209 protein-coding genes, 3 pseudogenes and 1 riboswitch (1 of these 213 running past the window's edge) are annotated in these 230,686 nt (G+C 34.8%); of the genes and pseudogenes, 105 read left to right on the top strand and 107 right to left on the bottom strand.

The window, feature by feature from the left end; translation table 11 throughout:
• On the top strand, nt 1–376 hold the 3' portion of the coding sequence (fsa, locus tag P177_RS12910) for a fructose-6-phosphate aldolase (RefSeq protein ID WP_036155370.1). It extends 278 nt beyond the left edge of the window; 376 of the gene's 654 nt are visible here — the last part of the coding sequence; its start codon lies beyond the left edge, outside the window; it ends in the stop codon at nt 374–376.
• Nucleotides 377–566: 190 nt separating this feature from the next.
• The gene (locus tag P177_RS12905) at nt 567–1,385 is read left to right on the top strand and encodes a hypothetical protein (RefSeq protein ID WP_036155368.1); all 819 of its coding nucleotides are present in this window, start codon (nt 567–569) and stop codon (nt 1,383–1,385) included.
• Between the two features lie 127 nt (nt 1,386–1,512).
• Here the strand turns inward: P177_RS12905 and P177_RS12900 are convergent, their stop codons facing one another.
• Nucleotides 1,513–2,481: an IS110 family transposase gene (locus P177_RS12900; RefSeq protein WP_051941830.1), complete on the bottom strand. Its 969-nt coding sequence runs from the start codon at nt 2,479–2,481 to the stop codon at nt 1,513–1,515.
• A gap of 423 nt (nt 2,482–2,904) precedes the next feature.
• On the opposite strand from P177_RS12900, the gene P177_RS12895 reads away from it, so the two are divergent.
• The 17 genes from P177_RS12895 (at nt 2,905) to P177_RS12815 (ending at nt 22,141) form a co-directional block, all read left to right on the top strand.
• Nucleotides 2,905–3,471 carry a Crp/Fnr family transcriptional regulator gene (locus tag P177_RS12895; protein WP_036155366.1) on the top strand — a complete coding sequence of 189 codons (567 nt, stop codon included), beginning with the start codon at nt 2,905–2,907 and terminating at the stop codon, nt 3,469–3,471.
• 81 nt (nt 3,472–3,552) lie between these two features.
• Nucleotides 3,553–4,056 carry a RidA family protein gene (locus P177_RS12890; RefSeq protein WP_051941829.1) on the top strand — a complete coding sequence of 168 codons (504 nt, stop codon included), beginning with the start codon at nt 3,553–3,555 and terminating at the stop codon, nt 4,054–4,056.
• 34 nt (nt 4,057–4,090) lie between these two features.
• Entirely contained in the window at nt 4,091–4,837 is a 747-nt protein-coding gene (locus P177_RS12885) for a DJ-1/PfpI family protein (RefSeq protein WP_051941828.1), read from the top strand.
• 265 nt (nt 4,838–5,102) lie between these two features.
• Nucleotides 5,103–7,166, top strand: a complete 2,064-nt coding sequence (locus P177_RS12880) for a hypothetical protein (protein ID WP_036155364.1) — start codon at nt 5,103–5,105, stop codon at nt 7,164–7,166.
• Nucleotides 7,167–7,390: 224 nt separating this feature from the next.
• Nucleotides 7,391–7,840 carry a hypothetical protein gene (locus P177_RS12875; RefSeq protein WP_084684689.1) on the top strand — a complete coding sequence of 150 codons (450 nt, stop codon included), beginning with the start codon at nt 7,391–7,393 and terminating at the stop codon, nt 7,838–7,840.
• A gap of 171 nt (nt 7,841–8,011) precedes the next feature.
• Entirely contained in the window at nt 8,012–8,536 is a 525-nt protein-coding gene (locus P177_RS12870) for a hypothetical protein (protein WP_036155362.1), read from the top strand.
• A 307-nt stretch (nt 8,537–8,843) separates the two neighbouring features.
• Nucleotides 8,844–9,299 carry a DUF2750 domain-containing protein gene (locus P177_RS12865; RefSeq protein ID WP_036155360.1) on the top strand — a complete coding sequence of 152 codons (456 nt, stop codon included), beginning with the start codon at nt 8,844–8,846 and terminating at the stop codon, nt 9,297–9,299.
• 135 nt (nt 9,300–9,434) lie between these two features.
• Complete coding sequence (locus tag P177_RS12860; RefSeq protein ID WP_036155359.1) at nt 9,435–10,898, top strand: amidohydrolase family protein; 1,464 nt, start codon at nt 9,435–9,437, stop codon at nt 10,896–10,898.
• A 137-nt stretch (nt 10,899–11,035) separates the two neighbouring features.
• Complete coding sequence (locus tag P177_RS12855; protein WP_157486557.1) at nt 11,036–11,521, top strand: hypothetical protein; 486 nt, start codon at nt 11,036–11,038, stop codon at nt 11,519–11,521.
• Nucleotides 11,522–11,583: 62 nt separating this feature from the next.
• The gene (locus P177_RS12850; RefSeq protein ID WP_084684688.1) at nt 11,584–12,390 is read left to right on the top strand and encodes a DUF2314 domain-containing protein; all 807 of its coding nucleotides are present in this window, start codon (nt 11,584–11,586) and stop codon (nt 12,388–12,390) included.
• A gap of 159 nt (nt 12,391–12,549) precedes the next feature.
• Nucleotides 12,550–13,158: an SMI1/KNR4 family protein gene (locus P177_RS12845; protein ID WP_036155355.1), complete on the top strand. Its 609-nt coding sequence runs from the start codon at nt 12,550–12,552 to the stop codon at nt 13,156–13,158.
• Between the two features lie 115 nt (nt 13,159–13,273).
• Nucleotides 13,274–14,065, top strand: coding sequence for a hypothetical protein (locus P177_RS12840; protein WP_036155353.1), 792 nt, complete (start codon nt 13,274–13,276; stop codon nt 14,063–14,065).
• 168 nt (nt 14,066–14,233) lie between these two features.
• Entirely contained in the window at nt 14,234–14,749 is a 516-nt protein-coding gene (locus P177_RS12835; protein WP_036155351.1) for a hypothetical protein, read from the top strand.
• Nucleotides 14,750–14,811: 62 nt separating this feature from the next.
• Nucleotides 14,812–15,945 (top strand): amidohydrolase, encoded by a 1,134-nt coding sequence (locus P177_RS12830; protein WP_036155349.1) that lies wholly within the window; start codon nt 14,812–14,814, stop codon nt 15,943–15,945.
• A gap of 36 nt (nt 15,946–15,981) precedes the next feature.
• Entirely contained in the window at nt 15,982–17,541 is a 1,560-nt protein-coding gene (locus tag P177_RS12825; RefSeq protein WP_036155347.1) for an arylsulfatase, read from the top strand.
• 226 nt (nt 17,542–17,767) lie between these two features.
• On the top strand, nt 17,768–20,959 hold the full coding sequence (locus P177_RS12820; RefSeq protein ID WP_036155345.1) for a glycoside hydrolase family 2 TIM barrel-domain containing protein: 3,192 nt from the start codon (nt 17,768–17,770) through the stop codon (nt 20,957–20,959).
• Nucleotides 20,960–21,007: 48 nt separating this feature from the next.
• Nucleotides 21,008–22,141: a formylglycine-generating enzyme family protein gene (locus tag P177_RS12815; protein WP_036155343.1), complete on the top strand. Its 1,134-nt coding sequence runs from the start codon at nt 21,008–21,010 to the stop codon at nt 22,139–22,141.
• Nucleotides 22,142–22,145: 4 nt separating this feature from the next.
• Here P177_RS12815 and P177_RS12810 read toward each other — a convergent pair whose 3' ends face one another.
• Complete coding sequence (locus tag P177_RS12810) at nt 22,146–22,841, bottom strand: LytR/AlgR family response regulator transcription factor (RefSeq protein ID WP_036155341.1); 696 nt, start codon at nt 22,839–22,841, stop codon at nt 22,146–22,148.
• Between the two features lie 219 nt (nt 22,842–23,060).
• Here P177_RS12810 and trxB point away from each other — a divergent pair, with 219 nt between their 5' ends.
• Nucleotides 23,061–24,038 carry a thioredoxin-disulfide reductase gene (trxB, locus tag P177_RS12805; RefSeq protein ID WP_036155339.1) on the top strand — a complete coding sequence of 326 codons (978 nt, stop codon included), beginning with the start codon at nt 23,061–23,063 and terminating at the stop codon, nt 24,036–24,038.
• Between the two features lie 71 nt (nt 24,039–24,109).
• Here the strand turns inward: trxB and P177_RS12800 are convergent, their stop codons facing one another.
• From P177_RS12800 to P177_RS12770, 7 genes are all read right to left on the bottom strand, one after another.
• Nucleotides 24,110–24,556 carry a hypothetical protein gene (locus P177_RS12800; protein ID WP_036155337.1) on the bottom strand — a complete coding sequence of 149 codons (447 nt, stop codon included), beginning with the start codon at nt 24,554–24,556 and terminating at the stop codon, nt 24,110–24,112.
• Nucleotides 24,557–24,688: 132 nt separating this feature from the next.
• On the bottom strand, nt 24,689–25,729 hold the full coding sequence (locus P177_RS12795) for an aminotransferase class I/II-fold pyridoxal phosphate-dependent enzyme (protein ID WP_036155335.1): 1,041 nt from the start codon (nt 25,727–25,729) through the stop codon (nt 24,689–24,691).
• On the bottom strand, nt 25,729–26,742 hold the full coding sequence (locus tag P177_RS12790) for a dipeptide epimerase (protein ID WP_036155333.1): 1,014 nt from the start codon (nt 26,740–26,742) through the stop codon (nt 25,729–25,731). The genes P177_RS12795 and P177_RS12790 overlap by 1 nt, the downstream gene beginning before the upstream one ends.
• 91 nt (nt 26,743–26,833) lie before the next feature.
• A complete protein-coding gene (locus P177_RS12785) occupies nt 26,834–27,565 on the bottom strand; it encodes a head GIN domain-containing protein (RefSeq protein WP_036155331.1) in 732 nt (243 codons plus the stop codon).
• A gap of 113 nt (nt 27,566–27,678) precedes the next feature.
• The gene (locus tag P177_RS12780; protein WP_036155330.1) at nt 27,679–29,469 is read right to left on the bottom strand and encodes a PspC domain-containing protein; all 1,791 of its coding nucleotides are present in this window, start codon (nt 29,467–29,469) and stop codon (nt 27,679–27,681) included.
• A 2-nt stretch (nt 29,470–29,471) separates the two neighbouring features.
• Nucleotides 29,472–29,807, bottom strand: a complete 336-nt coding sequence (locus P177_RS12775) for a PadR family transcriptional regulator (protein ID WP_036158368.1) — start codon at nt 29,805–29,807, stop codon at nt 29,472–29,474.
• Nucleotides 29,808–29,989: 182 nt separating this feature from the next.
• Nucleotides 29,990–30,472: a DUF4870 domain-containing protein gene (locus P177_RS12770; protein ID WP_036155328.1), complete on the bottom strand. Its 483-nt coding sequence runs from the start codon at nt 30,470–30,472 to the stop codon at nt 29,990–29,992.
• 194 nt (nt 30,473–30,666) lie between these two features.
• Between P177_RS12770 and P177_RS12765 the strand changes: the two genes are divergently transcribed.
• From P177_RS12765 to P177_RS12720, 10 genes are all read left to right on the top strand, one after another.
• Nucleotides 30,667–31,128: a DUF4442 domain-containing protein gene (locus P177_RS12765; protein ID WP_036155326.1), complete on the top strand. Its 462-nt coding sequence runs from the start codon at nt 30,667–30,669 to the stop codon at nt 31,126–31,128.
• Nucleotides 31,129–31,133: 5 nt separating this feature from the next.
• Nucleotides 31,134–31,643 carry a hypothetical protein gene (locus P177_RS12760; RefSeq protein ID WP_036155325.1) on the top strand — a complete coding sequence of 170 codons (510 nt, stop codon included), beginning with the start codon at nt 31,134–31,136 and terminating at the stop codon, nt 31,641–31,643.
• Between the two features lie 273 nt (nt 31,644–31,916).
• The gene (locus P177_RS12755; protein WP_036155323.1) at nt 31,917–32,807 is read left to right on the top strand and encodes a DUF6268 family outer membrane beta-barrel protein; all 891 of its coding nucleotides are present in this window, start codon (nt 31,917–31,919) and stop codon (nt 32,805–32,807) included.
• Nucleotides 32,808–33,091: 284 nt separating this feature from the next.
• Nucleotides 33,092–34,078, top strand: a complete 987-nt coding sequence (locus P177_RS12750; RefSeq protein WP_036155321.1) for a hypothetical protein — start codon at nt 33,092–33,094, stop codon at nt 34,076–34,078.
• 85 nt (nt 34,079–34,163) lie between these two features.
• Entirely contained in the window at nt 34,164–34,961 is a 798-nt protein-coding gene (locus P177_RS12745) for a TIGR00266 family protein (protein ID WP_036155319.1), read from the top strand.
• A gap of 265 nt (nt 34,962–35,226) precedes the next feature.
• Complete coding sequence (locus tag P177_RS12740) at nt 35,227–39,258, top strand: hybrid sensor histidine kinase/response regulator transcription factor (protein ID WP_036155317.1); 4,032 nt, start codon at nt 35,227–35,229, stop codon at nt 39,256–39,258.
• Between the two features lie 160 nt (nt 39,259–39,418).
• Nucleotides 39,419–40,102 carry a hypothetical protein gene (locus P177_RS20225; RefSeq protein WP_036155316.1) on the top strand — a complete coding sequence of 228 codons (684 nt, stop codon included), beginning with the start codon at nt 39,419–39,421 and terminating at the stop codon, nt 40,100–40,102.
• A 189-nt stretch (nt 40,103–40,291) separates the two neighbouring features.
• Nucleotides 40,292–41,029, top strand: coding sequence for a methanethiol S-methyltransferase (gene mddA, locus P177_RS12730; RefSeq protein WP_036155315.1), 738 nt, complete (start codon nt 40,292–40,294; stop codon nt 41,027–41,029).
• A gap of 190 nt (nt 41,030–41,219) precedes the next feature.
• The gene (locus P177_RS12725; protein WP_036155312.1) at nt 41,220–43,643 is read left to right on the top strand and encodes an outer membrane beta-barrel protein; all 2,424 of its coding nucleotides are present in this window, start codon (nt 41,220–41,222) and stop codon (nt 43,641–43,643) included.
• A gap of 713 nt (nt 43,644–44,356) precedes the next feature.
• On the top strand, nt 44,357–45,010 hold the full coding sequence (locus P177_RS12720) for a DUF2461 domain-containing protein (protein WP_036158365.1): 654 nt from the start codon (nt 44,357–44,359) through the stop codon (nt 45,008–45,010).
• Here P177_RS12720 and P177_RS12715 read toward each other — a convergent pair whose 3' ends face one another.
• Complete coding sequence (locus P177_RS12715; protein WP_394330712.1) at nt 45,011–46,555, bottom strand: M81 family metallopeptidase; 1,545 nt, start codon at nt 46,553–46,555, stop codon at nt 45,011–45,013.
• Nucleotides 46,556–46,761: 206 nt separating this feature from the next.
• Between P177_RS12715 and nudK the strand changes: the two genes are divergently transcribed.
• Together nudK and P177_RS12705 are read left to right on the top strand one after the other, a co-directional pair.
• Nucleotides 46,762–47,343, top strand: a complete 582-nt coding sequence (nudK, locus tag P177_RS12710) for a GDP-mannose pyrophosphatase NudK (RefSeq protein ID WP_036155308.1) — start codon at nt 46,762–46,764, stop codon at nt 47,341–47,343.
• Between the two features lie 24 nt (nt 47,344–47,367).
• Complete coding sequence (locus tag P177_RS12705) at nt 47,368–47,868, top strand: peptide-methionine (S)-S-oxide reductase (RefSeq protein WP_036155306.1); 501 nt, start codon at nt 47,368–47,370, stop codon at nt 47,866–47,868.
• Here the strand turns inward: P177_RS12705 and P177_RS12700 are convergent, their stop codons facing one another.
• Nucleotides 47,869–49,137, bottom strand: a complete 1,269-nt coding sequence (locus tag P177_RS12700) for a D-alanyl-D-alanine carboxypeptidase/D-alanyl-D-alanine-endopeptidase (RefSeq protein ID WP_036155304.1) — start codon at nt 49,135–49,137, stop codon at nt 47,869–47,871.
• 144 nt (nt 49,138–49,281) lie between these two features.
• Between P177_RS12700 and P177_RS12695 the strand changes: the two genes are divergently transcribed.
• The gene (locus P177_RS12695) at nt 49,282–49,479 is read left to right on the top strand and encodes a hypothetical protein (protein ID WP_036155302.1); all 198 of its coding nucleotides are present in this window, start codon (nt 49,282–49,284) and stop codon (nt 49,477–49,479) included.
• Nucleotides 49,480–49,557: 78 nt separating this feature from the next.
• The gene (locus P177_RS12690) at nt 49,558–49,974 is read left to right on the top strand and encodes a hypothetical protein (protein WP_036155300.1); all 417 of its coding nucleotides are present in this window, start codon (nt 49,558–49,560) and stop codon (nt 49,972–49,974) included.
• Nucleotides 49,975–49,977: 3 nt separating this feature from the next.
• On the opposite strand, the gene P177_RS12685 is transcribed toward P177_RS12690, so the two are convergent.
• The 5 genes from P177_RS12685 to P177_RS12665 all read right to left on the bottom strand — a co-directional run bounded on the left by P177_RS12685 (nt 49,978) and on the right by P177_RS12665 (nt 53,368).
• Nucleotides 49,978–50,913 carry a LysR substrate-binding domain-containing protein gene (locus tag P177_RS12685; RefSeq protein ID WP_036155299.1) on the bottom strand — a complete coding sequence of 312 codons (936 nt, stop codon included), beginning with the start codon at nt 50,911–50,913 and terminating at the stop codon, nt 49,978–49,980.
• Between the two features lie 81 nt (nt 50,914–50,994).
• Nucleotides 50,995–51,414, bottom strand: a complete 420-nt coding sequence (locus P177_RS12680) for a DUF2141 domain-containing protein (RefSeq protein ID WP_036155298.1) — start codon at nt 51,412–51,414, stop codon at nt 50,995–50,997.
• Between the two features lie 153 nt (nt 51,415–51,567).
• The gene (locus tag P177_RS12675; protein WP_051941826.1) at nt 51,568–52,056 is read right to left on the bottom strand and encodes a DoxX family membrane protein; all 489 of its coding nucleotides are present in this window, start codon (nt 52,054–52,056) and stop codon (nt 51,568–51,570) included.
• A 108-nt stretch (nt 52,057–52,164) separates the two neighbouring features.
• On the bottom strand, nt 52,165–52,659 hold the full coding sequence (locus P177_RS12670) for a CIA30 family protein (RefSeq protein WP_036155297.1): 495 nt from the start codon (nt 52,657–52,659) through the stop codon (nt 52,165–52,167).
• 100 nt (nt 52,660–52,759) lie between these two features.
• Nucleotides 52,760–53,368: an FMN-binding negative transcriptional regulator gene (locus tag P177_RS12665; protein WP_036155295.1), complete on the bottom strand. Its 609-nt coding sequence runs from the start codon at nt 53,366–53,368 to the stop codon at nt 52,760–52,762.
• A gap of 127 nt (nt 53,369–53,495) precedes the next feature.
• Here P177_RS12665 and P177_RS12660 point away from each other — a divergent pair, with 127 nt between their 5' ends.
• Both P177_RS12660 and P177_RS12655 read left to right on the top strand, forming a co-directional pair.
• Complete coding sequence (locus tag P177_RS12660; protein WP_036155293.1) at nt 53,496–54,329, top strand: alpha/beta fold hydrolase; 834 nt, start codon at nt 53,496–53,498, stop codon at nt 54,327–54,329.
• A gap of 76 nt (nt 54,330–54,405) precedes the next feature.
• The gene (locus P177_RS12655; protein WP_036155291.1) at nt 54,406–55,542 is read left to right on the top strand and encodes a M23 family metallopeptidase; all 1,137 of its coding nucleotides are present in this window, start codon (nt 54,406–54,408) and stop codon (nt 55,540–55,542) included.
• Between the two features lie 80 nt (nt 55,543–55,622).
• Here P177_RS12655 and P177_RS12650 read toward each other — a convergent pair whose 3' ends face one another.
• Both P177_RS12650 and P177_RS12645 read right to left on the bottom strand, forming a co-directional pair.
• Complete coding sequence (locus P177_RS12650; RefSeq protein WP_036155289.1) at nt 55,623–56,459, bottom strand: endonuclease/exonuclease/phosphatase family protein; 837 nt, start codon at nt 56,457–56,459, stop codon at nt 55,623–55,625.
• Between the two features lies 1 nt (nt 56,460).
• Nucleotides 56,461–58,488 (bottom strand): S9 family peptidase, encoded by a 2,028-nt coding sequence (locus P177_RS12645; protein ID WP_036155287.1) that lies wholly within the window; start codon nt 58,486–58,488, stop codon nt 56,461–56,463.
• Nucleotides 58,489–58,614: 126 nt separating this feature from the next.
• Between P177_RS12645 and P177_RS12640 the strand changes: the two genes are divergently transcribed.
• Both P177_RS12640 and P177_RS12635 read left to right on the top strand, forming a co-directional pair.
• On the top strand, nt 58,615–58,995 hold the full coding sequence (locus tag P177_RS12640; RefSeq protein WP_036155285.1) for a glyoxalase superfamily protein: 381 nt from the start codon (nt 58,615–58,617) through the stop codon (nt 58,993–58,995).
• 38 nt (nt 58,996–59,033) lie between these two features.
• A complete protein-coding gene (locus P177_RS12635) occupies nt 59,034–60,017 on the top strand; it encodes an SDR family oxidoreductase (RefSeq protein ID WP_036155282.1) in 984 nt (327 codons plus the stop codon).
• A 918-nt stretch (nt 60,018–60,935) separates the two neighbouring features.
• Here the strand turns inward: P177_RS12635 and P177_RS12625 are convergent.
• The 13 genes from P177_RS12625 to P177_RS20220 form a co-directional block, all read right to left on the bottom strand.
• Nucleotides 60,936–61,559: a Pycsar system effector family protein gene (locus tag P177_RS12625; RefSeq protein WP_245233042.1), complete on the bottom strand. Its 624-nt coding sequence runs from the start codon at nt 61,557–61,559 to the stop codon at nt 60,936–60,938.
• 24 nt (nt 61,560–61,583) lie between these two features.
• Complete coding sequence (locus P177_RS12620; protein ID WP_036155274.1) at nt 61,584–62,624, bottom strand: adenylate/guanylate cyclase domain-containing protein; 1,041 nt, start codon at nt 62,622–62,624, stop codon at nt 61,584–61,586.
• Nucleotides 62,625–62,628: 4 nt separating this feature from the next.
• Nucleotides 62,629–63,003, bottom strand: coding sequence for a response regulator (locus P177_RS12615; RefSeq protein ID WP_036155272.1), 375 nt, complete (start codon nt 63,001–63,003; stop codon nt 62,629–62,631).
• Nucleotides 63,004–63,056: 53 nt separating this feature from the next.
• A complete protein-coding gene (locus tag P177_RS20390) occupies nt 63,057–65,177 on the bottom strand; it encodes an ATP-binding protein (RefSeq protein ID WP_245233041.1) in 2,121 nt (706 codons plus the stop codon).
• A gap of 6 nt (nt 65,178–65,183) precedes the next feature.
• Complete coding sequence (locus P177_RS20385) at nt 65,184–67,331, bottom strand: ATP-binding protein (RefSeq protein WP_245233040.1); 2,148 nt, start codon at nt 67,329–67,331, stop codon at nt 65,184–65,186.
• Nucleotides 67,324–67,551 (bottom strand): hypothetical protein, encoded by a 228-nt coding sequence (locus P177_RS12600; protein ID WP_036155270.1) that lies wholly within the window; start codon nt 67,549–67,551, stop codon nt 67,324–67,326. The genes P177_RS20385 and P177_RS12600 overlap by 8 nt, the downstream gene beginning before the upstream one ends.
• A gap of 271 nt (nt 67,552–67,822) precedes the next feature.
• The gene (locus P177_RS12595) at nt 67,823–68,515 is read right to left on the bottom strand and encodes a Type 1 glutamine amidotransferase-like domain-containing protein (protein ID WP_036155267.1); all 693 of its coding nucleotides are present in this window, start codon (nt 68,513–68,515) and stop codon (nt 67,823–67,825) included.
• A 38-nt stretch (nt 68,516–68,553) separates the two neighbouring features.
• Nucleotides 68,554–69,855 carry a DEAD/DEAH box helicase gene (locus P177_RS12590; RefSeq protein WP_036155266.1) on the bottom strand — a complete coding sequence of 434 codons (1,302 nt, stop codon included), beginning with the start codon at nt 69,853–69,855 and terminating at the stop codon, nt 68,554–68,556.
• 293 nt (nt 69,856–70,148) lie between these two features.
• Nucleotides 70,149–71,699: an NAD(P)/FAD-dependent oxidoreductase gene (locus tag P177_RS12585; RefSeq protein ID WP_036155264.1), complete on the bottom strand. Its 1,551-nt coding sequence runs from the start codon at nt 71,697–71,699 to the stop codon at nt 70,149–70,151.
• Nucleotides 71,700–71,769: 70 nt separating this feature from the next.
• Nucleotides 71,770–72,381: an alpha-ketoglutarate-dependent dioxygenase AlkB family protein gene (locus P177_RS12580; RefSeq protein WP_036155262.1), complete on the bottom strand. Its 612-nt coding sequence runs from the start codon at nt 72,379–72,381 to the stop codon at nt 71,770–71,772.
• 134 nt (nt 72,382–72,515) lie between these two features.
• Entirely contained in the window at nt 72,516–72,995 is a 480-nt protein-coding gene (locus P177_RS12575) for a hypothetical protein (protein ID WP_036155260.1), read from the bottom strand.
• A gap of 484 nt (nt 72,996–73,479) precedes the next feature.
• Nucleotides 73,480–74,952: a potassium/proton antiporter gene (locus P177_RS12570; RefSeq protein WP_036155258.1), complete on the bottom strand. Its 1,473-nt coding sequence runs from the start codon at nt 74,950–74,952 to the stop codon at nt 73,480–73,482.
• A gap of 124 nt (nt 74,953–75,076) precedes the next feature.
• Nucleotides 75,077–75,508 (bottom strand): hypothetical protein, encoded by a 432-nt coding sequence (locus P177_RS20220; RefSeq protein WP_036155256.1) that lies wholly within the window; start codon nt 75,506–75,508, stop codon nt 75,077–75,079.
• A gap of 92 nt (nt 75,509–75,600) precedes the next feature.
• Here P177_RS20220 and P177_RS12560 point away from each other — a divergent pair, with 92 nt between their 5' ends.
• Together P177_RS12560 and P177_RS12555 are read left to right on the top strand one after the other, a co-directional pair.
• Nucleotides 75,601–75,894: an ArsR/SmtB family transcription factor gene (locus P177_RS12560; RefSeq protein WP_245233039.1), complete on the top strand. Its 294-nt coding sequence runs from the start codon at nt 75,601–75,603 to the stop codon at nt 75,892–75,894.
• A 46-nt stretch (nt 75,895–75,940) separates the two neighbouring features.
• On the top strand, nt 75,941–76,957 hold the full coding sequence (locus tag P177_RS12555; protein WP_157486556.1) for an LLM class flavin-dependent oxidoreductase: 1,017 nt from the start codon (nt 75,941–75,943) through the stop codon (nt 76,955–76,957).
• Between the two features lie 12 nt (nt 76,958–76,969).
• Here the strand turns inward: P177_RS12555 and P177_RS12550 are convergent, their stop codons facing one another.
• The 3 genes from P177_RS12550 to P177_RS12540 are packed head-to-tail and all read right to left on the bottom strand — an operon-like array spanning nt 76,970 to nt 79,678.
• Nucleotides 76,970–77,944 carry a carbon-nitrogen hydrolase family protein gene (locus P177_RS12550; protein WP_036155240.1) on the bottom strand — a complete coding sequence of 325 codons (975 nt, stop codon included), beginning with the start codon at nt 77,942–77,944 and terminating at the stop codon, nt 76,970–76,972.
• On the bottom strand, nt 77,937–78,794 hold the full coding sequence (locus tag P177_RS12545) for a tetratricopeptide repeat protein (RefSeq protein ID WP_036155239.1): 858 nt from the start codon (nt 78,792–78,794) through the stop codon (nt 77,937–77,939). The genes P177_RS12550 and P177_RS12545 overlap by 8 nt, the downstream gene beginning before the upstream one ends.
• An 11-nt stretch (nt 78,795–78,805) precedes the next feature.
• Complete coding sequence (locus P177_RS12540; protein ID WP_036155238.1) at nt 78,806–79,678, bottom strand: PIG-L family deacetylase; 873 nt, start codon at nt 79,676–79,678, stop codon at nt 78,806–78,808.
• 158 nt (nt 79,679–79,836) lie between these two features.
• Between P177_RS12540 and P177_RS12535 the strand changes: the two genes are divergently transcribed.
• Nucleotides 79,837–80,394 (top strand): peptidylprolyl isomerase, encoded by a 558-nt coding sequence (locus P177_RS12535; protein ID WP_036155236.1) that lies wholly within the window; start codon nt 79,837–79,839, stop codon nt 80,392–80,394.
• Between the two features lie 126 nt (nt 80,395–80,520).
• Here the strand turns inward: P177_RS12535 and P177_RS12530 are convergent, their stop codons facing one another.
• The 4 genes from P177_RS12530 to P177_RS12515 form a co-directional block, all read right to left on the bottom strand.
• Complete coding sequence (locus tag P177_RS12530) at nt 80,521–81,474, bottom strand: DKNYY domain-containing protein (RefSeq protein WP_036155234.1); 954 nt, start codon at nt 81,472–81,474, stop codon at nt 80,521–80,523.
• A gap of 366 nt (nt 81,475–81,840) precedes the next feature.
• On the bottom strand, nt 81,841–82,395 hold the full coding sequence (locus P177_RS19455; protein WP_051941824.1) for a hypothetical protein: 555 nt from the start codon (nt 82,393–82,395) through the stop codon (nt 81,841–81,843).
• 229 nt (nt 82,396–82,624) lie between these two features.
• Nucleotides 82,625–83,503: a hypothetical protein gene (locus P177_RS12520; protein WP_157486555.1), complete on the bottom strand. Its 879-nt coding sequence runs from the start codon at nt 83,501–83,503 to the stop codon at nt 82,625–82,627.
• 197 nt (nt 83,504–83,700) lie between these two features.
• Nucleotides 83,701–85,035: a hypothetical protein gene (locus P177_RS12515; protein ID WP_036155227.1), complete on the bottom strand. Its 1,335-nt coding sequence runs from the start codon at nt 85,033–85,035 to the stop codon at nt 83,701–83,703.
• Nucleotides 85,036–85,708: 673 nt separating this feature from the next.
• Between P177_RS12515 and P177_RS12510 the strand changes: the two genes are divergently transcribed.
• Nucleotides 85,709–86,782, top strand: coding sequence for an IS110 family RNA-guided transposase (locus P177_RS12510; RefSeq protein ID WP_036152083.1), 1,074 nt, complete (start codon nt 85,709–85,711; stop codon nt 86,780–86,782).
• Nucleotides 86,783–87,006: 224 nt separating this feature from the next.
• On the opposite strand, the gene P177_RS12505 is transcribed toward P177_RS12510, so the two are convergent.
• Entirely contained in the window at nt 87,007–87,933 is a 927-nt protein-coding gene (locus tag P177_RS12505; protein WP_036155220.1) for an alpha/beta fold hydrolase, read from the bottom strand.
• A gap of 217 nt (nt 87,934–88,150) precedes the next feature.
• Nucleotides 88,151–88,618, bottom strand: a complete 468-nt coding sequence (locus tag P177_RS12500; protein ID WP_036155219.1) for a hypothetical protein — start codon at nt 88,616–88,618, stop codon at nt 88,151–88,153.
• Between the two features lie 337 nt (nt 88,619–88,955).
• Between P177_RS12500 and P177_RS12495 the strand changes: the two genes are divergently transcribed.
• From P177_RS12495 to P177_RS12460, 8 genes are all read left to right on the top strand, one after another.
• Nucleotides 88,956–90,278 carry a 2TM domain-containing protein gene (locus tag P177_RS12495; RefSeq protein ID WP_036155218.1) on the top strand — a complete coding sequence of 441 codons (1,323 nt, stop codon included), beginning with the start codon at nt 88,956–88,958 and terminating at the stop codon, nt 90,276–90,278.
• A 22-nt stretch (nt 90,279–90,300) separates the two neighbouring features.
• Entirely contained in the window at nt 90,301–90,753 is a 453-nt protein-coding gene (locus P177_RS12490; RefSeq protein ID WP_036155217.1) for a pyridoxamine 5'-phosphate oxidase family protein, read from the top strand.
• 143 nt (nt 90,754–90,896) lie between these two features.
• The gene (locus tag P177_RS12485; RefSeq protein WP_036155216.1) at nt 90,897–91,178 is read left to right on the top strand and encodes a 2TM domain-containing protein; all 282 of its coding nucleotides are present in this window, start codon (nt 90,897–90,899) and stop codon (nt 91,176–91,178) included.
• A gap of 21 nt (nt 91,179–91,199) precedes the next feature.
• The gene (locus P177_RS12480; RefSeq protein WP_036155215.1) at nt 91,200–91,490 is read left to right on the top strand and encodes a 2TM domain-containing protein; all 291 of its coding nucleotides are present in this window, start codon (nt 91,200–91,202) and stop codon (nt 91,488–91,490) included.
• On the top strand, nt 91,481–91,819 hold the full coding sequence (locus tag P177_RS12475; RefSeq protein WP_036155212.1) for a 2TM domain-containing protein: 339 nt from the start codon (nt 91,481–91,483) through the stop codon (nt 91,817–91,819). Before P177_RS12480 ends, P177_RS12475 begins: the two co-directional genes overlap by 10 nt.
• Complete coding sequence (locus tag P177_RS12470; protein ID WP_245233038.1) at nt 91,800–92,159, top strand: 2TM domain-containing protein; 360 nt, start codon at nt 91,800–91,802, stop codon at nt 92,157–92,159. Before P177_RS12475 ends, P177_RS12470 begins: the two co-directional genes overlap by 20 nt.
• A gap of 1 nt (nt 92,160) precedes the next feature.
• Nucleotides 92,161–92,526, top strand: coding sequence for a 2TM domain-containing protein (locus tag P177_RS12465; protein ID WP_036155210.1), 366 nt, complete (start codon nt 92,161–92,163; stop codon nt 92,524–92,526).
• A gap of 33 nt (nt 92,527–92,559) precedes the next feature.
• Complete coding sequence (locus P177_RS12460; protein ID WP_036155209.1) at nt 92,560–93,324, top strand: LytR/AlgR family response regulator transcription factor; 765 nt, start codon at nt 92,560–92,562, stop codon at nt 93,322–93,324.
• Between the two features lie 24 nt (nt 93,325–93,348).
• Here the strand turns inward: P177_RS12460 and P177_RS12455 are convergent, their stop codons facing one another.
• A complete protein-coding gene (locus tag P177_RS12455; protein WP_036155208.1) occupies nt 93,349–94,554 on the bottom strand; it encodes an LETM1-related biofilm-associated protein in 1,206 nt (401 codons plus the stop codon).
• Nucleotides 94,555–94,756: 202 nt separating this feature from the next.
• Here P177_RS12455 and P177_RS12450 point away from each other — a divergent pair, with 202 nt between their 5' ends.
• From P177_RS12450 to P177_RS12440, 3 genes are all read left to right on the top strand, one after another.
• Nucleotides 94,757–95,467: a DUF4331 family protein gene (locus P177_RS12450; RefSeq protein ID WP_036155207.1), complete on the top strand. Its 711-nt coding sequence runs from the start codon at nt 94,757–94,759 to the stop codon at nt 95,465–95,467.
• 21 nt (nt 95,468–95,488) lie between these two features.
• On the top strand, nt 95,489–96,262 hold the full coding sequence (locus P177_RS12445; protein WP_036155206.1) for a DUF4331 family protein: 774 nt from the start codon (nt 95,489–95,491) through the stop codon (nt 96,260–96,262).
• A gap of 132 nt (nt 96,263–96,394) precedes the next feature.
• Nucleotides 96,395–97,672 carry a tetratricopeptide repeat protein gene (locus tag P177_RS12440; protein ID WP_036155205.1) on the top strand — a complete coding sequence of 426 codons (1,278 nt, stop codon included), beginning with the start codon at nt 96,395–96,397 and terminating at the stop codon, nt 97,670–97,672.
• Between the two features lie 343 nt (nt 97,673–98,015).
• Here P177_RS12440 and P177_RS12435 read toward each other — a convergent pair whose 3' ends face one another.
• Nucleotides 98,016–100,259: an efflux RND transporter permease subunit gene (locus P177_RS12435; protein ID WP_036155204.1), complete on the bottom strand. Its 2,244-nt coding sequence runs from the start codon at nt 100,257–100,259 to the stop codon at nt 98,016–98,018.
• A 125-nt stretch (nt 100,260–100,384) separates the two neighbouring features.
• Nucleotides 100,385–101,173: a DUF547 domain-containing protein gene (locus P177_RS12430; protein ID WP_036155203.1), complete on the bottom strand. Its 789-nt coding sequence runs from the start codon at nt 101,171–101,173 to the stop codon at nt 100,385–100,387.
• A gap of 210 nt (nt 101,174–101,383) precedes the next feature.
• Here P177_RS12430 and P177_RS12425 point away from each other — a divergent pair, with 210 nt between their 5' ends.
• Both P177_RS12425 and P177_RS12420 read left to right on the top strand, forming a co-directional pair.
• Nucleotides 101,384–102,088, top strand: coding sequence for a glycosyltransferase (locus tag P177_RS12425; protein ID WP_036155201.1), 705 nt, complete (start codon nt 101,384–101,386; stop codon nt 102,086–102,088).
• A complete protein-coding gene (locus tag P177_RS12420) occupies nt 102,081–103,127 on the top strand; it encodes a VOC family protein (RefSeq protein WP_036155199.1) in 1,047 nt (348 codons plus the stop codon). Before P177_RS12425 ends, P177_RS12420 begins: the two co-directional genes overlap by 8 nt.
• Nucleotides 103,128–103,396: 269 nt before the next feature.
• Here the strand turns inward: P177_RS12420 and P177_RS12415 are convergent, their stop codons facing one another.
• The 8 genes from P177_RS12415 to P177_RS12380 all read right to left on the bottom strand — a co-directional run bounded on the left by P177_RS12415 (nt 103,397) and on the right by P177_RS12380 (nt 113,551).
• Nucleotides 103,397–104,191, bottom strand: coding sequence for an anti-sigma factor (locus P177_RS12415; RefSeq protein WP_036155197.1), 795 nt, complete (start codon nt 104,189–104,191; stop codon nt 103,397–103,399).
• Nucleotide 104,192: 1 nt separating this feature from the next.
• Nucleotides 104,193–104,729, bottom strand: coding sequence for an RNA polymerase sigma factor (locus P177_RS12410; protein WP_036155196.1), 537 nt, complete (start codon nt 104,727–104,729; stop codon nt 104,193–104,195).
• A gap of 74 nt (nt 104,730–104,803) precedes the next feature.
• Nucleotides 104,804–105,397 carry a superoxide dismutase family protein gene (locus tag P177_RS12405; protein WP_036155186.1) on the bottom strand — a complete coding sequence of 198 codons (594 nt, stop codon included), beginning with the start codon at nt 105,395–105,397 and terminating at the stop codon, nt 104,804–104,806.
• A gap of 148 nt (nt 105,398–105,545) precedes the next feature.
• Nucleotides 105,546–106,181, bottom strand: coding sequence for a YceI family protein (locus P177_RS12400; protein WP_036155184.1), 636 nt, complete (start codon nt 106,179–106,181; stop codon nt 105,546–105,548).
• Between the two features lie 28 nt (nt 106,182–106,209).
• Nucleotides 106,210–106,935, bottom strand: coding sequence for a DUF2490 domain-containing protein (locus P177_RS12395; RefSeq protein ID WP_036155183.1), 726 nt, complete (start codon nt 106,933–106,935; stop codon nt 106,210–106,212).
• 34 nt (nt 106,936–106,969) lie between these two features.
• A complete protein-coding gene (locus P177_RS12390; RefSeq protein WP_036155182.1) occupies nt 106,970–108,910 on the bottom strand; it encodes a S9 family peptidase in 1,941 nt (646 codons plus the stop codon).
• A gap of 40 nt (nt 108,911–108,950) precedes the next feature.
• Nucleotides 108,951–112,187, bottom strand: coding sequence for a VPS10 domain-containing protein (locus P177_RS12385; RefSeq protein ID WP_036155179.1), 3,237 nt, complete (start codon nt 112,185–112,187; stop codon nt 108,951–108,953).
• Nucleotides 112,188–112,957: 770 nt separating this feature from the next.
• Nucleotides 112,958–113,551 carry a methyltransferase domain-containing protein gene (locus P177_RS12380; RefSeq protein ID WP_036158340.1) on the bottom strand — a complete coding sequence of 198 codons (594 nt, stop codon included), beginning with the start codon at nt 113,549–113,551 and terminating at the stop codon, nt 112,958–112,960.
• Nucleotides 113,552–113,706: 155 nt separating this feature from the next.
• Here P177_RS12380 and P177_RS12375 point away from each other — a divergent pair, with 155 nt between their 5' ends.
• The 4 genes from P177_RS12375 to P177_RS12360 all read left to right on the top strand — a co-directional run bounded on the left by P177_RS12375 (nt 113,707) and on the right by P177_RS12360 (nt 120,030).
• Entirely contained in the window at nt 113,707–116,937 is a 3,231-nt protein-coding gene (locus tag P177_RS12375; RefSeq protein WP_036155177.1) for a S41 family peptidase, read from the top strand.
• A 112-nt stretch (nt 116,938–117,049) separates the two neighbouring features.
• Nucleotides 117,050–117,682 (top strand): hypothetical protein, encoded by a 633-nt coding sequence (locus P177_RS12370; RefSeq protein ID WP_051941823.1) that lies wholly within the window; start codon nt 117,050–117,052, stop codon nt 117,680–117,682.
• A 149-nt stretch (nt 117,683–117,831) separates the two neighbouring features.
• Nucleotides 117,832–119,319 carry a pyridoxal phosphate-dependent decarboxylase family protein gene (locus tag P177_RS12365; RefSeq protein ID WP_036155175.1) on the top strand — a complete coding sequence of 496 codons (1,488 nt, stop codon included), beginning with the start codon at nt 117,832–117,834 and terminating at the stop codon, nt 119,317–119,319.
• Nucleotides 119,320–119,517: 198 nt separating this feature from the next.
• Entirely contained in the window at nt 119,518–120,030 is a 513-nt protein-coding gene (locus P177_RS12360; protein WP_245233037.1) for a GNAT family N-acetyltransferase, read from the top strand.
• Between the two features lie 228 nt (nt 120,031–120,258).
• On the opposite strand, the pseudogene P177_RS12355 reads toward P177_RS12360, so the two are convergent.
• A pseudogene (locus P177_RS12355) lies at nt 120,259–121,107 on the bottom strand (IS110 family transposase); the annotation flags it as partial.
• Nucleotides 121,108–121,119: 12 nt separating this feature from the next.
• Nucleotides 121,120–121,332 carry a hypothetical protein gene (locus P177_RS12350; protein ID WP_036155171.1) on the bottom strand — a complete coding sequence of 71 codons (213 nt, stop codon included), beginning with the start codon at nt 121,330–121,332 and terminating at the stop codon, nt 121,120–121,122.
• Nucleotides 121,333–121,711: 379 nt separating this feature from the next.
• Between P177_RS12350 and P177_RS12345 the strand changes: the two genes are divergently transcribed.
• Complete coding sequence (locus P177_RS12345) at nt 121,712–122,287, top strand: sigma-70 family RNA polymerase sigma factor (RefSeq protein ID WP_036155170.1); 576 nt, start codon at nt 121,712–121,714, stop codon at nt 122,285–122,287.
• 49 nt (nt 122,288–122,336) lie between these two features.
• Complete coding sequence (locus P177_RS12340) at nt 122,337–123,236, top strand: sterol desaturase family protein (protein ID WP_036155169.1); 900 nt, start codon at nt 122,337–122,339, stop codon at nt 123,234–123,236.
• 132 nt (nt 123,237–123,368) lie between these two features.
• On the opposite strand, the pseudogene P177_RS20110 reads toward P177_RS12340, so the two are convergent.
• Nucleotides 123,369–123,539, bottom strand: a pseudogene (locus P177_RS20110) (IS110 family transposase); the annotation flags it as partial.
• A 379-nt stretch (nt 123,540–123,918) separates the two neighbouring features.
• Between P177_RS20110 and P177_RS20380 the strand changes: the two are divergent.
• From P177_RS20380 to P177_RS12305, 10 genes and pseudogenes are all read left to right on the top strand, one after another.
• Nucleotides 123,919–124,083 (top strand): annotated as a pseudogene (locus tag P177_RS20380) (site-specific integrase); the annotation flags it as partial.
• 115 nt (nt 124,084–124,198) lie between these two features.
• Nucleotides 124,199–125,221, top strand: a complete 1,023-nt coding sequence (locus P177_RS12335; protein WP_036155168.1) for a hypothetical protein — start codon at nt 124,199–124,201, stop codon at nt 125,219–125,221.
• Between the two features lie 87 nt (nt 125,222–125,308).
• A complete protein-coding gene (locus P177_RS20490; protein WP_262493316.1) occupies nt 125,309–125,431 on the top strand; it encodes a hypothetical protein in 123 nt (40 codons plus the stop codon).
• Between the two features lie 179 nt (nt 125,432–125,610).
• Nucleotides 125,611–126,129: a RidA family protein gene (locus P177_RS12330; RefSeq protein WP_036155167.1), complete on the top strand. Its 519-nt coding sequence runs from the start codon at nt 125,611–125,613 to the stop codon at nt 126,127–126,129.
• A 252-nt stretch (nt 126,130–126,381) separates the two neighbouring features.
• Nucleotides 126,382–126,804, top strand: coding sequence for a hypothetical protein (locus P177_RS12325; protein ID WP_036155166.1), 423 nt, complete (start codon nt 126,382–126,384; stop codon nt 126,802–126,804).
• A 78-nt stretch (nt 126,805–126,882) separates the two neighbouring features.
• Nucleotides 126,883–127,050 (top strand): hypothetical protein, encoded by a 168-nt coding sequence (locus P177_RS20105; protein ID WP_157486553.1) that lies wholly within the window; start codon nt 126,883–126,885, stop codon nt 127,048–127,050.
• Nucleotides 127,051–127,157: 107 nt separating this feature from the next.
• Nucleotides 127,158–128,570, top strand: coding sequence for a carbon starvation CstA family protein (locus P177_RS12320; protein WP_036155164.1), 1,413 nt, complete (start codon nt 127,158–127,160; stop codon nt 128,568–128,570).
• A gap of 35 nt (nt 128,571–128,605) precedes the next feature.
• Nucleotides 128,606–129,148 carry a hypothetical protein gene (locus P177_RS12315; RefSeq protein ID WP_036155163.1) on the top strand — a complete coding sequence of 181 codons (543 nt, stop codon included), beginning with the start codon at nt 128,606–128,608 and terminating at the stop codon, nt 129,146–129,148.
• Between the two features lie 56 nt (nt 129,149–129,204).
• Complete coding sequence (locus tag P177_RS12310) at nt 129,205–129,597, top strand: hypothetical protein (protein WP_157486552.1); 393 nt, start codon at nt 129,205–129,207, stop codon at nt 129,595–129,597.
• A gap of 45 nt (nt 129,598–129,642) precedes the next feature.
• The gene (locus P177_RS12305) at nt 129,643–130,128 is read left to right on the top strand and encodes a hypothetical protein (protein WP_051941821.1); all 486 of its coding nucleotides are present in this window, start codon (nt 129,643–129,645) and stop codon (nt 130,126–130,128) included.
• Between the two features lie 101 nt (nt 130,129–130,229).
• Here the strand turns inward: P177_RS12305 and can are convergent, their stop codons facing one another.
• From can to P177_RS12290, 3 genes are all read right to left on the bottom strand, one after another.
• Nucleotides 130,230–130,871: a carbonate dehydratase gene (gene can, locus P177_RS12300; RefSeq protein WP_036155161.1), complete on the bottom strand. Its 642-nt coding sequence runs from the start codon at nt 130,869–130,871 to the stop codon at nt 130,230–130,232.
• An 18-nt stretch (nt 130,872–130,889) separates the two neighbouring features.
• Nucleotides 130,890–132,449, bottom strand: coding sequence for a SulP family inorganic anion transporter (locus P177_RS12295; RefSeq protein WP_036155160.1), 1,560 nt, complete (start codon nt 132,447–132,449; stop codon nt 130,890–130,892).
• Nucleotides 132,450–132,582: 133 nt separating this feature from the next.
• A complete protein-coding gene (locus P177_RS12290) occupies nt 132,583–132,897 on the bottom strand; it encodes a hypothetical protein (protein WP_036155159.1) in 315 nt (104 codons plus the stop codon).
• 243 nt (nt 132,898–133,140) lie between these two features.
• On the opposite strand from P177_RS12290, the gene P177_RS12285 reads away from it, so the two are divergent.
• Together P177_RS12285 and P177_RS12280 are read left to right on the top strand one after the other, a co-directional pair.
• Nucleotides 133,141–133,557 (top strand): VOC family protein, encoded by a 417-nt coding sequence (locus P177_RS12285; RefSeq protein ID WP_036155157.1) that lies wholly within the window; start codon nt 133,141–133,143, stop codon nt 133,555–133,557.
• 18 nt (nt 133,558–133,575) lie between these two features.
• Nucleotides 133,576–134,229, top strand: coding sequence for a hypothetical protein (locus P177_RS12280; RefSeq protein WP_036155156.1), 654 nt, complete (start codon nt 133,576–133,578; stop codon nt 134,227–134,229).
• Nucleotides 134,230–134,293: 64 nt separating this feature from the next.
• On the opposite strand, the gene P177_RS12275 is transcribed toward P177_RS12280, so the two are convergent.
• Complete coding sequence (locus P177_RS12275) at nt 134,294–134,770, bottom strand: Dps family protein (protein WP_036155153.1); 477 nt, start codon at nt 134,768–134,770, stop codon at nt 134,294–134,296.
• A 195-nt stretch (nt 134,771–134,965) separates the two neighbouring features.
• Here P177_RS12275 and P177_RS12270 point away from each other — a divergent pair, with 195 nt between their 5' ends.
• Together P177_RS12270 and P177_RS12265 are read left to right on the top strand one after the other, a co-directional pair.
• Nucleotides 134,966–135,865, top strand: coding sequence for a sterol desaturase family protein (locus P177_RS12270; RefSeq protein ID WP_036155151.1), 900 nt, complete (start codon nt 134,966–134,968; stop codon nt 135,863–135,865).
• Nucleotides 135,866–135,921: 56 nt separating this feature from the next.
• Nucleotides 135,922–136,548, top strand: coding sequence for a DUF998 domain-containing protein (locus P177_RS12265; RefSeq protein WP_036155149.1), 627 nt, complete (start codon nt 135,922–135,924; stop codon nt 136,546–136,548).
• Nucleotides 136,549–136,741: 193 nt separating this feature from the next.
• Here P177_RS12265 and P177_RS12260 read toward each other — a convergent pair whose 3' ends face one another.
• The 3 genes from P177_RS12260 to P177_RS12250 form a co-directional block, all read right to left on the bottom strand.
• Nucleotides 136,742–137,986: a metal-dependent hydrolase family protein gene (locus tag P177_RS12260; RefSeq protein ID WP_036155147.1), complete on the bottom strand. Its 1,245-nt coding sequence runs from the start codon at nt 137,984–137,986 to the stop codon at nt 136,742–136,744.
• 12 nt (nt 137,987–137,998) lie between these two features.
• Nucleotides 137,999–139,423, bottom strand: coding sequence for an amidohydrolase family protein (locus P177_RS12255; RefSeq protein WP_245233036.1), 1,425 nt, complete (start codon nt 139,421–139,423; stop codon nt 137,999–138,001).
• A gap of 142 nt (nt 139,424–139,565) precedes the next feature.
• A complete protein-coding gene (locus tag P177_RS12250) occupies nt 139,566–140,162 on the bottom strand; it encodes a YdeI/OmpD-associated family protein (RefSeq protein ID WP_036155144.1) in 597 nt (198 codons plus the stop codon).
• 126 nt (nt 140,163–140,288) lie between these two features.
• Here P177_RS12250 and P177_RS12245 point away from each other — a divergent pair, with 126 nt between their 5' ends.
• Nucleotides 140,289–143,309: a ThuA domain-containing protein gene (locus P177_RS12245; protein WP_084684683.1), complete on the top strand. Its 3,021-nt coding sequence runs from the start codon at nt 140,289–140,291 to the stop codon at nt 143,307–143,309.
• A 67-nt stretch (nt 143,310–143,376) separates the two neighbouring features.
• Here P177_RS12245 and P177_RS12240 read toward each other — a convergent pair whose 3' ends face one another.
• The 9 genes from P177_RS12240 to P177_RS12200 all read right to left on the bottom strand — a co-directional run bounded on the left by P177_RS12240 (nt 143,377) and on the right by P177_RS12200 (nt 154,523).
• Nucleotides 143,377–143,844 (bottom strand): GAF domain-containing protein, encoded by a 468-nt coding sequence (locus P177_RS12240; protein ID WP_036155142.1) that lies wholly within the window; start codon nt 143,842–143,844, stop codon nt 143,377–143,379.
• A gap of 11 nt (nt 143,845–143,855) precedes the next feature.
• A complete protein-coding gene (locus P177_RS12235) occupies nt 143,856–144,491 on the bottom strand; it encodes an alpha/beta fold hydrolase (RefSeq protein ID WP_036155140.1) in 636 nt (211 codons plus the stop codon).
• 72 nt (nt 144,492–144,563) lie between these two features.
• Complete coding sequence (locus tag P177_RS12230) at nt 144,564–145,169, bottom strand: YkgJ family cysteine cluster protein (RefSeq protein WP_036155138.1); 606 nt, start codon at nt 145,167–145,169, stop codon at nt 144,564–144,566.
• A 142-nt stretch (nt 145,170–145,311) separates the two neighbouring features.
• A complete protein-coding gene (locus P177_RS12225) occupies nt 145,312–146,427 on the bottom strand; it encodes a DUF2914 domain-containing protein (RefSeq protein ID WP_036155136.1) in 1,116 nt (371 codons plus the stop codon).
• Between the two features lie 105 nt (nt 146,428–146,532).
• Nucleotides 146,533–148,140: a M1 family metallopeptidase gene (locus P177_RS12220; protein WP_036155134.1), complete on the bottom strand. Its 1,608-nt coding sequence runs from the start codon at nt 148,138–148,140 to the stop codon at nt 146,533–146,535.
• Nucleotides 148,141–148,158: 18 nt separating this feature from the next.
• On the bottom strand, nt 148,159–149,490 hold the full coding sequence (locus P177_RS12215; RefSeq protein ID WP_036158325.1) for a M28 family peptidase: 1,332 nt from the start codon (nt 149,488–149,490) through the stop codon (nt 148,159–148,161).
• 101 nt (nt 149,491–149,591) lie between these two features.
• Nucleotides 149,592–150,758 (bottom strand): MFS transporter, encoded by a 1,167-nt coding sequence (locus P177_RS12210; protein WP_036155132.1) that lies wholly within the window; start codon nt 150,756–150,758, stop codon nt 149,592–149,594.
• A gap of 4 nt (nt 150,759–150,762) precedes the next feature.
• Nucleotides 150,763–152,286 carry a nuclear transport factor 2 family protein gene (locus P177_RS20100; protein ID WP_051941820.1) on the bottom strand — a complete coding sequence of 508 codons (1,524 nt, stop codon included), beginning with the start codon at nt 152,284–152,286 and terminating at the stop codon, nt 150,763–150,765.
• A gap of 23 nt (nt 152,287–152,309) precedes the next feature.
• On the bottom strand, nt 152,310–154,523 hold the full coding sequence (locus P177_RS12200) for a bifunctional alpha,alpha-trehalose-phosphate synthase (UDP-forming)/trehalose-phosphatase (protein WP_036155130.1): 2,214 nt from the start codon (nt 154,521–154,523) through the stop codon (nt 152,310–152,312).
• A 103-nt stretch (nt 154,524–154,626) separates the two neighbouring features.
• Here P177_RS12200 and P177_RS12195 point away from each other — a divergent pair, with 103 nt between their 5' ends.
• Nucleotides 154,627–156,429: a glycoside hydrolase family 15 protein gene (locus P177_RS12195; protein WP_036155127.1), complete on the top strand. Its 1,803-nt coding sequence runs from the start codon at nt 154,627–154,629 to the stop codon at nt 156,427–156,429.
• On the opposite strand, the gene P177_RS12190 is transcribed toward P177_RS12195, so the two are convergent.
• The 7 genes from P177_RS12190 to P177_RS12160 form a co-directional block, all read right to left on the bottom strand.
• The gene (locus P177_RS12190; protein ID WP_036155125.1) at nt 156,430–157,854 is read right to left on the bottom strand and encodes a pyridoxal phosphate-dependent decarboxylase family protein; all 1,425 of its coding nucleotides are present in this window, start codon (nt 157,852–157,854) and stop codon (nt 156,430–156,432) included.
• 102 nt (nt 157,855–157,956) lie between these two features.
• Complete coding sequence (locus tag P177_RS12185; protein ID WP_036155123.1) at nt 157,957–159,768, bottom strand: acyl-CoA dehydrogenase family protein; 1,812 nt, start codon at nt 159,766–159,768, stop codon at nt 157,957–157,959.
• 48 nt (nt 159,769–159,816) lie between these two features.
• Complete coding sequence (locus tag P177_RS12180) at nt 159,817–160,146, bottom strand: four helix bundle protein (RefSeq protein WP_245233035.1); 330 nt, start codon at nt 160,144–160,146, stop codon at nt 159,817–159,819.
• Between the two features lie 74 nt (nt 160,147–160,220).
• Entirely contained in the window at nt 160,221–161,411 is a 1,191-nt protein-coding gene (locus P177_RS12175) for an acetyl-CoA C-acyltransferase (protein WP_036155119.1), read from the bottom strand.
• A gap of 99 nt (nt 161,412–161,510) precedes the next feature.
• Nucleotides 161,511–163,916 carry a 3-hydroxyacyl-CoA dehydrogenase/enoyl-CoA hydratase family protein gene (locus P177_RS12170; protein ID WP_036155117.1) on the bottom strand — a complete coding sequence of 802 codons (2,406 nt, stop codon included), beginning with the start codon at nt 163,914–163,916 and terminating at the stop codon, nt 161,511–161,513.
• Nucleotides 163,917–163,949: 33 nt separating this feature from the next.
• A complete protein-coding gene (locus P177_RS12165) occupies nt 163,950–164,381 on the bottom strand; it encodes a MarR family winged helix-turn-helix transcriptional regulator (protein ID WP_036155116.1) in 432 nt (143 codons plus the stop codon).
• A 301-nt stretch (nt 164,382–164,682) separates the two neighbouring features.
• Nucleotides 164,683–166,455: an AMP-dependent synthetase/ligase gene (locus P177_RS12160; RefSeq protein WP_036155114.1), complete on the bottom strand. Its 1,773-nt coding sequence runs from the start codon at nt 166,453–166,455 to the stop codon at nt 164,683–164,685.
• Nucleotides 166,456–166,708: 253 nt separating this feature from the next.
• Between P177_RS12160 and P177_RS12155 the strand changes: the two genes are divergently transcribed.
• On the top strand, nt 166,709–169,306 hold the full coding sequence (locus tag P177_RS12155) for a DUF6923 family protein (RefSeq protein ID WP_036155112.1): 2,598 nt from the start codon (nt 166,709–166,711) through the stop codon (nt 169,304–169,306).
• 80 nt (nt 169,307–169,386) lie between these two features.
• On the opposite strand, the gene purL is transcribed toward P177_RS12155, so the two are convergent.
• Entirely contained in the window at nt 169,387–173,100 is a 3,714-nt protein-coding gene (purL, locus tag P177_RS12150; RefSeq protein ID WP_036155110.1) for a phosphoribosylformylglycinamidine synthase, read from the bottom strand.
• Between the two features lie 275 nt (nt 173,101–173,375).
• Here purL and P177_RS19815 point away from each other — a divergent pair, with 275 nt between their 5' ends.
• Together P177_RS19815 and P177_RS12140 are read left to right on the top strand one after the other, a co-directional pair.
• A complete protein-coding gene (locus P177_RS19815; protein ID WP_084684682.1) occupies nt 173,376–173,894 on the top strand; it encodes a winged helix-turn-helix transcriptional regulator in 519 nt (172 codons plus the stop codon).
• Between the two features lie 167 nt (nt 173,895–174,061).
• Nucleotides 174,062–175,654 (top strand): zinc-binding metallopeptidase family protein, encoded by a 1,593-nt coding sequence (locus P177_RS12140; RefSeq protein ID WP_036155108.1) that lies wholly within the window; start codon nt 174,062–174,064, stop codon nt 175,652–175,654.
• Nucleotides 175,655–175,734: 80 nt separating this feature from the next.
• Here P177_RS12140 and P177_RS12135 read toward each other — a convergent pair whose 3' ends face one another.
• Complete coding sequence (locus tag P177_RS12135) at nt 175,735–176,949, bottom strand: RsmB/NOP family class I SAM-dependent RNA methyltransferase (protein WP_036155106.1); 1,215 nt, start codon at nt 176,947–176,949, stop codon at nt 175,735–175,737.
• Between the two features lie 155 nt (nt 176,950–177,104).
• Here P177_RS12135 and P177_RS12130 point away from each other — a divergent pair, with 155 nt between their 5' ends.
• Nucleotides 177,105–178,127 carry a WD40/YVTN/BNR-like repeat-containing protein gene (locus P177_RS12130; protein ID WP_036155104.1) on the top strand — a complete coding sequence of 341 codons (1,023 nt, stop codon included), beginning with the start codon at nt 177,105–177,107 and terminating at the stop codon, nt 178,125–178,127.
• Here the strand turns inward: P177_RS12130 and P177_RS12125 are convergent, their stop codons facing one another.
• From P177_RS12125 to P177_RS12115, 3 genes are read right to left on the bottom strand one after another with little or no spacing between them, the layout of a single operon-like run.
• Complete coding sequence (locus tag P177_RS12125) at nt 178,128–178,565, bottom strand: hypothetical protein (protein WP_036155102.1); 438 nt, start codon at nt 178,563–178,565, stop codon at nt 178,128–178,130.
• On the bottom strand, nt 178,558–179,064 hold the full coding sequence (locus tag P177_RS12120) for a hypothetical protein (protein WP_036155100.1): 507 nt from the start codon (nt 179,062–179,064) through the stop codon (nt 178,558–178,560). The genes P177_RS12125 and P177_RS12120 overlap by 8 nt, the downstream gene beginning before the upstream one ends.
• 33 nt (nt 179,065–179,097) lie before the next feature.
• On the bottom strand, nt 179,098–179,640 hold the full coding sequence (locus P177_RS12115; protein WP_036155098.1) for an RNA polymerase sigma factor: 543 nt from the start codon (nt 179,638–179,640) through the stop codon (nt 179,098–179,100).
• A gap of 139 nt (nt 179,641–179,779) precedes the next feature.
• Here P177_RS12115 and P177_RS12110 point away from each other — a divergent pair, with 139 nt between their 5' ends.
• Complete coding sequence (locus P177_RS12110) at nt 179,780–180,364, top strand: hypothetical protein (protein WP_157486550.1); 585 nt, start codon at nt 179,780–179,782, stop codon at nt 180,362–180,364.
• Between the two features lie 84 nt (nt 180,365–180,448).
• Here P177_RS12110 and P177_RS12105 read toward each other — a convergent pair whose 3' ends face one another.
• From P177_RS12105 to P177_RS12090, 4 genes are read right to left on the bottom strand one after another with little or no spacing between them, the layout of a single operon-like run.
• Nucleotides 180,449–182,275 carry an ABC transporter ATP-binding protein gene (locus tag P177_RS12105; protein ID WP_036155094.1) on the bottom strand — a complete coding sequence of 609 codons (1,827 nt, stop codon included), beginning with the start codon at nt 182,273–182,275 and terminating at the stop codon, nt 180,449–180,451.
• Nucleotides 182,275–183,984, bottom strand: coding sequence for a phospho-sugar mutase (locus tag P177_RS12100; RefSeq protein ID WP_036155092.1), 1,710 nt, complete (start codon nt 183,982–183,984; stop codon nt 182,275–182,277). Before P177_RS12100 ends, P177_RS12105 begins: the two co-directional genes overlap by 1 nt.
• Nucleotides 183,985–184,027: 43 nt before the next feature.
• Complete coding sequence (locus tag P177_RS12095) at nt 184,028–184,987, bottom strand: glycosyltransferase family 2 protein (protein WP_036155090.1); 960 nt, start codon at nt 184,985–184,987, stop codon at nt 184,028–184,030.
• A 46-nt stretch (nt 184,988–185,033) separates the two neighbouring features.
• Entirely contained in the window at nt 185,034–185,555 is a 522-nt protein-coding gene (locus P177_RS12090; protein ID WP_036155089.1) for a DUF4199 domain-containing protein, read from the bottom strand.
• A 182-nt stretch (nt 185,556–185,737) separates the two neighbouring features.
• Here P177_RS12090 and P177_RS12085 point away from each other — a divergent pair, with 182 nt between their 5' ends.
• The 3 genes from P177_RS12085 to mtaB all read left to right on the top strand — a co-directional run bounded on the left by P177_RS12085 (nt 185,738) and on the right by mtaB (nt 188,743).
• A complete protein-coding gene (locus P177_RS12085) occupies nt 185,738–186,010 on the top strand; it encodes a type B 50S ribosomal protein L31 (RefSeq protein ID WP_036155087.1) in 273 nt (90 codons plus the stop codon).
• Between the two features lie 143 nt (nt 186,011–186,153).
• On the top strand, nt 186,154–187,329 hold the full coding sequence (locus P177_RS12080) for a GlmU family protein (RefSeq protein WP_036155085.1): 1,176 nt from the start codon (nt 186,154–186,156) through the stop codon (nt 187,327–187,329).
• Nucleotides 187,330–187,414: 85 nt separating this feature from the next.
• Nucleotides 187,415–188,743: a tRNA (N(6)-L-threonylcarbamoyladenosine(37)-C(2))-methylthiotransferase MtaB gene (gene mtaB, locus P177_RS12075; protein ID WP_036155083.1), complete on the top strand. Its 1,329-nt coding sequence runs from the start codon at nt 187,415–187,417 to the stop codon at nt 188,741–188,743.
• A 35-nt stretch (nt 188,744–188,778) separates the two neighbouring features.
• Here the strand turns inward: mtaB and P177_RS12070 are convergent, their stop codons facing one another.
• The gene (locus P177_RS12070) at nt 188,779–189,075 is read right to left on the bottom strand and encodes a GNAT family N-acetyltransferase (protein WP_036155081.1); all 297 of its coding nucleotides are present in this window, start codon (nt 189,073–189,075) and stop codon (nt 188,779–188,781) included.
• Between the two features lie 189 nt (nt 189,076–189,264).
• Here P177_RS12070 and P177_RS12065 point away from each other — a divergent pair, with 189 nt between their 5' ends.
• Entirely contained in the window at nt 189,265–189,915 is a 651-nt protein-coding gene (locus P177_RS12065; protein WP_036155079.1) for a hypothetical protein, read from the top strand.
• 66 nt (nt 189,916–189,981) lie between these two features.
• On the top strand, nt 189,982–190,938 hold the full coding sequence (locus P177_RS12060) for a lytic transglycosylase domain-containing protein (RefSeq protein ID WP_036155077.1): 957 nt from the start codon (nt 189,982–189,984) through the stop codon (nt 190,936–190,938).
• A gap of 2 nt (nt 190,939–190,940) precedes the next feature.
• Here P177_RS12060 and P177_RS12055 read toward each other — a convergent pair whose 3' ends face one another.
• Nucleotides 190,941–191,456: a hypothetical protein gene (locus P177_RS12055; protein ID WP_036155074.1), complete on the bottom strand. Its 516-nt coding sequence runs from the start codon at nt 191,454–191,456 to the stop codon at nt 190,941–190,943.
• Nucleotides 191,457–191,723: 267 nt separating this feature from the next.
• Here P177_RS12055 and rpmH point away from each other — a divergent pair, with 267 nt between their 5' ends.
• Both rpmH and carB read left to right on the top strand, forming a co-directional pair.
• Nucleotides 191,724–191,885 (top strand): 50S ribosomal protein L34, encoded by a 162-nt coding sequence (rpmH, locus tag P177_RS12050; protein ID WP_036155072.1) that lies wholly within the window; start codon nt 191,724–191,726, stop codon nt 191,883–191,885.
• Between the two features lie 89 nt (nt 191,886–191,974).
• The gene (carB, locus tag P177_RS12045) at nt 191,975–194,827 is read left to right on the top strand and encodes a carbamoyl-phosphate synthase large subunit (RefSeq protein ID WP_036155071.1); all 2,853 of its coding nucleotides are present in this window, start codon (nt 191,975–191,977) and stop codon (nt 194,825–194,827) included.
• A 48-nt stretch (nt 194,828–194,875) separates the two neighbouring features.
• On the opposite strand, the gene P177_RS12040 is transcribed toward carB, so the two are convergent.
• Nucleotides 194,876–196,501, bottom strand: a complete 1,626-nt coding sequence (locus P177_RS12040; RefSeq protein WP_036155069.1) for a long-chain fatty acid--CoA ligase — start codon at nt 196,499–196,501, stop codon at nt 194,876–194,878.
• Nucleotides 196,502–196,718: 217 nt separating this feature from the next.
• Between P177_RS12040 and P177_RS12035 the strand changes: the two genes are divergently transcribed.
• Together P177_RS12035 and P177_RS12030 are read left to right on the top strand one after the other, a co-directional pair.
• Nucleotides 196,719–197,996: a type 1 glutamine amidotransferase family protein gene (locus P177_RS12035; RefSeq protein WP_036155067.1), complete on the top strand. Its 1,278-nt coding sequence runs from the start codon at nt 196,719–196,721 to the stop codon at nt 197,994–197,996.
• A gap of 39 nt (nt 197,997–198,035) precedes the next feature.
• Nucleotides 198,036–199,256 (top strand): Pycsar system effector family protein, encoded by a 1,221-nt coding sequence (locus tag P177_RS12030; RefSeq protein WP_036155065.1) that lies wholly within the window; start codon nt 198,036–198,038, stop codon nt 199,254–199,256.
• Between the two features lie 11 nt (nt 199,257–199,267).
• Here P177_RS12030 and P177_RS12025 read toward each other — a convergent pair whose 3' ends face one another.
• From P177_RS12025 to gndA, 3 genes are read right to left on the bottom strand one after another with little or no spacing between them, the layout of a single operon-like run.
• On the bottom strand, nt 199,268–199,606 hold the full coding sequence (locus P177_RS12025) for a GIY-YIG nuclease family protein (RefSeq protein WP_036155063.1): 339 nt from the start codon (nt 199,604–199,606) through the stop codon (nt 199,268–199,270).
• Between the two features lie 47 nt (nt 199,607–199,653).
• Nucleotides 199,654–200,193, bottom strand: coding sequence for a DUF3124 domain-containing protein (locus tag P177_RS12020; protein WP_157486548.1), 540 nt, complete (start codon nt 200,191–200,193; stop codon nt 199,654–199,656).
• 10 nt (nt 200,194–200,203) lie between these two features.
• Nucleotides 200,204–201,604 carry an NADP-dependent phosphogluconate dehydrogenase gene (gndA, locus tag P177_RS12015; protein ID WP_036155061.1) on the bottom strand — a complete coding sequence of 467 codons (1,401 nt, stop codon included), beginning with the start codon at nt 201,602–201,604 and terminating at the stop codon, nt 200,204–200,206.
• Between the two features lie 184 nt (nt 201,605–201,788).
• On the opposite strand from gndA, the gene zwf reads away from it, so the two are divergent.
• Complete coding sequence (gene zwf, locus P177_RS12010) at nt 201,789–203,321, top strand: glucose-6-phosphate dehydrogenase (RefSeq protein ID WP_036158312.1); 1,533 nt, start codon at nt 201,789–201,791, stop codon at nt 203,319–203,321.
• Between the two features lie 34 nt (nt 203,322–203,355).
• The gene (pgl, locus tag P177_RS12005) at nt 203,356–204,081 is read left to right on the top strand and encodes a 6-phosphogluconolactonase (protein WP_036155060.1); all 726 of its coding nucleotides are present in this window, start codon (nt 203,356–203,358) and stop codon (nt 204,079–204,081) included.
• Here pgl and P177_RS12000 read toward each other — a convergent pair.
• The 6 genes from P177_RS12000 to P177_RS11975 all read right to left on the bottom strand — a co-directional run bounded on the left by P177_RS12000 (nt 204,062) and on the right by P177_RS11975 (nt 209,425).
• On the bottom strand, nt 204,062–204,607 hold the full coding sequence (locus P177_RS12000) for an acyl-CoA thioesterase (RefSeq protein WP_209435190.1): 546 nt from the start codon (nt 204,605–204,607) through the stop codon (nt 204,062–204,064). The two genes, pgl and P177_RS12000, sit on opposite strands and share 20 nt — an antisense overlap.
• A gap of 30 nt (nt 204,608–204,637) precedes the next feature.
• A complete protein-coding gene (locus P177_RS11995; RefSeq protein WP_036155056.1) occupies nt 204,638–205,003 on the bottom strand; it encodes a hypothetical protein in 366 nt (121 codons plus the stop codon).
• A gap of 35 nt (nt 205,004–205,038) precedes the next feature.
• Entirely contained in the window at nt 205,039–206,388 is a 1,350-nt protein-coding gene (rmuC, locus tag P177_RS11990) for a DNA recombination protein RmuC (RefSeq protein ID WP_036155053.1), read from the bottom strand.
• 112 nt (nt 206,389–206,500) lie between these two features.
• A complete protein-coding gene (locus P177_RS11985) occupies nt 206,501–207,202 on the bottom strand; it encodes an ABC transporter ATP-binding protein (RefSeq protein WP_316930803.1) in 702 nt (233 codons plus the stop codon).
• A gap of 96 nt (nt 207,203–207,298) precedes the next feature.
• On the bottom strand, nt 207,299–208,327 hold the full coding sequence (locus P177_RS11980) for a FecCD family ABC transporter permease (RefSeq protein WP_036155049.1): 1,029 nt from the start codon (nt 208,325–208,327) through the stop codon (nt 207,299–207,301).
• Nucleotides 208,328–209,425, bottom strand: coding sequence for an ABC transporter substrate-binding protein (locus P177_RS11975; protein ID WP_245233033.1), 1,098 nt, complete (start codon nt 209,423–209,425; stop codon nt 208,328–208,330).
• Nucleotides 209,426–209,546: 121 nt separating this feature from the next.
• Nucleotides 209,547–209,753, top strand: a riboswitch (cobalamin riboswitch).
• A gap of 34 nt (nt 209,754–209,787) precedes the next feature.
• Between P177_RS11975 and P177_RS11970 the strand changes: the two genes are divergently transcribed.
• Nucleotides 209,788–211,614, top strand: a complete 1,827-nt coding sequence (locus P177_RS11970; protein ID WP_036155045.1) for a TonB-dependent receptor plug domain-containing protein — start codon at nt 209,788–209,790, stop codon at nt 211,612–211,614.
• 2 nt (nt 211,615–211,616) lie between these two features.
• Nucleotides 211,617–213,035 (top strand): DUF5074 domain-containing protein, encoded by a 1,419-nt coding sequence (locus tag P177_RS11965; protein ID WP_051941818.1) that lies wholly within the window; start codon nt 211,617–211,619, stop codon nt 213,033–213,035.
• A 183-nt stretch (nt 213,036–213,218) separates the two neighbouring features.
• Here the strand turns inward: P177_RS11965 and P177_RS11960 are convergent, their stop codons facing one another.
• On the bottom strand, nt 213,219–214,688 hold the full coding sequence (locus tag P177_RS11960; RefSeq protein WP_036155043.1) for a S41 family peptidase: 1,470 nt from the start codon (nt 214,686–214,688) through the stop codon (nt 213,219–213,221).
• A gap of 26 nt (nt 214,689–214,714) precedes the next feature.
• A complete protein-coding gene (locus P177_RS11955) occupies nt 214,715–216,253 on the bottom strand; it encodes a S41 family peptidase (RefSeq protein WP_036155041.1) in 1,539 nt (512 codons plus the stop codon).
• A gap of 219 nt (nt 216,254–216,472) precedes the next feature.
• Between P177_RS11955 and P177_RS11950 the strand changes: the two genes are divergently transcribed.
• From P177_RS11950 to P177_RS11925, 6 genes are all read left to right on the top strand, one after another.
• Nucleotides 216,473–216,982, top strand: coding sequence for an RNA polymerase sigma factor (locus tag P177_RS11950; RefSeq protein ID WP_036155039.1), 510 nt, complete (start codon nt 216,473–216,475; stop codon nt 216,980–216,982).
• On the top strand, nt 216,969–217,403 hold the full coding sequence (locus P177_RS11945; RefSeq protein ID WP_036155037.1) for a hypothetical protein: 435 nt from the start codon (nt 216,969–216,971) through the stop codon (nt 217,401–217,403). The genes P177_RS11950 and P177_RS11945 overlap by 14 nt, the downstream gene beginning before the upstream one ends.
• Before the next feature lie 5 nt (nt 217,404–217,408).
• A complete protein-coding gene (locus tag P177_RS11940; RefSeq protein ID WP_036155035.1) occupies nt 217,409–217,963 on the top strand; it encodes a DUF4252 domain-containing protein in 555 nt (184 codons plus the stop codon).
• A gap of 103 nt (nt 217,964–218,066) precedes the next feature.
• Nucleotides 218,067–218,609, top strand: coding sequence for a DUF4252 domain-containing protein (locus P177_RS11935; RefSeq protein WP_036155033.1), 543 nt, complete (start codon nt 218,067–218,069; stop codon nt 218,607–218,609).
• A gap of 60 nt (nt 218,610–218,669) precedes the next feature.
• Nucleotides 218,670–219,209 carry a DUF4252 domain-containing protein gene (locus P177_RS11930; RefSeq protein ID WP_036155031.1) on the top strand — a complete coding sequence of 180 codons (540 nt, stop codon included), beginning with the start codon at nt 218,670–218,672 and terminating at the stop codon, nt 219,207–219,209.
• Nucleotides 219,210–219,372: 163 nt separating this feature from the next.
• On the top strand, nt 219,373–220,188 hold the full coding sequence (locus P177_RS11925) for a mechanosensitive ion channel family protein (protein ID WP_036155029.1): 816 nt from the start codon (nt 219,373–219,375) through the stop codon (nt 220,186–220,188).
• A gap of 76 nt (nt 220,189–220,264) precedes the next feature.
• Here the strand turns inward: P177_RS11925 and P177_RS11920 are convergent, their stop codons facing one another.
• From P177_RS11920 to P177_RS11910, 3 genes are all read right to left on the bottom strand, one after another.
• Nucleotides 220,265–221,146, bottom strand: coding sequence for a mechanosensitive ion channel family protein (locus P177_RS11920; RefSeq protein ID WP_036155028.1), 882 nt, complete (start codon nt 221,144–221,146; stop codon nt 220,265–220,267).
• A 126-nt stretch (nt 221,147–221,272) separates the two neighbouring features.
• Nucleotides 221,273–222,616 carry an adenylosuccinate lyase gene (gene purB / locus P177_RS11915; RefSeq protein WP_036155025.1) on the bottom strand — a complete coding sequence of 448 codons (1,344 nt, stop codon included), beginning with the start codon at nt 222,614–222,616 and terminating at the stop codon, nt 221,273–221,275.
• 103 nt (nt 222,617–222,719) lie between these two features.
• Nucleotides 222,720–223,307 (bottom strand): hypothetical protein, encoded by a 588-nt coding sequence (locus tag P177_RS11910; protein ID WP_036155023.1) that lies wholly within the window; start codon nt 223,305–223,307, stop codon nt 222,720–222,722.
• Nucleotides 223,308–223,341: 34 nt separating this feature from the next.
• Here P177_RS11910 and P177_RS11905 point away from each other — a divergent pair, with 34 nt between their 5' ends.
• Nucleotides 223,342–223,815 carry a heme-binding domain-containing protein gene (locus tag P177_RS11905; protein WP_036155021.1) on the top strand — a complete coding sequence of 158 codons (474 nt, stop codon included), beginning with the start codon at nt 223,342–223,344 and terminating at the stop codon, nt 223,813–223,815.
• On the opposite strand, the gene P177_RS11900 is transcribed toward P177_RS11905, so the two are convergent.
• Nucleotides 223,784–224,470 (bottom strand): SIR2 family NAD-dependent protein deacylase, encoded by a 687-nt coding sequence (locus tag P177_RS11900; RefSeq protein ID WP_036155019.1) that lies wholly within the window; start codon nt 224,468–224,470, stop codon nt 223,784–223,786. The genes P177_RS11905 and P177_RS11900 overlap by 32 nt on opposite strands.
• 49 nt (nt 224,471–224,519) lie before the next feature.
• On the opposite strand from P177_RS11900, the gene P177_RS11895 reads away from it, so the two are divergent.
• Genes P177_RS11895 through P177_RS11885 form a run of 3 tightly spaced genes read left to right on the top strand, consistent with a single transcriptional unit; the run spans nt 224,520 to nt 226,113 of the window.
• Nucleotides 224,520–225,176: a TrmH family RNA methyltransferase gene (locus P177_RS11895; protein WP_036155017.1), complete on the top strand. Its 657-nt coding sequence runs from the start codon at nt 224,520–224,522 to the stop codon at nt 225,174–225,176.
• A gap of 41 nt (nt 225,177–225,217) precedes the next feature.
• Nucleotides 225,218–225,745 carry an SRPBCC family protein gene (locus P177_RS11890; RefSeq protein WP_036155016.1) on the top strand — a complete coding sequence of 176 codons (528 nt, stop codon included), beginning with the start codon at nt 225,218–225,220 and terminating at the stop codon, nt 225,743–225,745.
• 2 nt (nt 225,746–225,747) lie between these two features.
• Complete coding sequence (locus P177_RS11885) at nt 225,748–226,113, top strand: VOC family protein (protein WP_036155014.1); 366 nt, start codon at nt 225,748–225,750, stop codon at nt 226,111–226,113.
• Between the two features lie 10 nt (nt 226,114–226,123).
• On the opposite strand, the gene P177_RS11880 is transcribed toward P177_RS11885, so the two are convergent.
• From P177_RS11880 to P177_RS11870, 3 genes are all read right to left on the bottom strand, one after another.
• Nucleotides 226,124–227,815 carry an alpha-amylase family glycosyl hydrolase gene (locus P177_RS11880; protein ID WP_036155012.1) on the bottom strand — a complete coding sequence of 564 codons (1,692 nt, stop codon included), beginning with the start codon at nt 227,813–227,815 and terminating at the stop codon, nt 226,124–226,126.
• A gap of 51 nt (nt 227,816–227,866) precedes the next feature.
• A complete protein-coding gene (locus P177_RS11875; protein ID WP_036155010.1) occupies nt 227,867–228,637 on the bottom strand; it encodes a carboxypeptidase-like regulatory domain-containing protein in 771 nt (256 codons plus the stop codon).
• Nucleotides 228,638–228,711: 74 nt separating this feature from the next.
• Nucleotides 228,712–230,526: a DEAD/DEAH box helicase gene (locus tag P177_RS11870; RefSeq protein ID WP_036155008.1), complete on the bottom strand. Its 1,815-nt coding sequence runs from the start codon at nt 230,524–230,526 to the stop codon at nt 228,712–228,714.
• Nucleotides 230,527–230,686 lie beyond the last annotated feature (160 nt).

Here is a 230,686-nt window from a genome sequence, read left to right as displayed (position 1 = left end):
AGGTGTAAAAGCGATTAAGTATTTCTCTGATAAAGGGTATAGAACTAACTGTACGTTGGTATTCTCTTCTGGTCAAGCATTATTGGCTGCGAAAGCAGGTGCAACCTACGTATCGCCTTTCATTGGTCGTTTAGATGATATCTCAACAGACGGATTAGGATTGATTGCTGATATTCGTATGATCTATGATAACTACGGTTACCAAACTGAAATATTAGCAGCATCTGTACGTCACGTAATGCATATTATAGACTGTGCTAAAATTGGGGCTGATGTTATGACCGGCGGCTTAAGTTCAATTACTGGACTATTAAAGCACCCATTAACTGATAGTGGTTTAGCAAAGTTCTTGGCAGATTACCAAAAAGGAAACTAAATCGTAAGATTTAATCAATTTATTATTAAAAACCATCACTGAAAAGTGATGGTTTTTTTGTTTTATCTTAGTTGGGATATAAAAGATGTATGTGCAATTGTGTACATATACGATTGTTAGGCAACATAAAAAAACAACATTGATAAAATTAATATTTACAATAGTTTCAATTTTAGTAACACAAAAAACAATGGGACAAATTGCTCCAATTAAAACAATTGGTAATGTAAAGACGATTGTTTTTAAAGAATATAATATCAAAAATGATTTAGATGGAAAAGTTGTTTATGGTCAATTAACTGGTTGGACATCTATTTATAGATATGATAGTCTACAGCGTGTCATTGAAGTTCAGAAACTAGAAATAGATGAATCAGCTTATAGTACAACAATTTACGATTATGATTCTATCGGAAATATGGTTGAAGAAAAAACAAAGAATAAATACGGAGAAACTGATTCTAAAAAATTAGTCTATAATAAAAACTCTGAGTTAATTAAAGAAATCCGTTTTGATAATGGAATACTGATTGAATCTTATCTAAATAAATATGATTCCAATAAGATTGTAAAAAAGGAAAATTACAATTCTAATAACGAACTAATCAAGTATTTTAAGTATTCATATGATTCCAACGGAAATAAAGTAAAAACGATTTGGTCTTCAAATGGAAAAGAAGAATTTGAACAGTATGAATATGATAAATATAATAGAAAGATTTCATACGTACTTTTTTCTAATTCAAAATACACCTACAAGTATAACTCTGAAGGATTTATACAACTAGAATCCTTCTGCAAAAATGATTCTGTTTCTTGGACTAAAGAATATCAATATGACTCAAACAGAAAAATCAAGAAAATTATACACAGTGATTACACGAACAATAGTAGTCGTATTGACGAATTCCAATATGAATATGACCTAAAAGGAAATTTGATTGAAGAAAAATATTATGAGAATGGAAAGCCCAAATATGCTAAAAAATATATCATTGAATATAAATAACGTTGCCTAACAAAGAACTGAGGTAAAAAACAAACAAATTCTTCTTTAATTTGAGACATTATTATTCCACGCTCATAGATTCAAAAAACAGATTCTTTGAGCTTTTTTTATTCAATCTATCTTCTATTTATCTTGGCAGTATGGAAACGTAAGTTTCATCATATGGTCTACCAGATTTTGCAATAGCAAAAGACTGTTTGAGTAGTTTGTTAGCAACTGCTATCAATGCCAATTTCTTACTCTTTCCTTTGTTCACGATTCGCTCATAAACTTCCTTGCAAGCCTTGTTGTGTTTACAGGCATTAAAAGAACATAGAAACAATAGATTGCGAAGCTTTCTATTACCGACCTTACTTATTCGCGCTCGACCTCTTACACTGCTCCCCGACTCTCGTATCGTTGGGGTAATACCAACGTAACTACAAAGCTGTGATGCCGTTTCAAATTTGCTAAAACCATCCGTAACAACTATCAGGAATAAGGCGGTCTTCTGCCCTATACCTGGTATCGAGGTCAACAAGGTCAATTGTTCTTGTTGATCCTCTTTCACCAATGACAAAATCTTTGATTCGATAGCGGCTACCTCTTTATTGAGCTGTTTCTTGTTACGTATCAAGGAACGATAAACAAACTTTGAGGGTATACCTAAAACTGCTTCCCCATGTATCTTGTTCTTGGTTGCCGTACGTTGCTTTAAATAGGTATCCAATAACCGGAACAACTGTAAACATTCGCTCTGGGTATCTGTTAAGGCATTATAAATAGGAACCTCGTTGATCAGGGCATACTCACATATAGCCTTGGCATCGCTTTTGTCCGTTTTTACCTTTGCCAGTTTCATTTGAATGAACCGCTTTATAGATAATGGGTTTACTACTGAAACTACTACACCCTTTTTGTAAAGAAACTGAGCAAGTCTATAGTGATAGTAACCGGTAGCTTCCATAACGACCAATGAACCTTTGGGTAATTCCTTAAGGAATTTCTTAAATCCAATTTCATCGTTCTTATACTGGTCGTGACCTTTGTTACTACCATGTACATCAAAAACATCTTTACTAATGTCAACTCCAAAAGTTTCTTTATATTTATTCATAAGAAATGTTTTATGAAAGAACCGGCTACTTCTGCTCACAACAACTTGAAAACGAGATCTAAAGTCTCACAGAACTGAACGTGATCTGAGTAGTAAAAGAGAGAGGATTATCAATGTTGTCGAAGTCTGAAGCTTCACCGTATAAAGTAACCTTAATTCTCTCTTTTGTTCTTTCTAGTTATAGCAACAATTTACTGAGAATCAAACTTAAGATGTATAAAAAAACATAGGGCGGTTTAGGCTTTTCGAAAGGTCTGTGTTTATTTATAAAAGTCGCCAAATATAAAACTTGGCATTTTCAACAAAAAAAGATAAAAGCAAAATATTATATTTGGCTTAGTACCAAACCGCAACGTATCGCTTATAACATGTCCTACGTTTCGTACATTAAACGTTGATAACAATTTTTGAAAACATCAAAATTTGAAAGAATTACACACCTTTTTTAATACCATTTCACCTATTGAAGAGTCTACTTGGCTTGCGGTGAAAAGTGTTTTTAGAGAATACTCATTAAAAAAAGGAGACTATTTTGTTAAGAGTGGTGATATCGCTACAAAAGTGGGATTTCTTAAAAAGGGTGTCATTAGAGCCTTTTATAGAAATAATGAAGGTTCTGAATACAACAAACATTTCTTTGTTGAAAATAATATGGTAGGGGGGTATTCCTCATTGGTAAGTCAACAATCAAATAAAATAAACCAACAAGCTCTAACAGATTGTGAATTGCTCATTGGTGACTACAAAAGGATAACTACACTATTAAATCAACATCAAGATTTGGAAAGGCTTTTGAGAAAGATAGCAGAAGGCTATTTTGTTGACAAAGAAAAACGTGAAGTAGAAATAGTACTGCTTGATGCCAATAAAAGATATGCGATATTTCAAAAAGAATATCCACAATTAGAACAACTAATTCCTCAATACCAAATAGCATCTTACCTTGGTATTACTCCAACGCAACTTAGCCGTATTAGAAGTCAGAAATAAGTTGGGCAAGTTTTCTTTACATATGTAAATGTACTCCAATACAGGGTGTACTTACTTTGTTTCATCATTTAAATAATTAATATGACACAAAGAATAGTTTCTATTCTAATGCTAACCGTTTTGTTGGCGTGTACAGCATCAGAAAATGTAATCTCTAAAAAAGCGAATACGATGGAAAAGGAAGAAATCAGTTTTATCAATCCTAGTGAATTATTTAATCCGCAGCAAAACGGATTTTCACATGTTGTAAAGATACCAAAAGGAAAAGAACACTATTATTTTTCTGGTCAATGGGCTTCAGATAATGACGGTAAATTAATCTCCAAAGACTTTAAAGAGCAAGTAAGTAAAACCGTAGTTAATGTTAAAGCAGCTCTTAATGCTGCAGGATTATCATTAAATGACGTAGTAAAGCAGACGGTTTATATTGTTGATTTTACTCCAGAGAAAAAAGAAATATTGGTTGATGTTGCAGCTAAAGAATGGAGAGTTAAAAATTTTCCGGCTAGCACCATAGTACCGGTGCCTCTACTCGCTACAGCTCCTAATTGTTTAATAGAAATAGAAATCACTGCAGCCAAATAGTTTTATGAAAATACTAATATTAATAACGACTTTTATGGCTAGTATTTCAATTACTTCACAAAACAAAAAAGTATTGTTTGTTCTTAGCGCAGCTGATACTTTAGAACTTAATAATGGACAGAAAAAAAGGCAAACAGGTGTTTTTTTAAATGAGTTTTATTTGGCTTACAAATCTGTAGTTGCGCATGGATATAAGGTAGAGTTTGCAACGCCTAACGGACTCATTTCTACAATTGATGAAGAAAGTATAAACGACAAATACTGGAAAAACCGGATAGAAGTAAAGAATGAAGCTTTAACGTTTGTCAAAAAAGACAGTGCGTATAACAACCCTATAACTCTTGACAGGGCAATTGAAAATGAGAGTGATTATATTGGATTGCTCATACCTGGTGGCCAAGGATTAATGGTGGATTTGATGTGTGATGCATATATACCGATTTTGCTAAAGCAATTTGCAAAAGATAATAGACCTACGGGACTCATTTGTCACGCTCCAAGCTTACTACTTACTATACCAATGGATGAAAACCCGTATATAGGCTACAAGGTCAATTCCGTTTCTCCCATAGAAGAATTTGTTATTGAAAAATTTATAATGAAAGGTAAACCTACAAATAGAAAAATAGCCAAACAATTGAAGAAACTAGGTCTTAAATATAAAAGCGGTCTACCGAAAGCAAATTTTGCGGTAAAGGATAGAAATTTAGTAACCAGTCAGAATCCATTTTCTAGTAGTAGTTTCAATATGCTTTATTTACAAGCATTAGAAGAGTATTAAATAGGTATTATGTTCTCAAATATGAGCTTAAAGAGGTATATATCTTCTTTGTACATAGACCATCACTTTTCAGTGATGGTTTTTTTGTTAATACCACGAAGAGAACCCTTTAAAAAAAGTAAAAGACACTAATTTGTATGCTAAGAATTGGTCTCAAATAATGAAAAGTTAAAAGAACAAATTGATTGAGCCAAACAAATTCAATATTTATTCGTTTAAGAATAAATAATACTAACCAAATCAATTATCCAAAAGCAATTTTTTTATGAGATATCTAATTATCGCTGTTTTAATTTTAATTTCTTATTCTTTAAAAGCACAGAATGCTAACCTAAAAACAGAAACAATACATGTTAATTATGTAAAATTACCTTCAACACCTATATTAGATAAAAGTCTTCAAACATATTCTATTGATATTAGATGTAGTGATTTAGTTGAAAAAGCCTATTCAACCAATGCATTAAAAGATGACATTGTTTTACAGGGATTTGAAAAAATCAATGATAATGGCAGTGTACAGATTCAGATACAAATCAATGATGTAATTATTGAGAAAGTAGAATTTGCCAAAACAGAAGAGATAGAAAAGAATGATGAAGGTAAGGTTATCAGTAGCAAAAGTTTTTACACACCAATTATTACTTATAAAACAAGTGCTGCGTATAAAATAATTGACTTAAAGGGAGAAAGTAAACTTTTTAATTTAAGTGAAGGTGAAAAGTTAAATACATCATTGAAATATAGCACTTTAGCAAAGGCGGAAGATTATGTCTCAAATAATTTAACGGAACTCAAAAACAGATTTTATAAAGAAATAGTAGACTTAATTAAAAGTAGGGTATCCTATAAAATAAACGACCTCTATGGGTATAAGCCAATATCTACAAATGTAGACATGGAAGTAATTGGGGCTAAAAAACATCCCGAATTTCAAGGGCACCAAAAAAACTATCTTAAAATTAAAGAGTTATTTAAAACCATGAAATATAATTTACCGGTAGATGTAATCTTAGGAGAAACAAAGCCTGTAATTGAATATTACAAAAGTTTAATTAATAAGTACACCGATCCTAAGAAAGCTAAAGAGAAAAAGATTAGGTATGCTAGTTATTACAATATCGCTCAGTTATACTATTATTTAGATTTACCGGATGAATCTATAGTTTATGCCAATAGTTTAATTGAAAATGGAGTTAGTAAAGGAAAAGGTAAGCGCTTAGTTGAAAAAGCAACTGAATTAAAAGCAAGACTTAATGCAAATAAGATAAATTCCAGGCATTTTGAGGTGTTTACAACAGATATCACTACTCATAATATAGATGAGCAAAAGAATATCCAGATAATAGAACCAGAAATTATTGTAGACAATAGATTTGTTCTTACTGATGACATTGAAGCAGACAATGCCTTGTTGCAAAAAACAGCCAACATGTTGTTAGATTATTTTGTTGTAGCTACAGCCTACACTTCTAATTATCCGTTAGTTATTGATACAATAGTCGATGAAAATACAGGAAGACTCATTGAAAATGTATTACTTGAGCCAGATTATGGAAAAGCATTTACCAGTATAAAATATCAATATGAAGATAATAAGTTAACCCTAATTAATATTTCTGATGCTGATGTATTACTATCTTGGAATAATAGAAGTTTAACTCATATTGGTGGCGAGGATAGTTCAATTAACGCCGCTGTTAGTTATGCCAATAACGGAAATACAATTATTTTTAAAAATGTAAAGATTGGATATCATAAGGTAGCTGCGTGTGAATTAAATTACATTGACGGTGAAATTGTAAATGGTAAATTAATTTCACAAACAGGAAAACTGTGGGAAGAAGTAACTTTTACCTATGATGAAAACAAAATAACTCATAGGCATTTTAATGAAAAAGTTGATGTTAGGAGTGCAATAGAAAGTGTCGAGAAAATAGGGGATTCTGAATTAAAAACTAAACATACTTCGATAGGAACTGGAAGTTCTCGAGAAGTTAGTTTTTTTTATCGTGAAGATGGAAAAATAAGTGGTATTAAATCTCATAGTTTACCATTAGGCGTAAAGCGTGATGTTAAGAGATTATATAAAGCAGATACATTAATCCAAACTATTACCTTAGAATTTAAAAAGGATAGCCTAGTAGAAAAAACCATTGATAATGCCGTAAACTTACCAAAAAGTTCAACCGTTGTAGAAGATTATAAATGGCGAGTGGGGAAATATCGTTTTAATGAAAAAGATGAGCTTGTTTATGAAGCTAGAAATATGAAATACAGAGAGAAAGTCAACGGCATATGGTCTCCCTGGCAACAAATTAGATATTAAAATAAATATGAGAAATGTTTAAAAAATATAGTTAGTCCAAATTAATGAAAAGACCTTTTAAGAATTATGTTAACACAGCATTTAATTGGTTAACATAAAGTTGATTCTATAATTTTTAAGAATTGAAAACCATCACTGAAAAGTGATGGTTTTTTTGTTTTATATTAGTAGGGATATAAAAGATATATGTGCAATTGTGTACATACACGATTGTTGCCAACAATATGAGAAAAGCAGTTTTCGTAACAATGTTAAGTCTTTTAATTATAAGTTGTGCAAACAAGAAAAAAAAAGAATCTGAAAACGAAATAAAAACGGAATTGAATAAAGAAACTCAAAATTTAGAATTGAAAAAGGAGGAGTTCTTAAAGTCAAAAATATTCTTCGGACTTGAAAATCTGAATAACGGATTTGACTCGGAATCGATATATTATTTTTCAGAATCTGACTTTGAAATCGTGTTGAACAGAGTGGAAAAAAACGGAATTGGAATTTATGGAATTGAACCTTGGCTGAATGGAGATTTTTATGATGTTAGAGTTCACGAGCAACTAAATGCTGAACCAAATGACCCAAAGTGGTATCGAGAAGCATTTTCGGATTTTAAAAATAGAGGAAAGAATTTACAGTATTCTGCAATTTATGAAGTGCCGAATGAATTAACAATGGAATAAAATACTGTTGGCAACAATGTATAGCCGCAATTACGGCGGATTCGACTACGTCCGAATCCACTGGGAATTGGTAACGCCAGTTCTAAACCGAAAATTAACGCATATTAACCCGTAATTGACGGTTATACGAGACCGTTGTAAACAATTCAAGAAAACCGATAAAACAACCAAATGAAAATTCAATACGATAAGCCTTTAAGATATTTAAAACCTCTAATACCTGAACATTTTTCAGATTTAGAAAATATAAATTGGTTTAGTAATTGTGGAAAAGAAATTGATTTCTCTTCTAAACACAATCTAAAAAGAATTGAATCTTTAAAGCAATCTGTTGAATTATGTAACTCGATTGAATGGGAAAACTTTCAATTAGAGAAAAGAAATGATTTAACTTCATTTTTAAACAGAACTCGACAAAATGAATCGACTGAATGGAACACAATTACTGTTGGAATAAAGAACTATTTGAATAACGGAATATTTAAAACTGCAAAAGAAAAATTAAATCAAAGTGATTTACCTGATTCGATATTTGCTTCTCTAGAATGGGATATTTTGAGTTACTGCCAAGAAGTTGCGTATAAAAAATATAATATTCCAACATTCTATTCTCATTTGATTCCGATATACAAAAATGGACATTTACCTTGTGGATATGAAGGAGAGTTTCCGAATGGAACAATTTTAATGTATTAAAAACTGGCTATAACAAAAGTAACCGTTGCACAACTTCTTTTATAAAATAAATAGATGATATTCAGATGGTTTAATAAAATTAAACATCTAAAAACCAGATGTTTATGATTTTGATGAGCTTAAAAAAATAGGTTTTTAAGCTTGTTTTATAGTTGTGCAACAGGCACATGGTGTATAAGCAATAGCGGTTTAAGTGCAAACTCGAACCGTTTTTTCTTTTTATAAAGTATATTGTAATCTGAAAAGCAATTGCTTAAAATTCGCTACTGCTCATACACAAGACCGTTTCTTACAAGCTAAAAAAACTATGTTCCAAAATTATATAACAGTTAAAAACCGACACAAAAAGTTTCTAAAAACAGTATGTGAAACCGAGACCGTTTACGGATTGAAAAACAAAAAAGGATTTGCAACTTCAAGCTCATTCCATTATGATGACGAAGATGGAGAACCTGTTGGAATGATTTGTTTTTGGGCTGAAAAGGCAAGAGCAAAGTCTTGCATAAAAGATGGGTGGAGAAATTATGAGCCGACTGAAATATCTCTATCTGAATTTATGGAAAACTGGTGTGTTGGAATGGAAAATGACGGACTTTTAGTTGGAACACAATTTGACCAAAATATGTTCGGATTTGAAGCAGCGCCTTTGAAGTTAATAATAGACTTATCGACTGAATTAAAATCAATCGGAAAGGATTTGATTTTTCGAAAGTTTAAAGGAATTGAGGACTTGGAAACTCAAGTCAAAGAAATAATGAATTGAATAAAAGCCAGCTGGTAACATTATGTAACCGCAATTACGGCGGATGCGAATACGTCCGATGCCACTCGGAATTGCTTACACAACCGAAAATTAACGCATATTAATCCGTAACCAATTATTAATAAATACCGCCATATGCAAAGAATGATATTATTAGGACTAATAACTATAGCATTGGTTATTTCCTCTTGCAACGATTCCAATAAAACCAACTATAGTATATCTAGCGAAGCTATTTTAATTCACAATGGTACTATTATAAATATTGAAGATGGTAGTATTCTTAAAGACAAGGCTATCCTCATTGATAGCGGAAAGATAAAAGTCATTGGAGAGTACTCTTCTTTAAAATCAATCGTAAATCCTAAAAATGAAATTGATATTGATAAAAAGTTTATCATCCCCGGACTATGGGATATGCATATTCATCTTGAGGGGCAGGATCTGGTGGAGGATAATTTAGCACTACTTCCTGTTTTTGTTGCATATGGTATTACGACCGTTCGAGATATGGCGAGTGATCTTGGAGAACAGGTTTTAACTTGGCGAGAAGAAATTGCGAATAATAAAATATTGGGACCGCAAATATTTACTGCAGGAAGAAAACTAGAAGGAATAAACTCAATATGGAAGGGCGATTTAGAAATAGCCAATGAAAAGGAATTAGGGCAAATGCTTAATAAATTGGAATCTTATAAAGTTGATTTGGTGAAGATAACCGAGAATACATTATCAGGTCCATTATTTCTCAAAAGTGTACAAGAAGCAAAAAATAGAGGGTTTAAGGTTTCAGGTCACATACCAATAGACTTGACCATTGAAGAAGTTGTAAAGTCAGGCTTTACAAGTATAGAGCACGCAAGTTACTTATTAAGATTAGGGGGCGATGAAAAAGGAATTGTGGCGCAGCTTAAATCTGGGGATATTACAAAGAGCGAGGCCAACGAATACTATAGTACTAATTTTGATCAAGACACTGCAATGTTGGCGTATCAAAATTTAAGTAAAACCAATATTGCGGTAACACCTACACTAATTGGGGGAAGACAACTTGCTTATTTGGATGAAGAGGATCATAATCAAGATGAGTTCTTAAACTATCTAACAGACCGTTTTACGGCAAATTATCAATGGAGAATCGATAGAATGGAAAATGATACACAAGAGCAAAGACAAAGTCGTAAAAGTCGGTATGAATTGATTGCAAAACAACTTCCATTTTTACAAGAAGCGGGTATAAAAATACTTGCAGGCAGTGATGCTGCAGCTTTAAATACATATGTTTATCCGGCTTTATCACTTCATCAAGAATTAGGTCTGTTTCAAGAAGCAGGTCTAAAACCTTTACAAATTTTGCAAAGTGCAACAATTAATGGAGCGGAATTAATGGGAAAATTAAATACATTGGGTACTATTGAAGCTAATAAAGAGGCAGACATGGTAATTTTAAATAGTAACCCATTGCTCGACGTAAAAGCCACTCAAGATATTTATGCCGTTGTAAATAATGGGCAATATTTGAATAGGAAAGATTTAGATTCAATTTTACAAAAAGCTAAACAAAAAAAACAGCAATTGGACAATCAACGAAAAGAATAAAAAACAACAAGTTGAACCATATGTAAATCATAGTGATCACTTCCATTACATTGATGGGCTTATTATTTTGAACAAACCATAAAATGAACAAGTATCTTCTATTTTTTACATACAAAACCGTCGGCAAATATTATATAATGAAATATCAACTACTTTTATTTTTTTGTCTATTAACAACCATCCTACATTCTCAGAATAATTTTACCTCAAATGAAAATAGGGATAGCTTGTTGTTTAAAAACATAAAGGATTTAGCTATTTCTGTTTTCGATAAAGAAATGAAATTAGATAAATTAGCTTGGTACAAAGGAGATTCAAAGCGTTCAATTAGAAAAAATCTTAAGAGATTTAAAAAGGATGTCCATAAATCAAAACAAAATCTTGATTATAATTTTGACTGGCTTATATCAAAAAATGGATATGTTCAATATTCAATTCATTATTATGTAAAAAAAGATAATGAGCAGCATTCAAAAATTTATGTTTGCTACAAACCTGGTGAATTAATGGCAAATTTTATACAAATCGACACTAAGGAAGATATAAATCTAATGAAGGCTGAATGGAGAAGTCAAGTTAGCGACATACCACCTCCACCGCTGCCAATGATGAAGAAAAATTAAAAATAACAGAATTGAATTTTTTGCTTGACTAGCTTTATTCTAAAAACTGATAAATAAAAGAAATGGGAATATTCGATAAACTATTTGGGAACAAAAACGAAAAAGAAGAAGCAAATGAAGATAAAAAGATATTCTATGCCCAACAAGATAAAAACATGGAAGAGGCATATCTTCAGGCACAACAGACATTCAAATATTTTTGGAGAGAGTTATATTGGGAATATAGGCGAATAGTACCGGCGCAAGATTTGGCGATAGTTAAAATTCCCTTCAAGCAAAAAGTCGATGAATTGGAAGAGCCCATTGTTGAACATATGTGGATCAATGAGATTAATTTTGATGGTGAAAAAATTAATGGGGTTTTAATGAATTCGCCAAATGAATTAACCAATATTACTATTGGCGACACCGTATCGGTATGGTTAGACGAAATAAGCGATTGGTTGTTGGCTATACAAGGAAAAACGTATGGTGGTTATACCATTCAAGTTCTTCGTTCTAATATGAGTGAGAAAGAAAGAAGAAACCATGATAATGCTTGGGGACTGGATTTTGGAGACTATGATGATATTCTGGTAGTGTATGAGCAAAGGGAACATCCAGAGAATCTTACAGAACATCCAATGGCTAAGAATATGGCAGAAAAAGCTCGTGAATTCTTTAAAGAAAATCCGAACGAAATAATGACAATAGATGAAAATGGTAATAATATGCTGCATAGAGAATCTATAGCAGGTAATAAAACCACCATTGATATTTTATTAGAGCTAGGGGCGGACAAAACCATAAAAAATAAAAAGGGAAAAACTGCATTTGACTATGCCAAGCAATTGAATTGGGAGCATATTATAGTCTCTGAAGAGAAATAATTGTTTTAAAATAAAAGTGTCAATTTGTTATTAGCTGGTACCAAAAAGGAATTTTAGTTGTAAGATTCGGTCTATTGATATAGGAAACCATCACTGAAAAGTGATGGTTTTTTTGTTTTATATTAGTCAAAATATAGGAAATTAACTACAAGTAATAGAATGATTGACATTAAACTAAAGTCAGATATAATTATTCCCTTCAATAGCATCGGTGATGATAATTGGCTTGAAAAAACGAACTATATAATAAAAGAACTCGCTGATCTGTGGGGCGATGAAATAGCAGAATCAATTGGTGTTGAGAGCATATTAGAGCAAGAAAAAAGACTTGGAACTATTTTGCCTGATAGCTTAAAATTGTTTTATCAAAATTTCGGAATTGCAGGAATAGGAGAAGTGTTGCAAGGTTTAGATGAAATGGCTTGGATAAAAGATATTTGGGAAGCCCAACCTCAATACGGACCAGATTTTACAGCAGAAGATAAAAAACATTTACCTTTTTTGGTTTCATTTAGTGATTACTTAGGTAATGGAAATATGTTTTGTTTTCATAGTGAAACATTGGAAATTTACTATTTTGATCACGATACACAACCATATTTAACAAAATTATTTGATGATGCAAGCGATTATTTAAAAGGGTGTTTGATCTCTTGTCAATCAGATTTTTTTAATAAAGAAATAGGACAAAATAGAGTCAATGCATGGTGCGAAGAAATTCTTGATACCATGTTTGGAGCTGATATTGTTAAAAAGTGGAAGTATTAAAAATCTAATGCAAGCATAAAATAGATTGTTTAAGCGTTAACATAGATATATTAGTTAGTGGACAGGTAATAGATTTTAAGTAGTAAATTAATAATTAAGTATAAAAAATAAGAATATGGGTTGGGACATAAGCTATCATCCAATTTCGGAGAAACAAATAAGTGAATGGTATTTTGATGTACTTGATGATCAAAGTCTAATAGATAAATTAGCGACCAAATTCAAAATTGAAGATTTTTATAAAGAGAAATACAAAGAAACAATTGCAGTTGGTTCAGAAACCAAAGACACTGATGTTTTTGATAAAAGTCACGGTTATTATGCTGCAGTTGTACAAGGATTTTTTCAAAAGTTTTTCTATACCAGAGGTGCTGCTCTTTCTTTTTCAGAAACCGGTTTATTAGAAAGTTATTTTAAAAATTGGGATGAAATACTACCAAAAGAAAAAGTGACAAAAAATGTGCATAATAGAATCATAGAAAATTATTGTTCAGGTGTTTATATTCCGGCAAATAAGGTTGTTGAATTGTTGCAGGATTATGAAGTTAATACTGAAGTTAAAAATGAATTGGATAATTTGTTTTCGTTCAATAGAATTAATGTGTTTCTGAAAGCATTGAATTATGCAAAAGATAATGAATTAGGCTTATTAGAAGCTACAGAGGTTGTTGAGCCTAACCCAATTGATCTTAATAGTTCTTCATGTTATTCTAATCTGTTTAATTGTGATCCAGGAGGTGCAATACTGTATCAGAAAGCAGCTATGGAGCAAATAGCGGAAATTGAAAAAAAGGAAAAAATAAAAGAAGGGGAGATTTCATCCAATGCGGAATACAAAATTAATAATGTAGAAGCTAACAAGGCACCTGAGAGAAAAGGATTTTGGAAGAGGCTATTTGGAAAATAAATACCACTATGAAATTAAGTTTGATAGTTGAATTTATGTATTGAAAATTAGGTTGATACGAAATTTTGAGACTATGAGTTACTGGTTTGATAAATGTAGATATGTAATTAATTGCATAAGTAAACCATTGTTTAACTTGTTAAAACAGCTAAAATTAATCTGATAAGTGTGAGTAGAATAGAACTAGAAAATTATAAAAACGCATTACTTTTTGATGACTTTATTCTATTAAGTCAGACACATTATCAGTCTGTTGAAGATTTTAAGAACCGAGCTAGTAACTCTAAAAATGACGAATTAAAAAAAGTAACTGATATTCAAAGAATAGAGTATCATTCTATTGGTAATATTTTGACTTTGAGGTTTAACGATGGGGAAAAAACATTGAAATTCTTTTCAAATCAAAGCATGATGGAATTCTTAGAGCAATTTGAAATGGAGAATTTTAGCAAAGTGAGTCAAACGAATTTAGATGTGAAAACTTCTATTCTGCCAATTCTTATTCCGGTATTAATAGGAGCAATTATAATATCAGTTGCATTGACAAAATATGGACCAAAAGGATTTTTTAAATTTATACCCCTAGTCGCTGGTTTCATTATGGCAATGGTATTAATTGTGAAAAAATATTTAAGTAGTAGTTTCATTGTATTTGAGAAAACAAAATCGTTAGAAAGTCTTTAGTTCTCTATTTAAAAGTTAATTCTTAATTATCAATCAAGCTGTAATCAAACTATATTTATGGTATGAATAAAACCTTGGTTCAGCTTCGAAAACAACTACACCAAAATCCTGAGCTTTCAGGTAAAGAGCATAACACGGCAAAACGTATTATTGAATTTGTAAAAGAATATAACCCTACTGAAATTATTTGCGCTATTGGTGGGGCAGGGGTCGCGGTTGTTTATGAATATGAAGAAAATGGACCAACCGTTGCTATACGTTGCGAGTTAGATGCCTTACCGATAATTGAAGAGAATACATTTGAGTATAAATCTGATAATTACGGAGTGTCGCATAAATGTGGTCATGACGGTCATATGACTATAGTAGCTGGGTTAGCTGAGTGGTTGTCGGTGGCTGAGTTTAAAATAGGAAAAGTGGTATTACTTTTTCAACCTGCCGAAGAAACAGGAAAAGGTGCTGCTAAGGTTTTAGAAGATGAGCGATTTTTAAACCTCAATCCAGATTATGTTTTTGCGCTTCATAATTTACCAGGTGAGAAGATGCATTCTGTCATTGTAAAATCAGGTTACTTTACGGCAACGGTACAAAGCTTCAGCATTCAATTAACCGGAAAGAAATCCCATGCTTCTGAGCCAGAAAATGGAGTGAATCCTGCAATTGCAGTAGCTGAATTAGTTCAGGAAATACATGCTTTGGCAGATACGAATGTAAACAGTGAAAACTTTGCGCTGTTAACTCCCATTTGTATTGATTTAGGAGAAAAGAATTATGGTATATCTCCTGAAAATGCAGAACTACATTATACTATTCGTACTTGGAGCGGCGAAGTAATGTCCAATTTAGAAGAAAAAATAAAGCAGCTTGTAAGTACTATATCTAGCAAGCACGAATTAAAAGCGGAAATGGGTTGGTTTGAATTTTTTCCGGCTTCCGATAATAACACCGTGTGTGTTTCATTCATTGAGAAAGTAGCGAATCAACATAGTATTGAGTTAGTTGAACATCCGAGGGCATTAAAATTTGGAGAAGATTTTGGATGGTTTTCATCTAAATACAAAAGTGCCATTTTTGGCATAGGAGCAGGGGAGCATCAACCAGCCTTGCATCATTCCGATTACGATTTCCCCGATGAGTTAATAGATACGGGACTCTTAATGTTTAAAGGTTTGATTACTGGTATTTTAGGAAAATAGGTATCTTTAAGACAACCAACCTATCCTATCAAAAAAATGAAAAATCTATTTCTACTATTTCTTAGTGCTGTTTCGTTTTTATCCTGTAATGATGAGAAGAAATTAGAGCAAGTAAAACCACAAAAACCTAATATCATTTACATTTTGGCTGATGATCTGGGTTATGCTGAAATAGGTGCTTTTGGTCAAGGAAAAATAGAAACTCCTAATATTGACGCACTCTCAAAAGAAGGGATGATTTTTACGCAGCATTATTCCAGTGCTCCGGTATGCGCACCAGCCAGATATATGTTCTTGACAGGAAAGCACGCGGGTAATTCTTTTATACGTGGAAATGATGAGTGGAACGATCGTGGCGATGTTTGGAACTATGAAGCTATGGCTAAAGATTCTACTTTAGAAGGGCAACGCCCTGTTCCGGTAGGTACAAAGACCATTGCTACTTACTTAAAAGCCGAAGGCTATAAAACGGCTTTGGTTGGAAAATGGGGACTAGGCGCTCCGCATACACATTCCATCCCCAATGAAATGGGGTTCGATTTTTTCTACGGCTTCAATTGTCAACGTCAGGCACATACTTATTATCCGTTGCATTTGTATAAAAATAGAAATCGCGTGCATTTAAAGAATGATACCGTGGCACCAAGTTCACCTTTCCCAGAAGGTTTGGACCCAAAGAATCCTGATAGTTATAAAGACTATACGCTTACAGATTACGCTCCAGACTTAATGTTTAAAGAGCTTACCGGTTTTGTAGCAGATAGTAAAGAGAATCCGTTTTTCTTGTATTGGGCAACTCCTATTCCGCATGTAGCATTACAAGCACCACAACGCTGGGTAGATTATTACAAAGAGAAATTTGGACCAGAAGAACCGTACTTATCCGGTGAGGGTAATGGTTATTTTTCACACCAGACTCCGCATGCTGCCTATGCTGCCATGGTTTCATATTTTGATGAGAATGTTGGTAAGTTGGTGCGGCAATTAAAAGACGAGGGGATATATGAGAACACCTTAATTGTTTTTACTTCAGATAACGGACCAAGTTATGCCGGTGGTGCAGATCCAACATTTTTTGAAAGCGCGAAACCTTATGATGCTGAATATGGAAAGGGAAAAGGATTTGTATATGAAGGCGGTATTCGTGTACCAACTTTCTTCACATGGCCTGATAAGATTGAGCAGGGTACTACTAGTAATCATGCCTCTGCACATTATGATATGTTGGCAACTTTTGCCGATATGTTAGAATTTGAAAAACCTACAACTGACGGTATTAGTATGTTGCCCACTTTGTTGGGAGAAGGGGAACAGGTTGCACATGAATTTATGTATTGGGAGTTTCCAGAATATGGTGGGCAGATTGCCATAAGAATGGGCGATTGGAAAGTGGTTCGTCAACATTTAAAAGATGACGAGCAGCCAACCTTAGAACTTTACAATTTAAAAAATGATCCAACCGAAAAGAACAATATTGCAAAAGAACATCCTGAAGTTTTGAAAAGGGCAGCTACAATTTTTGAGCGGGAACATACCAAGCCAAAGACCGAAAGTTTTCAAATTCCACTGCTAGAAAACGGGTTGTTAAGTGATTAGGAAAAATAGATGGTTAACGCTTTAGCTTAAATAGGCTGTCAAAGGTTTTATTGTTTTTAGAAGTACAAGTTTAATTGTATTTTGCAAGGATGAAATTATAGATAGTACATATTTTTTTATATGCTAAAATGTGAATTTCATTTAATATAATCAATTTAAATGCGAAATCATTATAATATTGATGGTTTTGTATATGTTGAAACTAACACTCTTGAACAACTAGAACATGAAAAAATTTATTAAAATTTGCGTACTCGGCAACTTTTTATTCACCGCATTTGTAACTGCACAAGCTCCAAAATGGGAAAATCCGGAGTGGGAGAATCCAGAAATTTTTCAAATTAATAGAGAAGAGCCAACAGCATCTTTATATCGTTATGAGAATGTGAAATCAGCTTTAGCAAATGAAAGCTGGGAGAATTCCTCTTTTTATCGGTCTTTAAATGGTGAATGGAGTTTTAATTATGCGGCAAGTGTACCAGAGCGCCCAACTACATTTTTTAAATCAGAATATGATACATCTGGTTGGGATAAAATTACGGTGCCATCTAACTGGGAACTAAAGGGTCACGGTACACCTATATATACAAATGTGGTATATCCTTTTCCTAAAAATCCGCCATTCATTCCTCACGATATCAACTCAGTAGGTAGTTACAAACGTAGTTTTAAAATTCCTGAAAACTGGGAAAGCAAAGAAGTGTATTTACATTTTGGTGGTGTAAGCGGTGCCATGTATGTTTATGTTAACGGACAAATGGTTGGCTATAGTGAGGGTAGCAAAACACCTGCAGAATTCAATATTGGTAAGTACCTAAAAGAGGGCGACAATGATTTATCTGTACAAGTATTACGTTGGTCTGATGCGAGTTATTTAGAAGATCAAGATTTTTGGCGTTTAAGCGGTATTGATAGAGATGTCTATTTGTATGCCACTAATAAAGCGACTATTAATGATTATACTGTGGTGGCAGATTTAGATGATACCTATACGAACGGTAAATTTAGTTTAGATTTAGAATTGGCAAATACGGGCAAAAAGCAAAAAAGTGCTCAAGTAGAAGTTACGTTATTAGATGGGACACAAGAAGTCTTTAAAGTAAATCAAAAGGTGGATATTGTTGAAGGTTCGACTACAGTGAAATTCGCGCAAGAAATTCCCAATGTAAAAACTTGGAATACAGAGATGCCAAATCTATACACGCTACTATTTACATTGAAGGATAAAAAAGGAAATGTTACCGAAGCGATCAGTTCTAAAATAGGATTCAGAAAAATTGAAATAAAGAACAATCAGTTTTTGGTTAATGGTATGCCTGTATTGATCAAGGGTGTGAACCTACATGATCATGATGAGGTTACCGGTCATGTGATTAGCGAAGAGGTTACCTTGAAAGATATGCAGGTAATGAAGCAAAGTAATATCAATGCTATTCGCTGCAGCCATTATCCGAAGAACGAGTTTTTCTATAGAATGGCAGATAAATACGGATTTTATGTAGTTGATGAAGCCAATATTGAAATTCATGGCATGGGAGCTACCAACCAAGGTTTAGACGGTGATGAAGCCGCAATTGCCATTCACCCGGCATACCGACCAGAGTGGAGAGAAATGCATTTAGACAGAACCATTAGAATGTTCGAGCGTGATAAAAATTACACGTCCATTGTAACATGGTCTTTAGGTAATGAAGCCGGTAATGGCAAGAACCTTTTTGATACTTATGATTGGCTGAAAGCAAATGACCCCACCAGACCTGTACAGTACGAAGGAGCGACAAATTTCTCCAATACGGATATACAGGCACCTATGTATGCAAGGGTAGATCAAACAATTGCCTATGCGGAAAATAACCCAAAGCGACCTTTAATTCAATGCGAGTATGCCCATGCTATGGGAAATAGCGTTGGTAATTTACAGGAGTACTGGGATGCTATTGAAAAGTATGATGTATTGCAAGGCGGATTCATTTGGGATTGGGTGGACCAAGGTTTAAAAGCTAAAAATGAAGACGGAGTAGAATTTTATGCCTTTGGAGGAGATTTAGGCGGAGCCGAATTACAGAATGATAATAACTTCTGCCTGAACGGTTTGGTTGATCCTGATCGTTCTGCGCATCCGGCTTTATATGAGGTGAAGAAAGTATATCAATATGTGAAGTTTACATCGGAGGATCCGAAATCTGGAAAAATCAGTCTAAAAAATATGTATGATTTTACGAACCTTTCGGAATATAATTTTTCATGGAGATTGTTAGAGAATGGGGTAGAAGTAGGTAAGGGAAAAATTGCTGATGTCGATATCGCCCCGTATGAAACTAAAGAAATTCAAATAGATTTACCGGAATTAGAAAATACAGGTTCTGAATATCATTTGAATGTGTATATGACCACAAAGAAAGAAAGTGCCATAATACCTGAACACTATTTATTGGCGTATGAGCAATTTCAACTAACGGATTTTAAACCATCTGTTTTCGAAGAAAATATTGACGGATTAAAAGTGACTAAAAAACAAGATATCATTACCGTTATAGGAGACGGATTTGAAATCGGTTTCAATAGTAAAGACGGTACATTGTCTTCTATAGATTACGGACAAGGAAATCTTTTGCAAAAAGGACCTAATGTTAATTTCTGGCGTGCACCAAATGATAATGATTACGGTTACAACATGCCAAAATTGCTAAAACCTTGGAAAGATGCTACCCTAAATCAAGAATTGACCAAATTAGAAATCAATTCCAATGAAGGCAAGAAGATTTTAGATGCCATGAAGCTTACCGCTAATCCGTTCAAAATTAGAAATGATTTACAATTGAATGCCACATATAGTTTACCTGCGGTAAACGGAGAGGTGACTGTAATGTACATCATCAATGCTAAAGGCGAAATATTGGTGAGAACTAAGCTTACAGGTATTAAAAGCGACTTGCCAATTATACCAAGATTTGGAAACAACCTGATTATAGATAACAGTTACGATAAGGTAGAATGGTATGGTAGGGGAGAGCATGAAAATTATGTAGATCGAAAAACGTCTGCTTTGGTCGGAGTTTATGACGCCAAAGTATCCGATTTATATTTTAAATATATTCGTCCGCAAGAAAATGGAAACAGAACGGATATTAGAACTTTGTCATTTGAAAATAAAGATGGGCAAGGAATAAAAATCACCGCTCCGGAATTGTTTTCTTTCAGTGCCCACCATCAATTAAATTCAGATTTTGATGAAGGAATGCAGAAAAGACAGCAGCATACATACGATATACCAACAAGAGACTTGATCAATATTAATATAGATCACAGTCAAATGGGTGTTGGTGGAGATAATAGCTGGGGATTATTACCAATGGAAAAATATCAGATAAAACCGGAAAACCTTTCTTTTGATTACGTAATTAGTCCGATACGTTAAATTCATAAAATATATCAGAATTTAAATAGGAGAAAGTATATTTAGGGTATGAATAAAAAAGTACAGTTTTTAGGCTTGGGTTTGATGTTATTAAGTATGGTTAACTGTAAGCCAGAACCGAAGAAGAACGAAGCGAAAAAAGAAGTAAAAACGAAGGTAGAAAACCCTGCTCCTGTAGTTGAACATACAGTATTAAATAAAAAACCTGATGGTGTTACCACGCCAGAAGGCATGGTCTGGGTTTCTGGAACAACTTTTAAACAAGGAGCGGTAAACGGCGATAAAATTGCAATGGATCATGAAAAACCGGCTATAGATGTTATAGTTGACGGATTTTTTATGGACGCCACAGAAGTAACAAACGCACAATTTGCAGCATTCGTAAAAGCTACAGATTATGTAACGGTTGCAGAAAGGGGAATAGATTGGGAAGAGTTAAAAAAGCAAGTGCCTGCTGGTACAGAAAAGCCACATGATTCCATTCTAAAACCAGGTTCGCTGACGTTCAAAAAAGCAAAATCATCCGTACCTAATTTATATGATTTTTCTCAGTGGTGGAACTGGACCATCGGTGCGGATTGGAAACACCCAAACGGACCTAATAGTAGTATTAAGGGCAAAGACAATTACCCGGTAGTACAAGTATCTTATGAAGATGCCCTGGCATATTGCGAATGGGCAAATAGACGTTTACCAACAGAGGCAGAGTGGGAGCTGGCATCTAGAGCAGGTTCTTATGGTACTATATATAACTGGGGCGATGATGTATCTGTTTTAGAAGAAAAAGCAAATACCTGGGAGGGCGAATTTCCGGTAGAAAACACAATTGCGGACGGTTTTGAGTTACGAGCCCCGGTAAAATCATATGCACCAAATGCTTACGGTCTATATGATATGGCAGGTAACGTTTGGGAATGGACGAGTGATTGGTATAATACTAATTACTACAAAGAAACAAAAGCTACAAATACAATATTGGTGAATCCTAAAGGAGCAGAAAGTCCGTTTACACCAAATAATCCGCTAGCAAAAGAACGTGTAATTAAAGGAGGTTCTTTCTTGTGTAGCGCATCCTATTGTGCTAGTTACCGAGTATCGGCAAGAATGGGGTCTAGTATGGACTCTTCTTTAGAACATACCGGGTTTAGAACTGTGGCAACAGTGGATATGATTACTGAATAATAGCTTAATCTATGCAGTTGAGAAGTTGATCTAACTCCACTATCTTCGCTCGGCTAATAGGAATCTTTTTGTTCTTGATTTCTATGAACTCGTGGTTGTAGCGTTCCACCATTTTTAGGTTAACGATGTACGATTTGTGAATTCTAATAAATTTATCGGCTTCCAATCTTTCGTTAAACTTACTCATGGTAGATAGAATAACGTAATTACGTTCTTCTGTCACCACCTTTACATAATCGCCCAAGGCTTCAACGTACAAAATACCGTGTACATTAAGTTCTATTTGTTTAAGATTATGTTTTACCACCAATTTACTTTCTGGCTGTTTCTTTTTGGCAGATTTGACCTTCTCTATAGCTTTGGTAATTGCAGCATCAAAACGTACATTGCTATAGGGTTTTAAAAGGAAGTCGGTTACATTATATTCAAATGCTTCAAGCGCATACTTCTGATTTTGACTGGTGATAATCACCTGCGGCTTTATTTCTAATCCGGCTAAAAATTCAAAGCCGTTCATTATCGGCATCTCAATATCAAGAAATAATAAGTCAATATTCGAACCATTTACCTCCTTTAAACTATCCGCATTTGCACTAGTGGAATGTAATAGCTTTAAGTTTTTATTTTTCGAAATAATCTGTTCTAGAAGCTTCCTTTGAGTGTTGGAATCCTCTATTATAGCGCATTTAAAGGTTTTCATTCAATAATCATATAAGTTCAATTATACATACGTAAAGAATGGGGGATAGTTCTTTTTCTTAAATTTAATAATATCTTAAAATAAGAAAAACAGGCGAAAAATAGTGAATACTTATCTTCATTGCTAATTATCATATAAAAACTTTTGATAACTATATTGTAAGTTTTTCACTCAAAAACCTACTTTTGTTGTAGATGAATTAAAGAACCACTTGATATTATGTCTGATAAAATAGAACGTGTAAAAACATTGATTATAGGATCTGGCCCTGCAGGGTATACAGCTGCAATTTATGCTGCCCGTGCAGATTTAAAACCTGTAATGTATACAGGAATGGAGCCGGGAGGCCAATTGACGACTACCACAGAAGTAGATAATTTTCCAGGGTACCCAGAAGGTATAGATGGACCTACTATGATGGTACAATTGCAACAACAAGCTGAACGTTTTGGTACGGAAGTTAGAATAGGTATGATTACCTCAGTACAGTTTTCAAAAGAAAAAGGAGGTATACATAAAGTAGTTGCCGATAACGATAAGCAAATAGAGGCTGAAACTATTATTATTTCAACCGGAGCATCTGCCAAGTATTTAAATTTACCTAGTGAGCAACGTTTACGTGGCGGTGGGGTATCTGCTTGTGCGGTTTGTGACGGCTTTTTTTATAAAGGACAAGATGTAGCAATTGTTGGTGCCGGTGATACAGCAGCGGAAGAAGCTTCATATTTAGCAAACATTTGTAATAAAGTAACCATGTTGGTTCGTAGAGATGAAATGAGAGCTTCTAAAGCAATGCAGCATAGGGTAAATAGTCTTCCTAATATTGAAGTTCGATATAATACCGAAGTTGACGAAGTTTTAGGTGATCAGGTTGTTGAAGGTTTACGCATGGTAAATAATAAAACAGGTAATAAAGAAGATATAGCAATTACAGGATTGTTTATTGCTATTGGTCATAAACCGAATACGGATATATTCAAAGGGCAATTGGATATGGACGAAACAGGTTACCTAATTACAAAAGGAAAGTCTACCAAAACAAATTTACCAGGTGTTTTTGCTAGTGGCGATGCACAAGATAAGGAGTACAGACAAGCGGTGACAGCTGCAGGATCAGGTTGTATGGCGGCATTGGATGCAGAACGCTATTTAGCATCTATAGGTTCTGTTGAAGAAGCAGTTGCTGATAAATACTAGTATTTAAAAAGTAAAAGTATGAAAGAGCCCATTCAAATGAATGGGCTCTTTTTTTTATGTTCTAAATTGAGTTAATCTATTCTAATATAATTTTCAGAGAATGTTCTGTTACCTTCTTCATCTAAGCTAATTTGACTAAATCTATCATTACCAAGTTGAAGTTCAAAGGTGAAAATGCGCATGGTATCCATAGCCTGGATCATTTCATTATCTCCGTATTCCAAAGTTTCCATGAGTTGGTCATCTGTGATATCATATGTGCCGTAACCAAATCTACCTACTTTGTCTACTGGTACATATCTAGACCACATAATCTTACCGTTGTAGTACATTTTAACCTGTCTATACCCATCTGCTGTAGGTACGGTGTCAATAACTTGTTGTCCGTCGTAATTATAAAAACTTTCTAGCTCCCAAGTTCCTTGTATGGTGTGCATGTAGTTTTCATTGATAGAATTTGTAGAGGCTGCTGAAACCAATATGAGCATCAACAATACCAAACCTATAATTTTTTTCATAGTGATAAGGTGTTAGTTAATAAAAGAGTTGAATGTGTAGTAAAAAGATACGAATTAAATATCAGAATTTAATAAAAAATATACACTAATATTAAGAATAATATAATGATATATAGGTAATTATAATAATTACTATAGATTTGGAGAGTATGAGTTAAGAATAGCGCAAAGGTTTAAAATGTCTGTTTTTGTGTGAGAAGCGCTTAAAACTATACGACTCATTAAGGAATCATTTTCTGTAGGATATCTAAAGTTGGTTACTATAATACCATTATCTTCTAAATAATTGGCTAATGCTTCATTTTGAAAATTAAAGGTAGGGTGCCCTTTTGCAGATACAAAAAGTGAGGAATCTGATAATTTTGATATGAAAAGCTCGGTATTCTTATATAATTGAGCTCTTTTAGAACTGATAAGTTCTTCAGCATCCTTCAAAGTTGCTAAAGAAGAAGGTGTTGCGGGACTTGCACCTCCAAAAAACTGTGTATTTTTTAACGCATTAATTATATTATTACTGCCAAGTATCGCTCCGGCTTGAATCCCAAATCCTTTACCTAAAGAGCAAGAAACCAATAGCTCCTTTGGTTGAAGTGTTTGTAAAAACCTAAAACTGCCACCGGCATCTTTTCCGGTAATTCCAATTCCATGAGAATCATCTACGACTAGAATAGTATCGGTTAAGTCGAGATTTTTAAGGAAGGAATAATCGGGATAATTATCGCCATGAAAGTCAATACTATCTAGAAATAGTACTGGAGATTTCGAATTTTTTTTATCGAGGGCAAATTCTATGTCGTTCCAATTTTCAAATACTTCCTGTTTGTTTCTGTATAATGCCGAGTGTGTATTAGGGGCATAGAATAACTGATAATCGTTATTACTGAAATAATCACAAACCAATTGTCCTGCTAAATACCCAGAGGACATGGTTACACAACTTTCACTACCCGCTATTTCTGCTAGGTGGGCATCAACTTCATCAAAGATGGAAATTCTAATATTAGATTTACGGGAAGCACTGTAAGCTGTGCCATATTTTTTGATGTTCTTGATGAATATGGACTGGAAATCAGCATCGGTCTGTAATCCTAAATAGGAGGTACCACCAAAGTATAGGTATTCTTTACCGTTTATGACAATAGTTCTATCAGGAAATTCATCAATCGTAAACATCAATCTAACAATTGTATACCGCTACCGGCAAGTTTTGAGAAAATAACTTTACCGTCAGGTTCAATATGAACGCCCGTTGCAATATCACTTTTTAATAACAAAGCACCATCCATATCCACATAATCTAATTGCGGAATCAACTGCGCTATAGCTGAAATGCCTACGGTAGATTCTGTCATGCAACCCACCATAACACTAATACCTAATTCCTTAGCCTTTTTTATCATACGTAGGGCAGGGGTGAGTCCACCACACTTGGTCAGTTTAATATTTACACCACTAAAATGTAGCGCACATTTTTCAACATCGCTTTCTACAATACAACTTTCATCGGCAATTACGGGTAACACACTATGGTGCATGACCTCTTCCATACCAGACCAATCATCTGCTTTTAATGGCTGTTCTAAAAATTCCACTCCCAAATCTTTTAAAAGCGGAGCGTTAAAAATAGTTTCTTCTGCCGTCCAAGCACAATTGGCATCTATTCTAAAGATAGCATCTGTATGTTTTCGTAATTCGCGAACAATAGCAACATCATCACTAGTGCCTAATTTTATTTTATAGATAGGCCAGGGCATCTCCTGCATTTTGGCTAACATAACGTCAATTGATGCAATACCAATAGTGTAATTTGTGGTGGGGTATTTTTCAATACTGGTACCCCAAATTTCATATAGCGGCTTACCTAGTAATTTTCCATACAGGTCATGAGCAGCCAAGTCTAAAGCGCAGATAGCAAAGTTTGATAATCCTTTACTTATTAAAAATGCATGAAAGACTTCTGGCTTTGTGAAGTCAAATGCTTCTATTTCAGAGGATATGGCATTGATTTCATCCATCATACTCTGCGTGGTAATTTTGTAATACGGATTAGAGGTCGCCTCTCCATATCCTGTTTTTCCGTCTAAAGATAAAGAAGCAATCATAGTATCTTGAAAATCATGAGATTCTCTTGAAATACTGAAGGTGTGCTTTAATGGTAATGTATATTTCTTTAAGTGTACTTGCATACTACTAATATACAGATGAGTTCATTAACTAAAAAATGAAAACCCGCAGATATTTCAGCGGGTTTTAAAGTTGAATTGATTGATGTGATTTTTAGTATTTGTGTACGCTACCAGAAACCGATTTGTTCTTTTGAACAGAAGGATCACCTTTGTATGATATATTAGCGCCACTAGAAGCTTCAGCTGTTAAATTGTCCGTAACATCAATGCTAATATTTGCACCACTACTGGCATCTGCATTAGCTACTAAAGTTGTTAAGTCTTTAGCTCTAATATTTGCTCCGCTACTTGCGTCTACATAAACTTCTTTTGCTGTACCTTCTAAAGAGATATTTGCACCGCTACTGGCATCTATATCCATATTGGTAACAAGCACGGTTGCATTGATAATGGCACCGCTACTGGCATCTACCTCTAATTTATCTGACTGAATTTTATTTTCAGTAGTTAAGTGAGCTCCACTAGATGCACGTAAGCTGGTTACATTAGGCATGGTCACGTATACTTTTTTGGTTGCTCTACCAATATTCTCAATACTGTGAATTCTTAATTTTCCGTTTTTAATATCGGTACCGATCAAGTCAATGATATTTTCATCTGCCTCAACCGCAATATCAAAATCAGATCCTTGGGTAACAAATACTTCTAAACCTTCAGAACTGGAAACTTCTGTGAACTCACCGGTAATTTCCCTGGTTTCTTCAACGACTACGCCATTGCCTTTTTCGCCAGATCCAAAATCGCCGAAGTTAATGTCAAAGCCACAAGATGAAAGTAATAGGGCTAATACGAGTGCTACTGTTATTCTTACTAAAGTTGTCATGATTGTTCGTTTTTTGATTGATTAATATGTTATGATGATGTAAAAATGATTGTTTTTCTATTCTCTTACTACTATTAAATACTGAATTGTTGTTTTAGATGTCTGAACTGTAATTAATTGATACTATCGTTTGTGTCAACCTTTACACCGTTCTCGTCTAACTTCATTTTAAATGATTCGCCATTATCGTTAACGTCAATGTCTATTCCATTTTCGTTGATGATGATTTTTCCTTTATCACCATTATCGTTGATATTAATGTCGATACCATTTTCATTGATGTTGATGCGATTAGAGCTGTCGTCATCTTCATCTTTCATTTCAATAAAATCAGGACAGTCTAGGCATTCAAGCTCTCCGCTTTCGGTCATTTTCCAGATATAGCCTTCTAGACCTTCAACATCTCTATCAGTATTAACGGTCGTAATCCAATCTCTAGAATTTGTCTGGTCATAAGTTAAAATAGTACCTACCGGTAAAAATATGTTTACACGAACTTCTTGATCTTTAAACTTAGGAACCTGTGTGGTTAAAAAGTCATCAAAAGAAATCGTATTGCCGCTTACTTCATATTCATATACGATCTGACTGGCGATATCCTTTGCTTCTCTATTAGATGGGCCGTCCGCTTCTTTTCTAACTTGAACACGAACTAGGGTATCTTTAGATTTACGAATACGAAACCTTACATCATCAGAAACCAAAACTTTATTACCAGCTTCGTCATAAGAAAGAAAAGTATCTCCCAGATTCATATCATTTTCATGGTCATACTCGTCCGTAGAAACCAATCTAATGTTCAAAGTATCAGTTGGTATTACTGTTGTAATCTCCTCTTCTACAGATGTGCTACCGGTATATGCGTGTGCTGCAGCTTCTCTAATGCCGAATATGACCAAACATATAATTGATATCAACCATAAACCCAATAAAGAGAATTTAGCAACCGTACCAATAGACTTTAAGTTGTTTACCAATATTTTTAATCCTAAATACATTAAGAAGAAAAACGGAATGCCAATGGCAAAAAATGCCAATAACGATACTACCCAAATAGGTAGGTTGGTAGAGTTTACAACATTGTAAAAGTCAATACCAGGTACATGAATGATATCTAAAATACCAACGGTGAACATGCCTACAAAAAGACCGATCAATGTTGCGGCACCAATGATAACCAAAAGTATACCAATGAATTTACCAAAGATTTTGAATAGGAACATTACAATATCACCAAAGGTGTCAAAAATTGTTTTACCTCCTTTTTTGACGGTGTCGCCTACTTTTTCATAGTCCACACTTTTTACACGATCCGCTACGTCATCAAAACCCTCTTTAACTTTACGCTCAATATTACTGATATTGACCGTTTCACCGCTCATATCTAATTTTTGAGCCGTAGTTTTAGCTTCAGGAATAAGAATCCAAAGAAGACCGTAAATGAAGATAAATCCGCCCCATGTAAAAATGGTCAAGAAAATCCAAAGTAATCTAATCCACAATGGGTCAATACCAAAGTAATGTGCTAAGCCTGCAGATACACCCGCAACGTATTTCTTTTCTGTATCTCTATATAATTTTTTTACTCTTTCTTTAGTATAAGCAGACTTGGTTTTAGGTTCATCTTCAAAGATGTCCTCATCTACCATATAGTCTTCTGGTTGCCCCATTATGGCAATAACTTCATCTACTTCTTTTTGCGTGATAACCTGTCTTTCATTCTCTAATTTGTCATGAAAAAGTTCGGCTATACGAGCTTCTATATCGGCAATGATTTCATCGCTGCCCGGTGTGTTGGCAAAAGAACGTTTCACAGATTCTAAATACCTACGCATTATATTGTATGCCTCTTCGTCTATATGGAAGAGCATGTTTGCTAAATTTATATTTACTGTTTTGTTCATGATTAGCTGTTTTTTGAGTTGGTTACCAGGTTGGTGGCTTTTCTTAATTCGTCCCAAGTGGTATCTAATTCTTTAAGGAATATTTTACCAGTCTCGGTTAATGTATAGTATTTTCTTGGCGGTCCAGAAGTAGATTCTTCCCAACGGTAGTTCAGAAGTCCTGCATTCTTTAATCTGGTCAGTAGCGGATAAATAGTACCTTCCACTACAAGCATTTTAGCATCTTTTAGCGTAGCTAAGATTTCAGAAGCATATTTATCATGCCCATTTAAAATGGACAGGATGCAATACTCCAAAACCCCTTTACGCATTTGTGCTTTTGTATTTTCTACATTCATAATCTCTTTTTGCTTTTTATGCAGTCCCGCTTTCCCGGGAGATTGCTCCATTGTCTCTGTTGTCTGCATAGGTTAACTGTTCGTTTTTTGTTCGATGAATAAACATCCTGATTGATTTTTGATTGATTAATAAACTCTTAAAGGTGTGATGAATACCCAATATATAATGTAAGCTAATGATGCTATTTAATAAATTTTATAGTGAAAGGATATTCAAAAACTTCTCCTTCATTTGTTTTTATGGTAGCCAGTATGGTATACACAATGTTGATAATGAATAATGCCGATTGTGCGAGACCTAGTAGTGCAACAGGAACCATCCACGGACCAAATAGATCATCGGTGTCAAAATTGATGTTGATACTGTTGAAACTGTGAACATTCACTAAACCGAAATTATCAAAGTCGAAAATGTTAGGTAAAAATCCGCCTAAGAAGAATGGAATACTAACCATACCTACAAGAATAGAGTAGAGAAGTATACTAATTTGAAAATTTAAAGCTTGTTTACCGTTATGATCTACAAACTCATATTCTTTCTTATTCGCTGTCCATAATACTAAGGGAATGATGAAGTTCCCAAACGGAATAAAGAATTTAGAAAACGTACTTGCATGTATTAATGCAGAGAGGTTTCTTTCGTGCTTTGTTACTGATTCTGTCATGATTGATTCGTTACTGATGATGATTGATTTTAATACTATGCGAAAGCCAATTACTTTGATTACCTATTAACTTCCTATGCAAATATATGTCTAAAAAAAGGTACTATGTAACGCATAGTACTAATATTTAACAATATTTTAACATTTTAGAATGGAGTAAATTATAGCTATTTTTATCCAAATTTTAGAATAAAATGGCGGTAACACCTAGTAAAATCAATATGTTTTCCATTTTTAAACTACCGTCTGCATGGTGGTGCGGTGTACGTTTAAAGGAAATAGATAAAAACAGGTCAGTGGTGACGGTAAAGCACAGATGGTTCAATCAGAATCCGTTTAATTCTATGTTTTGGGCTGTTCAAGGTATGGCAGCAGAATTGACGACCGGGGCTTTAATGATAGACCAAATTGAAGCAACAGGAAAGAAAATCTCTATGTTAGTAGCGAACAACACCGCAAATTTTTCAAAGAAAGCAACAGGTAGAATTACATTTACTTGTGAAGACGGACACTTAATTAAAGAAGCTTTAGATAAAACGATTGCTACCGGAGAAGGACAAACCATTTGGATGAAATCTGTAGGAGTAAATACAGATGGAGTAGTGGTAAGTACCTTTAAGTTTGAATGGACAGTTAGATTAAAGCAGAAAAAATAGTAGAAATGAGAGCAGATTTACGGTTTAAGGAAACACAAAAATTCACGCAATGGTGGTTGTGGTTGATTATACTGGCGCCTATTGTCTTAACCACTATAAATTTAGTAAGTACCATAATTAGTTTGTACGGTGGTTCTATTTCTAACGATTCAAGTAATGTCAGTATATCTTGGATATCAGGTAGAATATCAATGGTTCAATTTATATTCGTACTAATTTATGTGGCTACCATATTATTTTTGGCGTTATCAAAACTTAAAGTATTGGTTTCAGATAAGGAAATTAAAATTAGTCATCTATTATTCTTTCAAAAAGTAATCAACCTGAGTGATATTAATGAGGCTAAGAAAATCGATTATGATTTTGTGGGATACGGAATCAGAAAAACTAAAAAGTACGGTACGGTCTATAATGTAAAGGGTAAAAAAGGAGTTGCTTTAACTCTAACCAATGGTAAAAAATACCTTATTGGTTCAAAAAAGCCAACGGAGCTTCTAGCGGCAATTAGCAGTTGATTACTTAGTATTTTACAATGTTATGATTTTAAATATTTTGATTGATTTTCATTGTATATTTCCTGATTTAAAAGAGTCTAAAACTTTCAGGTTTTAGATGTTTCTTAAGATTTATTAAAATATTTTGTTTGGTAGATTAAATCTACCCATTGCTCTATATACTATTTCTACATATATATTTAGATTGCTGATACTTTAGATAATGTTCACTTTTATGGTGTATAGAATGGCTAAGACCATTCTTGTAATCATAATATAAATAGTGTTCAGAGTATGAAGAAAGTATCGATTTTTTTAATGTTGGTTATGGTAAGTTGGGTGTACGGGCAAGAGATGGATGATGTTTATATACAATCAGAGTTTTTGCCAAGTAGTAATGTAACTGATATTTATAGATTGCAAGCTGGTGCAGACATTCCCATGATCAATACTACTACAGAAAAATTTACAGTAGGAGGGAAATTACAAAACACAACATTAAGCTACATAGATGAAGATGTACCCTTTGAAACAGGAGAAATTGAAACTTTCAATTCTTTTAGTTTACGATTTACCTATCAAAGAAATCTAAGAAACGATTGGAGCATATATGCCATGCAAGAATCTCAAATATCCTCTAATTTTAGAGATGATAATATTGCATCTGATGATTTGTTTTTTAATGCCATGCTTACCCTGAGTAAGTATAACGGTAGAGATAATAGTGTATTAACCTTTGGTGCAGCTTATGATATTAAGTACGGACTGTACTACCCAATACCAGTGATAACCTATGCTAGAAGATTAAATGATAATTGGGCTTACAAAGTTGGTGTTCCAGATAGCCGTGTTAAGTATACTTTGGCAGAAAATCATGATTTTGAAGGTTTTGCCACATTAAGCGGTTTTACGGGTAATATAAATGACGAAGTGGAGGTCTACAAAGAGGACTATAGCGGTACTCTAAGACAAACAAGTGTATTGCTTGGTCTTGGTTATAATGTTCATTTATGGGAAAAGTTAACCGCAACCGCACAAGGAGGATACACTGCCTACAACCGTATGCAGATACAAGATTATAGCAATAACGAAATTTACGATTTTGATATGTCTAATAGTTTTTACTTCAATGTAGGGGTTAAATATACCTTCACGAATAAGACAAATGATAGAGAGGTGTACTAAAACATACTTGTTGTAAAATTTAAAAGTAGGCTATGTCATGCCACTTTGATAGTATTTAAGTGAGCTAGTTTTTAAGAGTAAGGTGGTAATTTGTAATAAAGTTGCCACCTTTACTATTGTAGGGTATAATCAAAGTAAAATGCAAATGTCACTTTACGTTAAACACCAACTTATGTTAACCTCATTTTTTAATTTAAGAATTTACTAATGATTATTTAACAAGTAACTATGTAAGTTGGCTTGTAATTTGTGTCACATTTTCAGTAATTCAAATAATATTCAACATGAGAAAAATATTACTTACTGTCTGCTCGATTTTTTTATTTTTAGGTTGTGAAAAGAACGATACTTCTGATGAATATTCTGCAACAGAATTAACTGGTCAATGGGTTTCAACGACTATAATAGAAGATGTCCCATTAGGTCATATTTGGGGAAATGGGGAATGCTTATATGCTGTAGGTGGAGCTTTAGGTGTTAATATAAACGAACATTTAGGAACTATTCTAAAAAAGACTAATGGGGAATGGGTAGTTGAGAAAGCTGATTTTGATGCAAGATTAGTTTTACTTGGAATTGCTGGAGTGTCCTGCAATGAAATCTATGCTGTGGGGCGTATTGCAGATGGTTTGGATAGTGGTATTTTACTAAAATTCAACGGTCTAGTATGGGAAGAAATACGTGGGAACATTAATTTTACAAAAATAAAAGTTATTAATGGTATTGTCTACATTACCACTTGGGATGGACTATATAAAATCGAATCTGATGAGCTGGTCAAAATTTATGATTCTAACGATTTTATAGTAACCGATGTATGGGGTATACAAAGTAAACTATTTATTGTGGGTTATAATTTAGATAAGGATTATATAATGAAGTTTGATGGTACTAGTTGGTCTGCAATGTTAGAAGAAGACAAATTACAAGGAAACTATTTAGATCATATTGAAGGTATTTCCGAGAATGAAATTTATGCCACGGGTACAGGGGGGAATGTGCTCAAATATGACGGGGCATCTTGGGAAACCTTAATTAGTGGACTGCTACCTGTAGGTGGATTCAAAATTTATGAATCTAAGGAGTTTTATATTGCAACAAGCAGGTATTTAACAGGAAATAAAATTTACAAATATAACATTGAACTGAACGAACTAACAACCGTGTTTGAGGCTGATATACCATTTTATGGACTTTGGGGGAGTATTGATATAGGTATTTATGCTTTAGGGTTAAATGGAACAATTGTTCATAATGATATAATCAGATAGATTGACTGGACAATTTTTTAATTTAGAATTGTAACAAAACCTATCTTACATCAACTAATAAGCATCAATCAAAAACAAAATACACATGAACGCACACGAAATAGATTACGAGATTTTTGGGGAAGAAATGCAATATGTTGAAATAGAGCTAGACCCGCAAGAAGCAGTTGTTGCCGAAGCTGGTAGTTTTATGATGATGGATACCGATATTAAAATGAGTACCATTTTTGGTGATGGTAGCAATCAAGACAATAGCGTTTTAGGAAAGATTTTTTCAGCAGGAAAAAGAATGTTGACAGGTGAGAGTCTTTTCATGACGGCATTTTTAAATATAGGTCAGGGAAAAAAACAGGTGAGTTTTGCTTCTCCATATCCCGGTAAAATTCTACCAATTGATCTATCAGAAATGGGCGGTCGCTTTATATGCCAAAAAGATGCCTTTTTATGTGCAGCACAAGGAGTATCTGTAGGTATAGAGTTTTCAAAGAAATTAGGTCGCGGACTTTTTGGTGGTGAAGGTTTTATCATGCAAAAATTAGAAGGCGACGGAATGGCTTTCGTTCATGCAGGTGGAACATTGGCAAAAAAGACATTGGCTCCGGGTGAAGTTTTAAAAGTAGATACCGGTTGTATCGTTGGTTTTACGAAAGAAGTAGATTACGATATTGAATTCGTTGGCGGTATTAGAAATACAGTTTTTGGCGGAGAAGGTTTATTCTTTGCAACCCTACGCGGACCGGGAACTGTTTATATACAATCACTACCATTTAGCAGATTAGCAGGAAGGGTACTAGCATCTATACCAAGAGGAGGAAAAGATAAAGGAGAAGGTAGTATTCTAGGTACACTTGGTGACATTGTTGGTGGGGATAATCGGTTTTAATTATTACTATTGTTTGTTCTTATTAAAACTATTGTTTAAAGAATGCTATAAATTATATTATCATACGCTATTGATTTACAGTCTACACATAATAATTAGCTAACAAAACTTGGATTATCACTTATGGTACAGTTACATTAAGTTTTGGGGAGGTACTTTACTAAATTCGTTATGAAAGCGAAAATTCAAATTTAGAACTGTTTTTTGCTAATTCTAATTTCATTTGGAGTGCAAATGGACCAATTTTTCTAAAACCAAGTGAAAAATGGAGGAAACTCAAATCTTATATTCCATTTACTCAAAAAATCGCTTTAAGCTATTATTTCTACTGTCGCTTGTTTTAAACGTTACTTTTCACTGTGTTTATTCTCAACAGGTTTCTGAAATTGGATTGCCATATATTCAAAACTATTCTTCAATTCACTATAAAGGTGCATCGCAGAACTGGGACATTCTTCAAAGTAAAGAGGGAATAATCTATATCGGCAATAACGAAGGTATTCTAGAATATGACGGTACCTCTTGGAGAACTATTCAATTACCCAATTTTGGAGTCGCAAGAGCGATGGCTATAGATGAGAACAATAGAATATATGTGGGAGGGTACAATGAATTAGGGTATTTAGAACCTGACAATTCAGGCTTGTTAAAATTCACTTCTTTAAAGAAAGATTTAGAGGATAAGAATTTTCAGCAAATAGAAGATATTAGCGCGCATAATAACATTGTCTACTTCAGATCTGAACAAAAAATATTTGAATGGAAAAACAATGCTTTTTCAATTCACGACGCTCCTTCAGGTTTTAATCTATGTAAAAAAATAGGCGAGAATGTTTTTGTTGTAAAAAACAAAGTAAAGCTTATAAAAATAAGTGCAAATGATTCTCAAGAGATAATCAATGCTTCAACCGCAGGGATTAAGGCAATTACGGATGTTGCCTTGTACAAAAATAACGAGCTGTTGCTCTTAACTTACGGGCAAGGACTTTTTGTGACAAATAATGGAAAAATAGAACCCTTAAATCTTAATACCTCAATATTTTTAGAAAAATGGTTAGCCCGTAGAATACTTAAACTCAGGAATGGAAATTATGTTATTGGGACTATAAAAAATGGAATCATAACCATTGATCAAGACGGAAATATAGTACAGGAGGTGAATAAGGATCTTGGGTTACAAGACAATGCCATTTTTCGTTTATTTGAAGACCAACAAAAAGGTGTTTGGGCTGCGACTAATAACGGTGTTTCCCGTATTGAACTTCAATCTCCGTATTCAATTTTTGATGACAGAAAAGGTATCGAAGGATATGTAAATGACATTATTTTATACAACGGTAAAATATATGCCGCTAACTACAATGGAGTTTTAAGACTAGAGGAAGACAGTATTGAAGGTCATAAATTGTTTAAAAACGTAGGACCATCGGTTTCCTCCACCAAAATTTCCTCAAAGCAGGCTATTGAATTCCTCATATCAAAGGACACCTTGTTCGCTGGTACCAGAGCTGGGTTATTCGTTTTTGTAAACCATAAACTTGTTCAACAAATTGATTTACAAAGCGGTGCGCTATTTCGGTCAAAGAAAAATCCAAAACGTATTTATGTAGGCTTAATTGACGGTTTAGCGTCAATTATTTACAAGAATGGGAAATGGCAAAACGATGGAAAAATTAATGGAATTGTAGATGATATAAGAGAAATTGTTGAAGATAGCGATGGAAATCTATGGTTAGAATCTCAAAATGACGGTGTCTGGAAGATGACTACTAATTTAGGCAAGCAGCAACCTGTTGTAAAACATTTTAAAGCTAACGAGGAACTACCCGAAGGTATCTTGTTTCTTAGATTCATAAAGGATAAGGTACTTTTCAATATAGACCATGATGTGTATAGTTATGATAAACAAAACGATAGCATTATCCGAGATTCCAGTATTAACGAACTTTTAAAACTACCAGGAGAAATCTCGTTAAAAAGAGAAGACAAAAAGGGAAATTTATGGATGTTCGCTCAAATAAAGAAAGATGATAAAAGAAGATCAAGAATAAAGGCGATAAAAACAAAGGATGGTAATTATACGATACAAAAAAATTTTGATGAAAGAATTACTCAAGATGTTGGGGTCGCTCATTTTCCCGAAGATAATAATGTCGTCTGGTATGGAGGAAGCGGAGGTATTATCAGACATGATTTGGATGTTGGTACAGAAAGTTCTAAAAACTTCAAAACCCTTATTAGAAAAGTAACATTTTTAAAAGATTCTTTATTATATGGAGGAGCTAGAACAGAAGTAAAACCTCCTTCCCTTAAATTTAAAGAAAACGCACTTAGATTTGAGTATTCCAGTACTAGTTTTGATGACGAGTCTAAAAACCAATTCCAATATATACTAGAAGGTTTTGATGAAGATTGGTCAGAATGGACGTCGGAAACCAAAAAAGATTATACTAATATTTCTGAAGGAGACTATAGCTTTAAGGTTCGTTCGAAGAATGTCTTTAATCATATAAGTACTGAAGATAATTATTCTTTTGCTGTTTTACCCCCCTGGTATAGAACATGGTGGGCTTATGTAGTTTATGTTTTAGGAACAATTGGCATTGTTGGGCTATACTCTAAATGGAGATCTAATGAATTACAGAAAAAAAATATAAGATTAGAAAACATCATTAATAAACGCACTCTAGAAATACGACAAAAAAATGAACTTTTAAGCCATCAAACAGAACAACTCGAATTATTGAACGAGGCAAAAACAAAGCTATATTCAAATATTACCCATGAATTTCGAACACCGCTGACAGTTATTCTCGGTATGGCTGACACTTTAAAATCCAAAGTTAAAGAAGAGAGTTTTGAAGGGGCTGAAAATTCTTTGGAAATGATTCGCAGAAATGGTAAAAACTTGTTACAATTGGTCAATGAAATGCTTGATTTGGCAAAAGTAGAAAGTGGTTCTATGGAGTTGAATCTGGTACAGACCGATGCCATTCCGTTTGTGAAATATTTGAGTGAAAGTTTTCATTCCTTGGCGCAGTCTAAAAATATCAACCTCACCATTTACTCAGAAATTGATTCTTTGGAGATGGATATTGATGTAAACAAAGTGGCCTCCATTATTTCTAATTTACTTTCAAATGCAATAAAATTTACCCCAGCACATGGTAAAATTATTGTTCACCTTAACAAAATCAAAAGTAAAGAGATTGAGTTTTTTCAATTAAAAGTACAGGACAACGGTTTAGGGTTGGCAGAAGATGACATCGCGCATTTATTTGATCGTTTCTATCAGGTTGAAAATGAATCTTCGCACAAGCAACAAGGTACGGGTATAGGTCTTTCTTTAGCTAATGAATTTGTGGAATTAATGAAAGGAACCATAGCGGTAGAGAGCACCTTTGGTAAGGGGAGTACCTTTATCGTAAAATTACCTGTAACGAATAAAGCGATTAAAACAGCTGACGCTAAAATAACTGTTGAACCGTCACTTAACAAAACTACTTTAATTGCCAAAACGATTCCGTCTTTTTTAGATGAGACCTCCACATTACCCTTGGCATTAATCATTGAAGATAATGACGATGTGGCCCACTATTTAAAAACATGTTTAAAAGGAAAATACCAAACCTTGCATGCCAATAATGGTAATGTTGGTATAGAAATGGCCTACGAAAAAATACCTGATATCATTATAAGTGATGTAATGATGCCTGGCAAGGATGGTTATGAAGTTTGTGCAACCTTAAAGACAGATGAACGTACAGATCATATTCCTATAATACTTTTAACCGCAAAGGTTACTACAGCAGATCGACTTAATGGGCTAACCCATGGTGCCGATGCCTATTTGGGAAAGCCTTTTATAAAAGAGGAACTATTTACACGTTTGGATCAATTAATTTTGGTACGCAAAAAATTGATTGGTAAATTAGAAAAACATGGGTTTGCAGCTCTAGTCAAGAATAAAATAGAAAATCCTCAAACCAAATTTTTACAACACGTAATAAAAGTCATTCATGATAATTTGGATGATGCTGATTTTGGAACATCTCAATTAGCTAAAGAAATTCATTTAAGTGAGTCTCAAATCTACAGAAAATTAAAAGCAATTACCGATAAATCTACAGCAGTTTTTATTCGATTTATTCGACTACAAAAAGCTAAAGAATTAATTGAAACCACTAATAAAACAATCTCCGAAATTGCCTATGAGGTTGGTTTTAACGACCCTTCTTGGTTCAGTAGAGCTTTTAAAGACGAATTTGGAATTTCTCCAAGTAGTATTCATAAATAATTGATATTCAGTTATTTGATATTTTTTATTGCATAAAATGCAATAATAGTGCTTGCTTTTTTTTGTCAATGAACCAATACTACTATTATTTGAATTAATTGTACAAGTCCTTTTTATTAATGCACAATATCATTGTATCATAATAATTAAAACAAACATTATGAAAACTACAATGAAACTTTTTGCCTACGTATTAATCATTTTATCATTAACAATTACCTCTTGTGCTAAAGACGGTGAAGATGGAGCTGTTGGTCCCGCTGGTACTCAAGGTGAAACTGGTTCAGATGGTCTCGACGGAGTTGATGGTGCTGATGGAGCTGATGGAGCTGACGGATCAGATGGAGTCGATGGTATAGATGGCGAAGATGGTAATGCAGATGTTCAACTATTAGAATATGGGTCAGAAACCATTACTACGGGTAGTGTTACCTACCCAATGGACGGTGTATCGCTAAATGAAATAAACGAGAGTTTAGTTTTAGGGTTTTATGCTGAGATTACTCAAACACCCAATGCCGGAAATTCATTTGTAACCCAAAAGCGTTGGGTGCCTGTTCCTGGTAGAGGAACGCCTACATTATTTGAAACAAGGGTAATCATAGAGGGAAGCACAGCTCTTCTGTCTGGTGGTCCAAGTTCTGATTTTGTCGTAAATCTATATGAGTTAGGTACTTTATTTGCTTATTTAGAGGAGGTAATTTTTGATGAATTCAAAATATTTGTAATTCCAGCTTCTTCTTTTTCTTCACCTTCTTCTCCTGTGAATTCTGCTAAAAACAGCAATGACTTTAGTGAAATGACATATGAAGAATTGATTACTCATTTTGATATAGAAGAATAACAAGGAATTGTTAGCATAAAATACTACTCTGATAGAATTTCACAACTTTTCAGAGTAGTATATATGTTCAAAAGCAATGAGGATAATTTCTATCTGTTCTTTTGAAATAAATCTATAAAGCTTTGTATAGAACAAACAAATTTTAATTAGGACCAGGCTAAAATAAATAACCATTTTAAAACAAAAATCATGAAAAAAGTACTCATTGTAATTTACGGAATCATCGCTTACCTCATTTTTTTAGTAGCCTTTCTTTATGCTATCGGCTTTGTCGGAAACCTTTTCGTACCCAAATCAATAGATACCGGAGAAGAAATTTCCCTGGTACCTGCAGTTCTCATCAACCTTTGTTTATTAAGTCTTTTCGCCCTTCAACATAGTATTATGGCACGCCCTGCTTTTAAAAAATGGTTTACTAAGATAATTGACCCTGCTATGGAACGCAGTACTTATATTTTATTGTCGAGTTTGATTCTTCTTTTTATGTATTGGAAATGGCAGCCAATGACTACAATTGTTTGGGAGACCGAAAATATAGTTTCTCTTATAGTAATGGCAATATTCTTTTTGGGTTGGACAATTGTATTCCTCTCTACCTTTATGATAAGTCATTTTGAGCTTTTCGGCCTGACGCAGATATATCAAAACTTTAAGGACCAGTCCCTGACCTACCCAGAATTTCAAGTCAATTGGTTTTACAAATTGGTGAGACATCCATTAATGCTAGGTTTTATAATAGCGTTTTGGGCAGCACCTACCATGACCTATGGTCGACTGCTATTTGCCATAGTAACGACCACTTACATGCTAATTGCCGTGAAGTACTTAGAGGAAAAGGATTTGAGGAACCTTCTAGGAAAAGATTATGAGAATTACCAAAAGAGAGTGCCGATGATCTTTCCGTTTACCAAATTCAAAAAAGGATAAAAGAAGATTTGAACAACTTCAACTATATACTCGATATTCGAGATTAAATACCCCGAGGCTTGCCTTGAAATCATAGTGTATTCCTTTTAATGCCTCGGGGGCTTGCATTGGGGTAGTTTACTAAAAAAAGTTTTGCAACTAGCATTATGTAGAAATACGGGTGACTTACTCATCATAAATTCAAACTACGATGAAATACGCATATTACAAGAGCCTTGTATTGACTTTATTGTTTTCTGGAATTGCACAAGTTTTATCTGCACAAAACGGTTCTATAAAAGGAACCGTTTTAGATGAGAATAAAGAAGCTTTGGCCTTTGCCCATGTCCTTTTATTAAGCACACTTGATTCTGCCTTGGTCAAAGGTGCTACTAGTAACGATAAAGGTGAATTTTTTCTGGAGGATATCGCCCTTGGAAACTATACACTAAATATTTCTCTACTTGGGTTCGAACCCAATATTAGGGTTGTAGAAATCCAGACTATTAAAGAAATTGTAATAGGAACTATTCAACTAGCTGCCCAAAACCAAGAATTAGAGGGTGTAGCAGTGGTTGGTAAAAAACTACTCTATGAACAAAAGAGTGATCGATTGATATTGAATGTAGGCTCCTTACCAACATTTAGTGGGAACAGCGCACTACAAGTACTTCAAAAAGCACCAGGAGTAATTGTGCAGGAAAACTCCAACAGCATAAGTTTGAATAATAAAGGTGCAGTTCTAATCATGATAAATGATAGAATTTCTCGCGTACCTATTGGAGCCTTAATTCAACAACTAAAAGCCATGCAGGCCGAAAACATAGACCGAATTGAACTTATTCATCAGCCTTCTGCAAAATACGACGCTAACAACGCTGCCGGTATTATTCATATCGTAATGAAAGAGAACAATTTATTTGGTTTAAATGGTAATGCAAGTCTAACACTTGGCATTGGGCAAAGGGAAAAAGGAAATGGTAGTATTGACTTAAACTATAGAAATAAAAAATTAAATTTATATGGTACAGTCACCGGTTCTCAGAGTAAATCGCCATTATGGGAGATAAATCATTATCGAGAATATGAATATCTTGGTAATCAATATTATTACGAAAACAAATTAAGATTTACTAATCCTAATAACAATTCAGTTGGTTTTACTATAGGTGCAGATTTTGAAATAGAAAAAAACAAAATCGTAGGTACTATTTTTGGATACACAAAAAGCAATACTTCTGGTCGTGATTATACCAGTAAGTCAATAGGTACAATTAACAATACTATAAATACGGATTTAAATTACCTGCTTAATAGCAATAATCCGAATACAAATACCTTTGCCAACCTCAACTATTTTTGGCAATTGACTCCTGCAACTTCTTTAAATCTGGATGTGGATAGAGTTTCGCTAGATGCGGTTAATTCTTCACAACTTTCATATTTAGAAGTTCAAGATAATATTGATGCTACAGATTCTAATCGTGATACCTCATTTGAAATATATACGGTAAAGGGGGACTGTGAATGGAAAAACGAAAAAGGAACTACAATACAAACCGGTCTTAAAGGCACCTTCAATAATTCGAATACCATCTCTAGTATTCAGAATAGAGATTCTGGTGTTTGGATTGAAGATGAATCTTTTGGGATGAATGATGACATTAGCGAGATTATTTTAGCGGCACATGGTTCGGTTCAAAAAAAATGGAATGAAAAATGGGAAAGTAACTTAGGAGTTCGTTTAGAGCAGTATAACTACGAACTGGATGATACCTCTGGAGAAAATGACTTTAGTATCTCATACACCAATTTATTCCCCGTTGTTAGAACAAGTTACACCATAGATTCTACTAAGACCTTAACGCTTTCTCTTAATAGACGTATAGAACGCCCTGCTTTTTGGAATTTAGCTGGTTTCTATTTATTAATTGATCCGAGTTTATTTGTGACATCGAATACACGAATTAGGCCTTCGTTTACGAACGCTGCAAGATTGGCATTCAACCAAGGTTCTTTTCTCTTTGCATTTGAAGTTAACAGAACAAAAGGTACAATATCTTTTTACAACACCGTAAACAAGGAACAGAATTTACAAACTAGTATTCCTATTAATTTCGATAGTATGGATGGACTTTTACTAAGTATGAGTTTCCCAATCAAAATAAATAAACTATGGAAAATGAACTGGAATCTTGATGGTGCCTACAAGAATGTAAAAGATGTTTCTAATCGTCCGCTTCCTTTTGAGAAAGACCTTTTTACGATTACTGCTCAACTTACTAATGTTTTTGAATTAGGAAAATCATGGACGGCTAATATTGATGGTCGATATATGAGTCCGTTCATATCGGGAGACCAAGTTCAAGTCATGCGACACTTCATAAACTTTGGAATAAGCAAAAAATTCAGAAACGAGAGTTCATTCACATTTAGCATACAAGATATTACAGCTACAAGCGGTATTATAGATTGGGAATACCATCAACCAGAACTTGGTATAAAAACCTACGGCGATAATAACTTTTCAGAAAGAATTTTTCAAGCAACATATTCTTTTCCTTTTGGAAATCGAAAACTAAAAGAAAAGAGAAACCGTAAAATCGGTTCTCAAGAAGAACGAAATCGTATGTAATAAATCTAATTTAAATTGATATAGATGTTTATGGTGACATTTCAATTTTCATGGGTTATTCTCTTTTTGCAAGCCAAATTCCTTATTTAGACTTCATTTTTAACGATACCTATACCGATATCGACCTTTCATTAGTGGTGGTATTAGTTGCTACAAGCTAAATAGAGTTAATCAGATTTCACTGAAGATAACTCTAGTAGAAATTTTCATTTGAACTATAATATGAGATAAATTCTAAATCTGAATAAGAGTGAAATGCTAAGTTACAGAAGGGGTATAGGATAGTTTTTTTTGGAGCTTCTATTGGATGCATCTTTGGTGGAAGAAAAAAAATCGAAGAAAGAGATAAGGAGTTTAAAATTTTGCTTTTTTGTATTAGAATGAAAGCTTAGATAAAAGGTACATGGTGAAAAGCACAAAGTACAGATTATTAAGAAGTATGTTTATATTTTGAGAAGAGTAGAAAGAATATAGAGCAAAGAGAATAGACTTTTTAATAGTATTTTGCGAAGCTAAATTTAAGTAAAACCCAAAAGCCAAAATCCAGTAGCAGAAGGTACTAAGTACAAAGTTTAAAAACATTTGAATTTATTTTTTGAGTTTGAGTTTGAGTTTGATTTTGATTTTTGAACTTGAACTTGAACTTGAACTTGAGTTTGAATTTTAATTTTCCAACAACCAACAACCAACAACTAACAACCAATAACCAACGAATGAGTTTCAAAAATCAAATAGAATTTCTCAAAGAATTACAGAAAAATAATTCTAAAGAATGGATGGATGCCAATCGTAAATGGTACTACCAAGTTCGTGATGAGTATATTGAATGGTTAAATAGTATGAATAGTAGATTAGCTGCTATTGATGATGAATATTACGATACACCCGGTAAAAAAGGGATTAATAGAATCAATAATAATTTAATGTTTCATCCAAACAAACCGGTGTACAAAGACCATTTTGGAGCCGGATTTGACAAAAAACCTAAGACGGCAGATTTCTATTTTGAACTAGGTATTGAACGTTGCATTTTCGCAGGCGGATTATGGCGACCTGAGTCTAAAGTATTGCGCAGTGTTCGTGATGCTATTGATTATGATGGAGAGGACTTTGTCAAAATATTGAATAAAAAATCTTTCAAAACTCGCTTTGGCGGACTTTTCGAAGATGCCAAATTATCCAACGCACCTAAAGGTTTTGATAAAAATCATAAACATATAGAATTACTCAAAAATAAGACTTTTGCCGTATTCCAAGAGTTTTCCACAAAGGAAACCAACAAGGCTTCTTTTGATGATGAATTAATAAACGCCTATAAAGAAATGCTTCCGTTTAGGCGTTATTTAAATAAAGCGATTACGGTTTAGTTATTTAGTATCAGCTGCAGGAATCCATCTTACTTTTAAATCTGGCTGTGTCATTAAACTATCTAAAGGAAACATCGGTCTTTTAATTCTTTTATACCCTAAACGATTAAGATCTTGGTCCACTCCTCCGGGAGTAAGCGCCATGGTCCAATCGCCACGCATATCGTACAACTCAGGAACTAGGTAGCCAATTTTTACGACAACAACATCAGCGTTTTTAGGATCTAATTCTAAATTTGTAAAATCGCTCATGTGGTGGTAAGGTTTTCTCTTTTTAGTCACAATAACATCAATATTTCCAACCTTAACGACCACTTCAACTTCCGCATTTACATCACCTTCTTTTATGGCTTTAATCGTTCCGTCTAACAATAAAGGTCCGGCAAATCTATGATCTACGGCGGCACCTGCTTCGGCTTTAATTTTTCCGCCCACACCAATTTCCTTAGCTTTTTCTACGAATTCTGGTCCGGGTATAGAAGCATAGATTAATGACTTTCCGTTTTTAGATGCAAACTCAGGTCTTGCTAACAGTTGTTTCAAGGTCCAGGTAACATCACCGGAACCACCAGCAGTTGGGTTATCGCCCATATCGCTTATCATATAGGGTTTTTTATCACTTGCCAAAGCAAGTTTTAAGCTTTCCTCCAGGGTTGTGGTTGGCGCTACAAATTCAAATTCATTACGTACATCCCAAAAACTTTGAGCTAATTTCTCGGCACCTTTTTCAACCTTTTCCTTATCATCGCCTGTAACCATAACTACAGCATGATTACGAGGTTCATCTGCCCAAGCATAACCAATCCAAATAGCGGCATCGATTACACCTTCTTGATCGGCAACCGTAGGTACTTTGGCATAAAGACTTTTACCAGGTTCTATACGCGTACTTGTTTTTTCTCCTGGTAAAAGTATAGGTACAGGAACCCATGCTTTATAAGCAGGTTTTCCTTTGCCGCTTTCTAATCTATCTATTAAATTGGTAACCGCTCTCTTTTTAGATTCAATAGCATCTTCATGAGGTGCCATACGATAGCAAGTAATTAAATCGGTATGTTGAGCTAGTCGTTCAGATACATTACCATGTAAATCCATTGATGTAGATATCAATACATCGTTACCGAGAACTTCGCGAATACGAGCTATAAAATCACCTTCAGGGTCATCTAGACCAACAACGCTCATTGCACCGTGTATGTCAAAGAAGAGTCCATCATATGGCTTATTTTCCTCCAGTAGTTTTAAACTTTTAGTCACCAAAGATTCATAAGCTTCACGGGTTACAGTTCCGCCAGGTAAAGACTTACCCACAAGTGTAGGCACCCATTCCGCTCTTTTTCTATTTATGGAGTCTGGTTGTAAAAATGGGTATCTAGAGAAAACAGAATCGCCCACTTTTGCATGAAAAACCTCTTCGGTGGAAAGAGCAGGAGAGAAGGTACTGCTTTCAATGCCCAAACCGGCAATAGCAATTTTTGGTAGTTCTTTGATTTCTTTAGATGACTTATCGTCTTTACAAGAGGTGGTACATACTAAAAGTAAAATGGCGTAGATGTAGAATTGTTTCAAGGTAGTGGAAGTTTATGTTAGCATTGAAAAGATAAAGAAAAAGAGATTTAAATAGCAAGAGTTTTTGCTGGATAACAATATTCAGGCTATTAAGGTTATATACGAGAAGACAATACCCTTTTTATTTATGAATTGGAACGTACTAGTTATATCTTTATAATCGAATTATAAATTCAATTGAGTTGAAAAACGGAAGCATAAAAGAAGTAGAAAAAAAACTACTTTCTGATAATTGGTATACGCTACATAAATATACATTCAAATATCAACGACCAGATGGTACTTGGGAGACACAAGAACGTGAAGCCTACGATAGAGGTAATGGTGCAGCTATTTTATTGTATAACTCTAAAAAGAAGACTGTTGTGCTTACCAGACAATTTAGAATGCCAACATATGTGAATGGTAATGAGGACGGAATGATGATAGAGGTGTGTGCGGGACTTTTAGATGGCGATAACCCAGCAGATTGTGTTCGTAAAGAAACCGAAGAAGAAACAGGTTATAAAATCAGTAATGTACAGAAGGTATTTCAAACCTATATGTCCCCTGGTTCGGTGACCGAGATAGTGTATCTTTTTGTAGGGGAGTATGATGAAAGTATGAAAGTCAGTGATGGTGGTGGTGCTGATGATGAAACTGAAAATATTGAGGTTTTGGAATTAGATTTTAATGATGCTATGAAGATGGTGGCTAGTGGAGAGATTAAAGATGCCAAAACCATTATGCTGTTACAACATGCAAAGTTGACTTCGTTAGTTTAAAGTTTTATATGCGACTCTTCTAATATGCATAAAGTCTTTAAAGTCGGTTTTGGTGGTGGTTGTCATTGGTGTACCGAAGCTGTGTTTATGGCACTCAACGGTGTTGAAAAAGTTGAACAAGGCTTCATTGCTCCGAAAGAGAATCCAACAGATTTTTCCGAGGCTGTAATCGTCCATTATAATGCTGCGGTTATAGAATTGAAAGATTTAGTAGCTATTCATTTAGACACCCATAGAAGTACTGAAAACCATTCTATGCGAAAAAAGTACCGATCAGGTATTTATTATTTTAATAAGTATGATGAAAAGACTTTAGCTGTTATTATGGCAGAGTTACAACAAGATTTTAAAACTTCGTTGATAACAGCAGTTATTCCATTTGGGGCATTTAAATCCTCTGAAGAAAGTTTCCATAATTACTATTTTAAAGATACCGAGAAGCCTTTTTGTAGAACACATATTTCCCCTAAAATTAAGTTGTTGAAAGAGAAATATGCCAAACATGTTTCAGCAAAAGTTCAATAGTTAGTAGGTATCTCTAAGTGTTTGAAGCATTTGTTCAAGCCTATTTCGTTCTTCTGATGTAGATTGTTTAAAGTGATTGTTCATAAAACTGAAAATTAAGACTTTTCCTGAGTTTGCAACTAAGTATCCGCTAAGGCAGTAGTTATTACTAAGGCTTCCAGATTTTGCATAGATATAAGGTTGCTTATCTCCTGCGAATCTATTTTTTAAAGTACCCGATAAGCCCCCGGCAGGGAAAATAGAAAATAAACGTTCTTGAGGTACCATTTCATATAATCGGTCTAAAACCGAAACCATGTTTTGCGGCGTAAACAGATTGTATCTCGAGAGTCCCGATCCATCTACCCACCTAGGTTCTTGTTTTAAATTTTTTAGTTCATTTTCTAAGATATAACTTCTAGTTAGTTTTCCATTTAAGGTGTCCGTGAGAACACCTGAAGATACCAGTAAAAGCTGTTCAGCAATAAAATTATCGCTTTCGTGCATCATGCGCGCGTAGAGCGAATCGGTATTACTACCGTACAATGTTTGCTTTTCGCCTACAGGCATTGTTATAGCGACACTAACCTTTTTGGAAAGCAAATTCTCTAAAATTGATTTTGTAGTCTGATTACTTGTGATAAAGGGAGTTTCTAAGGTATCCTTTTTTGTCGGTGGATAATAAAACAAATTTGAAATTTCATTTCTATTATTCTTATGGGTCAATTCTAAAACACTGTCCTTAAAATAAGCAGGAGAAACCATAACCTCCGGATTCCTGTACGTCATCACTACATTACCATTAATAGGTAACGCAGTTTTCTCTGCAGAATAATACCACTGGTAATCGTCCCATGCCCAACCTGGTCCGTATTTTTTATCTTGAAAGTTGTTAGCAACAAATACGAGGTTAGTATGTCTCTGAAGAAATTTTAAAGTTGTGGAATCTTTTATAAAAGGATGCAAAAAAGAAGGGTCTCCAGTACCTTCAAAATACAAAGTGTCATTTGCTTCAATATATTTCAAAGCCGGTATCTGAACTGGCAAGGTTTTAAGCGCTGCGTAAAGTGTAAAAATTTTGGTGTTACTGGCAGGAATAAAATACTTATGACTGTTATTGGTATAAATAGTGTCTTTCGTTTCTGCATCTATTACCAAAACACCGGTAAACTGATTTTGATAAAATGAAGATGACAACTGTTGGTTAAAATCTTTTCGTATAATAGATTTTGTTGAGGTACAGGCGGAAACAAGTATTAAAATAACTATAATAAAAAGAAAATGCTTCATGAATTCGAAATTACAAAATTGCATACTTATGAATGCGATAAAAATTTAACATGTAGGTAATTACTTTAACTTTTTGTATACAATATTACAACTGCATTTCTGTTTACCTTTATACAACAACAAATCTATTAATCTAACAACAACATGTCTAAGTCTATGCTAGAGTATAGTAAAACAGTACTTAAAAAGGTTAGTTTTGATACCTTACTATTTTGTAAAGAGTTGAAGAAAGCCTTAACGACGTTACTGCCCGAAGAGGTAGAGGAGTTAAAAGTTTGGTTAGAAAGTTTTATAACTGATAAACCAGAATTACATCAAAGTTTAGTTTATTTAAAAGCATAATAGAGAGCCACGTAAAGTGGCTCTTTTTTTTTGAGACAACCTTTTACCTATTTTGGTATCTAGTATTAAAAGGAAACGATGAAACTAAAGTTTACTATTATATTTTGTGCACTATTATGTATAGCATGTGAAAGTGATGATGCATTTGATGACACACCAATTGATAACCCAAGTTTATTAGGCGAGTGGCTTTTGACAACATCTTATGTAAGTCCTGGTGGTGCTACGGAATGGAAAGATGTTGAAGAAGGGTATCGCTATTTCTTTGATGAATTCGGTAATTACGAAAGAACCGATTTTAATAAAGAAGTACTGAATTCTGGTGATTATGAAATTACAGATGAAGAGCTTTATCTATACTTTATAACCGAAGGTGAAAAAGATACACTAGGCTATAGCGCAGACTTTAATGAGCGTAAAACAAGATTAACGCTATCGCCATCTTACCCAGGAATTTGTATCGAGGCTTGTTTGTACAGGTTTGAAAAACAATAGGTATTACTTGTGTATAGGACTTATTATCTTAACATCTTGAAAAGCGATTGCACCACGAACAATACCTGTAATAATATCTCGTAAAGCTTCCGTAATCTGTACCTTTAGTTCTTTTTTGTGGTAAATAAGACTTACTTCACGTGCAGGCGAAGGTTCTTTAAAGTACTTCAAGTTTTTCTTTTTTACATCATCAAGTTCTAACGTATTTAAATAGGGTAGTAGTGTCATACCCAATCCTTCATTAGAAAGATTGATTAGCGTTTCAAAACTTCCACTTTGCAAACTAAAATGGTCTCCACCAATTTTTGGAGTTTTACAAAGATTTAAAACACCTTCCCTAAAACAGTGCCCGTCTTGTAGCAGTAAAATGTCTTCAATATCTAAATCCTCTGGTGTAATCTGTGTACTATTCCCTAAACGATGCTCCTTTGGTACATAACCAACAAAAGGCTCATAATACAACGGTCTTTCAGTAATAAAATCTACCTCTAAAGGTGTTGCGGCAATGGCGGCATCAATATGTCCGTCTTCAATATTTTGAATTAAGCTCTCTGTATTCTGCTCTTTAATAATCAGGTTTACCTTCGGATATTTCTGAATAAAATTCTTTAGGAACATAGGTAATAAAGTGGGCATTATTGTTGGGATGATTCCCAATACATAATCCCCACCAATATATCCTTTTTCTTGCTCTACAATATCTTTAATACGTGCCGCCTCGTTTACAATATTTTTTGCTTGAGCTACAATTTTTTTACCGACTTCGGTAATGGTAATTGGTTTTTTGCTACGATCAAAAAGAAGTATATCTAATTCATCTTCAAGCTTTTGTACTTGCATGCTTAACGTTGGTTGCGTTACAAAACTTTTCTCGGCAGCGAGTGTAAAATTTTTGTATTCAGCAACGGCAAGCACGTATTGTAATTGAGTAATGGTCATGTATATAGTATAAGATTATAAAATTACTAAAAACCATTATTATAACCTATTGGCAACAGGTAATCAGACGTTAATTAACCACTAAAAACGAAGCGTTAATTCTTTATCCTCACCTTCTATGGTAAACTTTGCATCACTGAAAGTTGGCGGACCCATTGGTAAAGATTCACCACTCATGGCATAATCTTCTGTGGGCATACCATTGGTTGCAAAATCCATTCGGTTATTGTCGTTTGCATCGTGTAATACGGAAAATGCATAATCTCCCGGTTGTATGTTCTCAAAAGTTAAAATTAATTCTCCTGCTTCAGCTTTATCTTTACTGGTTTTAATACCCTCCGCTTTCATAAAAGTGGTTTCATTATGCAATCCACTTAATATATGACCTTCACTGTTCAATACATTTTGGATAACTACAGTTAAAGTTATGCCTGTTTCTTCTTGGGCATTCATTGTAAAACTCATTGCAAATACGGTAATTGTAAATAATAACTTTTTCATTTTATAAGGTTTTAAAGATTAATTGATACTTCAAAGATGCCTTATAAATGCATTTATTAAAAAAGCGATGAACCCAATTGTAGAAATGTGTTACTGAACTGTAAAAAGGGAGTGCTAGTATAAAAAACTATGATTATTAAAAAGACTAAATTTCTATATCTTTTTGGTAATCAAATAATCAAGTCCAAATTTTCCAGAGCCGAAACCCATAAAAAATAAGCCTAAACAGAAAAAGATAAATGTGGGCATTATATTCCAAGAACCGTCCCATGGCCTGCACACTATAGTAGTAAACATGGTTACGGTAATAAAGAAGGCGGTCATTCTAGTGTTTAACCCTAATATTAATAGAATACCACCAAGAGCCTCGGTTAATCCCGCAGACCAAGCAAACAGTTCTGGCATAAAGGAGAATGGAATTCCAAATTGTGTAACTAATGCAACAAACCAATCAGAAACCTCTAAATACCCTAAACCCACAGAAGCAGGAGTCCATGGAGTTCCAAATTTATTTATTGCAAAAACAAAGGAAAGAAGATAGCCAGTGATTGCCCTAGGTATCAATATTAGAACATTAGGCAATAATGCATCTACCTTAAATGGAATAATTAATTTTTTAATAGGTTGTAGCTGGTGGTACATAGGTTTAAGTATTGGTTACTTAAACTTATAAAAATTTAGGGAATTTACAGATGATAAAAATCAATGTTTAATTTTTTTAAAATGATTAATTTAAATGTGAGTTTCGCGTTATTTCAATGCAATACTATCTATTTCAAGCTTAAAATCTTCTTCAATACCATTTTTTATAATGAAAGCGATCTGAGCTAGATAGTCGCCGTGGTAGTTGGGTAATTTTAACTCTTCACCTCTGAAAACCGCTTCCATTTCAGCAAATGGAATCTCAATAGTTTGCCATTCTTTGCTAGATTTAAAATCAAAGCTATAGGTATGTCTTTGGTGTTCTCCAGATTTGCAGCGGAAAGCATATTTTTTTCCATCACCCTTAATTTTGACAGCAAATTTAGAAAAGGCATCTACTGGTATACGAGCTAAATCATGTCTAACTAAACAAAAACCACCATTGTTCTCAAGAGATACATGTCCGCTGAAAACACCGTTACCTTCAGGATTCACTTGAATGAGCCCCATAGATAAACCACCCATTACACCATCATTGACAATTTGCCATTCTTTACGGTTAGAATTTTTATCGAATTTATAAATGGGTTTCACTTCGCTCATTATTATAGGTTTAAAGAAATAATTACTTTAATTAAAAGTAGATGAAATGAGAATAGCATAAACACTCTAAACCATTTTATATTAACTGGTTTAAATGAGTTTAAAGCGTTCGTTTTTTCATTTCATCCGCGACAGCTTTTTCTGGGGCACCTTGTTTATCAAGTTCATTTATGATTTTTGGGTGATCATGCTCTCTACCTTGAGATAGTTTTTTGACAGCCTGTATGTCATTGATTTCAATTTCAAAACCAATGATCCCTGTTACCTGTCTCATTGTTTTTTTGGACATGTCATTTAACGAGATAGGATGTTCTGACTGTTGTTCATACTTATCTACCAAAGCATATAATGATTTTAATAGTTCTTCTGATGTCTGAATTTTTATGGTACCATAGACATGAACGGCTATGTAGTTCCAAGTAGGAACTTCTTCTTCTTTATACCATGAGGAAGATATGTAGCTGTGCGGACCATTGAAAATGCAGAGTACTTCGTCACCATCTATCAAGTTTTTACTTTGCAAATTGGCTTTTGCAATATGACCTACCAAGATATCCTTATCTGCTGAATTCTTTGTTAGTTCTAAAGGAATGTGTGTACCCCAAGGTTTTCCTTCTATAGTATTGATGAGTATACCGAAACTATTTTTTTTCAGAAAATCATGAATCTCCTTAATGTCCGTATTTTTATAGTGCTCAGGTATAAACATTTGGTCTGGTTTTCTGTGTAAATATAACTGTTTTGAGCAAATGGTTTTAGAACCAATTATTTAATCTTTCGTGTTACATAATTAACGAGATACTAATTATCTTGTATGTGAATTTTAAAACCAGAATATGCCTTTTATAACAAATACAAAAGCAAAAGAACAAGTAGATATATTTTATGAAGATTACGGAAGTGGACAACCGGTGATTTTAATTCATGGGTGGCCATTAAGTCGTAAGTCTTGGGAACAACAAGTATGGAAGATAGTAGAGGAAGGCTATCGTTGTATTTCGTATGATCGTAGAGGATTTGGAACATCGTCTTCACCATGGGATGCTTACGATTATTCAGCCTTAGCGAGTGATTTAAATGCGATTATAGAAGAATTGGAATTGAAAGATGCAATCATCGTAGGTTTTTCAATGGGCGGAGGAGAAGTAGTTCGTTATTTAACCGAATACGGACCTAGTAGAATTGCCAAGGCTGCATTGATAAGTTCAATAATACCATTGGTTAAAAAGAAATCTGATAATCCTGATGGGGTGCCAGAAGATGCTCTGGAAGGAATTATAGATGCACTTCAAAAAGATAGGGTAGGGTTCTTAAAAGAATTCAGTAAAGGTTTTTACAATTTTGATGAAAATGAAGGGGAGAGAATAAGTCAGTCACAATTGGATTATGACTTTACCATTGCTTCATTCGCATCGCCAAGGGCTACGATACAAACAGCTTTAGCTTGGATGCATACTGATTTTAGATCAGAGTTGGAAAATGTTACGGTACCGACATTAATTGTACACGGTGATGCCGACGCAACCGTACCAATTGAAACGTCTGCAAAACAAGCGCATGATGGTATTAAGTACAGTACATTAAAAGTTATTAAGGGAGCTCCTCACGGTCTTAATGTAACCCACCCAGATGAATTAAATGAAATATTAATTTCTTTTTTGAAGAAATAATTTAATACGAATAAAATGTAAATCGGACCCGAACAAGGTCCGATTTTTCGTTTCTGAAAATGGTTTTTAAAAATAAATGAGTTCAAGTACAAAAATTAAAGCTTGTGTTTTTCTATTTCTTATGGTAATAGTGTTTAGCTGTAAGCAAATTAGAAAAGTTGCCGATGTAATTGTACAGCCTACGGCAAGAGAACTCTATGCCCGAGAATTTGAAAACTTAGACTCATTACGATATAGCAGTTGGAAACTGGCGTTTAAAAATGCAAAGGACGATAGCTTGCAAATACGTCTACCATATTCTGAACATGGGGAATATTATAAAGAACGCATTACGGTGTACAGCTATACCGTTTTTTTAAATGAGGGAGAAATATTCAATGTTGCCATAGAAAATAAGGTTTTGGGAATTAGAAATTTTATTAACCTGATTAAAGTAAACCCAGATAATAGTTTAACGGATATATTTCAGAATGAATTGGCTGAAAATGAAGTCAAAATACCTATTGATGAAACCGGAATTTATAAAATTACCATACAACCGGAATTAGATTCGCAAGGGGCGTTCACCTTTCAAATGTATACGTCACCCAGTTTTGGCTTTCCTGTGCTTGGTAAAGATAATAATGCCATACAAAGCTATTGGGGAGCCGTAAGAGATGGCGGTGCACGTAGTCATGAGGGTATAGATATATTTGCACCAAGAGGTACACCCGTAGTAGCTGCCGTTGAAGGTATGGTAAGTTCTACAGGAGAAAGGGGCTTAGGCGGAAAACAAGTTTGGTTAAGAACCGGACTCTTTGGTAAATCGCTTTATTACGCGCATTTAGATAGTATATTGGTGTCAACGGGCAATAAAGTAACTATCGGTGATACTTTGGGTCTAGTAGGAAATACGGGCAATGCCCGAACCACGGCACCACATTTACATTTCGGAATTTATAAGTCTGGTCAAGGCGCAATTAATCCACTTCCATTTGTGAAGCTGACAGAAAAACCAGATGTTCAACGGTTGATTAGTACATCTAGATTTTTAAAAGTATCGTCAGCGGTAGCCAATATTAGAAATGCACCTGAGGTTGCAGGTATTAAATTGGGTGAAGTTAAACGTAACGATACATTATCGCTTTTAGGATATACAGAAAATTGGGCGCACATAAAACTACCAAGCGGAAACAAAGCTTTTATATACAAAAGTCTGGTATCGGAACTTTAATTGATTTCACTATTTATAAAGAAAAAGCCTCTTATTCTTTAAGATTAAGAGGCTTTATTTATGATTCTATTTTGGATTGATTATTTATTTATTAAAAGCTTAGCAGATACCGGCAAATGATCAGAAATGTGTTTGTTGTTTTCCATTCTATCATCAATATGTATGTATTCTAAAACTTCAAAATTCTCCACAAAAATGTAGTCTATTCGATTAGACAATACTCGGTTTTGGTCAAATCCACTGAATGTCCCTGACGGTCCGTAGAACGGTTTTTGAGTACTATGTTGACCATCCGTGAGGGCATTCTGTAAGAATTGAATAGGTTTTGTGGAGGGATTTAAATTTAAATCTCCCATTAAAACCACCGGAAGCTTATCGGTATTGACCTCCTTTATTTTTGAAACAATGAGTTCGGCAGATTTTTCACGAGCTACAGTCCCTTTATGATCAAAATGCGTATTAAAAACCAAGAATTGTTTTTTAGTGGCAACATCTTCAAACAATCCGTACGTACAAATACGCTCCATAGAAGCATCCCAACCAACCGATATTTCATTAGGGGTCTCAGAAAGCCAAAATGTTTCACTCTGTAAGAGCTTAAATTTTTTAGCATTAAATAGAATAGGGGAGTACTCTCCTTTTTCTTTCCCATCATCACGTCCAACACCAATATAGCTATAGTCAGAAAGTTGTTCATCTAAATACGTCAATTGATGATGCAGCACCTCTTGCATGCCAATAATAGCAGGACTGTAATGCCCTAAGAGTTTAACCATGTCAACTTTACGGTCATTCCAATTATTTACCGTGTCATTAACATTGTCATATTTAATATTATAGGTCAAAACAGCTATTTCTTGACTATAAAGTATAGCTGTTGAGATGAGGAATGTTAGAACAAATACCACTTTTTTCATGCTATTCTGCATCTTTATATTTTTCAAACCAAGCTAGAACACTTGCAATTTTAGCCACCAAATTACTAGGTCGGTTCGCAATACCGTGTCCCGCACCAGGTATACGTACCATAGCGGTTTCAACACCTTCTAACTTTAATGCGGTATAAAATTGTTCAGATTCTGCTATAGGTGTTCTGTAATCTTCTTCACCCGTTAACAGCATTGTTGGTGTGGTAACATTGGCAACGTACATTAATGGAGAGCGTCTAAAATAGTTTTCTGGGTCTTCCCAAGGTTTTTTACCGAACCAGTATTTTGAGAAAAATGCGGCACCATCGGCATATAGTACAAAACTTGTCCAGTTGATAACAGGTTTTGCAACTACGGCAGCTTTAAATCGGTCTGTTTTACCAACGATCCAAGCAGTTAAAACTCCGCCGCCACTACCACCGGTGACATATAAATTATCGGTATCTACATACCCTTTTTCAATAACGGCATCAACACCGCTCATAAGATCTTCATAATCATGATTAGGGTAGTCGTGGTGAATAAGATTACCAAATTCCGCTCCATAGCTGGTACTACCACGTGGGTTACTATAAAGAACTACATAGCCTGTCGCAGCGTATGCCTGTATTTCTGCACTATACACAGAACCGTAGCTAGTAAATGGTCCGCCATGAATTTCAAGAATAAATGGGTATTTCTTATTTGGGTCAAAGTTTGGCGGAGTCACCACCCAACCTTGAATTTTCTTTTGGTCAAAAGATGATTCCCACCAAATTTCTTCGGTTTTGCCTAAATCTCTAAATGAGAAAAGATCATCGTTTACAAAAGTCAGTCGTTTAGATCCTTTTTTATCAGCAGCTCCAAGGTCAGATGGGTGTTCGGTATTACCTAAAGTATAAGCAAATTTTGAATTGTTAGAAACCGTGAAATCTCCAGCGTTATATGGTCTGCCTAATGATAATCCGCCAAGTCCTTCAACAAGGGTAGTTACTTTACCGTCTAATGTAATATGCCCTATTTTCGTAGCCCCTTCCGTATCATACTGAAAATAAAGACCTTTACCATCATTTGCCCATTGTACATTGGCAATATCTCGATCAAAATCTCCTGAAATTAACTTTGAGTTGCTACCATCCGTATTCATCACATAAAGGTTTGTAATCTGGTACCCTTGCAACTTATCATCGTTACCGGTGTAGGCAATCATTTTTCCATCAGGGGATACTTGTGGAGAACTATCAGGACCATATCTAGACGTTAATGGAGAAACTTTTGCCGTAGCAATATTCAAGGCATACACTTCGCTATTAGCAGGCTCAAAGGCTTCATCAGGATTAAAATTTGCAGAGAAATAAAGCGTTCTGTCGTTTTTTGCCCATACAGGAGCACCATGGTCAAACTTTGTTGTAGTCAATTGCTTAGGTGTGCCACCATCTATAGATAAGGTGAAAATTTGATTGTGTCCCCCTTTAATGTAACCTTGTCCGTCACCTCTATAATTTAATTTGTCTATATAAGTTGGCGGGGTATTCCACTTTGCGCCTTCTGGTTTTGCCGGTAGTTTTACAATAGATTGTTCAGCTTCTGGTACAAACATGGTAAAAGCTAAGTAGCGGTCATCATGAGACCAACTTACGGCACCAGGTGCTTTTGGAGTATTGGTTAATGGGGCAATCTCTTTAGTATCCATCCACATGAGGTACAATTTCATTTTTTCATCTTCTTTGTTCGATTTAAAGATGATTTTTTTACCGTCGTGCGACCAACGAGGATAGTAGTCGTTTTGGTTGCCAGTAGTCAAAGGTCTATTTTGCGAACCATCATAATTTATAATCCAAAGATTCGATAAATTTCTATCGGTCATAATATCCTTAAAGTTCCTAACATAGATAATTTTACTACCATCAGGAGAAATCTGAGGGTCAGAAACATACTCCATATTAAAAATATCGGTCAGCTCAAGGTTAGAAGAAACTTGGGCGGTAATAGATGTTGTAAAGAATAGAAGAAAGAGTGTTTTAATAATAATTTTCATAGTGTTGAATTTGGTTTGAAACGATGCTATGAAGATAGCGAAATACTTAAAAAAATGAATCGCTATTTTGCAGAATTGAGTAAGTATTAACATTCAGTTTTTTAATCCTTTTTGTATTTTCACAATATGGAAGAAAAAGGATTTTTACATCAAATTCATCCTGTACTGCCGGTTTGGGATGTTGTTGAGGCGCTAGACTTTTATGTGAATAGATTGGGCTTTAGAATTGCTTTTGCCGATGATGCTAAAAACCCTAAATACGCAGGTATATTAAGGGATGATATAGAAATTCATTTGCAATGGCACGATAAAAAAATGTGGGAAGTGGAAATGGACAGACCATTGTTACGTATTGTCTCTCAAAATATCGAAGCCTTGTATAATGAATATTCTAGGGTAGATGTTTTTCATGCTCATACCTTGTTACGGGAAACAGCTTGGGGTACGCGTGAGTTTGCTTTTTACGACCCATTCAAAAACGGATTGACATTTTATAGAGATGTGTAGCGTGTTATTAAATTGATTATCAGGATAAAAATATAAAAATGAAGGTATTATTTATAGGAGGAACAGGAAATATAAGCACACCAAGCAGTAGATTGGCAGTAGCTAAAGGAATAGAATTATATGTATTGAATAGGGGAAAAGCCAAAGTTGAGATTGACGGTGCACATTCCATTATTGGAGACATTAACAAACCGAAAGAACTTACAGAACTTAAGAAGCACGACTGGGATGTTGTGGTGAACTGGATAGCTTTTACTCCCGATGATATTGAGCGCGATATTAAATTATTCAAAGGGAAGACCAAGCAATACATCTTTATAAGTTCGGCATCGTGCTACCAAACGCCATTAAGTTATCCAGTAATTACGGAATCTACTCCGCTACATAATCCGCTTTGGGACTATTCTGAGAATAAAATACTATGTGAAGACCGATTACAAAAAGCGTATAGAGAAGAAGGGTTTCCAATAACGATTGTTAGACCTTCATTGACCTATGATACTGTAATACCAATTGCAATTGGCGGATTCAATAAATTCAATACCGCACAACGGATTTTGGATGGTAAGGAAATTATAATACATGGAGACGGAACTTCATTATGGACAGTGACACATTCAGATGATTTTGGGAAAGGATTTGTGGGGTTGTTAGGATTACAAACTGCTATAGGACACGCTTTTCATATCACATCAGATGAGGTGTTGACCTGGAATATGATTTATAAGATTTTAGCTGATGCTTTAGGGAAAGAAGCAAAAGTAGTGCATATAGCGTCGGACTTTATTTGTAAAGTAGAGCCGTCATTTACGGGTACACTTTTAGCGGATAAGGCAGAAAGTGTCTTATTTGATAATACGAAAATAAAAACCTTTGTACCCGGTTTCAAGACCACTATTCCGTTCTCGGAAGGGATAAAGAGGACCGTAAAGTGGTTATTAGAAAACCCCGATCATCAAAATATAGATGAAGAAACTGAAGCTAAGATTGAGAATGTGTTGAAGGCTTATAAGGGTTTGTAGGTTTACGAGTAAACTAGTAGATTGATTCACCATTCGTATTACCCACCCCTTAATCCCCTCCCGGGAGGGGAGACTCACGTTTTTGATTGGGGTATTTGATTAAAAAGTAATGTAATATCGCCTAGAGAAATTTATCGCAAAGTTTAAATACATGCTCAAACTGTTCCCCTCTTGGGAGGGGCTAGGGGTGGGTTTCGAGTGTATAATTTCACAAGTTGTTCTATATGATTATTTAGGATATTTGTTTGAAAAGAATTAAAAGTTGGTAAGTGGATTTTTAGAATAACTCACCATCCGTATTACCCACCCCTTAATCCCCTCCCGGGAGGGGAGACTTAGACATTTTATTTGCGAGCTTTTGATCAACAATTAATTTGAAATCGTCTTGTAAAATTTTTAGCGAAGGATTAAAAAATATGTTCAAACTATTCCCCTCCTTGGAGGGGCTAGGGGTGGGTTTCGACTGTGTAATTTCGAAAGTTGTTCTAAATGAGAGTTTAGGGTATTTGACTAAAAAGTAATTTGAATTACTTAGTGAAATCTTTTGCATAAAGTATAATACAAGCTCCAACTATTCCCCTCCTTGGAGGGGCTAGGGGTGGGTTTCGAGTGTATAATTTCACAAGTTGTTCTATATGATTATTTAGGATATTTGTTTGAAAAGAATTAAAAGTTGGTAAGTGGATTTTTAGAATAACTCACCATCCGTATTACCCACCCCTTAACTCCCTCCCAAGAGGGGAGATACACGTTTTTGATTGGGAGTATTTAACCAACTATTAATTTGAAGTCGCCTAGTAATTTTTTTCACGAAGGATTAAATACATGCTAAAACTGTTCCCCTCTTGGGAGGGGCTAGGGGTGGGTATTTTTCAGTGCCAAACTGCTAATAAGTGAATTTATAAAATTAAAAGTATATCATAAAATTCTAAGCATCCCATAATAAACTGCTGTTAATAGCAGTAGTACAAGGCTAATGGCTAAAAAAAATATGGATCGTTGAACGTTTCTAAATTTCCATGCGGAGATCTTGGAATTGATATATATCTGCTCACCCAATTGCTCAAAAACTTCTTTTTCATTGATACTTACATCATAAAACTTCTGTGAAAACTCTTTAATAGTGCCAAACTTGGTAATAACATCTCCAAAATAAAACACATTATCACTGTAGTTCCCTTCAAGTTTCGGAATAAAGCAGCGTACACTGTAAAAGATAGAAACTACGGTAGCTATAAACCATAGCCCAATTAGTATATAGAACAAAATGGCATTTGAAACAGAATGCATTACAGGAGCAGCACTTTGATAGATGAAGTTTAGAATAATACCGTAGAAAGAGAGTATAAGTCCCGCCTTCAATTCCGAAGCCTTTATGAGTCCCGATACATAGTTAATGGTGCCCCAATAATGATCTACTAATTCTTCTGCATGTCCCTTGGATTTTAATTCATCTAACAGCCCTTTCTCGAAAGCCGTTAAGGTATTTTGAACTTCCACTTTCGTAGTTTTTTCCTTTTTATTGTTTGTTGGTTTGGTCATGATTTTTTCGTTTAATATCACAAGCTATTCTATCACATTGTACACGGTAAGCGGTTGCGATTTATTTTTCATATTTATACTTCCTAAGTTTTCACATTTAAAGGCTTCTTTCACCTGCTCATAACAACTTTCACAGATAATAATTTGATTTTCTTTTGCCGCATCTTGCAACCTGGCGGCAGTATTTACCGAGTCTCCTATAACGGTGTAATCTAGACGCTTAAGAGTAGCGGAACCAATATTGCCAGAAATCATTTCACCACTTTTAATACCGATGGATACTTTGGGTTGGTACGTTTCTTTACCTTCTTCTTTAGGTAGGCTATTGACTTGATTTCTAATGGCCAATGCGGCATCAATGGCACGGTCTAAATGATATTCACCTCTAAATACGGCCATAACGGCATCACCTATAAATTTATCTATGATTCCGTCCTGCTCCATGATTTCTTTTACCATGGTGTCGAAATAAGTATTTAGCATGGAAACGACGACATCGGGACTCGTGGTTTCGCTAATTTTTGTGAATCCGCATACATCAATAAACATTACGGTACCCTCAATACTTTCGTTAGCCATTATTTTAGACTCATACTCTTGACCTCCCATAAAATTGAGTACATTCTCATCTACATACATTCTCAGAATATTATTCTCTTTAATAGCCTGTAGGGTTTTCCTAATTTCTTTGGCATGCTTTAAGGTTTTCTCCATAGTTAGAGTAAGGTCCTCAAAATTGATAGGTTTGGTAATAAAATCGAAAGCACCACGATTCATGGCAACACGAATATTTTCCATATCTCCGTATGCAGAAACAATGACCGATTTAATTAACGGGCTAGATTCATGTAACTCTGAGAGTAGGGTAAGACCGTCCATTTCGGGCATATTAATATCGCTCAAAACAATATCTATTCCGGGATTTTTATCCAGCTTTTCTAGTGCGTCTCTACCATTAATAGCAAATACAAACTCGTATTCGTTTTGCCGTATTTGTTTTCTAAATTTTTGCTTGATGAGTATTTCTAAATCTGTCTCATCATCTACTACCATTATTTTTGCCATAGTCTTAGATTAAGGTTATCAGCTTATTTTTTAATAGAGAAAAATCTAAAGGCTTGGTAAGAAAATCATCGGCACCCAAGTTTTTTGCCATTGTTCTATTTTCATCATCTCCATAGGCGGTAATCATCATAACCATTGGTGGTGGTTTTACATAATTCTTTTTAATGTTATCCAATAACTCTAAGCCGCTCATCCCGGGCATATTTATATCAGATAATATAAGCACAGCTTCATGTTCCATTGCTTTCATTAGTTTTAAAGCTTCTTCGCCAGAGAATGCGAAAACAAATTCGAGCTCCTCTTTTTTTATTTCTTTTCTAAAACGCTGTTGAAAAAGTACTTTTACATCTTGTTCATCATCTACAACTAATATCTTCATAAGTTGGTCTTTTTGTAATTTTCAAATAATTTTAATGGGGAACATTAAATCATTTATTTTGTTGGTAATGCGATAGTGAAGGTGGTACCTTCTCCTTGTTTAGTATCAACAGTTAATTCACCGCCGTGAGCTTTTACAATATCATAACTTAATGATAGTCCAAGTCCTGTGCCTTCTCCAGAAGGTTTGGTGGTGAAGAAAGGTTGAAATATTTTGTCCAATACCTCTTTAGGTACTCCGTTACCATTGTCAGATACTTTAATGAGTACCATATTATCCTGTTTTTCTGTACTTACAGAAACGGTAGGATTGTAGCCTTTTGGGTTTTCTTCCTTTTTCTTCTTAACAACATAAAAAGCATTGGTAATTAGATTTAAAATTACCCTACCCATATCTTGGGACACGATATTTAACTTACCGATGGAGTCATCAAAATCGGTATTCAATGTAGCATTAAAGGTTTTATCTTTTGCTCGCAAACCATGATAGGCTAGGCGAAGGTATTCATCTGATAAACTATTGATATCGGTCATTTCTTTTTGACCGGTACTGCTTCGGCTATGTTGTAGCATCCCTTTTACAATACCATCGGCACGTTTACCATGAAATATAATTTTGTCTTCGTTGGCAGAAACATCTTTTGCCAGGGCTTTTACTTCATCATAATTTCCATTAATTATTTCTTCCTCTAGTTCTTCAAGAAGTTCTTTGTTTACTTCAGAGAAGTTGTTGACAAAATTTAACGGATTTTGGATTTCATGGGCAATGCCGGCGGTAAGTTCACCAAGGCTTGCCATTTTCTCGGATTGGATGAGTTGTGATTGTGTGGCTTTTAAATCATCTAAAGATTGATTTAATTCTAATGTTCTTTCTTTAACTAGTTGCTCTAAAGTATCTTTTTGTTGGGATAAAATGGATTCTTTTTCTTTAGATAATTTTTGAACACGTTCTAAATTTAACCTTAGATCTTGACTACGTTTTCCAAAAGCATAACCTAAATAAATAGCTAAAACAACATTGGTGAGCATAAAAGCAAAAGGAATAAATTTCTCTATGCGCTGCTCTACTAAACCCATATATAAACATAGTATTAAAGTCCAAAAGACAAGTTCAATACAGCTAGAACTCAAAAATAAAAAGCTGGCAATTTTATTTTTATTCCAAGATTTTAAACTTAAACGTATTATAGCAGCATAAAATAAAATTGACCAGATTGGAGCCAACACGTCAGGGTCATATAAAAAATAACAACCTATAGTTAAAAAACATAAAACACTAATAGTTTTAAAAACAATGTCTATAGGCTGTTCTAAAATTTTATAAAAACAGAATAAAAGAATAAGGCATGATATAAGAATGCAAGTGTCAAAATAAAACGTTAGCCAAAAATAAGTACCAGTGTTAGGATAGAATGACAGTACTCCTAAAGTAAATAGAATTAAGAATAATAAAGAGGCAGCAAAATAACCGTTAATTCTCTCTTTAGGAAAGAAGATGAAAAACGATAGGAAAATAATAAACATTAAAATAGCAAGACCTAGTGAGATATTATAATTATTGATAAATTGTCGATAAAAAGCTACACGGTAATTCTTTACAAGGTCAGTTGAATTGGCATTACGCAAAGACGATAAATAAATTCTAAATAGTCCGTTATAATGGAAATAGATAGGGTATTTGAATTGGGCATTGACAAAACGTATAGCTAAAATTTGTTCTTTGCTTTTCTCTATAGGTATATGAAGTATTTGTCGAAATGGATTATTGTAAATAACTTCATCTTTGTTGGAACTTACTTTACCCAATTGGTGAATTAGTTTGCCATCTAAATAAATTTCTGAAGCTCCTTCTTGATATATATTTAAGACTAGAGCATCATTTAACGACTGGTCTGCCATAATACGTTTACGAAACCATACAATCTCACCTCTATCTGCAATAACGTTTTTACCATCAAGAAGATTTAAGTTACTACTAGAGAATTCATTCCAGGTAGAGTCATCAAATTCTGGATTAGCCCATGACATATTATCTCCTTTTTGATAACGCCAATTGTCACCAAGAATCATCCATTTATCAGCAACAGTAGTATCTGTAATGACTAACACTTTGTCTTCTTGACTAAAAACTGTCAACGGTAGTAGAAAACCAATAATGTATAATATATGTTTCATTATCATTTAAATTATGGGAAAAATGATTTTAAAAGTGGTTCCTTCACCTTGATGTGTTGTCACCAGCAATTCACCACCATGCCCCTTAGTAATAATATCGTAGCTCATGCTTAAGCCCAAGCCGGTACCTTGCCCAGTAGGTTTGGTGGTGAAAAAGGGTTGGAATATTTTCTCTTTGACCTTTTCAGGAATACCGTTACCATTGTCAGAAACACTAATGGTGATATGTTCATCAGACTTTTTAGTGCTGACAGTAACTATGGGCTTGAAATTAACATTCTTTTGTTTTTTCTCGTTTACCGCATAAAAGGCATTGGTAATCAAATTGAGAATTACCCGCCCCATGTCTTGTGGTACAATGTTTACTTTTCCAATGCTCTCGTCAAAATTTGTAATGAGTTCGGCATTAAAAGTTTTATCCTTTGCCCGCAGACCATGATAGGCCAAGCGCAAATACTCATCTGCAAGGACATTGATATCAGTTGGTTCTTTTGTGCCGCTGCTGCTACGACTGTGTTGTAGCATACCTTTCACAATATTGTCCGCGCGTTTACCGTGATGGTTTATTTTTTCTAGGTTTTGTTTGATATCCAACGAAATAGCCTTCACTTCTTCAAGATCTCCTTTATCCAATTCCTCGTTCATTTCATCAATAAGTTCATTACTTACTTCAGAAAAATTATTGACGAAGTTTAGCGGGTTTTGAATCTCATGGGCAATGCCGGCTGTGAGTTCTCCGAGACTCGCCATTTTCTCTGATTGGATGAGTTGAGATTGGGTGGCTTTTAATTCTTCTAAAGATTGATTTAATTCTGATGTTCTTTCTTTAACTTTTAATTCTAACTTTTCATTTTGAGAAGTAGTAAGCGCACTCTTTTCAGCTTCAACCTTTACAAGTTCCATTGCATTTTTACGCATATTCTCATTTTTCTCTCTCATGCGATAAGCGACAAATGCCAACATTCCAAAATAAAAAATTCCCTTACCAATTAAGTCACTATTTACAGAAACTAATCTTAAACTAAGATGATCACCAGAAGCGAGCCATCTAAATATAAGTCCTAGAAAAGAAGTAGTAAAAGATAAAAATAAACTAAACATGACTACCCTGACAGACATTACTTTTTTTCTGGATTTTAATGCGAAAATGAGTAAAAATATGGCAATCCCTATTACCGTAATTAGGTAGGAATAAGAACTGAAATACATTGCTAAAGATGCTATTATACAGAATAGAATCAACAATTTATGAAGGTTTCCATATAACATCCTATAGCCCAATAAAAGACATAATATAGGGAAGAAGAAAAATAAAATATTACTTACATAATCTAATGTAATCATGATGTTAGAAGGTAGGGTGAAAAATAAACTATCTCCACCAAAGAATGCCGATGCAATGGTTTCTAGTAACATTACAGTGCAAAAAAGAGCTATAATTAATAACTCCTTTTCATCTCTAATTAGAATATAGAGAAGCCAGAAAAGAATTGAGAATATAAAAGAGCTGATCAAGTCAAATAAAGCTTTAAAACTCAATAAACTCATATAGTCAAAATACGCGTTGGATACAATTCTGGTTGAACCCACTAGAGCTTTGGTTATGTTTCCATAAGTGCTATAGTCAGCATAGTGTATCGTTAATGTATGTACTGTATCAGGTTCTAAAAATATTGGGGTTCTTATTTCAAAATCTTGAATGTGTTCTTTAAATGAGGCTCTATCGTTCCCTTTTTCGCCAAATTGACGGAACAACTTTCCATTTAAATAAATATCCTCTGCAGCATGATCTTCTTTATCTAAATAGAGAGGAAGCTTTGCTATAGCACTATCAATAGTAAACTGCAATCTGAACCATCCTTCAAATTTTCCAGAATTATCTACCATATCATTAGTTATCTCAGAAGGACTTAATCGTTCCCAGCCAGCTAAATCAATCTCTACAGGAGATAAATCTTTTTCATTGCCCGATTTAAAAATCCAACCTTCTCTATTTTTCAACGTTAAACCAAATAGTGGATCTACATCTGCTTTCGTAAAATGTATAATGGTATCGAGTGCCAATCCATTATCATCTACCGGGTTTTCTTGCCCACTTGCCGTAAATAGCATACAGAATAATAGCGTGATGAATAGTAGGGATTGTCTAATCATTGATTTTTAAATTATTAGTTGAACCTAGTTCAAAAATGGTTCTAAAGAAATTAGAGGTAGAAGAACGAATTAAAAACACCTCTTTAACCGAGGTACCGTTAAAACAAGTGTCATCATTAAAAATGGTAGCATAGGATTTTACATCGTCATTTAAATAACTTGGTAACCATGTGTTATAATCTTCTACGACTTGTTTTTCCCTTTTTACAGCTAATTTCATGCACAATTGGTGGTTGGTTAAAAAAAATAGCACTGATTACAACTTCATATTCGCATTTAATGTTTTGAATTAAACACAAGACAAATCGGGCTGCACATCAGGGGGCGATGAGCAACATATTGTGAATCAGAAAAATAAAGGGGAATTTTACACCCTTAAAGTACGTAATAACTTTTACTTTAAAAGTGTTTTATTGAGAATCTTAGATGCAAGAGATGAACTAGAATTCTAAATAAGGAATTAGCACAAAAAATATAGTATTAGATTGAAGTTATGTAATAACGGTACTCGGTATCAATTCTTCCACAATTTCACCATCTTTCAAATACACGTAGTACGAATGATTTTCATCGTTTAAGGAAACCGAAGTATGAACTTCACCATCAATGAAATGAATTGCAGAACGGTCATCGCAGGCGTAACCATCGGATAGTTTGCCGGTCTTTATGTTTTCAAAGTATAAAGGTCTTCGTGAAGTTTCAGAATTGTAATGTGGACAGTGGCTTTTGTCAATAAACGCCATACCACCAACGATACTTAATTCCTTAGGTCTGGAGTCTGTAGTACCGCCATTAAACCAACATAAAGATCCTGCACTACCGCCTCCCATGACAACTCCGTTATCATAAGCTTTTTTAAGGGCAACATCAATACCTTGAGCTTTCCAGATGGCCAACATATTTAAGGTGTTGCCGCCACCAACGATAATGGCATCCATTCGAGAGATAATTTCCTCGAAAGAATCTTTTTGGTCGTATGAATTAATCCATACAGATAGTACATGCGGAGTAACATCTATTTGAGAGCACACATCATAGAAAGAAGCAATATACTGCTCGTCTTCTCCACTGGCGGTAGGAATAAAACACATATTCGGTTTTTCCTTGCCAGTAGCTTTAGCAATATAATTTAAGAATGGTACGGTATGGCGACCGCTACCGTAAATAACCATTTGCTTTTTCATAATGAGAAGTATTAGTATGAATATGATGCTAACAGAAGCTATTCACTTCTGCTAGAGTCATTACGTTTTTTGGGTCTACTTGTATTTCTATTGTTCTTTCCTCTAAAGTTGTTACCACCAGGTCTATTTCTGTTTCTATTTTTGTTACGCGAATTGCCTTGCTTTTTTTTCGGTGGCATCGGTTGATCATCAGAAGGTGTATCGGCATCTACAAATTGATGTTCTGGCATACGTGGTACAGATTGTTTTATCAATTTCTCAATATCACGTAAATAGGCTCTTTCTTCTTTATCGCAAAATGAAAGTGCTGTACCACTAGCATTTGCACGCCCAGTTCTACCAATACGGTGAACATAAGTTTCAGATACATTAGGTAAATCGTAGTTTACTACTAGAGATAAGTCCTCTACATCTATTCCCCTAGCGGCAATATCGGTAGCAACTAAAACTTTAAGATCTCCGTCTTTAAAAGCTTTTAATGCCTTTTGTCTCGCCGTTTGCGATTTGTTACCATGTATGGCAGCAGAACGTATACCGGCTTGGTCAAGTTTCTTTACAATCTTATTAGCGCCATGCTTGGTTCTTGAGAATACGATTAAGGTATTTTTAGGATTCTCCTTTATTAGGTGAATTAAAAGTTTAGGCTTATTTGCTTTGCTAACAAAATAAACTCCCTGTTCAACTTTTTCTGCTGTAGCTTGTTCTGGCTTAATAGTAACGCGTTCAAAATCGCCCAACATTTTTCTAGAAAGCTCCACGATATCTTTTGGCATGGTAGCCGAAAAGAATAATGATTGTCTTTTAGGAGGTAATTTTGCAATGATTTTTTTGATGTCGTGAATAAAGCCCATGTCCAACATTTGGTCAGCTTCATCAAGTACTACGTGCTCTAAATCTCTAAAAGAAATAAAACCTTGATTCATTAAATCTAATAAACGACCCGGAGTAGCCACTAAAATATCTACGCCACCTCTAAGTGCGTTTACTTGTTTTCCTTGTTTTACTCCGCCAAAAATAACGGTATTTCGTAGCCCTGTATACTTACCATATGCGGTAAGACTTTCGCTAATTTGAATAGCCAGTTCACGGGTAGGTGTTACAATAAGAGCTTTTACTTTTCGCTTTGTCTGTCTTAAGCTAATACCCTCGTATAACTGATGTAAGATCGGAATACCAAAGGCGGCAGTTTTACCAGTACCTGTTTGTGCAACTCCCAGAAGGTCTTTGCCTTGGAGTAATATAGGAATGGATTGTTCTTGAATTGGAGTAGGGTGAGTATATCCTTCAGCTTCTAATGCTTTTAGGATTGGTTCGGCTAGGCCGAGTTCTTTAAATGTCATAAAATATTAATAAGATGCAAAGGTACGCTTTAATGTGGAAGGAAATAGAAAGTGAGATTAAAGTACGAAGTACAAAGTATTAAGTAAGAAGTGCTAGGTAGTTCAAAGTAAGAAGTAATAAGAAGTTAGAAAATAGAATATAGAGAATAGACTTTTTTTCACTAGTTCTTGATCAAGCGTATTTAGCGTAGCTAAATTTTATAGTTTCCAACAACCAACAACCAACAACCAACAACCAACAACCAACAACTCATTTTTGAACTTGAACTTGAACTTGAATCTTGCACTTGAACTTACAGTCCCGCCATTGCAGCTTCGGCACAACGTTCTCCGTCCATAGCGGCAGAAACGATTCCACCAGCATAACCACCACCTTCGCCACATGGGAAAAGACCTTTGATTACTGGGTGCTCTAATTTTTCATTTCTTGGGATACTAACCGGTGATGAGGTTCTAGATTCTACTCCCACGATATTTGCTTCAGCAGTATAATATCCGTGCATTTTATCACCGAAGGCTTTAAAGCCTTGGCGTAATCTACCACCAATTAGCTTAGGTAATAGTGAATGTAGGGGAGAAGAGTTGAGTCCGGGTTGATACGAAGTCGGATTTAAATCTACAGAAAGGTTTCCTTCTACAAAATCCGTCAATCGTTGTGCGGGAGCAGTTTGTGTTCTTCCACCGGAAGTAAATGCCAATCGCTCTAAGTTCTTCTGATATTCTAGTCCTTTAAGCGCTCCAAATTTCTCGTATTTAGGAATATCTTTATCCACGTTAATTTCAACCACGATACCCGAATTAGCATACAGGTTATTTCGTTTGGATGGAGACATTCCATTCACCACGACCTCGCCCGGTGAAGTTGCAGCAGGAACAATGAATCCGCCAGGGCACATGCAGAATGAATACACACCACGGTCTTTAACCTGTTCCACCAAACTATAAGAAGCCGCTGGTAGCAATTCGCTACGGTCACCAGAACAGTGGTATTGAATGCTATCTATGATATGCTGTGGATGTTCTACACGAACACCCATAGCAAATGACTTTGCTTCAAGAGCAATATCTTTTTTATGCAGTAAATCAAATATATCACGAGCTGAATGTCCCGTTGCCAGTACCACTCGTTCCACAGCCATTTCATCGGTTTCGTTTAAAACAATCGCTTTTAAGGTATTGTCTTTAATAACGAAATCGGTCACCTTAGTATTAAAGTGAATTTCACCACCGTGATGCTGAATTACTTCACGAATATTCTGTACAATTTTAGGCAGTTTGTTGGTTCCGATATGCGGATGAGCATCTACCAGAATCTGGTCTGTAGCACCGTGAAAAACTAAACTTTCAAAAATGCGACGAACATCGCCACGTTTAAGGCTACGGGTATATAATTTTCCGTCAGAATACGTACCGGCACCACCTTCACCAAAGCAATAGTTACTTTCTGGGTTAACCTGATGGTCTTGGTTGATGGCTTTCAAATCTCGTCTACGATCCTTTACATTATTACCTCGTTCAAGAACTATAGGTTTGTAACCCATTTCTAAACAACGTAATGCCGCCCACATACCAGCAGGTCCGAAACCAACAATATGAATTGGTTTTGCGTTCGAGACATCTTTGTATTTAAAATTAAGGGTATCGCTAGGGGCAGGTTCATTAATATAAATTGCCAGTTTGTAATTAAAGAAAATTTTAGGCTTACGAGCATCAATAGATTTTCGGAGAACCTTAATTTTAAAGGTGCCATCTTCGAGTCCTAAGTACTTTGCCGCACGAATTTCTAATCCGTTAGGTGTGCCTTCTTCCTTTAATGATAACCGCAACTGTACATTTCTGACCATGATGCAAAATTAAAGTAAAAATTATGATGAGCACGCTAGCCAATCAAAAATGCTGAGGAGAATTGTAGTTCTATTTTTCTACAATAGTTCTAAAAGTCAAATTTACCCTAGGATTCTTGCTTTTAGTTGTTGGCGGCAGTCGATGTAGCCAATTCGTCTGGGTTTCATCTTTCATAATCAATAAGCTACCATGTTCTAAAACCAGTTCTACTTTCTCTTTGGTTTTTTTATGTTTAAAAGCGAATTTGCGTTCATCGCCAAAACTAAGAGAGGCAATGGTTCCGTTCTTTTTTAAGTCCTTTTCGCCGTCACTATGCCAAGCCATACCCTCGCTACCATCATGATATAAGTTTAGTAGGCAAGAGTTAAACGTTTCTCCCGTTTCTTGTTCTATTTTATGTTTCAGTTTTAGTAACTCCGTCGTCCACGGTAACGCCAGTTTGGTAGTATTAGAGTAAGTATATTCGAATGGTTTTTCGCCATACCAAGCTACTTTACGTTTGGTAATAATCTTTTTGCCAAAGATGATGGCTTCATCATTTTTCCAAACAATGTTGTTTAGTAGTTTATCTAGGTAATTCTCAGCTTCCTGTTGGGTAAGTATTTTCCCGTAGTAATTAACTGTTCCACCCTTCGGAAGCAAATTTTTACTATGGTCAACCTTTATATCAAATAAGTTCATTTTCTAATTCATGCTCATGTGCTTTTACAAGCTAATAAAATTTTAACGCTTTAAAAAACAAAAGCGAATAGCTAACCTTTTTTAAAAGATTATCTACTCGCTTTTACAATTAAAGAGAACTTTGTTGATATAGACTAATTACTTTTAAGCAAGTTCTTAATCACCTTGTCCCATTTTTCTATAGACTGAAACTCTCCGCTCAATTGATAGTTTACTTCAGCATTATAGAATTCAAAAACAGTATCGGGTTCATTTGCTTTTTTAGAAAAAAGTTTTAAAAGTAAACGCTCTGTTATTTTCTCTTTTCTAGCATACGATTTGCCGATGTTGGCAATTTCAGACGTCTTAATAGTAGATAAATCGGTGTATTGCTGATTTAAAACATCACCATTTTTAGAAATAAAGAATACGAACTTTTTCTGTGCATCAACACCTATGGCGTAGTGACCAAAAATTTCATGTTCCGTTATTTTACAATTATGTTTACTGGCAACATCGTTTAGAGATGTCATCATTTGTTTTTCTTTCGTTTTTCTACTTCTGCTAGTTACAACAAAAGGCATTGCACAAAGTGCAACAGATGCTAAACCAATAGCGGCTATTCCTAATTCCATTTTCTAATTTTTTAAATATGATATATTGTTTTCTGTATGATGTTTTAAATAACATCATATCAAATAGTTACATATGGTTACCAAAACGATAACCTTTAAAAAAATGGATTACCAGAAACTATGGAATGGGAAGATGAGATCAGACTTTCTATGTCTTATCAATAACGTATTAGCAAACAGTTGGTACTGCTTTATTCTTGCTACAAAGCGTAACTCACTATTATTTAAATGTGAGTTGAAACTTGTGAACGGTAATTTGTAATTCGGAGATGATACTTCCGCAACATCAGAAACTGAAATTTCAGATTGCTGCGCATGCGGAGATAATGTCTTTGTAGATTCTTTAAATAAGGATTGCTTATTACTGCTAAGGCTTATTACAACCTCATTAGAAAAGGGTAACGTATTTGCAGAACTATATATCCCGAAACAATAAATTGTAACGAGTAAAAGAACTCTAAATATGTTATTTGTACTTTTCATATTAAGCAATAACCGCTTGGTTTAGAATTACATTTACTTCTTTTAAACTTTCGTCATTATCTAGCAGCAATACTAGAGTATCATTAGCTTCTATAATGGTAGAACCTCCGGGTCTAACAAAAGTTCCATCTCGTTTGATCATAACAATAAATGCAGCCCTTGGTAAGTGCAAATCTATTATACGTTTATCTACCGCAAAACTATTTGGCAAAATTATAACTTCTTCCATAGCAGATTTCGGTAGATTGAGAATATATCTATCATTTTCTGCTATAGGTTTTACTTCGTCAGGCAAAGCAACATTCAGCCATTTTGCAAAAATAGACAATGTAGTGCCTTGAATTAGTACTGATGAAACCGATATAAAGAATACAATGCTGAAAATGATATTCGCCTTGTCAATACCTGCCAATAGGGGATAGGTAGCAAATACAATAGGCACTGCTCCACGTAAACCTACCCATGAAATATAAAACCGGCGTCCCATTTTCATTTTAAAGAACATGAGGCTCAATAATACACTAACTGGTCTTGCTACTAGAATGAGGAATACTGAAATCAATAACCCTATGCCCAAATAAGGTGTAATTTGAGAAGGAAATACTAATAATCCTAAGGTTAGGAACAATACAATTTGCATTAACCAAGCCATACCATCGAACATTTTTAAAATGGTCAATTTATGAATTAAATCTTGATTACCTAAATACACGGCGCAGATGTAAATGGCTAAGAATCCGTTACCACCAAAGGCATCTGTAGCTGAAAAGGTGATGAACATTAAAGCGATAACCAATACCGGATACAAACCTTCAAAACCAAGTTTAATTTTGTTGATGATAATCTCGCTCAATTTACCAAAAGCAAATCCACCTATAGCCCCCAGTATCATTTGTTGCAAAAATAGGGGTATGATGGAAAGAACACTTAAATCTTGATTAATGACCAAGGTTAAAAAAGCAAGTGTTAGTACATAGGCCATAGGGTCGTTACTACCACTTTCTAGTTCTAATGTAGGTCTAAGGTTGCTTTTTAACGCTAAGTTCTTTGAGCGTAATATGGAGAAGACAGCGGCGGCATCGGTAGATGAAACTATAGATCCCAAAAGCATACTCTCGTAAATGGTGAAGTCTGTAATGTAATACACAAAAGTACCTAGTGTAAGTGCTGTAAGTAAAACACCTAAGGTAGAAAGTACCAAACCTTCTTTTAAAATCGGTTTTACAGCTTTCCAGTTGGTATCCAGCCCACCAGAAAAAAGAATGAAGTTAAGAGATACTATACCAATGAATTGTGCAAGCTTGGGGTCATCGAATTGAATACCACCAATACCATCAGAACCTGCCAGCATACCAATAGCCAAGAAAAGGATTAATGTAGGTACTCCAAATTTATAGGATGTTTTACCTACTATAATACTAATAAACAGTAAAATAGAGCCTACAAGAAGTATGTTTTCTATGGTGAGGTTCATTGGTGGTTATTAATCTTAATTTTAATGTAGCAAAGTTAAATCATTTATTAAAAAACCAATGTAAATGCTAAGGTTTGGCACAATGTTAACATGTTTTATTAGTACCTAACATTTATTAAAAAAATTAATTTGTTTTTCTGATTAGGGCAGTTATAATATTTATGAGGTATAGAGACTGTATACAAACTGCTACAACTGCGGATAAAGTAATAGTTACTTGTGCATCAAAATATAAAGAGGTAATACCTTGATTGGATTCCGGTAAGAAAAATGGGATCAATAAAATCAAGCATAAACTGAGAACTGTGATGATTAAATGAATTATGGTAAGCCAATTTACCAACCTTCTGTTTAATTTAATTACAACCCAATAGCCTAACCCTAGAATTCCGAAGATAATGGAAATCAAAACAGCTAAATGCAATAACGCAATTACAAAATAAGTATCATGAATATTAATGTCAAGTGTTTTATCAGGTTTTAGCAATCCAATGAGTAGTATTATTGGAATAAGAATCCAGAACATAAAATGTGGTACTTGAGTAATTTTCTTCATCTATGGTTGTAGTATTATTCTTAAGGTCAAGTTAATCATTATTAAGGTCTTGCCAATTTGTATTTTAAATTAATATTTATAAATACATTTGCATGTATCAATATATTAAATACATCATGGAGCTAAAACAGGTTGAGAAAATTTCTAAGGCATTAAGTGATGTTAATCGGTTGAAATTGTTGCAGTACATGCAAAAGAACCAAGGTAAGGTACAATGTACTAAAGCCTGTAATTTACTTGATTTAGCACAACCATCTATTAGTCACCATGTAAAAAAACTTGTAGAAGCAGGCTTGATAAACAAACATAAAATAGGTCGTAATTATAATTATACCTTAAACCATGAAATGTGGGATAATTACTTGTTGAGGTTACAAAACCTGTAATTTTTTAAATAGATATATAGATACTTTTAAATATATAAATGAATTTATTTACATGAAAAATATAAAATATTCTATATTGGATTTAGCCATAGTATCTGAGGGTACTACGCTAAAAGACACTTTTGATCATTCCGTAGCTCTTGCGCAAGCAGCGGAAGAATCTGGCTATACCCGTTTTTGGTTGGCAGAGCATCATAATTCCATAGCTATTGGTAGTAGTGCAACATCTATATTAATAGGTAAGATTGCCGAAGAAACAAAAACGATACATGTAGGGTCTGGCGGAATTATGTTGCCAAATCATTCCCCATTAATTGTAGCGGAGCAGTTTGGGACATTAGGAATTCTATATCCTAACAGAATAGATTTGGGTCTAGGTCGCGCGCCAGGTACAGATCAGTTGACGGCACAGGCTATACGCTCCGATTTTTTTCAGGCAGCACAGTCGTTTCCTTTAGAAATTGAAAAAATACAACGTTACTTTTCTACTAAAAATGCTAGTGCAAAAGTACGTGCTACTTTGGCGGAAGGGGTAGAGGTGCCTTTATACATTTTAGGTTCAAGTACAGATAGTGCTCACTTAGCAGCTAAAAAAGGTTTGCCTTATGCATTTGCCAGTCACTTCGCAACAACACACTTAATGAATGCCTTGCAAATTTATCATCAAGAATTTCAACCATCGAGTGAGTTAGAAAAACCATATACTATGGCAGGGGTGAACATTATCGTAGCCGATACAGATGAAGAAGCAGAACGCATTTCTACATCGCTTTACAAAATGATCGTTGGTTTGTTGACAGGAAATAGAGGTTTTATGCAGCCACCAGTAGATATGACTGAAGATATACGCGAATTAAGTCAGAATCCGTCTGTTCAACAAATGTTGAAGTATTCCTTTATTGGTAGCAAAAAGACAGTTAAGAATCAAGTGCAACAATTTATTGCAGATACCCAAGTGGATGAACTCATTGCGGTAACCAATATTTATGATGGCAAAGACCGTATTAAGTCTTACCAATTGTTTGCTGAAATTATGAAAGAATTAAATGGAGGGCAGAAATAACTGCTCTCTGTTTTAATCTTTTATTTCAACGGTAGATTGTCGCTCTCTATTAACGGTGAGTTTTGTTACATCTGGTCGTGAATAATGCCCGACAGCATCAAAATTTTGACGTTCTTCAAGTACTCTATTAAAATCTATTGTCGTTGTAATAAGACCTTCTTTGTCAATAACCGGTGGTAAGATCCATTCTCCATCCGGTCCGGCAATACAAGAACCTCCGTTTGCCAGAGTATCAGGACAGTTTTCAAGAATAGTATCTAAGTGTGGTGTGTCTTTAGGGAAATCGGTTTTGCTCATTAAACTAGAAACGGAAACTACAAAAGATCTAGATTCCCTTGCAATGAACCTTGTAATATCAGCAGTGTTGTAATCGGAACCCGGCCATACGGCAATATGCAAATCTTCTCCCAAACCATATAAAGCGGTCCGCGGAAGAGGCATCCAGTTTTCCCAACAATTTAATCCACCAACGGTGAAGTTCTTTAACTCGTGAACTCGTAAACCATTACCATCACCAGGCGCCCAGGTAAGTCGCTCTTCGTAGGTTGGTTGTAATTTTCTATGAACAGATTTAATTTCACCATCACTATTGATATAAACAAGGGAGCAGTAGATACTGTGACCACCTCTGTTTTTTGCTCGTTCCATGAGGCCTAAGTAGATGGCAATCTTATGTTGTTTTGCAAGCACACAGATATCATCTAATTCACCCGCTTCTATTTGAATGGAATTTTTAATATAATGAGCGTGAATTTCTTTCTGCACTTTAGAATCAAACTGAGCACCATTGGTCATGGAAACCCAAAAAGGATAACCTGGTAATAAGGCTTCACCAAATATTATAAGCTCACAATTATCTTCACCAGCTTTAATGATATAATCCTTGATTTTATCAATAGTCTTTTCTTTATTTAGCCAAACCGGTGAGATTTGAGCCATACCTATTTTAAGGTTGTTTTGTTCTGGAGTATCTATAATTTTAGTCATTACTGATATTGGTGTTTAATTTAGTTTGAAGCTGTTTTTTAAATCGTTGTGCGAAAATATGATTAGGGTCTAATTCAAGTGCTTTATCAAGGTTTGAAGTTGCTAAAGACAAACTATCCATTTTTAAATAAATACTACCGTATAAAACATAAGGTTGAGGTATATTCGGGTCATTGATCTGGGCATTAAATTGGTCGGCAATAGCGAGTGCTTTTTTGAAATTCCCCAAATCAGATTCCAAGGTAGCTGCATAGCTAATAAAAAATGGTATTTTCTTTTGTTTAGGTGTGGTAAGAAGGTGTAACGAATCTAAGGCTAATTCAGGTCCGTAAATAGCATTCAATACCTCAATGTATTCTGCCTTTATATATGTTTCGTTGGGGTATTTATGTATAAAAGTTCTATAGTTTTTCTCAGCTGTTGACAAGAAATTTGATATAAAATCTTTCTCTAGTTTTATTTGTTGTTCACGTGCATTAAATAGTTCTAGCGTAATCATGGTAACTTCTAAAATCAGTTGGTCGTCTTCACGAACTTTAATTTGAGAGTTATTTAGGTCGTTTAAAATTTGAATTCTTTCCTTGAGATTGGTCGTGTTTTTACCAATTAACGCCTGCCCGACAATAAAAGTAGAATCGAATGCTACAGCTTTTCTAAATGCTTTTTCAGATAGCGTCCATTGACCATAATCTAGAATATGCTCCCAACCTTTATTGAAGTAAAAAACAGCAGAATTGTTTTTAGCACCATAAGAGTAAACGGTTGATTTGGTAGATGATTTATTTTGTTTTTGCTGACATGAAGTAAACAATACAAAAGCTAGTATATAAATGGAATACTTCAATGACATGGAAAATAGATTTAATCGAAAATATTATTTTTAATTTCATTCGAGCCATTCCAAGATCTAAAATATATTACCGAATCGGCTTGACCTACAATTTTTATTAAATCATCAATAGCTTCTGGTATATATTGAGATTTGTGGCAATCTGATGCGGTATGCCCAAGCAATAAATCTTCCTTATTGAATGGTATTCTATAGGTTAGAAATCTCTTTTGAGTTCTTTTTAAATTATCGTTTAACCATTGTACTAAATCAGTATTAAAGCTAACATTCGTGTTACTTATTTCTTTCGGATACCCGTAATACAAAAGGTTCTGCAAAGATTCTGATGTTTCTCGTTGAAAAACCTCGGTAACTACGTTACTAACAATTCTATGGTCTGGGTGACCGTATTGGCCACCAGGTCCAAAACTAATTACAGTATTAGGTCGGTATTTAGTAAAAAGGCTATCAATTTTTTCGTCTAAAGAATTAATGTTCTCTTTTTGCGCTAAATCTCCGTCTATATAACTGAGAAATATCGGCGGATTAAATTCTAAGGTTTTTGTAACGCATAAGGCTTCTTCTGCACGTGTTTTTGCCAATAATTCACCCGCTGGAATATTTGCATGAGGTGTAACTCCTTTTGAGCCATCGGTAACAATCACCAAGTGAATATTTACCCCTTCTTTTTGATATTTAGATAAGATAGGGGATATAACAATCTCATCATCTGGGTGGGCAAAAATTGCCATTAAGGTTTTGTCTTTATTTGAGTTTTGTTGGGGTGCATTGTTTAGCATTTGATTATCTTTTTGATCTACCGTCTTTTTGTCTAAGTCGGTGCAGCTTGTAAGTATAAAAAGAATGGAGAAGGCAATAAGGTGTATTAAATTTTTGATCATCATATTTTTTAAAAGTTGTATTCTATTTCGTTTTTATTGTTATAATGATAGTAGAGAAGCCTAATTTATTTTTCAATTATTTTTTTAGCTGTCGGTAATTTAAGGACTAATTTTTTTACATCAATTTTTACTACTTTAACTGACTACTAAATTATAGCAAAATGAAGTGTTTAAAGTATGTAATAGTGTTTGTCTTATTTACTGCATGTAAATCATATGAAATAGGTAAAATAGACACTCCAAAAGGAGAAATTTTAATATGGTTGCATGACGAGACTCCCAATCATAAAGCAAGTTTTATAGCATTAGCAAATGAAGGTTATTGGGATTCGTTGACCTTTAATAGGGTAATTCCAGATTTTGTAGCACAAGGTGGTTGCCCAGATACCCCGGAAGGGTTTAATAATCCCGAATATTTGTTAGCTCCAGAATTTGATTCTAAACTAACACATACCTATGGAGCAGTTGGGGCAGGACGAGATGGTAATGCCAAAAAATTATCGGCACGTTGTCAGTTTTATATCGTGCAAAATAAAGATGGTCTACATCGCTTAGATGGTGACTATACTGTGTTTGGTAATGTTTTAAAAGGGATGAATGTTGTAGATGAATTAGTTAATGTTCCAAAGGATTCTACAGATAGGCCGTTTACACCGTTACCATTAGACATTTCAGTAGTAAAGGTATCCTCGAAAAGGTTAAAAGATCTACGGCAGTAAAGTAACTAATAAAATGGTGTTTGTTTTTATAAAAGCAAATGAACGGTAAAACTTCTCGAAAATTACGCAAACCATACGATTAAACCCAAAGCCCGTATTGTTTATAGGTTGTGTTGTAATTGGTTTTTATTCCGTTTTATATGATTTCAGATGTTTTTCATATTTTTCTTTAGTTTTTAAATATCCATATTTGAAGTAATTATTTTTATCTTTTGCCCAAAGTGAATTGAGGATTTTATCAGGACTATTTTGATGGCTTATAGTAGGTAATATTTCAAAAGATTTTAAATCAATGCTTTCGATTGCATCTCGATGAAAGAATATTTTTTTGCCATCTGTTGAATAATTTCTATTTGTTATTTCGAAAGTTTCAGGTTTTGCTTTAGTGATTTTTTTGCCTTCTAAGTATACATTTGTATCATCTTTAGCATAGCCAAAGCTTAAGCTTTTTAAAGATTTTGGATTTTTACAAGCCTTTACTTTTATAGCATGCTGTGTTGAATTAGATTCGTCAAAGTAATATGCAAATTGATTATCTACAGCATAACCGCATCTATAACCACCTAATTCGTATGTAAAAAGGCTAGGCATTAAACCATTATCAATAACTTTAAAAGCTTTTGGGTTTTCAATTTTCGCATTTCCGTATCTCGTTAATATTTTATTATTGTTTCCAGCGAAAAGTCTATTAAAAATTTTAAACCCCTTACTCGAGAAGCCTCTTACTAATCTTCCATTGTAGTAGACTTTCTGATCGTTAATGGCGTAATATTCATTTAGAATTTTATAATCGCTTTGTTTCCCTTTTAAAATTACAGTTGCTTCCTCAAATGCTCTGCTATAAGGGCTATAATAGAAAATTACATCATCTGATTTATAATAATTCGAAGGCTCATCGTTTATTGCTATTAATCTACTATATTCATTAAAATCAATTTCAAATTTTTCACAAAATGTTTCACTAATTTCAAATATTCCTATGGAAAGCTTAAATTCAAAAAGCCTGATTTCACTTTTTTCTGTTATAAAACCTAATTCTATTGCTTGTTCAAAATTATAACATATGGTTTCCTGTGGCAAAAGAATATTCTCTGATTTGTAGTTCTCTAAACTTTCTTTTCCATTAGTTCCTTTTTTAGATTCTCCATTAAAAAATGGATAGTATTTTAAGAATTTAGGTATTTGTATATTTACATGACTATTGTTTTCAACTAAAACCTCTATTCTAATTTTCTCATAGGGTTTATAACTGTTTTTTTTTTACGGAAATATTTATTTTCATAATAGATTTTTCTGAAATGCACTACAAGGGCTTTGGCTATGATTAGTTACGTTGATTAGCACTTAACTTTTTAAGTACACACCAAGTTGGAAATTCGTCAGGTATTTCCAAAATAGGCGAGAACAAGCAATTGCTTATAAACATTGATGGTTGTAGCCAGTTATTTATGAGTATTTATCAATTTGTTTTTCAACCCAATCATTAAATTCTGTATTATTAAAATCAGCGATTTCGTTTCCAATTTTAGGTACTTTTACGTTGAATTCGTTCTCAACCCAGTCAATGAATTTAATATTAATTCCATTCTTATCATCGTTACCGACTTCCAAGTTCCAATCCTCGACAGTTTTGGTCATATCGGCAAATCCTATTTCATCATATCCAATAGCTAATAATCTTAAAAAATCAACAAAATTCTCTGCGAGAACATATACTGCTTCTCCCTCTGAACCTAAATGAACTATTTTTTGTTTGTTATTATCATCTATCCAAAATGCAAAAATATCACCTGAAGCCCCAACTCCGAATAGTCCAAACCTATCCGAAATATTTTCAAACCCAAGCCAATATTTCATTGTTTGCCCGTCATCTGCTCTCAATTCAAAACATCCACTAATTGGGTATCCATTTTTTTCAGTCCATTCGCATAATTTTTCTAATTCAACCGGAATAGTTATTTTTTTAGGAATTCCTTCTTTAATATTTTTAAAAAGACTCATTTATTTCGTTTAATTGGCTATAGTTACGGTTACCGGTCTCGTCTATGATTAGTACGGGAATAAAAGTGCGCTTTTGTTTCCGTTTAATCCATTAGCCGAATCTTTTTGTTTGTCTTTATCTTTTCTATTTAAAAGCCAAAACCAAAAGAATTGCCGGGCATTCTAAATATACACAGACCTTAGCTCAAAGCCTAAAACCCGTATTAATTATGGCCATTGTTAGTTAACGTTAATAATACGGTTCATTTTTTTTATAATATTCTAAATTTCTCTCTGAAAAGGATATACTTTTAATGGGGTCTGATTCATTTGGCTTATAATCTCCACTAAAAGTTAAATGACCTCCGCCTTTAGTTTCGTAATGATACTCTGAATATATGGAAGAATGTATTCGATAATCCTCTTTTACAGGGCATTCTTTTTGAAGGATACTTCTAAATAGTCTATTATCTTTTACATTGGTTAACTTTCTAAATTCATCGAGAGTCATATTAGTCTTATAGGGTATTTCTCTAAATAAAATTACATTAAATGATGTGTTTAAGGGTTCATATTTATAAGTTTCATCATTACGATCTGACAGTTGAATAGTAAAGGATTCTAATCTAAAATCTTTATTATTTAAAGATTTAAAATGCAACTTTATATTTAGTTTTGTGTATGTGTAATTGAAAAATCTTTCCCCCGTATTGCGATCTGAGAAATCGTGTTTAGACAATTTATCTTCTTCAGTAAGATATTCAGAAAATCCATCTTCAGATTCATAACGAACTCTTTCTTCACTTTTCTCATCGGGCTCTCCAAAGATAGAAGCTATTTTTCTGGGGCTATCTCCAAAAAAGAAATTTTGATTGTTGTATTTATATTCGCAAATATTAAACGCTAAGCGATGGTTTTGATCATTAAACTCTTTAATTAACACATCAAATTTTGGATGTTGTTTATTTGGTATAATTTTTAAGTTAGATGTGTAATAATCTATTGTTCTTTTTTCTAAATCTATTTTACTTTTTTCCTCTCTTTGTTTATGATTTTCTTCAAGCCAGTTTCCTACAAAATCGCAAGAAATACATTGTAAACATAAAACGATGAGTATTGCTTTTTTCATAAGTATTTTCAAATGTTCATTAAGAGACATGGTTTAGTATAAGAATAGTAAGGAATTAAAAAGGCACTTCCTTTCAGTTTAGTACTTAGCCAAGTTTACAATTTTACTTTTAAATTTCAACTAAACGTCAAATTATAAATTTGGCGGACTTTGTAAATATGTACCAACTTTGTTTTTTGGCACTTAACCCTTATTATTTAAATTTCTTGTAGTTTCATTTTATAATATATTTTTTCAATTTTCAGGAACATAGTGGTGTTATCTATCCAGAAATAATTTTCAATATAGTCCAGCGCTAAGATACTTGACATACTAAGCATATACTCTGGTTCATCGTTTACAATGTTTTTTTCTAAAAAATGAACATTAGATTGCCCACTGTAATATCCATTAAACCGAAACGTGTTTTGTGGAGATGGCGTGTAGTAGTCTGGGTTCCCTATTCGGTTAATATCATCTTCTCCATTTTTTAATTTTATTAAATAATCTGAAGAATGACCGCATTCTAGTAACAAATAATGGTACTTTGGGTAATATGCCGTAATTTCACATTCATCAAGATAAGAACTAATTTCTTTACCATTATCTGTTAGTATTTTTTTTATAGTGTAATAACCATTTTCATGGGTTTCTCCAATCAATTGATTTTTTAAAATTGTTTTAATTTTTTTAATGTCTGTTATTTTTTCGGCATAAGGCTTGCTTTTTTTATGGTGTTCTGCTGTATTAAAATCTTCTTTTGAAATTTCATCAATAATCACTTTGTAATCGTTAGTAATCATTTCAATGTGTCTTTTTGCAAAAGCACCAAAAACATATCCTAATTGTTGTAATGAATCTTTTGTTGCAATTTTCAGCCAGTAATTTTTTAGATATTTACCGTTATCAAATACTGATGTAGAATCTATATTACCGTCGATGGACAAGTAATCAAAAACTGTTAAATTAGCCGCTTTTGCTATTAAAGCACTTTGAATTGTTGATTTATTACGTATTTTAATTCCTGACGGTGTTTTTATAATCACCTGATTTTTTATGGGTTTAAAACCCTTATTTGTAATTGAGTATTTCTTTATAACATTTTCTGGTTTGTTATATATGTTATGAGTATTGATGGTTAAAATATTATAGTCAATCGATGAGTTTACACCATAAAAACCTTCAGCATTATCATAAGCTGTTTCATCTATTCTATCTATGATATGCAGCGATTTGTCTAGAAGTATAGCAAAATGAGTATCTTCTGTATCCCAATATTCTGAGAAGAAAAGTACAGTTAAGTTATTTATTTCATACTTACCTGTAATATAATATTCACTATGTTTTAGGGGTTTTAGTTTTAATCTTTTTAAAACATTAGTTTCTTTTTGTACAGAAAATCCTTGTTTTTTTCCTGCACTATCATAATAGCTAAAAGGAGAATAATAACCGGTAGATAATGGTATTTCGTTTATAAGTTGTTCTAAAGTTTTTTGCCCTAATACAGATTGAAATTGAAACACTACTAGTAGTAATAAAATGGTTTTTTGCATTAATATTTTTTTTGTGTCAGGTTTTATTTTCCTAATGTTACCTAACGTCTCGGCTCGTATGTTTGGTTCTTAGTTTGAAGATACTATAATTATATAAATAAAGGAGGTTGATTAAGCGGTTGAGCTAGATACATTTTCAATGATGTCGTTTCATAGATGAACAATTCTTCTTTAGCTACTACTTTTATAAAAGTAGTAGCTTAGATATTGAACAATAGCTAAAATTAGAAGGGAAAGAGAGGTCTCGGCTAGATACACTTTAGGGTGATATCGTTTCTTAGAAATCCCGCCATTTTATAATTTTCTTGGAACGTCTCGGCTCGTATGTTTGGTTCTTAGTTTGAAGATACTATAATTATATAAATCAAAGAGACAATAAAGGAGAGAGATTTAGGGGTTTAGCTAGATACAATTTTATTGATATCGTTGCATAGATTAACTACTCTTTTAGCTACTACTTTTATAAAAGTAGTAGCTTGGATACTAACAAAAGCTAAAATAGGAGGGACAGAGAGTTCTCGGCTAGATACACTTTAGGGTGATATCGTTTCTTAGAAATCCCGCCCTTCTATAATTTTCTTGGAATCTGAACAGTACCTAGGTCCTTTGGATAGAGATCGAATCAAGTGCGAGCAAAGATGATAAAGAGAATTACAGCTTAAAAACCGAAGAAATGGAAAAGCGTTTAAAACAGAGTCTGGGCATCGATGTTTCAAAATTGAACTTATCATTATCACTAGGTTCCCTAAATGAAAATTTAGTTAAAGAATTTGAGTCCCATCCCGATGTATCCAATGATATAATGGGTTATAAGGTACTCTTGAAATGGCTGAAGGCATCTGTCGATCTCGATGTGGAATTGTTGGTGGTGATGGAAGCCACGGGCGTTTACCATCAAGGTATTGCGCATTTTCTGTACGAGCAGGGCTATAGCGTTTGTGTAATGCAATCGGGTCGTGTAAAGCGCTATGCGCAGAGTTTGGACCAACGTTCCAAAACGGATGCACTCGACAGTAGAATGCTAAGTATGTTAGGTCTGGAAAGGAACATTCGACTATGGCACCCGCCCAGTGAGGAATTGCAGGAGCTAAAAGGACTGAGCAGGGAACGTAGTTCATTGTTGAACGATAGAACGATGGAGACCAATCGACAAGGAGCTATCGCATCGAGCGTACATAACAATGCGAGGGCATTGAAAAGGCACAAGATCAGATTAAAGCTTCTGAATACCCAGATAGCGGCGGTCGAAGAAGATATGCAACTTCTGATCTCTAAAAATGAAGTATTGAAAAGGAAGCTCGATTATTTAACAAGCATCCCAGGTATATCCTTTATATCTGCGGCTACGGTAATCGGAGAAACGTTAGGCTTCGAATCTATAGTCAATGCCAAGCAGTTGGCGAGCTATGCCGGTTATGATGTAGTATTACGGGAATCGGGAAACTTCAAGGGAAAGACCCGGATCAGTAAAAAAGGGAACAGCCATATAAGGGCGGTACTGCACATGCCCTCGATGACCTGTGTACGCTGTAACCCGACATTGAAACAGTTCTATAATAGACTAAAGCCGAACAAGGCAAAGCCGTTGGTGGCACTTGTAGCGGTGCAGAGAAAACTATTGATATTGATGTATACCTTATGGAAGAACGAAGAAAACTATGATGCGGGATATGAAATAAAAAAGCAGCAAAAGCATGAAGCTCTTGCTGCGCGGGATAACAGTTTGATAAATCAACCTGTTTCCTAAATTATTAAAGAAAAAACTTGTTTTTCAACACAGTACCTAAGCGTAGTGCGGAGGCAAGGAAACCTTTCGTTTCCGTCTTAGCACGAAGCTAAAGCTTACTGTTTTGCTTTTTCTTTTTTTGTTATAAAGCTAAATCCATAAGATTTAGCGACTTCATAAATATACACAGACCTTTCGATTTTACCCTAAAATCCGCATTACGTTAGGTATTGTTGTGTGTAGGCTTATTCCACAATCTTTTTCACCCACTGAATACATTCAACTTCATCCACAATTGACCAAGAATGGGGGTGTCTAGTTCCATTACTTCTGTAGCCAGTTTTGTAAGATTGCATAAATTCCGCTTTTTGATTACCCATTAATAAAAGACGATTTATTAATTCTGAAGTTACTAGATAGCTTTGTGTACTTACAGGTTGGTTTCGTTGAACAAGTCTCCATTCAATATCGACATCATGATATGTTCTAACTGCCATATCTTTGAGCCATTTTTCATTTTCTCCATATTTTTTTTTCATTGAAAATGGATTTATTTCTTTGTAATAATCAATATTGTCTTTTGGTATTCCATGATCCTCTTTTATAAGATTCGTTACCCATTCAGCTTCTTGAACTGCAATCTGACTATACTTATTTTCAATATTTTCTTCTAGTAATTCATAAAATTTGAAAATATCTATAGGCGAATCCACGACAAAAACACCTTTAGGGCTAATTGGGAATTTGTCAGGATACTGCTTACATAATTCAGCGTATCGTAGAGCGACAGTACCACCTGCCGAAAAACCACCTATTACAAATTTTGTATTCTCTATTTCATATCTATCAAGTACATCTTTAAGAACAATTGAAATTTTCACTTGCGTTTCTTTGTCTGCATATAGTTTTGTCCCAGATGCAAATCCAATTGTCAAAATGTTATTTAGGTACCCGACATTGTGTAATTTTGTTTCAGGAAAAATACTTTCAGCATTTTGTCCAAAACCAGGAAGAAGTACTAAAACTGCATCTATTTTTTCAGTTTGAGGTTTTACTGCTAAATAATAACCGCTGAGATCATCATTTTCATCAAGTACAATCTTTTCAATAGATTGGGCTTTTCCGATTATTCCACAAAAAATAATTGTTAAAATAAGAATTGAATTTTTCATCTTTTAGCTTACACACAACGTCTCCGTATATGAAACGTAGCGTGTTAAAAGACGCTATCGTTTCGGATTATACACGAGCCGAATTTTTAAATTTTTCTTTTTATCTTTATTTTACTAAAAGCCAAATTTAAAAATTTGGCGGTCTCCGAAAATACACAAAAGCCTTTCGGATAGCCTATATTAACTATGTTTTATATATATTGTTGTGTGCAGTATTTTATACGTTAATAAACTTTTTTATCAATGAGATTTGACCTAAATGATAATAACTGTGTTCTATCATTCCGTCAATATTCCGTGTATAATTTCCATATTTTTCGTCCACAAAATTTTCATCAAGGCGCTCTTCGGGCATTTCTTCGATTAATTCAGCAAGTTTTTCCGTGTCGTTCCAAAATTTATTTTGAAATACTTCCCATTCCGTTTGTGATTCAATTGGTGGAAATTCGAAACTATATTTATCTCTAATTTCAAGTTTTCCATTATCAAATACGTTTTTTATTCCGACTATGAAATAATGAATATGTTGAGCTAAAATTGAAATTGTATTTAGAGATTCAACTTTTTTCGTAGCAATTTTCCAATCTAAATTTTCTATTTGGTCTTTAATATTCGTATTTGCAATCCAAGTTCCGTTTAGGATTACTTCTCGAAGTCGGCTTGCCAGTTGTTCACTTTTTGTCATTTCAGATTGGTTTTGTCATATTGCACACAACAATAGTACATATAACATTAAGGTTGTATATACTTCCAATATAGAATATATATAACATATGTTATATATATCTTTTATAAAATATTAACGATCAAGAAGATTCTATATCAATTAGATAACAATAGTTTCGGTTAGTTTAAAATACAGTTCAGCTACTAGATAGTACAATTCAGAATATATTTTTATTTTTTGAGAAGAAAAGGCTTCATGTTTGCTTTTATCTAGGACATTTTCAGAAAGAGGTATACGTCTAAAAGGAAATCCCTAATTTTAAAAATTAGAAAGCAATCAATTTAAGCTTATAAACATGAGTAGTTTTTTAAAGGTAGTAAGGACAGCAATAATCATAGCCTTGGTTATGGAACTAGTTCGGTTGCTTCTATCTGATTGGGAAAGCATAAGATTATATGGTGAATTACAATTTACTGGTATAGCCTTGCTGTATTCTTTTGTGCTATCTATGGTTAATATGTATTTCAGCGACTATATCTCTCAAAAGTATACATGGGAGAATGAAACGCAAAAACGGTTATGGTACGGTGCCGCTGGCTCTATTGTACTTACGGTATTGGGATTTGGTGCTGTACGAGCGTTTACTGAAATCTATATATTTGGTAAAAGCTTTGAACAGTACGTAGCCGGAGAAAGGTTACAATACTACTTCTATGCGCTGTTGGTTACCCTAGTAGTTTCATTGTTTTTACACGCTTTCTACTTCTATAAAGCCTTACAAGATACCAAGGTAAAAGAACAAAAAATTATTGCAGGTTCAGCATCGGCAAAGTTCGATGCTTTAAAGAATCAGTTAGACCCTCACTTTCTTTTTAATAGCTTAAATGTATTGACCAGCCTTATTGAGGAAGATCCTATGCAGGCGCAAAAATTTACGACTTCGCTATCTAAGGTGTATAGATACGTATTGGAGCAGAAGAGCAAAAATCTTATTTCGGTCGACGAAGAACTAAAATTTGCAAGAACCTATGTTCGTCTTCTAAAAATGCGTTTTGAAGATAGTATCGTATTTGAAATTCCTGATGAGGCACTAGATCCTGAGGCTAAAATAGTACCATTATCCCTACAGTTGTTATTAGAGAATGCAGTGAAGCATAATGTGGTAACCTCTTCAAAACCACTGCACATTAGAATATATGAAGAAGACGGGTACTTGTACGTGGTCAACAATTTACAAGAAAAACAAGTAGTTAAAAAGAGTAGTGGTGTGGGGCTACAGAACATTCATCAACGTTATGCCATTCTTACCAAAAAGGAAATGCAGATTTTTAAGACCGCTAAAGAGTTTAAGGTACGTTTACCTATGCTTACAAATGCAATTTCTTTTCGAGAAACACAAGATTCCCATATAAGCGCCAAGCGCTATGAGAAAGCAAAAGAAAGGGTAGAACTCATTAAAGGATTCTATGGTAACCTTACTTCTTATTGTATTGTTATACCTTTTCTTGCCTATATAAATTTTAAGACTACCAGTTTTGTTTGGGTTATTTTCCCTGCTATGGGTTGGGGTATTGGTTTAATAGCCCATGGTTTAAAAGCATATGGTTATAATCCGCTGTTTGGAAAAGGCTGGGAAGAAAGAAAAATAAAACAGTATATGGAAGATGATAGATTCTGAATGAATTTTAAACGGAAACACTATGAAGCTAACAAAAAAGATAAAAGCAGCTATTAGCGATAGTGTATTATGCTGGTTGGCAACCTCTTCTGCTGATAACATACCCAATGTGTCACCCAAAGAAATATACAGTTTTTTTGGAGATGATATAATTATAGTAGCAAATATAGCATCACCACAAACGGTTAAAAATGTTATTGCCAATAAAAATGTCTGTATCAGCTTTATAGATATTTTAAAGCAGAAAGGCTTTCAATTGAAAGGGGAGGCTGAAATTATTACAGCAGCTAGTAAAGAGTACGCTGAGATGCAAAATGTATTGTTGGTGCTAACCGAAGGCAAATTCCCCTTTGGTTCAATAACCAAGATTAACGTTACTAGTGCTAAGCCTATAATTGCTCCTAAATACATACTTTTTCCCGAAACTACAGAAGAGGAACAGATTGCCAGCGCAAAGAAAAACTACGGATTTTAAGGCCTCTCAATAGTCTAAGAACATGCTTTCTACAATTCAGTCGTGAAAAATTACAACTGGGTATTTCATTTTTTCAAAACCTGTACAATCTGCCGAAATTTGAAGTATAGAAATAAATTAGTAATCACTAAAACTTTAAAAAGATGGAATCAAGCTTCACAACAGACAGCAATTATAAGTATGAAAAGGCAAAAGAAAAAGTACAAGCTATAAAAGGCTTTTACGGTAATTTATTTGCCTACTGTATCGTCATACCATTTTTAGCATATATCAATTATAATACTACAAGTTTTCTTTGGTTTATTTTTCCGGCACTTGGTTGGGGATTCGGTCTATTAATGAACGGACTTTATGCCTTTGACTATAACCCGTTATTCGGTAAGAATTGGGAAGAAAGAAAGATCAAAGAATTCATGCAAGAATAATAACCTAAAAGACTAAAGATCATGGAAAACACAAAATATACAAGAGCAAAAGCAAGAGTTGAAGAAATTAGAAAATTTTATAGAAAAGTAGGATCGGCTATTGTAACCATTATCATTGTAGCGACAATCAATTATTATTTTAATGAATGGAGGAATGCCTGGTTTCTTTGGGTAGTATTCGGTTTAAGTATTAGCTTATTTTTTAAAGCAAATAAAATCTTTAACTTGAATCCGTTTACGGGCAGAGACTGGGAAGAAAGAAAATTACAAGAGTTTTTACAACAAGAAGAAAATACAAGAAGATGGAGCTAAACGAATTTGAACAATCGGATAAATTACTAAGAGCCCAAAAGAAGGTAAAAGAGATAAAGGGGTTTTATATTCACTTACTTGTTTACGTACTCGTAAATCTGTTTCTTATGACAATTACCATTATGGGGATTATGTCTGGCGGAGCTTCGTTCACAGAGGCTTTATTTAACATCGGTACTTTAACTACTCCGTTTTTCTGGGGAATAGGTTTGGCATTTCATGCCGCTAAAGTATTTGGATATAGTCCTTTCTTCAGCAAAGATTGGGAGCAGCGCCAAATCAATAAATATGTAGAGCAAGATGAACGAGATGCTGAAAAATTTAGATAATATGGAAATTTCAATGGTAGATGAGTCAGATGCATTAGCAAATGCAGAAAAGAAGGTTAAAGATTTAAAGGGTTTTTATATTCATTTAACCGTTTACATTTTGGTAAATATTTTTATAGTAGCAATGAATGTGATGATAAGAATATGGGAAGGGGAATCTTTATATGATGCATTGGTGAATTTTGGCACATTTATAACGCCTTTTTTCTGGGGAATAGGCTTGGTTTTTCACGCAGTCAAAGTCTTTGATTACCATCCGGTTTTAGGTAAAGACTGGGAAGCTCGCCAAATAAGCAAATATATGGAGGAAGATAAACGTGAATTTGAAAAATTTAGATAATATGGAAACTGAACGAGCAAATAATTATCTTTTTAATGGAGAGGACAGTAGTTTTTCTAAGTATGAAAGAGCAAAAGAAAAAGTGGCAAGTATAAAGCGCTTCTATAATCACGTATTGGTTTTTCTGATCATAAATATCATTTTGTACTTCTTAAGACATAAGTTCGTTTTCATTTTGGTAAGCAAAGAAGCATTTGGTAATCCAGAGTTTTTAGATTGGATAAATTGGAACGTTTACGGTACCACTATAGTTTGGGGAATTATACTGGCTATTCATGGAATTATTGTTTTTGGCAATATTTCATGGTACATGAAGAAATGGGAAGAACGTAAAATTCAGAAATACATAAATTCATACAACGACTAAAAAGTACTATCCTAGTAAATATAAATACAGACCATGAAGACCATTATCATTGAAGATGAAAAACCAGCGGCAAGACGTTTGGGCAGAATGTTAGAAAGTTTAGATTTAAATGTTTCTACCATGTTGCATTCTGTAGAAGAAGCTATTAATTGGTTTCAAGAGAATGAACATCCCGATTTAATTTTCTTGGATATTCAATTGTCGGACGGACTCTCATTCGAAATTTTCGATGTAATAGAGGTACATAGCGCCATCATCTTCACCACCGCTTTTGATGAGTATGCACTTAAAGCTTTTAAATTGAATAGTATAGATTACTTATTAAAGCCAATTGATGATGAAGATTTAGAACAAGCCGTAGTTAAGTATAGGAAAATGTTTAAGTCTGAAAATGAGCCAAGTAAAATCGCTCTAGATTTTGAAGATATCAAGAAATTATTGGTAAATCCGCTTGAGCGCGAGTATAAAAAGCGATTTACGGCGAAGGTAGGTCAGCATTTGAAAATCATAAATGCAGAAGATGTGGAATGTTTTTATAGTGAAAACAAAGGGACCTACGCCGCTACAAAAGATGGGCGCAATTATTTGCTCGATACTACTTTAGAACAGCTTGAAGAAGAACTGAAACCACAAGTATTCTTTAGGGTCAGCAGAAAATTCTATGTGAATATTGATCATATAAAAGACATTGTTTCCTATACCAATTCAAGATTACAGATCAAACTGAATAACAATGCAGATCATGAAATAATTGTTAGCAGAGAAAAGGTGAAAGATTTTAAGCTTTGGTTAGAGTAGAATAATTAATATTCTGATAATAAGTTATTTACGATACAAATCTTCTTCCTCGTCAATTCTATTTTCATCAAATGCCGATGGTAATAACTTGGGAATCAGTTTTATGAATATCGGAAGTAAAATAGCCCCTCCAGGTAGTATGAATATAGCCAAAGAGGGAATACTTTTAAAAATATCCAATAGTTGATTTTGAACCTTCTTCTTTTCTTCATCACTTAAATCTCGCACTGTAGATTTAGATAAAAGAGCAACTAATTCTGCACTTTGCGAGAGCTCTTTATGCAGTCGTTTGCTATTGCGAAGAATAAGTTTCTTTACCAGTTTGCCCATACTGTCGTAAAACTGCATTGCCAAATTCTTTTCCTTTAAATAAGGTATCGTATCAAAATTCAATCTAAAAAATTCTGTTACGTCGGTAATAGAAGTTGAGATAATAGTACTATCGAAACCTAGATCCTTTCCTATTCCAAATATAAATTCAGACTCGGTGTAATCTAAAGAATGATCTTCCCAAACGGTAAGGCAAGCCATATCTAGTAAATATCTATTTTCCCAGGTATCCTTATTAGTAAGCAATCTTTCGCGATAAGACCCATCAAAGCTATTCTCTGCACAACTAATATAGGTTAAGGAAGAAGCCAACAATTGAGAGAGCTTATTATCTTTTCTGTCCAACTCCTTAGAACTTAATGCATGATAAGTAATATTGATCGCTAGGTATTCAATTTCTTCAGCCTTTTCCTTTAAGGCAGGATAATCGTTTAAAAAGTGTTTAAAGAGTAGCACATCTATGAATAATAGCGAATTGGTAATAAGACTATTGAAGGTTTTACTGATGATGTTGTCCTCAATATAAATTCTAGAGGTCATTAACTTTTCTAGCTTGGCAGAAGTTTTGTTCCCCGTAAACCATTTATCAAAAAAACTAGCATTATTAATTTTTAAGATTTCATAGAACTTAAAAACCTGTTCTATAAATACCGAATAGTCTTCACCACCTTCAATACGATAGGTATAGAACAATGCGTGTAATAAATTAATTTTTGCTTTTTCGTCTTCAGATAATGTATGCTCTAGTTCAATAAATTCTGGTATGCCAGAATTTAACCCATATACAAATCCGCTTTTTTTAAGCGTAGCATATAAAGCTTCAAAAGTTGGGAAAGCGTTTTGGTGTCTTTGAACTACCGAACCATATTTCTCGATCCAACCAGAGGAAGACGGGTTCATATCTTAATAATTTAACACTGCAAAGTTAGCTAATTATTACTTCACGGATATTTATAAATGGTTACTTCTACGCTACAAAAGGGTTTTTAGGTAATACCCAGTTATGGGATTAAAAATAAATTTTCATTTTTTTTAAGAAAAAATGAACCTTCCGTTTTTAACTCCGTAAGTAAGGGTGATTCTAATCTAAAAAAAAGAGATAATGAAAAAATCAAAATTATTTATGGGACTTGGGGCATTGGCTCTAGTTGGAGGTCTTTTAGTGGCGGCAGATCACATTGATGCGCCTAGCTCTATGGGAACCACGGCAGACATTGCCGATTTTTATGCTTTTGAACCAACAGAAGGTTCAGACAATACCGTTTTTGCGGTAGATCTACAATCTAATGTACTGCCAGATTTGGCTTACGGTACATTTGATGAGAATGTATTATTGGAAATCAATATTGATACCGATAATGATTTGGTAGAAGATTTAGTTATACAGGCAATACCAAGAGATGGTAAAATGTATTTCTTTGGTCCGGTTGCACCGAGTGAAACAGGATTAAACGGAGCAATTATGGTAGATGCACCATTAGGTTCGGTAGATATTTCTGAAACTACAGCCATTGTTGAAACTACGGATAGCGGAGTTTCTTTATTTGCAGGACCTAGACAAGATGCTTTTTTCTTTGACTTCTTTCAGTTCAATGAGGTAATTGGTGGTACGGCTCCATTAGGTTTTAAACCAGCTGGTGATCCAGATTCTACTGATGACGACGATGAAACTGCTGTAGATACTTTCGATGGTGCCAACACAATGGCCGTAGTTGTTGAAATTCCTAATAGTCTTTTAGGTGCTACAACTGGTCAGAATGCGCTTGGCGTAGAAGTATACAAAACATGGGTAACTACAAACGTAAAACAATAATAAACTCTTAAAAATATAACGATGAAATATAAAAATATAAAATATACGTTTTTGTCTCTTTTGGCAGTAGCAGCTTTAGCTTCTTGTAGCGATGATGATGATAATACACCAGTAGTAATTACACCAACATGTGATGATGGTATTATGAACGGTGATGAAACCGGAGTAGATTGTGGTGGTACATGTACACCTTGTGAAGATGCAATGAACCCAGACCCTATTGAACCAGATTTTACAGGAACATATGCCCAAGTAGATTTTATGGGTAGACCAGGTATCAATACTGTTCTAAGCGCAGATGGTGATATTAAAGATGCACATAACGTGTCTATTCCTTCAGAAATGGCAGCTACTTTTCAAGCAGGTTTTGAGGCAAGGTTAGAGGCATATCATGATGTGTATGCGAACATATTAGGAGCTGATCCTGCAGATGTAAACTATGAAAACAACATATTAGGTTTAGATGCACCTACATTGACAGGTTATTTAGCTGCCGATGTATTAGAGGTAGCTCCAAATGCTCCAACTACATACTTTTTACCAGGAGAAGATGCAGATATGGACGGGAATGTTTTAAATGACCCTGCAGTAATAGGTCTTACAGGAAGAACTCCTCAAGATGATGTTATTGATGTTTCATTGATATTATTATTTGGTGGTTCTGATGGTATTAGATTTAGTGGTCAAGATACCGATGATGATGGTATGGCAGATTTACCAAGATTAACCTCAGATGGCGTTGGGCTAACCGCTACTGTAGGTACTACGTTCCCATATTTAGGAGCGCCAGAATAAGAAGTTGCCTTCACCTTACTTATTGTTAGTGGTAGGTAAGATTGGCACATCCCCTAATTGTTTATGAAAAAGAAGGGAAAGGGGAGTTGAAAAGACTCCCCTTATTTTAAACGATCCACAAAAAACAACCTTATGAAATTAATTAAGCTTTTAATAATAATATTACTGGTATCATCATGTGGTACCAAAAATCAGGACGCAGTTGCTAATAAAAAAGATTACGATAAGTATTTAGTCGCAAATGAGATAAAGACCACATCAAAATATTTTGATCTTTGGAATTCAAAAATTAGACCGGACAGCATGCAACTAACCAGTTTTGGTGTAGTTGGTGGGGAGTATAATAGATATTTTCAACAAACCGGAGATATTAAATATCTGAAAAAGGCTGAAAAAAGTTTAAAGAAAGCGGTAGATATCGCCAATATTGGTAAATCAGGTTTTTATAGGGCTTTAGCCAGAAATTATATTTCACAGCACCGTTTTAAAGAAGCATTACATTTAACGGATTCTGCAGCGGCAATAGGTGGTGATAAAACCGAAAACCAAAGTTTGTACTTTGATCTTCATATGGAACTCGGTAATTATCAATTGGCAGAAAGCTATTTAGATAGTTTAAAGAACATGTCAGATTTTGGTTATATGATACGTTTGGCAAAATGGAACGATTATAAAGGCAATCTAGATACGACCATTAACTTTATGGAAAAAGCAAGAGCTAAAGCAGAGCTATCTAAAAATAAAGATTTAATGCTATGGAGTTATACCAATCTTGGTGATTACTATGGGCATGCAGGTAGAATTGAAGATTCTTACAATCATTATTTAAAGGCTTTGGAAATAGATAATAACAATGCATATGCTAAAAAAGGTATTGCTTGGATTGTTTTTTCAAACGACAAGAATGCAGAAGAGGCAATTCGAATTTTAGATTCGGTTACTAAAAATTATAATGCACCAGATTATTTCTTGTTAAAGGCAGAAATAGCAGATTATATCGGTGATGACTTAGTACGAACTAAAAATTTAGACGAGTACTTTACCAGAGTAAAGAATACAGCTTATGGTGATATGTATAATGCGTACAATTTAGGTTTATTTATTGGCGAGACCAAGCAGTATGATAGCGCAATGATCTTGGCACAGAGAGAAGTGGATAATAGACCAACACCAGAATCTTATAGTTGGTTGGGTTATAGTCTCTTAAAAAATGGAGATAAAGAGAAAGCGATGGACATTATGAACACCTACGTATATGGAAAAACATTTGAACCGGCTTTATTGTATCAGGCAGCTGAAGTGTACAAAGCCAATGGAGAAGAAGAAAAAGTTAAAGAAATAAAAGGAGAATTAATAGGGGCTATATATGAACTAGGTCCCGGTATGGAAAAGCAAGTCCATGATTTGTAATTGATTGCCCAATTATATTCATCTCATGTTTGTTTTAGGTTGGATTGTTTTTTTTCAGCGCCACGATGTTAAGTCGTGGCGCTGTTATTATTACGCATTTCATCGAAAATTTGGTTTTTTTTAACAGGCGTATAGATGAAATGCATATATTTATCGACCAAATGCATTCAAAGTGTCCCCCGAGACTTTGAATTTTGAACTAAAAGTAACCAAGTAAACCAATTAGTGTTATGGAATACCTACTCTTTACATTATGGATTAGCTTAATGATTTTAATGGTTGGCAAAGCAATATTTGCCTACAGGTCTTTGCAAAAGACATTGAATCGTACCAATAGCACAATCTAAATCAATTTTCTTAGCAGAACCGGTAGTAATAGTAGATCTAGTATCAAGGCTGTTACCAAGGTTACACTTATGATCAACCCAATAGTTACACTAGGTTGATGAATAGAAAATAACATCACCATAAATCCGAAGAAAAGAATAATGGTTGTGATGACCAGCGCTCTACCCGTTTGTGCAAATGTTTTTTCAAGTGCGGCCTCTTTATCCAACCCTTGGCTTATACCCAATTTGTATTTTCCTAGAAAGTGAATGGTGTCGTCAACGGCAATACCAAATACTATAGCAAAAACCACAGAGAGTGATGCTTCAAGCGGAATACCTAAAAATCCTAGCATACCGCCGGCAAATAGTATTGGTAGAATATTAGGTACAAGAGAAATAAGGAAGATTTTAATATCCCTGAAAACAAAAGCCATAATAACCCCTATTACTAATAATCCGTAAAGCAAACCTTCTAATAAACTACTTCTTATATACTCAGAATTTTTATCCAATAAAATACTTTTACCTGTTACTTTTATTAAAACAACAGAGGTATCTAATTTGGTTTGGGCAAATTCAGCAATATTTTCATAAACCACTTTTAGATTATCGGTGCCGATGTCTTGCAATCTTCCGTTGATTCGGGCAATAGTTTCATCAGAATTTACAAATTTAGCCAATTGCTTACGAGCAAACTTACGTGTGTCTTTTTGGTATTTTAAAAAGGTCTTTTCATCCTTTGGTAAAGAAAAGTAGGCAGAGCTATTTAAGTTGTTTGCCTTATTGAAAATTTTATATGGAAGGTTAGCAGACTGTACATTGCCAATACTTTTAAATGTTTTTAAATAAACCAGTAGCTTTTCTATTTCTTGGGCAACTTTAAAATCGGTTACCTTATTGCCATTGGTACTCATTACTGCAATTTCTAAAGGTCTAAATCCTGAAAAGTTACTTTGAAAGTAATCGAAATCTTTAGCTATTTTGCTTTCTGCAGGTAACGTATTCTTTAATTCTTGATTGGTTTGTACCATATAAATACCTAGAACGCATAGTGCTGTAAAAACAACAGTTCCTACTATAATGGATTTGGGATAGTTCTTTGTAAACGTGTTCACTTTTAAAAGATAGTGTACCCAATTTTCAGAAATACTTCTTCGACCGATCAATGATTTTTCAGGTAAAAAGATCAATAAAGAACCCGTTAAGAAAATAACGGTTATGTAAGCTACTAAAACACCTATAGCCGCGTTGATACCAAATTCTTGAATACTTACCAATCTGGACGAAAGTAAGGTGACAAAACCCACCGCAGTGGTTATAGAAGTTAATAAGGTGGTCATACCCACTTCTTTAAGAGATGATGTAATGGCATTATACCGTGGTATGCCTGTTTGCAATTTTCTAATGTAACTGTCGGTAAGGTGTATGACATCAGACGTACCTACAATGAGCATGAGCACTGGGTAGAAAGCGGCCATGGCATTCAATTCTTTGCCTAACCAGCCTAATAATCCCATAAATAGTAAAAGAGACATGGCAATTGAAAAAACCGATATCAAAACCACAGGCATACTTCTGTAAACCAAAAGTAGAATTATAAAGACCAAAATCGATGCTACAATGGTAGTTGTAAGCACTTCGCTCTTTTGCATTTCAACAATGGCTTCATAAAAAAAAGCCCTGCCTAAAATGTGATAATCGGGTAAATTATGTTCTTTTAATGAAGTTCTAATACTATTTAAAAGAAGTTCAGATTGCTTGTAATCTAAGTTGTCTTCGGTCTCTAATGCTAAAACTAAAGAGGTTCTCTTTTCATCAACTAGTACGTTAATAAAGAGGGAATCTTCTTTAATCTTATCCCAATCCTTTTGGTATTGCAAAGGGTCGTCAATATGTATAATTGGCAATGTTGTATATCCAAAAGAAGTTTTAAGCGGGTAAGAGAGCGAGGTCAACGAACTGCTTTCAAGAACATGTGGAAAGTTTTTGCTTTCTTCTGAAAATGCCTTAAAACTGTTTAGAAATTCTTGCTGAAAAACATCAGGCGCGTTCTTTACTGCAATGAGTAAAAAATTGTCATCTGTTCCAAACTCTTCCACATAGTCGTCATAAAAGGCTAGATCAGGATCTTCTTCAGGAAAAAACTGGCTAAAATCGAAAGAAAACCGAAGTTCGTCCAATTTAGAGGCAGCCAACACGCCCAATAGGATAAACAGTATAATGAAAAGCTTTTTAAGAAAGCCAAAATTCACCTTCATAGAAAATGTATAATCTATTCTGGTACAAATTTACCACTCTACTTTGTAACGGTAATGAAAAGTATAAAAAAGAGCGATGAAGTTTTCTTTAAAACCTACACCGCTCTTTTATTATAGCATAATAACTATAGGTCAATAAAATTGTCAAGGTCTAAGGTCCAATCATAATTGGTGTATTCAATATCTACCCCTTTGGTAGAAGGTATGATTTCATTGGCTTTCAGTATTTTCTTGATACCGCCTTTACCGCCAAAGTCTCCTCTAAACCAACTAAATAACGATGTTACTTTTACTACATTGGTTTCACTATTGTATTCACTGGTTTTCTCTAATAATCTTTTAGTACCAATATTAAATTGCTCTTGCAAACGCTCCCATTGGTATATTGCGACTGGTGGACAATCTTTAGCGCCACAATTCAAAGCGAAATGCACATTAAAAACAGGCTTGTTAACCCTTAATTTACGCTCAAATTTGTTAGGAAACCACTTGCGTATATAGCCTAAACCATATTCCCATTGCGATTTTCTAATAATACCATGTTCTATTTTTGCAAACGATACGGTTTCACCTGCAATTTTAATTTGCTCCAACTTAAAGAAGGTGCCACGGTCATCGTACAACTCCGGATTCTTTTGTAGAATTACCTGTATATAGGCATTGTAAATATTTATCCAAAAAGCCAATCGTTTATCATTGGTATCCAGAGCATTGTCTAGTTCTTTTATAGATGTATTTGCTAAAATGTCTTGAAGGTCTTGCGTGTCTTTCTTATCAATGATTCTCTGTAAAAAAGTCTCTGATAATTCATTGAAATCGGTATTTGAACTGGTCTCAACCTGTGCTTGCACATCTGTCTTCGCCATAAAAAGTATAGCCAACATAGTTACAAGAAAAGAGATTTTTAATTTCATAATATTGTTTTAGGTTACTTTAACTACGTAATAGTAGTTAAAAGGTTCGTGAAAGCTTGGTCGTATTTTTATATAATTGATTACGTTAATCTTTTTGTAAAAAATTGACGGGTTTTAAAACTATTATTCTCACCTTACGTAGGTAAGTCGCAAATTGAAATATTATATTAAACTTTTTTTATTTTCTAAATACAACGCTTTGATAATTTTATGATAAGTATAATAATACCTGCACATAACGAATTCAATAACTTGCAACGGCTCTTTAAGGTTGCCTGTTTTTTAGAACATGAGAAACTATTAGAAATCATTGTTGCGGTATCACCAGGTAATACAGATACTATCGAAAATTTAGATTGTAGTCAAAAAGTGAAACTAGTACATTGTAAAAATAAAGGTAGGGCGGCTCAAATGAACGAAGCTTCTAAAATAGCCTTAGGAAATATCTTTGTTTTTTTACATGCTGATGTAGTACCGCCAAGCGGATTCATTGATGATATTTTAAATAGTCTTGACAATGGATATGATGCAGGATTCTTTTCGTACAAGTTTGATAAAGACACGTGGTATTTACGTGTAAACGCCTCTTTTACAGCTAAAGACGGATTGTTTACCGGTGGCGGCGATCAATGCCTTTTTATTAAAAAAGAGGCTTTCAACCAATTGGGTAAATTTAATGAAGAACAAGTATTAATGGAAGATTTTGAATTTTTCCGTCGTATGAAAAAAGAGAATGTACCGTATACGATTGTTAAAAATGACTTGATAGTATCTGCCCGTAAGTATGAGTCTAATTCGTATCTAAGGGTGAACCTTTCTAACTTTCTTTTAGTGGTACTCTTTAAATTTGGATACCCAGGTAACAAACTAAAATCACTACATAACAAATTGATTCGCACCCCATACAATGGTTGAGATAATAAACGGAATTCAACAAATTGGGATAGGAGTTCTCGATGTTAAAGAGGTATTTAATTGGTATAGAAAACATTTAAATTTTGATATTCTGTTGTTTGAGGATGAGGCGGTTGCCACTTTAATGACGAAATACACCAATGGTAATGCAGAAAGGAGAGAAGCTTATTTATCGTTAAATATGACAGGTGGTGGTGGCTTAGAGATTTGGCAGTTCAAGGACCGAAAGCCCACTGCACCTACAACTTCAATTAAATTTGGGGATTTAGGTATTTATGCGATGAAAGTAAGGTGCATAAACTTGACCGAAATGCATTCGTATTTGAGGGATTTAGAAGTATCTAGTCTTTCAGAAATCAATAAATCTTATTGTTCTCATTTCTACTTTACCGATCCTTTTGGTAATAGGGTGCAAATGGTTGAAGATCATTATGTTTTTTGTGAGCAATCATCAAAAAATGGGGGAGTGCTAGGCGCTGTAATTGGCGTTGGTAATATGGAAAATTCAATCGACTTTTATAGTTCAATGTTAGGGTATTCAATTAAAAAGTACGATAGTATTGAAACACTTGAAAGCGATAATACAAAAGGAAAATATAGAAGGGTAATTATTTCTCAAGAACGAAAGTCCGTTGGCGGATTTGGAGATCTTCTTGGTCCTACACAACTAGAATTAATTCAGGTTTTTGATAGAACTCCGGTAAAAATTTTTGAAAATAGATTGTGGGGAGACTTGGGGTATATACACTTGTGTTTTGATGTATCAGGTATGAACTCGATTAGAGAAAAAGCTAAAACCAATGGTTATCCTTTTACCGTAGACAGTGCCAATAGTTTTGATATGGGCGATGCCGCGGGTCATTTCAGTTATATGGAAGATCCGGATGGTACATTAATAGAATTGGTAGAAACGCATAAAGTCCCTATTGTAAAATCATTAGGATTGTTCTTGAATCTTAAAAAGAGGAATCCGCATAAAACCTTACCAAAATGGTTGGTAAAAAGTTTAAGTTTTAGTCGGGTAAAAAAAGATAAGTAATCTAAAACATCTGCCGTTTGAGTTCTTACTGGTATTTCTGATCAATCCTATTCCAAAGAAGAAAAATATAGCTCCCAATACACCGTATACAATAAGTTGTTTAGTGGTACCAGTGCTATTACCTAATAAAATTGCAGTATAAACAAGTCGGCCAATACCTAACAAGGTTAAAACAGTTCCGAAAAGTTTCTTTAAATCCGTGGTAGCAAAATAGTAAAAAAAATGGGCAGTTAGTAAAAACTGCCCATTATACTTTATAATTTAATTTATTATGAAGTCGCTACTACACCAAGCGTATATAATTGCTCTAGGTTTGGCGATTCACTACCACCTGCCGGTTCTAAAGTAATACCAAATGCTTCAGATTCGTTAGGGTTGTTTAGGGCAAAAACTTTGTTTTCATCCGTAGCAAAATCTTCTAGCAGACCCATACTGGTAGGGGTAAGCGGTGAAAGTTTAAGGGACCAAACTTGGTATACAAACCCATCTGGTGGTTCAGGTAAGCCTTTGGCATCTATAAATACCTTTTGATCTTCTTTGTTCCAATACGCTTTAGCGTAAGAAGTTGGTGATACTGCTTGACCACCTAATGCAATTACACTAATGTTTTGGTCACGTAGTGTATTCAGTAATTCTTGTGTCTGTTCTAAAGAAGAGTCGGTATCTGCAATTTGCTGTTCCAAATCTACATTTTGTTTTTCAACAACTTCAATGTCAGATTTTAAATCTTGGTTCTGCTGATACATCCAAAAAAGACCTACGGCCAATAGAACAGATGCTGCCCAACCAATATATGATAAGAACGGTGAACTACGCTTCTCATTTATATCTACGACCTTGACTTCACCGTTAATTCTATTCATTAATGCTGCAAATGAATAGTTATAACCTGGCGATGCTTTTCTGGATAACTCTAAAATAGCCGCTTCAATTGCTTCAATCTCCTTTTGAATTTCTGGATACTCTTTTGCATAGTTAGCTATTTCCAGATTTTCTTTTTCTGAAAGTGAACCAGCTATATAAAGCTCCAAAATTCCCGATGCTATGTATTTTTCTACATCCATACTATCTTACCTCCATATTCTCCCTTAATTGGGAAATGCAACTTCTGTTTCTTGTTTTTACAGTACCTAAGGGAATTTCCAATTCTTCTGCGGCGTCTTTTTGAGTGTACCCTCTAAAATATAACAGTTCAATGATTTGAACACATTTTTCCTTTAAATTTTTAACAAGTTTTCTCAAACCCTTAGTATCTACAGATGAAGTTTCTTCTTCTTCCTTGTGCTGTAAAATACCTACGAAGAAGTCTGCCGAAAGGTTCTTTTTTTCATTTTTATACGACCTACTGCGTATTTCATCGATAGCGGCGTTTCTGGCAATATTCAATATCCATGTAAAAAACCTTCCTTTAGAGGAGTTATAGCTTTCACAGTTGTTCCATATTTTAATAAAAACATCTTGACAAATTTCTTGGGAGAGTGCATCGTTCTTAACGATGGTGTTAATCACACCACAAATGTTCTCGCTATACATGCCATATAGCTTTTCGAAAGCGGAGGGGTCTTTCTTCTTAAACTGATCAACCAATAGGTCTAATTGCATATGTAATTTTTTAAATCGGATAAAAATAAAAAAAGCTGTTCCAAGAACAGCTTTTTTTATAATTATTATTAACTCTATTCAATAATACCGGCACAACTTACACGTGCACCAGCATCTCCGCTAGGTTGCGAGGTATAGTCATCGACACCTTGGTGAACAATGACCCCTTTGCCTAAAATATTTTTGTTTTCATCATCACAGCCAATACACCATTCTTCTGTTTCAAATTCAACTTTTGCATTACCATCGGCATCTGCGGTAAAGTTACCAATATCACCTTTGTGATAACCTTCAGAAGCTCCCCATTTACCATGTGGTTCATTTGTTGGGTTCCAATGACCGCCAGCAGAAGAACCATCAGCTGCGGTACAATCTGCCGTTTGATGAATATGAATGGCATGCTCACCTTCAGATAAGCCAGATAACATGGCTGTCATTTCTACTTCTTCATCATCTTGGGTAAAGATTACTTCGCCTTTTACATTACTATCACTTTTTGGTTCTAGCATGAATTTAACAACGGTTTCATCCTCATCCATTTCATTTTTTGCTTCATCCATTAAATCTTCAACTTCTTCTTTGGCGTCAGAAGCCTCTTTTTTTACCTCTTTGCAGCTAAAGACAGCTAGTAGTGCCAATAGTGCCAATTCAATTTTAAATATTTTCATTTTGATAGTTTTTATTGTGAATAGGAAAATTATAATTTAAAACAGTCAAAATCAAATATTTACATGATATGAGCAATCCTTTTTGTCTTTAGGGCAAAAAAAAGAGGAGCTCATGAGCTCCTCTTTTATATTGTAAAAATTAACCTTTTTATTTTGTCAATAGCACTTCTGCTTTAACGGCAACCTCGCTCCATGTTTTACTAACACCATCTTTACCTGTATGTAAAATTTCACAAGCTTTATTGATAGAAGCAACGGCATCCATTGCATTCCAATTTGCCAAATCCATAGTACCCGTGAAGGTGATTTTATCATCACCGTTCATTTCATATGCAAGCGGAATGTTTTGTGTTTCTCCGTTCAAGGTAACATCAATAGAACCTTGGTCTCCATCAACTTTAAAAACACCAGAAATTAATTCGGTATCCTTTAATACGCCAAAGAAAAACTCTAATAATTTAGGATCTCTTGTTCCTGTTGGGTCGTTAGTGAATAAGCTACTAACAGGAATACTAAACTCAGTTCCGTTTAAGGCTTCCATAGCAGTTGCACCGCTATTTGTTTTTGTGAAGTTTATCTTTTTGAACATGCCACCAACAGGTACTTTATCTGTTGTCTTGTAAGCGGTAAAACTTACTTTTGTTGAATCTTGTACTAAGCTGAACATTTCAGTTGCTTCGCTTGTTGCTTCAACGCTTTTAGACTCTTCACTTTTTTTAGCGTCTTTACAACTTGCAAAAACGATTAAAAGTGCACTAGCGAATGTAAGTGCTATTTTTTTCATGATAATGTGTTTTAATTATAGTATAAATTTACTTCTTCTTTTTAAAAATGCCACGTAAATCAGTGTTATAAAATAATCCTACTTGAAAACGATCAAAATTAGTCTCGCTAAAGTGATTTTTTAAATAGCCCACCTGCATGCTCAAACTCTCGGTAACATTGACACCAAGCGCTGCATAAGCTCGGTTTTGACCAAAAGCATCATTTTGTAGATTGATAAAAATTTCATCGTAAAAGTTTAGAAAAAAGATATCGGTTAGGGGCAAGGTCATTTGAATTCTATACCTCGCTCTGTGCAATGTATTACTGATTCCAGAAAAATTATTTTGAACAAACCGTTGTTCTAAACGATAGCGATGCTCGAAATTAAATTCCCATACTTTATTTTTAAGAATGAACTGCTCAAAAATGCGGTGCTCTGAAATAGCATTATTTTCAAAAATGGCATCATCACCAAAAACATCAAATTCCCTAAAGGTAGGGTCGGTATCAATAAAGCCGTACCCCAAAGTGGCAATGGCATTAGGATTAATATGATAATTTACTCCTGTACGCAGCAACAACTGATTAAAATTAGATGCCATTTCATAATATCTAAACTGCGCTTCGGTATGTATACTCCATTTATCGGCAATTTTATTGGTTCCAAAATACATGAACCAACTACCAAAATCGTCTTCACCAGTAACTTCACTTTGGGCATTGGTATGGCTAATTGCTGTTAATAATACTAGTAACGTAATAACTTTCCTCATTCTTTAATTTAATGTGTAACTAAAATAGTGGCTCTTACTTATCGCCGTCTTCAATAGGTGCTCCTTTATCTTTCTTTAAATACAAATCTAAAAAATCTAAAACCCTACTGTAGGCTTCGATCTGATTTTCTTTTTTGACAAAACCATGTCCTTCATCTTCAAAAAGAACATATTCTACAGGAACTCCGTTCTTTTTTACTCCTGCAACAATCTCATCAGATTCAACTTGTAACACACGTGGATCTTGTGAGCCTTGAAGTACAATTAAAGGCTTGGTCACCTTATCGGTATGGAACAAAGGTGAGATTTCTTTTAAACGTACCGAATCTGCACTGTAGGGATCACCCAATTCTAGATAAAGAGCATCTTTAAAAGATTCCCACCATGGTGGTATACTTTTTAGTGTTCTTATCCAATTTGTTACTCCGAACAAGTTAACACCAACTGCAAATTCTTCAGGAGTGTATGTCAATGCTGCCATGGTCATATAACCACCATAAGAACCACCTATGATTCCTATTTTATCGGCATCGATTTCAGGTTGAGCCGCAAGCCAGTTTTTACCTTCAACACAATCTTTTAAATCTTTATCGCCATGGTTTAAATCATCCATTTGGTAAAACGTTTTTCCATAGCCGCTACTACCACGGTTGTTTACAGCAAGTACAGCATACCCATGATTAGTAAGGTATTGAATGAAAGAACTAAAATTTTGTCTACTTTGTCCGCCCGGTCCTCCATGAACCCAAACCAAAGCGGGTACTTTTGCATCGGCATTTGCTTGGTGAGGCTTATAGTAAATGGCAGGTATTTCAACTCCGTCAAAAGACTTATAACGTACTACTTCAGCAGAAACAAGATCCTCTGCTTCAATTTCAGGATTTAATACTTCCGTTAATTGCTTTTGTTCTTTCGTTTCTAGATTATAGACATATAAATTACTTGGAGTATGCGAGCCACCTGCGTAAAAACGCATCCATTTTTCGTCTTTTGAGAAATCTACATTGGTTATTGCCATGGCATCAAACTCAGGTAAATCAATATTCTCCATAGTGGCTACATCCATCACTTCAATAGTGTTCTTTGCATCTTCATTGATATAGGTAACTAAATAACTACCGTTATCTGTAAAGTAACTACCTAAAATATCCCAATCACGGGTAATCACTTTTTCGGTCGCGCCAGATGCAATGTTATACTTCATTAAGTATGAAAACTCACTGCCTTCATCTGTGGTATAATAAAGTTCATCGCCAGAGGGAGAAAAATCTTGACTACTATTCGCACTTTGCGTTTTATTGATCTTAATTTTCTTCTTTGTGGATAGGTCATATAGGTATAAGTCTGAATCGTTGGTATTTAAAGATTTACCCAATGTCAAATATTTTTCATCCTTACTAAGGTTTCCAATTTCATATCCTTCTTCATTCTTAAAAATTAATTTAGGCGAATAATTAAGAAAATCCATTTGATACAGATCCATGTATTTAGCATCTCGCTTGTTTGATGTAAAAAAGAAACTTTGGTCATCTTCTGCCCATCCTTGAAAACTAGCCCTAGCACCTTTGGCAGGCGTAAGATCTGTAAGGCTACCATTTAGATTGCGGATGTAGATATGGTATATTTCATCACCATTACCATCCATACTAAAAAGCATTCGCTCATCTCTAGGAAAATAGGAAATCGCAAAAATAGAAGCACTGTCAGATTGTGTTATGGGCGTTAACTCACCACCTGTGGTAGGCACGGTGTACATATTATATATACCAGACCTATTACTTGAAACCAATAATTTAGAATTATCACGATAAAAACTACCTCCAGAAATAGCTTCATTATCCATCATTTGTTTAATGGAATATTGATCAGGTATTTTGTTGATTTCTACTTCTTTTTGCTCTTCCTTTTGAACTTCTTTTTTTTCTGTACAACTCCAAATAAGAGCTATGGCAAAACAAGCGAATAGTTTTTTCATAATTGATGGTTTTAAGTGAGTATGCCTAATATTATGAGAATTATTTTAAACTAAAGGTGTCTACTTCCTTGAACGGAGAAAGCTCTAAGCTTTCCATAGTTGATCTGTAAGCTTTCCATTTAGTAGAGAAAAATGAATTCGTTTTCTCTAGAGCCCCTTCTAGTTCCTCTTTTGCAAATTGCATAAGCTGCTTTTCTGTAGCAGTCATACCTGCTTGTCTAGAACCAACATAACGTCTTGCAATTTGTAAACGCTGCATTACCGTCATCTCTTTGCTACGGGTAATACCTTGTCGCTTATCAACTTTGCCTAAATAGATTGCAGTTACAGAATCTATTTGTTTGATGATATCTTTAGAAGCAACAATCTGCTCTTTGTATTTTTTATCATCTTCCTTCTTTAGTTCTTTTTGAAACTTTTCTGCTGTTTCTTTACTTTTTGCTAATTGTTGTACGGCATCCGCAGCTTTTTGCATGTATGATTCTAGAACTTTTCCGTTGTCATATGCTTCATTGATAGCTACGGTAGAAACGTTTAAGCGAGGGTCAGAAGCTACTGTGATTTTAGTTTCTTCTTCCATGTCACCATAAAGCATTTTGATAGTGTAAGTTCCTGGTTTTACATCTAAACCGCCAGATTCTTTCTTTTTGGTAATTACTTTCCTGGAAGGTCTATCTGCACCTTTTTCATCCATTCTCCAATATATTCTATGGAAACCTGCTTTTTCTGGAGTCTTGTATTTTAAAGTACGAATTAATCTTTCGCCATCATAAAAATCGAATTGGACAGAGTCTTTCTTTTGAACTCCTGTTAATTCTACTTTCTCTGTTTTTTCTTCGGATGTCTTTTCAGCATCTTTCTCTTTCTTATCTCCCTTTGGAATTCCTTTTTTAGCAGCTTTCTTACCTTCTTTTAGATAATAGGTAATCATAGCCCCAGACTTCTTGTTTTCACCTTGATACAGTCCGTCGCCACCAAAACGACTTCCCGTTGGTTGTTGATAAGCTGCTTGATATGCCGTTGGAGGCGTGAATAATTCGATATCTTTATTTAGAATGGTTGCATCAGCAGCCAAAGCGCGTAAGGGACGAATATCATCTAATACCCATGCAGCTCTACCAAACGTACCTATCACCAAATCATGCTCTCTTGGGTGAATAGCTAAATCTTTTGTGGATACCGTTGGGAAACCTTCGGTCCATTTTTGCCATTTTTCACCTGCATTGAAAGAAACATATAAGCCATCATCAGTACCTAAAAATACCAAATTCGGATTCTCAGAATCTTCTATGATTGATAACGTATAGCTTTCTACATCAGAAGCATCAACAACTCTTGTCCAGCTTTTACCATAATCTTTAGTGCGGTATGCATACGGAGTGTAATTGAACCTTCTATAGTCATTAGCGATTAAAAGTGCTTCCCCTTTATTACGGGTAGATGCTTTTATCTGAGGGATCCAGCTTCCTTTTGGTAAGCCTTTAATATTTGCGGTTACTTCGGTCCAAGTTTCTCCACCATTTTGAGTGTAATGCACACGACCATCATCAGAACCTGTCCATAACATATCTTTTTCAACAGGTGATGGCTCAATTACCAAAATAGTAGTGTGGTTTTCTGCTCCCGTTGCATCCATGGACAATCCGCCACTTTCACTTTGTTTTTGCTTTTCAGGATCGTTGGTAGTTAAATCTGGAGAAATTACTTTCCACGTCAATGCCTTATCTGTACTCTTGTGTACAAACTGACTACCAAAATAAAGGGTGCTATTATCAAAAGGGTCTTGGCTAATTGCCGAATTCCAGTTGAAGCGAAGTTCAGTTTCAGCATCTGGTGGAGTAGGACGTACAATGTAATTATTACCCGTAACATGATCAAAACGTTGTACGTTTCCTTGCTGACTCATTGTATAACCATATCTAGAATCTACAGGATCGGGTACCACATCAAAACCATCACCAAAACTTATTTCTTGCCAGTAGCTATTTCGAATTCCTTGAGCTTTCCAAACATAAGCAGGACCTCTCCAGCTACCATTATCTTGCATACCACCGTATACATTATAAGGATACTCATTATCAGTTGCTATATGGTAAAATTGCGCAACCGGTAGGTTACCTACAAAACGCCATGTTTTTCCACCATCTTTAGAAATATTCAATCCGCCATCATTACCGTCCATCATAAACTGTCCGTTTTCTGGGTGAATCCAGAATGCATGGTGATCAGGGTGTACGCCATTATCGGCACGGTAAGCAGGCATTAGTTGTGTAAAGTTCTTACCACCATCTTGCGAAACGTTCACGTACGTAAATACTGAGAAAACTCTATTTTCATTTTCAGGGTCTACATATATTTCGGAATAGTAAAAAGGTCTATTACCGATATCATTCTTATCATTGATTTTCTTCCATTTAAAACCTCCATTTTCAGATTTGTACAGCGCATTCTTTTTGGCTTCCACCAAAGCGTAAATAACATCGGGCTTACCAGGAGCAATGGCAACACCAATTCTACCTAAATCGCCAGCAGGCAGACCATCTTCTTCACTAAGTTTTTTCCAATTCTTACCACCATCATGGGTAATGTATAAACCACTACCAGAACCACCAGAATTAAAGAACCAAGGCTCACGCTTATGTTCCCACATGGCAGCGATAAGTTTGTTCGGGTTTGTTGGATCCATAATCAAATCGGCAACCCCCGTTTTATTATTTACGAAAAGCACTTTCTCCCAAGTCTCACCACCATCGGTAGTTTTGAAGACTCCGCGTTCTGGGTGTTCTCCCCAAGGAGAGCCAATGGCACCGACATACACGGTATTCGGATTCATTGGGTCAATTTTAATTCTATGAATATGTCTCGTTTTTTCAAGACCCATAGATTTCCATGTCTTACCGCCATCCAGAGATTTATATACTCCGTAGCCACCATTCAAACTATTTCTAGGATTACCTTCTCCAGTACCTGCCCAAATTACAGACGGATTACTTTGCTGAATGGCAACGGCACCAATAGAAGCCGTTACTTCTTTATCAAAAATAGGATCCCATTTAATACCGCCAGATGTAGATTTCCACAATCCGCCAGAAGCGGTACCTACATACATAATATCAGGGTTGGAATTTACGACATCAATACTGGTAACACGACCGCTCATACCACCGGGACCGATGTTACGGGGTTTCATGTCTTGTACCATGTCCATTTTAAATTCTTGTGCAGAAACGAAAAAAGATGCAAAAAGCACCAGCAAGGAGAGTAATCTTGAAGTCATTTGAGTGGTTTGTTAGTTATGTGCTTAAAAATAGCGGAAAAGAAAGGGAAGTATTCTTAAAAGGATGTTAACAGTATGCGGTTTTGAATTATCCGTAATTCTTTAACACTTTTGCGGTTCAGTGTTCAGTTTCAGTTGGCAGTATCAGTTCTCAGTGTTCAGTAGGCAGTATCAGTAGGCAGTATCAGTAGGCAGTTATGCTATGCAATTCTCGTAAACGTCTTTGCGAGGCACGAAGCAATCTGTTTAAGAGGAGCACCAATAGTTCTCGACTGCGCTAAGGATAACAATGCGTTTGTAAGTATTTCAGTTCGAGTGGCTTTTTAGTTGTAGCATAGCGGAAACTACAAAGTTGTATCGAGAACCATTGGAACACATAAAGGTTCTCGATACTAATTTCTCGTTCCTCGAAATTCACTCGAACTGACAACACGTATTTAGGTCACAGAGCGTATTTCAGTAGGCAGTAACAGTAACAGTTGGCAGTTTTAAAGACGTCTTTGCGAGGAGCTTTGCGCGACGTGGCAATCTGTCAGTTTGGAACACCGATAATTCTAGACTGCGCTCGAACAGACAAGATTTTAGTCAGGTCACTGAGCGAAGCCGAAGTGACCTGACAACGGACAACGGACAACGGACAACGGACAACGGACAACGGACAACGGACAACGGACAACGGACAACGGACAACGGACAACGGACAACGGACAACGGACAACGGACAACGGACAACGGACAACGGACAACGGACAACGCACAACGAACAACCATCAACGAACCTCAAAAATCCCAAACAACTCATTGCCCTGCCTAGGCTTAATAGAGTTATAACAGGGATCGAAAGTGATCGTTTTAAAATAGGGTGATAAATAATTGGTGTACAGATCTTTGTTTCCACCAAATGGGCGTTTTTCCATGTTGTCGGTTAATGGAATATTAAACCAGAGTCCCACTAATTTACCAGTTGGTTTTAGTAGTTCAGCCATGTGTTTGGCATAGGCATTTCTATTATCGTCAGTGGGCACAAAAGAGCAGAAAAAAGTCTGTTCTAGTATAAGATCGTACTGCCCATTGAACTTAAAAAAATCTGCTTGATGCATATTCTCGTCTGGGAAATGGGGATTCCTTTTTTTGAATTCTTTTAGCGGAATTTCAGAGATATCTAGAATATGAACATTTTTGAACCCTGCTTTCCACAGGTATTCCGCTTCATAGGCATTTCCGGCTCCTGGTATTAAAATCTGAATGGTCTTGTCGGTTAATTGATCAACATATTCTTTAATGGGTGTAGATGGGTAGCCAATATCCCATCCTGTTTGTTTTTCGGTATAACGTTGCGTCCAATAATTTTCTTCTTCTTTCACTATAGTATCATGATTATCTGCGATAGTAAATTTATACAGATTTGTTGGGTTTTGGCAAAGTATGTACAAAAGTCTACCAATGACCATACATAGATTGTAGCAAACAATTGTAATCCTTATCTTTCGAAACTACTATAGACCAACTAACTAAACGTATGAAATATTCTTTTTTGACCGCCTTAACGGTATGCTTAACTTATGTATGCACGGCACAAACGAATCCGCAATGGGCGCGTTATCCAGCAATTTCTCCCAATGGAAGCACTATTGCATTTACTTATAAAGGCAATCTATTTACGGTACCTGCAGAAGGTGGTGTAGCAAAGCAGTTGACGTATCATTCTGCTCATGATTTTAAAGCAGTTTGGAGTAAAAATGGAAAGAAGATAGCATTTGCCTCTAATAGATATGGCAATTTTGATGTTTATGTGATGGATGCCCAAGGCGGTGAGGCAACACGATTAACTTACCATAGTAAAGACGAAACTCCCTATAGTTTTTCTGCCGATGATTCAGATGTACTATTTGGAGCAGCAAGATTAGATATAGCTCAGCATCGCCAATATCCAACAGGTTCACAGCCAGAATTATATAGCGTTCCTGTAAACGGTGGGCGAGTGGGTCAAGTATTGACCGTGCCTGTAGAAGATGTACAAGTAAATGCAGACGGTACACAAATGGTATATCATGATAAAAAGGGATACGAAGACGAATTTAGAAAGCATCATAAATCTGCCATAACTAGAGATATTTGGTCGTATAATCCATCCACAGGTAAGCATACAAAATTAACCAGCTTTAAGGGAGAAGATCGCAATCCCGTGTTTTCTAAAGATGGTAACGTAGTTTATTATTTGAGTGAGCAAGAAGGTACGTTTAATGTCTTTTCAATTGCTATCGATGGTGGAGCTGAACCTAAGAAATTGACCGATTTTAAAACCCATCCGGTACGTTCATTAAGTATTGGTAATAATAAATTGGCATTTGGTTACGATGGTGAAATTTATACCCTATCAGAAGGGGGAACAGCGAAAAAAGTTGAAATCATTGTAAGAACACAAGAAGACAGTAATCCTATAGAATATGTATCTGTAAACGGTGGTGTTCAAGAAATGGATGTTGCTCCTAATGGTAAAGAAATCGCTTTTATAAGTAGGGGCGAAGTCTTCGTAACATCGGTAGATGGTTCGTTAACAAAACGTATCACCAATACCCCAGAACAAGAACGATTTGTAAAGTTTATGCCTGATGGTAAATCTGTTGCATACTCTAGTGAACGCAATGGTAAATGGAGCATATTTTCATCTTCTAAAGTCCGAAAAGAAGAACCTTATTTCTTTGCGGCAACGTTGTTCAAAGAAGATACATTGGTCACTTCAAAAGAAGATATCTATTTGCCAGAATTCTCACCAGATAGCACCTATGTTGCCTATGTAGAAGGTAGAAGAACGATAAAGGTGAAGAACTTGAAAACGAAAGAAATTACTACTTTAATGACTCCTGACAATGTAATTCACATGCAAGACGGTGATCAGTATTATCAGTGGAGTCCGGATAGTAAGTGGCTGTTGGTAGATTGGAGTGTTTCGTTGAATAATACCGAGTTACTGTTGATTTCTAAAGATGGTAAACAGCGTAAAAACTTGACTCAAAGCGGTTATTATGATTTTTCACCTAAATGGGTGAACGATGGTAGTCAGATTGTCTATTTCTCGAATCGAGACGGACTTAAAAGTTATGCCACCAGTGGTTCTTTTGAAACAGATGTGTATACCATGTTCTTGAATCAAGAGTCTTGGGATAAATTCAATAATACAAAAGAGGAGTACGATTTGTTGAAAATGATAGAAGAGGCTGCCAAAGAAAAAAAGGACGAAGCCAAATCTGATGATAAAAAGAAGAAAGATAAGAAAGACGAAAAAAAGGAGGTAAAAAGGGTGAAATTCGATTTGGAAGATGTAGAACGCAGAAAAGCGCGTTTAACCATACACTCCTCTAAATTGTCAGATGCCGTACTTTCTAAAGATGGAGAAAAACTGTATTACCTGACCAAGTTTGAAAAAGGCTTAAACCTTTGGGAAACAGAAATACGTACTAAAAGCACCAAAATGCTTATAGCCTTAGATGCTAAATCAGGAAGTTTACAGTGGGATGCCAAGAAAGAGCAACTGTTCTTATTATCTGACGGTAGTATATCTAAAGTTGATGTAGCCACTAGTAAGACAGAACCGGTAAAAGTAAAGGCAGAAATGGTTTTAGATGCCGATGCAGAGCGTAAGTATATGTTTGATCATATTTGGTTGCGTACCAACGGTATTTTCTACACCTCAAATTTTCACGGTATAGATTGGAAAGCGATGCGTACCGAATACGAGAAGTACTTACCGCATATTGGTAATGGTTTTGAATTCTCTGAAATGGTTTCAGAAATGTTAGGCGAGCTGAATGTGAGTCACGCCGGAGGTCGTTTCTCCGCCAATATCGAAAACGGAGATCAAACAGCTTCCTTAGGTATTTTTATAGATTACGAGCATAAAGGTGCAGGATTGAAAATTACGGAAGTTATTAAAGGCGGACCCTTAGACAAAGCAGGATTTGATATACAGCCAGGTACTATAATCGAGAAAATCAATGGTGTTACCATAGGCGAGTCTACCGATGCCGCTTTCTACTTAAACCGTATAGCAGGTAACTTTACCTTGTTAGATATTGTCGATGAAAAAGGCAAGAGAAAACAGCTAACCGTAAAGCCTATTTCTTTACTCGTAGAAAACGGATTGCTATATGACCGTTGGGTTAAAAATAACGAAAAAGAAGTATTGGCAAAAAGTAACGGCACATTGGGCTATGTGCACATACCAGGCATGAGCGACGGACCATACCGTACCATTTATGAAGAAATGTTGGGTAAATTCAATGATAAAAAAGGAGTAATTGTAGATACTCGCTTTAATGGCGGTGGCGACTTGGTAGCCGATCTGGCAATGTTCTTTACAGGGATACCATTTCTATCTTATGAAACCGAAGATAGGGTAGTAGGTGGCGAACCAACCTCTCGTTGGACGAAGCCGACCTTGGCAATGTTCAATGAATCTATGTACAGTGATGGATCTTGTTTTGCAAGCGGCTATGTAGATTTAAAGATCGGTAAAACAGTGGGTATGCCTGTTCCGGGTACCTGTAGCTTTGCTGGTTGGGAACGTTTACCCAATGGAGGTGTTTGGGGTGTTGTACCCGTAAGTGCTAAAAACAAAGCAGGCGAGTGGATGGAAAACAATGAAACCAACCCAGAAATTATTATTAAGAACCAACCTGATGTCATCGCAAACGGTATTGATCAGCAATTGGAAAAGTCTATTGAGGTGTTGATGAAAGAGGTGGAGTAGTGTTTCGCTTATTTAGTAAATAAGAGACGATTACTACTATACTTATATATTTAGAAATATGTACAACTGTCTGTATATACTAGTTGTACACAATTAAAACCGAACTCTGAAAATGTGTGAAATTGATTGGAATTTATTTTTTGACTTGATAAAGAGCTTATCAATTATTATTGCATCAGGCGCAGCAATTTACGGAATAAACTCTTGGAGAAGAGAAGCTAAATGGAAAAGAAAATATGAATTAGCAGAAGAAACATTATCTCTTTTCTATGAAGTACAAGATGCTATTTCAATTATTAGAAGTCCCTTTGGACATATTGGTGAAGGTAGAACAAGGAAAAGAAACGAAAATGAAAGACAAGAAGACTCTGAAATTCTTGACCGAGCATATGTAGTAATAGAAAGATTTGAAAAGAACAAAGAACCTTTCCACAAATTAAGAGCTCTAAAATATAGATTTATAACATTATTTGGGAAAGAGTCTGAACAGTATTTCAATGATATTGTAAAACTTACGAATCGAATAATGACCGTTTCTGGATTTTTAGGAAGAAGGTATTGGAAAGACCAAGGTAGAAGAAAATTTACAGACGAACAGTTTGAAAAACATTTGAAAGAAATGGATAAATATGAAGCTATAATTTGGGAAGATTACGGAGAAAATGGTGACGAAATAAAAAGAGAATTAGAACAAATTATAGGCGGAATAGAAAAGATTTGTAATTCAGTTTTAAGAAAAAAATAACAATGTATAACCGCAATTACGGTGGATTCGACTACGTTCGAATCCATTCGGAATTGCAAAAATCAGTGCTAAACCGAAAATAACGCATATTAACCCGTAACTGACGGTTATACGAGACCGTTGTAACACATTAGAGCAAACATAGTATTATGAATGGAAATCGAAATAATTCAATAGAAATCAACAAAGAAGAGTTTCGAAAAATCGGACATCAATTAATAGATGATATTTCTGAGTTACTTTCAAGCATTGATAAAAGACCTGTTACTGTAAAAGAAAGTCCAAGTCAATTACAAAGTATCTTGGGAAACACTTCCTTGCCAGAAATGGGAATACCCGCAACCGAACTGATTTCTAGAGCAACGGACTTATTACTTAACCATTCATTACTTAATGGACACCCTAAATTTTTAGGCTATATTACTTCATCTGCTGCCCCAATTGGAGCTTTAGCCGATTTATTAGCAGCAACTGTAAATCCAAATGTTGGAGCGCATATTTTAAGTCCAATGGCTACTGAAATTGAGAAACAAACTATTCAATGGCTATCAGAGTTCATTGGTGTTTCATCTAACTACGGAGGAATTTTAGTCAGCGGAGGAAATATGGCAAATTTTACAGCGTTTTTAGCAGCTAGAACAGCTAAAGCGCCTGAAAGCGTAAAAGAAGATGGACTTTCAAACATATCCCAAAAGCTAACTATTTATTGTTCAAAAACCACACATACCTGGATTGATAAAGCAGCTATATTATTTGGATTAGGCACAAAATCTATTCGTTGGATTCAAACTGATTCTTCAAATAAAATGGACAATACAGTACTAGAAGAGACAATTAAAGAAGATATAAAAAATGGTTTTAAGCCAATTATGGTTATAGGTACTGCTGGTGATGTTAGTACTGGAGTGGTTGATAATTTAAAAGGTATTTCAACTATTTGTAAAGATTATGATTTATGGTTTCACATCGATGGAGCTTATGGTGTTCCAGCGACAGTTATTCCAAAATACAAAAACCTGTTTGATGGTCTTTCAGAAGCTGATTCTATTGCTCTCGACCCACATAAATGGTTATATAGTCCACTTGAAGCCGGTTGCATTTTGGTTAAAAATCCTCAACACTTAATAAATACCTATAGCTCACATCCAGAATACTATAATTTTAGGAAAGATGAAAATGAAATTGTTCAAAATTTTTATGAATATGGACTTCAAAACTCACGTGGCTTTAGAGCTTTGAAGGTTTGGTTATCATTACAACAAATAGGTCGAAGTGGTTATGAAAAACTAATTGGTGAAGACATTGAACTCTCAGAAATATTATTTGACTTAGCTAAAAAAAATTCTGAATTAGAGGCAGTCTCTCAAAATTTAAGTATCACTACTTTTAGATATACTCCAATCAATTCCAAAGAAAGTAATGATTATATAAATAAACTAAATGAAGAATTATTGAATGAATTACAAACTGGTGGCGAGTTATTTTTATCAAATGCTATTGTAAGTGAAATGTATTGTTTAAGAGCTTGCGTTGTTAATTTCAGGACTTCAAAAAAAGATATTAAAGAGATTATTGATATAATAATTAGAGAGGGAAGAAAGACTCATTCGAAATTACAAGAACGAAAAGTGAATTAATAACGTGTTACAACACCGTGTTAATTAATTGCTGGGGAGTGGATAAAGTGTGTCTCGGAAATCTTAGCGGATTTCCCAACTCATACCCCTTTTCCTATCTTAGTACTTAAAGCAATTAATCATACACAAACCTTTGTAACCAATAACACCAACCATATGAAAAAATCAATCATTATTCTGACAACAATTATTTTATTTGTGCTTCCACAAATAGTTATCTCTCAAAGCAACTCATTTGTACCTGTGGATTTTAAAGTCCCTGATACACTTGAGAATCAACATTTCAGAATTAGAATGCTGACAGTTAATGATGTTGTAAAAGATTATGACGCGGTTATGACGAGTCTTAGCCATTTACAAGAAATGTTCCTTCCAATATGGAACTGGCCAACAGAGGATTTATCATTCGAACAGGATTTAATTGATTTGGGATGGCATCAAAAAGAGTTCCAAATGCGAAGTTCGTTTGCGTATACTGTTGTAAGCCTTGATGAAAGTCAAGTACTTGGATGTTTGTATATTGAACCTTCCAAAAAGGCTGATTTTGATGCTGTAATTTATATGTGGGTCCGACAAAGTGAGGTTGCAAACGGACTTGACTCAATTCTGTTTAGCACGGTAAAGAAATGGATTGACAACGAATGGACTTTTAAGAACCCTGCATATCCCATTAGGGAAATAAGTTTGGAGAAATGGATGTCAATGAAATAAATAATTACTGGCTACAACAAAACCAATAAACAATACGGGCTTCGGGCTTAATCGCTGGGTTTGTGTATTTTTATGAAGTCCGAAAAATCTTATGGATTTTGCTCTGGACAGGAAAAAATAAATCAAAACAATAAGATTTCGCTATGTGCGTGGCGGAAAGCAAACGCTAGTTTGCTCCCGTACTGTTCATAGGTACTGTGTCAAAAAACAAGTTTTTTCTTTAATAATTTAGGAAACAGGTTGATTTATCAAACTGTTATCCCGCGCAGCAAGGGCTTCATGCTTTTGCTGCTTTTTTATTTCAAATTCAGCATCATAGTTTTCTTCATTCTTCCATAAGGTATACATCAATATCAATAGTTTTCTCTGAACCGCTACGAGCGCCACCAAAGGCTTTGCCTTGTTCGGTTTCAGTCTATTATAGAACTGTTTCAATGTCGGGTTACAGCGTACGCAGGTCATCGAGGGCATATGCAATACCGCCCTGATATGGCTGTTTCCTTTTTTGCTGATCCGGGTATTTCCCTTGAAGTTTCCCGATTCCCTCAGTACCACATCATAACCGGCGTAACTTGCCAACTGCTTGCCACTGACTATGGATTCAAAACCCAATGTTTCCCCGACCACCGTAGCCGCCGATACAAAAGATACACCAGGGATGCTCGTCAAATATTCAAGTTTACTTTTCAACTCTTCGTTATCCGCTATCAATGACCGCATCTCTTGTTCAACTGCCGCTATTTGTGTATTGAGAAGCTTCAATCTGACCTTGTGCCTTTTTAGCGCCCTTGCATTGCTATGCACGCTCGATGCAATCGCTCCTTGCCGATTGGTCTCCATGGTCCTATCGTTGAGCAATGAACTACGTTCCCTGCTCAGACCCTTTAACTCTTGCAGCTCTTTACTGGGCGGGTGCCAAAGACGGATGTTTCTTTCCAATCCCAGCATACTGAGCATTCTACTGTCAAGTGCATCCGTTTTCGAACGTTGGTCCAAACTCTGCGCATAGCGCTTTACACGGCCCGATTGCATTACACAAACGCGATAGCCCAGTTCGTATAGATAATGAGCGATACCTTGATGATATACTCAAGTAGCCTCCATGACCACTAACAGTTCCACTTCAGGGTTCACCGATGTTCTCAACCATCTCAAAAGAACCTTATAGCCCTCTATGTCATTGGTGATATCCGGATGGTACTCGAATTCCTTGATCAGCTTATCATTTAGGGAACCTAGTGATAACGACAGGTTCAATTTGGAAACATCAATGCCAAGACTCTGTTTTAAACGCTTTTCCATTTCTTCGGTTTTTAAGCTATAACTCTCTTTATCATCCTTGCTCGCATTTGATTCGATCTCTATCCAAAGGATCTAGGTACTGTCCGGATTCCAAGAAAATTATAGAAGGGCGGGATTTCTAAGAAACGATATCACCCTAACGTGTATCTAGCCGAGACCTCTCTGTCCCTTCTATTTTAGCTGTTGTTTAATATATAAGCTACTACTTTTATAAAAGTAGTAGCTAAAGAAGAATTGTTCATCTATGAAACGACATCATTGAAAATGTATCTAGCTTAACCGCTTAATCAACCTCCTTTTATTTATATAATTATAGTATCTTCAAACTAAGAACCAAACATACGAGCTCAACCGTTATGCACAAGCAAAAAAAAGGACAATGACATTTAACGAAATCTGGGATAAACATAAAGGTCATTTACTTAATTTCATCAAAACCAAAATTGATGACGAACATAATGCAGAAGATATTTTGCAAGAAGTTAGTATAAAACTACATGGCAATTTAAATCGTAAAACAGAAATCAAGAACCATAAAACTTGGCTCTTTCAAGTAACTAGAAATACAATTGCAGATTATTATAGAAAGAACAAAAAACATTCTGAATTATCAATAAACCAATCTGAAATTAATATCAATTCAAGTGCTTGTGTATGTGATTTATCAGGTTTTGTAATTCAAACTTATTTACCCGAAAAATATAGCAGACCACTTTATTTAAGTGATATTGATCAAAAACCACAGCAAGAAATTGCTGAATTGCTTGATTTGAGTCTAACAGCAACAAAATCAAGAATACAAAGAGGACGAAAAAAATTAAAAGAGTTAGTAAGTGATTGTATTGATATTTCTTATAACAACAAAGATCAAGTCTCTGATTTTCAGTTAAAAAATAACTGCGAACTTCCTCAAGAATTAAAAACTGAAATGGAAAGAATAAATTTAATTCCATAATCCTGCATCTTTTTGCTTTCCTCTTGCGACTACAAGAGAAAGTAAACAAATGAAACATAAAATTACATCCTCACTAGTTGTACCAACATTATTAATTTTAACAGGCATATTTAGTTATTTAACACTTCAAAATAATTGGAATTTTGAAATAGTATCCTTTTCCATTTTCCTCTTTACCCTTTTTTCCATTTTAATTTTAGAGCGAATCATTCCGTTAAAGAAAGAATGGAAGCCTAACAAACAGGAACTTTGGACTGATATTAAACATTTTATTTTTTCTACAGCCATATTTGATGCTTTTGGAAAAATGCTTGCATTATCATTGGTTATTTATCTTCAAGAAAAAATCATTACAACAACTAATTTCTGGAATTCCTTACCATTTTTAGCAACATACATTATTGCTAATCTGATAGGCGAATTTCTTCCTTATTTATATCATAGGATTAGTCATAAAGGAAATACAAAATCGTATGTAAGTTTTCTTTTGTGGAAAATACATTCTATTCATCATTTACCAACAAGTTTAAATTGGTTTAAAACAAATTGGATTCATCCTATCAATATTTTCTTAAATACCTTTTTAAAAATGACACCTATTTTACTTTTAGGGTTTAGTCAAGAAATTATTTTTTTAGTAGGTATTACACACGTAGTAATTGCCTACATCTCTCACGCAAACATTCAAACAAAAAAAAGCTTTTGGGATTACCTGATTGTAACACCTCAAATTCATCATTTTCATCACAGTAAAAAATTGGAAGAAGCTAAAAATTTCGGGAATATTTTTCCTTTTTGGGACATATTATTTGGTACATATTATAACCGAAAAGGTGCTGTTGCAGAAGTTGGAGTTATTAAAAACTATAAAACAAATTATCCAAAAGATAAAGAATACTTTAAGCAACTATTATTTCCGATAACGACCACAAAGGAATGTTGTGAATGAAAATGCCTGTGCATAACAAAGAACTGAGGTAAAAAACAAACAAATTCTTCTTTAATCTGAGACAATATTATCCTATGCCCATAGATTCAAAAAACAGATTCGTGAGCTTTTTTTATTCAATTTACCTGCTATTTATCTAGGCAATACAGAAACGTAGGTTTCATCATATGGTTTGCCAGATTTTGCGATAGCAAAAGACTGCTTTAATAGTTTGTTGGCAACGGCTATCAGTGCTAATTTCTTGCTCTTACCCTTGTTCACGATCCGCTCATATACCTCTTTGCACGCCTTGTTGTGTTTACAGATTAAAACTGAACAAAAAAAGTGTGGCTTATATCGACAAGGTTAATGGTCATTCATCATATTATCAAACAAGATTAGATTATTATGACAAGAGAGCTAGTAAAAACGTTTGCTAAAACAACCTAAACGTAATGGGAACTTTAGGGCAAAACCGAAAGGCCTTATAAACCTGCCTTCCGACAGGTTTATAAGGCCGCTAATCCCGATAGCTATCGGGAATGGATTTAACTTTGTACAAGTAAAAATAGATTAAACCCTAATCTTTAACTTGTGTAAACTATGTCTCTAACGAACAACTCCAAAAATGATTTCAGAATATATATAGATATCAAATTAAGGATAGCAGTCATTTGTCAAATTGATAGGAATCTTTTCAAATCACAAAGCAAGGCATTGTTTTGGAAACGTAGCTGGGGAATCAATATCACCGATAATGCTGCAAAAATTATATCGCCATAGCTACCTGAAAACGACAATTAATTATCAGGTGGATTGCATTCATAAAGATCCAGATGATACCCTTGATGCAGTACTAAATTCTTAATAGAATGAATTTTCCGACGGGATAAAAATAAAAATTGAAAACATTTAAAATCAGAACATTAGATACTATTTTTCAGTAGTTTCTTTTATATTTGAATTATAAAAATCGACCAATTATGAGAAACATTTTCACAGCCTTTTTGCTAATAAGTTTATTGTTCCTTCAAACACTGGAAGCACAGCGTTCACCAAAAAGAGCAACACCAAGAGGAGCACAAGGAGCTACATCTACATCCAAATCTGCTGGAAAGTTTACTGCTTTGTCGCAACAACATATAGAAAAAGCTATTAATTTATTAGGCATAAAGTTAGGACAAACATTAGCTGAGGCTAGAGAAACAGTAGAGAAAAATGGTGGAGAAATTATTTGGTTGGGAAGTCGAGACCCTAACTTTACGGAGTCAATAAGAAACCTTCAAAGAGCTTCTAAAATAGATTATTTTGAATATGCAGCACATTCTACTAAGAATTTAAATAAAAAATACGTTTCGCATACTCCATACAGTCGAGAGGATGTAGTCATTAAATTAACTGTTTATCCAAAATCCGCAGGAAATCTAAAAGACCCCAATAATTTAATAATATATAAGGCAGAAATCTCTTTGGGTTTTCAGCCATCACGCAATGAAGTAATCTATGACAAAGTTAATTATGTTGATTATACATATGAAGATTTTCATGCAGTTATGGAAAAAAATAATTATAAGTTATATCAGAATCAAGGTGCATATTTATCCTATAATAAAAATGGAGCAAAAAGTTTGGATATTGGCAATTTGAAAGTTTCTGGTGGAACTTGGAAACGAGATAATATTAGAACTGCACCTAGTAATAAATTAACCTCAATGAGTGCTTTTTTTCCTAAATATGCGCATAGTCTATTGCAGACAAAAGAAAATGGCGTAGACCAAGTTGTTACATATAAGCCTTTAAGCGAAATGATTGATAAACATGAAGGCGTGGGGGCTTTTCAAACCTATTTAAAATATGGCAATTCCGTTGTTTTGACATTAGTTCAGATAAAATCAGAGAAAGACCCAAATATATTTCTATTAAATAATATTGGTCTTAGTTACCAAGACGCAAATTTGATGGCAGATGCTTACAATGGTTTTTATAATGCACTATATAAGGAGTAGGGCGGTCATTATTAGTTTGTATCTATAAAAGTAATATGTTTAGAAACCAAAGCTTTTTATGACCTTATAGATAAGGTTGTTAAGCGCATGAAAGGAATTGAAAGTAATAGGAAACAAGACAAATGGGTATCTAAACAAGAAGCAATGCGTTTGCTTCGAGTAACATCTAAAACTACCATTTCCAAATTGAGAAGTAACGGAATGGATTGAAATTGATACAGAAAATAAACTAAACAATAAGCTTTAGCTTCGTACATAGACGGAAATGAAAATGTTTCCTTGCCTCCGCACTATGCATAGCTGCGGCGTTCTTCATACTAATAAACGAAATAGATAATAAAAAGGTAAAGCCGAAAACCGACCAATGTAGGCACTAAACAATCAGAATTATGAAAAAACCAATTGACCGATTGACAATACTCGCAACACTTTTTGCATTCGCTTTTGTATTCCAAAGTTGTGAACAAAAACAAAAGGAAGAAACTAAAGAAGTGGAAAAAGAAGTAGTTGTTGCACCCGAAAAACCTGAATATTTTCTATTGCGTCCAGAAGTAGAAAAGGCATACGGATATTCACACGCCGTAAAAATAGGGAATAGCATTAAAATTTCTGGAGCAGTAAGTATGGATGATGAAGGAAATCCAACGGCTATTGGCGATATTGAACAGCAGATGAAAAACTGTTATGCTGATTTGGAAAAAATATTAAAACACTTTGACTGCACATTTGACGATGTTGTAAAAGAAGACATTTTCACAACTGATATGGCACAAATGTTGGAAAAATCAGCATATCGAGCTGAAATTTATAAAAACCGGTTTCCAACTGGCTCTTGGCTTGAAGTAAAAGGATTAGCATTGCCTGAATTTATGGTTGAAATAGAACTTGAAGTACATGAATCGAAATAAAAAGTACGACAGCAGAACAAGGTGATTGAAATTACATTTTGGCACCTACAAAAAAATGGTTTTTATTTGAAAATGGAACGCATGGAGTACAAATTGAATATCCAGAAAAATATCTTTGGATATATATTAATGAAATATTGAAAAAATAACTGCTTGGAGATGAAAATGAAAGGTTGCTTACTTTTACATTAAGCTCACAATTACCCTGCTTATCATACGGAGCTGATTAGCAATAATAGAATTTGAACGCAAATGGAAAAGAAAAAGATACATTTTGACAATATGAAAAGTTGGATTTGGATATTCATTCTATTCCTTTCTCTAATTTTTATTTTGGTGGGTTTTTTTGAATTATTTGAATTTGAAAATCCAAAACTGAACAAAAGAATAAGTGCTATTGGATTTTTTCTACAAGTGATATATTTCAGTAAAATGTTTTGGTATAAAAATTATGTTCAATGGAACAAAAAAGGAGTTATAATAAGAATTAACTCTTGGGCTTCAAAATCTTTGAATTTTAATCAAATCAAAAAGACTGAAATGGTTGAAAAAAAGTTAATAATAACAAAAGACAGCGGCATTACAGTTACGTTTGACTTGAATGAAATTAAGGAAGCTGATTCTCAAAAACTGAATGAGATAATAGTAAAAAATACTATTGCCAATAACGTATAACGCAAGTAACACAAATTGGACAATATTTGAATCTGCTCGGAATGACTAACATTAGTTCTTTACCTAATCCACCACAAAATGAAAAACTTATTCACCCTTCAAAATTTAAAATTCGTATTAGGTTTCGCTACCGGTTTTATAATTTATGATGCCTTTGCAAAAGATGAAATCGACTGGGTTAAAGCAATTGTAGTGGCTATTCTGTCAGTGGTTATAATGTTTGTAATTGATAGGCTTAAAAAATAGAATTAAATTTGCTTCGACCTTAGGCTTGAAAATTCTTCTAACTCCTATACCGGTCACTAGTTAACGCAAACATTCAATTCATTTTATACCAAGTCTAAAACAACCACATGATTACATTTATTACATCCATTATCCTATTGGTATTGGGTTATATCACCTACGGCAGATTTGTAGATAAAACATTTCAACCAAATGAAACAGAGAAAACTCCCGCACATACTATGGAAGACGGGGTTGACTTTGTACCCATGAACAGTAATAGAAATGCTTTTATTCAAATTCTGAATATAGCTGGTGTAGGTCCCATTTTTGGTCCCATATTGGGTGCTTTGTATGGTCCCATCGCATTTATTTGGATTGTGCTTGGGTCTATCTTTGCAGGTGCGGTTCATGATTACCTAACCGGTATGATCTCGTTACGTTTTGGTGGTGCACACTTACCGGCATTGGCATCGCGTTTTTTAGGAAAATCTTTTAGTCACGTTGTAAACTTCTTTGCGCTATTACTCCTAATTTTAGTAGGTACTGTTTTTGTAACTGCTCCCGCAAATATGATTAATGATGTTATAGGTTCAGAAACAAGCTATTTGACCATAGTACTTTTTGCCATATTTCTCTATTACATAGTTGCAACCTTATTACCAATAGATAAAATCATAGGTAAAATTTATCCTGTGCTTGGTTTGTTGCTCATATTAAGTGCCATTGGTATTTGCATAGGTATGTTCGTTGTAGGCAATCCTATTCCAGAGCTTACATTTCAAAATATGCATCCGCAGAACATACCTTATTTTCCGGTAATTTTCTTAACCATTTCATGTGGTGCCTTATCAGGTTTTCATGCTACGCAATCTCCCATAATTTCACGTACCATCAACAATGAAAAAGATGGAAGAAAAGTGTTTTACGGTATGATGATACTTGAAGCCGCTATTGCCATGGTCTGGGCGGCGGCGTCTATGAGTATTTTGGATGGAGATTCCTTAAATGAGCTTTTGCAAAATGGCGGACCAACCGCTGTGGTGAATAAAATAGCTACCATTTCTTTAGGAACTATTGGTGGTACCATTGCCGTTTTAGGTGTAATTGTATTACCTATTACATCAGGAGACACTTCATTTAGAGCGGCACGCATGATTATTGCAGATTATTTGAATATAGACCAGAAAGTATTAAAGAATAGATTTATGGTGGCTATTCCGCTCTTTATCGTTTCATTTATACTTACAAATATGGATTTTCAGCTATTATGGAGGTACTTCTCATGGGCAAACCAAGTAACTGCTTCCATAGCTCTTTGGATTGGTGCTGTATATTTATATCAAAAGAAAACGTATTATATCATTGCTTTAGTTCCGGCATTTTTTATTACGTCCGTGGTTGGTTCTTATATTTTTTATGACCCAAACGTTGGTTTAGGATTGGACATTGAAATTTCTAATTGGATAGGGATTGGAATTTCTGCTGTACTAACAGTGTTATTTTTTAGAAAGTTGAAAGATGGAACAAGTGCGTTGTAATTACATGATATTTTAATACCAACTAAACTTAAAATATGAATAAAACTATTATAGAATTTTTCAAAGAGATACTTACAATTATAGTCGGTATTTTGATAGCACTTTTTATCAATAATTGGAATGAAGATCGTAAAGATGCAAAGTATATGAATCAGATATTTATATCAATGGATAAGGAGTTGAGAGAAACCAATAAAGATATCAAGAAAAAAATGCCTCAACAGCAGACACTTATCGACACTTTAGGTTTTTACAAAAAGAATGATACAATTTCTATTTTCGATGTCATGATGAAAGTCAATGGAATTCAAATGCCTCAAATTAGAATTAGTTCATGGAAAGCTATTTCTAGTTCAAAAATAGAATTGTTGGAATATGATAGAGTATCTGCTTTGGCAAATATTGAAGAGCACACAGAGTTGTTGACATCAAAAACTCAATTTTTAATGCGTTTCCTTTATCCAAATATAAAAGACACCAGTACTGATAAAAAAGAACTTATAATGTTTATGATGCAGGATATTATGGTTACGGAAAGAGGTTTGCAAAAGGAAATTGAGGAGGTCATTCAAGAGTAATGATTAATGAAGCATACTCTCCGTAACACTTGAACTTAAGATTTAAAGAGCATAAATTGATTAAAATACTTAAAAAGCTATCCTGGCTAATTCTTTATCTCCTGTTCAATGCAGTGCTATTTTTTATTGAAGTAAGTGTGTTGTTCACTACGAATGATGGTTTTACGGGTGGTAGCGGATTTCAATCCGTAGACGATATTTTAGAAGCCCTCAATGTAGTATTTAACATCCTTGAGGGCGTGGTTATGGTGTTCTATTTATATACAGCAATAGGCTTGGCTATTGTTGCTTTGTTACTGTTTATTCCTGTTCAAGTGTACTATATAAACCGTAAATTTAAAAACAATAGTAAGAAGTATTGGTACAGTTTATTGGCATCCTTCGGTGTAGTAGTGCTATTGAAATTGTTGATGTATTCTTGGATGTATATTGATATGAATTATTTGTAAAATTTTAAAGCAGACAGTTATAATAGCAACTTAAATAATTTAAGAATGGACATCACTCAAGACTGGAAAAAGATACGAACGCATTTCAATAAGAGTTTCAGTTCTAATTTTCATATTTCTGTTGCATCTGTAGACGCAGAGAATAACCCTACGGTTACTCCCATCGGGTCCTTGTTTTTAAACGATAATCAAACAGGATTTTATTTTGAAAAGTTCCCTAAGAAATTACCGTTACACGCAAAAACGAATAATAATGTATGTCTACTTGGGGTCAATAGTAGTCGGTTCTTTTGGCTAGGGGCATTGTTCAAAAAAAAGTTTTCAGACTATCCGGGTGTAAAATTATACGGTGAGCTTGGCGAAAGAAGATTAGCGACCGAAAAAGAAACAAAAAGGCTGAACAGAAGAATGCGAATGACCAAAGGCTTAAAAGGAAACACCTATCTATGGGGCAAAATGGAATATGTACGTGATATTAACTTCACAAAAGCAGAGAAGATAAATTTGGGTAAAATGACAGCAGGGTTATAAAATATAGTGAGAGTTTTACAACGGTAATTTTCAAATATTAAATGTGCCCCTTAGCTGTAATTAAGGAGCACAAAAAATAAATAATACTACTGGTGTTTTTCTTAAATAACCCCAAGTTTATAGAACTCTTCTAATTGAGAATTACAACTAAAATTAACCTCTAAATCTTTTATAATTCCTGTACCTACACCATATACCCAACCATGTAAAAATAATTCTTGTCCTCTTTCCCATGCACTTTGTACAATAGAAGTTTTAGCAAGATTGTAAACCTGTTCCATAGCATTGAACTCAACAAAACGGTCAAAAAGCACCTCTTCATTTGTTATATCGCCGAGCTCTTTTTGATGTTGCCTGTAGACATCTCTAATATGTCTGATCCAGTTATCTGCTAAACCATAAGATTTACTTCCCATGGCAGCTTTTACACCACCACACCCATAATGACCACATACAATAATGTGTTTAATTTTAAGCACATTTACCGCGTAGTCTAAAACACTAAGCATGTTCATGTCTGAGTGTACCACCATGTTGGCTATGTTTCTATGTACAAAAACCTCACCAGGTTTACCTCCAATTATTTCGTTGGCAGGTACGCGACTATCAGAACAACCGATCCATAACAAAGGTGGTTGCTGACCTTTCTCTAGTTTCTTAAAAAAATCTGGGTCATCATCTAATTTAGATTCGACCCATTTTTTATTATTTTCAATTAAGCTTTTATAAAAATCTAATTTCATATTCTTTTCTTTATACTATTAATGCTCTAAATGGAATACTTGGTGTCCGAAGTATCTTCTAAAACTGTCCGGATTATCTAAAGTTTCCTTTTCAGCAATCATTTTAATATTGATGTTATTATTCTTCGCCTTAATGGAAAATTCATCTAAATATTCAAGAATATCATAGTCAAGTATCTTTGTTTTTCTAAAATCTAATTCAAGATAAGAATCACTTTTCAAGGCATCTAGCTCTTTCATGATTGGGCCCTTGTTGATAAAGGTAACCTCTTCGGCAAAATTTATGTGAAATATATTTCTTTTACCGTTGTTCTCCTTTACCAGTAATTGGTGAGAGTTGTAATATGACTTTAAAAGAACTACAATTAAACCTACGGTTAACCCTATTAAAATACCCTTTAATAAATCTGTAGTTACAATACCGATTACCGTAATAATAAATGGAATAAACTGCGCCTTACCTAACTTATACATTTGAATAAAAGATTTAGGGCTAGCAAGTTTAAAACCTATTACCAAAAGAACACTTGCTAAAACAGCTTGTGGTATAAGGTTCAGTAGGGTAGGGATTGCAATAACACTTATAAGAATCAGTATACCATGCAAAATGGCGGAAAGTTTGGTCATGGCTCCGCTCATTACATTTGCAGAACTACGAACAACAACTTGCGTTATGGGTATACCACCAATTAAACCAGAAATACTATTTCCAATACCTTGGGCGATCAGCTCTCTATTGGTGGGTGTTTGTCTTTTTAAGGGGTCAAGCTTATCTGAAGCTTCAACACTCAATAAAGTTTCTAAGCTAGCTACAATGGCTATGGTGAAGGCTGTTATATATACCTTTTTATCTGCTAATGCAGAAAAATCTGGGAGTGTAAATTGCCCCATAAAAGAAGCTACATCTTTAGGTATAGGTACACTTACTAGCTGACTTTCGTGTAACTCAAGAAAACCAGATTTTCCAAAACTGATATAAATTACTATTCCCGCAATTACAGCTATTAAAGGAGCAGGAACGAGTTTGAAAATTTTACTCTTTTTTGCTAGAATACCATCCCAAATCAACAATATACTTAGTGAAATAATTGTAATTAATATGGCGCCAGGGGTAATTTGATCATGCAATCCGCTTAAATCGATTCTGTCGGTATTGACATCGCCGCTAAAGCCAAATGCTAGAGGAATCTGTTGTACGAAAATCATGATCCCTATGGCACATAACATACCTTTAATTACGGCAGAAGGAAAATAATATCCAATTACGCCTGCACGAAATACACCTAGTAGAATTTGAATGATACCAGCTAAAATTACAGCGGTAAGAAAAAGTTCGTAGCTTCCTAAATCAGCAATAGCATTAAACACTATTACAACTAAACCTGCAGCCGGACCACTTACCCCAATAGATGAACCAGAAAGATAGCCAACTAAAACACCACCAATTAAACCCGCTATTAGTCCGGCAAAAGGCGGTGCTCCACTTGCTAAAGCGACACCTAAACATAGTGGTAATGCGACAAAGAATACAACAAGACTTGCGGGTAAGTCTTTTTTCCAATGTTTGAATAAATTCATGAAAATTTTAAATTTGAATATATGAGAGTTGGCCTAATAATGATATGAAATACCTTTAGGAGACCTATTTTAATATTTAAAGTGAAATACTTACTCTTAATTTTGAGGTACGTAGTAAGTGAAAAGTAAATTATTAGCCTATATATTCAGGTGGAGGCGTTGGTTGTGAGATTTCTATAATTTTAAAAGCCAAGTTTAGCTTTGTATTAATTACAAAATTATTGGAGCTTAAATAAGCTATTAAAAGATGCTTTTCTCGATGAGGTATGTCTATATCTAGAATCTCTTCATCAATGTCAGATTCAGATTCATCTTGATTATCTTGTTGTTCCGTATCAAAAACAACAGCAGTATCATCAGAATACCGTGATGATAACTCATTAGTTAACCCAAGGCTAAAAACGAGCAATAAAATGCTAGATGTAATATGTTTATGGAAGATTTTCAATTATTAGAAAAGTAAAAAATTGAGGTTGTTAAATTATTCTCGTTAAATGTAGATATGTGTTATTAATATTTTACTAAAATTGTGTTAAACAATAGTATTAATTAAATTAATTTTAGAATTACTCTAATTTGTTGCGAATATCGTAATGCTTGAAGTAGCGGTAAAGTGCTTTTAAAATGAAAGATCTTACAGCAATAACTAATTTATAAGCGGTATTTTTAAAATCCATTAAATAAGAATACTTTGAAACAATCCATAGCACGTATAGCACTAGTAGTAGATGATTACGATAAAGCCATTGAATTTTATACCAACAAATTAGATTTTTTACTGGTTGAAGATACCGACTTGGGCGATGGTAAACGTTGGGTTGTAGTGGCGCCACAAGGATCAAAAGAATGTTCTTTGGTACTGTCAAAGGCAGATGATGAAAAACAGCTGGCAAGTGTTGGAAATCAAACAGGTGGTCGCGTATTCTTGTTTTTGTATACTGATGACTTTTGGAGGGACTATTACAAAATGATGGAGCGTAAAATTAAATTTGTACGATCTCCAGAAAAAATGCCGTATGGAATGGTAGCGGTTTTTGAAGACCTTTATGGGAACCTGTGGGATCTGTTAGAACCAGTAGAAATGCAACAACAACAGCAGCAACAATAGAATTTTCATTTCGTTACTATGTGGCAATTTCTAAAAGACATATTCAATTTTAAGAGAAAAGAATCTTCCTTGAATTCTAATAGGTCTTTAGAGTTTTTTAATGCAAAAAAACTACTATGTGGTATTGGGGAATCTGAAATACGGGAAAGTGAAATTGTAATTACTAAATATCCGTTTGAACCATCCATAGGCTACCCAACAGCTATACTTTCTGCCAAGGATATAGATTGCATGTCGGTTGATTTTACAGTTTGCAAAGTGCATGTAAAAAACGATATCATATTTATTTCTTCAGAACAAAAAGAGAAACTGAAACAATTTGCCGAAAGTAACAATATTAGACTTATACCACAAAATTGGAATTGGGATTGGATTCTAGAGCCTTATCTGGATACAGAATTTACCAAAGAAAATGAGCAACGCGCTTTAGAACGACTATTAGAAAATGGATTCACGACAAATGAAGTAGATACTACAAGAGCCGAGGTGAAAAATCAAATGTACGCCTATAATTTTGATACCATGCTGTGGGATTGGTGCAGCCTTGGTCTATCTGATGTTCTATCTGCAATGCGGGCAAAATATAGTAAAGAGCAATTCCGTGAGTTCTACAAAAGAGCTTTGAAAATAGAAAAACGAACAGGTAGCAGTACTAATTTCAGCCAAGTTTAATACAATAAAAAAAGGGCAAAAATCTTAATAGATTTTTGCCCTTTTGTATAACTAAAAATGTAGCTTATTTTAATGTAGATTTAAGCATCCAGATTAATTTTTCTTGTCCGGATATTAAATCACTGATTAAGGTAACCGTACCTTCATCATCATTGTCAGAAGAGAATTCTAAAATTTCTCTTTCCTGAATTAATAACTCGTTCAAGTTATCTATAAGTAAAGAAATACCGGTAGCACCGTCAGACACTTCTTTAATAATTCTAATGGTCTTGTTGTCCAAATAATCTTCAAACGTATGTAAAGGCTGTTGGTCTAAAGTTAAAATACGCTCAGCAATTTCATCAACTGTTTCAGTAGCTTCAGTATATAACTCTTCGAATTTCTCATGTAATAGAAAGAAATTGCTCCCTTTTACATTCCAGTGCATACCTCTCAAGTTCATATAATGAATTTGATAATTAGCTAATAGAACGTTTAATTTATCACTGATTTCTATTTTATAATCTTGGTTTAATCCCACGTTTTTATTTAAAGTTTCCATGATTTTGTTGTTTTAATTTCTTACTGTAAAATTACGCATAAAGCCTCTGTAATAAGGTAACTAAAGTTACATAACCAATACGTTTTGTTTATACTGCTATTAAATTTTATGAATGAATATTCTTGTCATTTTAAGCAATTGTAGTTCAGAAAATAGATTCGTAAATTAGAAAGGTTAAAATGACACTGAACTACCATGCAAATTCCAGAAATTCCTAATTTAATTCACTACGCTATTCCTTTTTTTGCGGTTACGGTAATTTTAGAAGTGATACTATCCGTAAAGATAAAACTACATGACTACGAGTTTAAAGATGCCGGTACCTCTATTGTTATGGGGCTGGGTAATGTTGCCATAGGTTTAATTACCAAAGGCATTGCATTGGGTTTTTTCTACTTGTTGTATAATTTTTGGCACCTTTTTGAAATCCCTTTTGCGTGGTGGTCATGGTTACTACTCCTATTTGCAGAAGACCTTTGTTACTATTGGTTTCATAGAACTAGTCATGTAAGTCGGTTTTTCTGGGCGAGTCACATTGTGCATCATTCCTCTAAAAATTACAATCTAAGCACGGCATTAAGGCAATCGTGGTCTGGAGGATTTTACACCTTCATTTTTTGGACGCCATTAATTCTCATTGGTTTTCATCCAGTGATGGTTTTGGTACAGATGTCTGTCAGTCTCATCTATCAATATTGGATCCATACCGAGTTCATCACTAAAATGCCCAAGTGGTTTGAGGCTGTTTTTAATACACCAAGTCACCATAGGGTGCACCATGCTACCAATCCGCAATACTTGGATAGAAATCACGCAGGTATTTTCATTATATGGGACAGGTTATTTGGCACTTTTGAGCCAGAGGTGGAAAAACCGGTTTACGGTTTGGTTACAAATATAGACACTTATAACCCTATAAAAATTGCCTTTGGGGAATGGTACAAGATGCTGGGTGATTTTTTCACTTCTAAAACCTCAATTGTAAACCGCTTTAAGTATTTGACAAAACCACCAGGCTGGAAACATGATGGCACCAGTATGCTATCTACAGATTTAAGAAGGGAGTGGGAAGAGCATAATAAGTTAGAATTATAATTTTTATGTAACATAAAGGTCTTTTGAGCGTCATATAAAAAACAACCACCAGTAGAATGACCAATAAACTAGTAGCATACATAGGAATTTTAGGAGTAAGTTTATTTGCGATAGCCGCCATCGTGGGACCGTTATTAATTGATGATTACAGTGTAGTAAGTCAATATATTAGTGAATCTTTTGCTATAAATACCCAATACGGTAAATACTTGCAGTACTTCGGATATATACCTAGCGGAATTCTAATTACCATTTTCTGTTTTAGTGCTCCCAGAAAATTACCAAGTTCAAAACTGATCGTAGCCGGTTTTTTCGGTTTGGCACTTTTCTACGGGTTGGGAACCATCTTGGTAGGAATTTTTCCGTGCGATGCGGGGTGCCCAACAGATGTTATCGACTCTAGTCTTGCACAACTTATACATAATGCAGTGGCTTCTTTGACTTATATCTTTTTTCCAATTTGTTTAATTGGCATAGGATTAGGGTTAAAGAAGTTTGAGAACTACGAGCGTTTATCTCAAATAGCAATGATCACAGGAATAATAAGTGGCATTTTTATATTCTCGCTATTTTCCGACCCCAATTCGGGTTACAGGGGAATTTTACAACGGATAATAGAAACCTCTTTTATTGTTTTTATGGTTTCTAGTTCGTTGCGAATTGCCAAGGATACGGGAAAATAGTATTAAGTATCGAGTACAAAGTACAACGTTAGCAATTTACAGGTCACTGAGCGTAGCCAAAGTGAACGTGTTCCAAAAGAACAGATAGCCGCGCTATGTTCGTTCGCTTTGATAAACAACGAGTAACGATTTAGGTCACTGAGCGTAGCCGAAGTGACCGGACAACGGACAACGGACAACGGACAACCAACAACTACTCCAAATAAACTACCCCATCTTTCATTACAAAAGATACATTTTTCACAGAAGAGATATCCTCTACCGGATTCCCTTTTACGGCAATAATATCAGCTAAAAACCCTTCTTTAAGGCTCCCTAATCGGTCTAAATGAAACATACTGGCATTACCAGATGTAGCAGATTTTAAGACTGCTAAAGGCTTCATTCCGTAATCTACCATCAATTCCATTTCACGATAATTTTCTCCGTGGGTAAAAACACCCACATCACCACCAAATACAATTTGTACACCGGAATCTAACGCCATTTTAAAAGACTTGCGTTTCTGTTTAATACGCTCAGGTTCTGGGTCTGTAGCTTTGTTCCAACCTCGGTATTGCGTAATGGCATCACCAGCGGCAAGGGTAGGGCATAGTCCTATACCTTTATCTTTCATCATTTTAAAAATCTCCATAGTTCCACCGTCACCGTGTTCAATGGTTTCCACGCCACCAAGAATAGCTCTTTTCATACCTTCCGGCGTACCGGCATGTGCAACTACATATTTACCTGCTGTAGTAGCGGTCGCAACCATAGCATTAATTTCTTCCTGTAAAAATGTGGCTTTAGAATCGGCACCGGGAGTCCAACGATAATCGGCATATATTTTTATTAAATCGGCACCGTTTCCCATTTGTCTGCGTACAGTTTCAATACACTGATCAACGCCACTTGCAGCTTCAGCACCTAAGGGCACAGTTACACCGTCGTGAAATCCTTTTGGTCCATATGCTCCTGTAGCTACAATTGCAGGTCCGGCAACCAGTAAACGTGGTCCGTCTATAATTCCCTTATCAATAGTTTTCTTCAAATATACATCAGTATAACCGGCACCTTCCGCACCCAAATCTCGCATAGTGGTTACACCGGCCATTAAAGAATTCTTTACATGAACGGTACCTCTAACTGCACGTTCAACAGGTGATTCTTTTAGTACCTGATCATTCCAATCTGTTTCGTTGTATGGGTGTAATAAAACATGGGAGTGACCTTCAATAATTCCAGGCATTAAAGTACTGCCAGTCAAATCTATTTCTGTGGTGTTGTTCGGCAGGGATATTCCGTTCGCACTACCTGCATACGTAATTTGATTTCCTTCTACTAGAACTACCCAATCATCATGCATTTCAGTACCATCAAAAACACGGTCTGGTTTTAAGAGTGTTTGGGAAAAACCCAAGTAAGAAGAGAAGAGGCAGAGAAAAATTATTGATTTCATAGAATAAGTTGTTTAGTTGGAAATGGCAGAGGTCAATAAATTATCTAAGTCGGTTTTTGTATGTTGATTTCCATTAGAAAGAACCATAAAGATGTCTTTGGTGCTTTTAATATCTTCCAAAGGATTGCTGTTGAGTAAAACAATATCAGCAATTTTACCTTCAGAAATAGTTCCATAATCAGCATCTTGCTTTAAAAACATAGCACCGTTATATGCAGAAGATTTAAGCGCATCTAGCGAAGAAATTCCTGTAGCTACCATAGCTTCCATTTCTTTATGTAATGAAATACCAGGGTAGGTGTAACTATTGTAAGCACCACTATCGGAACCTGCCAAAAGAGATACTCCGTTTTCGTTTAATTTCAATGCAAGTTTACCAAAGAATTGGTCCAAAGCTTTTCTATCGGCAACTTGTTTATCTGTTGCATTTTTTACACGGTCAATTCTACCTTTATAGGTTTGCCGAATACCGACGCTCATATATTTCAAATAGTTGTCTTTGCTGTGGTCAACTTCATCTAAATAGCTAAGTACCCCACCAATGTGCAATGTAGGTACCACAAATACGTCATTCGATTTTAAATGCTCGAATGTTTTTAAAGCGGTCGAGTCAGAAAATGAAGATTGAAGTAGCGGCATGGCATCCCAAAACCCTATTTCTTTATCTATCAGTTTTTGGGTGATTTCTTTTTCATTGCTAGAACACCCTTTCATGATGTAATATAAATGTTCAACAGCATCAATACCTGCATCAATAGTGGCGTCAAGCTCCACTGTAAAGGGCATGTGTCCCGATGTAATTAAATTTCGTTTTTCGGCTTCTCGTATCACCTTTAAGTAATCTTTACCCGAAATACGGCTATCATAAATTTTTACAAAATCAGATGGTATAGATTGCAAAGAATCTAAAGCTTTAGTAATAGTTTTATCAGTATCTACTTCTAACGAGCCAGCCCAAGTACCGCCTGGTCCATCGATTTTTGGTCCCGATGTAAAAATGGTGGGTCCTACCAATTCATTGTTCGCAATAGCCTTTCGCCATTCTAAAACAGATGGGGTAAGATCACCACCAGCATCACGAACTGTTGTAATTCCGTTTGCCATAAATAGCTTTAGAAAATTTTTATTCGCGGCAATTAAAGAATCGCCGCCTCTAAAATGGGTGTGGTTATCCCAAAAACCTGGTACTATAAATTTACCGGTGGCATCAATAATTGTCTTTGCCTCAATATTAGTTAAACTAGTATCAGTACTGATTTTGGTTATTCTGTTGTCATTAATCAGAATATTGGAAATAGATGTAGAACCATCTTCCAGGTCGATAAGATTACCATTTTTTATTACAATATCATATGTTACGGTTTGCTTCTCTTTACAACTGGTAAGTGCTATTAGTAATGAGAAAGTAAGAGCTTTCATCACATTCGATAATCTCATAGTAGTATGGTAGTTTAGTAAAGGGAAGGTAAAAAGAATATGTGATAAATTTTGGATTATGTCTTATTATCCAAATTGAATTATTGCATTGATAATGAACGTATGGTCTTTTTATAATGTAAGAGTAAAAGACCTATAATTTTTATTTTTTAGCAGATTGCCAACCGCCACCATCGCGGTATTTAATATTTTCAGCGGCGTGTTGAATGATTCCCTCAATTCTTTTGTTTCTTGTTTCTTCGCGCTTTGCTTGGTTTAACCAATAAAGGTAGCTTTTACGTTGGCTTCGTGTAAAGTTGTTAAAGTTGGTAAAAGCTTTAGGGTTTTTATCAAATGCTATTTGTAGCTCTTGGGGAATAACACCGTTCTCTACATCATCTAAAGAAGACCAAGAACCGTTGGCTTTAGCAACCTTTATAGATGCTAGTCCTGCTGCATGCATTAGTCCGCTAGATTTCAATTCTTTGATATGATCTTTGTTTACCTTGCTCCATACACTTTTAGGTTTTCTAGGACAAAAATATTGACGTCTTTTACCATCGCCCAAACTTTTTACGGTACTATCTATCCATCCATAACACAATGCAACACGTACCGCTTCTTCCCAACGCATGCTTTCATTTTCATGGGCAACCGAGTAAAAAATAAGATGAACACCCGTATGTTCAGAATGGTTATTATGTAACCAATCTTTGAATTCAATATCGTTTTTGAAATATAACTCCGGTATTTTTAACATAATTCTATAAAATGGGTATTAATTTATCATAAATGTACAATGTTTAATAGATAAATTATTGGTTAATAAGGTTACTCGCCCTATTTTTAGGCTTTCAAAAATCAACTTAACAACAACAAATTACGTATGAAAAAAATCTTCATTGCGCTGCTTTTGGGCTTTGCGCTTATTATTGTCTCTTGTGGTGGCAATAAACGAGAGGGAGAACCAAAGGTATTAGTTTTCTCTAAAACAATGGCATTTAAGCATGCATCTATACCAGCTGGTATTGCAGCCATTCAAAAATTAGGTAGCGAAAACGGATTTGCAGTAGATACTACCAAAAATGCAGAACTATTTACAGACGAAAATCTTAAAAAATATTCTGCGGTTATATTTTTAAGTACAACCGGTAATGTTTTGGACCAGTACCAAGAAGCTGCATTTGAACGCTATATACAAGCGGGTGGTGGTTATGTGGGCATACATGCCGCGGCGGATACCGAGTATGATTGGGGATGGTACACAAAATTATCTGGAGCTCAATTTTTGAGCCACCCAAAGGGAATGCCAACGGCTGATTTCATTATTAAAGACAAGAACTTTAAAGCTACACAGTTTTTTACCGACTCTGTGTGGACAAGAACAGATGAATTGTATAACTACAAAAACATCAATCCAGATGTAAATGTATTAATGACTTTAGACGAGTCTTCTTATGAGGGTGGGCAAAATGGAGATTTTCATCCCATTGCTTGGTACCACGATTTTGATGGCGGACGTGCATTCTACACAGGTGGAGGTCATGCCGATGCCAGCTTTTCAGAAGATTTATTTTTAAAGCATCTTTTGGGCGGAATCGAATATGCAATTGGTGAAAATTTGAAATTAGACTATTCTAAAGCGACCTCTCAAATACCACCGGATGCAGATCGTTTTGCTAAGGTAACTTTGAGCGAAGGTCAGTTTTTTGAACCTACTGAAATGACGATTTTACCTAACGGAGATGTACTTGTGGCTCAGCGTAGGGGAGAAGTAATACTATACAATGATGAAACAAAAGAACTAAGTGAAGTATTAAAGTTAGATGTCTATAGCAAAACTTTAAATACACCAGGCGTTAATGCAGAAGAAGGATTAATGGGTTTGCAAAAAGATCCAGATTATGCGAATAACCATTGGATCTACTTATACTACTCCCCAACAGGTGATAAGTGGATTAATCGTTTATCAAGATTTAAATTTGAGAATGGAAAGTTTGATGAAGCGTCTGAACAAGTAATAATGGATGTAGACAGTCAGAGAGAAATCTGCTGTCATACGGGAGGTTCAATAGCCTTTGGTCCAGATGGTTTGTTATATCTTTCTACAGGGGATAATTCAACACCATTTAATGAAAAAGGAGTGAAGTATGTAAATAACGGATTTGCGCCTTTAAATGATATTCCAGGTCATGAGCAGTATGATGCTCGTCGTTCTTCCGGAAATACTAATGATTTACGAGGAAAGATCTTAAGAATTAAAGTGAAAGAAGATGGTTCGTACGATATTCCAGAAGGAAACTTATTTCCGGTAGGAACAGATAAAACGAGACCAGAAATTTATACAATGGGTCACAGAAATCCGTATAGAATATCTATAGATATGAAAAGAGGATATCTGTACTGGGGAGATGTTGGTCCTGATGCTAGAGCCGATAGTTTAGGTGTAAGAGGACCTAGAGGGTATGATGAAATGAATCAAGCTAAAAAAGCAGGTAATTTTGGTTGGCCGTTGTTTATAGGTAACAATTTTGCTTATAATGCATACGACTATGAAACAGGTAAAACAGGTGAGGCATTTGATCCTGAAAAACCTATAAATAACTCTCGTAATAATACGGGTTTAACAGAATTGCCACCGGCAATGCCAGCATATGTATATTATCCGTACGTAGATTCTCAAGATTTTCCGCAAACAGCTACAGGAGGTAGAAATGCAATGGCAGGACCTACCTACTACTCAGATATGTACCAAGGTGACGAAAAACTACCGAGTTATTATGACGGAAAGGTAATTATCTATGATTGGATGCGAGGTTGGATGTTTGCCGTTCATTTAGATGAAAATGGGGATTTCAGTAAAATGGAACCTTTTGCACCCAATGTTAAAGTCAATAGTTTAATTGATATGGAAGTAGGTCCTAACGGTAAAATCTATCTATTGGAATATGGTAGTGGTTGGTTCTCTCAAAATGCAAATTCTTCTTTAGGATATATTGAATTTAACGGAGGTAATAGACCACCGTTGATCAATGAAGTAACCGTTAGTGAAACAGCGGGAAAAACTCCGTTGACCGTTTCTGCTACTATAGAAGCAAGTGATCGTGAAGATGATGCCATAAAATATATATGGGATTTTGGTAACGGCGAGACCAAAGAAACTACAGAGCCAAAAATCAGCTATAACTATGAAGATGCAGGAGTCTATAAGTTAAAGGTAACTGTTGCAGATGATAAGGGAGAAGAGGCAATTAGCGAAAGTTCTAGTATAGTCGCGGGGAACTCAAGACCAGAGGTTACAATTTCTTTGGGTGATAATGCACCGGCATTTTACTTACCAGGTCAGAAAATTGCATACGATGTTTCTGTAACTGATGCAGATGGTACTGAAATTGATGCCGACAATATATTTGTAAGTGTGGACTATTTAGAAGGAATGGATAAGGTGGCTATGAGTATGGGACACCAACAAGTCTCAGCAACCGTTACTGGCAAAGCGCTGACCCAAGCAATGGATTGTAAAACATGTCATAAAGAAACAGAAGCTTCTATAGGGCCAAATTACAAGGATATTGCAGCAAAGTACAAAGAGCGTAAAGATGCCTTGAAATACTTGCAAGGTAAAATGAAAACAGGTGGTAATGGTGTTTGGGGAGAAGTAACTATGCCTGCACACCCAAATATTACAACGGATGAAACTAGACAGATCGGATTGTATATTCTTTCATTGAACGGAGATGATAAAAAGGAAAAATCATTACCTGCAAAAGGAACTATAACGGCAGAATCATCTGCACCGGGTAATATGTTGGTGATTACGGCTAGCTATACAGATGCAGGTGCCGAAGGTACTATACCGCTTACAGGTTCTAAATCTGTTGTCATACCTGCCAAGAAGGAAAAATAATAACAATTTTAACCAATTAAAAAGCCCGCTAATCAGCGGGCTTTTTTTATTTATAAAAGTGAGAATGTTAGCTTAATTTTTTGCTTATTAATTCACCAATTTGCATGAGTAGGTCCATCTCGGTTTCGGTAAAATCATAAGGTACCGGTTTAGCAATACCAATAGTTCCGTATAAATTGTCACTATACATTAACGGTGCAGCTAATGATCCTTCTACTTTGGTATCTTTTGCCGATGGTCTAGCAACACCAGAATCATCAGTCTGTAGATTACACATTTCAACAGGTTTTCTTCTTTCTGCCGCAATACCCGCCATACCTTTACCAATAGGAATAGTAGATAGTTTAGGAATTAAAAACTCAGGAATACCTACTTGAGATTGAAGCTGTAGTAAAGACGCTTTATCTAAAAAATGTAACGTGCCGGTAACGCATTGAAAATGCTTTAAGATCAATTTTAGAAGATTGTCCCAGTTGGGAGTATTCTCCTTTAGTTCGGCGCTAACAATAGCTAAGAATTCTTTAGAGTTGTTCATATGGTTTTATGCTAAGTATTTCTAAGTTCAAAATTAATGATTTTGCTGATTTCATTTGCGTTATCTACAATCATAAAATGTTCTCCACCTTCAATAAGCTTTGTTCTAGTAGTACCTTTGGACGGAATCAATTTGTCTTTTGTACCGTTTATCTTAAGAACTCTTGAGGATCGTGCTGTGTTTTGCCATGCGGTAAATTCTTGTAACGCCCATTTTACAAAGCTAAAATCCGTATCATCCAATATTTCATAAAACAATTTAGAATTTTTGGCTCCCATGATATATTTAGCAAGAAACCTTGGTGGGTTAAATAGAAACTTAGGAATAAATTTTAAAATTCTAGATTTGCCGACCCATTTATAAATCGGTCTTAATTCATCTTTTGTTTGTGCAGAAGAAATAAGAATTACTTTTTTCGGTTGAAGCATTTTGCTTATTTCCGTCGCAATTAATCCACCGAAACTAACACCTATCAAACAGAACTCTCCATTGGTGTCAATAACACTACTAAGCCTTCTAGAATATTCTTTAATATGTTCGTTTTGGTGGGGAGTAATCCAATCTATAGTGGTCAATTCAAAATCTAGAGTTAAATGATTAAAAACTCTTTGGTCAGCACCTAAACCACTAATAGCGTATATTTTCAAAATAATCTTTTATGTAACGATTATTAAACTATTGATAAAGGTACGCTTAATCTCTTTTTTAAGTAATCTACATTAAACTATATTGTCTTTACTGGGTAGTTCTCTATAGGCGTAATATGCTAAAACGGCATGGATGGCTTTCTCTATCGCAATTCTTATTGGGAACAATTCTTCTCCTAAGGATTCATCTATAGAGCGCAACTGCATATAGTAATTACTAATAAGTGGATAATTTTTATTAGCTGCAATATGAGCATTGGCCTTATTAAAAGCTTCGGTCTTTTGTTCTTTAATAGGTTTGCAAGTAACTAATATGGGTTTATTGCTTTTGTGCAACATAGCAGAAAAACCAAACAGTCTACAAATGAGTCCGCGATGCGCATATTCAGAACAATAGCCTTTAGAGTCAGGTGTGATGATTTCGTTTAATACAGGACATATTTTATTGTCTTTATTATTTTGAAGTTTTTCTAACCATCGCTCCGTCTCCCCATGTATTAATAGGTGATAGGCTAGTGGTAAAAACTCTAATGCAGTAGCATTGATGTCCGGTTTTAAACAACATAGACCACAATTGGCTACACAGCTAAGTCCTGTAGATTGTTGAAAGGAGCCTAACTCCTTATCCAATTGGTTGAAAATACGATCTACCGCTTGAACTTTTTGATATATTGTCACTTATGAAATTAAGGTTGTACGAAGGTAGTCTATGTTTTCACACCCCTAACAATTAAAAATAATATTAATGGTTTCAGGTAAAACCGAATTATTTAGTTCTGTTTAAAGAGCTGAAAATTTATGATTTAAACAGTATGTAATCCTAAAATTTTGAGGTTTTGAGTCGCAAAGGATTTTGATCGGTTCTAGTTTTTATTTGAAAGCCTATAACACCTAATACTTGTTCTTCTTCGGTAAGCACTTGTACTTCCCATTCACCAGGTGTAACATTGGTTTTATAAGTATATCCTCTAAATCCACCATCTCTGCCGCCAGTAATATCGTAACCAATATCATCAACGTTTTCCCATTCTTTGGTCTGTGTATTATACCTTCTCCATCTATGGAAAATAGATTTTTTTAAGTCCGTTGGTGCAAAAATGGAAGAAAAAATATACACTCGCTGGTCTGGAGAATAACTAAAATCCAATTTATGTTTACGCCAAAAAATTAAAGATTCCTCAGACTCATAAGTAACCTCATAGTTTCCGTTTTTTTGAATGACTTCATGAGCCACAATTCCTTTATCTAATGCCAAAGGTACGGGCGGAATCAATTTTAGGAAATAGAATAGGTTAATAATAGCGTAAATTGCAATGATGATAAAAACCATTTTACCCAGTTTAATCTCCTTTCTGGTACTTGGGCTTTTACCATAGATAATAGTGAGAAGAATTAATGTGCTAATTAAACTGACTGCTCCTGAAATCAAGAAAATTGTAGTATTCAGTTCCTTCAAAAATACAGGAATCATAAACGTGAAAAACGTGAAGCTAATAAAGTAGTATACCCCAAATTGAAGGTATTTGTTTGAAATTCGTTTTTTTAAGAACTCATTTGCAATCAGTAGTAAAACAAGAATGATAAAGAACGATGCTGTTTTGGATAAAGAAACACTTCTTGAAAAATAGATGACATAGGCACTAGATAACCCACCGAAAAAAAATTGAATGGCAAGGGGTAAATATTCTTCGTATCGTTCTAGAAAGGTATTTTTCCATTTTCCATCGTCCACAAGATTGTAGAGATATAGCGTAATCGATAATGAGGTCATATGCAGACATAATACCGTTAAGTCATAGGTACGGTCAATACGACCAAGGGTCAGGGTGTCAAATATAAATCCGCCAACGAAAAATATAATTGGCGCATATTTTGAGTGCCTTCTTATAAAATTTCTGAAGGCACTATTTCTATATCTGGCAAGTGCTTTTTTCATGTAGCGTTAAAAATGACAGCAGCAAAACTACTGTAATTAAAAAAAGAAATTGACCTTATATAAATTAAGATGAACGCTAAATATCAATACGAAACAAAAGGTAATCTAATTTTTGGTTTCAACATAGAAATTTGGATCTACTCGTAATGAAGTTAAATTGCCTTTTATTTTCTCGGTTTTCCATTCCGTAGTAGGTTCTATCCAAACTGCGATGTCGTTGATGTACACTTTTAAGGGCATGGAAAAATTGTCAACGGTATTGGTAAAGCGATACGCTACTTTTTTGCCCTTTACTTTGTATTCGAAAACAGGGATTTTTGTGGTTCGTAAATACTGATCGAAGAAAGGTTTTAAATCTCTTTTCATACCTATGGCGATGACATTTTCGATTTCATCGGTAGTTACGGTTTTATGGTAAAACTCTGAATTTAGACCGCGTAAAATGGTTCTCCATTTTCTATCATCATTTACAATTTGGCGTAAGGTGTGTAGCATGTTTGACCCCTTATAATACATATCGCCACTACCTTCATGGTTTACATTATAAATACCAATTATAGGTTTGTCATTTCTGATATTGATTCTAATACCCTGTACATATGCATTGGCAGCTTCAGTACCGTAGTGGTAGTCTAAGAATAAACTTTCGGAATAACAGGTAAACCCTTCGTGGACCCACATGTCTGCAGCATCTTTATAGGTGATATTATTGGCAAACCATTCGTGACCGGCTTCATGAATAATAATGAAGTCAAATTTAAGACCCCAACCCGTATTGGATAAATCTCTACCCAAATATCCTTTTTTGTACTGATTGCCATAAGTAACCGAGCTTTGGTGTTCCATACCTAAATATGGTACTTCAACTAGTTTGAAAGAATCTTCGTAAAACGGATACGGACCAAACCAATACTCAAAAGATTTCATCATCTTCGGAGCATCCTTAAAGTGTTCTTTAGCTTTCTCTAGGTTGTCTTTTAAAACATAATAATCCATATCAAGAGCACCTTTTTCTCCTTGATATATTTCATCAAAATGAACGTAATCGCCAATATTTACATTAACACCATAATTATTAATAGGGTTGGAAACAAACCAGTTGTAAGTATTGGTTTCTTTGTCCACACTTCTAAGACGACCATTAGATACGTTCATTAATCCCTTAGGAGCTTTTACACTGATTAACATACTGTCAACCTCGTCATACATATGGTCTTTGTTTGGCCACCATACACTAGCGCCCAGACCTTGGCAAGAGGTAGCTACAAAGTCTTTGCCATTTGAATCTTTTTTCCAAGAAAATCCGCCATCCCAAGGGGCTCTCACCGCTTCTTTTGGGTGACCGGAATACGTAACAACAACTTCATTGTAATCGCCTTCTTGCTGAGGTTTGGTCAGTTGTATGAAATGAGCATTTATATTATTTGTCACTTCAAGTTCAACTCCATCTTGAGTTACTTTTTCAATAGTTAAAGGCGGTTGTAGATCCACTTGTAAGACTTGATGAGGTTCTAATACTTTGTAGCGAATGGTATTACTTCCGCTGATAAATTTATCATCAGGATTCACGTCAATATCCAAATGGTAATAATTTAAATCCCACCATTCACGTTCAGGGGTAATACTGCCTCTAAGAGTATCTTGTTCGGTAAAGGTTTGTGCCTGTGAAAAAGAGCATATACCTAAAGCTAGTGTAGCTATAATTTTTTTCATGAGTAACGTGGTTTTGGTTTATCTGAAAATTCCGTTAGGAAAAACAACCGGACTCTCAAATCCGTCTTCACTAACCGCAGAAACTCCAAAAAAGAAGTTATCGATAACAATGCCTTCCAAAACAAATTCTGAAACATCGCCCACGTATCTGCTGTAATCCCATGTTGGGGACGTCGTATCTCTCCAATATATTTTATATCCTTTGGCACCATCAACTTTACTCCACTGAAATTTAGCTGCAGGTTCAACAATACCACCAATTTTAACAGTTTTAGGGGCAGGAGGGGCCCAAGCTATAGATGCCATATTTATAGCATTAACAGCCGTTAATTTAGCAGCATACTCAAAATTTACATGTTCAAGAACATCGCCATAGGCAATACCATCTTCAACACGGATATCTTGGTGTTGCTGTGTATAGTTTTCATGAGCTTCCATAATACGAATACCAGGGAAACCAGCATCATTGAAAGGTCTGTGGTGACCACCACGACCAAAACGATCTAAACGATAGATCATCATTGGATTCATTTCTGGCATGTATTGCTTTACGTTTTTATGAACATAGCGTGCCAATTGTCTAGATACACCATCTACTTCGCCACCGTAAAAACGCCTAGCTTTACGTTGTTTTTCTGTTTCCGTAGGTGGTACGGGCTCAGAGAAAATTCTAAAGTCAACATTACTAATGGTACCATCCACACCTTTGATGTTACCGATCATATCATTATTGAATATGCCAATAACCTCCCAGCCCTTGTCTTTAGCGTATTGGGCAATACCGCCACCGCCAAAAAGACCTTGCTCTTCACCTGAAAGTCCCATGTAAATGATACTATTTTCAAATTTATATTTAGACAATACACGAGCAGCTTCTAACGTACCTGCCATACCGCTGGCGTTATCATTGGCACCGGGCGAATCATCTGTATAGTTTGTAGGGTCGCTAACACGAGAATCAATATCGCCACTCATAATAATATAGCGATTAGGGTATTTTGTTCCCTTTTGTATGGCAAGAACGTTCACTACTTCCACATCTTTTACAATGCGATCGTTTGCGCCTTTTTTGACTAAATCTTTTTGAAAGAAAACGTTTAGGCAACCTTGACATTCAGTAGAAGTTTTTTCGAATTCACCTTTGATCCAACGTCTAGCAGCTCCAATTCCCCTCGTAGTTGAGACAGTGTCACTTAAAGTATGTCTGGTTCCAAAATTGGCAAGTTTGGTAACATCGTTTTCAATACGCTCAGCAGAAACGGCATCAATAATATCATAAATACGTTGATCTGTTTGCGCTGTTAGCGTAATAGCTGAGGTTAATAGAGTGAGTAATAAGAACTTTTTCATTGCAAGTTTTTTGGTGAGTAATGTTAGTATAGGTAATCGGTTTCTAAATTTAAGTAAAATATAGGGCTGACCATAATTATCATAAACAAAGTATGTAGGCATTAGTTATTCTTTTTTGCCAGTAAATAGTATACTCCTAACACCGGTCCAATAGCTAAAGGGATAAATAAAAGAGTTATAGGAATGATCGATTGAAGTGATCCTAGAAGTTGTATACTGATGATCGTAATAGCAAAACCAATACAATTTACCAATGTAAGAGCAGTGCCTTTTAATTCTGGAGCTACTGCGGATGCTACTAAATTTGAAAATTGGGGTGAGTCTGCAGTAACTGCAATACCCCATATACACCAACCTACTAAGAATAAATAGATGGGAAGCGAAAATAGCAATGGCGAGATCAAGCATATAAAGCCGGATGCTATTAAGGCTGCAAGAGCCACTTTCTTACTACCTATGCGCTGAGAGAGCATGCCACCATAGGCACATGATAATCCGCCGAGCGCTATTACGATTCCAGACCATAGTGATACGGAAATATTACTGCCGGACTTTATAGCAAACCATTGAATTGCAATAGGTGTAAATGCCCAAAAAGCATATAGTTCCCACATATGCCCAAAATAGCCGAATGCAGCTTTCTTAAATTCAAAATTTTGGAAAAGCTTGGGTCCTGCATTTAACTTCAATGTTGTGCTTGCAACTCTGTAAGGTCCATTAGGTACAAGCATGAAGAGTAATAATCCGCCAATAACGGTAATACCAGAGGTTAACATAATTACTTTATCTGGATGACTTGCAAATGGGCTTCCTTTAATCAAAAAAGGAAAAGCTGTACCAAGAACTAAGGCACCTACCAAATATCCCAGTGCTTTGCCTAAACCCTTCTCATAATAATCTGCGGCTATTTTCATACCTACGGGATAGATGCCGGCCAAAAAGAATCCAGTACTGAATCTGGCTAATAGCAATCCGCCCACGTTTAATTGCGGGTAGATTAAAGATAGATTTGAAATAGAAGCAAGAAACGCACAAATCATAAACACCCTTGAGGGTGAAAAACGATCTGCAATCATAAGAATGCCAAAAATTAATGTACCGACTATAAATCCGAATTGAACCGATGATATGACATAACTAATTATTTCAGGACCAAAATCTAACTTTTTGGTCAATGATTCAATAATCGCATTACCGGCAAACCAAGTAGAGGTGCAGGCAAATTGCGAAAGAATTATAATGGGGAGAATATGTAGCTTTTGCTTCAATAGATCAATGTAAAAAAGTAACCTTGGCTATTTTATTATTTTCAATTTCATAAATACCTATTGCAGTATAAGAATCCCCTTGTATGGTTATGAATTCTTCATCAATAACTATGTTACCAATTACAATCCTATTCTTAGTTTCACAATGAAGGTCTGTGGTAGTACTAAAAAAGCGATCATAGTCATTTCGCATATTTTCAATACCCTCTGTTTTTAGTTCGCCGTTAGCACCATAAACTTTCACGTCTTTAGCGTAAGGACTTAAAAAGGCATTGATGTCTTTAGCATTATAAGCTTCAAGTTGATGTTGTACAGGTACTTCTGGATTTTTATCGATTGACGTATCTTTTAAGAAAGTCATGCTATTTATAAGTCCGTCAACCTCATAAATGGCAACTTGATGAAATTGTCTATCGCCAATGGTTATCTGTTCTTGATCTATAATAGTCTTTCCCAAATGAATTCTAGAAGATACTTTTACATCAATATTTGGCGTACGGTCATAAAAGTTTTGATACTTTTCCTTTAAAATTTCCCGCCCAACGTACAGAGTGTCCTTTGGGTAGTTTTTTACCACAACATTTTTCGAAAAACAATTGGCAAATGCTTGTACGTCTCGCGCATTAAACGTTTCTACTTGCTTGTCAACAATTCTTTTTTGTGAATCTTTAGAAACAAAACTTAGGTAATTTCCTTTTGGACTAATCGCTAATCTAGAGATTCCGTTGACATCTGGATCATTGATTTGGGATGCTAATTTCCATTCTGTATCCACTTTGGGATTAAAAGACAGAATTATGGATTCATAGGCATTAATCAATCGACCATCGTTCATCCAAGAAATATCTTCGCTATCCCCTAAAAGGGTTATGATATCCTTTTTTTCTTTAGAATAAGGGTTTAGTGATGTAATTGTGGCATTCTCATCAACTTTTGCTATAAAACTTATAAGTTCAGAATTCGGAATTTTATGCAACGACCTACCTACATTTTTTTGTGCAGTATAATGGGTGTTCTCCTTTAGGTTATACACTACCAAATCCATACGATTTTCAATTAATACCGTACATACGATGATATCTTTAGTATACCAAACATGATAACCCACTTTTAAATCTGGTATTAAAACCTTTGATTCACCTGTCTTTATATTATACTCATATAAACGTTGTAACCCATCTTCATCTAAACGAACTGCAGAAACGGCATCTCTACCCGGAATTTTCAATGGAGAATATTCACTGCCATTGGGTGTATTGGAAAGCCAAGTTGTCTTTTTATCGTTTATATCAAATAGAATAATATCTGTTTGACTATTTCTAGTAGCAGCAAAAAGAATTTTTTCATCAGAAAAAAATGAAGGCTGATTATCATAGCCTTCATTGTTAGAAATATTTATTGGAGTTCCAATTTTTAAAGAATCATTTGACCAATTTAAATCGGTCAGATAAACTTCAGTGCCTTGTTGGGCATAAGAGTTAAGGCAGAAAATAACACTTACAAATGCAAAATTGAGAATTTGTTTCATTGTATTGTGGAATATGATTAGCGTTATCCTTCGTCGGCAAATCTTTTTAAAATTGTACGGACATTTTTTGTGTTATCAACAAAATACCTTGCTTGCGTTTTTTGGCGTCCTACTTTCACGGTAATAGAGTCTTCAGGCAGTTCTTGAAACATAAACTCATCTGTCCAATCATCACCAATAGCGAAAACAAAATCGTACTCATGTTCCGTGTATACACGCATAGATGCTCTACCTTTATTCACATTACTACTTTTTATTTCCATTACCTTATTACCGTTTAACACGCTTAAATCGTCATTGGCAATAAGACTGGTAAGTACCGTATTTAATTCAACAGAACGCTTTTGACCAAAATCAGGATCTGTTTTTCTATAATGCCAAGCTAGGGAGTAATTTTTTTCCTCAATAAAACTACCGGGAGTACGATCAACAAAAGATTCCAATACCGGTAAAATCTTCTCCATCCAGTCTTTCTTTACGGTTTCCAGCATTCTAAACTCTTCGCCACCTTGCGAGATCCACACACCATGCTCAACAATCATGTTGTATTTTTTTGGTAAGAACCATTTAGTGAACGTTTCTTTATCCCGACCACTAATTAAATACATGTCTGTATTTGGTTGCGAAGAAATCGCATCTAAAAGTTTGTATAATTCTTCGTCTGGAGAAGCTTTTTGTGGATCGGTATGAAAACCAGCTAGTGTACCATCATAGTCCAAGAAAACCAATCTTCTTTTGGCTTTGCTATAATCGTCCATGACGTTATTCATAAGTTTTTCCGAAAGTTTTTTGGACTTATACGTTTGATCTTTCTCTTTTTGTCCCACTAGAGAATTCATGAAGTCGTTAGCCCATTTTTCTACATTATAACGTTCCAGTCGCTTTTGTAATAAGGTGTTTCGAGAAATCTGTTCTTCTTTAGGCATATTGATAGCCTCGTAGAGCGAATCTGCTATTTGTTCAAAGTTATTAGGGTTAATTAGTAAAGATTCGTTCATTTCATTGGCAGAACCAGCCATTTCGCTAAGAATTAGTACTCCCGTCTTATCCGTTCTTGTAGCAATATATTCTTTGGCTACCAAGTTCATACCATCTCTAATTGGCGTTAACCAAGCAATATCTGAAGAAGTGTATAAATCAATTAAATTATCGAACGGCATAGATCTGTAGAAATACCAAATTGGGGTCCAACTAACGGTTGAAAGTTCTCCGTTTATACGACCAACTAACTCATCTACTTCCCGTTTTAATAATTGATATTGTGGCACATTGGAACGTGAAGGAACGGCAAGAATAATAAGTCTTACTTTCTCTTTGTATTGTGGGTATTTATTTAAGAAATACTCAAAAGCATTTAAACGTTTTGCAATACCCTTGGTATAATCTAATCTATCAATAGATAAAAAGAATTTAGCATCAGGTGCAGATTTTTTATGAGTATCTAATCGTTTTTGTAATTCAGACTTTTCATCTTCACTTCGTTGGGAATGTTCTTTGGCTGCTTCACTGAATTTTTTATAATCAATACCCATAGGGAAGGAATCTACTTTAATCACTCTATCATCAAGATAGATATCATTAAAACTTACCTCTAAGCCTAATAATCTACGTACAGAGCTTAAAAAGTGACGTTCGTAGTCATAGGTATGGAAACCAATTAAATCTGAACCCAGCAAACCTTGTAATACTTCTTGTCGCCAGGGTAATGTTCTAAATATCTCATAGGAAGGAAAAGGAATGTGTAAAAAGAACCCAATAGAAATATCCGGTCTTTCTGCACGTACCATCTGTGGTACCAACATTAGCTGGTAATCATGAATCCATATGGTATCTTCATTATCCGCTTTAGCTAGAATGGCATCGGCAAACTTCTGGTTTACCGCTTTATAAATTTCCCAACTTTCCAATTCAAACTCAGAATACTCTAAAAAATAATGGAATAGTGGCCAAATGGTTCTATTGCTAAATCCATAGTAAAATCCCTCCACCTCTTTTTCTGTCAAGTTAACTTTAGAAGAACCGTGTTCCGCGAGTGCGCTATCAATTTTTGGTATCAACTCTTCAGGAATTTCTTCGTCGGTTAATCCGCTCCAACCAATCCAAAGGCTATCACCGCCAGAGTGTACAGATTTCATTCCAGTAGCCAGTCCACCTACACTTGGCACTGCAGTAATGTCTCCATTGCTAATTTGTAATTGTACAGGTAGTCTATTTGAGATAATGATAGTTTTCGCCATAAAAGAGTTTTTTTTGCTACTTTTTGATATTTATTTCTCTAAATTTCGGGAAAAAGGAGGGCAATACCAATTGAAACCTCATATGAATCAAGATTTTTATTGAATGGATAATTTAGACTACGGAATAATAGGGAATTGTAGAAGTGCAGCATTAATTTCAAAGACAGGAAGTATAGACTGGTGTTGTTTACCAGAATTTGATAGTCCGTCGGTATTTGCGAAATTATTAGATGAAAATATTGGTGGTAGTTTTGAGATTAATGTAGATGACAGCTATGAAATCTCACAGAAATATGAACAGTTTACAAATATTTTAATCACATCATTTAAATCTGGCAATGATCATTTTGAAATTCATGATTTTATGCCTAGATACCGTAAAGAGGAGAAAAAATATCATTCTCCGCCAGAACTGGTACGCTATTTTAAGCATATATCAGGTAAACCCAGCTTTTCTGTATTGTATGATCCAAAGTTAGAATATGCAATGGGTACTACAGAAACCTTTATTAAAAAAGATTTTATAGCTAGCCTTACCCATGATGTAAAATTTGATACCGTTTTCTTATATACGTCATTTGATAAAAATGCTGTTGTAGACAGTTCTACCATAACCATTACAGAAGATGAGTTTATGATGATGGGTTATAATGAGAAATTGTTATTGCCAACAACAGATAGAGCTTACCTAGATTTACAGAATACAAAGGTATATTGGTTAAATTGGGTAGACTTAACACCTACATATAAAAAGTTCAACGAGGAAATTACCAGAAGTGCATTGACCTTAAAACTTTTGAGCTATGATAAAACTGGAGCCGTACTTGCAGCGGCAACGACTTCATTACCGGAAACTATTGGTGAAGTACGTAATTGGGATTATCGTTTCTGTTGGATACGTGATGCATCTATGGTAATTAAGGTTGTATCTGAACTAGGGCACAAGAATGTAGCTAGACGCTATTTACAATTCATTATAGATTTAATTCCGGATAAGGCAGAGAAGCTGCAAATTATGTACGGAATTAATAAGGAGAAAAAACTAACGGAGGAAACACTAGAACACTTAGCAGGTTATAAAGGCTCAAAACCAGTACGTATTGGTAATGCGGCATACCACCAAAAACAGAATGATATTTATGGTATTCTGATGGATGTGATATATGAGCAGATGGTAAAATTCAGCATTGATATAGAGAATGGCGAGGATTTATGGGCGATAACAAAAGGAATCGTTTGGATCGTTAGCAACAACTGGAAAGATGCCGATAAAGGTATTTGGGAGTTTCGTGCGGAAGACAGGCATTTTACCTTCTCTAAGGTTTTATGTTGGACAGCCTTAGATCGTGCTATAAAAGTGGCAGAGATGTTAGGTAAAAAACATAAAATTGAAAAATGGGAACCAATTAGAGCTGAAATCTGGAAAGATATCTATGATAATGCATGGAATGAGGAAGTAGGGGCATACACGCAATCTTACGGTTCCAAAGAGCTAGATGCTTCCGTATTACTGATGGAATCTTATGGTTGTGTAAAAGCTAAAGATGAGCGCTATGTAAAAACGGTTAATGCAATTGGTAAAGAATTAAGTAATGACGGGTTGCTATACCGTTATAAGAATGAAGATGATTTTGGTTTGCCATCATCATCATTTACGGTATGTACATTCTGGTATATAAATAGCTTGTTCAAAATTGGAGAACGCAAGAAAGCACTTGAATATTTTGAACGATTATTGAGTTATAGTAATCATTTAGGTCTGTTTAGTGAAGATATTGATTTTAAGACCAAAAGATTGTTAGGGAACTTCCCTCAAGCATACTCACATTTAGCACTAATAGAGTGTGCTATAAACTTCTCTAAAAAAGAAAGTGAAGATCAAATGATGGAGTCTCTAAGAGAATAATCAATTGTTGACATAAGCCTTAATTTTATTAATTAGGGCTTTAAAATGTAGCTCTGTTGTAAAGGGATTCATAACAGTGATACGTAAATAATGTTTTCCTTTTAACTTCGTTTGTACAATATAAAATTCACCATCTTCTAATAGAAATTGGCGAATTTTTATATTTAAGGAGTTTAGGTTTTCAGTATCTGAATTTGGCGATAAGTATCTAAAACATACTATGTTGGACATGGGTTGAAGTGCCAATTCAAAATTTGGCTCTTGTTCAATTAAATTTGCAAATAGCGCACCCATATCATAAAGATGGGTCACATTAGCGTCAAAGACTTCTTCTCCGTATAGTTTTAAGAGTGTGAACCAGTGAATACCCATCATGTTTTTAGTACATTCAAACGTGCGTTTACCAGAGTTGTACCAATCTTCATGTTCAGAGTCAGACAATAGGTAATCTGCTTTTTGGCTAAATGTAGTTTTCGCGTTGATCTCGTTTTTAAAGAGTAGGGCAGTGGTCAATGCCGGCATCATCATCATTTTATGTCCGTCAATAACAACAGAGTCCGCTTGCTCAATACCTTTAAGGCTATACTTATATTTTTTAGAAAAAATTCCCGCTCCACCATGGGCACCGTCAACATGGAACCAGATATCATGTTTTTTAGCAAACTCACCTATGATTTCAAGATTATCAAATATTCCAGTTGCAGTGGACGGTGCACTACCAACAATGGCAAATACTTCAATACCATTTTCAATTGCTTCTTTAAGTTTGGTTTCTAGAACCTCAGTATCCATGCTAAAGCCTTTTGTAACAGGAACTTTAATAATACCTTGTTCGCCTAACCCCATGATTCTAGCGGCACGATCAACGCAGTAATGCGCTTCTTCGCTCACCATAATTCCCAGTTGATTTTGATTGCCTTCATTCCATATATCTTTCTTTGTAATGGCTTTTCTAGCACTCAATAATGCCGTCAGGTTCGCTAAGGTTCCCCCAGAAGTTAAAAATCCTCCTGAAAAATCATTGAACCCAATTTTTTGGCATATGAACTCTACAATAATTCGCTCAATTGCATTGGAGGACATTCCCATTTCATAAACCGCTGTTCCATTATTTAATAGAGAACTAATTAAACTTGTTAATGCTGTAATTGGCGCAGGCGGACTCACTTGATGACCAATATAATGTGGGTGGTGAATATGTGTGGTTCTATTGGTGATTTCTTTGAACAAATCCTCACTATTTCCGTTAGATAAAAAATCTCTCCAAAATTCAAGTTCATTTTCAGGATTGTTCCAATCAATAGCATTACGGGAAGATGTATGTAGCTTATCCTCTAAATGTGAAGTCAGTTGATCAATTAATTGATGCCCGTTTAAATTAAAATCTGAAGTGTTATAAACCTGCTCTAGTAATTTCTTGTTCATGGTTTAAAAATAGTTGCAATATCAATGTTTACCAAACAAAAAAACCGCCCCAATTGGGACGGTTTAATATTCAAGTTACCAAACAACAAAAGGTAATCTGAATTAGTCAAACGTATAACCGTTGTCTGCAGCAACCTTATCGGCAATTTGTGTGCGTAAGGCAACTACATTAGGGTAGTTTGTATATTTTGTAAAACGTTTAAGGCCCATTAACATCATTCTTTGCTCATCACCTTCAGCAAAAGAAATAATAGCTTCTTTTCCTTTATTGATGATGGTTTCAGTTGCATTGAATAAATATAATTTAGACATAGCTATTTGTGTAGCTTGTGCTTCTTCGCCAAAACGTTTTGCATTTTTCTCTGTTCGTAATAAAGCAGATTCTGCCATATATACCTCAATAAGAATATCAGATGCCGCCAACATTAATTGTTGGTGTTTCTCTAATTCTGGTCCATATTTCTGAACGGCAGAACCGGCAACCATTAAAAATACCTTTTTCAATCTTTTTAGAATATCTTTTTCCTCAGCAAATAATTCTGAAAAATCAGGAGTATCAAAAGAAGGAATACCCATTAACTCTTCACCAACAGCAGTTGCAGGACCCAAAAGATCAACATGACCTTTCATAGCTTTTTTAACAAGCATACCTACAGCCAACATTCTATTGATTTCGTTGGTACCTTCATAAATACGTGCAATTCTAGAATCTCTCCAAGCAGATTCCATAGGCGTATCGGCACTAAAGCCCATACCACCGAAAATCTGGATTCCTTCATCTGTAGTATTTTGACAATCTTCAGAAACTGCTACTTTAAGAATAGAACATTCAATAGCATATTCTTCAACACCTTTTAATTCAGCTTCTTGGTGTGTATTCCCTTCAGCTTCACGAATAGCAATACGATCTTCAATATTCTTTGCAGCTCTGTAACTCGCAGATTCATCAACATAAACACTTGTTGCCATGTCAGCAATTTTAGATTTAATAGCGCCAAAGTTCATGATAGGAGTTTTGAACTGAATACGCTCGTTAGCGTATTTAGTAGCTTCTCCAATAACTCTTCGTTGTGCATCTAAACAAGCAGCAGCTAATTTAATACGACCAACATTTAAAGCGTTCATTGCAATTTTAAATCCGTTTCCTCTAGTAGAAAGCATATTCTCTACAGAAACTTTTGTTTCATTGAAGAAAACTTGACGAGTAGAAGAGGAGTGAATACCTAATTTCTTTTCTTCGTCACCTAAAGTAATTCCGTTACTAGGATCATTTTCAACAATAAAACCAGTAATGTTTTTGTCATCTTCAATACGTGCAAATACGATAAACATGTTACAGAAGCCAGCGTTAGAAATCCACATTTTCTGTCCTGAAATACTGTAAGATTTACCATCTTCAGAAAGTACAGCTTTCGTTTTTCCTGAATTTGCATCAGATCCAGCACCTGGCTCAGTAAGGCAATAAGCGCCAAACCATTCTCCAGAAGCTAATTTTGGTACATATTTTTGTTTTTGCTCCTCAGATCCATAAAGGGTTATTGGCATTGTACCGATACCTGTATGCGCACCAAAAGCAGTACTGAAAGAACCAGTAGCTCCAGAGATGTAATCACATACTAACATAGTAGAAACAAAGCCCATTCCCATACCACCATAAGATTCTGGTACAGCAACACTCAATAATCCTAACTCACCAGCTTTACGCATAGTTTCTTCAGTGAAAGCATAATCTTTATTCTCAAAACGCTCCCAATGTGCCCAAAGCTCTCTGTCAACAAATTCTTTGGTACTCTCACGCATCATGCGTTGCTCTTCGTTCAAATCTTCAAGTGTGAAAACATCTTCACAATCGGTTTCTTTTACAAGGAACTGTCCTCCTCTAAGAATATCTTTTTTTGCTGTATCTGTACTCATGTTGTTAATAGTATTTAGAAGTTAGAATTGAGAAAATAGAAAAGAGAATTACGATAGGCTATTTTGAAAGCCCATGGTCATTTTCTGAAATTCTTCAATTTTGTCTTCAAGTAATTTTAATTTATTATCAGTTATATAATTTCTATTATTCGCTATTAATAATTGTGTTCCTAATTCAAAAGATGAACCTAAAGAGATACTTAGAAAATGACTAAAAGATTTATCTGTTCTAGCTGAACCTTCCGCAATATTGCTTGGGATTGAAATTGAACACCTACTCATTTGAGAGCTTAAATCGAATCTTTCATGATTAGGAAAACTTACTAATACATCTGAAACATCATTAGCTATTTCTAAACCTAGTTTCCAAATCTTCAAGTTTTTATAATTGTGCCTCAAAGCCGTATAGCATTAATCTTTAATCTCTTTTCTTTCTTCTAGATTCTAATTATTTAATTTAAAAATTCAAATATTCCTGCAGCTCCTTGACCTGTACCTACGCACATGGTAACCATACCGTATTTGCCCTGCATATCTCTTTTACGCATTTCATCAAATAACTGAACAGATAACTTTGCTCCGGTACATCCTAAAGGATGACCAAGTGCAATAGCGCCACCATTTACGTTTACGATATCTTGATTTATTTTCAATTCACGCATTACTGCTAAAGATTGTGAAGCGAAGGCTTCATTCAATTCTATTAAATCAATATCGTTCAGCTTTAATCCTGCTTGCTTTAATGCTTTTGGAATAGCGGCAATAGGTCCTATACCCATTATTCTTGGTGGTACACCTGCAGCTGCATAGTTTACTAATCTAGCAATAGGTTCAAGATTTAACTCTTTTACCATTTCCTCGCTCATTATTAAAACGAATGCTGCACCATCACTCATTTGAGATGAGTTACCAGCGGTTACGCTTCCACCAGCGGCAAACACAGGACGAAGTTTATTTAGAACCTCTACCGAAGTTCCTTTTCTAGGTCCTTCATCTTTAGTAACTGTATATTTACGATGTGCTTTTTTTCCATTAGCATCCAAATAGGTTTCCTCAACTTCAATAGGAGCTATTTGACTCTGAAAACGGTCTTCTGCTTGTGCTTTTAGCGCTTTCATATGAGAATTGTAGGCAAAATTATCTTGATCTTCTCTAGATACTTTGTACTCATTTGCTACAGCTTCAGCAGTATTACCCATTCCCCAGTAGTAATCTTCATGACCGGAGTTTGCCAAGTCATAATTTAATTCTGGTTTGTTACCGGTCATTGGAACAGAACTCATGCTTTCTGCGCCACCGGCAATAATACAATCGGCCATACCAGCCTGAATTTTAGCAGCAGCAACACCAATAGTCTCCAGACCTGATGCGCAGAATCTATTTACCGTTACACCTGGTACATCAACAATGTCCAATCCCATTAACGAAATTAACCTTGCCATGTTCAAACCTTGAGAACCTTCAGGCATTGCATTACCTACGATGACATCGTCGATACGTTTTTTGTCGAATTGCGGCAATTCCTTCATCATATATTCGATGGTTTCGGCAGCCAATTCATCTGTACGCTTAAAACGGAAAACACCTTTTGGAGCTTTTCCAACAGCAGTTCTATATCCTTTTACTATATATGCAGTTTTCATTTTTTATGCTTTAGGCTATTAGCTATTAGCTATTAGCATTTAATTGTTGTTTTATAATTGACCTCTAGCTTATCACCAGAGGTTAATAGCTACGTATTTCTAATTACGTAACGGCTTACCTGTTTTCAACATATGCTGAATACGCTCCAAAGTTTTTCTCTCGGTACATAGCGATAAGAAAGCTTCACGCTCTATATCCAATAAATATTGCTCGGATACTCGCGTAGGTTCTGATAAATCGCCACCAGCCATAACATAGGCAAGTTTATTGGCAATTTTCTTGTCATGCTCGCTAATGTAATGGCTAGCCTCCATAGAGTCAGTACCAACTACGAACATTCCTAGCGCTTGTTTACCCAATACTTTGATATCGTTTCGGGCTGCTGGTTGTGTATAACCAGATTCTGCCATTAACATAGCATGCGCCTTGGCAGTTGCAATTTGTCGGTCTTTATTGACCACTACAATATCTTTACCTTTTTGAAGTAATCCTAAATCAAAAGCTTCGTAAGCAGAAGTAGACACTTTGGCCATACCAATGGTTAAGAAGTACTCTTGCAATACATTCAATTCCACATCACCTTTCTTGAAAGTATCTTGAGCACGTAAGGCCATTTCCTTTGAACCACCTCCACCAGGAAGGACACCAACTCCAAATTCAACAAGACCCATATACGTCTCAGCTGCCGCAACAACCTTATCTGCATGTAATGAAATTTCACATCCACCACCTAATGCCATACCGTGAGGAGCAGAGATAGTAGGAATAGAGGAGTAGCGCATACGCATCATCGTATCCTGGAAGTACTTGATAGCCATGTTAAGCTCGTCATATTCTTGCTCAACCGCCATCATGAAAATCATACCAATATTTGCACCTACAGAGAAATTAGCAGCTTGGTTACCAACAACCAAACCTTGAAAATCTTTTTCTGCCATGTCTATGGCTTTGTTTAAGCCATTTAAAACATCACCACCAATTGTATTCATTTTAGATTGGAACTCTACATTTAAAATTCCATCACCTAAATCTTCAACAACAACACCGGCATTTTTAAATACCTCTTTAGATTTTCTAATGTTATCTAATATGATAAACGCATCTTGACCAGGAATCTTTTCCATGGATTTTTTCGGAATATCATAAAAATAGGTGCTTCCTTCTTTTACTGAGTAAAAAGAATCTTTACCCGCAGATTTCATTTCTTGAACCCAAGCTGCAGCTTCTAAACCTTCAGCTTTAATAAACTCAAGACCTTTATCTAGACCAACGGCATCCCAAATTTGGAAAGGACCATGTTCCCAACCAAAACCAGCTTTCATAGCATCGTCTATCTTATAAAGTTCATCTGTTATTTCAGGTATTCTATGGGATACGTAAGCGAACAACTGTCCAAAACTCTTACGGTAGAATTCACCTGCTTTATCTTTTCCTCCACAAAGAACAGCAAAGCGATCAACCACTTTATCAATTGTTTTTGTTAGCTCTAAGGTGGCAAATTTTGCACTCTTTTTAGAGCGATAATCCATCGTCTCTAAATCAAGCGTTAATATTTCAGTTTTGCCTTTATCATTTTTAGATTTCTTATAAAAACCTTGTCCTGTTTTACTTCCTAACCATTTGTTTTCCATCATTGTGTTGATGAAACCAGGCAGTTTAAATAAATCATGACGCTCATCGTCTTTACAGTTATCGTAAATACCATTTGCAACGTGTACAAGTGTATCTAACCCAACAACATCAACGGTTCTGAATGTAGCTGACTTTGGTCTGCCAATTACAGGACCGGTCAATTTATCTACTTCCTCAACGGTCATATCCATATCTTTTACCATATGGAAAAGACTTTGAATACTGAATATTCCTATTCTATTACCAATAAATGCAGGAGTGTCCTTGGCAACAACAGAAGTCTTACCTAAGAACTTTTCGCCATACCCATTTAAAAAACTCAATACATCTGCATCCGTTTTTGGACCAGGAATAATTTCAAAAAGTTTTAAATAACGTGCAGGATTAAAAAAGTGAGTACCACAGAAATGCTTTTGGAAATCTTCACTTCTGCCTTCAGACATAAATTTGATAGGAATACCAGAGGTGTTAGAAGTTATAAGTGTGCCAGGTGTACGGTACTTCTCTAGATTCTCGAACACTTGTTTTTTAATATCCAAACGTTCAACAACAACCTCAATAATCCAATCTACCTTAGATACCTTTGCAATATCATCTTCTAAGTTTCCTGTTGTGATGCGATTTGCAAAATTTTGATGGTAAATAGGAGATGGTTTAGATTTCAATGCTGCTTTTAAAGCATCGTTAACCATTCTATTACGAACAACCTTATCTTCTAAGGTTAAACCCTTCGCTTTTTCTTTGTCATTTAGTTCACGAGGAACAATATCCAACAATAAAACCTCTACGCCAATATTTGCAAAATGACAGGCTATACCGCTACCCATTATTCCTGAGCCAATTACTGCTACTTTTTTAATGTGCTTATTCATGTACTTTATGCTGTATTAATTTGATAAGTTGTATTAAAATAATTTTTTGTCTGAAATAAGTTTATTTATGGCATCTGTTACTTCAAAAAAACTGGCTAGTTTTTCTTCGGTCACTTCATCTTTAACTGCTTCATTGAATCTAATAACTGTACTTTTTGAATCATTTCTTTTTTCCAATCCAAAATCAGTAAGGTAAATAAGAACACCTCTACCATCTTTAGGGTTCGGTTTTCTTAATATGAGACCTTTCTGCTCCATACTTTTTAAAATTCGAGAGAGGCTTGTTGCCTCCATTCCCATTTTTGGACCTAATGAAGTTGAAGGTGTACCAGTTTTTGGGTCAATGCTCAATAATGTAAAGCCAACAGCCATAGTAGAATCAAAATTCTTTGCTTCTTCATTATACATTCTTGCTACTGCTTGCCATGTAGCTCTCAACGCATAATCTATCGTTGCATCTTTCATACTCTATCAGTTGGTTCCCAAATATAAGAAAATTTATTATGCATGCATAATAAATTTAGTTTAAATTTTAGTTAAGAAGTAATGTTAGATAAATAGTGGCATAAAATTATTTCTACTAATATTTTGTCATTTAAATAATATAGAAGTATGTCTATTAACTATATAGGATTAAATTGAAGTATTCATTATGTAATGTTACGATTAATGTAATCACATATAAAACTATAAACACCCAACTAATTATCATTTCTGAGTCTTAGTTGGGTGTTGTATTTTACTAGTTAAAAGCTTTTAAATGCTATCAGTGTTCATAGATATCATTATACAGCGCCATATATTTTTGCTTGATGATTTTTCTTTTCAACTTCATTGTAGGGGTTAGGTGTCCACCTTCCATACTCCAAGCATCTGGAGTAAGTCTAAACTGCTTTACTTTTTCCCATTTCGCAAACTTTTCATTTGCTTCATCAATTTCTTGTTGATAACGCTCCAAGACTTTTTCGTTCTTAATAAGACTGGTTCCTTCTGGTACACTAATGTTATGTAGCGCAGCCCATTCTTTTAAGAATTCAAAATCTGGCTGAATTAAGGCAGCTGGCATTTTCTCGCCTTCACCTACAACCATTATCTGCTCAATAAACCTTGATTGTTTAAAGCGATTTTCTAAAAGCTGTGGTGCTACATATTTACCACCAGAGGTTTTGAACATTTCTTTTTTACGATCCGTAATTTTAAGAAAACCATCACTATCTAATTCACCAATATCTCCGGTTAAGAAATAACCATCAACAATAACTTCTTTGGTTTTTTCCTCATCTTTATAATAACCCAGCATTACTTGCGGACCTTTGATACAAATTTCCCCGTCCGATGCAATTTTAACTTCAGTATTGTCAATAGGCTTCCCAACGGTTCCAATTCTGAACCCGCCTTCACGCATATCATTTACAGAAATAACGGGCGAAGTTTCAGACAAGCCGTAGCCTTCCATAAGTCCAAATTCCGCTGCATTGAAGATTCGTGATAACCGTGGTTGCAAAGCTGCACTACCAGATGCTATTAATCCTAGATTACCGCCTAAACCTTCTTTCCATTTGCTGAAAATTAATTTTCTAGCGACAGATAATTTTTTTTCGTACCACCATCCATTTTGTCCGTATGGTTCATATTTTAACCCAAGGTCAACAGCCCAAAAGAACAGTTTCTTTTTAATACCTGTAAGTTCTGTTCCTTTGGCATAAATTTTATCATATACCTTTTCTAAAAGTCTAGGTACGGCTGTCATTACATGCGGACTTGTTTCTTTTAGATTATCACTAATTTTATCTAAGGATTCTGCATAGTAAATAGAGACACCTCTATATTGATAAAGGTATATCAACATACGCTCATATACATGGCAAAGTGGTAAGAAGCTTAAAGCTTTTGTTTTACCATCTTCTATAGGAAAACGTTTAGAGCTTTCAATGGCATTGGTTACCAAATTGTTATGTGAAAGCATAACACCTTTAGGTCTACCGGTAGTACCAGAGGTGTAAATTAATGTTGCCAAATCGTTAGGTGTAACGGCATTCATTAAGCTTTCTACCTCGTCTTGGTTAGATGTATCAGAACCTAATTCAAAAACCTTTCCCCAATGATCACAATTAGAAAGCTCATCAAAAGAATAGACATTTTCTAAACTTTTAACTTGGTCTTTAATTGCAGTTACTTTTTCATGCACTTCATTACAAGAAACAAAACAGAATTTTGCTTCAGAATGATTAAGTACATACGCATAATCATCTTCAGATATAGTTGGGTAAATAGGAACATTCTGCGCCCCAAGTTGAAGAATACCAATATCCATAATATTCCACTCCGTTCTATTGGTAAGTGATATTACGGCAATCTTGTCATTAGGTTTAACCCCTAGGCGTAAAAGCCCACGGCTTATGGCATTTGCTTTATCAATATATTCTTTGGTAGATGTTTTTATCCATTCTCCATTTTTTTTTGACACCAATGCCTCTTTTAAGGCATGCTTTTCAAGCTGATAATATGGGAAGTCAAAAAGACGGGTTACTTTCTGCATACTTAATTTCTAATAATAATTGCAAAATAGTGAAAGAACTCCATATTTTAAAATTGTATTGTTAAATAAATCCGCATCTCATTACAATATTCTTAATAAGAGCTTATTAGGTGGTAAAGCATCGAAAAAAACCATTCATCTACAATAAATTGTAATTGAGCGTGTTATGTATACATCTCAAATATTTGTAGGAATTTTCCTTAAAATAATAATTTAGATTTGAGAAAAATAATTATCCCAAATAGTAGAAATTATGGAAAAAAACTACACATCTAGTTTCTCTTATAAATTAGTAACCGTTGTTGCTAGTATTTTGTTATCGATTAGCTTAAACGCTCAGTCAGAACCGTTCAATTGTGATTATAATGCATATTTATTTCAGTATAATGATATATATGCGCTGGATCTTGCCTCTGGTAGTTCATATTTAGTAGCGGAAGACATTACTCCGGGAAATGTGAACGGAGTAGGTTATAACGCTACAGATGGATATTTATGGGGATATTTATCGACCCCATCTAGTACTATAGTTAGAATTGGTAAAAATTATAATGTTGATCAGTATACTATACCAGAATTACCAACAGGTAATAAATACGTAGGAGATATTTCTCCTGAAGGTGTTTATTATTTTAAAGCGGGAGGTTCCTCTTATTTTAAGGTAGATATTAATCCTGATTCACCAACATATCTGGAATATTTAGGAGCATTTGAACTAAGTCAGAGTTTAGCTATCGCAGACTGGGCTTTTAATGCAGCTGACGGCATGTTGTATACTGTAGAAGGAAAAAGTAGGATATTATTTAAAATAGACCCTGAAACAGGTACGGTGTTCAATTTAGGTGTTGTACCAATACTTGAAGGATTGAAATATACCTTCGGAGCAGTGTATTTTGATGTTGATGGTAACTTCTATATTTCAGCGAATCAAACAGGTTCTGTATATAAAATAGAAAGTGTTCAAGATATTACGTTAGGAATCATTCAGTCGAATATTTTTGCTTTTGGTCCTGCTGCATCAAGTAATGATGGTGCGCGTTGTCCTACAGCACCTGTACCGCAAGAAGATTGTATGAACGGCATAGATGATGACGGCGATGGCTTGGTAGATTGCGATGACCCCTCTTGTTCTGGTGTTGCCGCTTGCCCTGTAATCGTTACGACGTCTAGCGCCAATAAAGGTGGATTGGAAAGTAATGATAGGCTGGCTAACTTAATTAGTAAAAGAAACTTCAATAGAGCAAAAACCAATTATGTTTTTGATAAAATAAATGCCAAGAAGGTGGTAAAGAATACTTTTTATGGTCTAAGCTCTAAAACAGAAGTAAATGAGATTCCTTTAAATAGCTTGGTACCATTGGGTGTTGTTGGTGAAACAAGTACCATAGAATCTTCACCAAGCGATTTACTGGATTTAACGAATGCATCTGATATTTACTCTGTAGATTATTTAAACGGTTCAGAAAACTTAGGGTCTTTAATGGTTATTAAAACAGAGAACAAGGTTTATGAGCATAGCAAGTTTATCTGTGACCGTTTTCTAGGGGCGCAATTACTTTCGGTTTCTAATATTCAACTACGTGAAAAAGATTTTATTAAGTCGATCATTAAACAACCGGATGGTAGCCTTGAGTTTGCTTTGACTTTCTCAGCTAGGGTTAATGCAGATGATAATTTTACTATTGAGTCGCATTGGAACATTGATGCCTATGCAGGCGATACTGCCTATTATAATTTTCAGATATGGTCAAATTCCGTAGATGACTTATTATTGCTAGCCGATGAAATTTTAAATTTACTTGAGGTTAATGCAGATATCACACAGTACAACGGGTCAACGCCTCCGCCGGTATTCGTAAAGTCTGCCAGTTATAAAAATGGTGAAGTATTATTGAATTTAGTGAACAATAACAATTCAGAAAGTATTAATCTAGAAGGAGGTTTGAAACTTACTGAAACTAGCGATACCGAAGTATTGGGAGTAACCGCAGATATAGATGGATATTTAGATTCTGTAGCTTTAAAAACAGGAACCTTGTTCGATTTAGGTTTTAGAATAAGCGCAGGTTTGGGTACAACACCAGATGATCTTTTTGTAGCTGATGCTCCATGGGGCTTAGATGATTCCGCAGAAGAGACAACTGTAGGGAGCTATGAAGTGTTACCTGCAGATGGACCATACGTTGGTGAAGGGTATCCTATTGAAAGAAATATAAAATTGCAGGGTTCCACTAGTAATTATTTAGGAGTGTACCGAGCATTGAGTCCGAGGTTTACCGCTGTTGATTTAAGTAATTATGGTAAGGTAAGTTTTGAGGCAAAAGGAACCGGTAATTTAGATGTACAGTTGATAAAGGGTGACGGTTCAATATATAAAACTAGTATTGGCTTAGATGGTGAAATGGGTGAATACACCTTATCTGCAGCCAATTTTAAAAATGACTTAGATGCGGGTACTGATTTCTCTGATATAAAAGTACTTTCCTTTAATCTAGTTGCTGAAAATGGATATGCAGAAGAGAAGTCTATGGAGCTACAAAATATAGATTTTCATAATCGTGAGCCAGGTCAAGAGTTTGTGGACTCAGATTTAAATAAATCAGTTGTTTATCCAAACCCTATGATAGAAAGAGCCAGCTTATATTTTTATGAAGAAAATGCAGATACTTATCAATTAGATATTTATTCTTTGAGCGGTAGACTTTTAGGAAATCACCATATGGAAGGTGAAAGTGTAGCCGGACAAAATGAAATAGTTGTAGAAAGAAAAGATTTAGCCCCTGGGTTATACCTCTATAAGTTGCAAAACTCCAATGAGAAAATATGGAGCGGAAGGCTTTTAGTTAGATAATACGTTTTGGTTGTAAAAAAAGCTGTGTACCCCAGGCATGGGAGTGCACAGCTTTTGCTTTTTAATATATTTAAAAGTATTTACTTCTGGTTATCTATCCAAACTTTAGCATTTTTAAAAGCTTCTAACCAAGGTGAAACTTCATCATTTCTATCAGTAGGGTAGTGTGCCCAATTCCATGGAAAAATAGAACGTTCAATATGCGGCATGGTTACTAAATGACGACCTGTTTTATCGCAAAGCATAGCAGTGTTAAAATCACTACCATTTGGGTTTGCCGGGTATCCTTCGTAACCGTACTTGGCTACAATATCATATTTGTCCTCTGTTTGTGGTAAATTAAATTTACCTTCACCGTGAGAAATCCAAACACCCAGTTTACTGCCTTCTAAAGAGGAAAGCATAACAGAGTTGTTTTTCTGTATTTCTACAGAGGTAAAATTACTCTCGTGCTTGTGAGAATCGTTATATGTCATTTTTCCGTGATTCTCGTGCTCCGGATTAATCAAATCCAATTCCATAAACAACTGGCAACCATTACAAATACCAACGGATAAAGTGTCTGGTCGTGCAAAGAAGTTTTTAATGACCGTATTTGCTTTCTCGTTATATTTAATAGCTCCGGCCCATCCTTTTGCACTACCTAATACATCTGAGTTGGAAAAACCACCAACAGCGCCTAAGAATTGAATATCTTCCAAATTCTCACGCCCAGAGATTAAATCCGTCATGTGAACATCTTTTACATCAAACCCTGCTAAATACATAGCATTAGCCATTTCACGCTCAGAATTACTTCCTTTTTCGCGTAGAATAGCTGCTTTTGGTCTACTTGAAATTTCTGAACGGTTTGGTAGTGTTATAGCTGCTGAACTTGGAAATTTGTATTGTAAAGGCTGAACTTTATAATTATCAAATCTATCTTTTGCTAAACTGTTTGCAGTCTGCTGATTATCTAGTAAGTACGATGTTTTGAACCAAGTGTCACGAAGGCTTTCAATATTAAGTCCCATTTCCATACCGTTGTTTTTAACGGTAAGTGTTGCTTCATTAGTAACCGTTCCTATTTTTTTGACATCAATATTCTTGGACTTCAATATAGTTTCAACGCTATCATCACTTGATTGAAATACAATACCTGCATTTTCAGAGAACAAAACTTTGATGGTATCGGCTTCGCCTAAACCTGTAAGGTCAAGATGAGCACCTAAATTGATATCTGCAAAGCATAATTCTAACAGCGTAGTAATTAATCCGCCGGAAGCAACATCATGTCCTGCAACTATTTTATCCTCCTTTATTAAAGATTGAATGGTGTTGAAAACAGTTTTAAAGTAAGCCGAATCAGTAATAGTTGGAGTTTCGTTACCTATACTATTTCTGGTTTGGGCAAAAGAAGAACCGCCTAATTTAAAGTTATCTTTAGATAGGTTGATGTAGTAAATAGAACCAGCACCTTTCTGTAAAACCGGCTCAACTACCTTAGTGATATCGCTACAGTTACCGGCAGCTGAAATTACTACGGTACCAGGAGAGATAACATCACCATCTTTATATTTTTGCTTCATGGAAAGAGAATCCTTTCCTGTAGGTACGTTAATACCTAAATCGATAGCAAAATCAGATACAGCCTGTACAGCTTTGTATAGTCGTGCATCTTCACCTTCATTTTTGCAAGGCCACATCCAGTTGGCAGAAAGCGACACAGAAGCTAATCCGTCTTTAAGCGGAGCCCAAACCAAATTGGTCAATGATTCCGCAATACTATTTTTACTACCTGCAGCAGGGTCAATCAATGCAGAAATAGGAGAGTGCCCAATACTAGTAGCAATTCCTTCTTTTCCTTTAAAATCCAAAGCCATTACCCCGCAGTTGTTCAACGGTAGTTGTAACGGACCAACACATTGTTGTTTTGCAACTCGACCACCAACACAACGGTCAACCTTGTTTGTAAGCCAATCTTTACTGGCAACGGCTTCTAGTTGAAGAACGGCATCCAGGTAATCATGGAAAAATTCCAATGAATACGCTGCATTTTTGTAATCGCGTTTTACGGTACTGTCCGTCATCACTGTTTTGGGAGAACTACCAAACATATCGGACAACGCTAAATCCATAGGCTTAGCACCGTTGGTTTTAGATTCAAAAGTAAAACGGTCGTCACCAGTAACATCACCAACTTCATACATTGGTGAACGCTCACGGTCAGCAATTCGTTTTAAGAGGTCTACATCATTTTTACCGATTACAAGACCCATACGTTCTTGAGATTCGTTTCCTATAATTTCTTTAGCCGATAGGGTAGGGTCACCAACAGGTAACTTATCTAAATCTATTTTACCACCAGTTTCTTCTACAAGTTCAGATAAACAGTTCAGGTGGCCGCCGGCTCCGTGATCATGAATAGAAACAATGGTATTTTCATCACTTTCTACCATACCACGAATGGCATTGGCAGCTCTTTTTTGCATTTCAGGATTAGAACGTTGTACGGCATTAAGTTCAATAGCAGAGCTAAATTCGCCCGTATCAGCACTAGAAACAGCGGCACCACCCATACCTATACGGTAATTGTCGCCACCTAGAATTACAATTTTATTATCTGTTTCTGGCTTATCTTTAATAGCTTGTTCAATTTTACCATACCCAATACCACCAGCTTGCATAATTACTTTATCGTAACCCAGCCTACGGTGACTGAGCGAAGCCGAAGTCTTGTCTTCAGAAGATTCAAACGGAGTAGAAGCTTCATCATATTCGAACGTCAGAACCGATCCGGAAATTAGAGGCTGTCCAAATTTATTTCCAAAGTCAGAAGCACCATTAGAAGCTTTTATAAGAATATCCATTGGTGTTTGGTATAGCCAATCTCTTTCTTGCATTCCCTTTTCCCAAGGTCTTTCTTTTTCTAGACGTGAGTAAGCTGTCATGTAAACAGCCGTACCGGCAAGAGGCAAAGAACCTTTACCACCAGCTAGTCTATCTCTAATTTCACCACCCGCACCAGTTGCGGCACCGTTAAAAGGCTCTACTGTAGTAGGGAAGTTGTGCGTTTCAGCTTTTATGGAAATAACGGAGTCAAACTCTTTCTCTTGATAGAAATCGGGTTTATCGGCAGTTTTAGGAGCAAATTGCATTACTCTAGGTCCTTTTACAAACGCAACATTGTCTTTGTAAGCAGAAACGATATCATTTGGAAACTCTTGAGAAGTTTTCTTGATCAGCTTAAATAGCGAAGAAGGCATTTCTTCACCGTCAATGACAAAAGTGCCATTGAATATTTTGTGTCTACAGTGTTCAGAATTTACCTGGCTGAATCCGAATACCTCAGAGTCGGTTAGTTTTCTGCCTAATTTCTTGCTCAGGTTTTCTAGATAATCAACTTCTTCATCATTAAGGGCTAAGCCTTCTTGTTTGTTGAAGGCAGAGATATCTTCAATATTTAAAATAGGTTTTGGTGCTATATGAATATCGAATACCTCTTGATTTAATGTGCTGTATTTCTGAGAAATCATAGGATCGAATCCTGAAAATTCTTCTGCTACGGCATTAAATTCTTCAATCCGAATAATTCCCGAAACTCCCATATTTTGAGTAATCTCAGTGGCATTGGTACTCCAAGGAGTAATCATTGCGGCTCTAGGACCAACAAAAAAGGCGTCAAGAGACGCCGCATTTATTTTAGGTTGGTTGCCGAACAACCATATAAGTTTACTTATATCTTCAGATGATAGTTCCTTAGCGGTTTGTACCGCAAAAACCTTTTTGCTAGGTTCCCCAAAAAAGTGAATCATTGTAGTGTGTCTGGTATTGATTTTTGAATTACAAAATTAAGACTTTACTAGCTACTATTTACGGTAAATTGAAACACTTTTAAACAGTAATTGTTAATGAAATAAGTAAGATTTTGTTTTATCTTTATTGGCTGGCTTTAAATTGTTTATAAAGCAATACTTTAAAGTCTGAAAATTAGATTTTAACTATAAACATATAAATAGTATGTTTGTTAGACTTAAGTTAAGTTTATTAATTTACAGCATAGTTTAATTGTTGGAAAATTGCAAATAGTATGGCGAAACAAAATATTGAGACTCAGGCACTTGATTATGGTATGGAAATGATAGGTGGTAAGTGGAAGCCAATTATTCTGTATCACGTTAATAAGGGTACCAATAGATTTAATAAGCTTTTTTCGGAAATCGAAGGCATTAATCGGCAGATGTTAAGCAAGCAATTAAAATCTTTAGAGCGTTCAGGTATTTTGGATCGTACTTTGTACGGTGAAATTCCGCCACGTGTAGAATATACATTGACACCGTTAGGTAAATCACTACTTCCGGTTGTTGAAGCTATAACTCAATGGGGACAGAACCAAATAGCTGAGACGGTAGTAATTTCAGAAGTTGTAGAAGTCAATACAATATCAGAAATAAACGAAGAGCCAGAAATAAAAGAGGTATCAGAAATAAAAGAGGTGCCAGAAGTAAAAGAAGCGCCCAAAGCACAAGAAATTCCGGAGGTTAAAAAAGATGCTGAAATAAAGGAAGCTCCAAAAGTTCCACAAAATCAGCAATTACCACTTTTTTAGGTATTTGAAAATTATTCTAAGTTTTCAAATATGGATTTTAATGCCGTGTAAAATCCGTATTATTTTAAAATAGATTACTTAGGTTTTGAATTAGACAAAAATTGATTGTTTATGCATATGTAATCATCAATTTATGTAACTTCTAGCAACTAATTCAAAAAACCATCATGAAACAAAGAACTACGCTATTAGCAGTCGCATGCTGTTTACTCACCTTAAGCTTTACTTATGCGAAGCAGAAAAAGTCAAAAAAACAAATTGAAAAATTAAAAACCGAAGTAGCGGCGTTGGTCGATGACAACAAAAAGCTTGCTCAGGTTATGGTCGATAAGATTTTTAGCTTTTCAGAACTAGGATTTCAGGAAGTGGAATCTTCTAAATACTTAACTGGAATTTTAGCGGAAAACGGATTTGAAATAGAGAACTCCATTTCTGGTATTCCTACAGCTTGGTTCGCCACTTGGAGTAATGGAGAGGGACCAACAATTGCTTTGGGTAGTGATGTGGATTGTATACCTAAGGCATCTCAATATCCAGGGGTTGCTTATCACAAGCCAATAGTTGAAGGAGCACCGGGTCATGGCGAAGGTCATAATTCCGGTATACCTATGAATATAACTTCGGCCCTTGCGGTAAAGAAAATAATGGAACGCGAAAATATAGGTGGTACCTTACTGGTATGGCCAGGTATTGCAGAAGAGCTAGTGGCTGCTAAAGCATGGTATGTAAGAGATGGGCGTTTTGATGATATTGATATGTGTATTTTTACACATGTTGGTAATAATCTTGGTGTTTCTTATGGACCAACAAGAGGTACGGGATTAATATCTGTAGAATATTCCTTTGATGGTGAAGCGGCTCACTCCGCAGGCTCGCCATGGAGAGGTAAAAGTGCCTTAGATGCTGCAGAGTTAATGAATATTGCTTGGAATTATAAGAGAGAGCATTTACATCCTTTAAAACGTTCACATTCTATTTTTACGGATTCTGGTGATCAACCTAACGTGGTACCGTCAAAAGCGGCGGTATGGTTCTATTTTAGAGATATTAAGTATGAGGGAATTATGGAAATGTACGCTATGGCTAATGATATGGCTAAGGGCGCAGCATTGATGACAGGAACTACAATGACTTCTAAGGTTTTGGGTACGGCATGGCCAAGACATTATAATAAGGTCATTGCAGAAACTATGTATTCCAATATAAAAGAAGTAGGATTGCCAGATTGGTCTGAAGCCGATCAACAACTGGCTAAGGCAGTGCAAAAAGAAGTGAATTCTGAAAAGATAGAAGGTTTACCGCTAGAATTGGCAGAATTAGGACTGCCGGTCTTGGAACCAATTAGTGGGGGGTCAGATGATATAGGCGATATATCTTGGAAGGTACCTACGGTAACGTTGCGATATCCATCTAACATCCCAGGATTGCAAGGGCATCATTGGAGTAACGCCATAACAATGGCAACACCAATTGCCCATAAAGGGGTAGTAGCAGGTGCAAAAGTAGAGGCTATGACTATAATAGACTTTTTATTGAAGCCAGATTTATTAGAAGGTGCTTGGGATTATTTTAATAACGAACAGCAAAAAGAGACAAAGTACCGCCCTATGATTTCTGAAAGCGATTTACCTCCAATTTATTTGAACAAGGATAAGCAAGACCAATTTAGATCAGAATTGGAAAAATACTATTACGACGAAACAAAGTACGATACTTATTTGGAGCAATTGGGTATTGAATATCCTACTTTGAAAGATTAGGTAACTGAATACTATCCATCAAAAAAGCCTTTAAATTCATTAGAATTTAAAGGCTTTTTTAATTTATATACTTCTAAAGCTTAAATGCTTTTTTCTAGCAAGGCCATATAAAAGCCGTCATAGCCGCTTTTAGAAGCATATATCTTTTTATCTTTTACCAGGGTAAAATCTTTTCCTTCTTCAGACTTCAAGAAAGACTGCACTTGGTGGCTGTTTTCTTGAGGAAGAATAGAACAAGTAGCGTAAACCATTTTTCCGCCAGGTTTCACTATTTTGCTATAGTTTCTAATGATTTCGTGCTGGGTTTTTACAATTTTATCAAGAAATTCAGGCTTCATTTTCCATTTAGAATCCGGATTTCTTCTTAGTACTCCAAGTCCGGTGCAGGGTGCATCAATAAGTACTCTATCGGCGCTACCATAAAGTTTCTTGTATACCTTTGTAGAATCTATTTCGCGAACTTCAATATTGTGTGCGCCATTACGTCTGGCACGTCTTTTAAGTTCTTTCAATTTACTGCCGTAAATATCCATAGAAATCAATTGCCCTTTGTTTTCCATTAATGCAGCTAAGTGCAGTGATTTTCCACCGGCACCGGCACACGTATCTATTACACGTTGCCCGGGTTCCACATCTAAGAATTCGGCAACCAGTTGTGATGAAGCATCTTGTACTTCAAACATTCCGTTTTTAAAAGCTTGGGTAACAAAAACATTTGCTCTTTCAACCAATTTTAGGGCAGAGGCATATCCTCTAATTGGTTCGGCAACAATATTTTCGTCCAATAATGCTTTGCGCAATTCTTCTTTGTTTGTTCTTAAAGTATTGGTACGCAAGATTACTTCTGCAGGCTGATTTAGTTTGGCTAGCTCTTCGGTCCATAATTTTTCACCCAAAGCTTTTTCGCATAACTCATCAATCCAATCCGGCACAGCTTCTCTAAATTTTCTAATTTGAGAAAGCTCGTCGAATTTTCCTTTAATTCTTCTTTCAGGTGTAGGTTCTATCTGTTTCCAATCTGGTAATTTAATACCTTTTAAAACAGCCCAAACAGCCCACATACGAAAAAGATCTGGTCTGCTAAAAGGAGCTTTAACCTCTGCTATTTCAGTATATAAACGTTTGTAGCGTACCATTTCATAAGTGGTCTCGGCAATAAAACCTCGGTCTCTAGAGCCCCATCGCTTATCGTATCGTAGTACTTTTTGAACCACCTTATCGGCATATTCGTTTTCGTTGAAGATGAGGTTTAAGGCGTCTATTACGGCAAACACCAAATTTCTGTGTAATTTCATTAGAGTAGCTATTATTACTTTATCAGAAGGTTTGAGGCCGTCATTGTATTGATTATCGATTAGATAGGCTTATGTCCTTCAAAAATTTATGGCTGCAAAGGTATTGTTTTAGAAGCGATTCCATTTATTTTTGAGCAACTTTATACCATAATCCTATGCGTTATATTTTTCTTTTAGTCATTTTGATGTGTTCATGTTCAGAAAGTAAGCATCCAACTACGTTTAATACGGTAGATATTGAAACCATATATTCAGATTCTTTAAGTATTAGGGCTATAGAACTGATAGGTAATAGTTTGGCATTCGCTGCAAATAAGGGCACGTTTGGTACTGTGGATTTGGTCACTGGTAAAGTACGTGCGAATATTGAAAAATACCACACTAGTGTACCTTCGTTTAGGGCAGTAGCCCATACGAATACCGATTTTTTTATGCTTTCAATTGAGTCGCCTGCACTTCTTTATAAAACAGGGGAAAACGGTAGAATGGAGCTAGTTTATAAAGAGGAGGGAGAAGGTGTTTTTTATGATGCCATGACTTTTATGAACGATAAAGACGGAATTGCCATAGGAGATTCTGTAAAGGGATGTTTAAGTGTTATTATAACTTCGGATGGTGGACTTACTTGGACAAAATTGACGTGTTCTCAATTACCGGAAGGTATTGATGGTGAAGGAGCTTTTGCGGCAAGTAATACTAATATCAAAACAATAGGGGATACTATTTGGATGGCGACCACAACTGGAAGAATTCTGTTTTCTTCGGATAAGGGTGAATCATGGGAAACTTATCAAACTCCCATCAGAAATACGGTAGCAACAGAGGGTATTTATTCCATAGATTTCTATGATGAAAGTTTAGGATTTGCCATTGGTGGAGATTACACAAATCCGAATAATGCTGTGGCTAATAAAGCGATTACCAAAGATGGAGGAAAAACTTGGAACTTGGTAGCTGACGGAATTGCCCCGGGTTATAAAAGTTGTGTGCAATTTGTTCCTGGTACTAATGGAAATGGGCTTGTAGCTATAGGTTTTACAGGTATATCGTATTCATCGGATATGGGTAAAAGTTGGAAAGAACTATCAAAGGAGCCTTTTTTTACTATACGTTTTAAAAATGATACTATAGCCTATGCTGCTGGTAAGAATCGTATATCTAAATTAACCTTTAAGTAGTTATTTACCGCCCTTGTTTTGGCGATATTGCTTCATTAATTGACGCTTAAATTCTTCTTCTGATCTTAATAACAGCAGTGTTTTCTTTGCCGAAATTACTGTACTTACATTTTTAAGGAAATTAGTATCCAAAGCTTCTTCTTCCTCTTCAATTTTAATATGTAATGCTAAAAGGTTCTCGGCTTCTTTTTCCGTTAAAGCATCAGAGTCTTTGATTTTACTTCTAATTTCTTGATGACCTTTTTTACGTAAAGCATTTCTTTTCTTTTGGTACTCATTGTATACAGGCCAAAACTCCTGGGCTTCTTTGGTATTCAAAGAAAGCTTTTCAGTAATGAAAGCTACTTTTAAGGTATTTATTTTCTCCCAATCTTGGTTTCTCTGCCCAAAAGAGAAGGTGGTTACAAATAGGAATATTGTAATTATAAATTTATTCATTGTAGTCAATATTTAGTTCATCAAAATCACTCACATTTTCATTTAAGTAATCTAAAAGATTATCACTTTCTATAGGTGCGCTTAAAAAATCTGAATATTCCGTATTCGTTACAGGTAATACTTCTGCAATTTCATATGGTGAAAGTTCAAAATCATTATTTTCAAAATAGGCTTCAATATCAGCATTCGCCAAATCGCTAAAAGTTAATTCACTTGAAGAATTCCAATTATAATTTAAAGCTATGAGCACAATAGCGGCAATTGAGGCAGCTACGGCTATTATTTTTTTAATAGGAAAAAGCGGAATCACTTTTGGCTCATTCTCAATTTTTCCTTTAAGGGTATCATGGAAAGATTCAAAATAATTATCAGGCACTTTAAATGCACCATCCTTTGGGATAATGCTTTCTGGTTTAGATAATTTATCCATCAATTTATTCTCAAAGCTATCGAAATAGCCTTCTGGAGTTTTAAACGGATTATTTTTGTTTTTGTTCATGATACTAGTTTGACAATCAATTGTATAAAAGGTTTAATCTTCTTTCAAATACTGTTCTAGTTTTTTAACAGCTAAATGGTAAGAAGCTTTAAGTCCGCCAACAGAGGTGTTCAATATTTCTGAAATTTCTTCATATTTTAACTCCTGAAAGTATTTCATATTAAAAACTAGCTTCTGTTTTTCAGGAAGCGTTGTAATAGCTTTTTGAAGTTGAAGTTGAATTTCATCACCTTCAAAATATACATCTGCTTCTAAGTTAGACACCAATTTATCTTGATAATCAGTATCAGAAACTCCTTGAAGTTTAGCTCGTTTTTTTATGAAATTTAAAGCTTCATTAGTTGCAATACGGTACATCCAAGAAAATAGTTTGCTGTCTCCTTTAAATCCGTCTATGTTTTTATAAACTTTAATAAAGGTATTTTGCAAAACATCATCTGCGTCTTGGTGATTTAATACAATACTTCGTATTTGCCAATACAGCCGCTCTTTGTAGGTATTTACCAATACCTCAAAAGCTTGCGCCTGCTTGCTTTTTGTTTTTAAATCCAATACTAATGCTTCCTCTTCGATCACCTAGAATTGAGGTTTGTTTATCCTTAGACTATGAAGTTAAACAAAGGTTTAATCTTTTGATTAAGTTTTAATGCTTTTTGCATCTAAACCTAATATTTTACTAATCTATTCGTTCTAAAATAAACCAAAACTTAATTTTATGACTTTAAAGAAAAATTTTTTATTGATGTGTCTTTTTGTATCTACATTATCTATAATCTCATGTAGTAATGATGACGAAGATGTTATGGAGCAAAGTGAAGAGGAAGTTGCAGAACTTGCTAGTTTTATGCTTTATGAAAATGTTGAATTTGAAGTAGATACAGAAGGATTGGACTCAAAACGATTCTTTTCTACAATAACCGGAAGTTTATACACTTATAATGAAATTGATGCTGAAATTGCACTAACAATTGATTTGGCATGGTACGATATGAGTCCGTCAAATCCTGGTTTCTTATTTTGGATGAGCCCTGATGATTTGTTTCAAGATGAGCAAATAGAAGGTGGTACAACGACCAAAATGGAAAATACAGCAGATCAAATGACGGTTGAGGAATTTGATGCTATAACCGACGAAAGTGCACTTATTGATTTAGTTATTGAGAATGAAGATGAGGCAATGGGTCCTCAAGATTATCCGACTATTGTTTTATTTGAAAATGCAGCAGGACATAAAGGTGCTATTAAAATGAAGAGTAACGACGGTCAAATAATGATTGTAGATATTAAAGTGGCTCGATAGTTAAGAATTAATGATATAATATGAAAGCCATCTGAAAAGATGGCTTTTTTAATGTATAATTTTTAGGAATAACTCAGTATAAATTTATACCAAAGATTGCATCTGTACAAGTTTTTTGTACGTACCATTTAGTTCTAAAAGCTCTGTATGAGTACCCTGTTCAACAATTTCTCCTTTTTGAAGTACAACAATAGTATCTGCATTTTGTATAGTAGAAAGTCTATGTGCAATAACAATAGAAGTTCTGTTCTTCATCATCTTTTCAAGAGCATCTTGTACTAAGCGCTCGCTTTCGGTATCTAAAGCAGAGGTGGCTTCGTCCAAAATCATGATTGGAGGATTTTTTAAAACCGCTCTAGAAATAGATAAGCGTTGTTTTTGTCCGCCACTTAGTTTATTACCGCTATCACCAATGTTGGTATCGTAGCCATTGGGTAAATCCATTATAAAATCATGGGCATTGGCAATTTTTGCAGCTTCAATAATTTCTTCATCAGTGGCATTCTCTTTTCCTAATCCGATGTTGTTTTTAACCGTGTCATTAAATAAGATAGAGTCTTGTGTAACTAACCCCAGTAAACCACGTAAAGACTTTTTACTAAGGTTTTTAATGTTGTTACCATCAATGCTAATATCACCCTCATTAACATCATAGAAACGAGTAACAAGATTTGCTATGGTACTTTTACCACTACCGGATTGCCCAACTAGGGCAACGGTTTTCCCTTTTTCAACAGTTAAGTTGAAGTTTTTCAATACATAATCATCTTCGTATTTAAAAGAGATGTTGTTAATGTTTACAGCTGTATCAAAGGTTTCTTGATTTATAGGATTATCAATTTCAGAAATAGGGTTATCAGTTTCTAAAATTTCCATTACTCGTTCTGCTGCTGCGTTACCTTTTTTAACACTGTAAGAAGCTTTACTTATAGCCTTAGCAGGAGTTAATATTTGATATGACAAAGTCATGTAAGTAATAAACAAACTGCCTTCAAGAGTTTTTTCCACCAAAACCATTTGTCCGCCATACCATAGAATTACGCCAATGGCTGCAATACCAAAAAATTCACTTGTAGGGGATGCCAAATTTTGTCGATTTAGCAGGCTATTGGAAAAATTAAAAAAACGTTTAGTTGAAGCTTGAAATTTCTTTGCAAATACAGATTCCGAATTAAAAGCTTTTATAACTCGCAATCCTCCTAAGGTTTCTTCAAGAATAGATAGAAAGTAACCTTGCTCACTTTGAACTTTGTCAGATTTTCGTTTTAACGATTTTCCGATTAATGAAATCAAAAAACCCGAAAGCGGAAGAAATAGAAAAACGAACAAAGTCAATTTCGGACTAATAGAGAGCATGGCTATAATTGTAAAAATTATAGTTAACGGTTCCCTGACAATCAGCTCTAAAATGGACAAAAATGAATGCTGAATTTCTAGCACATCAGAGGTGATACGGGCTATAGTATCGCCTTTTCTCTTTTCAGAATAATAGGAAATAGGTAATTCTACAGTCTTGTCGTAGAGTTCGTTACGTAAATCTTTAAGTACGCCATTACGTAAGAACGTAATGAAATACATAGCTAGATAGTTAAAAAGGTTTTTTAGAAGGAACATAGTGATAATTATACCAACCATGAACATTAGCACTTCTCCAGGGTCACTATCTTTACTTCTTTCCGTTACAAAATAGTTTAGATAATCTATACCGTAATCTTTTAATTCAGATATGCCATTCCATTTCGGTTTAGTGTATACTTCTTCTGTTTTATCAAATAACACCGTCAACATTGGAAATAATGAAATCATCGCCAATGTTGAAAACAGTGCATAAAAGATGTTAGATATAATATTTAAAATTGCATATATCTTGTAAGGCTTCGCAAAGCGAAGAATCTTTTTGAAATAGTTCATTAAGCTAAATTAAGCTCAGCAAGAATACTCTTGACTTTATTTTCAAGTTCTGCAGCCACTTTTTTATAATCTTCAGTTTTTTCTAATTTGGTATTTGTACTGATGTAGAATTTTACCTTTGGCTCTGTTCCACTTGGTCTTGCTGCTATTCTAGTTCCATCTTCAGTTTCGTAAATTAAAACATTGGATTTTGGAATATCAATAGTTTTCTCTTCGCCAGTTAAAACGTTTTTAGCAATTGAAGTGTTGTAGTCTTCAATCCACTTTACTTTAGAACCCGCTACAGATGCTACAGGGTTTTCCTTGAAATCTTTCAACATTTGCTTAATTTCTTCAGCACCGCTAATTCCTTTTTTGGTAATAGAAACTAAATGTTCCTTGTAGAAGCCATAATCAACATAACATTGAATTAAGTCTTTGTAGAAAGAACTACCATTAGCTTTTGCTTGACTAGCAATTTCACATGCCAATAGGGTAGAGGTAACCGCATCTTTATCGCGTACAAAATCACCTACCATATAACCAAAGCTCTCTTCGCCACCACCAATAAACTCAGATTCTGGAAAATCTTTGATCATTTTACCGATCCATTTAAATCCGGTAAGAGAAGTTTTAAACTCTACGCCGTATGCCTTGGCCATAGCTTCCATCATTGGGGTAGAAACTATAGTAGTCGCAATAAATTCATTGCCTTTAAATCCTTTTTCTTTTTTCTTTTCTAGAAGGAATTTTGTCATCAAAACCATAGCTTGGTTTCCGTTAACAATTTCCATTTCCCCATCAAGATTACGAACGGCAATACCTAAACGGTCACTGTCTGGATCTGTACCCACAACCATATCTGCACCAATCTCTTCGGCTTTTTTAACCGCCATAGAAAGTGCTTCTGATTCCTCTGGATTGGGAGATTTAACGGTTGGGAAATTTCCGTCAGGTTTAGCTTGTTCCTCAATGATAGTTACATTTTCATACCCGCCACGTTTCAATACTTCTGGAATAGCGGTAATTGAAGTTCCGTGTAATGAGGTGAAGACAATTTTAAAGTCATCTTTTCCAGCGGCATTAAAATTACCTGCTGCAACAGATTGGGAAATAAAAGCTTCATCAACTTCTTTATCTATTACTTCGATAAGGCTATCGTTGGGGCTGAATTTTATATCTTCAAAATCAAGAGAATTAATTTCAGAAATAATTTCTCCATCCTGTGGTGGTACAATTTGTCCTCCGTCTGTCCAGTATACTTTGTAACCATTGTATTCTGGTGGATTATGTGATGCCGTTAATACGATACCTGCATGACAATTTAAATGTCTTACTGCGAACGAAAGTTCTGGAGTAGTACGTAAATCTGAAAATAAGTAAACTTTAATATTGTTGGCAGAAAAGACTTCTGCCACCGTTCTTGCAAGCGTGTCACTATTATGACGGCAATCAAAAGCGATAACTACTTTAATTTCCTCGCCTTTGTAGACTTTGTTTAAATAGTTGCTAAGACCCTGTGTGCTTTTACCTAAGGTGTATTTGTTAATACGGTTTGTACCTACGCCCATAACGCCTCTCATACCACCGGTACCAAATTCCATATTTTTATAGAAACGGTCGCTCAGTTCTTCTTTGTCGTTAGCGATAAGGTGTTCAATTTCTTTTTTTACAGCTGGGTCGAAAAAATCGGTTAACCAGGTTTTAGCGGTATCAAGGATGTTATCCATTTGGTTTATAGTTTTATGTGCATTTAAGTTAGTAAGAATTTTACTATTCTAAAAGTGCTGTGTTTAATTCTTCTGAAACGATATATCTTTTTTCTTCTTTTTTAGAACGTATTAATATTTCCCCTATAAACCCTGCTAAGAACAACTGAGTTCCTATCACCATGGCTATCAGTGAAATATAAAATTGTGGGCGGTCTGTAATTAATCTTCCAAACTTGTTGATGAATAACTTATCAATACCTAAATAGATGGCGAAGCCAAACCCGATTAAAAACATTAAAACGCCTAACGCACCAAATAAGTGCATAGGTCGTTTACCAAATCTAGATACGAACCAAATGGTCAATAAATCTAGAAATCCATTAATGAAACGTTCCATTCCAAATTTTGTTTTACCGTATTTACGAGCTTGATGTTTTACGACTTTTTCTCCAATTTTAGAAAAACCTGCATTTTTTGCAAGCACAGGTATGTATCTATGCATTTCACCAGAGACTTCAATGTTTTTGACAACGTCTTTTGTGTATGCTTTTAAGCCACAATTAAAATCATGAAGTCGCACTCCAGATGTGCGTCTAGCTGCCCAATTAAATAATTTTGAAGGCGTGTTTTTAAAAATGATAGAGTCGTACCGTTTTTTTTTCCATCCAGATACCAATTCATAGCCTTCATTGGTTATCATATCATATAACTCCGGAATTTCCTCAGGGTTATCTTGTAAATCGGCATCCATAGTGATAATAACATCTCCGCTTACGGCTTTAAAACCGGCATGTAATGCTTGCGATTTTCCGTAGTTACGTAAAAAATGAATTCCTTTTACCGAAGGATTTTCATTGGATAATTCTGAAATGATATTCCAAGAATTATCTGTACTACCATCATCAACGAAGAGTATTTCATATGAAAAATGATTGGATTGCATTACAGATACAATCCAATCATGAAGTTCTTTAAGTGACTCTTCTTCGTTAAGTAAAGGAATTACTATTGATAATTGCATGCGCGACTTCTGGTATTGTCTCCAAAAATACTACAATTACTTAGCATTAATAAGCAGCTTCTTCTTTTTTCAAGATTAAACCGGTGATTAAGGAGAAGAATAATCCGATAAGTACATTAATTACAATACCGACAGGATACATAATCCAGGCAAATCCTTTTTGCATTTCTATACCTTGGTCAACTTGTTCTTCAGTTAGGCTAGGATTATCTGTCATTGCTTTAATTTTTCCAATTTCATATACCTTATCTAAATAGCCAGGTTCAATTACATTAGATAATATGAAGAAATATAGAAGCCCTACTATGGCGGCTATTAATGCTACTCCAGCTCCAACCTTTAAAGCATTGGAAAGACTTAAAAATCCGCCGCCCGCTTTTTTAAATTGAATGATTGCAAAAATGATACCTGCAGCTAAAATTAAAGTTTGGGTTATTTGTATAGCAGCACTTTGTTCATAATGCATCTCCATTACAAATAGCATTACTCCGAATACGACTCCAACTAGTCCGGTGAGTAAACCGTAATTCAGTGCAAATTTTCCTGTTTTAGGTTGATTTTCTTCCATGATATATAGTGATTTTAGGTTGTTTTGTATATTAGTATGCTATTGAGATATTATGTTACAAAAGTGATAAAATTAAATTTTAATATTTTTTTTAGTTTTGTAATTGTCTGTTTGTAGAATTTCACTATTTTTGCAGCCTTAAAATGAGTGCCCGTCGGAATGGGTGCGTTAAAGTTTTTAAAATGAAAAAAGACATACACCCAGAAAATTATAGAATCGTGGCCTTTAAGGACATGTCTAATGAAGAGGTATTTTTAACAAAATCAACAGCGAATACTAAAGAGACTTTAGAAGTTGACGGAGTTGAATATCCATTAGTTAAGTTGGAAATTTCAAGAACTTCTCATCCTTTTTACACTGGTAAATCTAAATTATTGGATACAGCTGGTCGTATCGATAAGTTCAAGAACAAGTACAAGAAATTTGTTAAAGAAGAGAAAAAAGAAGAAGAATAGTATTTTCATTTCTTCTAATAAATATAACGCCTTCGAAATTTTCGAAGGCGTTTCTTTTGCATTTAACTTTTAAATAAAGGAAGTTATCTATAATGTATAGATGCTTTAGGGTTATTTATTAATTTTGAAAAAAATCATCTTGTATGAACTTTATTCTTTTTGATGGTCCTCGTAGGAATCATCTTTTGCCTTTTACGTTTACGCGTCCGGTCTCTGAAATTCGTGTGGGTATAATGACTTTGAAAGAACGATGGGAAGCTTATTTAAAGGCCTCCGTAACTTCTTTAACTGAAGAATATTTGAGTATTAAGTATCCGGTTAAATTAGAAGATTCAAATATATTCATAGATGCATCGGTTTTACCGTCCATTAGTTTAATAAAAACAATTCATTCGTTAAAAGAGAATGAGGTAGTAAAGTCAGGTGATTTAATAGTAGCTTATTCTAGTGCATCGGTTAGAAATTCTGATGAGTTTAGTAATTTTACTGATATAGAATTCAAAAATGATTTGGTTCAAATCAATAATACTTGGGATATTTTCGATAAAAATGCAGATATCTTACAGTCTGATTTCGATTTTATCACCAAAGGAAGAAAAAGTCAACCTATTTCAGAAACAAATCAATTGATTCACCCAGAGCGTATATTCCTAGAAGAAGGAGCAAAGGTGGAATTTAGTATTTTAAATGCTACTGACGGACCTATATATTTAGGAAAGAATGCTGAAATTTGGGAAGGTAGTCTTATACGTGGAGCTTTAGCGCTTTGTGATAATGCTATAATTAAAATGGGAGGTAAGCTTTACGGTGCTACTACTATTGGACCTTATAGTAAAGTTTGCGGTGAAGTAAGTAATTCCGTCATTTTTGGATATTCAAGTAAGGGTCATGAAGGCTATTTAGGGAACGCCGTACTAGGAGAGTGGTGTAATATTGGGGCGGATTCCAATAATTCCAATCTTAAAAATAATTACGCTAAAGTCCGTTTGTGGGATTACGCAACAGAGCGTTTTGAGCAAACGGGATTACAGTTTTGCGGACTTATGATGGGTGATCATAGTAAGACCGCTATTAATACCATGTTTAATACGGGAACGGTAATTGGGGTGAATTCCAATATATATGTTCCAGGATTTCCTAGAAATTTTGTTCCAAGTTTTAGTTGGGGCGGAGCGTCTGGGTTTACGGCATATCAGCCAGCAAAAGCATTTGATGCCGCAAAGGTAATGATGGCTAGAAGAGGGGTGGAGTTTGATGAAGTTGAAGCTGATATTCTAACCCACGTTTTCGAATTAACAAAGAAATGGAGAAAGTATTAAATAGTAAAGTCTGAAATTCAGCGAATTGGAATTTTATGGCTGAGTTTAGTTTAATTATTTTTGTGCATTCAAATAGATTAATGAGATGAAGAAGAAGGTGGCTTTTTACACTTTGGGGTGTAAGTTGAATTTTTCAGAAACTTCTACCATAGCCCGTAGTTTTGCAGATGAGGGGTTTGATAGGGTAGATTTTTCAGAAGAAGCGGATATGTATGTAATTAATACATGTTCTGTAACCGATAATGCCGATAAGAAATTTAAAACTATTGTAAAAAAAGCACAAAAGATAAATCCTGATGCTTTTGTGGCTGCCGTTGGTTGTTATGCACAATTAAAGCCAGAAGAATTAGCCGATGTTGATGGGGTTGATTTGGTTTTAGGTGCAACGGAAAAATTTAAAATCACTGACTACATAAATGATTTAACCAAAAATGATCACGGCAAGGTTCATTCTTGTGAAATAGCCGATGCTGATTTTTACGTTGGTAGTTATGCAATTGGAGATAGAACAAGAGCTTTCTTGAAAGTTCAAGATGGGTGCGATTATAAATGTACCTATTGCACAATTCCGTTAGCACGTGGTATATCTAGAAGCGATACTTTAGAAAATGTTTTAAAAAATGCTGCGGATATTTCTGAGCAAGGAATTAAAGAAATTGTTTTAACCGGAGTAAATATAGGTGACTACGGTAAAGGTGAGTTTGGTAATAAAAAGCATGAACATACTTTTTTAGAATTGGTTGAAGCATTAGATGACGTAGATGGTATTCATCGTTTGCGTATTTCATCTATAGAGCCCAATCTATTAAAAAATGAGACAATTGAGTTTGTTTCTCAAAGTAAAACTTTTGTACCCCATTTTCATATTCCTTTACAAAGTGGAAGTGATGATCTTCTAAAGTTGATGAAGCGTCGCTATATGACCAATCTTTATAAAGAAAGGGTTGAAAAGATCAAGGAGGTAATGCCAAATTGCTGTATTGGTGTTGATGTAATTGTGGGGTTTCCGGGAGAAACCGAAGAACACTTTCTAGAAACGTATCATTTTTTGAATGATTTGGATATTTCCTACTTGCATGTTTTTACGTATTCAGAAAGAGATAATACCCCTGCTGCTACTATGGATGGCGTAGTGCCTAATAAGGTAAGGAGCAAAAGGAGTAAAATGTTACGTGGACTATCAGTAAAGAAAAGACGCGCATTTTATGAGAGTCAGCTTGGAAATGAATTAACGGTGTTGTTTGAAGGGGAAAATAAAGAAGGGTATATTCACGGGTTTACCGAGAATTACGTAAAAGTGAAATCTCCATGGAATCCAGAATTAGTAAACACATTGCATGAAGTAAAGCTTACCGAGATTGATGCAGATGGATTAGTGAGATTCGAATTTGTAAATGAAAAAATAGAAGCGTAAAAAAAAGCCTTTCAATTGAAAGGCTTTTAAATTTTTTAGATTCGAATACCAATTGGTAACATCTCTTTGTACTGTCTCCTGTTCTTACGAAGAAATCCTGCTATATGAGGACTTGTTGGAACAACTCTAAGATTTCTTTCTTGAATAATACTTAGAACGGCTTTGATAAAGTTTTCTCTGAAAGCTTCATCTGTAATTTCTTCTGGAACAACTAATTTGGTAAGGAATACCTTGCGTTCTTGAGAAGAATATTCAATTCTGGCTAAATGACCATTTACGGTAGTTTCGAATTGACGCAGAAAAGAATTGTCATTAATGATAACATCGTTCATATAGATAATTTTAGTGTTGTTATTAGACAAAAAAATTACGATGTTCTCATATCGTAATTAGTCTTTAATAAATGCCGTACAGAATATAACTCATGTGAATACCTGAGTTTTTCGCATTATCTTACAAAAGTAGTTAAAAATTACTTAATTTCCTAGTTTTTACTACGTTTCGTAACTATACTAGCTATTATGATTCATGTGTATTGTATGCCTGGTATGGCAGCAAGTCCTGCTATTTTTGAGTATATCAAACTTCCAGATGAAAGTTTTAAGCTTCATTTGCTAGAATGGAATATTCCTACAAAGGGTATTTCGTTTAGTGAATATGCTAAACATATGTGTAGTAAAATACAGCATAAGAACGTGGTGTTGCTAGGGGTGTCCTTGGGAGGGCTCCTAGTTCAAGAAATGACTAATTTCATTGATGTTAGAAAGGTGATAATTATTTCTAGCGTAAAAACAAGGTATGAGTTACCAAAACGTATGTTGTTCGCAAGATATACGAGTGTGCATAAACTTCTTCCAACAGGTTTGGTCAATAATGTAGAATTATTGGCAAAGTATGCTTTTGGTGAAAGTGTAACCAAGCGTCTTTCGTTATATGAAAAGTATTTATCCGTAAGAGACAAAGGTTATATAGATTGGTCTATAAACGAGCTGGTAAATTGGAAGCAAGAGGTACCATGTGAGAAGTTAGTGCATATACATGGCGTAAAAGATACCGTTTTTCCTATAGAAAATATTAGTAACTGTATTCCTGTATCCAACGGTACTCATACCATGATCATACATAGGGCAAAGTGGTTTAACGAGAACTTGGCAACAATTATTTTGGAATAAAATAGTTCTATATATACCTTTGAAAGACAAGAAAGTTGTTAGAAATAAAATATAAAGATAAAATTCATGAAGACTATTAAAAATATATTGATGTTGTTGGGTGTGGTATTTGTTGCGGGTACATTGATATTTGCTGTGGGAAATACGGATAGTATTGCTAGTAATGACAAAGTTGTTGTAAATGATAGTGTTCAGAAAAATGTAGCTAAAGCATATAAAATATCATCTATAGATATACCAGAGAATTTAAATTTTGCAGGAGAAGTTGTTCCTCAGTCAGATCCTGAAATATTGGAGCGTATAGATCGCGAATTTTTGGTAAACACGTATTGGCAATCTAATGCAGTTCTATTGATTAAAAGAGCAAATAAATTCTTTCCTATCATTGAGCCAATTTTAGCAAAAAATGGCATTCCTGATGATTTTAAGTATTTAGCTGTAGCAGAAAGCGGTTTAACAAATGTAGTTTCGCCAGCAGGTGCAACGGGTTTTTGGCAAATAATGCGAGAAACAGGTAGAGAGTATGGTTTAGAAGTGAACTCAAACGTAGATGAGCGTTACCATTTAGAAAAGTCTACAGAGGTGGCTTGTAAATACTTGAATAGGTGGAAAAATAAATATGGTAGTTGGGCTTTAACCGCGGCAGCTTATAATGCAGGTCCTGGAGCTATTAATAAATATATGGGTATTCAGCAAGTAGATAATTACTGGGATTTGTTACTTGGTAGTGAAACTGGTAGATATGTATTTAGAATTATGGCAATCAAAGAAATCTTGTCTAATCCAGAAAAGTATGGTTTTCATATCGAGAAAGAAGATATGTACGAAGCGGTACCGACATTCAATGTTGAAATAGATAAACCAGTTAGTGACTTTGCTGATTTTGCGCAAGAATATGAAATCAACTATAAAATTTTAAAGCGCCACAATCCTTGGTTGAGAGAGGCGCATTTAAATAATAATTCTCGTAAAAAGTATACTATAGAAATTCCTAATAAAGGATATTATAGAGAAACTAAATAGAATTAGATTTTCTTCATTTGTTGTTGCATCATTTTAATTTGATCCGTCAACATATTATTTTTATCCAATTTCTTAGCCTCGTTTAGTAGCATAGTTGCTTCTCTCTTACGGCGTTTTTGCATTGATATACCTGCTAAGCTTAATTTAGCCATAGCAACATCGTAATCCATCGTTAATCCAAGTTTAAGGGCTTTCTTAAAGTACTTCTCTGCTTGGGTTAAATTGGTTTGCGAAAAAATGATGCCGTGTAGGTAGTTGTAGTATCCTTGTTGTTTAACAGTTAATGCCGCTTCAGGATTTTTAATTTTATCTAACCAGTTTTTAGTTCCGGTTAAATCTTGCTTTCTCATTCTTAAAAAAGCTAAAAGAATAATCTCGTTTCTAAAATAAAGAAAGATAAAAATTAAGGATAACAAGATTAAGAATATGCCATTTCCAATATTACCTTCTATAAATTGATACACAGAATAGGCGATTATGAGTCCGGCTATGATTAATTTTAAATTTTTATTGAACATATTTTAAGTTTATTAATCTAATTGATGGTTAAAAAAGCTTTTTGGTTTTTATTGAAACCCTATTAAAATAAAGCGATTACAGCGCTAAATTTCAATTCGGGCAAAATTAATCAAAAGCTTCGTTTTGTGACGTACGGATTTATAAAAATATTTTTTTTCATAACCCTTGCTAAAGCAAAAACTCTTTGTATATTTGCGCCCAGTTTTACCCGTCCAATGAAAAGGGCAAATTTCAAAATTAATACAAAGCATTTAATTATATAGGCGATGAGCAAGAGAACGTTTCAACCATCAAAGAGAAAAAGAAAGAACAAACACGGTTTTCGTGAGCGTATGGCTTCCGTTAATGGAAGAAAAGTTCTTGCAAGAAGAAGAGCAAAAGGAAGAAAGAAATTAACTGTTTCCTCTGAACCAAGCCATAAAAAATAATGATTTCATTGTTTTAAAAATATTTAGGTGTTACTTTTCTGAAAGTAGCACCTTTTTTTTGTCCAATTCCCATATTAAATTGTTATAAAATGCCAAAAAGAAAAGATTTAAATTCCATTTTACTAATAGGATCAGGTCCTATTGTTATCGGTCAAGCATGTGAATTCGATTATGCAGGTAGCCAATCTTTACGTTCGTTACGTGAAGATGGAATAGAGACTATTTTAATTAATAGTAATCCTGCAACGATTATGACAGATCCTTCAATGGCGGATCATGTGTATTTAAAACCATTGACTACAAAATCAATTTTAGAGATTTTGAAAGCACACCCTCAGATTGATGCGGTTTTACCAACTATGGGAGGTCAGACGGCATTGAATCTTTGTATTGAAGCGGATAAAAAAGGAATTTGGGAAGATTTTGGTGTAGAGTTGATAGGTGTTGATATCGATGCTATTAATATTACTGAAGATAGAGAGCAATTTAGAGAACTAATGTTGAAAATTGGTGTTGGCATGGCACCACAGGCAACGGCAACATCTTTCTTAAAAGGTAAAGAGATAGCTCAAGAGTTTGGTTTTCCATTAGTAATACGAGCTTCATATACATTAGGAGGAGCGGGAGCATCAATTGTTTACAAACCAGAAGATTTTGACGAGCAGTTAAGTTATGGTTTGGAGATTTCACCAATTCATGAGGTGATGATCGATAAAGCCCTTATGGGGTGGAAAGAATATGAGTTAGAGCTTCTTAGGGATAAAAATGATAATGTTGTTATTATATGTGCTATTGAGAATATGGATCCAATGGGTATCCATACCGGAGACTCTATAACAGTTGCACCAGCAATGACCCTATCGGATAGGACTTACCAAAAAATGCGTGATATGGCCATACATATGATGCGTAGTATAGGTGATTTTGAAGGAGGATGTAATGTACAGTTTGCTGTTAGTCCGGACGAAGAAGAGGAAATTATAGCAATTGAAATAAACCCTAGAGTATCTAGGTCATCGGCATTGGCTTCAAAAGCGACCGGTTATCCTATCGCTAAAGTAGCAACTAAATTGGCTATTGGTTATACGCTTGACGAATTAGATAATCAAATTACAAAATCAACATCGGCATTATTTGAACCTACGTTAGATTATGTAATTGTAAAAATACCACGTTGGAACTTTGATAAATTTGAAGGTTCTGACCGCACTTTAGGTTTGCAGATGAAATCTGTAGGTGAAGTAATGGGAATAGGGCGTTCTTTTCAAGAGGCACTTCATAAAGCAACGCAATCTTTAGAGATAAAGCGTAACGGTTTAGGTGCAGATGGAAAAGGATACCGTAATTACGAGCAAATCATTAGCAAGCTTACTATACCAAGTTGGGATCGTGTTTTTGTTATTTATGATGCCATACAAATGGGAATTCCTTTAAGCCGTATACATGAAATCACCAAGATAGATATGTGGTTCTTAAAGCAATATGAAGAGCTTTACTTTTTAGAAAAAGAGATTTCTAAGTATACGATTGCCACACTTTCAAAAGACTTATTGTTAGAAGCAAAACAAAAAGGTTTTGCAGATAGACAAATTGCCCATATGGTAGATTGTTACGAAAGTGAAGTGTATAACAAACGTACCGAGCTTAACATAAATAGAGTCTATAAATTGGTAGATACATGTGCTGCGGAATTTAAGGCAATGACACCATACTATTACTCTACTTTTGAAGAAGAAATAGAGAAGCCAGATGGTACGCGATATGTAGAAAATGATAGTATAGTAACAGATAAAAAGAAAATTGTAGTTCTTGGATCTGGACCAAACAGAATTGGTCAGGGTATTGAATTTGATTACTGTTGTGTACATGGAGTATTGGCTGCTGCAGAGTGTGGTTATGAGACTATTATGATCAACTGTAATCCAGAAACGGTTTCTACCGATTTTGATACAGCAGATAAATTATATTTTGAACCAGTTTTCTGGGAACATATATATGATATTATTCGTCATGAAAAACCAGAAGGTGTAATTGTTCAGTTAGGTGGGCAAACTGCGTTGAAATTAGCAGAAAAGCTTTCTAAATATGGTATAAAAATTATAGGAACAAGTTTTGAAGCTCTAGATCTAGCGGAAGACAGAGGTAATTTTTCTGATCTTTTAAAGGAAAATAATATTCCTTTCCCTCAATTCGGTGTTGCTGAAACTGCTGACGAGGCACTGGCACTTTCAGATGAATTAGATTTTCCACTTTTAGTAAGACCGTCATACGTATTAGGTGGTCAGGGAATGAAAATTGTAATTAATAAAGAAGAGCTAGAGGAGCATGTAGTTGATCTTCTTAGAAAGATACCGAACAATAAGTTGTTGTTGGACCATTATTTAGATGGGGCCATTGAAGCGGAAGCTGATGCTATTTGCGACGGAGAAGATGTGTATATTATTGGTATTATGGAGCATATTGAACCTTGCGGTATTCACTCCGGAGATTCTAATGCAACTTTGCCACCTTTTAATCTAGGTGAATTTGTAATGCAACAGATTAAAGATCATACTAAGAAAATTGCCTTAGCTTTAAACACCGTTGGTCTTATCAATATACAATTCGCTGTTAAAGATGATATCGTTTACATTATTGAAGCGAACCCTAGGGCATCTCGTACGGTTCCTTTTATAGCAAAGGCTTACAAAGAGCCTTATGTAAATTATGCGACTAAGGTTATGTTAGGTGAGAAGAAAGTTAAAGATTTTAATTTCAATCCTCAATTAGAAGGATTTGCAATTAAGCAACCGGTATTCTCTTTCAACAAATTCCCCAATGTAAATAAGAATTTAGGTCCTGAAATGAAAAGTACAGGAGAAAGCATTTTATTTATTGATAGCTTAAAAGATGATGAGTTTTATAACCTTTATGCTAGACGTAAAATGTATTTAAGTAAATAGTCCAGTAATAGGACTTATATTATAAGTAGGAGGGAAACTTTAATGATATTAGAGTTTCCCTTCTGCGTATAATCTCCTTATTTCTTTTTTGTCAAATTTACCTACACTAGTTTTTGGTACTTCATCAATAAACTTATAGTTCTCAGGAATTTGATAATTTGCAAAATCTTTAGTTAAATATTCTTTTAGTTCTTCAACAGATACATGATTATCAGTATCAGCTAAAACTAATGTAGCCAAAGGTCTTTCTGACCATTTTTTATCAGGTATGGCGATTACGGCAGCCTCTCTAATTTTTGGGTGAGACATTAAAGCTAATTCCAGAGCAACACTAGAAATCCATTCACCACCACTTTTAATCAAATCTTTAGTTCGATCGGTTATTTCCATATACCCATTTTCATCAATAGTACTGACATCACCTGTTCTAAACCAACCGTCTTTGGTGAAATTGTCTCTACTATTGGTTTTAAAGTAAGACTTAATAACCCAGGCGCCTTTTACCTGTAATTCTCCCATTGTTTTACCATCTCGTGGTGCTACTTTTCCATCATCGCCAACAATGCGCATTTCTATACCTGGAAATTCAATTCCCTGTTTGGCTCGTATTTTAATTTGCTCTTTTTCACTTAGGCTTTCATGTTTTTTCTGAAGTCTACTCGCGGTGCCAAGTGGAGAGGTTTCTGTCATACCCCAGGCTTGAACTCCTTTTATACCAAAATCCTTTTCAAAATTTTCTATAAGGCTTGCCGACAATGCTGAGCCACCAACTAAATATTCTTCTAAAGCCAATTTCTTCTTTGGCGGATTTTTTTTCATTTCCTCATAAACACCTCTCCAAATAGAAGGTACGCCGTTAGCCTTATTTATATTCTCGCTTTCTAGAATTCTAATAATAGCATCTGGTCTTAAGTGTAAAGAGGGCATGACCATATCTGAACCTGTTAAAAGACACATATAAGGAAAACCCCAGGCCATTACATGAAACTGAGGAACAATGAGTAGTATAATATCTCTGTTGCTATAATTCCCCGCATTAGGTGTAAGAATGGTCATTGCGTGTAAATACGTAGACCTGTGGGAGTATAGCACGCCTTTAGGCATGCCCGTGGTACCACTGGTATAGCACATACCGCTGGCATCATTTTCATTTAGTTCAGGCCATTCTATAGATTCTAATTGCTCTCCAATTAAATCTTCATAATGTATAATATTTGGTAGGGTTGTAGTAAAACCTTTTGGGGCGTTGATGATTATGAACTTTTCAACGGTCTCTAATTTAGGTGCAATTTTTTCTAAAAGGGGAACCAAGGTAGCATCAACAAAAATGACCTTATCTTCAGAATGATTGATGATAAATTCGGTTTGTTGAGATGATAATCTGATGTTTATGGTATGACAGACGGCACCAATACCAGGAATTCCATAATACAGTTCCACATGCTGATAGTGGTTCCAAGCAAAAGTGCCTACCATATCGCCTTTAGTGATACCGAGTTTATTCCTTAATGCATTAGCAAGCTGACAGCAGCGCTTGTATAACTGACCGTAGGTATATTCATGCCGGCTTCCATCTGGTAGATAAGAGATTAATTTTTTGTCAGGAAAAGCACTCCTTGCATAATTTAATATGGTAGTGGTGGTTATTGGGTAATCCATTATTAATCCGTTCATAAAAGCATGCTTTAAGTTGAAATAATTGCTTGACCAATAAATTTAATGAATTTTAAATGAGAAATCATCACAATTTTAACATTATAAATAGTGAATGTATTATAGTTCACTCATAATGTGGCGTATACTCTTTTAGATTAAAAAATAATTTTATCAGATAATTCATTACTACTGTTTATTTGTAAACTTGTTTCGAAGCAAAATAAATTTCTAAAGATTGAAAAAAGTAGTATTAATTGTAGTCGTTTTATTATTGATATTCTTGGGATTGACCTATTTGTCATTATCTAGTACTGATAAAACATTTGATACTTGTGAAATTATAGGGGCTGCTGATGTTAATGAGATTGATTTTAAAAAATATGACTCTGTAATTGTTGCGGCAAGTACTTTATATGAGGGAAATAATTTAAAAAACGTAATGCAGGGCGAGCAGTATAGAAAGGCATGGTCTACTCCTGTGAGCGTTCCTATTCTGTACTTAAATGATATATCTGGTAGTGTAAAGGTTTTGGAAGAAGGTGGAGGAAAACAAACTCACTCTTTAAAGCTGCAAAAGGATGATGGTACTTTAATGACATTGCGTAGTGTCTCTAAAGACCCTTCGCCTTTAGTGCCAAAAGTAGCTAAGACATTGGGTATAGAAAATATTGTTGTGGATGGTATTTCTGCACAACACCCTTATGCTGCATTGGTCGTAGCAAAACTTTCGGAAAAAGCAAAAATTCTAAACACAAAACCAAAGTTGGTATTTGTGCCAAAGCAGGAGCAGTTATCAGATTATAATATTAAATATGGGAACAGGCTTTTTCTGTTAGAATATGAAACCAAGGGAAATGCAAACTGGTTGAACATTAAAAATGTTGATTCCCTAATGGACACAGATGACTTGCAGGAGCTGAAAATCAAGTATCCGACCAGAGTTAGTATTAATGCAAGTTCTTTGGTTAGAGCGCGTTTATTCGATTTGTTGATAGGTGATTGGGATCGTCATGCCAAGCAATGGGGTTGGGCAATAGAGCATGTTGGGGATTCTATTAATGTAATTCCGTTACCATGTGATCGAGATAATGCCTTTTTTAATTTAGAAGGTGTTTTACCAACTATAATTTCTAACAATGCATTTCTGCCAGAAGTGCAATCTTTTGAAAAAGAAATCGATTTTTTGTCCGGTCTTATTTCTCCATTTGATATTTATTTTATGCGAGATATTCCACAATCTGTGTTTGAAGAAGAGGCTAAAAAGTTACAGCAATTGTTGACTGATGAGGCTATAGCGTCATCTTTCTCTGTGTGGCCAGATGAGATTTATAAATTAGATGGAAAAGAACTCATTACTAAAATTAAAAGCAGACGAGACCATCTTGTAGCATATGCTATATTATTTCAACAAGATTTAGTAGAAAGTGAAGCATTGACCAAATCTTTAAAAGGGTCTGAAGATGTGAAGATGACCGAAGCTCAAATGACATGTTTTAATTGTATTGGCGAGTAGTCTTCGCATAAAATTTTAAAAAACAACAAACTTGAAGTTATGAATGAAACTACCGTAGTAGCAGCTGAAAAATATATAAAAAATTTGTTGTCTGAACAGATGAACAAGAACTTTCTATTTCATAGTCAAGGATATGCAAATAAAACCGTCAACAAAGCCAAAAAGGTTTTGGAATTTTCAACTGATGAAAGTATAAATGCAAATAATATACTCTTGGCAATATGGTTTCTTCATTCAGGTTATGCTATAGATTACGATAATCATATTCAAGAAAGTATACATTTGGCTACTACTTTTTTGAAGGAAAAAAAATGTGTACAAAAAGATATTGATGTTGTAGTTCAATTAATAGAAAGTGCATGGAAAAATGATAAACCTATCAAAGATGCCGAAGCAATTGTAAAGGATGTATGTACCTGGTTTTACGCATCTGAAGACTTTGAAGAGATGCTTCAATTATTGCGATTGGAATTGGAGAATTTCAATGATAATAATCCTGATTTAGATACATGGAGATTAAACTATTTAGAAAAGCTTAGAATAGAGCATCGATATTATACCGAATTTGCGAAGGAAAATTGGCAAGAGCAGAAAGAAGATAACATCTTATCGTTAATATCTAGATTACAGAAAGCTGAAAAAACAGAAAAAAAAGAAATTTTAAAGGCTAGGTTAAAAGATGAGAGTCCGCAAAGGGCTATTCAATCCTTATATCGTATAGAGCTTAGAAATCATATTAAATTGAGTGATATTGCAGACACAAAGGCGAATATTCTATTGTCTGTAAATGCAATTATCATTTCTTTGTTATTAGCAAATCTAATACCAAAATTAGATTCGCCTTCAAATTCATATCTCATTTATCCAACGGTAATATTTGTCCTATTTAGCATTGCTTCAATGATTATGTCAGTACTGGCAACAAGACCAAAGGTGGATAATACAAATGTTGTAGAAGATGAAATTAAGAAGAAGGATACCAATTTCTTGTTCTTCGGAAATTTTCATACTATGGAGCTGTCTGACTTTAAATCGAAGCTAAGAGATATTATAAAAAGTAAAGAGTCAATTTATGATTCTTTGAGTATGGATTTGTATTATCTGGGGAAAGTATTACAAGAGAAGTATAGATTGTTACGGTGGACGTATACCGTATTTCTAATTGGTGTAATTTTATCTGTTATAGCATTTGGCTTTGCACTAAAATATTACGGTATGGAAGATGAACTTTTAGATGCTGTAACACCTCTGCCAAAATAACCGATTTATTCCTAATTAAACCAAACTGCGTATTTTTTGCGGCGAAGCTCAAGTGCTAGCTGCTCTTCCATTTTTAATGCTTCAGCTCTTGATTTTATAGGATTTATATGATTGAATAGACTGCCACGCAAATACAAACCGTACTTCTGTACAATATTAGAAGAAATGTTGTGCCCTTTTTTGCTTAAAGTACCGTTCTTATGTTGGTTAAAACGTTTTTTTGGTGTTTTACTGGTCATACCAACATATAAACATTCTAATACTCCGTTGAACTGCGGATTTGCTTCCCGAAACTTTCTGTTTTCGGTGAACACTTTTTTAGACAATTCAATAACATAAATAGAATACATGTAGGCTAGTGTGATTATAAGACTTTAGTTTTTTTTAGTAGTAACAGCTATTCTTCGATAATCTCAATTCCTTCTGTAGTAAAAGAAAAGGCCTGAGCGCCTAAACCGCCAACCATTACAGCTTGAAACAATGGGTTCAACCGTTTTTTAGAATACCAATCAATTAAAAAATTAGCGCCACTACCACCAGAAGTATCTTGTTGTTCAATAACATAATCTATAGATTCCATTGGGGTAAGGTAAATAGGGGAGTCAATATAACTTCTTACCAAATCGCCTTCCGTATTGTAATAGTCAATTTTACTAACGAACAAACTATCCTTTAAGCTGGTGTTTCTAATGCTTAAAGTAGCGGTTAGTAAGGTTCTTGAATCTCTAGTCTGATTGTAAATATCAGAATATATAGGAACATATACTTGCCTGGTAAGAGAATCATTTAAGGTAGCATTTGCCGTTCTGTTTAAAGTATGATTATCCAGTATTTCAACAGGAACCTCTTCTTTAGATTTTTGCTTACAAGATAGTATTGTAGTTGTGAAAACAGCTAAAAGGCAAATGCTACTAAAAGATATATTTAATTTTCTCAAATGATATTATTTAATCTTCCCATTCTGTATGAAAAATACCTTCACGATCCAAACGCTCATAAGTATGAGAACCAAAGTAATCTCGTTGCGCTTGAATAAGGTTTAAGGGTAATTTGCTTGATGTATACGCATCAAAATAGGTAAGTGAATTTGATAGGCCGGGTAACGGAATACCGTTTTTAGCCCCAAATGCAACCAATTCTCTTGCAGCACCTACCGTTTCTTTTACGCTATCTACAAAATTTGGAGAAAGTAATAGATTTGGCAATGTAGGTTCAGCTTTGAATGCCTCTGTAATATCAGCTAATAAACCGGCACGTATAATACAACCTGCTCTCCATATTTTTGCGATTTCAGAAATATCTAAGTCGTAACCATACTCTCTAGAGGCATCTGCTAATTGGTGAAGACCTTGAGAATAGGTGATTATAAACGAGAAGTACAATGCCTTTTCTGTTAGAGCTTCTAACTTCTCCTTATCCATATGTGCTACCGTTGTTCTGTCATATAGGGCATCGGCTTTAATTCTTTCATCTTTTAAAGCAGATAGTTCACGCATGCTTACTGCGACATCTATAGAAGGAACAGGGATACCAAGGTCCATCGCATTTTGGCTCGTCCATTTACCAGTACCTTTTTGCTTGGCTTTATCTAATATCTGATCAACTAAGCTACCTTCTGTTAAATCATCTTTTTGTTCGAAAATTTCAGAAGTAATTTCAACTAAGAAAGATTGTAGTCTTCCTGAATTCCATTTTGCAAAAGTGCTATGTAATTCATCATTATTATAATCCCCTCCTTTTTTAAGAACATCATAAATTTCAGAAGTCAACTGCATTAATCCGTATTCTATACCATTGTGAACCATTTTTACGTAGTTACCGGCAGATTTAGGGCCTAAATAAGCAACACAGGGTTCGCCGTTATATTTAGCGGATACAGCTTCAAAAATTGGTTTAATATGCTCGTATGCAGATTTTGAACCACCTGGCATAATACTAGGTCCTTTACGGGCACCTTTTGCACCACCAGAAACCCCTGCGCCAAAAAAGTTAATTCCTTTTTCTTGCAAATAAGATTCTCTTCTATCCGTATCTGTAAAGAAAGAATTTCCACCATCAATAATAATATCTCCTTTATCAATATGTGGTAATAGCGATTCTATAACTCCGTCTACAATTTTACCTGCAGGAACCAAAAGCATTATTTTACGTGGTTGCTTAAGGTTTTTTACAAAAGTTTTTATGTTGCTAGATGCACTTACTTTGTCTAAGTCACCTCCTAAAGTCTTTAAAGCCTCTACTTTTTCATCATCTAAATCATATCCATAGGCAGAAAATCCGTTGTCGGCTACATTGAGAATAAAATTTTGTCCCATTACTCCAAGACCTACTAAACCAAAATCGTACATAAATTGAATGTTTTATAATTAGAATACATCAAAATGTTACAATTTTTACTTATTTATTGTTAGTAACATAATGTGAACCAAAAATAATTTAAAATATTGACTTTAAATCCAAATTGTATCTTAATAACGCCCGATAATGGCTTACTTTTTAAGATATTTGAAGAATAAAGAATATCAACCTATAATGAAAAAGACAGAAAATCAAATGCTCGTAATCTTTGGGGCATCTGGAGATTTAACGGCAAGAAAACTTATACCTGCTATATTTAATTTATATAAGGGAAATGACTTACCTGATAATTTTGTGGTATTGGGTGTAAGTAGGAGTGATTTAGGCGATTTAAAATTTAGAAACAAAGTGGTTCTAGAAAGTCCTTATTTAGAAAAGGAACGTAAAGAATTTGATGCGGATTATATTCAAAAATTTGCAGATAAGCTTTTTTATGAAGATTTGGGTTCGGATTATGATACATCATATGAACGTTTAGAAAAGCGTATTTCAGATTTAGATCAGAAATATGGTACGCAAGGCAATCACATGTTCTATTTATCTACACCTCCAAGTTTATATGAGCCTATAGCAAAAAACTTATCCGATCAAGGTTTAAATGACGAAGCATCTGGTTGGAGGAGATTGATTGTTGAAAAACCATTCGGGTACAGCTTAGAATCAGCCAAAGAATTAAATGACGGTTTACATACCTATTTTCAAGAAGGTCAAATTTTTAGAATTGATCATTATTTAGGAAAAGAAACAGTTCAGAATTTACTGGTAACACGTTTTGCCAATAGTATTTTTGAACCACTTTGGAATAGGAATTATATTCACCATGTAGAAATTACAAATGCCGAAAGTGTAGGTGTTGAAAAAAGAGGCGGGTACTATGATAAATCTGGAGCATTAAGAGATATGTTTCAAAGTCATTTATTGCAGATTGTAGCTTTGATTGTTATGGAGCCACCTTTGAGTGCCGATGCAGAAGAAATTCGTAATGAAAAACTGAAGGCTTTGAAGTCTCTTAAAATAATGAACGATGAGCAAACACTTTTTGAAAATACGATCAGGGCACAATATGTAGCCTCTAAAATTGACGGACAAGAAGTTAATGGTTATCGAGAAGAAGAAGGTGTTGATGAAAATTCAACTACAGAAACTTTTGCGGCAGTTAAGTTCTATGTAGATAACTGGCGTTGGGCAGATGTTCCTTTTTATGTAAGAACGGCAAAACGTATGCCTACTAAAGTTACTGAAGTGGTTATACACTTTAAAACTCCACATCATCAAATCTTTAAGGAAGCAGGGATTAGCAATAAGGATAATAAATTGATTATTCGTATTCAGCCAGATGAAGGTATATTGTTGAAGTTTGGTGTTAAGGTGCCGGGGCAAGGATTTGAGGTTGAACGTGCAAATATGGATTTCTACTATTCTAGTTTAACCGAAACACATGTAATGGAAGCTTACGAGCGTTTATTATTAGACGCTATGCAAGGTGATGCTACATTATACGCAAGAGCTGATGAAGTAGAGGCTGCATGGGCATTTGTAGATCCAATTTTAGAGTATTGGAACAGTGGCAAAGATGTGAAAATGTACGGTTATGCAGCGGGAGTTTGGGGTCCTGAAAACGCAAATGAACTAATTGAGGGTGTTGGTGAATGGAGAAACCCTAGCGAGAACTTGGCAGATGAATCTGGTTACTGTGTAATCTGCTAGTAGGTTAGAAGATTAATTAAAGTATTTAGTTAAGATGGAATTAAAAGTATATCAAAATAAAGTAAAGGTTGCCGAAGAGTTTTCTAAGTATCTGATTGAAAAATCGGGCACTCAGAAGGCTTTTCATATTGCCTTGTCTGGTGGTAGTACACCTAAAATTGTATTCGATGTTTTAGCGGAGGAATTTGCTGAAGATGTAGATTGGAAGAACATTCATTTATATTGGGGAGATGAAAGATGTGTAGCGCCTACAGATGATGAAAGTAACTACAAAATGACTGTAGAGCACCTTATTTCTAAGGTAGATATACCAGAGGAGAATATTCACCGAATTATGGGTGAGAAGGATCCTAAGGAAGAAGCAAAGCGTTATGGCGATTTGTTAGAGAAAGAGTTGCCAAAGGAATTAGGTCTTCCTCAATTCGATTTAGTTATTCTTGGTATGGGCGATGACGGTCATACAGCATCAATATTTCCACATGAAATCAACTTATGGGTTTCTCCGGATAATTGTGAAGTGGCTATTCATCCAGAATCCGGTCAAAGGCGAGTTTCGCTTACAGGTAGAATAATCAACAACGCAAAAACTGTAGCCTTTTTAGTGACAGGAGAGGGCAAAGCCGAAAAGGTTAAGATTATAGTTGATAGGGAAGAAGGATATTTAGATTATCCGGCAAGTCACGTAGCACCTAAAACAAAAGACTTGGTATGGTTTTTAGATGCTGCCGCGGCAAAGCTTCTTACTTCATTTCAATCTTAATGTTTTCAGATTCCAATTCCTTAATGTATTCTTCTGAATTAAAGGACTTAGATTCAAATTTGGTGTCTCTTTCTTGAGCCTCTAGCTTACGGTATTTACTACGAGCAAACCTTCTAATGCCTTGGTCGTCAGAAATAATTAATCCTGGTACGGGAACATTTTTACCATCTGTTCCCTTAGCTACCATGGTAAAGTACGACGAGTTACAATGCTTTTTAGTGCCAGATGTAATATTCTCTGATTCTACACGAACACCAACTACCATAGAAGTTCTACCTGTATAGTTTATACTAGCTTTCAAGGTCACTAGTTCACCAACTTCAATAGGGTTTAGAAAGTTTACTCGGTTAACAGAAGCGGTTACGCAATACTGTTGAGAGTGTTTAGAAGCACATGCAAAGGCAATTTGATCCATTAGGTTCAATATATGTCCACCATGCACTTTTCCTCCAAAATTAGAATGGGAGGGCAGCATTAACTCCGTTATAGAAACTCTAGATTCTTTTACACTTTTATACTTTTCCATAATCTTGTTCTTATATAGTTTGGCGGATTTTTAATTTCTAAAATGAGGTGATTTTTCAGCGTGTACTTCGGTCACAAAGTACTTGGTGTCTCCTAGCCAGAAAAAAGTTGTGTAACGTTCTACGTAACTTACTTTTACGTATTGACCTTGATATTCCTGTAATTTTTCTATTACTTCTGCGTCCTTGTCCAACACTGAAAAAGAGAATATTTGAGCACCTGAAATACCTTGGCTTATTTCGCCTTCCCAAGTTTTAACCAGTACACCTTTGTGACTAATTTTAATAAGTTCTCCTGAACGTACGCCTTCACTAAAGGTAACAAAGTATATAAAGGCATAATACAGGGCGCCAATAACAACTACGCTTAATAAAAGTAATGATACAATCTTTTTCATGTTCTTAATTTTAATATATAAATAATGGTTGGTTTTTATAATTTTAATTTAGGTTCTTCTTCGAAATCATCATCTTCAACTGCACGTTTAATTAAAGATTCAGGAATGGATTTTTTCGCTTTCGCACCCATTTTTTTAAGTTTTTCTATACTAGTGATAATATTACCGCGTCCATCGACTAGTTTGTTCATTGCGCCACGGTATTCATCCTTAGCATCGTCCATCTTTTTGCCTACTTTCATTAAGTCGCCAACAAAGCCTTCAAATTTATCATAAAGAGCACCAGCTTGCCGTGCTATTTCAATAGCATTTCGTTGTTGTTTCTCATTATTCCACATACTATCAATAGTGCGCAAGGTAGCAAGAAGTGTTGAAGGAGTAACAATAATAATATTTTGCTCAAAAGCTTTATTGTATAAAGAACTATCTTGATTAATGGCAATTGCAAATGCAGGTTCAATGGGTACGAACATTAAAACAAAATCTGGACTCTCCATTACATATAAATCCTCATATTTTTTGGCAGATAGTTGATCTACATGCCTTCTTAATGAGTTGATGTGGTCTTTTAAATACTTCTCTTTAAAATCATCTTCAGCATTTACATAACGCTCGTAATCGGTTAGGGATACTTTAGAATCTACTACCATTTTTTTGCCATCTGGTAAGTTGATAATAACATCTGGCAATACACGGCTACCATCTTCACGAGTAAAACTTTGTTGCACGTTGTATTCGCGGTCCTTTTCTAAACCAGATTTCTCTAGTACGCGCTCCAATACAAGCTCGCCCCAATTACCTTGCATTTTACTATCACCTTTTAATGCTTTAGTCAGGTTCTCTGCTTCTTGGGTAATTTTTATATTCTGGTTCTGTAGATTAAGTAACTGCTCTTTTAGTGCAGAATGTATACTGATGTTTTCTTTTTGACTTTCTTCAACCTTCTTTTCAAAAAGGAGAATTTTTTCATTTAACGGAGTAAGAATGTCTTTGATGTTTTTCTCGTTTCGTTCTGTAAATTTTAAGCTTTTTTCTTCCAGTATTTTATTGGCAAGATTTTCAAACTCCTTAGTAAATTTCTCTTGAAGCTTTTCAACTTCCTCTTTCTGCTCTCTATTCTTAAGCTGTAAATTTTCTATATCGGATTGATAACGAACTATTTGGTTGCCTAATCGTTCTTTGTCTGACTGTAGTTGTACTTTTTGTGTCTCGCTATCTTTTAATCTGTCTTGAAAAACAGAAAGGTTATTGAGCATTTGCTGCTCTCTTTCTTCTAATGTGCTTTGCCTAGATTTTGTTTTTAAAAGCTGAATATAATTACCTAAAATATATCCAATGGCAAGGCAGAGGATACCGATGATTAAGTAAATATAAATTTCGTTCATTAATGTATTGAAATATTCAGGTAAAGATACTTGTTTGGGCAGTAAAGATTAAAAGAGGTGGTCTGTTTTTAATTAACATACCCAATTGAATTTTTTATAAATGATAAAATAACTACTTTTTAATTCTAAAAGAGCCGGTATTTGCATCAAAAGAAATGGTGTCTTTAGGAAAGAGGGTATCAAAATTTTTGTTTTCTATTAATTTACAAGGCTCATCAAATGCATTCTCTCTTCCGTCTAAAATCAACATTTTGTCACATAATTGAATAGCAAGTTCAATTTCATGACTGGTGAACAATATTACTTTATTGGTTTTATGGGCAATAGTTTTTAAAAGCTTTAAAATTTGAACTTTGTGGTATAAATCTAAGTGAGTAGTGGGCTCGTCTAACAAAATAATATCGGTATTTTGAATTAAAGCTCTGGCTATAAGTACACGTTGCAACTGTCCGTCACTTAGCTGAAAACATTTTTTATCTAAAAATGGTTCTAATTCTAAAAGGTCAATACTGTTATTTATGATAGAAATATCATCGTTGGACAATTTACCTAGCCAATTGGTGTATGGTTGTCTACCCAAAGCCAATAGCTCATAAACAGATAAATTTTTTGAAGCAATAGATTCTGTAAGAACTACGCTTATTTTAGAAGCTAATTGTATTTCATTATAAGTAGATAAATCTTTTCCCTCAATTTCTATGGAACCGGAAATTTTTGGTTGAAAATTACCTAAGGTGCGTAACAAAGTAGATTTTCCTATTCCGTTGATACCAACAATAGCCGCTAGTTCCCCTTTATTCAATGCAAAAGAAATGTTGGAAACAATAACTTTTTCATCAAACCCAACGGTTAATTGATTGATTGAAAGTGTGCTATGTGTTGTGCTTGTAGTGATGATGTCAGTTTAAGATTAGAATATCATTTTTCTTTTACGAACCAATAACCAAATTACCACCGGAGCTCCAAAAATACTAGTTATGGCATTTATTGGTAAAACACTCACCGAGCCAGGTAGTTGAGCTATGGTGTCGCATAGTAACATTAAAATGGCGCCACAGCAGAGTACGGCAGGAATTTGTATTTTATGATCTGTAGTATTGAACATTTGTTTGCTAATATGTGGCACGGCTAAGCCTACAAAGGCAATAGGTCCGGCAAAGGCGGTAATAGATCCAGCAAGTAAGCCTGTAGCTACTATGATGATGTACCGCGATGTTTTTAAGCCTATCCCTAGACTTTTGGCATAATTTTCACCAAGTAAAAAAGCATTTAGTGGTTTTATGGATATGATGCTGAGAAAAATACCTGTTAACGTACAGAGCGCAATTATCAATAATTGCATCCATGATAAATTACCTAAGCTACCAAAAGACCAAAAAATGTATTGTTGCAGTTTTTCAGCTTTAGAGAAATAAGAAAGTACGCTAACAATAGCGGCGGTAATACTGCCAAACATAAGACCTATAATCAATAAAGCCATAGTATCTTTTACTTTTGCCGCAACCACAAGCACTAATGATAATACCAAAAAGCTACCAAGACTAGATGCGATTGCCAAGGAAATATCATTGAAGGTTGAAAAGGTGAATACGAAAGAAAATAGCGATGTCCCCATAATTAATAGGGCGGCACCCAGGCTAGCACCAGAACTAATACCAAGTACATAGGGGCCGGCTAAAGGATTTCTAAACAGGGTTTGCATTAACAATCCGCTAAGGGAGAGACCGCCACCGACCAATATAGCTGTTATCGCTTTTGGTAGTCTATATTCCCAAATGATATAATAAGAAGAATCTTCAGTAACCGTTCCAAATAATGCTTGTATTGTTTTAATAAACGAAATGTTTACAGAGCCCAAACATATATTGATAACAAAGCATAGAAGCAATACTGCCAGCAAGGTTATAAAATGAAAGCTATATGTAGATGGTTTTGACAATTAAAGCAGTGGTTTAAAAAAATAGGGTACATAATTGGGTAATAATCCAGGGTGTAAAATATGGATTAAATCTTTTAATACAAGGTCTGGTCTCTGTGGGGCTAATTCATAATACAAAGTGCCACCAGTTTCTCCTTTTGTATTTGCGGTTGTAAATACTTTTTTATTCTTAAATGCATCAAACTGTGTATAATGTTGACTTGATGCTTCCATTTCTTTGTAAGTGGCTAATTGTGCAGGTCCAATCCAGTAGTCGGCATGTTTACCTACATCAAGAACACTCTCCCAGCTTAAAGACAGACTTCCGTTTTCATCCGTAGCGTTCCATAGGTAATTTGCATTGGCATCTTTTAGAAAACTTGCTGCCCAGCTTTTTCCGCCAGGTAGATACCAGATATCATTGAACATGGCTCCACTTAGTACAGTTGGCTTATTTTCAACTTCAGCAGCTAGTTTTTTTGCTTCTAGGTAAGAAGTTTCAATTTCATTAAAAATAATATCGGCTTCTTTGGTTTTGTTAAAAAAAGGAGCAAAGAACTTAATCCATTCCGCTTTTCCCAAGGGCGTTTCTTCTACCCAATCGCTATTATATATTACCGGAATATGAGCACGTTGTATAGTTTCATAGGTGCTGTTACCGTCATTGATTGCAAAGCCGAAGATCAGGTCTGGCTGCAATTCCAAAACAGCCTCGGTATTTATACTTTCGTTGACCCCTAATTCTTTTATTTTTCCAGAATCGATTCTCTTGCGAGCAGCTATTGATGAAATGTATTTAGTATCAGGAAAGCCAATAAGTTGGTTTAAAACTCCCAATTCTTCTAAAGCGGGAATATGCGTGGTAGAGGTTACCACAATATTTTCAACAGGAGTAGAGATTATGGCATCATATTCATTTTTGTTTAAGGTGACGCTTGCTTGTATTTCTTTAGGAACCAAAGCATATGTGTGTGTAGTCTCTGCATTTACCCAAGGTTTTAAGACCTTGATGATAGTAATACCATTGCTTTGGGTTTCAATTCTAAAACCATTGGCATATTGTATAGAAGTACTGCTATCATTGGCATTATTGAATGTTGTTTCTTTTTTTTCCTGCATGCATCCGCATAACAAAAGAAGGTAACTTATAAGAATTAAGCGTTTAAACATAGTGGTAGTTTGTCTATTTTTCAAAAGTAGTATTATAAAAGTTTACTTAGAAAGATTAAACTAAATGTTTACTTTCGCCGTGAATTTTGGTTCTCATTGCTTTTTGTAATGAGATTAAAAGGGAATCTAGTGAAAATCTAGAGCTGTTCCCGCAACTGTAAGCTTAGTCTTTATTATAAAGATGGCTACTATCTCTTCAATACCACTGTTATTAGTTTAATGGGAAGGTGGATAGTAGTACGTAAGTCAGGAGACCTGCCATATTATTAATATAGATTCGATGGACTTTCGGGTAAAAAGTCGTTGTTGTGATGAATAAAATAATTTCAATAGTACTAGTATTTTGTGCTACAGTAGGGTATGCGCAGCGAGATTCCATTTTAAAATTGGATGAAGTTGTCGTGTCTGATAGTAGGATTAAGCAGTATGCAGAGGGGTATAAAGTAACTGTTTTACAAGATAGTATTATACAACGTACTAACGGACTTCTTACTTCATTACTTGCTTTTAATTCTAACATTTATTTCAAAGAGAATGGATTTGGGATGGTTTCTTCTCCTGCTTTTAGAGGAACCAATGCTTCACATACCGCAGTTGTATGGAATGGTATTAATATAAACTCACAGTTAAACGGACAAGTAGATTTTAATACAATAAACCCTTTTAACTACAACTCTGTAAGTATTCGCAGTGGTGGTGGTAGTGTGCAATATGGTTCAGGAGCTATAGGGGGTAGTATTCATTTAAATAGCGATTTACTATTTAAAGAACACTTTGATAATCAAGTTTCTGTTGGTTATGGAAGTTATAATACAAAAAAGATAAATTATAATCAGAGTTTTGGTAGTAGGTTAATTTCGTACAGTTTAGGGGTTAATTATAATGCATCGGATAATAACTACAAGTATTTAAATACCAACGAGGAGAATAAGAATGGAGAGTTCAATAATATAAATTTAAATTGGAATATAGGTTATGTTCTTTCTGAAAATCAAGTATTGAAATTATATCATCAAACTTTTATTGGTGATAGAAATTTGTCAGGAACCTTGGTAGCTTTAGGAAGAAGTAAGTATAAAGACAACCATTACAGAACGCAAGTAGAGTGGGGGCGTTTTGGAAAAAAAGCGATATCCAAATTAAAACTAGCCTACTTGCAAGAAGAATTTAAATATTTTGAGAATAAAGATGCAGACATTAATTCTTTTGGGAAGGTGTCTAATTTTTTAGCAAGATATTCTTCAGATTTTAAACTTTCTAAGTTTTTTAGGGTAAACTCTTTTTTAGAGTATAATAACTATAAAGGTTCTGGGGATAGTTTTGGAAGTCCAAAAAGAGATGATTTTTCTGCAACAGCGCTTATAAAGCATACTATTTCTTCTAAAATTGCCTACAATTTGAGTGTTAGGCAAGATTTTTCTTCAGATTTCTCAAGTCCTTTAGTTTTTTCTTTAGATGGTAGCTATAGTCTTACGGGCAATTATAAGGTTAAGATAAATGCATCCAAAAATTTTAGGACTCCCACGTTTAATGATTTGTATTGGCAACCTGGTGGAAATTTAGATCTTGTTCCTGAAAAATCATACCAATTAGATTTTGGGAATATGTTAAGTATTGGGGGTGTTTCTATGCAGTATAATGGTTATTATATTTCAACCAAAGATATGATTAAATGGTTGCCGAATAATGAAGGGTTGTGGTCTCCTATAAATATAGACGATGTTGAAATTTATGGTGCAGAGGCCAAGATAGAAGCAAATTATCCTTTGGGTAAAAACCAAGAGGTAGGTATAAACGCAAATTATGCCTATACCGTTTCAGAGGACAAGAGCACTAATGAACAGTTAATTTATGTGCCATTCCATAGGGCAAACGGTTCATTTGAATATAGAATAGCGGACTTAAATTTGTTTTACCAGCATTTGTTTAATGGTTCTGTCTCTATTATTGGAGGGGAGTTAAAAGAGTATCAAGTTTCTAATCTTGGGGCAACTTATACGGCAGATATTTTGAAAAAAGATTTGAAATACACCATAGGAGTTACAATTAACAATGTGTTTAATACATACTACGAAAACATAGCATTGCGCCCAATGCCCAACAGAAATATACAAACACAATTAATACTAAATTTTTAAAAATGAAATTAAAACACTTTATGTTAACAGCGGCTATCGCCTCATTTATACTTACATCTTGTAGTGATGATGACGATATGCAAACACCAGGAACAATAGGATTATCTGCAACAGAAGATAGTTATGATGAGGGAGAAGGAACAGTAGAAATAACGATCAGTACTACTAGCGTAAATGCTATGGATGTGACCATTAATTATGAAGTAACAGGAACGGCAACAGATGGAGAAGACTATCAATCTTTATCAGGGTCGGTAGTTTTACCAGCAGGAGAAACATCAGTACAAGAAAGTTTAATTTTAATTGATGATACAGAGGTGGAATCTTTTGAAGAGGTTATTTTTACCATTACATCTACTAGTAATGATGAGGATATTATAGGAGCTAATAGTTCTATAGTATTAACTATTACAGACAATGATTCTTACGCTTTTGAAAATGGGATATTGGTTTCTCATGAAGGTAATTTTATGCAAGGAAATGCTTCTATTTCTTTTGTTTCTGGTGATTTTACGACAGTGGAAAACAATATTTTTAAAACTGTAAATGATATAGATGTATTAGGAGACAATGCACAAAGTATGTCTTTTTATGAAGGTATGGCTTATATAGTAATGAATGGTTCTCAAAAAGTAGAAGTTGTAAACCGATATACTTTTGAATCTGTTGCCACTATTGGAGGACCTAGCGAGACAGATTTTTTAAACCCTCGTTATATGGCTATAGCTAATGGTAAAGGATATGTTACAAATTGGGGAGACGGTTCTAATCCTGATGATGATTATGTTGCTGTGATTGACTTGGAAACCAATACCGTTGAATCTACTATTTCAGTACCAGAAGGGCCAGAGAAAATTATTGCGAAGGATAATACAATTTATGTAGCGCTCCAAGGAGGTTTCAATCAAAATAACGGAGTTACTGTAATTGATGCTACTACAAATACTGTTACTACAACCATTACAGTTGGTGATCGCCCTAATTCAATGCAACTAGATGCTAGTGGAAACCTTTGGGTATTATCAAGTGGAAATCCATCTTGGACAGGTAATGAGACTGCCGGACAAATAGATAATATTAATACTACGGATAATACAGTAACTACAACGATAAGTTATGCAGTTACCGAACATCCAGGGAATTTAGAAATTGAAGGAGCAACTCTTTATTACTACTTAGGAGGTTCTGTGTATACAATGGATGCTACAGCGAGTGTATTGCCAACAACAGCAGAAATTGAAGGTCTTAGTTTTTATGATATGGCTGTTATTAATGGTAAACTTTATGGAGTGGATGCTAAAGATTTTACTAGCAATGGTTCTTTAGAGGTGTATGATTTATCTGATAATACCTTATTGGCTTCTAAAACAGTTTCTATTATTCCAGGAGGAATTTATTATAACGAAGCAAAAGAAAGATAAGACATAATTAAAAAAATGTACTATACCAGATAATCGATAAAAGTGATTATTAAAAGATTCAATTAAAAAAAGCTGAACAATGATATCATTGTTCAGCTTTTTTTTAATTGTTTAATGGCTTTAAGAATTTTTAAATTCATTAGCTCACTTATTCAAGCCTTCTTTCTAAATAGTGAATTAAATTTAGAACTCTAAATCATAAACAGTATCATCAACCATTTTATCGCTCATAAGGCTATTTTCTTTAGAGCTGCTAAATATATTGATAGGGTAGTGTACTGTAAAGTCACGTTTACCCGTAGCACCCGTAATAACCTCAATCGCTTTAGCTAACAAAGGCTCGTTTAATTCACCTAAAATACCAAGGTTACTATAATCTTCTTTTAACTCATAATCTGGCTGTAGACCGCTTGTAAAGTCAAAAAAACCATCTGCATTTTCGTTTCTACCTATTAAAGGTTGAATTGCCCATTGGTTGTTAGGATTAATGTTATTCACTCTTGATGGAGTGTATAAATATGAATTATCACGATCATCGACTAGGGTAGTGGAGAATTCATTTTTTCCTCTAGTTACATCACCAATTTGAATAACGTCCATATAAGGTTCTAAGCTATTTATCAATAATTCGCTTGCGGATGCGGAACTTGATGAGGTTAGTACATATAGTTTGGTTAAACCTAATGAATTTATAGTTTCTCCGTTAACCTTATCTGCAAAATAAACTTCTAATTGACTATCGTTGAACTGCTCTTGAAGCTTATCATTATATCGCTTTCTTAAAAATAAATCAGACGTGTTGGTACCGTAAATCATACTGGCCAATAAGCGTGTAGTGTTTACTGATCCACCTGGGTTATAGCGTAAGTCCATTACCAAATTGGTAATGCCTGCAGATTTTAAATCTTTAACAGCAGAATATAGATCATCATCATACTCATTAGTAAATTGATTGTATAAAATGTAACCAATATTCTCACCACCAATTGTAAATGATTTAGAAAGTAGCACAGGATTTTCAGCTAAACCTTCTTCTTTGGTAAGCGTAATTTCTACATCGTTGGGTGTAAAATTACCATTATCAAAATCTGCCATATTTAAGGTGTAGGTATCATTTTCACCAAAAAGTAAATTTATATAATTTGATGTGGTCAAAGTTTCACCGTCAACACCTGTAAAAAGGTCTCCACGTTGAATCTCAACCGTTGCAGCGTTTGAGTTTGGAATAATATAACGAACAAAACCAAAAATCTCGTCACTATCTTGAAACTGAACAAGGCCAAATTCTAATCCGTTACTTTTAGAAATACCTGCAAGTGAATTGGTTAGTTCACGGTAATCTTCGTTATAAAAACTAAAGCGATCTTCTATATATTGTAATTTACTTTCAAAGAAAGCTGCAGGGTCATCTTCAGAATCAAGAAATGCGGTATATGCTGCTCTACCTTCTTCTGTATTTTCAAAACGGTCGTCTGCTAGGTCGTCTATATTTTCTTGCCAGAAATACCAGAAATTCATGGCTTTCCACATAAAATCTTGCACTTCAACATTTGCCGATCCATCTGGATCAACCGTATTTGGCAACGATAGATCATCATCTTTAGAACATGAAAATATAATTGCGGCGACTAATAATACTAATATCTTCTTCATAATAGGGAAACTGAAATGTTTTAAATTTATTTCTTTTCAGTTAAAGGAATTTTAGTGGCAGAAACACTATTGTTTAATAATAATACAGCATTTTGTGGATTATGGAGTTTAGAACTAGAAACTACATTTGCGGGTAATAGTACTTCAAAATTACTTTTTCCACTAACCCCGTTAATCTCCTGTATAGCCCTTGCGAATAAAGGCTCATCTGCGTCACCTAAAACACCTAAATTGGTTACATCTTCTGAAAGTTCAATATCTGGATCTAAACCATCAATATAATCAGAGAAACCAGCACTATTTTCAACCCTGCTTATAATTGGTTGTAATCCCCATTGAACATTAGGGTTAATATTATCAACTCTTTCTGGATTGTATATATTACTATTTTCTGGGTCATCTACAAATAAGAGTGACCCTTGATTTTTACCAACAGTGGTGCCGCCAATATGAACAACGTCCATATAAGGTTCCAAACCTACCATGACCAATTCACTCGCTGAAGCGGATCCCTCTGTAGCAATGATATATACTCTATTTAAATTTAGCGTATTTAAAGGGGCATCAGAATTATCATCATTAGTTCCTGTAGTACTTACAAAAAAGTTATCAGTAAAACTGCTGTCAAACTGAGCTTGTAATTTAGCATTGTATATCGTTTTAAAAAGTAAGTCAGACGTGTTGGTACCTTTTATTAAACTTGCCAAAACCGTAGCGGTAAAACCACTACCGCCTAGATTATATCTTAAATCTAAAACTAAATCATTAACACCTTGAGATACGAAATCAGCAAAAACAGCATTTAATTCATCTTCAGTCCCAGATACAAATTGGTTGTACATTAAATACCCAATCTTTCTATCGCCTGAAGTAATAACATTGCTAACATGAATAGGGTCTTCTTCCAAACCTTCAGATTTAGTCAAAGTAACTTTTTTAGCGCTAGCACTTAATCCGCCATCAACAATTTCGGCCATATTTAAGGTGTAAGTGTCATTATCGCCAAAAAGTAAATCCAAGTTATTGTCTTCTGGATTTTCTCTGTTAGAATATAATGTCTGACCATCTACACCAACAAATAAATCTCCTCTTTTAATATCTTTCGTAGATGCATCAGAATTTTTAACAATATATTCTACAAATCCAAATACTTCATCAGAATCAGAGATACGACCTAGACCAAATTGTAATCCGTTACTTTTAGATACACCTGCAGAACTACTTACTAATTCATTATAATCATCACTATAGAAGGTAAATCGGTCTTCTGGGCTTAATAGTTTATTCTCTAAAAAAGCTTCGGGGTCTTCGTTTTCTGCAAGATATTCTTCATAAGCTACTTGGGTATCAAAACGATCATCTGCCAAATCTGGCACATCTCCTTGCCAGAAATACCATAAATTTAAGGTTTGCCAAAAAAAGTTTTGGACTTCGATATCTACTTCTGCGATTTCCTCTTCTACAGGAGTTTCAATTTCTTCTTCTTCAATAATAGTATCATCATCATTATTACAAGAGGTAATAATAAATCCTAAACAAAGGAGGGACAAGAAAAATTTTTTCATATTTTTTTTAAATTATAATTTATGTTTCTAAATACTCAAATCAAAGAGTATCAGTATTTATGTTGAAAATAGACGTTTATATAAGTACGTATATAATTAGTATAAGGATGTTAAATTTACTTACAAGTCAAAGAAATAAAAATTAATTGTAACAAAAATCGTTCAGTATCGTCTTCTTTTTGTAAACCGATAAGAAAGTTTACGAACAGCCAAACCAAAATGAAACAAGCGGAGTTTTTAAATACTGTATTACCATTTAAGGATAAGTTGTTCCGTATGGCCAAAAGATTGTTGGTCTCTACGGAAGAAGCGGAAGATGCAACACAAGAGATATTAATTAAGTTGTGGTCCAAGAAGAATAAGATGGAGAGCTATAAAAATGTAGAAGCGTTTGCAATGACCATGACCAAGAATTTTTGTTTGGATAGATTAAAATCTAAGCAAGCCGGTAATTTAAAATTGGTACATACAAATTATACGGATGCAAATACATCTCTTCAAGGTCAGTTAGAAGCGAAAGATAGCATCAATTGGGTAGAGCGAATTATGGAAGAATTACCTGAACAGCAAAAAATGGTACTACAATTGAGGGATGTGGAACAGTATGAATATGAAGAAATAGAAAAATTGTTGGATATGAAACCAACGGCCATACGGGTAGCTTTATCAAGAGCTAGAAAAACCGTTAGGGAAAAATTAATGGAAAAGCATAATTATGGAATTGCATAACATAGAAAAATTAATAGAAAAGTATTTTGAAGCAACTACAACAGTTGCTGAGGAAGAAACGCTTAGAGCGTATTTTTCAGGGGATGATATTGCTCCTCATTTAGAGCAACACGCACCTTTGTTCAAATACTTTACAAAAGCAAAAGAAGAACGCTTTACAAAGCAGGTGCCATTAAAACCTAGAAAAAATTATTTGAAATGGGCATCCGTTGCAGCAATAGCAGTCTTTATGGTAGGGCTTTATTTTTATCAACCTACGCCGGCTCCAGTTACTTTAGCAGATGAGTATACACCAGAGGAAATAGAATCTGCAAAAGAGGCATTAGCCTTATTAGCAATGAATTTCAATAAGGGTACGGAGCAACTAAACCATTTAGAGGAATTTGAAAAAACAACGAATAAATTTTTAACGAAAAAATAATTAAAATGAAAAAGATACTAGTATTAACACTTTTGGTGTTAGCCCCTGTAATAATTAATGCTCAAGATATATTTGAGAAATATGAGGATAATGATAAGGTAACCTTTGTTGCCATGCAACCAAAAATGTTTCAAATGTTAGGCAAAATGAGTGTAAGTTCAGATGATCCAGAAGCAAAAGAATTTTTTGAGCTTGTAAACTCAATTACCAGTTTTAAAGTAATTACTACAGAAGACGCAGCAATATCTAAAGATGTAGATGGTTGGGTGACGAATAGGCTTAAAAGCTCATCTTTTGAAGAATTGATGAGAGTTCGTGACGGTAGCTCTAATGTAAAGTTCTACGTAAAGGAAGGTAAGGATAGTGATCATGTAAAAGAACTATTAATGTTCGTAACAGGGTTAAAAGACATGGATATAGATGTCAATGGTAAAAAATTAGAAACAGTGTTACTGTCTTTGACCGGTGATATCAATCTAAGATCAGTATCTAAGTTGACCGACAAAATGGATTTACCAGGTGGAGATCAATTAGGTAAGGCGGCACAAAAAGGAAATTAAAAATAAAGAGTGTTGTGTATAAATCCGACACGCAGATTAAAATAAATATCTATTCATCAATCGCTAAAACCAAAATTAGGTAGCAGCACTAAAATCAACAATCATGAGAAAAGTAGCAGTAGTATTTTTAATGGCAATTTTACCCGCACTGGGTTTTTCACAATCTGTATTCGATAAATATGAAGATATGGATAATGTAGGATCTGTAATCGTCAACAAAGGTATGATAGACCTTGTTTCCAAATTTGGAGGAATGAGTGATGACGCCGAGGCTAAAGAATTTATGGAAATCGCCAGCGGATTAAGAAACGTAAAGGTTTTTATGACAGAAGATTCATCAGTTTCTGCAGATATGTCTTCAACGGTTAAAAAATACCTTAAATCTTCTAAATTGGAGGAATTAATGCGTGTTAAAGATGAAGATGTCAACGTAAAGTTTTATGTAAAAGACGGTAAAAAGAAAGATCATGTATCAGAATTATTAATGTTTGTTAGTGGTTTGGAAAATGTAGAAGTAGGGCATAATGGAAGAAAGCTGGAAACGGTTTTAGTGAGCCTTACCGGTGATATCGATTTAAATAAAATTGGAACATTGACCAGTAAAATGGATTTGCCTAAAGATTTGAACAAGGCATCAGGAAAATAATACAGATTTATAAAGGTCTTCTTTAGATAGGAGACCTTTTTCTAACTTTAAAAACAAAGTATGAAAAATGTATATTGGGCAATAATGGTGGTAATTGTTTTAGCGATTACATCATGCTCATCAGAACAGAGTTTACAGCAATATTATATTACAAATGCAGAGAACCCAAATTTTATGTCTTTTGATTTGCCCTCGAGTCTATTGGATTTGGAGACGGCAAATTTGACGGAGTCTGAGAGAGAAGCCGCTTCGTCATTAAAAAAGTTGAATGTTTTAGCATTTCAGAAAAAACCTGAAAACGAAGCAGATTATTTAGTTCAAAAAAAAGCGATCAAAGCCATATTAAAAAGTGATGATTTCAGTGAGTTAATGAAAATGAATACGCCATTTGGAAAAGCCACTATACAATTAAAAGGCGATGATGACTATATTGACGAACTTGTTATATACGGCGACAATGATGAAAAAGGATTGGTATTAGTTAGGGTTTTGGGCGATAATATGAACCCCGCAAGTTTAATGCAGCTAATTAAAGCGGTGGAAAAATCTGATTATGAAGGAAAAGGTTTGGAGCAAATTGAAGATTTATTTAAAGGTTAAATTTAAGGTATATTTAATTTAAATACAGCCCGTTACGTAATTGTAGCGGGTTTTTTATTTGTTCTAATTAAGGTTTAACTATATTTTTATGTGACCAATCAATAAAATTGGTGTCATAATAAATGAGAATAATATACAAACAACCTAAACAAACATTAAAAAAATGGAAAACAAAGAAGTAGAGGTATGGATTGACAAAGGAATCGATTTTATTGTAGAGTTTGGACCTAAAGTTATAGGTGCAATAGTAATTTACATTATCGGTTCGTGGATTATCAAGAAATTGATTGGAGTTGTAAATAAGGGCATGACTAAGCAAAATTACGATGAGTCACTTAGAAAATTTTTACTAAACCTAGCAAAATGGGCACTTACCATATTCTTGATTATCACTGTTATTTCAACCTTAGGGGTAGAAACTACAAGTTTTGCAGCAGTTATAGCAGCGGCAGGTTTGGCAATTGGTCTTGCATTGCAAGGGTCTTTATCTAATTTCGCAGGTGGTGTTTTACTAATCATATTCAAACCTTATAAAATTGGAGATTTAATTGAAGCACAAGGTGTGTTAGGTAGCGTAAAAGAGATTGAGATTTTTACTACTAAATTAATAACACCAGAAAATAAGCTGGCAATTGTTCCTAATGGTGCAATGGCAAACGGTAATATCGTAAACTATACTGCAGAAGGTAAAATTAGAGTTGATACTACAGTTGGTGTAGATTACGGTTCTGATTTGCAAAAAACAAAGGAAGTGCTGCAAGCAATGTTAGAAGCTAATCCAAAAGTACTTAAAGATCCAGCTCCATCAGTAAACGTATCTGAATTGGCAGATAGCTCTGTAAACTTAGCTGTACGTCCTTTCTGTAAGCCAGAAGATTACTGGGATGTATACTTTGCAACAATTGAAGGTACTAAGAAAGCATTGGATAGTGCAGGTATTGAAATTCCTTACCCACACGAAGTTCAAATCAATAAATAAATTAGTCTAGTTAGTTGATTAAAAGCCCGTTGAACTTGCTCAACGGGCTTTTTTAATTTAGCATTTTATTAGATATTTAATCTTTAGCAATCTGTAGATTGTTTTTTCCAAAGTCCAATGTTCTGATTGGGAATGGAATATTGATATCACGCTCATCAAAATGTTTCTTGATGGTTTTAATGGCTTTGTGCCTAGCGGCATGCTCTTGTTTCACATTAATGCAGTCCGCCCAAAAACGAACCATAAAGTTAATGGAGCTATCGCCAAACTCAGTAAAAAAGAATTCAACATCCTCGCCATCATTCTGCTTAAAATTATCCGTAATAATTTTTACGGTCAAATCTTCTACCATTTGTAAATCACTTTCGTAACCCACACCACAATTAACGAAAATTCTGTTTCTTTTATTCATGGAGTAATTGGTGAAAGATCCATCTATGAATTTAGAATTGGGTATAACTACAATATTGTTATCTGGCTGTTTTAATATGATGTTTCGTAAACTTATTTCCGTAACAAAGCCAGACACCCCATCAGCATTAATAAAATCATTGATTTTAAGCTGCGGCATAAAAGAAAGTATTAGTCCGCCAAAAGTATTGCTAAGTGTTCCCTGTAGAGCCAAACCAACAGCAAGACCTACTACACCTGCACCTGCTAATATACTGGTTAATACTTTATCTAAATCTAAGACACCTAGGGCAATGAAGAATCCTATTAAAATTATGGTAACGAATACAACCTTGGCGATTATTTCTTGAATAGAGACTTGAGATATCTTTCTTAGAATAGTTCTTTTAAGAACTTTGCGTATTCCTCTTGCCAAAAAATAAAATAGAACCATTACCAAAATCGCCATTGCGAAATTTGGTAGTTTTAAGACGATAGACTCTAACCAACCATCTAGTTTATCCCATAAATTACTTATTGATTCTTCAACTGAGAAATTTGTTTGCATACAACTTTTGTTTTGTGTTCACTGGTAATATATATGATGTGAGGCACAATCTAAAATGCATACCGCCCGAAACGGGCGATATGAAGTATATGAATTAAAGAAAAGTTTTAATGCATTAAAACTGGCTTAAATACCAGTGTAGTTGCTAGGCGATATTTGTTTCAACTCGCTCTTGATGTTGTCTGAAACTTCTAAAGTATCAATGAAGTTTGCAATAGAATTTTTATTGATTTTCTCATTTGTACGTGTAAGTCCTTTTAAAGCCTCATAAGGGTTAGGGTAGCTTTCACGTCTTAATATGGTTTGAATAGCCTCCGCTACAACAGCCCAATTATTCTCTAGATCTTGTTCAAATTTCTCTTTGTTTAAAAGTAATTTGTTCAATCCTTTTAAAGTTGATTGAAAAGCAATAATTGTATGTGCAAAAGGAACACCAACATTTCTAAGTACAGTACTATCTGTCAAATCTCTTTGTAATCTAGAAACCGGAAGTTTAGCCGATAGGTGCTCAAAAATAGCATTTGCAATACCCAGGTTACCTTCAGAATTTTCAAAATCTATAGGATTAACCTTATGTGGCATTGCAGATGATCCAACTTCACCTGCTTTAATTTTTTGCTTAAAGTAATCCATTGAAACGTATGTCCAGAAATCGCGATCAAGATCTAAAATAATCGTGTTAATACGCTTAAGACCATCAAACAAAGCAGCCAAATGATCATAGTGCTCAATTTGAGTAGTAGGGAAGGAATGCTGAAGTCCTAGTTTTTCCTGAACGAACTTTTGTCCAAAAGCTTTCCAATCAATAGATGGGTATGCCACTAAATGAGCGTTAAAATTGCCTGTAGCTCCACCAAATTTAGCAGCACTAGGAATATCATTCAATAAATTAAATTGTTCTTTTAAACGCGTAACAAAAACCATAACTTCTTTACCTAAGCGAGTAGGTGAAGCTGGTTGCCCGTGTGTTCTTGCCAACATTGGTATATCTGACCATTCTTTGGTCAATTCCTCCAATTTTTCTAGAACTTTTAAATACTGAGGAACATAAACATCGTTCATAGCTTCCTTAATTGAAAGGGGTATAGCTGTGTTGTTTATATCTTGAGAAGTTAATCCAAAATGAATAAACTCTTTAAATTCTGAAATGCCTAATGTGTCAAACGCCTTCTTTATGAAGTACTCAACAGCCTTAACATCATGATTGGTAGTTCTTTCAATTTCTTTGATCTCTAGAGCATCGTCAGTAGAGAAATCGGTATATATTTTTCTTAATGCCCCAAACTTCGATGAATCAAAAGAAGAAAGCTGTGGTAAGGGAATTTCGCAAAGTGCAATAAAGTACTCAACTTCAACTCTAACCCTGTATTTTATTAAAGCTTCTTCTGAGAAGTAGGCAGACAAAGATTTGGTTTTAGAGCTGTAACGGCCGTCAATAGGTGAAATGGCATTTAATGCATTAAGAGACATAATCAATGGTTAAATTATTAAGGGGCAAATATACCTATTCGTGTTAAAGTTTAAAACCTTAATGGCTTTAAGTTATGGGCAATTACAATGATTTAATGAACAATTATCGAAGGTTGTTAAATGAGCTACTTTTTTCTAGAACTTTTAAGGTCATTCTTGCTCTTGCCTTGTATGCAGCACTGCCGCTCTCGTAGTTTTGTTCTAGTATTTGTTGTAGTTCTGGATGGATCCATTTAATTCTTCTTCCTATTAGTAGAAGTGTGGTCATGGAATATGCTTTTGGGGCAACTTTATAATCACCGATCAACCAATCAAAAGCAGCTTCGGTAATATCATTTAAGTGATTTTTGGTTAATTTTTGTATTGATTTAATTGATTTTTCTGAAAATTCATTTATCACCAATAACTGACAGATTTTTGAAGCCGGACGAACAGATGATTCTAATGAAATATATTTAAGAGAATCAATGAATGCAGTAATATGTATTAGAATATAATGTAAATTTATTTTCACAAGGCTTTCTAAAACCCAAGCAGCTTTACATGATATGGGGTCAATATCATCCTTTATTATTTCAATGAGAATAGGAATTAGCTTAGGGTCACCTTCAATTTTAGAAGCCATTTTACTACGGTTTTCTCTAGAAGCACTTACATAATTCAGTGCTTCTTTAAGCTCTTCCTTTGTCATAAAATTGTATCTTTATTTTTCATTTCCCCCAAATATGAAATTACTAAAAAAAATTAGCCTAGGAGTAGTTGTTGTGTTTATTGCCATGCAATTTTTAAGTCCTACCAAAAATATTACAGCAGGTAACCATACAGAGGCTTTTATAACGCAAACGAACCCAACACCAGAGCTTAAGAACCTCTTTGAAACTTCTTGTTACGATTGTCATAGTAATAATACGGAATACCCGTGGTACAACAATATAGCACCTATTTCATATTTGCTAGCAGATCATGTTAAAGAAGGTAAAGAACACTTGAATTTTTCTGAGTGGGAAAATTATTCTATAGATAAGAAAGATCATTTGTTGGAAGAGATAGAGGAAGAAGTAGTCAATGGTAATATGCCGTTGTCTCAATATACCCTATTCCATAAAGATTCTGAACTTACCGCCAACGAAGAGGTCAAGTTAGTTGAATGGGTTAGACAAACCAGAATTATTTATCAATTAGGGAAGCAACCAAATTAGGAGTTCCTTCTACTGCAGTTTCGGCTATAATGGTCAAATTGTCTTTATGGGTTTTTGATATGGCAGGTTTAGGGTCAATAAAATAAATGGGCGTTGCTTTGTCAACAAAATCTATTAAACTTGCTGCGGGATATACTTGCATAGAAGTACCTATAATAATCAAATAATCTGCTTTTTCTGTTATAGAGATTGCGTCTTCCAAAAGTGGTACGGCTTCACCAAACCAGACAATGTGTGGTCTTAATTGATATCCGTTTTTACAGGTGTCGCCCAATAAAATATCTTTTTTTTGTTCAAAGATTTCACTGGTAGAATTCATACTTCTAGCTTTCAACAATTCTCCATGTAAATGAAGTACCTGAGAGCTACCAGCGCGTTCATGTAGATCATCTACATTTTGGGTGATAATATGTACATTAAATTTTTCTTCTAGTTTAACTAAAGCCTTGTGTGCGGCATTAGGTTCAACGGTAAGTAATTGTTTTCTTCTTTGATTGTAAAATTCTAAAACTAGTTCCGGATTTTTTTGAAACCCTTCAGGTGTGGCAACTTCCATAACATCATGGCCTTCCCATAAACCGTTGGCATCTCTAAATGTTTTTAATCCGCTTTCGGCAGAAATTCCTGCTCCTGTTAATATGACAATGTTTTTCATGGCAAAGTTCTAAATATGCATAAAAATATACTTTTCTTATCTTGGGCGTATGATTGATGTGAAGCTTTTAGGGTATTTAGAAGAATTTATTTCTGAAAACAGAAAACAACGGTTTATTGAAATATTGGCAGAACGAACAAATTACTTAACCGTTGCTGTTGAAGATGTGTTTCAAATGCACAATACCAGTGCGGTGGTAAGGAGCTGTGAATCTTTTGGTGTGCAAACCGCTCATTTAATAGAAGATAGAAACGGTCAACATTTAGATGAAGAAATTGCTATGGGAGCTCAGAAATGGGTAGATATAAAACGGTATCAAAATTCAAAACAAACAATTGATTCGTTACGGGAAACGGGATATAAAATTGTTGCTACTAGCCCGCATGCAGATAGTTCATTATTACAAGATTTTAAGTTAGATGGTAAAACAGCATTGTTTTTTGGAACCGAGAAAAGCGGCTTAAGCGATTATGTGCTAGAAAATGCAGATGCTTATTTAAAAATACCGATGGTTGGTTTTACCGAGAGTCTTAATATATCTGTTTCTGCGGCTATTATTCTACAACATTTAACCTCTCAATTGAAAGCATCAGATGTAGCATGGAGACTAACAGAAGAAGAAATGTTGGAGAGGCGGTTGGATTGGACAAAAAAGTCAATTAAAAGTATTGATGACATTTTAGAAAGATATAAGTCTGATAATTAATTTTTGTTTAACTTGTTCATCAACAACTAATTAACTAAAATATGTATACTGTAGTCATAATTCTAGGAGTAATTGTGGTATTGATTATTTTACTGGCATTAATAGCTCCCAAAAGTTATCATGTCTCTAGAAGTATAGAATTAGAACATCCACCGGAACAAGTATGGAGTCATTTAAAGTATTTAAAGAAACAGCAAGAATGGTCGCCATGGGCTAGAAAAGACCCAAAAATGGAGCTTAGTTTTACCGGAGTTGATGGAGAGGTAGGAGCTACCAGCCATTGGAACGGTAATAAGGATGTAGGTGAAGGGGAGCAAGAAATTACTAGAATAGTGGAAGGTGAGCGTATTGAACAAGATTTACAATTTTTAAAGCCCTATAAGTCTCAATCTGATTGTTATATGACGCTTGAAGAGTATGAAGTAAATAAAAGTAAAGTTACATGGGGTTTTTCAGGAAGGAATAAGTTTCCTATGAGTATTATGATGTTGTTCATGTCAATGGATAAAATGGTAGGCAAGGATTTTGAAGCAGGACTGGAGAATCTAAAAACTAATTTAAATAAATAGATATGATAGCATGGTTTGAAATTCCCGTAGCAGATATGGAACGAGCTCAAAAGTTCTATGAATCCATCTTAGATGTTTCCATTACGGTAAATAATTTTGGGGAATTTGTAATGGGATTGTTTCCGGATAAACAAACTATTGGTCAGGCAAACGGGGCTTTGGTACAGCATGAGCAGTATGTGCCTAGTTTAACTGATGGCGTGCTAGTATATTTGGCATGTGAAGATGCTGAAACTGTTTTGGGCAAGGTTGAAAAAGCAGGCGGACAAGTATTACAGCCCAAAACCGAAATAGGCGAAGGACACGGATTTATGGGTCTATTAAAAGACACGGAAGGAAATAAAATTGCCGTACATTCAAATTCCTAGTAAGTGACCCTTAGTTTTTTAGCTCCAGTAAGGCAACTTCAGAATCGTTATCTAAAACAACTTTAGAATTTTCTACTGTAACTTCGGTATTAGAGTAGCGGTCATATAGCTTTGTGCCATCGCCAAAAGTACCTTTTACTAAAATTGTCTTTTTCCCTTTTGGAAGGTCTAAACCAATAACCACCTTATCAACATATTCATCTTTAGCGAAATACCTGCTAAAAACGTATGGGGATTTTGAGATTCTTTTGTGAGTACCTGCGCCTATTGCTGGGTGGTCATTTCTAAAAGTTCCAAGTTTTTGCCAATAGGTAAGCGTTTCCTTTACTTTGGGTATACTGTCTAATTCTTCCCAATTCATGAAAGAGCGTAATGTTGCATCACCTTCTGTGCCTTCAATGATTAAACTACGGGCAGTTTCATCGCCATAATAGATTTGTGATGCACCAGGAGTAAGTAACAGTACATTAGCAGCCCTTTTTGGGTTGGCTCTTTCTTGGTCAAATGGCTGACCGTCGTCATGAGAGGTAAGGTAATTTAATACACTTTTGTCTTTAAACTTAGTATGTAGTAGTTTGCTATATTTTGTGAAAATAGTTTCATAATTTTTTTTAGCATCGGTCTTTAGTTCAAAGTTGATAAGACTTTTGAAGCCGTTATCAAAGTAGTTTACTTTTTTGTCGCCAAGGTCAAATTCCTGTCCGCCAGAAATCCCATAATTATAAACTTCGCCAACCATATAAAAAGGGTTGTTGTCCAAAACCTTGTCTTCATTCTTCTTTTTCCAAAGTTCAAATGCCAGAGAAGCTTCTTTATAAAGCTCTGCCCATGAGTTTTCATTAGCGTGCTTTACGGTGTCTACTCTAAAACCGTCTACACCGTATTTATTAACGTAATCGGTAAGCCATTTAATAATATAAAAACGAGGAGCTCTAGGGTAACCAGTCCGATCAAAAAATAATTCAAGTTCATCTAGCTCTTCGCTTAATCTACCTTCAGATTTCCATTTGGCAAGTAAGGCATCCGGTAAATTTACGGCAGCATCAGATTCGGTCCGTATATCTGGTAAGTTTGCTACCAATGTGCAGGCTGTAGTATTTTCATAAGTAGTGAATTCACAAGTAGGAGAGGTGCGTACCCATTCATCTGGCCAAACGGGATCTTCTTCAGTGACAGGACCAGTGTGATTCAAAACAACATCCAATAAAATTCTGATTCCGTTTTCGTGAGCTGTTTTTATTAGTGTGTCTAAATCTTTGTTAGTTCCAAAATTAGGATCTAGGGCCGTCCAATCTTTGGCCCAATAGCCATGATACGCATAAGTGTTTCCAGTGCCTTCATCAGTCGCGCCATGAATTTGTTCTACTACAGGAGTAAACCAAATAGCATTTACACCAAGGTCAGTGAAATAGCCGTCATTGATTTTGTCTGTAATACCTTGAATGTCTCCGCCTAAGAACCCTCTTAGTTCACCGGTTTCTTCGTCACGTTCAAAATTTAAATCGTTTGCTGTATTTGCGTTATTGAATCGGTCGGTAAGAAGAAAGTAAACGGTAGCGGCTTCCCATTGAAAATTGGGATTTTTTTTGGGGACTTCAACGGAATCTTTAGCTACGGCAATTGTTTCTGATTTTTCCTTGCTCTTGGGTTGGCAAGAAACCAATGCTATAAAAATTAGCCCTAGTAAGAATACGTTTTTCATTTCCCTATTATTTGCAATAAAGCTATAACAAGGAATTCACTTTAAAAAATATTATTTCTTTCTATTGAGAACTTTGTATTCCTCATAGCAACTACTTATAGCGTCAAGTATCTGAAGATCATTGGCTGTAGTGATAAAAGATTTAGAATAGTTACAGTTATTTAATATATCTTGAATATCTACTTTTTCCAATTGAAGGAACTCTGTAAGTGTTTCTCTGTCAAATTTTGAGGCGAGAAGGTTTCTTATATCTTCATCTTCCCTCATTTGTCTCAGTTTACGCATTTGAGCAGGTTTTTTTCCAAAGAGATTTCGGAGTAAATCCGCCGGGTTTAATATGGCGCCCAAAACCTTGGTAACTGCACTTGGGTTTTTATTTCCACCTTCATAGCTCACTCCTAAGCCAGAAATACTATACTGATAAGCATTATTTATAGGCAGGTTCTTAACATCAATTTCAAGATACCCGGTAAGCTGATATGGTCTAACAATAACCTCTTCAAGAGCATAAGCAAGCTCTGTCAATGCTATTTCAGTATTTTCAAATTTGAACATATCATTCGTTACCCTGATTTTTTGAGACTTAAAGCCCAAAAAGGAAAAATATAACGTATCGTTTACTGCTGCTGTAATTGAAAATTCACCTTTCTCGTTGGTAATTGTTCCAAAAACTTGGTTAAGATTTACAACGTGAACACTCTCTAGCGGTTCGTTAGATTGTGCGTTTATAACAATGGCATTAAGGCGTTGACCTTCTTCGGTTTCTTGTGAGAACCCTACAAAAGATAGCAATATAAATGTGAGCGATAATAAGTATTTCATTGTACTAACTGCGTAATTAGGTTGCAAACAAAACAAAAAAAATACGCCGAAGCGTATTTTTAATATACAATTAACTAAAAGAAATCTCCCTTTCTTTTGTTGCTACGTCTTTTTCCGGAGTTAGGACTGCTAGATTCGCTGCGGTCACGTCTTCTTCCTTTAGACTCGCCGCCACCATCTCTTCTGCCTCTTCCGCCACGGTCGTCATCTCTTCTGCCGCCACTTCTTTTTCCTCTAAAGCCGCCGCCACCGCCGCTTCTACGTCGGTTACCGCCACCACCAGGGTTTTTGGAAACTTCAACGTTTACGAATCTACCATCAACTTTAAAGTCCGTGAACTTATCTAGAATTTTTTGAGTTACTTCAGCCTCTGTATTAAAGAAAGAAAAACTCTCTTTTACGTCAACTTTGAAAACATCTTCTTGACCCAAGCCTACAGTATCTCTAATGAAATCTTTTAAGGACATCCAATCATAACCATCTCTTTCACCAACATTAACAAAGTAACGTACTGCGCCACTAGTAGGTATTTCTGCTCTACCATTGTCACGGTCTCTACCGTTATCAGAAGAATTTAAGTCTTTAGATTTGTTATAATAGTTGAAGAATCTTGTAAACTCAACAGAAACTATTTTTTTAATCAGTTCTTCACGATCAATACCTTCTAGCACATCATTAATTGCCGGTAGATAGGCATCAACATCTTCGTTGATTTTAGTATCCTTGATCTTATTTGCTAAATGATATAATTGAATCTCACAGATTTCCATTCCCGTAGGAATTTTTTTAACTAGAAATTTCTGATTGATTTTATTCTCAATTGCTCTGATCTTACGTTGTTCGCTACGTGTAACGATAACCATAGAGATACCGGATTTACCAGCTCTACCGGTTCTACCACTACGGTGAGTGTATGTTTCAATCTCATCTGGTAATTGATAGTTTATAACGTGTGTAATATCATCAACATCAATACCACGTGCGGCAACATCAGTTGCAACAAGCATTTGAATCTGCTTTTTACGGAAAGAGTTCATTACCAAATCTCTTTGGTTTTGACTTAAGTCTCCGTGTAATGCACCGGCATTATAACCGTCTTCTATTAATTTTTCGGCAACTTTTTGAGTATCACGTTTTGTTCTACAGAAAATTACAGAAAATATATCTGGGTTAGTATCTGCCAATCTCTTTAATGCAGGGTAGCGATCTCTACCACCAACAACATAATATTCATGTTGTACAGTAGATGCACCAGAATTTTTAGCTCCCACAGTAATTTCTTGTGGCGAGTGCATAAATTTCTTTGCAATGGTTGCTACCTCTCTAGGCATTGTTGCAGAGAACAACCATGTAGATTTATCATTAGGTGTGCCAGAAAGAATTTCTTTAATATCTTCCATAAAGCCCATGTTCAGCATTTCATCTGCCTCATCAAGAACACAATAGTCGATTTTAGAGATATCAACAAGACGTCTGCTGATCATATCTTTCATTCTACCTGGGGTAGCTACAATAATTTGAGCTCCTCTCTTAATTTGTCTTGCTTGTTCTGTAATACTAGCACCACCATAAATGGCAACTACATTGACATTACGTTCGTATTTAGAATACGCTTGCATTTCTTTGGTGATCTGTAAGCAAAGCTCACGAGTAGGGGATAGTATTAAACCTTGTGTTGTTCTACTATTACTATCTATTTTTTGAATTAATGGAAAACCAAATGCTGCGGTTTTTCCCGTTCCTGTTTGCGCTAGGGCAACTAGATCGGTTTCACTTTCCAATAAAATTGGGATTGCTTTTTCTTGTACTTCTGATGGGGTTTCAAAACCCATATCAGTAATAGCATCTAATAAAGACTTTTCTAGTCCCAGTGCTTCAAACTTTGTCATAAATATGTTATACTAAATCGCAAATATGAATGTTGCATAGAGCGATTATCGTATATAACCTATTTAGACTCAGCGCAACACATGCTATACCAGCGGCGTTAATTAAGCGGCAAAGGTACTGCTAATTATTGAATAGGTATAATTTAATTGAAAAGTAATC

It is taken from the genome of Maribacter forsetii DSM 18668, assembly GCF_000744105.1.
Lineage (GTDB): Bacteria > Bacteroidota > Bacteroidia > Flavobacteriales > Flavobacteriaceae > Maribacter > Maribacter forsetii.
This window is presented reverse-complemented; position numbering and strand designations above follow the sequence as displayed.

What these genes read in the sequence shown, in the direction of transcription:
- P177_RS12905 (WP_036155368.1), top strand. Translation starts at nt 567, where the DNA reads ATGGGACAAATTGCTCCAATTAAAACAATTGGTAATGTAAAGACGATT.
- P177_RS12900 (WP_051941830.1), bottom strand. Translation starts at nt 2,481, where the DNA reads ATGAATAAATATAAAGAAACTTTTGGAGTTGACATTAGTAAAGATGTT.
- P177_RS12890 (WP_051941829.1), top strand. Translation starts at nt 3,553, where the DNA reads ATGACACAAAGAATAGTTTCTATTCTAATGCTAACCGTTTTGTTGGCG.
- P177_RS12885 (WP_051941828.1), top strand. Translation starts at nt 4,091, where the DNA reads ATGGCTAGTATTTCAATTACTTCACAAAACAAAAAAGTATTGTTTGTT.
- P177_RS12880 (WP_036155364.1), top strand. Translation starts at nt 5,103, where the DNA reads ATGAGATATCTAATTATCGCTGTTTTAATTTTAATTTCTTATTCTTTA.
- P177_RS12875 (WP_084684689.1), top strand. Translation starts at nt 7,391, where the DNA reads ATGAGAAAAGCAGTTTTCGTAACAATGTTAAGTCTTTTAATTATAAGT.
- P177_RS12870 (WP_036155362.1), top strand. Translation starts at nt 8,012, where the DNA reads ATGAAAATTCAATACGATAAGCCTTTAAGATATTTAAAACCTCTAATA.
- P177_RS12865 (WP_036155360.1), top strand. Translation starts at nt 8,844, where the DNA reads ATGTTCCAAAATTATATAACAGTTAAAAACCGACACAAAAAGTTTCTA.
- P177_RS12860 (WP_036155359.1), top strand. Translation starts at nt 9,435, where the DNA reads ATGCAAAGAATGATATTATTAGGACTAATAACTATAGCATTGGTTATT.
- P177_RS12855 (WP_157486557.1), top strand. Translation starts at nt 11,036, where the DNA reads ATGAAATATCAACTACTTTTATTTTTTTGTCTATTAACAACCATCCTA.
- P177_RS12850 (WP_084684688.1), top strand. Translation starts at nt 11,584, where the DNA reads ATGGGAATATTCGATAAACTATTTGGGAACAAAAACGAAAAAGAAGAA.
- P177_RS12845 (WP_036155355.1), top strand. Translation starts at nt 12,550, where the DNA reads ATGATTGACATTAAACTAAAGTCAGATATAATTATTCCCTTCAATAGC.
- P177_RS12840 (WP_036155353.1), top strand. Translation starts at nt 13,274, where the DNA reads ATGGGTTGGGACATAAGCTATCATCCAATTTCGGAGAAACAAATAAGT.
- P177_RS12830 (WP_036155349.1), top strand. Translation starts at nt 14,812, where the DNA reads ATGAATAAAACCTTGGTTCAGCTTCGAAAACAACTACACCAAAATCCT.
- P177_RS12825 (WP_036155347.1), top strand. Translation starts at nt 15,982, where the DNA reads ATGAAAAATCTATTTCTACTATTTCTTAGTGCTGTTTCGTTTTTATCC.
- P177_RS12820 (WP_036155345.1), top strand. Translation starts at nt 17,768, where the DNA reads ATGAAAAAATTTATTAAAATTTGCGTACTCGGCAACTTTTTATTCACC.
- P177_RS12815 (WP_036155343.1), top strand. Translation starts at nt 21,008, where the DNA reads ATGAATAAAAAAGTACAGTTTTTAGGCTTGGGTTTGATGTTATTAAGT.
- P177_RS12810 (WP_036155341.1), bottom strand. Translation starts at nt 22,841, where the DNA reads ATGAAAACCTTTAAATGCGCTATAATAGAGGATTCCAACACTCAAAGG.
- trxB (WP_036155339.1), top strand. Translation starts at nt 23,061, where the DNA reads ATGTCTGATAAAATAGAACGTGTAAAAACATTGATTATAGGATCTGGC.
- P177_RS12800 (WP_036155337.1), bottom strand. Translation starts at nt 24,556, where the DNA reads ATGAAAAAAATTATAGGTTTGGTATTGTTGATGCTCATATTGGTTTCA.
- P177_RS12795 (WP_036155335.1), bottom strand. Translation starts at nt 25,729, where the DNA reads ATGTTTACGATTGATGAATTTCCTGATAGAACTATTGTCATAAACGGT.
- P177_RS12790 (WP_036155333.1), bottom strand. Translation starts at nt 26,742, where the DNA reads ATGCAAGTACACTTAAAGAAATATACATTACCATTAAAGCACACCTTC.
- P177_RS12785 (WP_036155331.1), bottom strand. Translation starts at nt 27,565, where the DNA reads ATGACAACTTTAGTAAGAATAACAGTAGCACTCGTATTAGCCCTATTA.
- P177_RS12780 (WP_036155330.1), bottom strand. Translation starts at nt 29,469, where the DNA reads ATGAACAAAACAGTAAATATAAATTTAGCAAACATGCTCTTCCATATA.
- P177_RS12775 (WP_036158368.1), bottom strand. Translation starts at nt 29,807, where the DNA reads ATGAATGTAGAAAATACAAAAGCACAAATGCGTAAAGGGGTTTTGGAG.
- P177_RS12770 (WP_036155328.1), bottom strand. Translation starts at nt 30,472, where the DNA reads ATGACAGAATCAGTAACAAAGCACGAAAGAAACCTCTCTGCATTAATA.
- P177_RS12765 (WP_036155326.1), top strand. Translation starts at nt 30,667, where the DNA reads ATGGCGGTAACACCTAGTAAAATCAATATGTTTTCCATTTTTAAACTA.
- P177_RS12760 (WP_036155325.1), top strand. Translation starts at nt 31,134, where the DNA reads ATGAGAGCAGATTTACGGTTTAAGGAAACACAAAAATTCACGCAATGG.
- P177_RS12755 (WP_036155323.1), top strand. Translation starts at nt 31,917, where the DNA reads ATGAAGAAAGTATCGATTTTTTTAATGTTGGTTATGGTAAGTTGGGTG.
- P177_RS12750 (WP_036155321.1), top strand. Translation starts at nt 33,092, where the DNA reads ATGAGAAAAATATTACTTACTGTCTGCTCGATTTTTTTATTTTTAGGT.
- P177_RS12745 (WP_036155319.1), top strand. Translation starts at nt 34,164, where the DNA reads ATGAACGCACACGAAATAGATTACGAGATTTTTGGGGAAGAAATGCAA.
- P177_RS12740 (WP_036155317.1), top strand. Translation starts at nt 35,227, where the DNA reads ATGGAGGAAACTCAAATCTTATATTCCATTTACTCAAAAAATCGCTTT.
- P177_RS20225 (WP_036155316.1), top strand. Translation starts at nt 39,419, where the DNA reads ATGAAAACTACAATGAAACTTTTTGCCTACGTATTAATCATTTTATCA.
- mddA (WP_036155315.1), top strand. Translation starts at nt 40,292, where the DNA reads ATGAAAAAAGTACTCATTGTAATTTACGGAATCATCGCTTACCTCATT.
- P177_RS12725 (WP_036155312.1), top strand. Translation starts at nt 41,220, where the DNA reads ATGAAATACGCATATTACAAGAGCCTTGTATTGACTTTATTGTTTTCT.
- P177_RS12720 (WP_036158365.1), top strand. Translation starts at nt 44,357, where the DNA reads ATGAGTTTCAAAAATCAAATAGAATTTCTCAAAGAATTACAGAAAAAT.
- P177_RS12705 (WP_036155306.1), top strand. Translation starts at nt 47,368, where the DNA reads ATGCATAAAGTCTTTAAAGTCGGTTTTGGTGGTGGTTGTCATTGGTGT.
- P177_RS12700 (WP_036155304.1), bottom strand. Translation starts at nt 49,137, where the DNA reads ATGAAGCATTTTCTTTTTATTATAGTTATTTTAATACTTGTTTCCGCC.
- P177_RS12695 (WP_036155302.1), top strand. Translation starts at nt 49,282, where the DNA reads ATGTCTAAGTCTATGCTAGAGTATAGTAAAACAGTACTTAAAAAGGTT.
- P177_RS12690 (WP_036155300.1), top strand. Translation starts at nt 49,558, where the DNA reads ATGAAACTAAAGTTTACTATTATATTTTGTGCACTATTATGTATAGCA.
- P177_RS12685 (WP_036155299.1), bottom strand. Translation starts at nt 50,913, where the DNA reads ATGACCATTACTCAATTACAATACGTGCTTGCCGTTGCTGAATACAAA.
- P177_RS12680 (WP_036155298.1), bottom strand. Translation starts at nt 51,414, where the DNA reads ATGAAAAAGTTATTATTTACAATTACCGTATTTGCAATGAGTTTTACA.
- P177_RS12675 (WP_051941826.1), bottom strand. Translation starts at nt 52,056, where the DNA reads ATGTACCACCAGCTACAACCTATTAAAAAATTAATTATTCCATTTAAG.
- P177_RS12670 (WP_036155297.1), bottom strand. Translation starts at nt 52,659, where the DNA reads ATGAGCGAAGTGAAACCCATTTATAAATTCGATAAAAATTCTAACCGT.
- P177_RS12665 (WP_036155295.1), bottom strand. Translation starts at nt 53,368, where the DNA reads ATGTTTATACCTGAGCACTATAAAAATACGGACATTAAGGAGATTCAT.
- P177_RS12660 (WP_036155293.1), top strand. Translation starts at nt 53,496, where the DNA reads ATGCCTTTTATAACAAATACAAAAGCAAAAGAACAAGTAGATATATTT.
- P177_RS12655 (WP_036155291.1), top strand. Translation starts at nt 54,406, where the DNA reads ATGAGTTCAAGTACAAAAATTAAAGCTTGTGTTTTTCTATTTCTTATG.
- P177_RS12650 (WP_036155289.1), bottom strand. Translation starts at nt 56,459, where the DNA reads ATGAAAAAAGTGGTATTTGTTCTAACATTCCTCATCTCAACAGCTATA.
- P177_RS12645 (WP_036155287.1), bottom strand. Translation starts at nt 58,488, where the DNA reads ATGAAAATTATTATTAAAACACTCTTTCTTCTATTCTTTACAACATCT.
- P177_RS12640 (WP_036155285.1), top strand. Translation starts at nt 58,615, where the DNA reads ATGGAAGAAAAAGGATTTTTACATCAAATTCATCCTGTACTGCCGGTT.
- P177_RS12635 (WP_036155282.1), top strand. Translation starts at nt 59,034, where the DNA reads ATGAAGGTATTATTTATAGGAGGAACAGGAAATATAAGCACACCAAGC.
- P177_RS12625 (WP_245233042.1), bottom strand. Translation starts at nt 61,559, where the DNA reads ATGACCAAACCAACAAACAATAAAAAGGAAAAAACTACGAAAGTGGAA.
- P177_RS12620 (WP_036155274.1), bottom strand. Translation starts at nt 62,624, where the DNA reads ATGGCAAAAATAATGGTAGTAGATGATGAGACAGATTTAGAAATACTC.
- P177_RS12615 (WP_036155272.1), bottom strand. Translation starts at nt 63,003, where the DNA reads ATGAAGATATTAGTTGTAGATGATGAACAAGATGTAAAAGTACTTTTT.
- P177_RS20390 (WP_245233041.1), bottom strand. Translation starts at nt 65,177, where the DNA reads ATGAAACATATATTATACATTATTGGTTTTCTACTACCGTTGACAGTT.
- P177_RS20385 (WP_245233040.1), bottom strand. Translation starts at nt 67,331, where the DNA reads ATGATTAGACAATCCCTACTATTCATCACGCTATTATTCTGTATGCTA.
- P177_RS12600 (WP_036155270.1), bottom strand. Translation starts at nt 67,551, where the DNA reads ATGAAATTAGCTGTAAAAAGGGAAAAACAAGTCGTAGAAGATTATAAC.
- P177_RS12595 (WP_036155267.1), bottom strand. Translation starts at nt 68,515, where the DNA reads ATGAAAAAGCAAATGGTTATTTACGGTAGCGGTCGCCATACCGTACCA.
- P177_RS12590 (WP_036155266.1), bottom strand. Translation starts at nt 69,855, where the DNA reads ATGACATTTAAAGAACTCGGCCTAGCCGAACCAATCCTAAAAGCATTA.
- P177_RS12585 (WP_036155264.1), bottom strand. Translation starts at nt 71,699, where the DNA reads ATGGTCAGAAATGTACAGTTGCGGTTATCATTAAAGGAAGAAGGCACA.
- P177_RS12580 (WP_036155262.1), bottom strand. Translation starts at nt 72,381, where the DNA reads ATGAACTTATTTGATATAAAGGTTGACCATAGTAAAAATTTGCTTCCG.
- P177_RS12575 (WP_036155260.1), bottom strand. Translation starts at nt 72,995, where the DNA reads ATGGAATTAGGAATAGCCGCTATTGGTTTAGCATCTGTTGCACTTTGT.
- P177_RS12570 (WP_036155258.1), bottom strand. Translation starts at nt 74,952, where the DNA reads ATGAACCTCACCATAGAAAACATACTTCTTGTAGGCTCTATTTTACTG.
- P177_RS20220 (WP_036155256.1), bottom strand. Translation starts at nt 75,508, where the DNA reads ATGAAGAAAATTACTCAAGTACCACATTTTATGTTCTGGATTCTTATT.
- P177_RS12560 (WP_245233039.1), top strand. Translation starts at nt 75,601, where the DNA reads ATGTATCAATATATTAAATACATCATGGAGCTAAAACAGGTTGAGAAA.
- P177_RS12550 (WP_036155240.1), bottom strand. Translation starts at nt 77,944, where the DNA reads ATGACTAAAATTATAGATACTCCAGAACAAAACAACCTTAAAATAGGT.
- P177_RS12545 (WP_036155239.1), bottom strand. Translation starts at nt 78,794, where the DNA reads ATGTCATTGAAGTATTCCATTTATATACTAGCTTTTGTATTGTTTACT.
- P177_RS12540 (WP_036155238.1), bottom strand. Translation starts at nt 79,678, where the DNA reads ATGATGATCAAAAATTTAATACACCTTATTGCCTTCTCCATTCTTTTT.
- P177_RS12535 (WP_036155236.1), top strand. Translation starts at nt 79,837, where the DNA reads ATGAAGTGTTTAAAGTATGTAATAGTGTTTGTCTTATTTACTGCATGT.
- P177_RS19455 (WP_051941824.1), bottom strand. Translation starts at nt 82,395, where the DNA reads ATGAGTCTTTTTAAAAATATTAAAGAAGGAATTCCTAAAAAAATAACT.
- P177_RS12520 (WP_157486555.1), bottom strand. Translation starts at nt 83,503, where the DNA reads ATGAAAAAAGCAATACTCATCGTTTTATGTTTACAATGTATTTCTTGC.
- P177_RS12515 (WP_036155227.1), bottom strand. Translation starts at nt 85,035, where the DNA reads ATGCAAAAAACCATTTTATTACTACTAGTAGTGTTTCAATTTCAATCT.
- P177_RS12510 (WP_036152083.1), top strand. Translation starts at nt 85,709, where the DNA reads ATGGAAAAGCGTTTAAAACAGAGTCTGGGCATCGATGTTTCAAAATTG.
- P177_RS12505 (WP_036155220.1), bottom strand. Translation starts at nt 87,933, where the DNA reads ATGAAAAATTCAATTCTTATTTTAACAATTATTTTTTGTGGAATAATC.
- P177_RS12500 (WP_036155219.1), bottom strand. Translation starts at nt 88,618, where the DNA reads ATGACAAAAAGTGAACAACTGGCAAGCCGACTTCGAGAAGTAATCCTA.
- P177_RS12495 (WP_036155218.1), top strand. Translation starts at nt 88,956, where the DNA reads ATGAGTAGTTTTTTAAAGGTAGTAAGGACAGCAATAATCATAGCCTTG.
- P177_RS12490 (WP_036155217.1), top strand. Translation starts at nt 90,301, where the DNA reads ATGAAGCTAACAAAAAAGATAAAAGCAGCTATTAGCGATAGTGTATTA.
- P177_RS12485 (WP_036155216.1), top strand. Translation starts at nt 90,897, where the DNA reads ATGGAATCAAGCTTCACAACAGACAGCAATTATAAGTATGAAAAGGCA.
- P177_RS12480 (WP_036155215.1), top strand. Translation starts at nt 91,200, where the DNA reads ATGGAAAACACAAAATATACAAGAGCAAAAGCAAGAGTTGAAGAAATT.
- P177_RS12475 (WP_036155212.1), top strand. Translation starts at nt 91,481, where the DNA reads ATGGAGCTAAACGAATTTGAACAATCGGATAAATTACTAAGAGCCCAA.
- P177_RS12470 (WP_245233038.1), top strand. Translation starts at nt 91,800, where the DNA reads ATGCTGAAAAATTTAGATAATATGGAAATTTCAATGGTAGATGAGTCA.
- P177_RS12465 (WP_036155210.1), top strand. Translation starts at nt 92,161, where the DNA reads ATGGAAACTGAACGAGCAAATAATTATCTTTTTAATGGAGAGGACAGT.
- P177_RS12460 (WP_036155209.1), top strand. Translation starts at nt 92,560, where the DNA reads ATGAAGACCATTATCATTGAAGATGAAAAACCAGCGGCAAGACGTTTG.
- P177_RS12455 (WP_036155208.1), bottom strand. Translation starts at nt 94,554, where the DNA reads ATGAACCCGTCTTCCTCTGGTTGGATCGAGAAATATGGTTCGGTAGTT.
- P177_RS12450 (WP_036155207.1), top strand. Translation starts at nt 94,757, where the DNA reads ATGAAAAAATCAAAATTATTTATGGGACTTGGGGCATTGGCTCTAGTT.
- P177_RS12445 (WP_036155206.1), top strand. Translation starts at nt 95,489, where the DNA reads ATGAAATATAAAAATATAAAATATACGTTTTTGTCTCTTTTGGCAGTA.
- P177_RS12440 (WP_036155205.1), top strand. Translation starts at nt 96,395, where the DNA reads ATGAAATTAATTAAGCTTTTAATAATAATATTACTGGTATCATCATGT.
- P177_RS12435 (WP_036155204.1), bottom strand. Translation starts at nt 100,259, where the DNA reads ATGAAGGTGAATTTTGGCTTTCTTAAAAAGCTTTTCATTATACTGTTT.
- P177_RS12430 (WP_036155203.1), bottom strand. Translation starts at nt 101,173, where the DNA reads ATGAAATTAAAAATCTCTTTTCTTGTAACTATGTTGGCTATACTTTTT.
- P177_RS12425 (WP_036155201.1), top strand. Translation starts at nt 101,384, where the DNA reads ATGATAAGTATAATAATACCTGCACATAACGAATTCAATAACTTGCAA.
- P177_RS12420 (WP_036155199.1), top strand. Translation starts at nt 102,081, where the DNA reads ATGGTTGAGATAATAAACGGAATTCAACAAATTGGGATAGGAGTTCTC.
- P177_RS12415 (WP_036155197.1), bottom strand. Translation starts at nt 104,191, where the DNA reads ATGGATGTAGAAAAATACATAGCATCGGGAATTTTGGAGCTTTATATA.
- P177_RS12410 (WP_036155196.1), bottom strand. Translation starts at nt 104,729, where the DNA reads ATGCAATTAGACCTATTGGTTGATCAGTTTAAGAAGAAAGACCCCTCC.
- P177_RS12405 (WP_036155186.1), bottom strand. Translation starts at nt 105,397, where the DNA reads ATGAAAATATTTAAAATTGAATTGGCACTATTGGCACTACTAGCTGTC.
- P177_RS12400 (WP_036155184.1), bottom strand. Translation starts at nt 106,181, where the DNA reads ATGAAAAAAATAGCACTTACATTCGCTAGTGCACTTTTAATCGTTTTT.
- P177_RS12395 (WP_036155183.1), bottom strand. Translation starts at nt 106,935, where the DNA reads ATGAGGAAAGTTATTACGTTACTAGTATTATTAACAGCAATTAGCCAT.
- P177_RS12390 (WP_036155182.1), bottom strand. Translation starts at nt 108,910, where the DNA reads ATGAAAAAACTATTCGCTTGTTTTGCCATAGCTCTTATTTGGAGTTGT.
- P177_RS12385 (WP_036155179.1), bottom strand. Translation starts at nt 112,187, where the DNA reads ATGACTTCAAGATTACTCTCCTTGCTGGTGCTTTTTGCATCTTTTTTC.
- P177_RS12375 (WP_036155177.1), top strand. Translation starts at nt 113,707, where the DNA reads ATGAAATATTCTTTTTTGACCGCCTTAACGGTATGCTTAACTTATGTA.
- P177_RS12370 (WP_051941823.1), top strand. Translation starts at nt 117,050, where the DNA reads ATGTGTGAAATTGATTGGAATTTATTTTTTGACTTGATAAAGAGCTTA.
- P177_RS12365 (WP_036155175.1), top strand. Translation starts at nt 117,832, where the DNA reads ATGAATGGAAATCGAAATAATTCAATAGAAATCAACAAAGAAGAGTTT.
- P177_RS12350 (WP_036155171.1), bottom strand. Translation starts at nt 121,332, where the DNA reads ATGGAAAAGCGTTTAAAACAGAGTCTTGGCATTGATGTTTCCAAATTG.
- P177_RS12345 (WP_036155170.1), top strand. Translation starts at nt 121,712, where the DNA reads ATGACATTTAACGAAATCTGGGATAAACATAAAGGTCATTTACTTAAT.
- P177_RS12340 (WP_036155169.1), top strand. Translation starts at nt 122,337, where the DNA reads ATGAAACATAAAATTACATCCTCACTAGTTGTACCAACATTATTAATT.
- P177_RS12335 (WP_036155168.1), top strand. Translation starts at nt 124,199, where the DNA reads ATGAGAAACATTTTCACAGCCTTTTTGCTAATAAGTTTATTGTTCCTT.
- P177_RS20490 (WP_262493316.1), top strand. Translation starts at nt 125,309, where the DNA reads ATGAAAGGAATTGAAAGTAATAGGAAACAAGACAAATGGGTATCTAAA.
- P177_RS12330 (WP_036155167.1), top strand. Translation starts at nt 125,611, where the DNA reads ATGAAAAAACCAATTGACCGATTGACAATACTCGCAACACTTTTTGCA.
- P177_RS12325 (WP_036155166.1), top strand. Translation starts at nt 126,382, where the DNA reads ATGGAAAAGAAAAAGATACATTTTGACAATATGAAAAGTTGGATTTGG.
- P177_RS20105 (WP_157486553.1), top strand. Translation starts at nt 126,883, where the DNA reads ATGAAAAACTTATTCACCCTTCAAAATTTAAAATTCGTATTAGGTTTC.
- P177_RS12320 (WP_036155164.1), top strand. Translation starts at nt 127,158, where the DNA reads ATGATTACATTTATTACATCCATTATCCTATTGGTATTGGGTTATATC.
- P177_RS12315 (WP_036155163.1), top strand. Translation starts at nt 128,606, where the DNA reads ATGAATAAAACTATTATAGAATTTTTCAAAGAGATACTTACAATTATA.
- P177_RS12305 (WP_051941821.1), top strand. Translation starts at nt 129,643, where the DNA reads ATGGACATCACTCAAGACTGGAAAAAGATACGAACGCATTTCAATAAG.
- can (WP_036155161.1), bottom strand. Translation starts at nt 130,871, where the DNA reads ATGAAATTAGATTTTTATAAAAGCTTAATTGAAAATAATAAAAAATGG.
- P177_RS12295 (WP_036155160.1), bottom strand. Translation starts at nt 132,449, where the DNA reads ATGAATTTATTCAAACATTGGAAAAAAGACTTACCCGCAAGTCTTGTT.
- P177_RS12280 (WP_036155156.1), top strand. Translation starts at nt 133,576, where the DNA reads ATGTGGCAATTTCTAAAAGACATATTCAATTTTAAGAGAAAAGAATCT.
- P177_RS12275 (WP_036155153.1), bottom strand. Translation starts at nt 134,770, where the DNA reads ATGGAAACTTTAAATAAAAACGTGGGATTAAACCAAGATTATAAAATA.
- P177_RS12270 (WP_036155151.1), top strand. Translation starts at nt 134,966, where the DNA reads ATGCAAATTCCAGAAATTCCTAATTTAATTCACTACGCTATTCCTTTT.
- P177_RS12265 (WP_036155149.1), top strand. Translation starts at nt 135,922, where the DNA reads ATGACCAATAAACTAGTAGCATACATAGGAATTTTAGGAGTAAGTTTA.
- P177_RS12260 (WP_036155147.1), bottom strand. Translation starts at nt 137,986, where the DNA reads ATGAAATCAATAATTTTTCTCTGCCTCTTCTCTTCTTACTTGGGTTTT.
- P177_RS12255 (WP_245233036.1), bottom strand. Translation starts at nt 139,423, where the DNA reads ATGAGATTATCGAATGTGATGAAAGCTCTTACTTTCTCATTACTAATA.
- P177_RS12250 (WP_036155144.1), bottom strand. Translation starts at nt 140,162, where the DNA reads ATGTTAAAAATACCGGAGTTATATTTCAAAAACGATATTGAATTCAAA.
- P177_RS12245 (WP_084684683.1), top strand. Translation starts at nt 140,289, where the DNA reads ATGAAAAAAATCTTCATTGCGCTGCTTTTGGGCTTTGCGCTTATTATT.
- P177_RS12240 (WP_036155142.1), bottom strand. Translation starts at nt 143,844, where the DNA reads ATGAACAACTCTAAAGAATTCTTAGCTATTGTTAGCGCCGAACTAAAG.
- P177_RS12225 (WP_036155136.1), bottom strand. Translation starts at nt 146,427, where the DNA reads ATGAAAAAAGCACTTGCCAGATATAGAAATAGTGCCTTCAGAAATTTT.
- P177_RS12220 (WP_036155134.1), bottom strand. Translation starts at nt 148,140, where the DNA reads ATGAAAAAAATTATAGCTACACTAGCTTTAGGTATATGCTCTTTTTCA.
- P177_RS12215 (WP_036158325.1), bottom strand. Translation starts at nt 149,490, where the DNA reads ATGAAAAAGTTCTTATTACTCACTCTATTAACCTCAGCTATTACGCTA.
- P177_RS20100 (WP_051941820.1), bottom strand. Translation starts at nt 152,286, where the DNA reads ATGAAACAAATTCTCAATTTTGCATTTGTAAGTGTTATTTTCTGCCTT.
- P177_RS12200 (WP_036155130.1), bottom strand. Translation starts at nt 154,523, where the DNA reads ATGGCGAAAACTATCATTATCTCAAATAGACTACCTGTACAATTACAA.
- P177_RS12195 (WP_036155127.1), top strand. Translation starts at nt 154,627, where the DNA reads ATGGATAATTTAGACTACGGAATAATAGGGAATTGTAGAAGTGCAGCA.
- P177_RS12190 (WP_036155125.1), bottom strand. Translation starts at nt 157,854, where the DNA reads ATGAACAAGAAATTACTAGAGCAGGTTTATAACACTTCAGATTTTAAT.
- P177_RS12185 (WP_036155123.1), bottom strand. Translation starts at nt 159,768, where the DNA reads ATGAGTACAGATACAGCAAAAAAAGATATTCTTAGAGGAGGACAGTTC.
- P177_RS12175 (WP_036155119.1), bottom strand. Translation starts at nt 161,411, where the DNA reads ATGAAAACTGCATATATAGTAAAAGGATATAGAACTGCTGTTGGAAAA.
- P177_RS12170 (WP_036155117.1), bottom strand. Translation starts at nt 163,916, where the DNA reads ATGAATAAGCACATTAAAAAAGTAGCAGTAATTGGCTCAGGAATAATG.
- P177_RS12165 (WP_036155116.1), bottom strand. Translation starts at nt 164,381, where the DNA reads ATGAAAGATGCAACGATAGATTATGCGTTGAGAGCTACATGGCAAGCA.
- P177_RS12160 (WP_036155114.1), bottom strand. Translation starts at nt 166,455, where the DNA reads ATGCAGAAAGTAACCCGTCTTTTTGACTTCCCATATTATCAGCTTGAA.
- P177_RS12155 (WP_036155112.1), top strand. Translation starts at nt 166,709, where the DNA reads ATGGAAAAAAACTACACATCTAGTTTCTCTTATAAATTAGTAACCGTT.
- purL (WP_036155110.1), bottom strand. Translation starts at nt 173,100, where the DNA reads ATGATTCACTTTTTTGGGGAACCTAGCAAAAAGGTTTTTGCGGTACAA.
- P177_RS19815 (WP_084684682.1), top strand. Translation starts at nt 173,376, where the DNA reads ATGGCGAAACAAAATATTGAGACTCAGGCACTTGATTATGGTATGGAA.
- P177_RS12140 (WP_036155108.1), top strand. Translation starts at nt 174,062, where the DNA reads ATGAAACAAAGAACTACGCTATTAGCAGTCGCATGCTGTTTACTCACC.
- P177_RS12135 (WP_036155106.1), bottom strand. Translation starts at nt 176,949, where the DNA reads ATGAAATTACACAGAAATTTGGTGTTTGCCGTAATAGACGCCTTAAAC.
- P177_RS12130 (WP_036155104.1), top strand. Translation starts at nt 177,105, where the DNA reads ATGCGTTATATTTTTCTTTTAGTCATTTTGATGTGTTCATGTTCAGAA.
- P177_RS12125 (WP_036155102.1), bottom strand. Translation starts at nt 178,565, where the DNA reads ATGAATAAATTTATAATTACAATATTCCTATTTGTAACCACCTTCTCT.
- P177_RS12120 (WP_036155100.1), bottom strand. Translation starts at nt 179,064, where the DNA reads ATGAACAAAAACAAAAATAATCCGTTTAAAACTCCAGAAGGCTATTTC.
- P177_RS12110 (WP_157486550.1), top strand. Translation starts at nt 179,780, where the DNA reads ATGACTTTAAAGAAAAATTTTTTATTGATGTGTCTTTTTGTATCTACA.
- P177_RS12105 (WP_036155094.1), bottom strand. Translation starts at nt 182,275, where the DNA reads ATGAACTATTTCAAAAAGATTCTTCGCTTTGCGAAGCCTTACAAGATA.
- P177_RS12100 (WP_036155092.1), bottom strand. Translation starts at nt 183,984, where the DNA reads ATGGATAACATCCTTGATACCGCTAAAACCTGGTTAACCGATTTTTTC.
- P177_RS12095 (WP_036155090.1), bottom strand. Translation starts at nt 184,987, where the DNA reads ATGCAATTATCAATAGTAATTCCTTTACTTAACGAAGAAGAGTCACTT.
- P177_RS12090 (WP_036155089.1), bottom strand. Translation starts at nt 185,555, where the DNA reads ATGGAAGAAAATCAACCTAAAACAGGAAAATTTGCACTGAATTACGGT.
- P177_RS12085 (WP_036155087.1), top strand. Translation starts at nt 185,738, where the DNA reads ATGAAAAAAGACATACACCCAGAAAATTATAGAATCGTGGCCTTTAAG.
- P177_RS12080 (WP_036155085.1), top strand. Translation starts at nt 186,154, where the DNA reads ATGAACTTTATTCTTTTTGATGGTCCTCGTAGGAATCATCTTTTGCCT.
- mtaB (WP_036155083.1), top strand. Translation starts at nt 187,415, where the DNA reads ATGAAGAAGAAGGTGGCTTTTTACACTTTGGGGTGTAAGTTGAATTTT.
- P177_RS12070 (WP_036155081.1), bottom strand. Translation starts at nt 189,075, where the DNA reads ATGAACGATGTTATCATTAATGACAATTCTTTTCTGCGTCAATTCGAA.
- P177_RS12065 (WP_036155079.1), top strand. Translation starts at nt 189,265, where the DNA reads ATGATTCATGTGTATTGTATGCCTGGTATGGCAGCAAGTCCTGCTATT.
- P177_RS12060 (WP_036155077.1), top strand. Translation starts at nt 189,982, where the DNA reads ATGAAGACTATTAAAAATATATTGATGTTGTTGGGTGTGGTATTTGTT.
- P177_RS12055 (WP_036155074.1), bottom strand. Translation starts at nt 191,456, where the DNA reads ATGTTCAATAAAAATTTAAAATTAATCATAGCCGGACTCATAATCGCC.
- rpmH (WP_036155072.1), top strand. Translation starts at nt 191,724, where the DNA reads ATGAGCAAGAGAACGTTTCAACCATCAAAGAGAAAAAGAAAGAACAAA.
- carB (WP_036155071.1), top strand. Translation starts at nt 191,975, where the DNA reads ATGCCAAAAAGAAAAGATTTAAATTCCATTTTACTAATAGGATCAGGT.
- P177_RS12040 (WP_036155069.1), bottom strand. Translation starts at nt 196,501, where the DNA reads ATGAACGGATTAATAATGGATTACCCAATAACCACCACTACCATATTA.
- P177_RS12030 (WP_036155065.1), top strand. Translation starts at nt 198,036, where the DNA reads ATGAATGAAACTACCGTAGTAGCAGCTGAAAAATATATAAAAAATTTG.
- P177_RS12025 (WP_036155063.1), bottom strand. Translation starts at nt 199,606, where the DNA reads ATGTATTCTATTTATGTTATTGAATTGTCTAAAAAAGTGTTCACCGAA.
- gndA (WP_036155061.1), bottom strand. Translation starts at nt 201,604, where the DNA reads ATGTACGATTTTGGTTTAGTAGGTCTTGGAGTAATGGGACAAAATTTT.
- zwf (WP_036158312.1), top strand. Translation starts at nt 201,789, where the DNA reads ATGAAAAAGACAGAAAATCAAATGCTCGTAATCTTTGGGGCATCTGGA.
- pgl (WP_036155060.1), top strand. Translation starts at nt 203,356, where the DNA reads ATGGAATTAAAAGTATATCAAAATAAAGTAAAGGTTGCCGAAGAGTTT.
- P177_RS12000 (WP_209435190.1), bottom strand. Translation starts at nt 204,607, where the DNA reads ATGGAAAAGTATAAAAGTGTAAAAGAATCTAGAGTTTCTATAACGGAG.
- P177_RS11995 (WP_036155056.1), bottom strand. Translation starts at nt 205,003, where the DNA reads ATGAAAAAGATTGTATCATTACTTTTATTAAGCGTAGTTGTTATTGGC.
- rmuC (WP_036155053.1), bottom strand. Translation starts at nt 206,388, where the DNA reads ATGAACGAAATTTATATTTACTTAATCATCGGTATCCTCTGCCTTGCC.
- P177_RS11975 (WP_245233033.1), bottom strand. Translation starts at nt 209,425, where the DNA reads ATGCAGGAAAAAAAAGAAACAACATTCAATAATGCCAATGATAGCAGT.
- P177_RS11970 (WP_036155045.1), top strand. Translation starts at nt 209,788, where the DNA reads ATGAATAAAATAATTTCAATAGTACTAGTATTTTGTGCTACAGTAGGG.
- P177_RS11965 (WP_051941818.1), top strand. Translation starts at nt 211,617, where the DNA reads ATGAAATTAAAACACTTTATGTTAACAGCGGCTATCGCCTCATTTATA.
- P177_RS11960 (WP_036155043.1), bottom strand. Translation starts at nt 214,688, where the DNA reads ATGAAGAAGATATTAGTATTATTAGTCGCCGCAATTATATTTTCATGT.
- P177_RS11955 (WP_036155041.1), bottom strand. Translation starts at nt 216,253, where the DNA reads ATGAAAAAATTTTTCTTGTCCCTCCTTTGTTTAGGATTTATTATTACC.
- P177_RS11950 (WP_036155039.1), top strand. Translation starts at nt 216,473, where the DNA reads ATGAAACAAGCGGAGTTTTTAAATACTGTATTACCATTTAAGGATAAG.
- P177_RS11945 (WP_036155037.1), top strand. Translation starts at nt 216,969, where the DNA reads ATGGAATTGCATAACATAGAAAAATTAATAGAAAAGTATTTTGAAGCA.
- P177_RS11940 (WP_036155035.1), top strand. Translation starts at nt 217,409, where the DNA reads ATGAAAAAGATACTAGTATTAACACTTTTGGTGTTAGCCCCTGTAATA.
- P177_RS11935 (WP_036155033.1), top strand. Translation starts at nt 218,067, where the DNA reads ATGAGAAAAGTAGCAGTAGTATTTTTAATGGCAATTTTACCCGCACTG.
- P177_RS11930 (WP_036155031.1), top strand. Translation starts at nt 218,670, where the DNA reads ATGAAAAATGTATATTGGGCAATAATGGTGGTAATTGTTTTAGCGATT.
- P177_RS11925 (WP_036155029.1), top strand. Translation starts at nt 219,373, where the DNA reads ATGGAAAACAAAGAAGTAGAGGTATGGATTGACAAAGGAATCGATTTT.
- P177_RS11920 (WP_036155028.1), bottom strand. Translation starts at nt 221,146, where the DNA reads ATGCAAACAAATTTCTCAGTTGAAGAATCAATAAGTAATTTATGGGAT.
- purB (WP_036155025.1), bottom strand. Translation starts at nt 222,616, where the DNA reads ATGTCTCTTAATGCATTAAATGCCATTTCACCTATTGACGGCCGTTAC.
- P177_RS11910 (WP_036155023.1), bottom strand. Translation starts at nt 223,307, where the DNA reads ATGACAAAGGAAGAGCTTAAAGAAGCACTGAATTATGTAAGTGCTTCT.
- P177_RS11905 (WP_036155021.1), top strand. Translation starts at nt 223,342, where the DNA reads ATGAAATTACTAAAAAAAATTAGCCTAGGAGTAGTTGTTGTGTTTATT.
- P177_RS11900 (WP_036155019.1), bottom strand. Translation starts at nt 224,470, where the DNA reads ATGAAAAACATTGTCATATTAACAGGAGCAGGAATTTCTGCCGAAAGC.
- P177_RS11895 (WP_036155017.1), top strand. Translation starts at nt 224,520, where the DNA reads ATGATTGATGTGAAGCTTTTAGGGTATTTAGAAGAATTTATTTCTGAA.
- P177_RS11890 (WP_036155016.1), top strand. Translation starts at nt 225,218, where the DNA reads ATGTATACTGTAGTCATAATTCTAGGAGTAATTGTGGTATTGATTATT.
- P177_RS11885 (WP_036155014.1), top strand. Translation starts at nt 225,748, where the DNA reads ATGATAGCATGGTTTGAAATTCCCGTAGCAGATATGGAACGAGCTCAA.
- P177_RS11880 (WP_036155012.1), bottom strand. Translation starts at nt 227,815, where the DNA reads ATGAAAAACGTATTCTTACTAGGGCTAATTTTTATAGCATTGGTTTCT.
- P177_RS11875 (WP_036155010.1), bottom strand. Translation starts at nt 228,637, where the DNA reads ATGAAATACTTATTATCGCTCACATTTATATTGCTATCTTTTGTAGGG.
- P177_RS11870 (WP_036155008.1), bottom strand. Translation starts at nt 230,526, where the DNA reads ATGACAAAGTTTGAAGCACTGGGACTAGAAAAGTCTTTATTAGATGCT.